This window comes from Pseudarthrobacter sp. S3 (assembly GCF_050156905.1).
Lineage (GTDB): Bacteria > Actinomycetota > Actinomycetes > Actinomycetales > Micrococcaceae > Arthrobacter.
Window position 1 is genome coordinate 1,359,983 of record NZ_CP189583.1, and the last position, 227,165, is coordinate 1,587,147.

Sequence of the window (227,165 nt, forward strand, 5' to 3'; positions counted from 1 at the left end):
CAAGTGGGATGCAAAGGGCGAACTTCAGGCGCCGACTGTTTACGGCTACAAGGTGGAGAACGGCAAGATCGTTCCGATTGGTCCGATCGGCGGTTAGCCGTTCTCTGACAGCAACAGGCTGTGGGGCCAGCTTCTGCCGGCCCCACAGCCTTTTCTGACCTACCGTTTGACAGGATGTCCCAATGCTTCCTCTGCTCGTTCATTTACCGATGGAAAATGACTGGATTTCCTTCGACATTCCATCGCTTATGGAAAACTTCTGGAGCGCAACGTTTGACGGCCTGACGTTTGGCGCAATATATGCCTTGGTGGCTCTCGGCTACACCCTGGTCTACGGTGTTCTGAACCTCATCAACTTTGCGCACTCGGAAGTGTTCATCGTTGGCTGCTACGCAGTCTTCTTCACCCTCAGCAACCTGGGCTTCGGACCATCGGCTCCGAGGCTGGAATTCTGGTCCATCGTCCTGAACCTGGTGCTGGCGCTGGTGGTGGCGATGGTTGCCTCCGCGCTGACCGCTTTCCTGCTGGAGCGCGTGGCCTACAAGCCGCTCCGAAAACGGAACGCTCCCCGGCTGGTCTTCCTGATCACGGCAATCGGCGCTTCCTTCACTATCCAGTACCTGATCTACCTTTGGCGGGGCCCGAGCCCGGAATTGGCACTGACCATGTTCCGGCCTTCCCCGATCTTTGATGTCTTCGGCACCATCGTGGATTCCCAGCAGTTGGTCATCATCATCGCCGCCGTCATCATGATGGTTGCCACCGAGCGTTTCATCAGCAAGTCCAGGACCGGGCGCGGTATCCGTGCAGTGGCCCAGGACCCGGATACGGCCACCCTCATGGGCGTCAACAAAGAGCGGATTATCATCACCACGTTCGTGATCGGCGGCATCCTGGCCGGGGCCGCCGCACTGTTCTACGTCATGAAGATTCCTTCCGGCGTTCAGTACAACGGCGGGTTCGTGCTGGGCATCAAGGCGTTCGCAGCTGCTGTGCTGGGCGGGATCGGCAACGTCCGCGGCGCGCTTCTGGGCGGACTGCTCCTCGGCCTTATCGGCAATTACGGGCAGATCCTGCTCGGCAACTCCCAGTGGACCGACGTCGTCGCGTTCGTCATCCTGGTGCTGGTGCTTCTGCTCCGGCCGCAGGGTATTCTGGGCACCTCCTTGGGAAGGAGCAAAGCATGAGCATGATCGACGGACCAACACCACTTCCGGAGGCCGCAGCTGCCCAGGCAGCGGCCGACCGCGAGGCCGTAAAATCCGGACCCGGAAGCAGCGTGACACCCGAAAGACAGGGCAGGCACGGCATTTTTGGAGCCTGGGGCGACCGCTGGAACGCCTTGTCCCGCCAGCAGCAGTGGGCCTTCCTCATTATCGTGGTGGTCCTGGCCTACCTGCTGCCGGTGATCAATCCACCGATTATCACCACGGAACCCGGAAACAACTTCGCACTCGCCTGCTTCGACATGGCGCGGTTCGCACTCATCGCCGTCGGACTGAACGTGGTAGTCGGCTATGCGGGCCTCCTGGACCTTGGCTACGTGGCCTTTTTCGCCGTGGGTTCCTACTGTGCCGCGATGCTGACCAGCCCGGACTCTCCTTTCCTGCACATCCCCTACCTGTGGACAATCCCCATTGCCATGGCAGTGACCATGTTCTTCGGAGTGGTGCTCGGCGTGCCAACCCTGCGGCTTCGGGGTGACTACCTGGCCATCGTGACGCTTGGATTCGGCGAGATCGTCCGTATTCTGGCAACCATCATCCCCGCCATGAAGGGCCAGGTGGGCTTTCAGAACGTGGGCCACCCGCCGGGAACCGAGGCGGACGGGACTCCGGTTTTCTCGAATTCCAATGGCGTGCCCTGGTATTGGCTCACGCTGACCATCATCATCATCATCACCCTGCTGGTGGGCAACCTGGAACGCAGCCGGGTGGGGCGTGCCTGGATCGCTATCCGCGAAGATGAGGACGCTGCGGAGATCATGGGCGTTCCCACGTTCAAATACAAGGTTTGGGCGTTCGCGATCGGGGCAGCCATCGGTGGCCTCTCAGGCGCTTTGTTTGCCGGGCAGGTGGGCTTCGTGAACAACCAGAAATTTGACGTCACGACGTCTATCCTGTTCCTTGCGGCCGTTGTACTCGGTGGCGCCGGCAACAAGGTCGGCGCGATTCTGGGCGGCGCGATTGTCAGCTACATCCCGCTGAGGTTCACGGCAATCGCAGAGTATAAATACCTCATATTCGGCATAGCACTTGTGTTGATCATGATTTTCCGGTCCCAAGGCCTCCTCCCTGCACGGCAGCGGCTGCTCGCCTACGGCCGGACCGCATACCAAAGGCTGGCTCAAAAGGACATCACCGGACCATCGTCGGCAGGAAAACCGCCGGCCGGGGGCCCGGAGCAGGGCCGCACCCGGAAAGGAGCCCAGGCATGAGCGAGAACAACAGGTTGCCTGGAGCGCATGAGGCAATGGATCCGGCCGACGCGCAGGCCGGTCCAGACGTCGAGGCCATGGCGGAGGCCGGGGTTGAACCCGACCTCGCCGAAAAGGTTGCGCCGGATCGCGATATTTCGGCCAAGGTTGGCGAGAACATCGTTGAGGTCAAGAACCTCACCATCAAGTTCGGTGGTCTGGTGGCACTGGACAACATCAGCTTCAACATCAGGCGCGGCGAAATCCTTGGACTGATTGGACCCAACGGGGCTGGGAAGACCACGTGCTTCAATGCCATGACCGGCGTGTACAAACCAACAAGCGGCCAGGTGGTACTTGAAGGCCAGATCATCAACGGGCTAAAGCAGCACAAGATCACCAGGCTGGGGCTGTCACGGACATTCCAGAACATCCGGCTTTTCGGCGAGATGACTGCCCTGGAAAACGTTGTGGTGGGTCTGGACGCCAGGCACCGGACCAGCGTTGGCGGGGCATTGCTGAGGCTCCCAACCCACGTCCGGGAGGAGAAATCGGCGATCGAGCGTGGAATGGCTTTGCTTGACTTTGTTGGCATCGGTGACCACGCGCACTTCCTGTCGCGCCACTTGCCCTATGGCTACCAGCGCCGTCTGGAGATAGCTCGTGCCCTGGCCACAGATCCCAAGGTTCTGTGCCTGGATGAGCCTGCGGCCGGATTTAATCCGGCTGAGAAGGAAGAACTGATGGCTCTCATCCGCACCATTCGGGACGAAGGCTACACGGTCCTTTTGATTGAGCATGACATGAAGCTGGTGATGGGCGTGACGGACCGGATCGTGGTCCTGGAGTTTGGTAAGAAGATTGCCGATGGCCTGCCACGGGCCATCCGTGAAGACCCGCGGGTTATTGCGGCCTACCTGGGGGAGCCCGAAGATGACGTTGCTTGAAGTCGAAGAGATCTCCGTTTTCTACGGACGTATCCGCGCCATCCGGAACATGTCGTTTTCGGTCAACGAAGGCGAGGTTGTGTCGCTGATCGGCGCGAACGGAGCCGGCAAGACGACCACTATGCGGACAATCTCCGGGATCCTTAATCCTGCCGCCGGCAAAATTACGTTTGCCGGTGAGGACATCACCAAGATGAAGGCCCATGTCAGGGTTGTACGCGGCATCTCGCAGGCTCCGGAGGGGCGCGGAATTTTTCCGGGCATGACCGTGATGGAAAACCTGGACATGGGAACCTTCGGCAGAAAGGACAGGGCCGGAGTGCCGCAGGATCTCGAGCGCGTATTTGACCTGTTCCCCAGACTTAAGGAACGGATCAAGCAATACGGTGGCACCATGTCCGGCGGCGAACAGCAGATGCTGGCGATCGGCCGGGCCTTGATGTCCAATCCGAAACTTCTGCTCCTTGACGAGCCTTCCATGGGGCTGGCACCGCAATTCATCCGCCAGATCTTCAAGATCATCAGGGAGATCAACCAGCAAGGCACAACGGTGCTCATGGTTGAACAGAACGCCAACCAGGCGCTGGCCGGCGCCCATCGCGCGTTTGTCCTAGAGACCGGGGAGATCACGCACAGCGGCACCGGAAAGGAACTCTTGGCCAACCCCGCCATCAAAGAGGCCTATCTGGGGGTTGGCTGAGGAATACCTTGCCGCATCACGGTTAGGTTGCGGCGGCCTGGGTGGGGAACTAATCGCTGCGTGGGTACGTGGAAATTGGTAGCGTGGTTCGTAAGTCACGACTCAACCCTTTACTTGGAGGACACCAGCAATGGCACTTGGCGGAAACCCGATCTTCAACGGAAAGAATTTCCGTGGAGCGACGCAGGCACCGCGTGTCCCGCAGGCGCCCTACGGGCAGGCCCAGTCCGGCCAGCAGCCTTATGGCCAGCGGGCTCCCGGCCAGGTCATGGATCCCCAGAACGGTTGGGGCCAGCAGCAGAACATGACCGATGAGCAGTTGCGCCAGATGTACAACCAGCCGGCAGCCGGACCTGCGGACACCGGCCGCATGACGTTCGACGACGTCATCGTTAAGACCGCATCATGCCTGGGCGTCCTGATGGTCGGCGCCGCAGTCACCCTTTTCGTCAGCATGGGGCTTGCATCAATGCTGATGATCGTCGGTGCACTGGGCGGCTTTGTCCTGGCGCTGGTGAACACCTTCAAGAAGCAGCCGTCACCGGCTTTGATTCTTGCTTATGCCGGACTCGAAGGACTGTTTCTCGGCGGGCTCACACGCATTCTCGACCTGATGTACCCGGGCGTCGGGCTGCAGGCCGTCATCGGTACGCTGTCAGTCTTCGCCGTGACCCTGCTCCTATTCAAGAGCGGCAAGGTCCGGGCCACTCCCAAGGCCATGCGCTTCTTCATGATTGCCACCATCGGCTATGCAGTTTTTGCCATCGTCAACATGGTCATGATGTGGACCGGTGCCGTGGATTCCCCGTTTGGACTGCGCACCAGCGTGCATATCTTCGGTATCCCGCTGGGCGTCTTCATCGGCATCCTGGCCATCGGCCTGGCTGCTTTCTCCCTGATCATGGACTTCACCAGCATCGAAGCCGGCGTGCAGAGCGGCGCTCCGCAGCGCTTCTCCTGGACGGCAGCGTTTGGGCTGACGGTCACGCTGGTGTGGCTCTACGTGGAGATCATCCGGCTGCTCGCCATCCTCCGCGGCGACGACTAACGCCCAGCGGAAGTTCCGCCGTCGTAATTCTGTCCAATAAGAAGAGGGCCCCACCGATGCATTTCGCATCAGGTGGGGCCCTCTTTTTTATGCGTATCCGCGCTAGCAAATGCGCATGGCTCCTGCTGCCGGGGTCACCGTGAAGATGTCAGGGGCCGTGTAGCCGGCGTCTGCGAAGGCACGTACGACGGCGGCGCGCACCTGCTGCTCCGACGTCACCGGCGTGAGGGCGATCGCTGCCCCGCCGAAGCCACCGCCGGTCATCCGGGCGCCGATTGCGCCGTTGGCGCGGGAGGTGGCCACCGCCAGATCCAGCTCCGGGCAGGAGATCTCAAAGTCGTCCCGCATGGAAACGTGGCTGGCGTCCAGCAGGGCACCAATGGAAACGGGGCCCGCACTGGCCAGCAGCTCCACGGTCTGCAGCACCCGGTCGTTTTCCGTCACGATATGGCGCACGCGCCGGTAGGTGACCTCGTCCAGGAGGCCGGCGGCTTCTTCCAGGTCCTCCAACCGGACGTCACGCAGTGCCTTCACGCCCAGGACCTCGGCCCCCAGTTCGCAGGACGCACGGCGGGAGGCGTAGCCGCCGTCGGAGTGTGAGTGGGAGACCTTGGTGTCGATGACCAGCATCACCAGCCCCGCTGGTTCTGCTTCGAAGGGAACCAGCTGGACGCTTTGGTCGCGGCAATCCAGGAACACGGCATGCCCCTTGGAGCCGCGCAGCGACGCTGACTGGTCCATGATGCCGGTGGGGGCGCCGACAAAGTCGTTCTCGGCGCGCTGCGTGGTGAGGACCATCTCCTCGGGTTCAAGCCCGGCTCCCGTCAGGTCGTTCAGGGCTGAGATGACCGCGCATTCGATGGCGTGCGATGAGGACAGGCCGGCGCCCAGGGGAACGGTGGAATCAAGCAACAAGTCCACGCCCGGAACGGTGATGCCCTGCTGCTGCAACGCCCACATCACACCGAGCGGATACTTCGTCCAGCCCTTGGCGGAAGCCGCGTCCAAAGAGCCGAGGTCGGCGCTGACCATGCCGTGGTCACCATAAGTGGACAGGAGCCGGACCGTAGAGTCCGCACGGACTCCGACGGCCACCCGGGCGGTCTTGTCGATCGCGAACGGGAGCACAAACCCTTCGTTGTAGTCGGTGTGCTCGCCGATGAGGTTCACGCGTCCCGGTGCCTGCCAGACGCCGTCGGGCAGCCTGCCGAACTCCTGCTCGAAGCGGGCGGCCAGATCCGCCATGCCGGGCTGTGCTGTGCTCAGGTTCGCCGTCCCGGGTTCCGGCGGGCTGGCCAGCTGGGCAATCAATGGGTCAGGGGAGGCGCTCACGCGTGTGCTCCTTCAGGCAGTGCCCCGTGAGGGGCGGGGGCGGTCGTGTCGGGGAACGGGCTGGACTCGGGGACCACCACGGCACGGAGCCGCTCCGCGACGCTTTCCGGGGTGGTGTCGTTGATGAAGGCGCCCATAGCGGCCTCGGAGCCGGCCAGGAACTTGAGCTTGTCCGCTGCCCGGCGGGGCGACGTCAGCTGGAGGTGCAGGTAGCTTGCGGGGCGCAGGAGGTCGTCGAGGGGGGCCTGGTGCCAGGCTGATATGTAGGGTGTCGGCGTCGGATACAGCGCATCCAGCCGTTTAAGCAGGTGAAGGTAGACATGCGCCAGTTCGTCCCTTTCCTCCCCGCTCAGGGCGGCCAGGTCGGGCACCTGCCGGTGCGGCACCAGGTGGATCTCCAACGGCCAGCGGGCAGCGAACGGTACGTAGGCGCTGAAGTTCTCGCCCTCCATCACCATTCGGCTCCCGTCCTCCCGTTCTGCGCGCAGCAGCGAGCCCGTGAGCGTCTGCCGCCCGTCGGACCCATCGTAGAACTTGCGTGCTGCCGCGCCGATGACCCCTGCGCGGGGCGTGATGTAAGGGTACGCATAGATCTGCCCGTGCGGGTGGTGAAGCGTGACACCGATGTCGGCCCCGCGGTTTTCGAACGGGAACACCTGCTTGATCCCCGGCAGGTTGCTGAGGGCTTCGGTGCGGTGCGCCAACGCCTCTACAACAGTCCGGGCGCGCGCCTCACTCAGGCCGCTGAAGGATCCCGTGTGCTCGGGCGTGAACGCCACTACTTCGCAGCGTCCGTATGCGGGCCCCGTGGTGCCCCAGGCCGGGGCGGACGGCACAGGTCCCACCGCCGGACCCAGCGACGGGAAGCGGTTTTCAAACACCACAACGTCGTAGTCGGGGGCGGGGATCTCGGAGGGGTTGTTCGGCGTGGTGGGACAGATGGGGCACTGGTCGGCCGGCGGGAGGTGCGTGCGGGACTGCCGGTGGGCTGCGACGGCCACCCACTCGTCGCTGAGGGCATCGAACCGGACCTCGCCGGGCTGACCGCGCTCCGGCAGCGGCCGGTGATCGGTGGTGGTGGACGCTGTGCGGGGCTGGGCGGTTGCGCCGTCGTCGAAGTAGATCAGCTCCCGGCCATCGGCGAGCGTTGTGGCGGTGATACCTGTCATGGCGGGGGTCCTTTGCGTGCTGGTGCCGGCAGATGGCGGGCGTCCGTTGCCTCGATCATCCCACATTTCGCTCAAAAAAGAATAGTTTCACACAAAAGATAACATTTGCGGCAATGGCAGGCCGGCCGTGCCCCTGTTACGGTGGTGCTCATGACTTCGAGTGCAACCCCGGACACGGGCATTCCCGCCGGATTCCAGACCTACGCCACCGGCCGGCAGTACGAGCTCCGCAGGGGTGACGCGTCGGCCGTAGTGACGGAGCTTGCCGCCGGCCTGCGGCTTTACAGCCGCGCAGGTATCCTGCTCACCGAGACGTATGGGGACGCAGAGATTTCTGCTGGTGCCGCCGGGATCACTCTCGCGCCCTGGGCAAACAGGGTGGAGGACGGGGTCTGGTACCTCGACGGAAAGAAGCAACAGCTGGACATCACGGAGGTTTCGCGGAACAACGCCAGCCATGGACTGCTCCGCAACTCCGCCTACAGTCTGGTTGATGAGTCGCAATATTCAGTGACCCTCGAGGCGACGGTCTTCCCGCAGCATGGCTACCCGTTCCTGGTGCGGCACCGGGTCCAGTACCTCCTGACTGAGGATCTTGGCTTGGAAGTCCGCCAGACGCTGGTCAACGATTCCAACGCCCCGGCGCCGTTCGTCCTGGGCGCCCACCCATACCTGCGGCTGGGCGATGCCGACGTGGATCACTTGACCCTGACCGTTGCCGCCGATACCCGCCTGGTGGCGGACGAACGCCTGATCCCGCGCAGCTCCGAACCCGTTAGCGGGGACAGTGACTTCCGCAACGGTCAACGGCTGGGGGGCCTCGAGGTCGACGTCGCCTTGACGGACATAACGTTCGACGGCGGGGCGGCCCGCCATGTGCTCAGTGCACCTGACGGCCGCAGCGTGACCTTGTGGCAGGACGAATCCTGCGGCTACGTCCACATCTTCGTGACAACCGAACTGCCTGGCAGGCCCAAGGCGGTGGCCATCGAACCCATGACGGGTCCGGCCAATGCCTTCAACTCCGGTGACGGGCTGCGCTGGCTCCCGGCCGGGGAAGCGTTCACGATGGCCTGGGGGATAGAGGCTGCCCTGGACGGGGCCGGGTAGCCGTTTCGCATAAGGGCCGGTGCTGAGGAAGTATTAGGCTATGACGCCAGACAAGGACGCCGCCCCATCCGATTCATTGCCCACAGGCACGCTGCCTGCTACGGACCGGCCGGTGGAAACTGCCGCCCCGGGCAGCCTGCGGGCGGACCGGGATCTGGAGCAGGACATTCCGTACGGCATCCGGATCGCAGCGTCGTGGGCATGGCGGCTCGGCCTCATCCTGCTGATGGCTGGTGCCCTGGTCTGGCTGTTCAGCCGGATCAGCTTCCTGATCATTCCCGTGATGGTGGCCGCACTGCTGGCCGGGCTGCTGAGCCCCGTGGTGCGCTGGCTTAGCAGGAGGCGGCTGCCAACCGGTGCCGCGGTGGCCATCACGGTGGTGGGTTTCATCGGAGTGATCGTTGGTGCCCTTGCCCTGGTGGGCCGCCAGCTGACTTCAGGTTTTGGCGAACTGTGGTCCCAGTCGTTGACGGGTGTGAAGCAGATCCAGGACTGGCTGGCCGATGGACCCCTGCACCTCACCGCCGACCAGATCGACCAGTACCTCAAAGAAGCCTCCACCGCACTCCAGGACAACAGCAGCAGCATCCTCAGCGGTGCGTTGTCCTTTGGCAGCACTGCGGGCCACTTCGCCGCGGGAATGGTGCTGGCGCTGTTCATCCTGATCTTCTTCCTACTCGAAGGCGACAGGATTTGGGCCTTCCTGGTGCGCCTCCTCCCGAAGAAGGCACGTGCGGCAACCTTCGGTGCCGGTCGTAAGGGCTGGGCCTCCATGGTCAGCTACGCACGGATCCAGATGTTTGTTGCCTTTGTTGACGCGGTAGGCATCGGCGCCGGCGCGGCCATCATCGGGGTGCCGCTGGCCCTGCCGTTGAGCGTGCTCGTGTTCATCGGCTCCTTTATCCCGGTGGTCGGTGCTCTGGTGACCGGGGCCATCGCCGTCCTCCTGGCCCTGGTGGCCAACGGTCCGGTCAATGCCCTGATCATGCTGGCTATCGTGCTGTTGGTCCAGCAGCTGGAGAGCCACATCCTCCAACCACTCGTGATGGGCAAGGCCGTGTCCCTGCATCCGGTGGCTGTGATCCTCTCCGTGGCCGCGGGTTCGTACCTTGCGGGTATCCCCGGCGCGCTGTTCTCGGTGCCCATCCTCGCCGTAGCAAACTCCGCGATTCGCTACATCGCGGCCAGAACGTGGGAACATGAACAGGTGCTGGCAATCCCCGGTGGGACAGTGACGCCAGGCCTGGACCATGATGACTTCATCAGGGATGTCCGGTTGCCGGGCGGCAGGCCCAAGCGTGGCAAGGAAGCCGCAGCCAGCACAGAAGCAGCCAATCCGGACGCCGAGGCCTGAGATGAGCCAAGGCGCCGGAGCCGTATCCACCCAAGGAGCATAAGTCCGTGAACACCCTTGAAACCCTTCCCGTCACGCTGGACGATGTCCTGGAGGCGCAGAAGCTGCTCGAGGGGATTATTATGCGGACCCCCGTGGAATCGTCACGGGCCCTGGGCGGGATGGTGGGCGGCGACGTCTTCTTCAAGTGCGAAAACCTGCAGCGGGCGGGATCATTCAAGGTCCGCGGTGCGTATGTCCGCATGGCCAAGCTCTCGGCCGAGGAGAAAAAGCGGGGGGTGGTGGCGGCATCAGCCGGCAACCACGCCCAGGGTGTGGCCGTAGCAGCCAAAAGCCTGGGCATCAAAGCCCGCATCTACATGCCGCTGGGCGTAGCCCTTCCGAAACTGGCGGCCACCCGCAGCCACGGCGCAGAAGTCATCCTCCACGGCCACAACGTGGATGAGGCCCTCGCCGAGGCGCAGCGCTACGCCGACGAATCCGGCATGGTGTTTGTGCACCCCTTTGACAACGTGGATGTGGTGTCCGGCCAGGGAACCATAGGCCTGGAGATTCTTGAGCAGATCCCCAACGTGGACACCATCCTGATGGGAGTGGGCGGCGGCGGGCTGCTGGCCGGAGTCGCTGTGGCCGTCAAGGCCCGGGCCAGGGAACTTGGCCGGGAAATCCGCATCATCGGTGTCCAGGCCGAAAACGCTGCGGCTTATCCGCCGTCACTCGCCGCCGACGCACTGGTTCCGCTGAAGAAAGTGTCCACCATGGCTGACGGTATCGCCGTGGGTCGGCCCGGACAGCTGCCCTTCAGCATCATCCGTGAGCTCGTGGATGATGTTGTCACGGTCAGCGAGGATTCCCTGGCGCGGGCCCTGATCTTCTTGCTGGAACGGGCGAAGATGGTGGTGGAACCCGCCGGGGCGGTGGGGGTGGCCGCCTTGATGGATGGCAAAATCGAAAACCCCGGGACTACGGCCGTGATCCTGTCCGGCGGCAACATCGATCCGATGCTGATGCTTAAAGTCATCCAGCGGGGCCTGTCCGCCGCCGGGCGCTACATGACAGTTCGGATGATGCTGGATGACCGGCCGGGCTCGCTGGCCACCATCGCCCGCATCATCGCCGAAAACGATGCGAACGTCACTGGCCTGGACCATACCCGTGTTGGCGGCTCCATCAGCATGGGCGACGTTTCCATCACCGTGAACCTCGAAACCAAGGGCCACGAACATTGTGAGCAGGTCCTCGGCGCCCTCCGTGCCGAGGGCTTCCAGCCCATTGTGGTGCATTAGGAACAGCCATGCTTGACGCGATGGGGGACGGAAAGCCGCGGAACCGGGAAACCAAAGCCGCGCGGGCTAGAGGAGGGCTGCTGGTGGCCGGCGGCTTTGTGGCCCTGCTTTTTGTCATCGAACTGTTCAACATGCTGACCCTGCACGCCCTGAACCGGACCTTCGGGCTCCGGCCGCGGTCCGCTGACGGGTTGCTGGACATCCTGACGTTCCCGCTGCTGCACGCCAATCTGAACCATCTGCTGTCCAATGCCCTGCCCCTGATCGTCTTCGGCTTCCTGGTGTTCCTGTCCGGCGTGCGGGTGTTCCTGACGGCCCTCGGATTCAGCTGGCTCGGCTCCGGGCTGACGGTGTGGCTGATTGGCGACGGCGGCATCACAGTTGGCGCCTCCGGCCTGGTTTTCGGGTTGTTCGCCTTCCTTTTGGTGCGGGGTTTCTTCAACCACAGCTGGCGGCAGATCCTGCTCGCCGTGGTGCTGTTCATGGTTTACGGCGGTATCCTGCTGGGTGTGTTGCCGATCATGGGCAGCTACATCTCCTGGCAGGCGCACCTCGGCGGGGCGGCAGGGGGAGTTGTAGCTGCCCTGTTGCTGCGCCCCAAGCACGCAAAAACGTCGGCCTCCTGAAGGGGACCGACGTTTGGCCAGGCCTGCAAGGCCTGAGGTGCGTTCAGTGTGACGCGTTAGCCTGCATACGGCTTGGCGGAGATGATTTCCACCGCGATGTCCTTGCCGTTCGGCGCAGTGTAACTGAGCTTCGCACCCTCTTTGTGGCCGACGATTGCGGCGCCAAGGGGTGACTTCTCGCTGAACACGTCCAGATCGGAATCGCCGGCGATTTCGCGGGACCCCAGCAGGAATGTCTCTTCGTCGCCGGCGATCAGGGCAACAACGAGCATGCCGGGCTCGACGATGCCGTCGTCAGCGGGGGACTCGCCCACGTGGGCATCTCGCAGGAGTGCGGTCAGCTGGCGGATCCGGGCTTCGATCTTGCCCTGCTCTTCCTTGGCCGCATGGTAGCCGCCGTTTTCCTTCAGGTCGCCCTCTTGCCGGGCAGCTTCAATCTTCTGGACAATCTCCGCACGGCCAGGGCCGGAAAGGTGGTCCAGCTCTGCCTTCAGGCGGTCAAAAGCTTCCTGGGTGAGCCAGGCTGCAGGCGCGCTGTTGGTGGTAGACACGGACTTCTCCTAATGGTCATACATGCAAAAGACCCCGCAACGGTGGCCACTTGTGGAACTCAGCAACCAACTCAGCGGGGTAAAGGTATTGACCCATTGTAGTCAATACTCTGGACATACCCAACCGGGATATTGCGCAGATCACATGGTGCTACGTCCCGGCGCGCGTAATCCAGCAGGCGTCCACGACGCCGGAAACGGACAAGGACTCCGTCCGAAGGGCCACGCGCTGCGAAACTGTCCTTCCGCCGTCGGCCGTTCCGTTAGCTGCTCCCGGCGGGATGTCCACGACTTTCCAACCCACCACGGCGAACTTGGAGTCGAGGGCCTTCACAGCGCACTTGACGGCCGTTCCCGGGTCCCTGGTGACCTGGAAATCAACCTCTGCCGCAGTGGCGTCAATGGTGCTGAAACCGACGTCTTTGAACGTCACGTCCGAGACAGCGTTCGACGTGGAGACCCAGGCCATAAACCCAACTCCGGCCGCCAGCGCCGCTACGGCGATGCCACGTTTGACCGCCGGCCGGAGGGACGGCTTTTTACTGCCATAACGATTGGCTAGGCTAGTGTCTGCAGGCGGGGACACGGCGGGCTGATCCTGGGTAGTCACCAGTCCAGTTTAGTTCGGTTCCGGCCCATGGCTGTCCGTGGCGGATCCGCACCCCTCTACCGCGCAGCTATTTCGCCTGTCCCGTTATGCAATCCCGTCAGTCCAGTGGCCGTCACAGCAGCCGCAGAAGAATAAGGAGCCGTCCTTCGATGACAGCGTCCACGCATACCCCGGCACCGCTGAGGCTGCTAGCCGTTCATGCGCACCCGGACGACGAGTCCAGCAAGGGCGCGGCCACCATGGCCATGTACGCCGCCTCCGGGGTGGAAGTCATGGTGGCCACCTGCACCGACGGATCCCGCGGCGATATCCAGAATCCTGCCGTGGAAGCTGAGCCGCATCCCAAACGGGACATGGCAGGGGCGCGCCGGCTGGAGATGGACCAGGCGGCCAAGGTACTTGGCATCCAGCAGCGCTGGCTGGGATTCACGGACTCCGGGCTGCCCGAGGGCGATCCACTGCCGCCGCTGCCCGCCGGATCCTTCTCCGTCCAGCCGCTGGAGCGCGCCGCGGCGCCGCTGGTGCGGCTGGTCCGGGACTTCAAGCCGCAGGTGATCGTCAGCTACGACGAAAACGGGGGCTACCCGCACCCGGACCACATCATGGCGCACCGGGTGGCGGTGGAGGCGTTTGCGGCCGCGGGTGACCCGGACAGGTATCCGGACGCCGGAGCGGCCTGGGAACCCAGCAAGCTCTACTACGACAGGGCCTTCAGCCCGGACCGGTTCCGCGCACTGCATTTTGCCCTGGAGGAAGCGGGCCTGCAGTCCCCGTACGCCCAGCGGCTTGCCGCCTGGCTGGAAACGGACGCGGAGGGCCACACGCCGCCGCAGGGTGCCCATGCCACCACCACGCAGATCGACTGCGGCGACTTTTTTGAGGCCCGCGACGACGCCCTCCGCGCCCACCGCACGCAGGTGGATCCGCTGGGGTTCTTCTTTGCCGTCTCGGCCGAGATGCAGCGCCGCGTCTGGCCGTGGGAAGACTACTCCCTGATCGAGTCCAGGGTCCCCGCAGTATTGCCCGAAAAGGACCTTTTCGCCGGGCTAAGATAGAAACGGCAATCTATTCTATGTCGTGTAGAAAAGCAGTGGGCTGGTCCGGGTCCCGCGGACCCGCATCCGGAATCCCCGGCTGCCTGCCCATCAGTTTCCACAGAAGGTTTGAACCGTGCATCACTTGCTCCTCGCCCTGACCACCACGCCCTCTCCGCTGCCGACACCCGGCCTGCGTGAGGGCATCTCCGAGGACCAGATCACCCCGGGCCTGTGGGGCTTCATCATGACGGCCTTTTTTGTGCTGGCCACGACGCTGCTGATTGTGGACATGGTCCGCCGCATCCGCCGTGTCCGCTACCGCGCGCAGGTGGAAGAGGAACGCCAGGCGGCGGCCGCGGCTGCGGACATCGAAGCCGCCGACGACCACGACGGACTCAGTGCTGCCGGGGAGCCGGATGCCGAAGGCGGCGAGGCTGGCCCCGAAAGCAACGGGCAGGGCCAGCCGGCCGATCGGTCCCGGCCCCGCGACTAAGGCGGACCGACCTCCCGCGCACCCACAGGTTTCCGCCAGTTCACGGTTCCCGTCAGGTCAACTGAGGACTGCGATGGCGATCGCCGTAAAGTGTGCCGCGAATGCCAGGACTGTCAGTGCGTGGAAGAGTTCGTGGAATCCGAAGTGCTCGTAGCTGAAGTTGGGCTTCTTGAGCGCATAGAACACTGCGCCGGTGATGTATAGGATTCCGCCCACACAGATCAGAATGGCCGCCGGGACGCTGGCCGCGAAGAATTCGGGCAGGTAGAACAGCGATCCGCAGCCAAGCGCAATGTAGATCGGCACGTACAGCCAGCGCGGGGCGTCCGTCCACAGCAGCCTGAACAGCACACCGAGGATGGCCCCGGCCCAGATGACCCAGAGCAGCAGGACTGCCTTGGGTTGCTCCAGGAGCGACCAGGCCAAGGGCGTGTAGCTGCCGGCGATGACCAGCATGATGTTGGTGTGGTCCAAGCGCTTGAGCACTTTCTTCACGCCGGGGGACCAGTTGCCGCGGTGGTAGATGGCACTGATGCCAAATAGCAGGACGCCTGTGAAGGCATAGATTGCCGCGGTGATCTTGCGGTCCGTAGTCGGGGCAAGGACCACCAGGACGATCCCCGCGGCCAGGGCCAGTGGCGCCGTGACGCTGTGGATCCAACCTCGCCACTTGGGCTTGATCATCAGGAGTTCGGCCAGCCGGACGGCGGCGTCGTCCAGGGCGCTGTTGCCGTGGTCCGCGAAGGGCGCGCGGGAGCCGTCAGGAGTCTGGCTGTTCATAGGTTCAGAATATCCTCTCTGTACGTAAGTTACTCATGGGTAACGATCATGACGGGTCATCCGGGCACGTCCCGGCGCACCCGCCCCCGTCCCGGACGGTAGCCTAGGATGTGCAATGCCGTCGAACAGCAACGGAAGTCAGGTGAGTCTCCTCGTGGAATTTCGCGGGTTCCTTTATGGCTTCTACGAAAGGCGGCTGCTCAGCGAGCTTGCCGGCGGCCGCATTCCCAAGCACATCGGCGTGATGGTGGACGGCAACCGCCGCTGGGCCAAGCAGTTCAATGCACCCACCAGCCAGGGCCACCAGGCCGGCGCGGACAAGATCCATGAATTCCTGGGCTGGTGCCAGGAACTCGGGGTCAATGTGGTCACGCTGTACATGCTGTCCACGGACAACATGAGCCGGTCCAGCGAGGAGCTGGATCTTCTGATGGGCATCATCGCCAACACCCTGGACCGTCTGGACGAGGACGCCAACATCTCGGTCCACGCCATGGGCGCCCCCGAGCTCCTGCCCGACTACCTGGCTGAACGGCTCAACAAGCTCACGGCGCGCACGCCGGTTCGCGAAAAGATCCATGTCAACGTTGCGGTGGGCTACGGCGGACGCCGCGAGATCGTCGACGCCGTGCGGGAGATGCTTCACGACGCCGTCGCCAAGGGCACAGACATTTCGGTGCTAGCTGACTCGCTGTCCGTCGACGATATTTCCCGCTTCCTCTATACGCGCGGCCAGCCGGATCCGGACCTGGTCATCAGGACGTCGGGGGAGCAGCGGCTGTCAGGGTTCCTGATGTGGCAAAGCGCCTACAGCGAGTTCTACTTCTGCGAGGCGTTGTGGCCCGCTTTCCGAAAAGTGGATTTCCTTCGCGCCCTCCGGGACTATGCAGGCCGGCAGCGGCGCTTCGGCACCTGATCTGTCCGCGCCGTTCACGCGGAATTCACACGGCCGCAACAGGAATCGCCGACGGATGAAGCCGGAAATTAGTTGCCGTGGATTTACGTTGTAGCTATCAGCAGGCAAAAACGCCAGCTGATCGGGGAGGCCAGTACATGGAGCGAAATTTCGCACCGGTTGTATGGGAGGCCGGACCCGGCCTCCAGGCCGAGCCGCCTCACCAATAACAATTCCGGGCGCGTGTCCGGGGCTGGAGTCGATGTGGCTATTTCTGAACAACTGCCCGAGGCCGTTTTTGACCAGGGACAGAAAGCTACCTCTCGCACCACGCGAGCCACCTCACAAGCCGGTGCAGCAGACGAAAATTCTGCGGCCGGTTTTGCTGTCTCCGGAAGGGACGCCACCATTAGTACCTTCGTCATTGACACCTCCGTCCTGCTCTCGGATCCACGGGCGCTGCTCCGCTTCGCCGAGCACGAAGTCATTGTTCCGATCGTTGTCATCACGGAACTTGAGGGGAAACGGCACGACCCCGAGCTGGGCTACTTTGCCCGCACAGCGCTCCGGCTGCTCGATGACCTCCGGGTGAAACACGGTGGCCTGAGCCGGCCAATCCCCATCGGCGACCAGGGCGGCACCCTGCTGGTGGAGCTGAACCACATTTCCGCCGACGTGCTTCCATTGGGTTTCCGCAGTGGCGACAACGACAGCCGGATCCTCGCCGTGGCCAAGAACCTGGCCAATGAAGGCCGGAACGTCACGGTGGTTTCGAAGGATCTCCCCATGCGGGTCAAGGCCTCCGCTATGGGACTTACAGCCGACGAATACCGCAACGAGCTCGTGAAGGATTCGGGCTGGACCGGCGTTGCCGAGGTGGAAGCCAGCGAGGAAGAAATCTCCACCCTGTACGGCCACGAGCCTGTCTTCATCCCCGCAGCCGCGGAAATGCCGGTCAACACCGGGCTGGTGATCCTCTCCAACCGGGGCTCAGCCCTGGGCCGGGTGGGCGCCGACAAGCAGGTGCGGCTGGTCAAGGGGGACCGGGACGTATTCGGGCTCCACGGACGGTCCGCGGAGCAGCGGTTGGCCATCGACATGCTGATGGACCCCGCCGTCGGAATCGTTTCGGTCGGCGGGCGGGCCGGCACCGGCAAATCCGCGCTGGCCCTGTGTGCCGGCCTGGAAGCGGTGCTGGAACGCCGCGAGCACCGCAAGGTGATCGTGTTCCGCCCCCTCTACGCCGTAGGTGGCCAGGAACTCGGCTACCTGCCCGGCTCCGAGTCCGAAAAGATGAACCCCTGGGCACAGGCGGTCTTTGACACACTCGGTGCCCTGGTCAGCCAGGAAGTCGTGGAAGAAGTCATGGACCGCGGCATGCTGGAGGTTATGCCGCTGACGCACATCCGCGGACGCTCCCTGCACGACGCGTTCGTGATCGTTGATGAGGCCCAGTCACTTGAGAAGAACGTCCTCCTCACCGTGATGAGCCGAATCGGCCAGAACTCCAAGATCGTCCTCACCCACGACGTCGCCCAGCGTGACAACCTGCGCGTCGGCCGGCACGACGGTATTGCCGCAGTCGTCGAAACCCTGAAAGGACACCCTCTCTTCGGCCACATCACCCTGACGCGCTCCGAACGCTCCCCGATCGCAGCCCTGGTAACAGAACTGCTGGAGGGCGCCGAAATCTAGCCTTACGATCCGGTAGCGAGGGCCGTGGTTCCGCTCGTCGGGCCACGGCCCTTCTCCGTCGGAAGTGCCCTCAGCGAGCCCCGAGGAACTTGGCTGCTGCTTCGTGGCCCTTCACTTGCAGGGTCCAGTCGGGGCGTTTGAAGGTTGCGGGGGTGAGGCGCACCTTTTGGACTTCCACGGCCTTGCCGCCCCAGGACTGCCTGTTGGTGCCGTTGAGTTCGTAGCCGAGGGAGCGGGACACGCCCAGGGAGGCGGCGTTCCAGGCTGCGGCTTCGGATTCGGCGACTTCGGCGCCGAGCCAGTCGAACGCGTAGAGCGCGACGGCGGCCCGCATCTCAGTTCCAAGGCCCTGGCCGTGGAGGGACTGCTTCAGCCATGAGCCGGTGCTGACGGTCTTGAGGGTGGCGAAGTCCTTGGCGCCGATGTCCTGGCAGCCGATGAATTCGTTCCGGTACCAGATGCCCAGGAGCACGGTCCAGTCCTCGGGCGTGGCCTGGCCGCGGCAGCGCCAGTACCACTGCGCCATGTTGGTCCCCAGAGTTTCCGCCGGCAGTTCTGTCCACGGCGTGCTGAAGGGGTTCGGGCCGGGTTCGTGGACCCCGCTCGCGGCCGCTGCAACCGCGGCAGGAATGTCGGCGTCGGAAATGGGTCGCAGCACTAGGCGGGGTGTGGTCAGCTCGAGGCCGAAGAGGGGCCAGATGGCAGTCAGCGCGGTCATCAGGGAAGCCTAGCCCAGGGCGGGCCACGGGGCTTGTCAACCGCCGGTGATGGCCGGAGAGGGAGCTGCGATCAGGTGCGGATGTCCCAGCTGATGTGGCGGCGGACGTCCGTGAGGTTCATGGACTCGGCCACAAACAGGTCGTCCAGCATGTATTCATCCATGGCGAGGATCCGGATCCAGTGCCCATAATTCGGGGTTGCCGGGTCCAGTGACTGGCTGGCCACGCAGACGCCTGTCTCCAGGTCGATCCGCACGCGGTTGCTGCCGGGCAGGCAGAGCGAAGCGGCAGGATCCGTTGGATGGTAGGACGCGGTGGGTGTCACCGTTGCCTCCAGCGCCGGCCGGCCCTCGTGATCCACGCGGCGAACGGCGTCGACCTCTACGGCGTTGGTGCCCGGGAACTCGATCGGGACCGGGGCACTCCCGGCGAGTTCCACGGGATCAAGGGCAGCCGAGAAACGGCCGTTCCCGAAGCCCGGCTCGCCGTATGCTGCCTCCGGCCGGCGCCTGACCAGGCCGCCGTCGTCGTAAACGGGCGCCACGAGGTGGGGCGGCAGCAGCCAGGACTTCCGGGTGGCGCTGACGTACAACCCGTCCTTGGAATCGTTGATTCCGGTGGTGCTGTGGAGGACAAGCCGGTCAGCGGTTTCCAGACGAAGCGCACCGGGTCGGCGGAGCCAGGCGCGGACCAGCGGTGCGGACGGGTCTGGGACGTCGGAAAAAGGTTCATCCCAGTATTCAAAGCGCAGTGACTGCCACTTCCAGGGGGAAGACCGGCAAAGGTTCCGGAACATGGTGCTCAGGTCCGAAGCGTCCGCGCTGCCCTCCGGATCCGGCCGGCGCCTGGTGTCCCATGTCGACATATCCACAGTTTACGCGTGGGTTCTGCGGTGCGGCGCACCAATCCAGTAGCATCCGAGGGGTGATCCGACGACTCGATGGACTGTGGGACGCCACCCCGCTGGCGTTCTGGCTGGTGCTGGCCGCTTGTGCCTACTTTTGTGGCATGGCAGTCCGCCTGACGGTTATTGACGTGCGCCACCACCTGCTGCCCAACCGGATTGTCTTCCCCTCGTACGGCGTGGCCGGGGTCCTGTTGCTCGCGGCTGCCTTGGTGCACGTGATTGCGGGCCCTGCCGCGATACTGGGGTCACCTGACGGTGCTGCCGAGCTCCTGGGGATCCCGGCGCTGCGCATCCTGGCCGGCGGGGTGGTTTTGTGGGCTTTCTATTTTGTCCTGCGGATGGTTTACCCGCCCGGCATGGGCTTTGGCGACGTGAAACTGGCCGGCGTCCTGGGAATGTATCTTGGCTATCTTGGCTGGGGACACGTCTTTGCTGGGACGTTCGCAGCTTTCCTGCTGGGCGGCCTCTGGTCGATGGCCCTGCTGGCGGCCCGCCGCGGCACCTTGAAATCTTCGATCCCGTTTGGCCCGTTTATGCTCGCCGGTGCCGCCGCGGCCATGCTGCTGCCGGCCTGACGCGGTCCGGGATGCCCATTTCGAGCCGTGACGGGAACAGCTCGTCGGTGACATACAACAGGGGCGCCGCGACCCCCAAGATCGCGGCGCCCCTGCCGGCTATTACTGTGGCTTCCGCCGCTGCGGCGTACAGCCGTACGGCGCCGGTCAGCGGCGTCGGGAGGCCAGCTCGCCGTCGTCGTCCGTCAGGCTGTCCGAGGCGCCCCGGACGGCGGTCTCCTTCTCCGTCCCGCCCTTCAGCAGGGCCAGGTGCTCTGCTTCCAGGCGTTCTGCTTCCGCGCCGCCCAGGGATGCGCCGATTTCGCGGAAGTAGTCGTTCGTGCTGGTCGCGGTGCCGATCTGATCGGCAGGGACAGAATTATGCACCACGAGGACGATGACCTGCATGATCGTTCCCAGTCCTGCACCGAACACAAAGAGCTGGACGCAGATCACCCAGATGGGCGTTTCGGCGGTCAGGGTGGTGAGCCACGGCATCGCCGCGATGGTCAGTGAGGCGCCAAGGATGGGGAACGTCTTGTACTTGCCGGTCTTGGAGATCCGGATCCCAGAGGAGATGGCCATGCCCATGAGGCCCACCATCATGGGCAGCATCAGAAGCCCCGGATTCAGCGGCTGAGGTCCTGGAGGACATCTGCAGGAGCGTGGGGACGAAGGCAATGGCAGCGAACATGCCCAGGCCCAGCGTAAAGCCGATGGCCGTGGCGGCCGGCACCTTCCGTGGGAAGGTGCCGGCCGCGGTGGTTCGTTGGTGCTGAGTGCCTAGAAGCCGGGGGTCAGGCCTTGTGCGGCGGGCGCGTCATGGACATAACGTCCAGCGCGGTGTCCAGCTGCTCTTCGGTAACCTCGCCGCGCTCCAGGAAGCCCATGGCGACCACGGTCTCACGGATGGTGAGGCCCTCTGCCACGGCCTTCTTGGCGATCTTCGCCGCGTTCTCGTAGCCGATGTACTTGTTTAGCGGCGTCACGATCGAGGGGGACGCCTCGGCCAGGAAGCGGGCGCGGTCCACATTGGCGGTGATGCCATCGATCATCTTGTCCGCCATGACCCGGCTGGTGTTGGCCAACAGCCGGATGGACTCGAGCAGGTTGGCGGCCATAACGGGGATGCCGACGTTGAGCTCGAAGGCGCCGTTGGTGCCGGACCATGCGATGGCGGTGTCGTTGCCGATGACCTGGGCGCAGACCATGATGGACGCCTCGCAGATGACCGGGTTAACCTTGCCCGGCATGATCGAGGAGCCCGGCTGCAGGTCCGGGATGGCGATTTCGCCAAGGCCGGTGTTGGGGCCGGAGCCCATCCAGCGGAGGTCATTGTTGATCTTCATGAAGGAGATCGCGATGTTGCGCAGCTGGCTGGAGCCTTCGATGAGGCCGTCGCGGTTGGCCTGTGCCTCGAAGTGGTCCCGGGCTTCGGTCAGAGGCAGTCCGGTGTCCGTGGCGAGCAGTTCGATGACTCGTTCCGGGAAGCCGGCCGGGGTGTTGATGCCCGTGCCCACAGCGGTGCCGCCGAGCGGGACTTCGGCGACGCGGGGGAGAGCGGCGTTGATGCGTTCGATGCCGTAGCGGACCTGGGCTGCGTAGCCGCCGAACTCCTGGCCGAGCGTCACCGGGGTGGCGTCCATGAGGTGGGTGCGGCCGGACTTGACGACGTCCTTGAACTCCACGGCCTTGCGCTCCAAGGACTCGGCCAGGTAGCCGAGCGCCGGGATGAGGTCGTTGATCAGGGCTGAGGTGGCGGCAACGTGGACAGACGTGGGGAAGACGTCGTTGGAGGACTGCGAGGCGTTGACGTGGTCATTCGGGTGGACAACTTTGTCGCTGCCGGCGGCCTTGAGGGCGCGGGTGGCCAGCTCGGCGATGACCTCGTTGGTGTTCATGTTCGAGGACGTGCCGGAGCCGGTCTGGAAAACGTCGATGGGGAAGTCGCCGTCGTACTTACCGGCAGCTACCTCATCGGCAGCCGCTGCGATCGCCTTGGCCAGCTCGCCGTCGAGCACCCCAAGTTCTGCGTTGGCCTGCGCGGCCGCCTTCTTGACCCGGGCGAGCGCCTCGATGTGCGCGCGTTCCAGGGTCTTGCCGGAGATGGGGAAGTTTTCAACTGCACGCTGCGTCTGTGCACGGTACAGGGCGTTCACGGGGACGCGGACTTCGCCCATCGTGTCGTGTTCAATACGGAATTCTTCAGTGGAAGTCATGGGGCTAGCTTAGGGCGATCTGTGGCCCGGACTAAAACCGTGAACCGCATGCTACGGGCAAGGATTCAGGCTTGGCCTAGACGTCGCCGATCCCGGAAACCACGTTCGCGCGGCCCTCGGCGAGGCTGTAGGAGAGGCCGATCACCGCGGCGCGGCCGTTCTCGATTGCGGCGGAAATCACACGGGAGCTGTCCACCAGGCGCTGGGACGTCTGCTTGACGTGCTCCACCACCATGTCGTTGATCTCGTGCTCGCCGTTTCGCATGGACGTCAGTACCGAAGGCGTGATGCGCTCCACCAGGTCCCGTATAAAGCCCACCGGCATGTTCCCGGTGTCCACCGCGGACTTGGTGGCAATGACGGCGCCGCAGCTGTCATGCCCCAGCACCACGATCAGCGGCACCCCCAGCACGCTGATGCTGTACTCGAGGGAGCCCAATACGGCGTCGTCAATCACCTGGCCGGCGGTGCGCACCACAAAGGCGTCCCCCAGCCCCAGGTCGAAGATGATCTCGGCGGCGAGCCGGGAGTCCGAGCAGCCGAAGATCACGGCAAACGGGTTCTGATTTTCCACCAGCGACGACCGGCGGGACGCGTCCTGGTTCGGGTGCGACGATTCGCCGGCAACAAAGCGTTCGTTGCCTTCGCGCATACGGCGCCAGGAAAGGGCAGGGGTCAGATAGGTAGCCACGGGCCTACTTTACGGGGCGGTACTGGCTGACGGTGAAACTGTGACAGCCGGATTGGCTTCCATGGACTGCACGACGGCGGCGGCGAGTTCGGCGAATTCGTCCAGCTGGGCGCTTCCCGTCAGGACAACGGTGGTTCCGCGGTAATTGAGCACCATGCTCTTTTCGCCTTTGCCGGTGTCATGCAGTTCCCAGTCCTGCCCGCCCGCCGCACGCTTTCCCGTCACGGGAGCGCTCTTGGTCTGCTGGACGAGCCAGGTGGGGTTGGACTGGCGGGTCTGGACCAGGCCGATGAAGGACTCCTTCGGGGTCAGGTAGCCAACCTCCCAGGTGGGCACGCCGCTGCCGCTACCGGACTCCCATCGTGCGTAGTTGGACGCGTACGACTTGCCGGTGTCCGGTGTTACGGGTGTGAATCCCGCCACATCCGTGGCATTCCGGGCCACGGCGCTGACATCGATGTCCGGGCGGAATCCGTCGCTCTTGGGGAGGGGGTTCATCAGGATAACGGGCAGGAAGGCGGCGATGCTGACCACCAGTGCAACGACCATGCCGATCACCGAGGCATTGGCGCGCTTAGCCGCTGCGGCGGGGATCACTGGGCGGACGGGGGCTGTTTCGGCAGTGCCTGCGTCGTCGCCGTTTGCTCCGGAGTCGGAGGGGTCGGGGCCGGGGCTGGTCTTTTCCTGCATTTCGCTCACCTCTCTATAGTCGCCCATGTTCAGGCACAACTCACAGTCGGGGGAGTGCGGGAGGCTTACAGCCCATGTTGCAGGACCGCGTCATGCCACGCCCCGAAGGCGCCTCCACGACTATGATCAGTACCAGAGGAATCACCGCACCGGCTGAATCCGGCCGAGCGGGTCCAATGATCGCCACTCGAAGAAGAGGTTCACGTGTCACCAGCGCCTATGACCCAGCAGTACTCCACGATTTCCCCCTCCCTGGCCGTGGGCATCGACGAGCCAGACCGCAACCTCGCCCTTGAGCTTGTCCGCGTCACCGAGGCCGCGGCCATCGCCGGCGGCCACTGGGTTGGTTTCGGTGACAAAAACAAGGCTGACGGCGCAGCGGTTGACGCCATGCGCTCCTTCCTTCACACGGTCCACTTCAACGGCGTTGTGGTCATCGGCGAAGGCGAAAAAGACGAAGCCCCCATGCTGTTCAACGGCGAACATGTTGGCGACGGCACCGGTCCTGAGTGCGACGTTGCCGTGGACCCCATCGACGGCACGCGCCTGACCGCCCTCGGCATCAACAACGCCCTGGCGGTCCTTGCCGTAGCTGAACGCGGCTCCATGTTCGATCCTTCCGCCGTGTTCTACATGGAAAAACTGGTCACCGGCCCGGAAGCCGCCGACATGGTGGACCTCCGCCTGCCGGTCAAGCAGAACCTCCACCTGATCGCCAAGGCGAAGGGCGTGAAGGTCAACCAGCTCAACGTCATGATCCTTGACCGCGATCGCCACCGCCCCCTGGTCGAAGAGATCCGTGAAGCCGGTGCGCGCACCAAGTTCATCATGGACGGCGACGTGGCCGGCGCTATTGCCGCGGCCCGCTCCGGCACCGGCGTCGACGCCCTCATGGGCATCGGCGGCACCCCGGAAGGCATCGTTGCAGCCTGCGCCATCAAGTCGCTCGGCGGCGTTATCCAAGGCCGGCTGTGGCCCACCAGCGACGACGAGAAGCAGAAGGCGATCGACGCCGGCCACGACCTCGACCGAGTGCTGTCCACCAATGACCTCGTGTCCAGCGACAACTGCTACTTCGCGGCCACCGGCATCACCGACGGCGACCTCCTCAAGGGCGTTCGCTACTCCAAGGACAAGGTCCTCACCCAGTCCATCGTGATGCGCTCCAAGTCCGGCACCATCCGCTTTGTTGACGGCGAGCACCAGGCCAGCAAGTGGGAAGGCTACGCCCGCAAGAACTAGCAGGTTCTTCACCCCGCGTACTCCTGCGCGAACGGATACTTGAGGCACCGAAACCGTGGGGCCTCAAGTGTCCGTTCGCGCATGTCCCCTGCCAATGGAGCCACTTTGGACGTCCCCGGCCCGGTGGCGGGATTGCAAGGCGGCCTTCACCAGTTCGATGACGAAGGGTTTGTCTCCCTCAAGGTCCTCCTTGAAAACCCTGACTTCCGTCCAGCCGAGCCGTTCAGTGACGGTCCGGCGTTTGTTGTCGAGCCGCACCTGGCGGGACTCCGAGTGATGGGCGCCGTCGTACTGCAGTGCCAAGCGATGCTGAACGTACGCCGCATCCGGCCACACCGCCGGCTGCCCCCAGCCATTGCGGATCACGTGGTTCAAAGCCGGTTCGCCGAGGCCTGTGCTTGCCAGTGCCAGCCGCATCTTTGTTTCCTGTGGGGAATCGGCGCCAACCCTGATCTCGTCGATTGCCAGCCGTGCCGTTTTCATCCCCCTCATCCCCGGATGTGCAGCGATCATGCGGTGGAGATCATTGATCGTGGCCATTGGCTCCTTGGGCCGGGGAAAGTCTGTGCCGTGGCAGTTAACCACGGAATCGACCGACGGCGATTAACTCATCAACGGTGAGCAGATTTGCCAAATCCAGCCAGGTCCGGGCAGGCGAGGTGACGCGGACGCCGTCGTGCATCACCACTTCGCCTGGCTTGAACGTCATCCGATGGCCAACGACGTTCTGGCGCCGGGGCCTGCTGCCGTCACGTTCCCTGGCCACGTGGATCCGCCAGTCGTCCTGTAGCCACGGCGGCAGCCCTAACTCCCATATTCTGCCGCCCGAGTTATGCGTGAGCACCGACGTTTCGTCCAGTGCCGTGTAGGCTTGGAGGTTGCCCGGGACGCCCGCGCAGCTTTCCAGAGGGATGCGTACGCCCCGGGATGGAATAACGACGTCAGGCTGCCGCTGCCGTTTGCGCGACACCCCCAACGCCGCCGCGGTGGCCGACGTAAACGATCCGGTGAGTAGCTGCTCGGGGAGTGGTGCCAGGCCCATGCTTCAGTGTGCACACGTCTGGCGGTGGCAAAGCCGTTATCCACAGGCTTTGGACCGGTCGGATGCGCGAGAGGACACTTGTGGCCCTGGGCAGAGGCTCCAAGCCCGGGGCTTAAGTGTCCGTTCGCGCCGGGGGTGCTGGGGGTGAGGCGGGGGTGCGGAGGGCACGAAGCGTGTCGCGCAGCTTGCGGGCCAGCTGGTACGCGTTATACCGGAGCTTTTGCACCGGGAGGTCCCAGGTGCCGGGGTACGCCACCTCGCGGCCGCCGAAGGACTTCTTGAACGCGGTGAATCCCGCCCATTTGTGGTTGGGCTGATCCGCAGGCGCAACGCCCCACAGGTCCACGTGTTTCAGGCCCCGGTCCTTGGCGTCCGCCATCATGGTCACCAGGAGCGGTATGCCCGCGCTGAGCTTGCGGTGGGTACCATCCAAGGCGGCGTGGGCATACGTCCTGGTGTCTGCGGAATCGTACGCGAAGGCTGCCGCGATCGGCTCGCCGTTGAGCTCGGCGATGAACAGCGTGGCTGCGCTGGCGGGCATCAGGGAGGCTGCCACCTGGGTCAGGTACTCGTCGCTCTGCGGCTTGAAGCCGTTCCGCCGGGCGGTCATGTGCAGGAACTCCAGCAGGATACCGATGTCGTCCGGGTCCTTCGACGTCCGGAAGGTCACGCCCTTCTTGTGGATGTTCCGGTAGAGGTTCCGGTTCACGGGTTTCATCGCGGCCAGGACGTCCTTGAAGTCACCTTCGAGGTCCACGATCCAGCTGAGCTCAGGCTGCTGGTTCACAGGCGCCGGCTGCAGGCCGCGCCGGCGGAGCTCCGCGGCGGCCGGTAACTCAAGACCCGAGGACACCGGCTCAATCCGGACAAACACCGCCCCGCACGACCGTGCGGTGGCAACCAGGGCGGCCAGGGCGGCGTCGAACGCCTGCATCGAGGATGCCACGGGTCCATAGGGGGCGTAGAGGACCTTGCCGGCCGGGTTTTTCTCCTCCACGGCCAGGAAGCTCCAGCCCGGACCTGACTGCTGATGGACGGTGCGGCCCAGGGACGCCTGGACTTCCGCCCAAGCGGGTGTCTGCAGGAAGAATTCCACGGTTCAGGCCTTCAGGGCTGTGGTCACGGCGAAGGCAATGGCCGGTGACTCTGCTCCGGCCACGGGGTGGACATTGACCGGTGCTTCCGCAGCCGGCAGGAAGGCGCTGCCGCCGCGGGTCAGCTGCAGATCGCCCTTTGGCGAATCGAGATACACCGATCCGGCCACAACAATAACGACGACGGCGCCCGCCTGTGCCAGCGGGACCGGCTCCGCGCGGGGTGCCAGCTCGATCCGCTGAAGCTGGAACTCCCGGAAGGGCGGCTGATAGAGCTCCTGGCCAAGGCCGGAGAATTCCGGCGTCAGCCTGGGGATGGCCACCGACTGGAATTCGACGGTCCGGAGCAGCTCGGGTACGTCGACGTGCTTCGGCGTCAGCCCGCCCCGAAGCACGTTGTCCGAGGACGCCATGACCTCGACACCCATGCCGTGCAGGTAAGCATGCACTTTGCCCCCGGGGAGGTAGACGGCCTCGCCCGGGGCCAGTGAAATCCTGTTCAGCAGCAGCGAAATCAGTACGCCAGGATCGCCTGGGTACTTCTCGTTGAGGCTGATGACCGTGGAAAGTTCCGCCTGGTAGGGTGCCAGCGGAGCGCCGGAGATCAGGGCGGCCGCCACCAACGCTGTGGTGTGCGAGACGTCGTCGCCGCCCTTGATCAGCCGCTCGAAGGCACTCTTGAGACCGGCGTTCTCATCGGGGTTTTCCAGGATCTCCAGCAGTTCCACCAGCAGGGGCGGGATCCCGGATTCCACCAAGTCGAAGCAGGCGGCAAGGTGGAGCAGGATCTCCCGGGTTGCAGCCGGCGCCCGGAACCCGCACAACGCTTCGAACGGGGTCAGCGCAAAGAGCATTTCCGGCTTGTGGTTGTCATCGCGGTAGTTGCGGTGATCGGCATCGGGCGCAATGCCTTCAGCATTCTCCAGGGCGAATCCTGCTCTGGCCTGTTCAATGCTGGGGTGGACCTGGAGCGACAGAGGTTGGGCGGCGGCAAGGATCTTGGTCAGGAAGGGGAGCCGTGGGCCAAACTCTGCCACAGATTCGCTGCCCAGGAAATGTTCCGGATCCTCGGCAATCAAGGCGTCTAGCGCTGCCACGGAACCGTCCGCCCGGCGGGCCATGGAAGGGGCGCCGGGATGGGCTCCGATCCAGAGCTCGGCTTCCGGCCGTCCGGACTCGGGGCGTCCCAGCAGCGCTGCGATGGCTGTGGTGGATCCCCAGGCGTAGTCGCGGAGGGCGTTCTCAATTTCGTACACAGCCGGTGTCCATTCTTGGTCTACAGGTCTACAGGTCTACAGGTCTTCGTGTTCGTGTTCGTGCAGTCAGGGTGCTGCGGCCGGGATTCCGGCGAAGGCGCTGGGCCTAGAGTGGCGCGCACTTGCCATTGGTGGCCACCAGTTCGCGCAGGGCCTGTTCGTTGCCTTCGCTCTTGAGCTGGTTCAGCATCGCCTCGGTGATCGGCTCGCCGTCGGGAGTTGTGGTGACCGGGGTGAAGTCCGACGGCGGGGCAGTCTGCGCGGGGGTTCCACCGGCTGCCGGGAAGGCAGCCATGGGCACCCGCGCCGACGCCTGCAGCCGTCCGCCCGCCGTAGCGGGCTCAACGGGGCCGTCGACGGGCGAGGCAGCCCGGGGTCCCGACGCGGAGGCCAGCAGCTCGTCCACCTTGTCGTGAATGATGTCAAAGTCTGGCACCGTGGAGAAGGACGCGTCAAAATCCGGCGGTCCGATGGTCAGCCGTTTGACCTCCTGGCCCTTGGACTTCATGGCGAGATCCACGAAACTGCCCAGCTGGGATGAGGAGATGTTTGACTCAACAACCTTGGTGCCCGCACTGGCGATGTCCTCGAACTTCGAGAGGAGGGTTGCCGGGTCCAGTTGTTTGAGCATGGCCTGCTGGACGCACTGTTGCCGCTGGATCCGGGCGTAGTCGTCAACAAACTCGCGGGAGCGTCCGTACCAGAGCGCGTGAAAGCCATCGAGCTTCTGGTCACCGGCGGGAATCCAGCCGTCCGGCATCCCGTGGATGCCGTTGGCCTCATCGATCATGGGGCCGCTGATCGGCACCCAGCCGCCAGCCTTGATCCGGATTCCACCCATGGCGTCGATCAGTTTGGCGAAGCCGTCCATGTCCACCAGCACGTAGGCCTGGACTGTGATGCCGAGGGTTCCCGACACCGCCTCAAGCGTGGCCTGCGCACCGGGGTCTGCAACGCCTGGGTACAGGTCCGCGTGCTCGTTTGTCACTTCGGTGTTGATGGCGTTGATGAGGCACTCGTTGCCGCAGTCGTAGCCGTCCGGGTAGAGCTTGCGCATGGGCGAACCTTCGCTGAACTGGGCGTCCTGCAGGTTGCGCGGCACTGAGATGATGGCAGTCTGGCCGGTCTTGGCGTCCACGCTGAGCACGGAGAGGCTGTCCGGGCGCCGGCCTGTGCGGTCGTCGCCGGCGTCACCGCCCATCATCAGGAAGTTGTAGCGGCCGTCCGCGGGATCGATCGTTGGGCCCCCAGCGAAGATGCTGCCGATGGCGTTGCGGCCCACGTTCAGGAGGTAAGCGGCATACCCAAGGGTGCCGCTGCCCAGGACCAGGGCAAGGACCAGGGCGATGCCGACGGCGGGACGCGCCGCCGGTGCCAGCAGGACGGGGCGGATCAGCCGGAGTGTGTTGATGAACAGGAATGCCCATCCGAGAGCCAGTGCGACCAGGACCAGGATGATCACCAGCGAGGCAAACTGATTGGTGAGGATGTTGATCAGGAGCGACCGGTTAACTGCCAGCAGCAGCAGGATGACCGCCAGCAAAGCCCACGCGATGAGGGTGACGCGCAGCGCAATGCGGCCAAGCTTGCGGTCGCCGGCCACAATTTGGGCGCTGCCGGGCACAAGGAGGGTCATCAGGACCAGGGCCAGGCCCCGTTTGGTCCGGACTGGCGCGGAGGCGCTGGACGGATACCGGACAGGATCAGTCATGACTGTGCCGGTTGCTGGCTGCTGCGGGTCGCTTCTGGGCATGTCGGGTTCCTTAACGGCTGCCCCGGAGAACACCATTGCCGTCGGCGAAGACTTCGCTGACTTTTTGCCTGAGGTTGGCTCCCTTGCGGGTGGCGGCGTCGTTGAGCTCCTGGGCGAAGTCCACGAGGTCGGCGCGGAGCGAGGCTGCCAGCTGGTCCGTTCCCGACGCGAGGATCCGGACCGCGAGCAGGCCTGCGTTCCGGGCACCGGCAATGGACACTGTGGCTACGGGGACGCCGGCCGGCATTTGCACGATGGAGAGGAGGGAATCCAAACCGTCCAGGGTCTTCAGTGGGACCGGGACGCCGATGACGGGCAGGGGCGTCACGCTTGCCAGCATGCCGGGAAGGTGGGCGGCTCCGCCGGCGCCGGCGATGATGACCCGGAGCCCGCGCTTGTGGGCGGTCTGGCCGTACCGGATCATTTCGGTGGGCATCCGGTGAGCGGAGACCACATCGGCTTCGAACGGGATGCCGAACTCAGCCAGTGCATCGGCGGCGGCTTCCATGACCGGCCAATCCGAGTCTGAGCCCATGACCAGCCCAACGATGGGATGGGGGCCGGTGCCGGCGGTGGTTTCGGTAGTCATGCGTTCTCCTCGGAAATCCGTGCTGATTCTTCGCTGGGAACCCGGCCGTCGCGGATGATGGCCGCCACCCGGGTTGCGCGTTGCCGGACCGAGTCCACATCATCGGTGGAGGTCCCGACCAGGTTGACATGGCCAATCTTGCGTCCCGGACGCACGGACTTGCCGTAGCAGTGGACCTTGGCGGCCGGCTCGCTGGCAAGGGCGGCAGGGTAGGCGGAAAACAGGTCCTGGTTGGCGCCGCCGAGGAAGTTCTTCATGACCACTATCGGGCCCAGAATGTCGGTGGCACCCAACGGCAAGTCCAGGACCGCCCGCAGGTGCTGCTCAAACTGGCTGGTAACGGAACCGTCCTGGGTCCAGTGGCCAGTGTTATGGGGCCGCATGGCGAGTTCGTTGATCAGGAAGCCGACGCCGGAGCCCGGCGTTTCAAAGAGTTCCGCCGCCATCACTCCGGTGACGCCCAGTTCCGAGGCGACGCGCAGAGCCGCGTCTTCCGCGGCGGCGGCGACTTCGAGGGGGATGTCCAGGGCAGGGGCAATGACTTCGTCGCAGACACCATCCACCTGGATGGTGTGCACCACGGGCCAGGCCCTCGCTTCGCCGCCCGGTGTCCGGGCCACCAATGCGGACAATTCGCGGCTGAACTCAACCTTGGCTTCGGCGAGGAGCGGGCTCATGGCCTCGAACCACGGACCAGCCTCTTCGGCGGCGTCGGCGGAATCGATGATCCGCACGCCCTTGCCGTCGTAGCCGCCGCGGGGCATCTTGAGGACAACGGGCCAACCGGTTTCGTCGCCGAAGGCCACGAGCGCGGCGACGTCAGCCACGGCAGCCCACGTGGGGTTTGGGAGACCCAGGCTGTCGATGGCAGCCCGCATCACCAGTTTGTCCTGGGCATTAACGAGGGCGTCCGGGCCGGGCTGGACATTGACTCCGGCGGCCAAAAGCGCCCGGAGGTGGTCCGTGGGGACGTGTTCGTGGTCGAACGTCATGACATCCAGGCCGTCCGCGAAGTCGAGGAGTGTCTGGAGGTCCTTGTAGTCACCTATCGGTGAGGTGGACACAGCCGATACGGCTGAAACGTCCTCCGCCTCAGCCAGGACACGGAGTTCAAAGCCAAGGGCGGTAGCGGCCGGGGCCATCATGCGCGCGAGTTGGCCGCCGCCAACAACGCCGATTACTGGAAAAGTCACATGTGCCAGCCTACAGAAAAGCTCACCGGATCCGGGCTTTGGGACGCCGAGGGGCCAGCTTTTCGGGTATTTTCGTCACCACTCTGCATTCTGCGGGGGGCCGGTTCACTGTTTTCGGGTCTAAAATGGACCTCTGGCCGTGTGGCCCATTGAACGGACGGCCATGGAGGGTCATGTTTAGCGCACTTTCAGATCGTATCCGGGGGCTCGCCTCGCTATTTTGGCGTGAAGTAGCCAAGTTCGGTGCCGTAGGCGGTGTGGCGTTCGTCATTGACTCGGCAATCTTCATTTGGCTGTTCACCGGTCCGATGCACGGCAGCGAGGTCTGGGCCAAGGCCGTGGCAACCATCGTGGCCAGCATCTTCTCGTGGGTTGCCAACCGCTACTGGACGTTCCGCCACCGCAAGCAGGCCAATGTGGCCCGCGAGGCCGTGCTCTTCGCCATCATGAACCTGGTAGGACTCCTGATCGCTTCAGGCTGCGTATGGTTTGCGAAGTACATCCTGGACCTGAACGACAAACCCTCGCTCTTTATTGCAGGCAGCGTGGTGGGCCTGGTCCTGGGCACCATTTTCCGCTTCTTCGCTTACCGGTTCTGGGTCTTCAACGAAGAACTGGACCAGGAGCCGGAGTTCTCACACGACCACGAGCTCATCGAGCGGCATCACCAGGAGAAGGCCGCCGCCCTGCGTGGTGAACAGCCGGACGGGGACTCGCCGGAAAGCAGCCGGCAGCCCTGACGCAGCCGGCAGCCCTGACGTAGGCGGCTATTTGCCGTGGATGCGTTCCGCGGCCAGCAGCTTGTCCGTGAGCTCCACATCGGGGTGCGCCAGCACCACTGAGCCGCCGCTGTGCCACGCGCCGAGCGAGTTCGCGAGCGCCGGTTCCAGACCCTCGGCAGCGGGGACCAGAAGCCTGACGCCTTCCTCATGCGAGGCCGCAAAGCCAGAGATCAGTTCTTCGTGGATGTGCTGCTGGCCTGCTCCGGCCCGAATGGCGCAGGCGGCGGCCGACGGATCCGTGTGCGCCATGAAGACGTCACCGTGGGAGCGCACCTCGGCGGCGTAGTCGAGGACTCCGGCAGGCAGCTCACCCGGCCACCGCATCGCCAAAGCGGGCAGCGCGACGGCTATGACGGCGTCGTACTTTGCCTCAACGGTTCCGGGACGGTCGGTGACGAGGAGTTCCGCCGCCCCGCCGTCGAGCACTGTTTCCATGCCCAACTGCCAGGCGGCCAATGCCCAGATCATTGACTTCCAGTGGGCTGGCAAAGCAAGGTTCAGCCGCATACCGGGTTCTGCGTCGAGTTCGTCCTGCAGTAAATTACTGGTTTTTGCCACCCAGTTATCCAACACGCGGCCGGAGAGTTCCACGCGTTCGGAGTCCGGGCCGTACCAGGTCAGGCGGGGCGACGTCGCGTGGCCGGAACGCAGGGTGGTCATCAGTTCTATCGCCGGGATACTCATGGCTTTATCTTGTCACGGACGCTGTGGGGCGGCCTTGGCGGGGATGCCCCGCGCGGAGTCCCTAACAAGAGCACAAGAGGGTCCAGTCGCGCTGTGATGTTACTCACAGAGAGTTTGTCATCTTATTTGTCTTATTCGGACAGCGCCTGTATTTTGGCCGCTATTCAGCGGAACCGGGGCACTTTGCGTGCCGATGTGGACCGTCAGGCCTCCGGAGCGCCGGTCCTTCGGAAAACTCCCGGGCGTGGCGTGCCAGCTGTTGGCCCGGAAAGTTGATTATTATCCCGTCCACAGCTTGACTCCCCACTAGTTACACACGTGTAATTAGATATCGAAAGTCGCTGCATTAATTCAGGCACACAACCGAGTGTCCAAGAATCCAGGCAGGGACTGCAACTTTCAGGAGGGTCGCCGTGGGGCTAGCAGAGCGTATCCATGAAGATGCCGTCGCCGGCCAGGCAACGGCTAAATACCGCGCACGGGGGGTACCGAGCGACTGGTATGTGGATCCTGCCGATCCTGAGGCGGCGGACCGCTACAACCGCAACACCAAAGACTCGGCCCAGGACCAGGCTACGGCCCTCCTGGCGGCGCACGAAGCACTTCTTGAAGGCGGACACGACCAGGACGATGACGACCTGGATCCGCCCATGGAACTGCGCACCCCGGCACAGGGGACAATCACCCAGCCGGTATGGATCGGACTGCCATTCCGGCAGGACTTCGACGACGAAGGCGAACTCGGCTGGCAGACTGATGCATTGTGCGCGCAAACGGATCCGGAGGCCTTCTTCCCGGAGAAGGGCGGATCCACGCGCGACGCCAAGAAGGTCTGTGGTGCATGCAATGTGCGGTCGCAGTGCCTGGAATACGCGCTGGCAAACGACGAACGGTTTGGCATTTGGGGTGGCCTTTCCGAGCGTGAGCGCCGGCGGCTAAGGAAGCGAGCAATCTAATTCTTCAGGAAGTACACGTCACTGCCGTTGTGGTGTCCCACAACGGCAGTGCCTATCTGCCCAGAACCCTGGCTGCCCTCGCGGACCAGACCCGGCCCGCGGATTCCCATATCGGAGTGGACACGGGATCGAGAGACGACTCCGCTGTCCTCCTGGAGCGGGCCTTCGGCGCAACCAATGTGAGCACTTTCCCGCACGGCAAGAGCGGCATGGGCGGCGCGGTACGGGCCGGACTCGACACCCACGCGCCCTTGGAAGGCCAGTCCCAGCGAGCCGCCACAGAGTGGATCTGGCTGATTCACGACGATGCGGCCCCGGCGCCGGAGGCGCTGGCCGAACTCCTCAGCGCCGTGGAACGCGCACCGTCCGTGACAGTGGCTGGCTGCAAGCAACTGGACTGGCACACCGAACGCCGGCTGATCGACGTCGGACTCTCCACCAGCCGCTGGGCCGAGCGGCTTACCCTGATCGATGCCGACGAACTGGACCAGGGCCAGTACAACGGCCGCACTGACACCTTTGCTGTGAACTCGGCCGGCATGCTGGCCCGCAGGGACATTTGGGAGCTCCTGAAAGGGTTCGACCCCGCACTGCCCGGCACCGGCGACGACGTCGACTTCTGCTGGCGCAACCGCCTTGCCGGGCACCGCGTGGTGGTGGTTCCCACTGCGCGGATGTTCCACGTAGCCCATCGGCCCCATGCCCAGGGAAACGCCGCCGCGGCGCGGAAAGCCCAAGTCCATCTGCGCCTCAAGCATGCACCGCTCTGGAAGGTGCCTGTCCATGCGGCCGGTGCGCTGCTGGGCAGCCTTTTCAAACTCGTGCTGAGCATTGCTGTCAAGGATCCCGGGCATGGTTTCTCCCAGCTGGTGGCCACGTTCGCTGCCCTGGCCCGGCCCGGCGCCGTCGCCAAGGCACGCAGGACGGCGGCCAGCAGCCGGCGGATCCGGCGGTCGGTCATCAAAAAGCTGCAGACGCCGCGGCGTGAAGTCTGGAACCACCGCCGCTCCCTCATGGAGGCACTGGGCGCCGACAACTCCCCGGCCGACGGCCTGGTCCATGACCCCATGGCGAACCAGCCAACAGGGGACGCAGCAGATGACTTCGCTGCGCTGACCACCAGCGAACGGGGTTGGGTGGGGGCCGGCGCCCTCGCCGCCGTGCTTATCGCGTCCGTGGCTTCCCTCACGGCGCTCAGTGGGCTGTTCCGGGCCGAAGCCGTTTCAGGCGGAGGCCTCATTCCGGTGTCCTCCACCCTTGGCGAAGTCTGGCACCACGCGTCCAGCTGGTGGATCAGCCTGGGAGCAGGGCTTCCGGGCAGGGGAGACCCTTTCGGCTATGTGCTGTGGATCCTTGGCCTGCTCGGTGGGGGAGATGCCAACGCGGCCATGGCGTGGCTCCTGCTGCTCGCCGCTCCGCTGTCCGGTCTTACGGCGTGGTTTGCGGCCGGTGGACTGACCATCCGGCGCCGCTTCCGACTCGTTGCCGCACTCTTCTGGGCGGCCGCTCCAGCCTTGCAGATAGCGCTGAACCAAGGCCGCGCGGGTGCACTGGTGGCCCACATCATGATTCCGCTGCTGGTTCTGGCGCTGTTGCGAGCCACTGGGTCGGCCGTGGGCCACGGACGTTTTATTGTCCCGTCCCCGGAAGACCGGCGATTCACTGAAAAACCGCCTGCACGGCCGGGGATCAACGGCATGCCGTCCTGGACCGCCGCCGCCGCCGCGGGGTTGGTGCTGGGCGTTGTGACCGCGTCGGCTCCTTCACTGCTGATTCCCGCCACGGTGCTTATCGTGCTCTGCGGGCTGATGCTTGGCCGCCGTGGCCGCACCGTGTGGTGGGCCCTGTTGCCCAGCGCCGCGCTCTTTCTTCCCTTCGGCCTATCCGTCATCGACCGGCCGAGGGCGTTTCTGGCAGACCCGGGTGTTCCGCTGGGGTTCGAGGCAGCCCCGCTATGGCAGCAATTCCTGGGCCAGCCGCTGCTGTTCTCCGCCGAAGGTGGCCTGTCAGGCCTTCCGTTCTTCAGTAGCCAGGCCATCCCGTGGGCACTCGTGCTCGCACTGCTGCTGGCCGTTCCCGTCCTGCTGCTGGCCGTTGCCGCCCTGTTCCTCCCGGGTAAGCGCAGCAGGACCGCACGTGTTCTCTGGGTGGCGGCACTGGTGATCTTCGCCGGTGGCTGGCTGGCCGGGCACGTTGCCACCGGCGCCACTGCGGACACCCTGGTGGCACCGTTCACCGGTCCGGCCGTCTCGGCCGGCGGATTCGCCCTGATCGGAGCAGCCCTGATCGGTGCCGAGCGGTTGCTTGATGCCGCAGACCGGGCAGTCTCGCCCAGTGTTCGTCGCACGGTGGCGCTCCGCTCCGCGACGGCGCTTGCCATGGTGGTGCTGCTGGCCGGTCCGCTGGCCGGCATGGCGGTGTGGTCGGCGCAGAACCTGCTCCGTTCCACAGCCACGGCCCGCCCCGCCGACGTGGCGTCCGGTCCTGCGCTGGGAACGCCGCGCCTGGTGGAGGCAGGCAGTGCCCGGACGCTTCCCGCCACGGCCATCGACCGGGGCACCGGGCCGGAGCAGGCACGCACGCTGCTGATCAGCACCCAGGAAAACGGAATCTATGACGCGGCCCTGATGCGTGGCGCCGGGACCACGCTGGACAGCATGTCAGCCATCGCCGCAGCCCGGAACATTCTGGGTGCACCCGGCCAGGAGACGATCAGGGATGACGACGACGTCACGGCGTCCATCCGAAGCGTCGTGGCCACCCTGGTGGCCGGGCAGGGTGTGGATCCCCGGCCCGGGCTTGAGCGCCTGGGCGTCGGGTTCGTGGTGCTGCGCTCGGCAGATACGGCCGCCCAGCTTACGGCCAGCAGAATGGATGCCGTGCCGGGGCTTGTTGCCGTCGGCCAGACGGATGTCGGCTGGCTTTGGCGGATTACGCCGCTGAACCAGCCTGTGCTGCAGCCTGCCGACGTCGGCCATCGCGTCAGGATTGTGGACGGGGCCGGAGCCACGGTGGCGCTCTTGCCTTCCAAGTATGACGACGTCGACACCGCCGTCGCCGGGGGACCGGAAGGGCGGCTGGTGGTGCTCGCTGAACGGGCGGACCCGGGATGGAGCGCCTGGTTCGACGGGCAGAGGCTCACGGCAACGACGTCCGGCTGGGCCCAGGCGTTCACCTTGCCGGCCTCCGCCGGACAGCTGACCATCCGCTACGAAGCGCCCGGGGCCCTTTGGTCCGGAATCGCACAGATCACGGTGATCGGACTCACTGTAATGCTCGCCATTCCCATGCCCGCGCGCCGGCCCAACACCGGGCTGTCGCGGGACGAAGGATCTTTGCGTAAGGAACACCAGAATGCATAAGGACGCCGCCCGCAGGACCCCGCGCAAGCAGATGCTGGCAGGCCTGGTCTCGGCTGTGGCGATTGTGGCCGCGGCCGGCGCGGTGCTCGCTGCCGCGTCGGTGGCTCCGCAGCCGGCGGGCAGCCGCAGCATTCCGGCCGTGCTGGTAGCCGTTCCTGCCGGGGCCAGCACAGGGGTATGTGCCGGCCCGGCCCGCCTGCTCGAAGGGACTGAGGCGGGCACTGATCCCCAGTTCAGCCCCGAATCGGCGACGGCGAAGAGCACCGTCACGGGTGCCGTCCTGAGCGCCCCAGGCGGGGTTCTTCCCGGGAGCAGGCTCGCCGCGCTTGACGGGACGCCCGCCGTCGAGATCGCCAAGGACGGCAGCCAGCCCGGCCAGGGGACAGGTCCCCAGGACCTGACCGCTGGCGTCCTCGCCGGGCACAGCGTGGATGACGCCACCCTCCTGAGCGCCGACGCCCAGGCCAGCCAGAAACCCTCCGCCGCCGGCGTTATGAAATTCACTGCCACGGACGGTGACCTGCAGGGGTCGGCCGCTGCCAACTGCCAGCCACCCGCCAACGATCTCTGGCTCTCGGGCGCAAGCACCACTGTGGGCCGCACTTCCGTCCTCGTGCTCAGCAACGCTTCAAGCACCCCTGCCACCGTCAGCCTTGAGCTCTTCGGTAGCAAGGGCCAGATCCAGGCCCCGGGCAGCAGGGGTCTGCTGGTCGCACCGGGCGGTACCCGCTCAATAGTCCTGGCCGGCCTGGCCCCGGGTGAAGCCCAGCTCACGGTTCATGTCCGGAGCGCAGGCGGCCCCGTGGCCGCGGCCATCCAGCAGAGTGTCCTGCGGGGACTTACGCCCGGCGGCGTCGACTTCATCGTTCCTGGGGCCGCTCCCGCCGCACGGCAGGTGATGACCGCGGTAGACATCCAGGACGCCGGCGCGATCTCCGCCCTCACGGGAAACAGCGGCTACAGCGATGCCGGCCCTGCGCTGGCGATCACGGTGCCCGGACCGTCGGACGCGGTAGTGGAGGTTAAGATCTTTGGCCGGGACGGCCAGAAAGCCCTCCCCGGCGGCGGTGTGGTCACGGCAAAAGCCGGGGCCGTCACCGAGATTTCGCTGGCGGGTGTCCCTGCCGGCCACTACACGGTGTCCACCAGTTCGGACGTGTCTTTTGTGGCTGCAGCCCGCGTCACGCGGGGCGTCACGAACGAGAAAGCCTCGGACGTGGCCTGGGCTGCCTCCGGTGTCCGGCTGGGAAGCCAGCACGTGGTGCCCGTGCCCCAGGGCGGTGACCGGATCCTGGTGTTCGGCGTCCTCGAGAACCGGGCCACGGTCACCTACGCTGCCATCACCTCGGACGGCAAGATCCGCGCTGCCGCAACTGCCGACGTCGCCGGCGGCACCACAACGTCCATCAAGGTCCCCGAGAAGGTGGACGAGTCGGAAGTCGTGGCCTACGTTGTCTCCGCTTCGGGTGACGCCGCCTACGGCGCGCTGCTCCTGCAGCAGGAGGGCCGGGACGACATTTCCACGGTGGCCTTTACGCCGGCCGCTGCTGGGCACGAAAAGGTGCCGGTCTCCCTGGGATACTGACCGGTCAGTACCGGCGGCGGTAAACCGGATCCAGAGTTTCCGGTGCCACGCCAAGCATTTCGGCGGTGTGTTCCACCACAACGTCGTGCACCAGGTCCTGGAGTTCCTCCCGGCTGCCGCAACCCTGCTCAACTACCCTGCGGTACAGGGTGATCACAGGGCCCTCCTCGGCGGTGGCTGGAGTGTAAGCGCCCATGGGAGGCTGTGCGGCGTCGGCGACCAACTGCTCCAGCTGCGGGGGTATTTCGTCCACGGCGAACCGTACGCCATCGAGCGTTTTGCCCCAGATGTCGTGGAGCCGCTGCGCGGAATCCAGCACCATCTCATCAAAGCGGTCCGAGCGCGTCCGATATCCGGGGAGTGTGGGCAACATCAGCTCCCCGCGCAGGCCGCGGCCGTGGCGGTTCCGGCGGCGCATCGCAAAGCTGCGGCCGGGCGAACCCGAGCCCGTTTCTGCGGCGCGGACATCCGGGTCAGCCAAACGGACCGAAAAAGCTGAATCTTGGTTCGAGGACTGCATACCTTGACTGTAAACCCGGGCGCAGAATTACGCGACATAACGCCCGTTTGCGTGCCGGGGCGCGGCGGTCGTTTCGGCAAATACTCCGGACGGGCAAGGATACGGAGTAGTCTGTGATGTCGTGGGAGCTATCCGTCAATGTTCAAGGTCAGCCTGCCGTCAGTCGGCGGTGGCAACTTTGACGTACGTCTATTCCGATTCCACCGCCGTCCTGGGTCCGCTTGCCACCTACGCCGAGCCTCATTGTTACGATTTGTGCGAGCAGCACGCCGGCTCCCTGACGGTGCCCCGCGGCTGGGAAGTGCTTCGTTTGGCGATGCCGACCAGCCCGCAGCAGCCTGGACCGGACGACCTCCTGGCCCTTGCCAACGCGGTCCGCGAAGCGGCGGGACAGCCGCCGAAGCAGCAGACCACGCCGGGCCAGCGGGTCTCGCATTCAGCGCTGGAGGCCCCAGCCGGCACGGAAGGCGTCCGCCGGGGGCATCTGCGCGCACTGCGCGAACCTTCCTGAGGTGGATCTGGCGGTAGGCTGGAACCTGCTAATCAGTCAGCCAACGGCGCGAACGAGCGCCCCTGTTGGGAGCACCAATCATGCCAAAGATCAGTCCTGAACTGTTGTCCGTCCTCCGCTGTCCGGTGACCGGTTCGCCCGTGGTCCAGGAAGGCGAAGAGCTTGTGTCGACGGCGGCCGGAGAATCGGGCGTGAAGCTGCGCTACCCGATCGAGGATGGTATCCCGCTGCTGCTGCCGCCGGAACTTCTCCAGGCCGCTACCGCTGCCGGCTCGGACCAGCACGATCCCGCTGTCCGGCCGGCCACGGACTAAACCCCGGCTGCGGACACAACCGTAGGTACTGCCCAGGCAGCGCCTGGAAACCCCGTACCACCACCAGCAGTCGACTTTCGCGCAGACGCTTAAACGCCGTCGCCGCCATCGGACAAGCAAAGGAACCCCATGACAATTGACTACAAAGTAGCCGACATATCGCTGGCCGAAGCCGGCCGCCACCAGATCCGCCTGGCCGAGCACGAAATGCCCGGCCTGATGTCACTCCGCACGGAGTTCGGGCCCACCCAGCCGCTGAAGGGCGCCCGGATCGCGGGATCCCTTCACATGACGGTGCAGACCGCCGTCCTGATCGAAACCCTCACAGCCCTCGGCGCCGAGGTCCGCTGGGCCTCCTGCAACATCTTCTCCACCCAGGACGATGCCGCCGCGGCCGTCGTGGTGGGCACTGGAACGGCCGAGGACCCGCAGGGTGTCCCGGTGTTCGCCTGGAAGGGCGAAACGCTGGAGGAATACTGGTGGACTGCCCAACAGATCCTGGCTTGGCCGGGCGCGGATACCAACCCGGAGCTTGGCCCGAACATGATCCTCGACGACGGCGGCGACGCCACCATGCTGGTGCACAAGGGGGCTGAGTTCGAAGCCGCCGGCGCCGTGCCGGCGACAGGCGAGGACGAGTCCGAGGAAGGCCGGATCTTCCTGGACGTGCTTCGCGCCTCGCTGCAGGAAGACCCCCAACGGTGGACCCGGATCGGGGCCGGGCTGCGCGGCGTCACCGAGGAAACCACCACCGGCGTGCACCGTCTCTACCAGCTGGCTGAGCAGGGCAAACTGTTGTTCCCGGCCATCAACGTCAACGACTCGGTCACCAAGAGCAAGTTCGACAACAAGTACGGCATCCGCCACTCTCTGCCTGACGGCATCAACCGGGCCACTGATGTCCTGATGGGTGGCAAGGTAGCCGTCGTCTGCGGTTATGGCGACGTCGGCAAGGGAGCCGCAGAAGCATTCCGGGGCCAGGGTTCGCGCGTCATCGTCACCGAGATCGATCCCATCTGCGCCCTCCAGGCAGCCATGGACGGCTACCAGGTTGCCAAGCTTGAGTCGGTGCTGAGCCAAGGCCACATCTTCATCACCACCACCGGCAACAAGGACGTCATCCTGGCCGAACACATGGCCGGCATGCGCGACAAAGCCATCGTCGGCAACATCGGCCACTTTGACAACGAGATCGACATGGCGGGACTGGCGCGGATCCCTGGCATCAGGAAGGTGGAAATCAAGCCCCAGGTACACGAATGGGTGCTCGACGCCGAAACCTCGGAAGAGCGCTCCATCATCGTCCTGTCCGAGGGGCGCCTGCTGAACCTGGGCAATGCAACCGGTCACCCGTCCTTCGTGATGAGCAACTCGTTCGCCAACCAGACCATCGCCCAGATCGAGCTGTGGACCAAGCGGGACCAGCCCGAAGGCGAACGCGAATACAACAACCAGGTCTACGTCCTTCCCAAGATCCTGGACGAAAAGGTTGCCCGGCTGCACCTCGACGCCCTCGACGTCGAACTCACGGAACTTTCCAAGGAACAGTCCGACTACCTGGACCTGGACATCGCCGGACCGTACAAGCCCGAGCACTATCGTTACTGACGTGTGACTCCCCGGGTGCCAACCGCGCCCGGGGCTGTTACGTCCAAGTATTAAGATCGGACCATGGAACCTGTTGTTAAGCCACGCCGGAGGGGGACCGCCAAGAAGATTCTCTTGGTGGCAGCCGTGTGTGTCCTTGCCGCGACGGGCGGAGTTTTCGCCGCCGTCGCGCCGGGCTTCGCGCGCGGCGGACTGGAGTCCGAAGCCAGCTCAGCAGTCCGGTCCGCACCGGGAGTCGCATCGCCCGTGGTGGCCCCGGTCAAGGTGGACGTCACGCCAGCCAACGCCGCGAAGCAGGTGAACCCAGCCACATCCGTGTCCCTCACGGTGGGTAACGGTCGGATCGAGAGCGTGACCCTGACCAGCACAGCCGGTGAAGCCGTCCACGGTACCTTCGCCGGCGACGGCAGCAGCTGGACTGCGACGGATCCCCTGAAATTCAACACCGAATACAGCCACACATATGTGGTCACCGACGGTGCGGGACGGGAAACGAGCACCACTAACTCGTTCAGTACGGTTTCCAGCACCCATGAGGCGGACGCCGCCATCTACCCCCTGGACGGGATGAAGGTTGGCGTGGGCCAGCCGCTGCAGGTCATTTTCAGCGAACCGGTAGTCAACCGGGATGCCGTGGAGAAAGCCATCAAAATCACCTCCAGCGCAGGGCAGACCGGAGCCTTCCACTGGTTCAGTGAAACCATGGTCCGGTACCGCCCCGAGGCCTTCTGGGCGGCGAACTCCACCGTCACCATGGACATGCAGCTCTTCGGCGTGGACCTTGGCAACGGCCAGATTGCCAACTTCAACAAAAAAGCCACCGTCAATTTCGGGGACAAGCGGGTGGCCATCGCGGACGCCACCGCCCACACCTTCACGCTCAGCGTCAACGACCAGGCGGTGAAAACCCTGCCGGTCAGTATGGGTGACAAACGCTTCCCGTCAGCGCGTGGCTACGCGGTCCTGATGGAGAAGAACCGCTATGACCACTTCCGGGCCGCCAGCATAGGACTCAAGCCCGGCGATCCCGCCTACTACGGCGAAGTGGACGTCGAATATTCCATCCGCCTCACGCTGAGCGGTGCCTACATTCATCAGGCGCTGGAGTCCGCCTTCCCATACATCGGCAACACGAACGTCTCCCACGGCTGCATCGGGTTCGCTCCCGACGGCGCCGCCTGGGTTTTTGCCAACATGACCACCGGCGATGTGGTTCAGATTGTTAACACCGAAGGCGACTACGCCGCCCTCGACGACGGCTACGGCGACTGGAACATCCCCTGGGCTGAGTACAACAACTAGGAACCCTTCGGCCTGCGAGCAGGAACACGTCCGGTCCTACGGGCCGAAAGGCAGGCGGCCCAACCGCTCTGCCGTGGCCGAGTTCCGGCGCCGGGCCTGCCGCAACCGCGCAAGTTCGCGGTGCCGGCGTTCGGCGGTAACTGCCGCCAGGTACTGGTCCGAGCGGGTTCCCGGGGGCGGCGGCGGGGCCACATGCGTGGCCAGTTCCGTGGCGATCGATGCCGCTACTCCGGCGGCGGACAGCGGTGCCATGCGGCCGGCCTGCCGGATGAATTGGGCAGCCTGCCGTGCGGTGGCGTCCGGAATCCGGCCGATGTCCGCCGCTGAGGCCCAGGCCTGAAGCTGCGGCGGAACAAAGACGTGGACCGGCGCCTCGACTGGCACCCGCCGGCGCAGCGCATACGTGCCGGCGAGGATGTCACCCAGCCGCTTGGAGCGGCTGTTGAAGAGCGCGACGCCGATGGCAAGGCCGCCCAGGGTCAGGTAGATTTCCAGGAACCCGGTCAGCCCGCGGATCACCGCATGGCGGAACCGGATGGCACCGCCGTCGTCCCTGACCACCCGCAGGCCGGCCGCCAGTTTTCCGAGCGAAAGCCCCCGGGTTAGGGTCTCCACCGCCACGGGGAAAATCACAAAACAGAAGACCACACTCACCAGCGTCAGCGTCCGCATTGCCGCCTCGTCAAGGTCCTGGCCCGCGGCTGCGACGCCCAGCAGGATCAGGACCAGCAGGATGACGTTGAACAGTACATCCAGCAGCAGCCCAAGGGCACGGGCGGCGAAGGACGCGGGGCGCAGTTCCAGGACAACTGCCTCGCCGGTGATTATCGAACTCAAGCGGAATACCCCAATCCCTCGTCAAGCGTCCTGCGGACGCTCACAGTCTAGGGCGGCTAGGCTGTTGCCGTGGATATGGATGCCTTCTCCGCCGCCAACGGGGACAAGTGGTCAAGGCTGCACCAGCTCGCCCATAAGCGGCGCCTCAGCGGCGGCGAAGCCGACGAGCTGCTGCGGCTCTACCAGTCGACGTCGGCGCACCTTTCGTTCATCAGGTCCATTGCGCCGGAGAGCGGCCTGTCCGCCTCCTTGTCCGCCACCCTGGCCCAGGCACGGACCCGTTTCACGGGCGCACGCTCCAATGTGATGGCGGACGTGGCCCGTTTCTTCGTGGCGGCCCTGCCCGCAGCCCTATACCGCCTGCGGTGGCTGACGGTGGCCTGCGGCGCCGCATTTGTGCTGGTCGCCGGCGCCTACGCGCTCTGGATCGGGACGTCTCCGGATGCCCTGCGGTCCGTTGCCTCTGAGGCTGCGGTCCGGCAGTACGTCGAGGAAGACTTCATTGACTACTATTCGGAAAACCCTGCGGCCTCGTTTGCGGGGGCCGTCTGGACCAACAATGCCTGGATCAGCGCCCAGGCGGTGGCCCTGGGCATCACCGGCATCTGGGTACCCATGATCCTGTTCACGAACGCCCAGGGCGTCGGGATTGCCGCAGGAGTCTTCGCCGCAGTGGGCCAACAAGGTGTGTTTTACAGCTACATCCTGCCGCACGGGCTCATGGAACTCACCGCTGTTTTTATTGCCTGTGCTGCGGGCTTGCGGATCTTCTGGGCCATGGTGTCCCCGGGACCACGGACGCGGGGACGGGCCGTGGCGGACGAAGGCAGATCGCTGATCACCGTGGCCCTGGGGCTGGTGCTGGTGCTGTTCGTCTCCGGCTTGGTGGAGGGCTTTGTCACGCCCAGTCCACTTCCGGTGTGGGCCAAGATCGGCATCGGCCTGGCAGTACTGGCCGCGTATTGGAGTTACGTCCTGGTGTGGGGACGGCGGGCCTATGACGCCGGTGAACGCGGCGATTTGCAGGCCGGTGACGCCGGATACAGCGAAATCGCCGCATGAATCCACTGGCGCCGGGGTGGCTCCTCGCCCTCGTGCAGGAGCGGGCGGTAGGCTCAACATCAGATACACGGCGCTGCCCGGATCAGAGCCGGCAGCGCGGACCCCAACGGAAGTGACGCTGCTGTGAATGACAATTCTCCGACCCCTGCCAAACGCACGGAGCCGCAGCCGGATCCGGACCTGGATACTTCATCGGACACGGACGAACCGGCTTTTGCCTGGCTGAATGACTCCGGCTCCAGCACTCCCGAGGCGTCCCCGGCCGGTAGTTCCGGTTCCGTCCAGGGCGGTGTCACCCAGCCCGAAAGCCGCGCCGGCCGAAAAGCCGCGGAGGCCGCCGTCGAACCTCCCGCCGTCGCACCTACCGTAGAAGAGTCACTCCGCAAAGAACCGTCCGCGCAGGGCGCCACCCGAAACGGTGCCCACTTCAGCGAGCCGCTCCCCACGTCAGCCCTGCAGGTCCGTCCGCCGCAGGAGGAAGTGGAACGCCGCAACGCGGAGCGCGAAAGCGCAGCCAACGCCAAGCCCGTGGCTCCGCGCATCTGGCAAGTCCTGCTGGCCCTTTTCTACCCCGTGATCCTGCTGGTGCTTGCCGTCCGCGCGGTCACCAGCCCGCTGTTCCTGTGGGCCGAGTACAACCGGCCCGGGTTCCCCGGCGACGGGTACGGCTTCAGCACCGACGACCGGATGACGTACGGCTCCTACGCGGTTGACTACCTCAGCAACTGGGCGGGGCCGCGGTACCTGGGCGACCTGGTCAACCGCAGCGGCGGGGACCTTTTCAAGGACGGCGAAGTCAGCCACATGGCCGACGTGAAAATTGTCATCCTCTCGGCCTTGGGGGGGGGAGCCCTCCTGATTGTCCTCAGCCTTGTGGCCATCGCTTACCTGCGCCGCCGGAGCACCGGCGGAGTGCGCCGCGGACTGTTCGCAGGATCCATCGTTGCGCTGGCGATCATCCTGGGCCTCGGCGCGCTGGCCGTGCTCGGCTGGCAACAGTTCTTCACCGAGTTCCACCGGATCTTCTTCGCCAGCGGTTCCTGGACGTTCGCCCTGGAAGACACCCTGATCAGGCTGTTCCCGGGCCAGTTCTGGATCGATGCCGGCATTGTCATCGCCGCGCTGGTCCTCTTGGCAGCCCTTGTGACGCTCATCCTCACCTGGCCCACGCGCCGCCGTCGCGGGCTGGCCAGGGATGACCAGGACGCCGCTGAGGTGCAGCCCTAAGCGACTTCCCAGCCCTCGGACTTAGCGGTCCGCTACTTGCGGCCCGTGATGGTCAGGAAGCCCTCAGGGTCCAGCTCGCCGAGGTCTCCGGTCCTGAAGAAACCGTCCACGAAGGCCCGTGCGGTGGCGGTTTCGTTGGCATGGTAACCCTTGAACACGCCGATCCCCTTGACCAGCACTTCGCCGTCCTCGGCCACGCGGATGGTGGTGCCCGGCAGGGGGATGCCTACGCTTCCCACCTTGGTCCGGGCAGGCGTGTTGGCTGTGCAGGGCGCCGTTGTTTCGCTCAGCCCGTAGCACTCAAGGACCCGGATTCCGGCGCCGCGGAAGAAGTGCGCGTCCTCAGGCGCCAGGGGGCCCGACCCCGATACCGCGTAGCGGACCCGGCCGCCCAGGAATTGGCGGAGCTTCGGGTACGCCAGTTGGTTAAAGACGGCATGCTGCGCCCGCAACGCCATTCCCGGTCCGCTGCCCCGGCCGCGGGCAGCGTTGTCCTCTGCTGTGGAGAAGCGGACGGCAGCGGCCGAAGCAGCCGCGAAGATCCCGGCTTTTACTGACCCTGCGGCCTGGTGCGCGGCGTCCGCCCGGAGCTTCGCGAAGATCCGGGGCACCGCCAGGAGGAACGTGGGTTTGAACGTGCCCAGATCCGCCGGCAGATCAGCCGGACCGGTGATATGGCCCACGGTGGCACCGGCATGGAGACACGCCAGCTGGGCGGCGCGGGCGGGCACATTGGCCAGCGGCAGGAACATCAGGGTGCGCGCATTCTGCGCCTTGATGATGTCCGGGAGAAAGGCAACAGCGTTGACGGCCACGAGCGCGAAGTTGCCGTGGGTGATCTCGCAGCCATTGGGACGTCCGGTGGTCCCGGCGGTGTAGACCACGGACGCGACGTCGTCCAGGCCTGCGGCGGAGCGGTGGCGTTCCAGCTCGGCATCAGTGACGCCCATTCCGGCACCCGAGAGGCTGGCCAGGTTCGGGGCAGCGCCGTCGACATCCATCCTCACCACGGCGACCAGCCGGTCCTCGAGCAGGGCGGATGTCTCCAGGATGCCTGTAACCAGCGCCACCTTGCCGCGGTCTTCGGCGAACACCCGCCGCGCGCCGGAGTGGTGCAGGATCCACTCCATCTGGCCGGGGGTCGAGGCCTCGTCGATGGGAACGCTCACGCCGCCGGCAAACCAGATGGCGAAGTCCACCAGCGCCCACTCATAGCAGGTGGAGGACATGATGGCCACCGTGTCGCCGGGCTCCAGGCCGCCGGCGATCAGTCCCTTTGCCAGGGCACATACATCGTGCAGGAATTTCTGCGCCGGAACATCGGTCCAGCCGTTGGGGCCTTTGCGCGCGTAAAGGGCGTGGGCCGGATTCGCGGCCTCCCGCTGGCGCAGGAGATCAGTGACATTGCTGCCGGGCTCCAGCTCCACTAGGAGTTTTGTGCTTACTTCCCGCACGGGTGGCGTCTCCGTTCCGCTGCCTCAACGCAGTTCGCGGCTGGTCAGGGTCTCATGCAATCCTGCCTTAGATCCAGGACGGCATCCACATCCGGAAGCGCCATTCCTGGTAGGGGATGGTCTCCGCCGTCCACACAGGGTAGAAGAAAGCGGACAGCAGGAATGCCCCGGCGACGAAGAGTGCCACCAGGTAAACACCGGAGCGCCGGCGCCAGAGCGGGTCGGTGTCCCGGCCCAGGACAATGCCCAGGCAATATACCAGCGCCAGCACCAGGAAAGGCTCGAAGGAGACCGCATAAAAGAAAAACATGGTCCGCTCCGGGTACATAAACCACGGCAGATAGCCGGCGGCCACACCCGCAAGGATCGCCCCTGCACGCCAGTCACGGCGCCCGGCCCACCAGAACAGCAGGACCACCAGCGAGATGGCCCCTCCCCACCAGATCATCGGGTTCCCCACCGAGAGAATGGCTGAGGCGCAGTTGGGCACGTCGCATCCCGGGACGCCCTGCTCCGGTGTCTGGTAGAAGAACGACGTCGGCCGGCCCATCACCAGCCAGCTCCAGGCACTTGCCTCGTAGGGGTGTTCGGAGCTCAGCCCCTGATGGAACTTGTAGGCCTCCAGGTGGTAATGCGCCAGGGAACGCAAAGCGTCAGGCAGCCAGCCCCACGCCGCGGAGGGGTTGCTCTGGGCCCACTGCCTGAAGTAGGCGCCCTCGGAACGGAACCAGCCGGTCCAAGTGGCGGTGTAGACCACCACGGCAACCGGAACCATGCTGGCAAAGGCCTGAAGCCCGTCCTTGATGATCCCGCCGCTGACCCAACCGCGGATTCCCGCGACGCGCCGTGCATTGAGGTCCCACAGGACCGTCAGTACCCCGAAGCCGGCGAGGAAAAAAAGGCCCGACCACTTGGTGCCCACCGCGAGGCCTATGCACACTCCCGCGGCGAGACGCCACCAGCGGATCCCCAGCCATGGCCCCGCCAGCAGCTGACTTGGTGAGGGCTGGCCCTTCGGGGACGCGGCCGCGAGCCGTCCGAGCCGTGCGGCCAGCCGCCGTCGACCGTCATCGCGGTCCAGCAGCAATGCTCCGAAGGCCGCCAGGGTCCAGAACATCAGGAAGATGTCCAGGAGTGATGTCCGTGACATCACCAGGTGGTGGCCGTCGACGGCGAGCAGCAGGCCAGCGGCAGCAGCCAGAGGCACTGAGCGGAAGAGCCTCAGCGCAATCAGGGTGAGCAGCAGGATGGAGAGGGTCCCGGTGAGTGCGGCCGCGAACCGCCAGCCGAACGGATTATCGGCCCCGAACAGCCACATGCCACCGGCGATCATCCATTTGCCCACGGGCGGATGGACCACGTACTCGGGAGTGTCCAGGAGGATGGCCGGGTTGCCCGCGTTGAAGGAGTCGTTGGCCTTGTCCGGCCAGCCCCGTTCGTAGCCGCTGACCAGGTAGGAGTAGGCGTCCTTGACATAATACGTTTCATCGAAGACCAGGCTGTGCGGCGTGTCCAGCCGCACAAAGCGGAGGACGCCCCCGATCGCGGAGGTCAGGGCAGGAACCAGCCAGAACCAGAGACGCAGCGACGGCGGGTAATCCCGCCAGCCGCGGGTGCTTCCGATCAGGCGCTCGCGAAGGGCTGCAGCGGAAAAGGCGCTCGCCGGACGGGCGATCCAGGGGCCTCGTTCCGGCTGGTTGGTTTGGCCGGCCTCGGCAGGCCGCATGGAGGTCTGCGTCACGAGCCCCATGCTACCTTTTGCAGCTTGGGCCGCCTGCCAGCAGTACGCTGGGGGAGTGGACCCTAACCCCAGCACCTTCGCCGATTCCCGCCCTGCAGAACCTTCCGTTGCCGCCGGGGAGGAGCCAGAGACCGAGGTTTACGTGACAGCGGACGCGGCTGCAGCGGCACCAGCTGCCACGGGTCCAGGCCGGATTGTGCTGGCGGCGACGCCCATCGGCAATGCCGGCGACGCGTCGGCCCGCCTGATCGAGCTGCTGGGCACGGCGGACATCGTGGCCGCCGAAGACACCAGGCGCCTGCACCGCCTTGTCCAGAACCTCGGAGTCACCGTCGCCGGGCGGGTCATCAGCTACCACGAGCACAACGAGGCCACCAAGACCGCGGAGCTGCTGGAGCACGTCCGGTCCGGCAAAACCCTGGTGATGGTCACAGACGCCGGCATGCCTTCGGTCTCGGACCCGGGGTTCCGGCTCGTGGAAGGTGCCGTGGCCGCCGGACTGACCGTAACCGCCGTCCCGGGACCGTCTGCGGTACTGACTGCACTGGCTCTCTCCGGACTGCCCACCGACCGCTTCTGCTTTGAGGGGTTCCTGCCCCGGAAAGCCGGCGAACGGGCGTCGCGGCTGGCGGACCTTTCGGCCGAACGCCGGACCATGGTGTTTTTTGAGGCCCCGCACCGCCTGGAATCGATGCTGCGGGCGCTGCGCGAGCGCTTCGGTGCCGAGCGGCGGATCGCTGTCTGCCGCGAACTGACCAAGACCTACGAGGAAGTCATCCGCGGGACGGTCGGAGAACTGTTGCTGTGGGCCGAAGGCAACGAGGTCCGTGGCGAGATCGCGGTGGTGCTGGGCGGCGCCCCCGAGCAGGCGCCGGGCACCCCCGAAGACCACGTAGCGGCCGTCAACGAGCTGGTGGCCCAGGGAATCCGGCTGAAGGAAGCCGTGGCAGCCGTCGCTGAGGACGTCCGCGTGAGCAAGCGGGAGCTGTACTCGGCGGTCCTCGCCGCACGATAAGGGCGCGAAGCCTCAGCTGTGCAGCTGCACAACGGCGTCTGGTATCTGTAGTGCGTCCAGGCGTAGACCCTCTGGCGGCCACCGCAGTAGTCTGACAGTAAATCAGCCGGGAAGGCAGGCCACCAGGCCTGTGTAGTGGCTGGACCAAACCTTACTGACGAGGGAGTCAACGTGACTGTCACCGCACTGCCAGCTGTTACCGCGGAGCGCGAAAGCGCGCTGCTGGCCTCTGTTCCTACCGGACTGCTGATCAACGGCGAATGGCGCCCGGCGGCTTCAGGCAAGACGTTCGACATTGAAGACCCCGCCACGGGGAAAGTGCTCCTCAGCATCGCTGACGCGGGCCCGGAAGACGGCAAGGCTGCCTTGGACGCGGCCGCCGCCGCGCAGGAGTCGTGGGCGAAGGTTCCGGCCCGTGAACGCGGTGAAATCCTCCGCCGTGCCTTTGATATGGTCACTGCGCGCGCCGAGGACTTCGCGCTGCTGATGACCATGGAAATGGGCAAACCGCTGGCCGAAGCCCGTGGCGAGGTCACCTACGGCGCGGAGTTCCTGCGCTGGTTCTCCGAGGAAGCCGTCCGCATCTCCGGCCGCTACTCCACCGCACCGGACGGCAAGAACCGCCTGCTGGTGACCAAGAAGCCGGTGGGCCCGTGCCTGCTGATCACGCCGTGGAACTTCCCGCTGGCCATGGCCACCCGCAAGATCGCCCCTGCTGTCGCCGCCGGCTGCACCATGGTGCTGAAGTCAGCCAACCTCACGCCGCTGACCTCGCAGCTGTTCGCCGCCGTGATGCAGGAGGCGGGCCTGCCCGCCGGAGTCCTGAACGTCATTCCCACGTCCACTGCAGGCGCCACCACCGGTCCGCTGATCAAGGACCAGCGCCTGCGGAAGCTGTCCTTCACGGGCTCCACCGAGGTGGGCCGCCGCCTGCTCGCCGATGCCTCCGAGACTGTACTGCGGACTTCCATGGAACTCGGCGGCAACGCCCCGTTCGTGGTCTTCGAGGATGCGGACCTGGACGCCGCCGTCGCCGGTGCCATGCTGGCGAAGCTGCGGAACATGGGCGAAGCCTGCACCGCCGCGAACCGGTTCATCGTGCACGAATCCGTCGCCGACGAATTCGCCCAAAAGTTCGCCGCGAAAATGGGCGAAATGACCACCGCCCGGGGCACCGAACCGGAATCCAAGGTCGGTCCCCTGATCGACGCCAAGAGCCGGGACAAGGTCCACGAACTCGTCTCCGACGCCGTCGCCTCCGGCGCCAGGGCCGTAGTGGGCGGCGCCCCGGCCGAAGGCCCGGGCTACTTCTACCCGCCCACCATCCTCACCGGCGTCACCGAAGGCACCCGGATCCTGTCCGAGGAAATCTTCGGCCCCGTAGCCCCGATCATCACCTTCGGCACCGAGGACGAAGCGGTCCGCCTGGCCAACAACACCGAGTACGGGCTGGTGGCATACGTCTTCACGCGCGACCTGAACCGCGGAATCCGGATGGGCGAGCGGCTCGAGACCGGCATGCTGGGCTTGAACGCCGGCGTCATCTCCAACGCCGCCGCACCGTTCGGCGGCGTCAAGCAGTCCGGGCTGGGACGTGAAGGCGGCCTCGAGGGCATTGAGGAATACCTCTACACCCAGTACATCGGCATCGCGGACCCCTACGCCGGCTGAACGGACAATCCTCCGGCTGACAGGATTATCCTCCGGTCAGCCGGGTACTCCAGCGTCTGCGGGCAGCCAACAGCAGCTGGCTGCTATTGGCTGCCTCGCGGCCGGAACAAGCGGTCGCGCGCCCTCGACCAGGAGCGTGCGGCGGCTTTTGCCATCACGCGTGCCAGACGGTTGAACCCCCTAAACGGGGCGACCAGGAGCCAGGCCAACCGTCCCAGAACCGACGGCGGGAGCCAGTCGGCACGGAGACGCCGGGGGAGTGAGGCGTTGGCACGCAAGGACTGCTGTACCGCCGCGATGCGCGGGGCAATCGCCCCAGTCCTGCCGCGGCCTGCTGGGTCCTGGACAGGCGGCCCGTAGTGCCGGCGTTCGAAGTCGGAGGTGAGGCTGCGGATGGCCTGATGCGCGGCGTCGTCCATTCCACCGCTCTCGCCGAGCAGCGATGACTGGCGGAGCCGTGCGGAATAAGTTCGGGCTGTTTCGCTGGATTCCGGTGGCAGGCCGTAGTCAGTTCCCAGGTCGCGGATTTCAGCCCATGCCAGCGGAACCGCGTCCTCCCGGGCCCGGTCCTCGGTGCGGAGCCGCCGTGCACGCCGCCCCATCCTCACCAGCCGTGGCGAGGCCGCCAAAAGGACAAGGCCAAGCGCGGCCGCCGTCCCGAGCAGCCACGGCAGGAGCACCAGCCCCACGTCCCCATTGCCGCCACCTGCACCGGGGAGGGGCGCCGCCGACGCACCTGGCGTGGAGGCCGGGGCTGTTGTGCCCGGAAGGAGGTCGGCGTTGTTTTCCAGCGACCCGGGGCTACCCGGGTTGCTGGTTTCCGTGGCGTACGCGGGTATGACACCACGCGACGGGGTGGGTTCAAACGGCACCCACCCAAGTCCCTGGAAGTAGAGTTCGGGCCAGGCATGGGCATCCCGGGCGTCCACCTCATACTCGGGCAGTGCACCTTGCCCGGCTACGGACACCGTGGAACCGGTGGTACGGCCCGGCGCGTAGCCCACGGCGATGCGGCTGGGGATACCCTCCAAGCGGGCCATCACAGCCATCGCGGACGAGAAGTGGATGCAGTAACCGCTCTTCTGGGTCAGGAAATCGGCCAGCACCGAAAGCCCATTCCCGTCATAGCCGCCCTGGACAGGTGACTGGAGTGAATAGGTAAACTCACCCGACCGCAGGTATTTCTGGATGGCCATGGCCTTGGCGAAGGGCGTGTCGCTGGACGCCGTCACCGTGGCAGCGGTGCTCCGGACTATGTCCGGGACGTTGCCGGGAACCCTGGTGAAATCATCCCGGATTCCCCGCACGCCCTGCGATGACTGTTGCAGCAGGGAGGCCGTGAGCTTAGGCGTCGAGGACACCACAATGTATTGCTGTGCCCGCGAGTTGGTGTTGGATCCCTTGACGGCCAGCGTGGCCGGGTCCCACGTCCAGGAGCCGTTGAGCCCGCGGATTGACTCAGGCGCATACGGCAACGGCAGATACGGGCTGGTGAACGTGCCCGTATCCACGGCAGTCACCTGGCGGAGTTGCTCCTCGGCGACGATCTCGTAGCCCGTCTCAAGCTGTCCGGCCACGGGGCGGCGCTCGGCGTCCCGGTCATCAGGTCCCCAGGATTCGCCGTCGAAATTGTCAACAGTGACGGACCGCAGATAGAGCGACCCGGCCGCATTGGTGGCATAAGTGATCCGCCCGCTGCCTGCTGGTGCCCGCAGGCTGTTTCCCAAGGTAATCATGGGATTCAGGCCGGTGCCGGCGCCCCAAGGGTTCAGCCGGGCGCCCTGCGGAAACGTGCCGTGCTCGAAACCGGGAATTGCCGCCGGCACCGCCAGGGTTGCCACCAGCGCCACGGTTCCGGTCAGCACGGCCCGACGCAGCTGGCCGGGATTCCGGCCGCTGTCGGCTGATGTGCGGGAATCCGGCGCAAACCACTGGCTGCACACGAGGATCAGCAGGTATCCGGCCACCGTGGCAATGAAGCCCCAAACCCCCACGCTCTGGGGCTTCACCGTGGCGGGGACCACCAGAATGGCCAGAAGCCCCAGTCCGGTTGTTGCCGGCATGCCAAGCGGCACGGCCAGCGCATCGATGAGGATGACGGTCAGGCCCAGGGCCGCGCAGCACACCATCACGATCCCTGCATTCGGAGCCACCGGGGCACTTTCCGCAAGGACCGTCTCGCTCGCCCGGCTGATGAACCTGTCCACTTCGGCCAGGGTTGCCCCGGACGGGATGAAACCGGCAATGCCCGTGCTCCGGAAGAACGTCAGTGTTAGAACCGCGATCAGCGACGCAAAGCCGCCGGCTGCCACCACCAGGGGCTGGGCCCGCAGTGCGCGGAGCGTGGCGATGGACAGGCAGACCACCACTACCGTGGTCAGGATGGGTAAGTACCAGGCCCAGCCGCGCAGGACGCCGTTGAGGGAAATTGCGGCGCCCGCAACAGAGAGGGCCACAGCCCCGGCCATGGCCCAGGGGTACGCCCCAACCCGCGTCCGTGCCGGGACTTGTCCAGGGGTACCCGTTGCTGCCTTGTCGCGGGAAACGTTGCGTTCCGGTGCCAGCGTCACCGCCCCACCCCCGCTCCGCGGCGCACGTCTGCAGCCGCCGTGGCAGGCGCAGCACCGGCGTGGTCGAAATGGGTCCAGGCATCCGGGACTGAAATCGAGGTTGTCACAGCCACTGCCCTCCAGCCGCCCCGGCGGAGTGCCTCCAAAGAGTCCTCGGAATCCGCCGGCCTGTCGGAAACGATGATGGCGAAGGCGTTCGCGCCGTAACCCGCCGCCGGAGCGAGGGCTCTGGCCTCGCTCGGCGAGATCCTGCCGAGCACGGCAATCAGGGGACCCCGCATCCGGTGGGCCGAGAGTTTATCCATGAGTTGATCGTCGAAATCAGCCGGTCCGGCATCCTGGCCACCGTGGTCCCGGGCAGCATGGTGCGGACCGGAGAGCTGGATGGCAGCGAGGCTTTCGGCGATCGACTGGAGTCCGGACACTCCGCTGAACTCTTCCGCCTCCGGTTCCGGCGCGGACGGGGAACGTAGGAACGCGGGTTCGCCGCGGGGGTCCAGGAGGCGGAGGGCGTAGCTGCGCTCCGACAGGTGCGTGCAGATGGAGATCGCGGCCACCACGGCCCACTCGAATGTGCCGCTGGTGATCATCTCGTGGCCGTCCGCGGAAGCACTGCCCCCGAGACCAGAACCGTGGCCAGCGGAAAACGCAGCGAACCGTTGGTCCAGGATGACGGTGGCCTCCGGTGTCGTGACGGATTCCTCCTGACGTACCATCAGGGCGCCGTGGTGGGCGGTCGCGGCCCAATGCACCCTGCGCATCGGATCGCCCGGGCGGTATTCACGGGTCATGACGTCATCGTCGCTGGGGTTGGCACGGGTACGCGTGGCTGTGATGCCGTCGTTCCCGCGGGCTCCCGCGAGGCCCGTCGCGGGAAGCTCGACGGCGGCGGGCGTCACGGTGAGCGTGTCGCCGTCGTCAATTGACCGCCGGTGCAGGGACAACCCGAACGGATCCGTGAACTCGGCTGTTACCGGGCCGATCAGGTGTTGTCCGCGTTTGGTGGATCGCAGATGATATTCGTACCTGCTGGTCCCGCCCTTGGCGGAGCGGGACGGAAAATGGAAGGCCGGGGATTCCCCGAACCGTGGCGGCAGCCGTTCCTCCATGATGGCCCGGCCGCCACCGGAACCGGTCCGTGCCACCGCGAGCCTAACCGTGGTGGCAGCGGAGGTTTCCACCGGGGAGGGGTTGAACTCGCGGTAGACCTGGAACCGCGGCTTGAGGAGCCTGATTCCGGTGAGCGAAACCAGGGGAAGGACTATGAGCAGAACACTCAAACTCAGCAGATCCCGCCGTCCCATGATTTGGGCAGACAACAGGCAGACGGCGCCGGCGGCCAGGAGCCCCCAGCCACGCTGGCTGAAGAGGTGCCGGGGGAGTCGGTCACGCAGCGCCATGTGACAGCCCAGCCTAGTGGTTCCGGCGCAATCCGGCGGGCGGGGCCGATGACCGGGCCGGGTTGTTCACCGGCTCCTGGTTCACCGGGAGCCGGGAGAGGATGCCCCGGATGACGGTGTGCGGCGTCTCGCCGGCGCCGGCTGCCTTGCGGTCCAGGATGATCCGGTGGGCCAGCACGGATTCCGCCACGCCGACGACGTCGTCGGGCAGCACAAAATCACGGCCGTCCAGGGCCGCTGTGGCCTTCGCAGCCCGGAGCAGCTGGAGCATGGAGCGTGGGCTGGCGCCCAGCCGCAGCAGCGGGCTTCCGCGCGTTGCGCGGCCTACCGAGACGGTGTATTCCTTGACCGCCTGAGATACGTAAACCTGCTGGACGGTTGCGATCATCGCTGCGACGTCGGCCGCGGTGATCACGGGCGAGACCTTGGCCAACGGGGAGGTCGCCTGATGAGTCTCCAGCATCTCGATCTCGGAGTCCTTGTCCGGATAGCCCATGGAAATCCGTGCCATAAAACGGTCGCGCTGGGCTTCTGGGAGTGGGTAGGTGCCTTCCATCTCGATCGGGTTCTGGGTGGCCACCACCATGAACGGTTCGTCGAGTCTGTAAGAGTCGCCGTCCACCGTGACCTGGTGTTCCTCCATGCACTCCAGGAGGGCTGATTGCGTCTTGGCGGACGCGCGGTTGATTTCATCGCCAATGACGATGTTGGCGAACACAGCACCCGGGCGGAACTCGAAAAGCCGCGACGCCTGGTTGTAGATGGACACGCCCGTTACGTCCGAAGGCAGCAGGTCCGGGGTGAACTGGATGCGGCTGACCGTGCAGTCGATGCTCCGGGCCAGGGTTTTGGCCAGAAGGGTCTTGCCCACGCCCGGCACGTCCTCCAGGAGCAGATGGCCCTGGGCCAGCAATACTGTCAGGGCGAGCCTGGCCGCATCCGACTTTCCGTCGATGACGGTGTTAATCGATGCCAGGATCCGCCGGCTGGCCGCGTGGAATGCTTCCCTGTCCATGGCTGCTGACTTGTGGCCGTTGAGCTGGCCCACTTGCTCCGTCACGGCGGAAAAGTTCCGGCTGGCAGTGGTCACCTCGTTGACAGCGGTGCGGCGGTGGGAATCCATCTGCAACCTTTCAGCCCGGGGATCGCCCGGAACGGGACAGCAGGCCTGCCTTCGCCCGGCGGTGGGCGTTCGCGTCTGTTCGTACCAGCCTACTAACACAACTGCCCTCGCTGACAGAGAGTTCCGGGAATTCTGCGGGGATCGGCCGCCGCTAGGCTTGAGGGATGTGCAATTCGCTGATTCCCGCCGCCTACCGCGCAGTCGGGACGGACCCTGAAGATGCAGCCCACGCTGCCGCTGAGGCCGCAGCCGGTGCTGCGGCCGGCACCCCAGCCGGCGCCGGGCGGCAGGCGCGGCCGGACTATCCGCCCGCGCCGGAGCCGTTGCCCGTCCCAGTGATGGACAACCATACGCACCTGGACTTCCCCGACGGTGAGAGCCCCGTGGGGATCGCCGCGGCGATGGATGCGGCCCAGGCCGTCGGAGTGCAGGGGGCTGTCCAGGTGGGCTGCGACCTGGAGTCCTCTCGGTTCACGGTCCGCGCCGTTGACCTGGACAGCAGGTTGCTGGGCGCCGTGGCGCTGCACCCCAACGACGCCCCGGACTATGCCAGGCGTGGCGAGCTGGAGGATGCGCTGACGGAGATTGAGCGATTGGCCGCCCATCCCCGGATCAGGGCCATCGGCGAGACAGGCCTCGATTTCTTCCGCACAGAAGGGGACGGCCTGGCCCACCAGCGCTATTCGTTCCGGCGGCATATCGATATCGCCAAGCGACTGAACCTGACGCTGCAGATCCACGACCGCGACGCTCACGACGACGTGGTGCAGGTCCTGCGCGAGGAGGGGGCTCCGGAACGGGTGGTGTTTCATTGCTTCTCGGGTGATGAGGCGCTCGCCAGGATCTGCAACGCTGCGGGCTGGAACATGTCCTTCGCCGGCACGCTGACGTTTAAGAATGCCGCCAACCTCCGCGCCGCACTGGCGGTGGCAGACCCGGACCTCATGCTGGTGGAAACGGATGCGCCGTTCCTGACTCCGCATCCGCACCGCGGCCGTCCCAACGCCAGCTACATGGTGCCGTACACCGTCCGCGCCATGGCCGAATTGACAGGAACTGACCTCGCTGAGCTCTGCACCCGGATCAGCGAGAATACCGCGCGGGCGTACGGATCGTGGGACTGATCCCGGCCTCGACAGATGGCTTGATAAACATACTTCGTATGTAAAATTCTTGGCCGCTTTATAACGCTACGGTTACAGTAGAGAACTATTAGCCGGGGTCGGGGAAGGCCTTCGGATAATTTCACTTCATTCGCAGCAGGACCAGGCAGGGCTTGATGCCCACTGCCTGCCGCGTGGGGTGTGGCGGCGCAACGGTGCCCGGAGCTTGTCCCCAGGGTCACGCGCCGGCTATTTCACTGCGTTTTTCCCCGTGCCCGGATGGATCTAAAGTTACGGGCAATCGTGGTCAAGCTCTTCACAACGGACGGCAAGTTCAGTTTTATCAAGGTGGGCACCCAACTCGTGGTGCTGTGTGCTCTGGTGTTGGGCCTCGTGGCCTTCGTCGGAAATAACAAAACCGTTACCCTCAACGTCGATGGAAAAGTGACTTCGGTCCAGTCCTTCGGCGGCACCGTGGGCCAGGTAGTAAAAAGCGCCAATGTAGAACTGCAGTCGGCTGACCGCGTCTCGCCCTCGGCGGACGCCAAAGTGGAGAACGGCACCGTGATCAACGTCAACATGGCCAAGGCAGTCAAGGTCAGCCTGGACGGTTCCGAAAAGACCATCAACACCACGGCGCCGGATGTTGCGGGCCTCGTGACCGAACTCGGGGTGGCCAGTTCCTCCTCCGTCTCCGTCCCCAAGGACGCCCAGCTCGCTGTGGCCGGATCCTTTGTGTCGATCTCCACGCCCAAGTCCGTCAGTATTGTTGCCGACGGCAAGGCCGCCACGGCCACCACCACCGCGGGGACCGTCGCCCAGGTGCTGACGGACGCCGGCATCACCCTCGGCGTCGACGACCGCACCTCCCAGCCGGGCAACGCGCACGTGGTCAACAACATGGTGGTCAAGGTCTCCCGGGTGGATACCAGCCAGACCGCAGCCACCACTGAAGATGTTGCTTTCGACAGCATGACCACCGAAAGCGCCGAGCTCTTCAAAGGCGAGAAAGAGGTCACCCAGGCCGGCGTGGCCGGCAAGGTGGACAAGAGCTTCAAACTGGTGATGGTTGACGGCCGTGAAGCCTCGCGGACCCTGGTTTCCGAAACGGTTTCCGTGCCTGCCGTGACTGAAAAGGTCACGGTCGGCACCAAGGCAAAGCCAGTGGCCGTGGCCGTGACCGCGGCCGGAACGAGCACCGGTGCCGCAGCACCGGCCATGATGAACGAGGCCATGTGGGACAAAATCGCCCAGTGTGAGTCCACCGGAAACTGGTCCATCAACTCGGGCAACGGCTACTACGGCGGCCTCCAGTTCGACATCCGGACCTGGATCGGTTCCGGCGGCGGCGCCTACGCCCCCAACGCCAGCCTCGCCACCAAGGCGCAGCAGATCGACATTGCCAACCGCATCTACGCACAGCGAGGCCTCCAGCCGTGGGGCTGTGGCTGGGCAGCTACAAGCTAGGTGCCAGTAAGCCCCTGCGCTGTCGGCAGCTGATCACAACCGCCAGGCAAGCAGAAGGCAGCGGCCGGTCCCGGATTGCCCTGGGGCCGGCCGCTGCCGTTAGGCGGAAACACGCGCCGCGTAACACGCATGATCCGCGCGGAAAGCGGATGGCCCGTCACAGCAGCCGGGATAGGATACCTAGGTGACTGAACCGACTGCCGCCGCGCCCGCGCCCCTCTTCGGTGCCTCCGACATACGCCGGCTGGCGGAAGAAATCGGTATCCGGCCCACCAAGACCCTGGGCCAGAACTTCGTCATCGATGGCAATACCATCCGCCGGATCGTCTCGGTTGCCAACATCGGGCCAACCGAGACCGTGCTGGAAGTCGGGCCCGGGCTTGGCTCGCTCACCCTGGGCCTTCTGGACGCCGCCCAGACGGTCGTCGCCGTTGAAATCGACCCTGTCTTGGCAGCGAAGCTGCCCGAGACCGTCAAGGCCTGGCGCCCTGAAGCGGCGGACTCTTTCCATCTTGTCCAGGCCGACGCCATGAAGGTGACGTCCCTCCCGGTTGAGCCCACGGCCATTGTGGCAAACCTGCCCTACAACGTTGCCGTGCCGGTGGTCCTGCACCTGCTCCAGCATTTCCCCAGCCTGCAGCACGGTCTGGTCATGGTCCAGGACGAGGTTGCCGACCGCCTGGCTGCGGGGCCCGGATCAAAGACCTACGGGGTGCCCTCGGTCAAGGCAGCCTGGTACAGCAGCATGCGCAAAGCCGGCGTGATCGGCATGAACGTCTTCTGGCCGGCGCCGAAGATCCAGTCCGGACTCGTGGCCTTCACCCGGCGCGAACCACCTGAAACAACCGCCACCCGTGAGCAGGTGTTCGCGGTGATCGACGCCGCCTTCGCCCAGCGCCGGAAAACGCTGCGCGCCGCCCTGGCCGGCTGGGCCGGCGGTGCACCCGAGGCCGAACGTTGCCTCGTCGCTGCCGGGGTGGCTCCTTCTTCCCGGGGCGAAGTCCTGGACATCCACGCCTTCGCCCGGATTGCCGAAGCCCGCGAGGCCGGGTCGTGAACGCACTCGCGGGGAAGTTTCCCGCACGGACTGTCCGGGTGAAGGCGCCCGGCAAGGTCAACGTTTCCCTGGACGTAGGGCCGTTGCGCGCGGACGGTTACCACTCCGTTGCCAGCGTCTACCTGGCCGTTTCCCTCTATGAGGAAGTGGCAGCCACCAACACGGAGACGCCGGGGATCACCGTCAGCATCAGTCCTGACAGCACCCTGGACCTGGACGGCGTGGATATTCCGCTGGATGAGAAAAACCTGGCTTATAAGGCCGCAGCGATCATGGCCGATGTCTCCGAGCATTCCACCGGGGTGCACCTCGAAATCACTAAGCGGGTCCCCGTGGCCGGGGGCATGGGTGGCGGCTCGGCCGATGCCGCGGCCACCCTGCTGGCCTGCGATGCGCTGTGGAACAGCGGGCTGTCACGGGACGAGTTGGCACACCTGGCCGCTGAACTGGGTGCCGACGTCCCGTTCTCCCTCCTCGGCGGAACCGCCGTCGGGCTCGGCGTTGGCGACGACCTTTCGCCGGCCCTGGCCAAAGCCCAGACCGACTGGGTCCTCGTGGCGGCGGACTATGGACTGCCCACTCCCGAAGTCTTCCGCACCCTGGACCGGCTCCGCGAGGCCGAAGGGCTGGACATTGCCGAGCCCACGGCCGTGGATCCCAAGATCCTGCAGGCGCTGCGGAGCGGGGACGCCGACGCCCTGAGCCGGGTCCTGGTGAACGATCTCCAGCGGGCCTCCATTGAACTTGCCCCCGCGCTCCGCGATACGCTGGGAATGGGCGAGTCCCATGGCGCCATCGCGGGGATTGTCTCCGGTTCGGGACCCACAGTGGCACTGTTGACGCACAATCCAACGGCTGCCGAAAGCCTGGCCGAGGATCTGCGGCACTACGGTCTGACAGCACTTGCTGTCCACGGGCCAGTGCCCGGCGCCCGCATCATCTCCGATACCCTCCTTTAAGAGCCCCTTCCTTACTGAGCAGCAGAAAGCAGTCCTCTTGGCACACCTTCTTGGCGGCGAAAACCTTTCGGTTTCGTACGCAACGCGCACCGTCCTGGACGGCATCACCCTCGGACTCGAGGAAGGTGACAGGATCGGCATGGTGGGCCGGAACGGCGACGGCAAGTCCACGCTGATGCGCCTGCTGGCGATGCGTTCAACCCCGGATTCCGGCCGGGTGACCAAGCGCAGCGAAGTCAACATCGGTTATCTGGACCAAAGCGACGTGCTCGACGGCGACCTCACGGTCGGCGCGGCGATCGTCGGCGACCAGGCCGACTATGAATGGGCCCGTAATCCCCAGATCCGCGAAGTCATGGGCGGGCTTGTGTCCGACGTCGACTGGCATGCCAACGTCCACGCCCTCTCCGGCGGGCAGAAGCGGCGGGTGGCGCTGGCCAAGCTGCTGATCGAGGACCACGACGTCATCATGCTCGACGAACCGACCAACCACCTCGACGTGGAAGGTGTCGCGTGGCTGTCCAGGCACCTGAAGACCCGCTGGCGGGCGAACCAGGGCGCCTTCCTGGTGGTCACGCACGACCGCTGGTTCCTGGACGAAGTCTGCACCAAGACCTGGGAAATCCACGATGGCATCATGGACCCGTTCGACGGCGGCTACGCGGCCTACGTCCTGGCCCGCGCGGAGCGTGACCGCGCGGCGAATGTTATGGAAGGCAAGCGCCAGATGCTCGTGAAGAAGGAGCTCGCCTGGCTGCGCCGCGGCGCTCCGGCCCGCACGGCCAAGCCGAAATTCCGCATCGAGGCCGCCAACGCCCTCATCGCCGATGTCCCCGAGCCACGCGACTCCACAGCCCTGAGCAAGATGGCCACCGCCCGGCTCGGCAAGGACGTCCTGGACCTCGAGAACGTCTCACTGGACTTCCTCGGCGGCGACCCCGGACAGAAGCTTTTCGACAACATCACCCTGCGGCTTGCACCCGGTGAGCGGCTGGGACTCGTGGGCGTCAACGGCGCCGGCAAGACCACGCTGCTGAAACTCCTCAACGGCGAGATTGAGCCGTCATCCGGCAAGGTCAAGCGCGGCAAGACCGTGGTCACCGCCGTGCTGACCCAGGAGGTCAAAGAGCTCGACGACGTCTCGGACCTGCGCGTGATCGAAGTCATCGAGCGCGAAAAGCGGTCCTTCAACGTGGGCGGCAAGGAATTCACGGCGGGCCAGCTCGTAGAGCAGCTGGGCTTCACTAACGAAAAGCAGTGGACCCCGGTCCGGGACCTCTCCGGCGGTGAGCGCCGACGCCTCCAGCTGCTGCGTCTGCTGGTGGGGGAGCCGAACGTGCTGATGCTCGATGAGCCCACCAACGACCTCGACACCGACACCCTCGCCGCCGTCGAAGACGTCCTTGACGGTTGGCCGGGCACGCTCGTTGTGGTCAGCCACGACCGTTACCTGCTGGAGCGCGTGACGGACCACCAGATGGCGCTGCTGGGCGACGGCAAGATCCGCGCCCTGCCGCGCGGCGTGGACCAGTACCTCGAACTCCGCGAAGGGGCTCTTGCCGGCTCCACGATCACCGGCGGCGGCAACCCTGTCACCGGCCCGAGCGGCAGCACCGCCCCTGCCGCGTCCGGCTCCTCCGAAGCCGAAAAGCGCGACGCCCGGAAGGCCAAAAACCGGATCGAGCGCCAGCTGGGCAAACTGGAGCAGCAGGAAAAGAAGATTCACGACCAAATGGTCAGGAGCACCGCAGAATCTGACTTTGACGCCCTCGCCGACCAGAACAAAAAACTCAAGGACCTCGCCACAGACCGCGAAGCCCTGGAACTCGAATGGATGGAAGCCCTGGAAGTCCTCGGCGAGTAGCATCCGTTGGTGCGGCGTGAGTGGCGGCTTAGGTGCCGGAGCCGCCTCTTCCGCGTCGCTTAGACACAGCACATAGGGAGCGCTCCGGTCGCTGGGCGACCTGCACACTCCGATGTGCCGCGATGCGCTCCTTTCGGAAGGACCGCCTCCGGCGAGCTGAGCTCGCCTCCCAGCGTGGAACCGAAGGCACGCGACCGTAACCTTCGGCAGGGGGTAGTCGTGGGGGCGCCTGAACGGAACTCTTGGCACTAGTGGTGCGGGGGACCTTCGCGCTAAGCGACGGCGAAGGTCCACTGCGCCGCGAAGGCGACCACGGACTGCGCCTTGGGGGCTTAAGTGTCCGTTCGCGCGGGATCTTCGATGCGGAGTTCGGGGTCTTTTTGGAGGCCGGTGAGGCCGTTCCAGGCGAGGTTAACCAGGTGCGCGGCCACGGTGTGTTTGTCGGGCTGGCGGCTGTCCTGCCACCATTGGCCGGTCATGGCCACCATGCCCACGAGCATCTGGGCATACATGGCGCCGTCCTGGGCGCTGAAGCCGCGGCGGTGGAATTCGTCGGACAGGATGTGTTCCACGCGGGCGGTGACCTGGGACAGCAGGGTGGAGAAGGCGCCCTCGGGCTGCGACGGCCTTGCGTCGCGCATCAGGATCCGGAAACCCTCCGCCCGGTCCTCGATGTAGGTGAGGAGGGCCAGGGCGGCGCGTTCCACCAGGACCCGTGGTTTTCCTTCTTCGGTCAGGGCAGCGGTGATCGAGTCCAGCAGGATGTGGAACTCGAAGTCCACCACCTGCGTGTAGAGGCCCTCTTTGGAGCCGAAATGTTCGTAGATCACGGGCTTGGAAACACCGGCGCAGGCCGCAATTTCCTCAATGGTGGTCCCGTCGAGCCCGCGCGCGGCAAAAAGGCCACGGCCGACGTCGACCAGCTGGCTGCGCCGCTGCACGCCTGTCATCCGGGTCCGGGGTAGGTTATTGCTCACATTTTCCATCATGCCCTAGCGCCGCTGAAACGGTTGGAACCGGTGGCGGGGCAGGGGCCCGGCGGCCGTGATTCCTGCCAATGTCGCGGGCTGCCCTGAAGGCATGGCAAAATAAATACTTGTGCCTTGGCCTTTGCGCCTATGGCATGGTCCGCCCTGGTGTAATGGCAGCACCCCGGCCTTTGGAGCCGTGGAGTATAGGTTCGAATCCTATGGGCGGAACTGCTGTGCGATGACCGTCCAGTAGGATGAACTCGGTGCCCCGCCGTGGATTTTGGCCGGACAGGCACCGCGCCCAGCGCAACGCGCAACCAAGCAAGGAGAACCCGTACGTGATCCCCGAGAATACCGGCCCAGCCGCCGTCATTGTTCTGGCAGCAGGCGCCGGTACCCGGATGAAATCCCGTACGCCGAAGATCCTGCACGAAATCGGCGGCCGGTCCATGGTGGGTCACGCCCTGCTGGCAGCCCGCAGCATTAATCCTGGACGGCTGGCCCTGGTGGTCCGCCACGAGCGGGATCTGGTGGCCCGCCACCTCAACGAGCTTGATCCCGAAGCCCTGATCGTGGACCAGGACCACGTTCCCGGCACCGGCCGCGCCGTTGAGGTGGCCGTGCAAGCGCTGGACGCCCAGGAAAAACTTGCAGGCACCGTCGTGGTCACTTACGGCGATGTTCCACTCCTGACCGGCAGCCTGTTGGCGGATCTGGTGGCCACGCATGAGCGGGAGGCCAATGCCGTCACGGTACTGACCGCGCTGCTGTCTGACGCCACGGGCTACGGTCGCATTCTCCGTGGTGATGACAGCTCCGTCACCGGCATCCGCGAACACAAGGATGCAACAGAAGCTGAACGCCTGATCCGCGAGGTCAATTCCGGGATCTACGCCTTCGACGCCGACATCCTCCGTGACGCGCTGGTCCACATCACCACCGACAACTCGCAGGGTGAAAAGTACCTCACCGACGTGCTGGGAATCGCCCGGCAGGCGGGCGGCCGGGTTGCTGCCGTCGTCACCGAAGACCGCTGGCAGGTGGAGGGCGCCAATGACCGTGTGCAGCTGTCCGCCCTCGGCGCGGAACTGAACCGCCGCACCGTTGAAGCCTGGATGCGCGCCGGGGTCACTGTCGTTGACCCCGCCACCACCTGGATCGATTCGACCGTCACCCTCGACGAGGACGTCCGTATCCTGCCGAACACGCAGCTGCACGGCGCCACCACCGTGGCGCGGGACGCCGTCGTCGGCCCCGACTCAACCTTGACCGATGTCCGCATCGGCGAGGGCGCCAAGGTGACCCGCACACACGGTTCCGGCGCTGTGATCGGCGCGGACGCCGCCGTGGGCCCCTTCACGTATCTGCGTCCCGGCACCGTGCTCGGCGACACCGGCAAGATCGGTGCGTTCTACGAAACCAAGAACGTCACGATTGGCCGAGGCTCCAAACTTTCCCACCTCGGCTACGCTGGTGACGCCGAAATCGGCGAGGACACCAACATTGGCTGCGGCAACATCACGGCCAATTACGACGGCGAAAAGAAGCACCGCACGGTGATCGGATCGGGCGTACGCACAGGTTCCAATACGGTCTTTGTTGCACCGGTCACCGTGGGGGACGGTGCCTACAGCGGCGCCGGCGCGGTGATCCGCAAGGACGTTCCGGCAGGGGCACTCGTCCTGTCCGTTGCCGCGCAGCGCAACGCCGAGGGATGGGTTGTGGCCAACCGCCCCGGCTCGCGCTCGGCTGAACTGGCGCAGGCGGCCGCCTCAGATTCCTCACATACCCCGGCATCGACAGAAGAGGACCAGCGATAATGAGCGAAATTACGGCACGCGGCGAGAAGAAGCTGGTGCTAGCCGCTGGGCGGGCGCACCCCGAACTGGCGCGGGAAATCGCCAAGGAGCTGGGTACCGAGCTGCTGCCCGTTGATGCCTATGACTTTGCCAACGGGGAGATCTACGTCCGCGCCGGCGAAAGTGTCCGGGGAACAGACGCGTTCGTCATCCAGGCCCACCCGGCGCCGCTGAACAACCACCTCATGGAACAGCTGATCATGATCGATTCGCTGAAGCGGGCCTCCGCCAAGCGCATCACCGTGGTGTCCCCGTTCTACCCGTACGCACGGCAGGACAAAAAGGGACGCGGCCGCGAGCCGATTTCCGCCCGCCTGGTGGCGGACCTGTACAAGACCGCCGGTGCTGACCGCATCATGAGCGTTGACCTGCACACCTCGCAGATCCAGGGCTTCTTCGACGGTCCCGTGGACCACCTTATGGCCATCCCACTCCTGGCGGACTATATCCGCACCCGCGTCGCCGCGGACAACGTTACTGTCGTGTCCCCGGACACCGGCCGGGTGCGCGTTGCGGAGCAGTGGGCCGAACGCCTGGGCGGAGCGCCACTGGCGTTTGTGCACAAGAGCCGGGACCTCACCGTTCCCAACCAGGCTGTCTCCAAGACCGTCGTGGGCCAGATCGAGGGCCGGACCTGCGTCCTCATCGATGACATGATCGACACCGGCGGCACCATTTCCGGAGCGGTCCAGGTCCTGAAGAACGCCGGGGCGAAGGACGTCATCATTGCCGCGACGCACGCTGTCTTCTCCGAGCCCGCTGCACAACGGCTCTCCGAATCCGGCGCCCGCGAAGTGGTTGTCACCAACACGTTGCCCCTCACCGCGAATCAGCAGTTCCCGCAGTTGACGGTGCTGTCCATCGCACCGCTGATCGCCCGCGCCATCCGTGAAGTGTTCGACGACGGGTCTGTCACCAGCCTGTTCGACGGCAACGCCTGATTCCCACGCTGTTGCAGCCGGCGGCGGGCCCGTTTTCAGTATTTGGTCCCGGCGCTGGTAAGCTTTTTGACGATACCTTGGCGAGGGAGCGCATCCGGGAAACCGGATCGCAGGTCTCCGTTATCGACTGGGTCTGAATCTCCCTTCTGGAAGGGCCGCCTCACGGCCGCCCGGCGTTGAAGGTCGTAACAGACCTCCGCCCTTGCTGAACACCTTTTAGACTTCCAAGGAGATACACATGTCTGAGCAGAAGCTCGCAGCAGAAGTACGCACCGAATTCGGCAAGGGCTTTGCCCGCCGCGCGCGCATGGCCAACCTGATCCCCGCCGTCATCTACGGCCACGGCGCCGAGCCGATCCACATCACGCTTCCGGCGAAGGCCACCACGCTGGCAGTCCGCAAAGCCAACGCCCTGCTGACCCTGGACGTCAACGGCGAAGAGCACCTAGCCCTGGTCAAGGACGTCCAGCGCGACCCCATCAAGCAGATCATCGAGCACATCGACCTGCTGACCGTCATCAAGGGCGAGAAGGTCACCGTGGACATCCCGGTTCACATTGTTGGCGAACTGGCTCCGGGCAGCGTCTTCAACCAGGAACTCACCGTCATCTCCCTTGAGGCAGAGGCAACCCACCTGCCCACCGCCATCGAGGTCGACATCGAAGGCCGCTCCGCCGGCCAGCACATCCACGCTTCCGACCTTGTCCTGCCGAAGGGTTCGGTCCTGCTGGCCGACGCCGACGCACTGGTGGTCCACATCTCCGAGGCCACAGAGGTTACTGAGGAAGAGGCACAGGCTGACTCCGCAGCCGCAGTCTCAGCCGAGTAATAACGGCACAGTTTGATGTGTGGCCGGGCCCTGTCAGGGTCCGGCCACAGCCATGTCCGGACCACCTTAGGATTGAATAATGACTGACACCTGGCTGATCGTTGGCCTCGGTAACCCCGGGGCCGAATACAAGGACAACCGGCACAACGTCGGCCAGATGGTCCTGGACGAACTTGCGGGCCGGATGGGTGGAAAGTTCAAAACACACAAGGCACGCGCCCAAGTGCTCGAAGGGCGGCTCGGGCTCGGCGGTCCCCGGGTGGTGCTGTCCAAGCCGATGAGCTATATGAACGTTTCCGGCGGCCCTGTGGCGGGCCTGGCGAACTTTTACGGCATTGATCCTGACCATGTTGTTGCGGTGCACGATGAGATTGATATCCCGTTTAACACGCTAAAGCTGAAATGCGGTGGCGGCGAGGGCGGTCACAACGGACTCCGGGACATGTCCAAGGCACTGGCCACCAAGGATTACTTGCGGGTACGGGTGGGTGTGGGCCGCCCGCCAGGGCGGATGGAAACTGCAGACTATGTCCTGCGCGATTTTGGCACTGCAGAACGCAAGGACCTTCCGTTCCTGCTCGATGAGGCGGCCGATGCCGTGGAATTGCTGGTCAGGGAAGGACTTACCGCGGCCCAGCAGAAGTTCCATCCGGCCAGGTCAGACGGTCAGCAATAAAACTTAAAACGGTCTGTCCCTGTTTACCTGTGTGTGCCAAGGGGTAGTCTTCTTTCTAAGCGGGGGGCGATGGGGCTTATCCCGCTTTAGGTGGGATTTAGGGGACAAGTTCATGTCAATCGAGCCACTCAGCTGGGGACGTGGGTCACCGCTCAACGACGTTGGGCTGCGCACCGACACTGCTGGCCGATCAGAGCCGCAGCCATGGTCCGTGCCCGCGCGGAGCGCCAACCTCGATGCGGTCCGTACAGCCCTGACCAGCCTCGAATCCCTGGGAGTCGTCATCACCGGCGGACGCGGCGTCGGCAAGTCCTCCTTAGCCAGGACGGCCGTCTCCGAGTTGGGGCCGGATATCTGGACGTTGCAACTGCGCAGCGGACCGTCATCCGGAACAACGCCCTACGGTTGCCTGGCTTTCCTGCTGGCGCGCCTTCCCCAGGCGTACATGGGGTCACCCACAGCCATCCTCCGGGGCATTACATCCCTCATCAAAAGCGATGCCGCTGGGCGCCAGTGCGTCATCACCCTCGACACCGCGGGCGGCATCGATGACATGAGCGCCGGCGTACTGCTCAACATCCTCCTGACAGGGACCGCCCGCATTGTGGCCGTGGCACCCATGATCAGCGACCTTCCGGCCGACTTCCACTGGCTCCTCAGCGACCGCCGGCTCACCGAGGTCAGGTTGGACAACCTCAATGAACTGCAGACCCGCCAGGTGCTGCTTTCCCTGCTGGGCCACCGCGTGTCGGCCTCCCTGGTCAGCACCTTCCACACCATGGTTGGCGGAAACCCGCTGCTCCTGAAGGCGCTTGCCACCGAGCAGCAGCATTCGGGGAACCTGGTTCTTTCGGACTCCGTCTGGACACTGCGGGACAAAGTGGTGCTCGACGGCGCGGCCAGCCTTGACGACATCGTCCGATCCCAGTGGACCCGGAAATCTCCGGAGGAACGGGACGTCATCGAGATGCTCTCCTGCGCGCGCAGCGTGGAACTGTCCGGGCTGACTACCGTTTACGGTGCCGGTGTGGTGGCGGACATGGAGGATTCGGGCCTGCTGAAGATCGATTCTTCGGACCACCGATGGGTTTCACTGCGCGAAAAGTACCTCGGCGACGTTGTCCGCTCCTGGCTGAGCATCACTCGGCGACGGGAACTGCGGAGCCTCCTCCTGGGCGGCAAGGAGCCTGACCCGGCCACCATGACGGTGGAGGAGTTGATGGCGTTCGGCGCCTGGACCCAGGAATGCGAGGCTGAGTTGAGTCCGGCCATGGCGCTGGCCGCTGCCGAAGCCGCAGTGCAGCTCTTTGACCCTCATTTTGCCCTCAAGTACGCCGACACATTGAAGCGGAATGACCCACAGTGGGTGCCGGCCCAGCGGCAGAAGGCGGCAGCGTACCTGCTCATGGACCTGCCGGTGCAGGCTATGGCAGCATTGGACGATATTTCCCAGCCGCAGCTGGACAACCTGGACGTTGAAGAGTTCGCCCGGGTGGTCGCTGCCAAATCGCGGGTTATGGTCTGGCTCCCCGAACACACCGCCCGCGTGCCGGCACTTCTGCAGACGGCACGGGAGCGGCTTGGCGTGGAACCGGGAATCGCGAAGGGCTGGCCGGAGCCCCTGGCTGCTGCGGCCAACCGGATCAGCCTGAGCGAATTCGAATACCAGGCCTTCGTGGGGGACTACTCCGCCGCCCTGCCGGCGCTGGAAGCCGCCGCGGACCCCGGGCAGAATCCGGATACCTGGTTCAGGATGAACTCAGCGGTAATCCTCATGAGCGCACTGTCCATGACAGGGCGGGAAATGGACGCGCTGAGCCTGATGAGGCAGGTGGGCGGTCAGATCTCGGACGCCGCCGAGATCGTGGGGCTGCGTGAGAAGTTCGCCGGCCGGGCGTACAACGTGCTCCTGATGGCAGGGCAGTGGCGCCGGTGCATCGACCTCCTGGATCCGCCGTCCGCGCGCGAATTTCACCGGCTCCCTTACCGGAGTGCTGCCGCGGAGCTCGATGCCGGCATCGCCTACGTATACTCGGGCCGCGGTGCCGCGGCCCTTGATTCGCTGCTCTCGGCCGCTGCGCAGCTGGAGCTGCGACCCCTCCAGAGCATGCTGCGCGCCGCCTACGCTGCCATCGCCTTCGCATATGCGCAGATCGGCAATGCCGGGCAGTCCCGGAAATATCTTGACAGACTGCAGCGGACAGCAGGTGCCGCTGACCATGCCACCCGCAGCCGCACTGAATTCTGTGCCGATATGGCCGCCCGTTGGCTGGGGGACAGCGACGCAGCCACCCGCCTCAAGCAGTCCGCCCGCCGCGACATCGCAACGGGAACGTTCACCCTTGCCGGGATCAGCCTGCTCGGAGCAACGGTCAACGGCACGGACGCTGACTTCCGGCTGATGGAACAAGTGGCCGGGCATCGCCAGGGCCCCTTGGCCGAAATTTCACGGCTGATCGCCGTGGGCAGCCGGACCCGCGATGCCAAAACGTTGCTTGCCGGCGGGGAACTGGCGGCCACCCTCGAACTGGATGCCGTTGAGGCCCGGTGCATGGCGCTGGCCGTTGACTACGCCCGGCAGGCGGGTGACTCGGTCTCCGCCAGGACTGCACAGGCCCGGCTCGACATCCTTGCAGCCACCGTTGCCAGCCTGCCGATCGTACCGAGCAGCGGCAGCCCGCTCCTGACAGCGCGGGAGCGGCAGATCGCGCGGCTGGCAGGCCGGGGCGCGTCCAACCGCGACATTGCCGAAGAGATGGGAGTGTCCGTGCGCACTGTGGAAGGGCACCTTTACCAGGTCTTTACCAAACTCGGAGTAACGTCCAGGGGTGATCTGACTGGACTCGTATAACGGCCACGTAGCCAAACCAAGACCGCCGTACCGGCTTCTCACGGGCCGGCGTGAACCGCTGGACCGGATCTGCAATATCATCCGCAGCCGCACGAGTCAGGCAGTGTTCCTCATGGCGGGCCCGGGCATCGGGAAATCAACACTGACCGAGGCCGTCACCGAGCGGCTTGCCCAGGAGATGATCATTGTTCAGATTCATGGAAGCTCGTCGCTGTCCGGTGTACCCTTTGGAGTTCTGGCGCCCTACACCGCGGAGCTCACTGCCGAGGACTCGGTGTCCCCGGTGGCTGTGCTGCGGTCCGTATGGAGGTACTTTGAGCAGCTGAAAGGCGGCAAAGATACCCCTTTGCTTCTGGTGATGGATGACGCCCATCACCTGGACGAGGCATCGGCCAGCATTGTGGCGGACATGATCACCGCCGGCTGGGCGACCGTGCTTGCTGCCGGCAGGCCGCGACCAGGGCTGCCGCAGCCGCTCGCGCAGCTCTGGTACGACGGCCTGGCCGACCGTGTGGATCTGCGTCCCATGAACCGGGAGCAGATCGAGGAAGTCCTCTCCCATGTCCTTGATGGAACAGTCCCTGCTGGAACCATTGACACTATCTGGAGTGCATCCGGCGGAAATCCGCGGATTCTTGATGCCTTGCTGCACGATGCCGCAGAGCGGGGCCAACTCGCAAAGCGGAACGGGATCTGGATGCTGCTGGGCCCCTTGCCTGCCGACGGACCAAGGCTCACCGAGGTGGTGGTGAAGGACATGCTCCGCCGCGGCCCGGAAGAACAGGAAGTCCTGAAACTTGTTGCCCTCGCGGGGCCCGTGAGCCGTAAAATGATCGAGGACACCTTTGGTGCCGACGTGGTGCGCACGCTTCTGGACCAGCAGATGATCGTCGAAAATTCCGGCATTCCGGCCGAACTCCGGATCTGGAACTCCGTATTCGGAGAGGCGCTCCGCACCAGCATCTCGGTGTCACGGAGCCTGCAGCTGCTTGAAAAGATCCAGGATCAGCTCGGCACCGCACCCGAAGGGTCTGAAGGCAGGATGAGGGCCGTGGAATGGGCCCTCGAATGCGGATTAAAAATATCCGATACCCAGCTGCTTGAGGCCGCCGGCACCGCCTTGGTCCACTCCCGAAATTGGAGTAGCCGCACGATGGCGGAAAAGGTCGCGGACCCGGACCTCGTACCGCAGGCACAGGCTTTCCAGGCTAGGGCCCTATTCAATGAAGGCGACTTCGTTGGTGCCGCTAAGCTTCTGGACGGGTGCTGGCTGCAGCTGGGGAAGGGGCCCTGGGCTGTTCCGGTCCTGATGCTCAGGGCAATGGCGCACCAGGCTCTGGGGACACCGCTGGCAGTATTTGCAGCCGATTCCCGTGAAGCGCTTCAGCGCGCCGGTGCCATGACGGCTGGCCCCTTGGCCGTTCTGCAGGATTCCGAACAGGCAACCGGTGCTCCTGACAGGATCTGGCAGGAGTGCTTGCTTCACCTGTTGGAGCTTGGCGAAGCCGGCAACCACCAGGCGTTGGCGGCCGAGGTCCAGGAACTTCGTAGCGGCCGCGGTGGTGATGCCACGGAGGACGCCCTGCATGCTGTGGGCCTCGCGCTGTTGGCCCATGCCCTCGCCTCGGCCGGACGTGCCGTCCAGGGTCTGGATGCTGCATTGCTGTCGGCCTCGGAACTTCCCGCCCTGCAGGGTGGCGTGTTCTTCTTCAATGAATTTGTCCTCGGCCGCCTGGTGGCAGACTACCTGGCCATGGGGGAGTGGGAGTCCGCGGAACGGGAGTTGGCGAACTACGCCGCCGGACAGCCGAGGGGTATCGCATATTTCAGCGGCAGCCTCGAGGTACTCCGTGGCTACTCGTTGCTGCGCCAGGGGCGGATGGAACGCGCCTACCAAACGCTGTTACCGGCTGTGGAGACCTTGCGGCTCAACGACCCGTTGCAGCTGTTCCGGTTTGGTTCCGGGCTGGCGTTCTATGCAGCGGCGAGGCTCGGTGACTCCGCCCAGGCCGGCCGGCTTGAGCTGGATTACAAGGATTCACCTTTGGGCTTCACTGGCTTCGGACTCCTTGCCACGGCCTACGCCGCAGCAGCATCAGAGTATGTAACGCGCGACGGGAAAGGCCTGGCGTCCCTCCACACACTGTCCACCACGCGCGAGGTGACCAGCCGAACCGGGACACTTCTGGAACTTTTGGCACTCTGCTGGGACCTTGGCGATCATTCCGTGATCCCTTTGGTCCACACGCTGGCGGGGAGCGTTGAAGGCCGCTGGGCCGCTGCAATGCTCACCCTAGCGGAGCACTGGGAGTCCGAAGACGCGGATTCCATCATGGAGACGGCGGCCATGCTTGAAGGCGCCGGATTCGTCAACCTGGCGCGGGAGGCCTACGCCCGGTCGAACACTGTCCTTGAGAGCTCCGGGGAGCGCCGGCGGGCCCGTCAGGCAGTGGCCCTGCGGGAGAAGTGTGACCACGAACTGGGGGAGCGGTTTCGGGAAGGCCACTTCATCGCCGCAGCACCGAGCGTGCACCTCACGCGCAGGGAACAGGACATCGTAGAGCTTGCTGTGCAGGGCTTCACCGACAGGGAGATCGCACAGAAGCTCATGGTGTCCGTGCGTACTGTGGAGGGCCACCTTTACCGTACCTACGTCAAACTTGGCGTGCGGAGCCGCGACGAACTGGCTACAGCCCTTCCGCACTAGGGACTGCGTACGGAAGCCCTCCGTCCGGGCCCCGAGCGCGGACGTCCCGGTATGCGTATCCACGTGGCCTTACCCGTAGCCCGGGCGCAAAAAACTAGAGTACTGCCTACTCGTGCGCCGGGCGTTCGTGTGCGGTTGACTTAGTGCGGCAGGAAAACCCGGATTCACCGGAACCGTTGACCGGCCAACAGACTTTATAGGCCTCGTTTTGACGCAAGCTTCCGGCACCTGGGGCCGGATCGAAACGGGGCCGGCGACGTCAGAGTCTTCTGAGACCGAGACTCTCCCCCCAGCCGTCGCCGGCCCTCACTTCCGCGGGCTGAAGCCCGGAGCTGCTGTGGCGGTTGCCCCTCGGGCCACCGCCACAGTGGTGTTGTGGGACAATTGAGTGTCAATCCATTGGCATCTCAAGGAGTTCGCTTTGGCCCTAGTATCAACGCCTGCCACGCTGGAACGCGCAGTGCCGGCCATGGATAACGCCGAAGTGCTCAGGATTCGGAACGACTTCCCCGTACTTGGCCAGCTGGTCAACGGCCAGCCCTTGGTGTACCTCGATTCGGGCGCCACGTCGCAGAACCCGCTGAGCGTCATCGAAGCTGAGCAGGAGTTCTACGAACAGCGCAACGCTGCCGTGCACCGCGGTGCCCACTACCTTGCAGTGGAGGCAACCGAGGTTTTCGAAGATGCCCGCCAGACCATCGCGGACTTCATCGGTGCCGACTACGCGGAAACGGTGTGGACCTCCAACGCCACCGAAGGCCTGAACCTGATCAGCTACGCGCTGTCGAACGCCTCGCTGTGGGCGGCGCAGGGGCGCGGTGACGGGCGGCTGAAAGAGCTCGGAGTGGGCCCGGGTGACCAGATCGTGGTGACGGAAATGGAGCACCACGCCAACCTGATCCCCTGGCAGGAACTGGCGTTCCGCACCGGCGCCACATTGCGCTACATCCCCATCGACGACGCCGGTGCCTTGCGGATGGACAGTGCGGCCGAGATCCTGGGACAAAAAACCAAGGTCCTCGCCTTCACCCACGCCTCCAATGTGCTGGGCACCATTAATCCGGTGCAGGAACTGGTGGCGCTGGGGCAGCGGGCCGGAGCCCTGGTGGTCCTGGACGCCTGCCAGTCTGCGCCGCACCTGCCGTTGAACGTAAAAGAGCTTGACGTCGACTTCGCCGTCTTCTCCGGCCACAAGATGCTGGCGCCCACCGGAATCGGTGTCCTCTACGGTAAGCAGGACATCCTGGATGTGCTGCCGCCGTTCCTCACCGGAGGATCCATGATCACCACCGTGACCATGGACCGGGCCGAGTACCTGCCCGCGCCGCAGCGCTTCGAGGCCGGTACCCAGCGCATCTCGCAGGCGGTTGCCTTGGCCGCCGCAGCCAACTACCTCACGGAAACCGGCCTGGACCGAGTGCACCGCTGGGAATCCGAGCTCGGCCAGCGGATGGTGGCGGGACTGGAGTCCATTCCCGGCATCCGTGTGCTGGGGCCCACCGCAGGACGCGAACGGATCGGCCTCGCCGCATTCCACGTCGATGGCGTGCACGCGCACGACGTCGGACAGTTCCTGGATTCCCGGGGCATCGCCGTCCGCGTGGGACACCACTGCGCCCAGCCGCTGCACCGCCGCCTGGGCCTGACCGCAACCACCAGGGCAAGCGCCTACCTGTACAACACGACAGACGACGTCGACGCCTTCCTGGAAGCCGTTGCCGGAGTCCGGTCCTATTTCCGCGTCTAGCGCGATCACCGAAGGTACACCTCAATGAGCCTTGACCAGCTGTATCAGCAGATCATCCTTGACCATTCCAAGATCCGCCACGGCAGTGGACTGGCGGGAATCGCCGCGCCGGCGGGGGCGTCCACGGGCCAGTCCCGCCAGCTCAACCCCGTCTGCGGTGACGAAGTCACGCTGCGGGTGGCTGTTGAAGGCGGCAAGGTGGCGCAGATTTCCTGGGACGGCGAAGGCTGCTCCATCTCGATGGCATCGGCGTCGGTCCTCAGCGAGCTCGCGGAGGGAATGACCGTGGACGAACTCCGCGCCGTCATTGGCAACTTCCGCGAAGTGCTCCGCTCGCGTGGGAAAGTCCACGCCGATCCCGAAATCCTGGGCGACGCCGCGGCATTTGAGGGTGTGGCCCGCTACGCCGCGCGCGTTAAGTGCGCCATGATTTCCTGGGTTGCCGCCGAAGACGCCCTGAACCAGGCAACCTAGGCCCGTACGGTCCGAAGCCGGTGCGCAGCCGCGCCGCGGCGGTCAGCGCCGCTGCTCGAAAACGTCCGGGACGCCGTCGCCGTCGGCATCACGACGCTCCGTCTCTTCCACTGCGCGGTAATGCCGGTTCCGCAACCGGAGCACCACGGCGGCGAGCAGGGCGGCCGCCAGTGATCCGGTGAGGATGGCCACCTTCGCGTGGTCATCGTGCGCCGAGCCCGCACCGAAGCTCAGCTCTGCGATCAGCAGCGACACCGTGAAGCCCACTCCGGCCAACATTGCAAGGCCGGCGACATCGATCCAGGCGAGGCCGTCGTCGAGCTTTGCCCTGGTGGTCTTAGTGATCAGGTAGGTAGTGCTGAACACTCCAATCGTCTTGCCGACCACCAGCGCAGCCACAATTCCCAGTGCCACAGGATCCGCGAGGGCCGACCTGAAGCCGTCGAGGCCACCCACGGCTACTCCGGCGGAAAAGAAGGCGAAGACCGGGACGGCGAAACCTGCCGAAAGCGGGCGGAGCCGGTGTTCAAAGGACTCAGCCATCCCGGAGCCGGTCTCACCACGACTCCGCGACGCCAGTACCGGCACGGCAAATGCGAGCAGCACGCCGGCCACCGTGGCGTGGATACCGGAGGCGTGCACGAGTCCCCAGGTGGCGGCGGCCAGCGGCAGCAACAGGTACCAGCTTCGGACCCTCCTCTGGGCCAGAAGGGCAAACAGCCCCAGCGGAACCAGCGCCGCCAGCAAGAAGAGCGGCTGCAGTCCGGACGAGTAGAAGAAAGCGATGATGCCGATGGCCAGCAGGTCATCCACTACGGCCAAGGTCAGCAGGAAGGTCCGGAGGGCAGCAGGCAGGTGGGTGTTGATGACGGCCAGGACGGCCAGGGCAAAAGCGATATCAGTGGCTGTGGGAATTGCCCAGCCACGCAGGCTCGGAGCGTCCTGCCCCAGGTTCACCAGCGTGTAGATCAGGGCGGGAACTGCAGCCCCTCCCACGGCCGCGGCCACGGGAACCACGGCCTTGGACACCTTGCGAAGTTCGCCGGAGACAAACTCCCGCTTGAGTTCCAGGCCGGCCAGGAAGAAGAAGATGGCCAGGAGACCGTCGGAGGCCCACTGCCCCAGGGAGAGCCGGAGGTGCCAGGGTTCGTAACCGATTTTCAGGTCCCGCAGTGTGAAGTAGCCCTCGGCCGCCGGTGAGTTGGCCCAGAGGAGTGCGGCAGCAGTCGCCAACAAGAGGAGGGCGCCGCCGGCTGTTTCCAGTCTGAGGATCGCGGAGATCCGCAGGAATTCAGGGTAGCTTGAGCGGCTGAGGACCTTAGCGGCGAAGGCGGGACGGGAAGGGTGCTTGGCCATGAATGGCTCCTGGAATTGGGGGGTCGGCAAAACTATTGCCGACCAGACTTCCCGGCGCACCTTTGTATCAGCCTACCCGAGCAGGCCCATAACTCCGATCACCGCGGTGACAGCTCCCAGCACCATCGAGATGCTGACCAGCACCACATGGACGGTGAGGAACTTTGTGGCCTTGCCGGCGGCGTCCCGCGCCCGGGGGTCCTTCATCACGCGACGCAGGAACTGCGGCCAGACCACGAGGGACCAGATGCCGGCGATGATCAGCAGGCAGCCCGCAAGCAGAGGGAGCTGCACGGCCTAGTGGCTTTCGAGCCAGGCCTGGGCCTGCTGGGACTGGATGTTCAGGGCCTTGGACACCATGGGCTCGGCCGCCTCGGCGATCTTGCCGCCCAGGAAGGGAACAGAGGACGTGACGTTGCCTTCGAGTTCAATGCGTGTGTTGCCGCCCTCTGCGACGAGCCGCTGGACCGCGGTCACATCAAGGGGGGCGCCGGCGATCTTCAGCGTGATGTTGCTCTGGCGGGAACCGTCAGCCGCTGGAGCCTCCCAGTTTTCCACCTGCGTCACTGTGAGCTTTTCGCCCACGAACTTGCGGGCGATCTCCGGCAGGCGGGTGGTGGGGAGGGTACGTACCGAGGTGGTGCTGAATGCTCCGTCGACGTCTCCGGCCACTTCGAAGGACTCCAGGGTGCCGCCAACGAATTGGCTGGTGTGCCGCTGGAAGTCCTCGTTGATAAAAACAGCAGCAACGCTGCCGACGGCGTGCGGAAGGGTGGTGGTTGCACTCAGTGCCATGGGTCCTCCAGTGATGTGTAGGTCAGAACGCTTTTTCCTCCCCACATCCTACGGGGAGCCCTACTGGTTGTTGGAACCGGCCCCCGCGCTGTCGGCGCCGGCGATCTTCTGCGCCGCGGTGGTGATGTTCCGTGCCATCGCCGGAAAAATGAGGCTGTGGAATGGCAGTACGGCCAGCCAGTAGAGCTTTCCGCTCAGGCCCTTGGGGAAGAAAATCGCCCGCTGCCGGTAGCGGCTGCCCGTCCCGTCAGGTTCCACGGACAGCTCAAGCCAGGCACGTCCGGGGGCGCGCATCTCTGCGCGGAGGCGTAACAGTTTTCCGCGCTCTATCCGTTCCACACGCCACCAGTCCACCACTTCGCCTGAGGCCAGGGTGCCAGGATGCCGACGTCCCCGCAGCAAGCCCGCGCCGCCGGTGAGCTTGTCCAGCCAGCCCCGAACGCGCCAGGCAAGCGGCAGTGAATACCAGCCGTTCCGGCCGCCGATCCCTTCGATGATGGTCCACACGTGGGCAGGAGCAACATCCCCGTGGAAAGTCCGCTCATCCATATAGACCGTGTGGCCTGCCCAGTCCGGATCGCTGGGCAGCGGATCGGCGTCCGCCCCGGCATTTGACCACGTGGTTTCCACCTGGCCGTCACGCTCCTTGCCCAGGGCTAGGGCAACAGCCCCCCGGTACGGAGTCAGACCGCCAGCCGGCACGGGAATATGGGCGTCGATATCTTGCTCGCGGGACACGGCATCGTGCTGCAGCGACTCGACGAGCGGCAGTGACATGGACAGCGGGATCGGCGTGGTCAGCGCCACCCACAGGCCGGCAAGCTTAGGGGCCGGAATGGGCAGCGCCAGGACCACCCGGTACGGCAGCCCGGCCTCGGCGGCGTATTCCTTCATCATGCCCGCGTAGCTCAGGACCTGCCGGCAGCCGATGTCGAAGGTGCGGTTGACCGGCCCGTCCATGGAGGCCGCACCCACAAGGTAGTGCAGTACGTCCCGGACGGCGATCGCTTCGATCTTGTTGCGCACCCAGCTTGGGGCCGGCATCAGCGGAAGGGTCTCGGACAGGTGGCGGATCATTTCGAAGGACGCCGACCCGGAACCGATCACCACCCCGGCCTGGAACACCACAGCCTCCACCGCGCTATCCAGGAACACCTTCCCCACGGCTTCCCGGGAGCGCATGTGGGTGGACAATTCGACGTTGGCCGGGTGCAGGCCGCCCAGGTAAACGATCCGGCCTACATGGGCTGCGGCGGCAGCTGTGGCGGCTGTTTCCGCCATGGCCTTTTCCTTGGATTCGAACCCGGCGCCGGCGGCCATGGAGTGAACGAGGTAGTACAGCACGTCGACCCCGGCCAGCGACTGGCGCAGGGAAGCGCCGTCGTCGAGACTGCCCTGGATCACCTCAACTTTGCCTAGCCACGGCACGCCTGCGATCTTGGCCGGAGTCCTGACCATGACCTTTACGGTGTGGCCGGCCTCCAGCAGCCGGGGGACCAGGCGGCCGCCGATGTAGCCGGTGGCTCCGGTCACGAGGACGGTTTGCGCCGTCCCTGCGGCCACGGTGGAGGGAGTTTCGCTCGGACTCTTGCTATCGCTCATTGAAAGCTCCTCAGGCCAGGCGGGCGGATGCGTCAAACGGGTGCGCTTCCTCAGCAAGCTTAGCAACGGGGGTTCCCGGCGGGCCCCGGTGCAGGGGTAGGCTGGGATGACCCGGGATTCGAAGAGAATTTCGGGTTTTCGTGTTGCCTGCGATCCCTTGAACCCACAGGAGTTTCCGCCATGAGCCCCACTGGCCCGTCCCATCCTGGCCCGTCCCACGCCGGTCCCTCGCTGGCCGGGCTGCGCCGTGTCCTGGCAGAAGACCAGACGTTCGCCAGGGTCCAGGCGGAGGCGGCCAGGGGCTTTGATGTCCGGGGCCAGGATTACCAGGTCAGCGCGCCGGCCGGTCTCCGTGCCGTCCTGCTGGCGGAAATGGCAGACGGCCTGGCCTCCGGTGCCGACGAAGGAACTCCCGATGGCGGGTTCCCTCCGGTGGTGCTGGCAGTCACCGCGACAGGACGCGAGGCAGAGGACCTGACGGCGGCCCTGCGTGCCTACCTGCCGGCCGATTCAGTGGCCGAGTTCCCCAGTTGGGAAACCCTGCCGCACGAGCGGCTCTCGCCCCGTTCGGACACGGTGGGCCGCCGGCTGTCCGTCCTGCGCCGCCTGGCTCACCCGGAAGGTTCGACGGCGGGCCCGTTGCGGGTGGTGGTGGCGCCGGTCCGCGCGGTGGTCCAGCCGATCGTCGCCGGGTTGGGTGAGCTCGTTCCGGTCACGCTGAAGGTGGGACAGGACATGCCGTTCTCCGACGTGGTACGGAGCCTCGCTGACGCGGCCTACGCACGCGTGGACATGGTCTCCCACCGTGGCGAGTTTGCCGTCCGCGGCGGTATCATCGATGTCTTCCCACCCACCGAGGACCACCCCATCCGGGTAGAGTTCTTCGGCGATGAGGTGGACCAGATGCGCTGGTTCGCGGTGGCCGACCAGCGCTCGCTGTCGGCGCCCGGCGTGCATCACCCCACCGAACTCCATGCCCCGCCCTGCCGCGAAATCCTGATCACGCCGTCAGTGATGTCCCGCGCGGCCACCCTGAAGGCGCAGCTCCCCGCGGCCGCGGACATGCTCGAGAAGATCGCCGGCGGCATCACCGTGGAAGGGATGGAATCCCTGGCCCCGGTGCTGGTGGATGCCATGGTCCCGTTTGTGGAGCAGCTGCCCGCCGGGTCCATCTCGGTGATCATAGAACCGGAAAAGGTGCGCCGGCGCGCACATGATCTTGCGGCCACCAACGAGGAGTTCCTGGAAGCTGCCTGGTCCACGGCATCCGATGGCGGCACGGCTCCGCTGGACCTCAGCTCGCAGGCGTCGGAAGCCTTGCACTCCGCCAGCTTCCGTTCCCTGGCCGAAACCCGGAGCTCCTCGCTGGAGCACGAGGTCTCGTGGTGGTCCATTACGTCCCTGGCCACTGACGAGGAGCTGCTGCCGGAGATCGACGTCCTCAACCTCCGCGCCCGGGAACCGCGCGGGTACCAGGGTGATGTGGCCGAGATGATGGACTTCATCGGCTCCCACGTCCGGGACCAGTGGCGGATCGTGGTAGCCACGGAGGGTCCCGGCCCTGCGCAGCGCCTGGCGGAACTGTTCCACGATGCCGACATCCCCTGTGCCCGCGTGGACATCCTTGAGAAGGAACCACAGGCGGGCATCATCGAGGTGACCACAGCCGCCGTCGGACGCGGTTTTGTCGTGGACAGCCTCAAGCTGGGGCTGCTCACCGAAGCGGACCTGCTGGGACGGACGTCCGCAGGCTCCACCAAGGACATGCGGCGCATGCCGTCCAAGCGGCGGAACGCCGTGGACCCGCTGCAGCTGGTCAACGGCGATTCCGTGGTACACGAACAGCACGGCATTGGGCGTTTTGTCGAGCTGATCCAGCGCAAGGTGGCAGGCGGCGGAGACGGCGTCCGCGAATACCTGGTCCTGGAATACGCCCCGTCCAAGCGCGGCGCCCCCGGGGACCGCCTGTTTGTCCCCACCGACCAGCTGGACCAGGTGACCCGCTACGTCGGCGGAGACACGCCCGTGCTCAGCAAGATGGGCGGCTCCGACTGGGCCAGCACCAAGTCCAAGGCACGCAAGGCCGTCAAGGAGATCGCCGGCGAACTCATCCGGCTGTACTCCGCGCGGATGGCCTCAAAGGGCCATGCCTTCGGGCCGGATACCCCGTGGCAGCGCGAGCTGGAGGAGGCCTTCCCGTACGTGGAAACGCCGGACCAGCTGACCACCATCAACGAGGTCAAGGCGGATATGGAGCGCGAGATCCCCATGGACCGCCTGGTGTCCGGCGACGTGGGCTACGGCAAGACCGAGATCGCCGTCCGGGCCGCGTTCAAGGCGGTCCAGGACGGGAAGCAGGTGGCGATCCTGGTGCCCACCACCCTGCTCGCCCAGCAGCACTACGAAACGTTCACCGAACGCTTCTCCGGCTTCCCCCTGCGGGTCAAAGCCCTGTCGCGGTTCCAAGGGACCAAGGAAACCACAGAGACCGTTGAGGGCGTCAAGAGCGGCTCCGTAGACGTCGTCATTGGAACCCACCGGCTGCTGTCGAAGGACTTCGCGTTCAAGGACCTGGGCCTGGTGATCGTGGACGAGGAGCAGCGCTTCGGCGTGGAGCACAAGGAAGCGCTGAAGAAGATGCGGACCAACGTGGACGTGCTGGCCATGAGCGCCACACCGATTCCGCGGACCCTGGAGATGTCGTTGACCGGTATCCGGGAAACGTCCACACTGGCCACCCCGCCGGAGGAACGCCACCCCGTCCTCACCTACGTGGGCCCGTACACGGACAAGCAGACCTCGGCCGCCATCCGCCGCGAGCTGATGCGCGAAGGCCAGGTGTTCCTGGTCCACAACCGGGTATCCACGATCGAACGGACCGCCGCCAAAGTCCGCGAACTGGTCCCGGAGGCGCGCGTGGAGGTGGCGCACGGGCAGATGTCCGAGAGCCGCCTGGAGCAGATCATTGTGGACTTCTGGGAAAAGCGCTTTGACGTCCTGGTGTGCACCACGATCATCGAAACCGGCCTGGACATCTCCAACGCCAACACCCTGATTGTGGACGGGGCCGACAAATACGGCCTCTCCCAGCTGCACCAGCTCCGCGGCCGGGTGGGCCGCGGCCGTGAACGCGCCTATGCCTACTTCCTTTACCCGTCCGAGAAGCCCCTGGGCGAGGTGGCCCTGGAACGGCTCAAAGCCGTGGCCACCCACAACGAGCTTGGCGCCGGGATGCAGCTGGCCATGAAGGACCTCGAAATCCGCGGCGCCGGCAACCTGCTGGGCGGCGAGCAGTCCGGCCACATCCAGGGCGTGGGCTTCGACCTCTACATCCGCCTGGTTGGTGAGGCAGTGGCCGACTTCCGCGGCGACGCCGAGGAAAAGGCCGCCGAAATGAAGATCGAGCTGCCGGTCAACGCACACCTCCCGCATGATTATGTGCCGGGGGAGCGGCTCCGCCTGGAGGCCTACCGCAAGCTGGCATCTGCCTTGACGTACGAGGCCATCGGGGAGGTGCTGGCCGAGCTTGTGGACCGCTACGGCGAACCGCCGCTGCCGGTCCAGAACCTCATTGCCGTGGCCCGTTTCCGGGTGGGTGCCCGCGAAGCCGGCCTGTCCGACGTCGCACTTCAGGGCAACTTCATCAAGTTCTCGCCGGCGCAGCTGCCGGAGTCGAAACTGATGCGGCTGACCCGGATGTACCCGGGTTCCCAGTCCAAGCCTGCCCTGGACGCGGTGCTGATTCCGAAGCCCAAGACCGCGAGGATCGGCGGCCGCGACCTGCAGGACGCCGAAATCCTCGAATGGGCCAACGGGGTCATCCGCAACATCTTCTCCGACGCGCCACTCGCCGCTCCGGCAGTAAGCGGTTAGGGCTTGATGGGAGGACACCACGCCGCGTCGGGGGCCGCGGCGTGGGTAGCTATTGCCTCAACCGGACCGTACACGCTGGGCTGGTATCCGTTGGACGCTACGGGAATCATCATCGGCGGAATGGCGACGGCGGGGACGGCGCTCGTATGCGACTGGGACCACCGCCACAGCACTGTGGCAAACTCTTTGCCGCCGCTCTCCAACCTGATTGCGGTGGGTATTGAGAACGCCAGCGGCGGGCACCGGCAAGGAACCCACTCGGTGCTCGGGGCCGCGTGCTTTGTGCTGCTGGCCATGATGGCCGGACAGTTCCAGCTGCAGACGGCGGGGGGCCTGCTGTCCGTGGGTGCCGGCCTGCTGTGCATGTTCATGATCAACATTGCGGCCAAGGCGCTGAAGCTGTTTCCCAAGTCCGGATTTATCAGCAACTGGATCTTTGCCCTGGCCATGGCCGGGCTGGTGACCTGGTTCGCGCCGGAGCAGTGGACGTGGCTGCCCGTATCGATGCTGACCGGGGTATTGGTCCACATCGTGGGGGACATGATCACCACCGGGGGCGTGCCCCTGCTCTGGCCGATCGTCATCAAGCCACCGAAGTTTCTCCGGAAACTGCCGGTGCTCAACGACGTCTGGAAAGCCAACGGCGCCTTTTCCCTGCCGTTGCTGGGACGCGCCGGTTCCAAACGCGAGTGGCTGGTGCTGATCCCGGTGAGCGCCTACGCCATGGTGGGCATGTGCGTGGCGGCGTGGTCGTTGGCGAAAGCCCATTTCCCGGCCGCCATGGCACTCGGTAAGACCGTGGTCAGCCGGCTGCTGGGCGCGGGCTGACGCGGCCGGTACAGTTCACGACTTAAAAATCTACGGCCCCGGAATATCCGGGGCCGCAGACCTTTAAGTTGCAGAGGGTTCTTACTTGCCGCCGGCTGAATCGGAGCGGCCGGTGATGGTCTGCGGGATCCAGAACGCCAGGAAAAACAGGCCCAGGCAGACGGCCATCGGCCACGGGTTGCCGAGCGTGAGGAAGGACAGGGAGTAGATGGAGCCCAGGAACAGCGCCATCATGGGTACAAACAGAAGGATGCTGCCCACGAGGCTGTTCTCGTTCTGGGGGGTCTGTACCGTTGCGTTGCCGGACTCGGTGGTCTTGCTGGACATTATTTCCTCCTCGGCCCCGCGGGGCTCAAACAGTGGCGGCTCCGGGCCGGCGTCAGTAACTGGATGAACCCTGTTCACCCTTGACGATGGCAATGCCGGAACTGGCACCAATACGTGTTGCACCTGCAGCAATCATAGCCTGAGCGCCGGCCAGGGAACGTACGCCGCCGGACGCCTTGACGCCGAGATCGGGGCCTACAGTGCGGCGCATCAGAGCGATATCCTCGGCCGTGGCACCCCCGCCATTGAACCCCGTGGACGTCTTGACGAAGTCCGCCCCCGCTTCAACGGACGCCTGGCAGGCAAGGACCTTCTGGTCATCGCTGAGCAATGCGGTTTCGATGATGACCTTCAGGATGGCTCCGCCTGCGTGGACCGTTTCCGCGACGGCGGAGATATCGTCCACCAGCGCACCCTTGTCACCGGCACGGGCAGCCGCGATGTTGATGACCATGTCAATTTCGTCCGCACCATCCAGTACCGCGCCGCGGGCTTCAAAGGCCTTCACGTCGCTGGGCGTGGCACCCATGGGAAAGCCGATGACCGAGCACGTGAGAACCCCGGACCCCTTCAGGGCGGTCTTGACTGTCTTGACCCAGAGGGGGTTAACGCAGACCGACTTGAAGTGGTACTCAGCGGCCTCGGCACACACTCGGAGGATCTCCGCTTCGCTGGCCTCGGGCTTGAGCAGCGTGTGGTCGATGTAGGAAGCGATGTTGCCCGATGCTGAGACCGTACCGGCTCCAGTCTGGTCGGTAGGAGTGGCTGGGTTGCTCATGATGGTCCCTTCCATGTGGCCTTGTGGGCCGCCGGAGCCACGCAGTGCGGGGCTGTTCAGGTGACCATCCTGTCACAGCGGGTGTCACGGCGGGCGGAGGTTCAGGCGGCCGCAGGCACGCGCCCGGCCACACCCGTGGCCGGGTCGTCCGCCGCTGATATAGCGGTCATCAGCTGTGCCGCGCAGGCGCCGGCGGCAGAGGCCGCCGCGACCAGCAGCCCCAGCCGCACGCCGTCGAACGCGGCGGCGTCGCCGATGGCCCAGACGCCGGCGACCGATGTCCGGTAGTCCTTGCTGATGGCGATTCCGCCGTTGGGGGCGGTAGCGAGTCCGGCGCTGGCGGCGAGTCCATCGCGGGAAATCCGCTCTTCGGCCAGGACAACCAGGTCGCCGTTCATGCTGCTGCCGTCTTCGAAGACGACCCCTGAGGCGGTCAGGCCTGAGCCGGCGATGGAGTGCACCACGGCGGCCGGCCGGACCGTTGTGCGGATAGGCCGGACGCCGCGGGCCCGCAGCACCGCTTCGGCCTGGCCCGCTGCCGCGCCGGTTCCCACGAGGATCCCCAGTGGCCGCCGGCCCAGCTCCCGCGTCACTTCCTTCACGGCGTCGCCGATCCGGGCTGCGTCGTCGATCGTGGCGTAGCTCAGGCAGCGGCCGGCGCCGGCCACGGGGGACGCGACGGGCGCTGATCCGGTGGCGATGACCAGCTCGTCGTAGCTCAGTTCCATGCCGTCGGCGGTGGTGACGGAACGGTTCCCCGCGTCGATGAAGCTGGCTGGCTGGCCGAAGCGGACTGATACCTGTGGCAGCTCTGCGAGTTCCAGGAGTTCGGCTGGAGCGTCGTCCCGGTTGCTGAGGACGGTGACTGTGCCGCGGAAGCGTGCAGCGTCAAGCTGGCGGACCAGCGCCTGTGCGGCGGGCCCTGCTCCGGCAATGACAATGCGAGGAACCGGGGAAACTGAGGTGGACGGTGCCGGAGCGGACATGTGCTGGCCCTTTCGCTGGCGGCCGCAGGAGCGGCCGGAACTTCGTGATGAATCCCAGCGTAGGCTGCCCGTTTTTCCACCGTGTTTCCACATTGTCGCTGCCATTTACCGCCCGGTAACAATAGGAGTTCTTGTCCAGATAATGCGCTCAAAACGGCGCTTTGGCCGCATTATCTGGACGAAAACTCCTTTTGCGGGAGGCGCTAGACCCGGATCCGGTAACCCCGCTTGACCACCGTCTCCACCAGGCGGCCGTCCGGCAGCGATGACCGCAGGCGGCTGACCGTCATGTCCAGTGCATGGACCGAGCCCTTCAGTTCCAGCAGTTCCGACAGCGATTCCCGGGAAAGTACAGCCCCACCAGCCCCCAGCAGGGCACGCAGCAGCAGCAGTGGCGCAGGCGCCAGCTCAACGTGAACTCCATCGACCCGCAGGCTGCGCCCGCGCAGCTCAAGGTTGCCGGACGCGGTGTCCAGCCTGCGCACATGGTTAAGGGCGAGGTGCTCGCACACCAGCCGGATGAGGGCACCCATCCGGAACCGCTCCGGGATGAGCGGGGTGATGCCGGCGTCGAGCAGGGGCTGCGCGGTGACCGGGCCCACCACTGCCGTGGTGACGTTTGTTTTCAGGCTTTCGATGAGCTGCTTGTAGACGCCCATCTCGTGGGCGGTACTCCATACGGCATCGACGGCGGGTGCGCTCGTAAAGGTAAGCACGTCCAGGTTGCCGCTGCACACAGCCTCAATAAGGCGCGGAAGCCGGTCTTCGCCGTCGGGCTTCACCCAGCGGTACGGGGTGACCGTCAGGACCGTGGCGCCGGACATACGCAGGCGTTCCAGCTGCCGGACGTCCGTGTAGCCGTGCAGCTGCACGGCCACGGTCTTGCCGCGCACGCCTTCGGCCAGCAGCATGTCCACCAGCGTTGCGGTGGTTTCGTCGCTGCTGATTCCGACGTCGGCGAGTCCGGCGGCACGGACGGCGCCGCGGGCTTTGGGCCCCCGGACGAACATCCGGCATCCGGCGAGGGTTTCCAGCAGCTGCTCACCGATCCCAAAGGAGTCGGCGGCTTCGCACCAGCGGCGCATGCCGTAGGCGGTGGTGGCGATGCAGAGGTCCGGGCGTGCGGCGATGATCGCCTTGGTGTCCTCGATGAGGCGGACGTCCTCCTGCACCGGGGCGATCTTGAGGGCCGGGGCATGCAGCACTTCCGCGCCGCGGCGTTCCAGGGCCTCAATGAGGTCCCGGGAGCGCCGGTGCGAGGTGACTCCGATGCGGAAGCCCTCCAGCGGGGAGTCCGCAGCCTCCGGCCCGGACGTCTCTGCAAGCTGGACGGGTTCAGCTGGTGCCAGTGCGTTCATGGGGGTCAATCCTTTCATGAACCGAGCAGCGAGGCCGCCAGGCGGTCGAGGTCGGCGGCGGCCTCAGCATGCCCGCGGTTGGCTTCCGCCACGCGAACCACCTCGCCAATGACGAGCACCGCGGGATTGCTGCACCCGGCAGCGGCGGAGGTGATGGTGCCCAGGTCCGCGATGGTGGTGCGCTGGCCGGGGCGGTAACCGCGTTCGACGACGGCCATAGGCATGTCGGGTCGCATGCCGGCTTTACGGAGTCCGGCGGTGAGCTGGTGAAGGGTGCCAATGCCCATCAGGACCACAATGGTGCCGCCCAGTCCGGCCAGGTGGGTGTGTTCCTTTTCGGTCAGGGGTGCGTGGCCGGAGACCACAGTGAACATGTGGCTGACCTCGCGGTGCGTGACGGGGATGCCGGCGGCCGCCGGCACGGAGATCGCGCTGGTGACCCCGGAGATGACACGGACAGGCACGCCTGCCGCGACGCAGGCGGCGACTTCTTCGCCGCCGCGGCCAAAAACGTACGGATCGCCCCCTTTGAGGCGGACCACATTGTTGCCGCCGAGGGCGCTATCGACCATGAGCTTCTCGATGTCGGCCTGGCCCACTTTGTGGTGGCCGGGCTTCTTGCCCACATCCACGAGTTCGGCGGAAGTCAGGTCCGGCAGGTCCTGGCAGGGAGCCAGCCGGTCGAAAAACACTACGTCCGCATCGCGGAGAGCCTTCACGGCTGCGACGGTCAGCAGCTCGGTGGTGCCGGGGCCGCCGCCCACCAGGGTGACGTGGCCGACGGGTCCGGCGGCAGGCTCGGCCGCCACCGGGATGCCGGTGGCGGCGCAGCGCTCGAGCAGGGGCTCCCAGCCGGGCTGGCCGTCGTCGACCGCCGCGACCAGGAACGGGCGCTCGGGAAGCGGGCCGTCATGCGCCGCACCCGCAGGGGTGCTGAGGCGATAGACGACGGCGCCCGCGGCCACGTAGCGGCGGACCGCCTGTCGGGCGGCGTGGTCGGAGCCGGTGACAAGGACTTCGCGGCCGGTGAGATCGATGCTGAGCTGCATGGCTACACCTCGTTCTCGGCGCGGGGCCGCATGGGGATGGAAGCGCCGATCAGGACCGGCTGTTGGCCAGCGCGGCTTTTTTCCTCCGCAGTGGCCGGGCGCATCTGGCCACGCTCGTCGGAGACGAAGGTGATGGAGTCATCCTTCTGGTCGGGCGCGTTGACGAAGGACCGGAACCGGCGCAGGCGCTCGGGGTCCTTGAGGGTGTCGGCCCATTCGTCCACGTAGGTGTCAACGTGCTTGGCCATGGCGGCTTCAAGTTCCTCGGCGATGCCCAGGGTGTCCTTGACCACCACGTCCTCGACGTGCTTGATGCCGCCGTCGAGCTCTTCCTGCCAGCGCGCGGTGCGCTGCAGGCGGTCCGCCGTGCGGATGTAGTACATGAAGTAGCGGTCGATGTACTTGAGCAGGGTTTCGTCGTCGAGGTCCTTGGCCAGGAGCTGGGCGTGGGCCGGGGTGGCACCGCCGTTGCCGCCGACGTACAGGTTCCAGCCGTCGGCCGTGGCGATCACGCCGACGTCCTTGCCGCGGGCCTCGGCGCATTCACGGGCGCAGCCGGAGACGCCCATCTTGAGCTTGTGCGGGCTGCGGAGGCCTCGGTAGCGGAGCTCGAGCTGGATGGCCATGGCCACCGAATCCTGGACACCGAAGCGGCACCAGGTGGAACCCACGCAGGACTTCACGGTGCGCAGGCTCTTGCCGTACGCCTGGCCGGATTCGAAGCCGGCGTCCACCAGCTCCTTCCAGATTTCCGGGAGCTCTTCCAGCCGGGCACCGAACATGTCAATCCGCTGGCCGCCGGTGATCTTGGTGTACAGGTTGTACTTCTCGGCCACGGCGGCGATGACGCCGAGCTTCTTGGGAGTGATTTCGCCGCCGGCGATGCGGGGGACCACCGAGTAGGTGCCGTCCTTCTGCATGTTGGCGAGGGCGCGGTCGTTGGTGTCCTGCAGGGTGCCGCGGCCGGCGTCCAGGACGTAGGCGCTGTTCTGGCTGGCCAGGATATTGGCGATGGTGGGCTTGCAGATGTCGCAGCCGGCGCCGGTGCCGTACTTGGCCATGATCTCCTCGAAGGAGGTCAGTTCCAGGACGCGGATGGCGTCGAAGAGTTCCTGGCGGGACAGCTCGATGTGCTCGCAGAGTGCCTTGGAGACCTCGACGCCGGACTTGGTGAGTTCGGTTTCCAGCAGCTTCTTGAGCATCGGCACGCAAGATCCGCAGCTGGTGCCCGCGCGGGTGCAGCCCTTGAGCTCGCCAAGCTCCTGGACAGGGGCGTTGCCGTCGCAGGCGCCGCAGCCGTTGATGGTGTCGCGGATGGTTCCGGCGGCCACGTTGTTGCAGGAACAAAGGATGGCATCGTCCGGGAGTTCGGTGTCCGGGGCGTCGCCGCCGCCGGCCGCCGTGAGGTAAGCGCCCGGTTCGGCGCTGAGTTCACGGCCGAGCAGCGGGCGCAGGCTCATGTAAGGGGATGCGTCGCCCACGAAGATGCCGCCGAGCAGGGTCTTGGCATCGTCGGTGGTGACGATCTTCTGGTAGACACCGCGGGCGGGGTCGGCATAGACGATCTCGAGGGAGTGCTCGGTCCGGGCGAACGCGTCACCGAAGCTGGCAACGTCCACGCCGGAGAGCTTGAGCTTCGTGGCGGTGTCAAAGCCCGGGAAGGTGGCTGCGCCGCCGTGGAGGCGGTCCGCGACGATCTCGGCCATGGTGTTGGCGGGGGCAACCAGACCCAGGCACATGCCCTCAAAGTTGGCCACTTCACCGATGGCCCAGATACCGGGGACTTCTGTGGCACAGAAATCGTTGATGACCACGCCGCCGCGCGCGCCCAGGCTGAACTGGGGCTCCTCGCCCTCGGCTGCGCGGAAGAGTTCGTCACGGGGCTTGACGCCGATGGCCACGATGACGAGGTCGGCGGGGATGATCCGTTCGTCTGCCATGAGGACGCCGGTGACCTGTCCGTCGTCGTCGGAAAGGACCTGCGAGGGGAACACTCCGCCGTGGACCGTAAAGCCCTTGGCTTCGATGAGGCGGCCCAGTGACTGGCCAGCGCCTTCGTCCAGCTGGGTGTTCATCAGCCACGGTGCGCCGTTGATAACCACGGGAGTCGCGCCGAGCTGTTCAGTGCCTGCAGCTGACTCAAGTCCCAGGAGCCCGCCGCCGATGGTCACGGCATTGATAGTGCGGCCCAGCTTTTCCGTGAGCTCCGCGATGGCCTTGTTGATGGCCCAGACGTCCTCAAGCGTGCGGTAAACATGCACGTGCTCGGCGCCGGGGATGGGCAGCCGCATGGCGTCGGAGCCGGTGGCAACCACCAGGTCGTCGTATTCAAAGATGCTGCCGGCAGCGGTCTCAACCGTCTTTGCCTCGGCATTGATTTTGACCACGCGCTCGCCGGTCTTCAGTGACAGGGAAGCGTGGTCCCACATCGAGGCAGAACCCAGGGTCAGGTCTACGCTGCTGTCCGTCAGTGCCTTGGAGAGCGCCACGCGGTCGTAGGGGAGGTGGGCTTCTTCCGTGAGGACCGTGACGTCCCAGCCCTCAAGGCCCCGGGTGTGCATGGCATCGGCGAAGCGGTGGGCAGCAGGGCCGCCACCGGCGACGACGATCCGGCGCGTTGCCGTCTGGCGTGAAGTCTGTTCGGTCACTGTGGGCCTTTCGCATGTGCCGCAGACGGTGTTCTGCGACTTTCTCTGACGAGGTGTCCATTCAGACTAGGTAGTCGCAGTTTCGCTTCAGTTTCCCTTATGTTTCGTAGGCTTAACTTCTGCATCACGAACGGGTTTCCGAACGGGTGAGGTCTCTTTTACGCGCCGGACACATGCACTGCACGCCTTTGAAACACCCGTTGCCTAAGTTGTTTGGTACGGCCATAGAGGTGGCCAATCAAGCACGGGGAGAGGAGCCGGACATGACGGCAACACTGGAACTTGGGGCGCTCGCCGCCGACACCGCTACCTGGCACCGGGTCTGCGCCGTGGACGAGCTTGAGCTCTCCTGGGGCGAAGCGGCACTCATTGCGGGCCGCCAGGTGGCACTCTTCCGGACCGGGCCCAGTGAGGTTTTTGCCGTGGCCCACGAAGATCCGGCCACCGGCGCCCACGTAATGGCCCGCGGCATTCTGGGCTCACGCGGCACGCGCCCCACCATCGCTTCGCCGCTGCACAAAGAGGTCTATGATCTGGAAACCGGCGAATGCTTCGGAACCGCCGCGGTGCGACTGGAAACGTTCAGCACCCGCATTTCAGACGGTTTCATCGAAGTTGGGGTTTAGCGTCCCACTAGAGTCCGAGGGCTTCGCGGACGTCGTCGAGCACATTATCTAGAACGGTCCGGGCCAACTGGCGGACTTCGGGCAGTTCGGCCGCTGACTCAACCGGGAGGATGACTTCCACGTAGCACTTGAGCTTTGGCTCGGTGCCGCTGGGCCGGATGATCACACGGGTCTGGTCCCGGGTCAGATACAGCAAACCATCAGTGGGCGGCAAGTGCTCGCTCCCGTCGGCCAGGTCCACGAAGGATTCAACAGCGGACGAACCGAACGACTCGGGCGGGCTCACGCGGAGCCGGTTCATCATGGCGTCCAGCAGGCCCACATCGGCCACCCGGATGCTCAGTTGGTCGCTGGCGTGCAGCCCGTGCTGAAGGTAGAACTCATCCAGGGTGTCGAAGATGGTTTTTCCGTCCGCCTTGGCAGCGGCAGCCAGTTCCGCGATGAGGACAGCGGCAGAGATCCCGTCCTTGTCCCGGACCAGTTCAGGGGCAACGCAGTAGCCCAGGGCTTCCTCGTAGCCGTAGACCAGCCCGGGCACCCGGGAAATCCACTTGAACCCGGTCAGCGTTTCCGCATGCGCGTATCCTGCCGCGGCGGCGATGCGGGAGAGCAGGCGCGAGGACACGATCGAATTGGCGAAGACGCCGGCCCCTCCACCATCGCCTGCTTCGTCCGTACTGCTGGACGCTTCGTCAGTGCCGGGCGCCAGCCGGGCTACAATGTGTGCTCCCAGCAGCGCGCCCACCTCGTCGCCGCGGAGCATGCGCCACGCGCCGGTGTCAGGATCCTTGGCCGCCACTGCCGCGCGGTCCGCATCCGGATCGTTGGCCAGGACAATATCGGCGTCCACGCGGGCCGCGGTCGCCAGAGCCAGGTCCAAAGCACCTGGTTCCTCCGGATTCGGAAAGTTCACCGTGGGAAAGTCGGGATCCGGCTCCGCCTGTTCGGCCACGAGAGTGACATCGGCAAAGCCGGCAGCATTCAGCACCGCCACGGCAGTTTCGCCGCCCACACCGTGCATGGGGGTCAGGACAATCCGCAGATCACGGGACGGGAAGCGGGCCGCATCGGCGAGTGCCGCCGTCGCGCGTTCATATTCCGCAGCAACCGACGGGTCCAGTACTGTCCAGCCGCCGGCGGCAAGAGTGATGGTTTCCAGGGCGCCCACGGCGTCGATCCGCGCGGCGATCCGGGCGTCGTAGGGCGCCACGATCTGCGCACCGCGGCCGCTGCCCTCCACGGCACAACGGCCCAGATACACTTTGTAGCCGTTGTCCTGCGGGGGATTATGGCTGGCGGTCACCATCGCGCCGCCGTCGCAATTGAGGGCCCGCACGGCGAATGCGAGCAGCGGGGTGGGCAGCGCGGACGGCATCAGGAACGTTTCGATCCCGGCGGCCGTAAAGATGGCCGCCGTTTCCTCGGCGAAGATGTCGGAGTTGTAGCGGGCGTCATAGCCGACGACGGCGCGTGGCCGGGTCCCGGGGGCGGCCTCAGCCACCGCATCAACCAGGAAGTCGGCGAGGCCGGCGGCGGCGCGGCGCACCACCACACGGTTCATGCGGTTCGGCCCGGCGCCCAGGGCGGCGCGGAGGCCTGCGGTGCCGAACTGAAGGGTGCCGTTGAAGCTGTCGGCCAGCTCCTGTGACGCTGCGGGGGAGCCCTCCTCCGCGAGTTGCAGCAGCTCGGTGAGCTCTGCGGCCGTGGCGGGATCCGGATCTTTGGCCGCCCATTCGCGGGCCTGGCTGAACAAGGAAGCGGCATCGGAGGACGTCATGCGGTCAACGCTATCGTCATTGCTTCAGGAACTGTGCCTGAACACCCGCCTGTGACAGCGGAAACCAGCGAAATCCTTGCAGTAAATTTTCTGGACAAGTAACGTCGCGAATATGAAACTGGGGCAGGGTGTTGAGTGGGGGCTGCATAGCTGCGTCAATATGTCCTGGACCGCGCCGGGGGAGGCCGTCAGCAGCGCACGGCTGGCCGAGTTCTACAAGCTTCCCGCCGCGTACCTGAACAAGCAGCTCCAGGCGCTGGTGCGGGCCGGCATCCTGACCTCGGTGTCCGGCCCTCGGGGTGGCTTCTCGCTGGCCAGGCGTCCGGCCCGGATTTCCGTTCTTGACGTGGTCCTCGCCATTGAAGGAAATGACCATGCCTTCCGGTGCGAAGGCATCACCAAGGACGCGCCGGGCGGGAGTATGGACGCTGACTACGCCCGCACGTGCCTCATCTCCCAGACCATGCGCCACGCCGAAGTCACCTGGCGGACCGAGCTGTCCCGGCAGAGCATTGCCGGGATCGCACAGTCCATCGAGCGCCGCTTTCCCGAGGCCCGGGAGGCCACGGTCAGCCAACTTATGGGCGCCAGGTTGTGACCAGCCCATAAGCAACGCGGGGTCAGTTAGCGCCCGTTGCAAGGCCTCGGATGGACGCTAAGTGACCCCGCGTTGCGCTAAAGCCTGGCGACGATGCCAGCCAGCAGTGTGGAGATGCGCGGTCCGGCGGCCTGGCCGGACTCGATGACTTCCTGGTGGCTCAGCGGCATGGCGCTGAGGCCGGCAGCAAGGTTGGTGACCAATGAAATCCCGAACACTTCCATGCCTGCGTGACGGCCGGCGATCGCTTCCAAGGCAGTGGACATGCCCACCAGGTCCGCACCGATCCGCTTGGCGTACTGGACCTCTGCCGGCGTTTCGTAATGCGGCCCGCTGAACTGGGCATAGACGCCTTCCTCCAGCAAGGGGTCCACTTCGCGGGCAAGGGCGCGGATGCGTGAACTGTACAGGTCTGTCAGGTCAACAAACGTTGCGCCTTCCAGCGGGGAGGTGGCGGTGAGGTTGATGTGATCTTTGATGAGTACCGGGGTGCCCGGCGTCCAGTTTTCGTTGAGTCCTCCGCAGCCGTTGGTGAGGACCAGGGTTTTGCAGCCGGCTGCCGCGGCGGTGCGGATGCCATGGACCACGGCGCGGACGCCTTTGCCCTCGTAGTAGTGGGTGCGGGCGCCCAGGACCAGCGCACGTTTGCCTTCTTTGGTCAGGACGGAGCGGATGGTACCCACGTGTCCTTCCACGGCCGGGGCATGGAAGCCCGGGACGGTGTCAGCGGTCAGGGTGGCGGTGGTCTCGCCGATGAGGTCGGCGGCTTCGGCCCAGCCTGAGCCCAGGACGAGGGCGATGTCGTGGCTGTCAACCCCCGTCTCCCGGGCGATGTAGTCAGCAGCGGAGCGCGCGGCGGCGAAAGGGTCCGTGTTCTGGAAGTCTGTATTACTCACTGGTACAAGTTATCGTGCTGCTGCCGCTGCGCACAGTGGCAACAGCGGTGCTCCAGGCCGCGGCCTGGAGCACCGTGACGGGCCACTCTTTTATTGGTGGTCCCGCGCTGATGCGGGACAATGGTTGATTGTGACTACGCACCCTGATTTCAGCTCCCCCCGGATCGCAATCCTCGGAGGTGGCCCCGGCGGATACGAAGCCGCTATGGTCGCTGCCTCGCTGGGAGCGCAGGTCACCATCATCGAACGCGCGGGCATGGGCGGCTCGGCCGTGCTGACCGACGTTGTGCCTTCCAAGACCCTGATCGCGACGGCGGACCTGATGACCCGCGTCGGTGAGGCGGGCGAGCTGGGAGTGAAGTTCGACGTCGACGGCGGCGACTTTGTGCCGGCGATGCGCGCCGACCTCAAACACATCAACGACCGCCTGCTCGGCCTTGCCCGCCAACAGTCCACCGACATCTCCAGTGGGCTGGAGCACCAAAACGTCCGCATTCTGCTCGGTTCGGGCAAGCTCCTGGACAACCACACCATTGAAGTCCTTACCGCTCGCGGTACAGAAATCGTGGAAGCTGACACCATTCTGCTGGCCGTCGGCGCGCACCCCCGTGAGCTGCCCACCGCGCGGCCGGACGGGGAACGCATCCTGAACTGGGCGCAGATCTACAACCTTGACGAGCTTCCCGAGGAACTGATTGTGGTGGGCTCCGGTGTGACCGGTGCCGAGTTTGCCTCCGCCTACAACGGCCTGGGCTCCAAAGTCACCCTGATCTCCAGCCGCGACCGGGTGCTGCCCGGCTCGGACACCGACGCCGCGGAGGTGCTGGAGGAAGTCTTCGAGCGCCGCGGTGTGCGCGTGCTGTCCCGCGCCCGTGCCGAAACCGTCGAGCGGACCGACGACGGCGTGGTGGTCACTCTCGGTGACGGATCGAAAGTCACCGGCAGCCACTGCCTGGTATGCGTGGGTTCCATCCCGAACACCGCCGGCATCGGCCTTGAAGAGGCCGGCGTGGCCCTCACCGAGAGCGGCCATATAAAGGTCGACGGCGTCTCCCGCACCACGGCGCCGAACATCTACGCCGCGGGCGACTGCACCGGCGTGCTGGCTTTGGCCTCGGTGGCCGCAATGCAGGGCCGGATTGCGATCGCGCATTTCCTGGGCGACAGCGTGATGCCGCTCAAGCTTCACCAGGTGGCGTCCAACATCTTCACCTCACCCGAGATCGCGAATGTGGGGGTCTCCGAGGCCGAGATCCAGTCCGGCAAATACCAGGGCGACATCGTCAAACTCTCGCTCAAGAGCAATGCCCGCGCCAAAATGCGCAATCACAAGGACGGCTTCGTTAAGATCTTCGCCCGTAAGGGCTCCGGCACCGTGATTGGCGGTGTTGTGGTGGGGCCGAACGCGTCCGAGCTGATCTTCGCCATCTCCCTTGCGGTGACCCAGAAGCTCCACGTCGACGACGTAGCCAACACCTTCACGGTCTACCCATCGTTGAGCGGGTCCATCTCGGAAGCGGCGCGGCGCCTGCACGTCCACATGTAGCAGATGCCGTTGGTTGAGCCTGTCGAAACCAGGCTCAACCAACGGCATCTGGGGTAGCGTGGCCGCATGACTACAGCTCTGGAGCGGCCACGCCGCGGAAAAATCATCGGTGGCGTCTGCGCCGCCCTGTCAGCCCGATTTGGGGTCCCGAAGTTCCTGGTCAGGCTCGGCTTTGTGATCTTTGGCGTGGTGGGGATCGGCGAGCTGGTCTACATCGCGCTGTGGATCATGATCCCCAAGGCCCCGGCCTGAAGACCGCCCGGAATCCCGGCCTCGACGCCTAAGCCAGGGCGTAGGGCGGGACCGTGCACCCGGCTGCAAACGGGATGAACCAGCCATCGAAACCCAGCTTCCCGGCGTCGATTTCCGGAAGATCGGGGCTGTCCGAGTAGAGAGCTGGACTATCCGCCTCCTCTAACAGGACTTCCTCGACCTGCGCCCGCCAGTCTTCCGGGAGGTCGAGTTCATAGATGTCCTCGGTGATTTCCGCCTGATCAAGCAGGCAGCGGACGGCGAGTTCGGCTGCGAGGCATCCGGGGGCTGTCCAGCCGCGGACCAGCGATGCCGTTACATCGGAAGCCACCACGATGAACTTTTGGGTGAAGTTGGCGTCGTAGCTGGCGGCGAACCGAGGCGGCAGCGAGGACAGCACAGAGGTACCGGCGACGTCAGACGGAGTAACCGCATCCAGGGCGGTCAGGGTTCCCAGATCGCGGAAGAGCTGGCCAACGAGAACGCCCGACGAGTTCCACAGGAGTCCTGCCAGCACGAGTACCTGGCGCACAGCTGTTTTCCGGTCTTCCGGCGAGGCCGCGGCCATTTCGTCCAGGTCTTCGGGGTCGAACTGCAGCCGTTGTTCCGGCGTCATGTCATCGGGGTGCGGGTCAAGACCCAACAATTCCAGGCTCAGCCCCGTCAGTTTTCTGGCGTCGGCCAGCAGCTGTTCGGTGATGTCGTCTTCTTCGTCGGCATTCATGGCCCCGATGCTACCTGCCGCCCGCGGTCGCCCCCGATTCGCGTTACGCGGACATGTCCGGGCTTCACGGCTTCAGGACGACTCAGGCGGCGGGAGCCGCCTGGAAGTGTTTTTCGATGAGCCCCTTGATGTCCTCGTGGCAGCCGCCGCAGCCGGTGCCGGCACGGGTTGCCTTGGACACCTCCGCTACGGTGGAGCAGCCATCCGCCACGGCACCCTGGATCTTGGCGCCGCTGACACCGGCGCAGCGGCATACGGTTCCTTCCGGATCGGCAGGACCGGACGCGGCCAGCTGGTCCGGACCGTCCAGCCGCAGCAGCAGGGACCTGTCGGCCGGCAGTTCCGCGCCGCGCTCGAACAGCCCGACGAGCTCGGCGGCGGTCCGCGGCATGCCCACGGCCACCAGGCCTTCCAGCACTCCGCCGCGGGTGGTCATCTTCACGTAGCGGCCGTGTTCCGGATCGGCCCACTGGGCGATCTGCCGCCGCGGCCGGCCGTTCACGGCGCCCGTGGTGAGCGCCTCTTCATCCCACGGCTCGGCACCGTTGTCGCCGGCCACAGCCATGTTCATGCCACGGGCCTTGAGCACAATCACACCGGCCTGTTCCTGCGGCAGCTCTTGGAGCGCGTCCGCCTCGTCCTGTGTGCCGGTGGCCAGCAGCGTCAGGTATTCGGCCAGCCATTCGGCCTGCCGCCACCCGGGCCCCACCAGGCCGGACGGGCCCTTCGCTGTGCGGCATTCGCCGCAGGTGGGGTCCGGGCAGCGGACCTCGGCGCAGTCGCCGATCGCGAAGATGTGCGGCTCGTGGTGGGCCCGCAGCCGGTGGTCCACCAAAATGCCAGCGCCAACCGACAGGCCGCAGCCTTCGGCGAGCTCGGTCCTGGGGCGGACACCGCAGGAGAGGACCAGGAGGTCGCCGTCGATCGCCGAACCGTCATTGAGCAGCAGCGCCGAGAACCCGCCGTCGGGCGCGTTGTGCTCCACCCCGGTGGACCGGGCGTTGCCGGCCATCCGGACGCCGCACCGGCGCAGGCTGGCCGCGAGGACCGCTCCGCCGCCGCGGTCGATGTTGCGGCCCAGCGGGTGTGGCCCGTTGTGTACCACCGTGACAGTGGCGCCTTCTTCCGCCGCCGCGAGGGCTGTCTCGAGGCCCAGGACGCCGCCGCCCAGCACCACAACACGCTTGCCGCCGTCGACCCCTGCGCGCAGAACCGAAGCGTCCCGGAGGTCCCGGAGCGCGGTCACTCCGGCCGGAAGGACGGGGGATGCGGGGTCCGGGTTGATGCCGGTCAGGTTGGGGATGACGGGCCGGGAACCGGTGGCGAAGACCAGACGCTCATAGTGGGCGGAGGTGCCGTCGGTGAGGATCACCTGCTGGCGGGCGCGGTCCACGCGGCGGACCCGCACGCCAAGCCGGACGTCCACGCCGTCGGCGGCCAGGGCTGCCGCGTCGGAGAGCGCCAGGGCATCGGCCGTGGTGCGTCCGACGCCCAGATCGGCCACCAGCACACGGTTGTACGCGGCTTCGGCCTCTTCACCCACCACGGTCAGGCTGACGTGCCCGTCGCGGACCGCGGGCAGCAGTTCATCGATCAGGCGGGCAGCCACGGGGCCGAAACCAACAACGACAATCTGCTCACTCATGAGGCCTCCGATGTCTGAAGAACACTGCTCTGTTGTCCGGTTGCGACCGCCCGGACCCACACCTTGTTGAACTTGAATTCGGGCATCCCGGAAATGGGATCCGTTGCCGCCTCGGTGAGGCGGTTGGCGCTTTCAAGCTCCGGAAAATGGAACGGCAGGAAGACCGTCTCGGGACGGATCGCGGTGCTGAGTTCCGCACGGCAGAACACCTCCCCGCGTTCATTGGCCACCGAGACAAAGGCACCCTCGGTGATGCCCATGGCGGCCGCGGCTGCGGGGTGGATCTGCATTTTCGCCTCGGGCTGCGCGGCCAGCAGCTCGGACACCCGCCGGGTCTGCGTCCCGGACTGGTAGTGCTCCAGGAGGCGGCCGGTGATCAGGGTCATGGTTTTCGCGGCCGGGGCTGTGGGGTCCCCAACGGGGGGCGCGGCCGGCGTACGACGGCGGCGGGGCGTCACCGGGGTCATGACCGCCTTTCCGCCGGCGTGGGCAAACGCATCAAGGAACAGCCGGGGCGTACCGGTGCTGCCCACAGGGTAGGGCCAGTAGGCGGCCTCGCCGCGGTCCAGCATGGCGTAGTCAATGCCGGAGTAATCGGCGTGCCCGCCGGCCGAGGCCAACCGCAGTTCCTCAAAAACTGTTTCCGGATCTTCGCTGTACGTGGACGGGGCCTCGAGCGCTTCGGCCAGCCGGGCCATGATCCACAGTTCGCTGCGTGCGCCAGCTGGCGGCTGCAGGGCCCGGCGTCGGCGCAGGACGCGTCCCTCCAGGTTGGTGAGCGTGCCTTCCTCTTCGGCCCACTGCAGGACCGGGAGGATAAGGTCGGCCTCGGCGGCGGTCTCGGACATAAAGAAGTCGCAGACCACCAGGAAGTCCAGGCTGCGGAGCCCGGCGATGACGGCGTTCGCGTCGGGGGAGGCCACCGCGATGTTGGAGGCGTGCACAAAAAGGCACCGGACGCCGTCGGGCTGTCCCAGCGACTTCAGCAACTGGACGGCGGGCAGTCCGGGCCCGGGAATGGTTTCCTCCGGGACGCCCCAAACGCCGGCCATGTGGGCGCGGGCGGCGGGGTCGGTGATCTTGCGGTAGCCGGGGAGCTGGTCGGCCTTCTGGCCGTGCTCGCGGCCGCCCTGGCCGTTGCCCTGTCCGGTGAGGGTGCCGTAGCCGCTGCGGCGTGAGCCGGGCAGCCCCAGGAGAAGGCTGAGGTTGATCGCCGCGGTGGCGGTGTCCGTGCCGTCCACGTGCTGTTCCACGCCGCGTCCGGTAAGGATGTAGCTGCCGCCCTTGCCCGCGCCGTCGGCGAGCCTGCGGGCCGTTTCCCGTATGAGCTCCGCCGGGACGCCGGTGAGGGACTGGACGCGTTCGGGCCAGAACGAGTTGACGCTGCGGACCACGGCCACGTAGCCGGTGGTGCGTGCCGCGATGAAGTCTTCGTTTGCCAGGCCCTCGTGGATGATCACGTGCGAGAGGCCCAGCAGGAGGGTGAGGTCGGTGCCCGGCAGGGGCTGGAGGTGGAGACCGCCGCCGTCGGCCGTGAACTTTGCCGTGGCTGAACGGCGGGGATCCACCACGATCAGCCCGCCGGCGTCGCGGGCGCCCTGGAGGTGCTGCACAAACGGCGGCATGGTTTCGGCCACGTTGGAGCCGAGCATCATGATGGTGCTGGCGGCGTCCAGGTCGGCCAGCGGGAACGGGAGGCCGCGGTCCAGGCCGAACGCGCGCATCCCGGCGGCCGCGGCGGAGGACATGCAGAAGCGGCCGTTGTAATCGATGCGTGAGGTGCCCAGGGCCAGGCGGGCGAACTTGCCCAGCATGTAGGCCTTCTCGTTGGTGAGGCCACCGCCACCGAAAACCCCGACGGCGTCCTTACCGTAGCGTGCCTGCGTGTCCTTCACTGCGGCGGTCACCAGCGCCAGGGCCTGGTCCCAGCCGATGGGGCGGTGGACGCCGTCGGCGCCCTTGAGGAGCGGTTCGGTGACCCGTCCGGGGTGGTTCAGGAGCGTGGCTGAGGTCCAGCCCTTGCGGCACAGGCCGCCCCGGTTGGTGGGGAAGTCGCGCCCGCTCACTTCGAGGAGCGGGGCTTTGAGGGTGGCGTCCGCAGCGGCCAGCGCTGCGGATTCAGCCGGCACGGGGACTGACCCCGGCTCGGAAGCCGGGGTCAGTCCCGCTGGTGACGTGAGCGTCATGGCGCACTGCAGGGCGCAGTAAGGGCAGTGCGTGTCGGCGCTTTTGGTCATGTTAGACGTGTCCCATCGCGTTTCGGTTGGCGTTGCGGATGTAGAAGAACCAGCAGACCGCCAGCATGACTACGTAGGCTCCGACGAATCCGTAGAAGGCCGGGGTGTAGGAACCGCTGGCGGTGTTGGAGGCGTTCAGTACCTGCGGGATCACGAAGCCGCCGTAGGCGCCGATGGCCGAGATCAGTCCGAGGGCCGAGGACGCGAGCCGCTGGGTTTGCACGGTGCTGGCGCCGGACTTCGCCGCCCGGCTGGACGTGGCGAAGATGATGGGGATCATCCGGTAGGTTGCGCCGTTGCCGAAGCCGCTGGCGGTGAAGAGCATCAGGAACAGGACCAGGAAGAGCCAGAAGTTCTTCAGCGGCAGGGTCCAGATCATGGCCAGGGTGATGACGGCCATGCTGGCGAACGCTGCCACGGTCATCCGTGCCCCGCCCATGCGGTCAGCCATGCGTCCACCGTAGGGGCGGGCGAGTGAACCGACCAGCGGGCCGAGGAACGCCAGCGATAGTGCCACGGTGCCGACTCCGATGGAGGAGAACGCCGGGAAGTAGTCCTTGATGAGCTTGGGGAACACACCGGCGAAGCCGATGAACGAACCGAAGGTGCCGATGTACAGCAGCGCCATGATCCACAGGTGCGGTTCCTTCAGTGCTGCGACCGAACCGGCCACGTCACCCTTGGCGCTGGTGAGGTTGTCCATGTACTTCCAGGCACCGAAGGCGGCGATGAGGATGAAGGGGATCCACATCCAGCCGGCCATGGGCAGGTTGACGCTGCCGACGGCCACCAAAGTGATCACAATTGGAACGGCGAGCTGTGCAACGGCCGCACCCATGTTGCCGCCGGCGGCGTTCAGGCCCAGGGCCCAGCCCTTCTCGCGTGCCGGGTAGAAGAACGTGATGTTGGCCATGGAGCTGGCGAAGTTGCCGCCGCCGAAGCCTGCCAGAGCTGCCACGAAGAGCATGACGCCGAACGGGGTTTCCGGGTTGGAGACGCAGAGTCCCAGGCCGATTGAGGGAATCAGGAGGAGGAGCGCGGACACGATGGTCCAGTTCCGGCCGCCGAAGCGGGGAACCATAAAGGTGTAGGGAATCCGGAGCGTGGCGCCTACCAGGCTGGGCATCGAGATCAGCCAGAAGATTTCCGAGGTGGTGAACGTGAAGCCGGCTGCCGGAAGCTGGACCACCACGATGGACCAGAGCTGCCAGACCACAAATCCTAGGAACTCGGCGAAGATGGACCAGTTCAGGTTGCGGCGGGCGATGGCCCGGCCGCCGGACTCCCACTGCTCTTTGTTCTCGGCGTTCCAGTTGGCGATCCAGCGGCCGGGACGGAAGTCAAGGGCGGGGGCATCTGTTGTACCCGTGGAGGGCTGCGTGCCGGCGGATGAGGACACGCCTCCGTGCAGCGGGTCGGTGTCTATATCTACGGAATTGCCGGGGCCGGCATTTGCGCTGCGGTCAACAGTCACGGTGGACCTCCTCATGGGGGATGTTGTTCTTCCACGGTAGAGAAGGCGCGTTTCGCGGACAGTCGCGGTTTGTTAACGTGCTGTGACATTTGCCTATCGGCAGCCGGCCGGCGGCGTGAGGAGCGTTAACGGCCGAAGGATGAGACATGGGCCACAAGTCCACATGGCGGACCTTTTGTCCATTGAATGGACGGCTGGAACTACTATCGGACTCTAACTACTGCGCGCCGGGTCTCACAAGGTCCGGCCGGTTCTCAGGAAAGAGTTCCTATGTCATCCATACACACCACCGTGGAGCCAGGATCCCCCAAGGCGGTGAACTCACGCGGCCGCGTGATTGTGGCCAGCCTGATCGGCACCACCGTTGAGTTCTACGATTTCTACGTCTACGCGACCGCCGCCGTGCTGGTCTTCCCGTCCCTGTTCTTCCCCAACCAGAACGAGACCACCCAGCTGCTCAGCTCCTTCGCTGTCTTCGGCGTGGCCTTCGTTGCCCGCCCCCTGGGATCCATCGTCTTTGGCCACTTCGGCGACAAGTTCGGCCGCAAGGGCACCCTGGTGGCCTCGCTGCTGACCATGGGCATTGCCACCTTCCTGATCGGCTGTCTGCCCACTGCGCTGGTCCCGGGCTGGCAATTCTGGGCTCCGGCGCTGCTCGTTGTCATGCGCTTCGCCCAGGGCCTCGCCCTCGGCGGCGAATGGAGCGGCGCTGCCCTGCTGGCCACCGAAAACGCCCCCGCCAACAAGCGCGCCATCTACGGCACGTTCCCGCAGCTCGGCGCACCCATCGGCTTCATCATCGCGAACGTGATCTTCCTGGTGGCCAGCTACACGCTGACGCCGGCCGACTTCCTGGCCTGGGGCTGGCGCGTGCCGTTCCTGCTCAGCGCCGTCATGGTGATCATCGGCCTGTACGTCCGCCTGAAACTGATCGAAACCCCTGCCTTTACCAAGGTGCTCGAATCCAACGAGGTGGCCAAGTTGCCGCTGGCCCGGGTCTTCAAGTCCAGTGGCCGTCCGCTCATCCTGGGCACGTTCATCATGCTCGCCACGTACGTGCTCTTCTACCTGATGACCACGTTCACGCTGACTTACGGAACCCGCGCCTCCAACCTGGGTGCTGCCAAGGCTGCCGCAGAGAAGGCCGGCAAACCAATGTCCGAGGCCGCCGCGGCAGCGTTTGTTCCCGGCCTGGGCTTCAACCGCAACGACTTCCTCTGGATGCTGATTGCCGGCGTCGTCTTCTTCGGCATCTTCACCCTGGTTTCAGGGCCGCTGGCGGAGAAGTACGGTCGCCGCAAGATGCTGCTGACCGTCACAGGTGGCATTTTTGTCTTCGGCCTTTTGTTCGTTCCGCTGTTCAGCGGCGGCTTTGTGGGCACCATGGCCCTGCTGATCATCGGCTTCTCGCTGATGGGCCTCACGTTCGGCCCCATGGGTGCGCTGCTGCCCGAACTGTTCCCCACCAACGTGCGCTACACGGGCTCCGCCGTCAGTTACAACGTGTCCAGCATCCTGGGTGCTGCGGTGGCCCCGTTCATCGCCGTCGCGCTGTGGGAGCTGGCTGACGGCAGCCCTGTCCTGGTCGGTGTCTACCTGACCGCGATGTCGGTGCTGACGCTGATCGCGCTGTTCGTGTCCAAGGAAACCCGCGACCTGGACTACGAGAACAACGTAGCCTGACGCGCCGCCGTCGGGCGTTCCAGCCCGGTTGCTGACGGAACTGCCCGGCATGTTCCCCGTTATTGCGGGGAACATGCCGGGCATTGCTGTGTCCGGCCGGGTCTAGCGGGGGGAGGAACGCACGACGGCGGCGCCCTCCTACCAGTGCGGAGCTCAGCCGGCGTAGCGGGCCACGAAGTTCTTCAGAATGGTCATGGGCGCGGTGACGGTGAAGGTACGGGCGGCTGCCATCAGTTCCTCGGCGGATTCCGGCGGGAAGTAGCCGGCGTGCCGGTAGATGTCGATCCTGGTGACCAGGCCCTCCGCGTCCAGCTCAGGGTGGAACTGCGTGGCGTACAGGTTCTGCTTGATCCGGAACATGTGGACGGGGCACGACCGGGAGGATGCCAGCAGCACGGCGTGGGAGGGCAGCGATGAACAGGCCTCCTTGTGTCCGGTGAAGGCGGTGAAGCGGCGCGGCATCCCGCGCAGGAGCGGATCCGCGAGCCCTGCCTGCGTCAGCTCGATTTCCACCCCGCCCAACTGTTCGCCGAAGGTCCTGTCGATAAGGGCGCCCTGGTGCCTTCCCAGTGTCCCAACCCCGTAGCAGGCGCCCAGGAAGGGAAAGTCCTGTTCCACGATCCGGTCCAGCAGCCCGGCAAGCTCACGCTCCACCCGGTGCTGGGTGTCGCTTTTCTTCTCTGCGGGGTCGCTGGAGGTGAAGGGACTGCCCCCCACAATCACGCCGGAGTATTCGGCCAGATCCAGTTCCGGCAGTGGAGCGGCTTCAAGCCGGACACGCCGGAGATGCTCCGGCGCCAGCTCGCCATACCTCAGGTACGCGGCATACTCGTCGTCAGCGGCGGCGTCTTCGGCCCGGGAGGCCAGGAGCAGGAAAGGCTTCACACGCTAAGTGTGCCTTTGGCCCCAGCCCAGCGCCAGACCACCCCCGGCTCCAGAGCACTGTGCGGCGCCGGCGTGCCACTCGGGCCGGAGAGCAGCCCCGCCGCCGGGGGGATGTCAGTGGCCGGCAGGCTGCACGAACGATCGCCGGGACTGCGGCTGCGCGGCCGGGTCTGCATGGCGGTGGACCAGCTTCCAGTAGCCTTCTTCGCGCCGGAAGATGCTGGTCACACGGAGCGCGAATTCCTCTGGCGCTGCGGCGCTCCCCAGGCGGGCACGGAAGTGTTCCGTTTCCACCAGGAAGGCCGTATCACGTGCGGTGTAGGACGTGATGGTGTCGAATCCGAGCATCTCGCCGTCCTGGAACTGGCGGGACGCCTGGTCCAGCCGGGCCTCCACTTGGGCCCAACCGCGCGCGATGCCGCCGAACGGGTTGGCCAGCGTGACGTCGTCGAGCCTGGAGTACAGGTCCTTGACGGCACCGGGATTCCCACGGGTGATTTCCGGAACCGCCAGGTGGTAGCGGTCTACTTCTTCTTCAAAACTGGGTGCAAGCATAGGGTGCCTCCGGCAGGGTCTAGTCTTCGATCGTGGCGATGACGGCGCCGGCCGACACCGTCTCACCGGCCGCTGCGCTGAGTCCGGTGATGGTGCCGGAACGGTGCGCGGTCAGGGGCTGTTCCATCTTCATCGCTTCAAGAACCACCACCAGGTCACCCTCGGCCACAACGTCGCCGTTGGCCACGGCAACCTTAACGATGGTGCCCTGCATCGGGGAGGTCAGTGCGTCCCCGGCGGCGGCCGAGGCCGCACCGCCTGAACGGAGGCGCTTCTTGGACTTGCCGGATTTGGCTCCGGAACCGGCGGCGGAACCCGCCCCGATCGAACCCAGGGAGGCGGGCAGGACAACCTCTAGGCGCTTGCCGCCTACCTCAACCACCACGCGCTGGCGTTCACCGGCGTGGCCGCCGGCGTCAGCGGTTCCGTCCGGCGTCCAGGCAGGAATGTTGTTGACGAATTCGGTTTCAATCCAGCGGGTGTGGATGCTGAAGGGCCCTTCCTCGGGCGCAAAAGCGGGGTCCGATACCACGGCGAGGTCGAAGGGGATAACGGTGGGGATTCCTCCCACCACCATTTCCTCCAAAGCGCGTCGCGAACGCTGTAGGGCCTGGGCGCGGGTGGCGCCTGTGACGATCAGCTTGGAGAGCATCGAGTCGAAATTGCCGCTGATGACATCGCCCTCCTCCACGCCGGAATCGATCCGGATGCCGGGGCCGGTGGGGTTCTTCAGGGTGGTGATGGTGCCGGGGGCAGGCATGAAGTTGCGGCCGGGATCCTCGCCGGTGATGCGGAATTCGAAGGAGTGGCCGCGGACCTCGGGGTCGCCGTAGCCGAGCTCCTCGCCGCGCGCCAGCCGGAACTGTTCGCGGACGAGGTCGATGCCTGTGACTTCCTCAGAGACGCAGTGCTCCACCTGCAGGCGGGTGTTGACCTCGAGGAATGAGATGGTGCCGTCCTGGCCCACCAGGAACTCGCAGGTTCCGGCGCCCTGGTAGCCGGCTTCCTTCAGGATCGCCTTGGACGATTCGTAGAGGCGGCGGTTCTGTTCTTCCGTGAGGAACGGGGCAGGCGCTTCTTCAACGAGCTTCTGGTTGCGGCGCTGCAGCGAGCAGTCACGCGTGGAGATGACCACAACGTTGCCATGGGCGTCCGCGAGGCACTGCGTTTCGACGTGGCGCGGGGCGTCCAGGAAGCGTTCGATGAAGCACTCGCCGCGGCCAAAGGCCGCCACGGCCTCACGCACGGCAGACTCGAAGAGCTCCGGGATTTCTTCGCGGTTGCGGGCCACCTTGATACCGCGTCCGCCGCCGCCGAAGGCTGCCTTGATGGCCACGGGCAGGCCGAACTTGTCTACGAACTCGAGGATTTCCTCGGCGGACTCCACAGGATCAGCGGTGCCGGGAACCTGGGGCGCGCCGACCCTTTCGGCGATGTGCCGGGCCTGCACCTTGTCGCCCAAAGCGGAAATCGCGGCAGGGGAAGGGCCGATCCAGGTGATGCCGGCGTCGATGACCTTGGCGGCGAACTCGGCGTTTTCGGCGAGGAAGCCGTAACCGGGATGGATGCCGTCGGCACCGGACTGGCGGGCCACGTCAATGATCTTGTCCATCACCAAGTAGGACTCCGCGGCGGTGTTGCCACCCAGGGAGTAGGCTTCGTCGGCAAGCCTGACATGGAGCGCGTCGCGGTCCGGATCGGCGTAGACCGCCACGGAGGCAATGCCTTCGTCGCGTGCCGCGCGGATGATGCGCACTGCGATTTCGCCCCGGTTTGCGATCAGCACCTTGGTGAGGTTCGACTGCGCGGGACTAGCGGACTGCTCCAAATTTGCTGACAAGGCGTCTCCTTCTTTCCTTCAGGGAGCCTAGCGCGATTTTGTGGGTTCCGCCGATATTACTTGCGGTTTCCGCGTGTAAACGGGCGCGGCTTTGTAGGGAACCTACAACTGGCCGGAAAATCGCCGCAATTATTCGGCGGACCACAGGTCCGTGATGCGTACGTTTGCGTGCCCGAGGAGACTGCGCAGCGTGGAGACTGACAGCCCGACGACGGCGTGCGGGTCCCCGTCCACCTTCCGGATGAACGCCCCGCCCAGGCCGTCGATGGTGAAGGAGCCGGCGCAGTGAAGCGGTTCGCCCGTGGCGATGTACGCGTCGATCTCTTCCGGATCCATGTCCGTGAAGTGGACCTCGGCGGAGGCGACCGCCCCAAGTGTGGCGCCGGATCCCGGTGCTGTGATGCCGCCGTCGGCCGCTGCGTCGGTGCCTATCTCGTCGGGCTCGTCATCGGCTGCCGTCGCGCGGCAGTCCACCAGCCAGTGGCCGGTGTGCAGGACCCCGCTGTTGCCGCTCATCCGCAGCATCCGTTCGCGGGCGACGGCGGCCGTGTACGGTTTGCCGTGCGCCTCGCCGTCGAATTCGAAGACGGAGTCGCAGCCGATGACCAGCGCGCCCTCCGCTTCCGGCAACGCGGCCACCGCCTCGGCCTTGGCGCGGGCCAGCAGCAGCGCGGTATCGTGCGGATCCGTGACGCCATAGCGGGCCTGGACTGCGTCCTCGTCCACGTCGGAGACCAGCACGGAGTGCCGGATGCCGGCGTCGGCCAGGAGCTTGGTGCGGGCGGGGGACTGGGAGGCGAGGATGAGGCGGGTCACTGTTTCAGCCTAATGGACGGGCTCGGCCCGCTTCTGCGGCTCGATTTCGCGGCCTTCCAGGCGGGCGCCCTCCACGTCCACATCCGGCAGGATCCGGTCCAGCCACTTCGGCAGCCACCAGGTCTTTTCGCCGAGGAGGTACATTACGGCCGGGACGATGGTCATGCGGACCACAAAAGCATCCAGCAGCACACCGAACGCCATGGCGAAGCCCAACGGCCGGACCATGGTCAGGTGGCTGAAGATGAAACCGGCGAACACGCTGACCATGATGATCGCAGCGGCGGTCACCACGGTGCCGGCATGGCTGAAGCCGATGCGAACTGCCTTTTTGGCCGGGGCGCCATGCATGTAGGCCTCGCGCATGCCCGACGCGATGAACACCTGGTAGTCCATCGCCAGGCCGAACAGCACACCGATCAGGATGATCGGGAGGAAGCTCAGGACCGCGCCGGGATTGGCGACGTCGAACACTCCACCCAGCCAGCCCCACTGGTAGACGGCCACCACCAGGCCGAACGCTGCGGCCAGGGACAGCAGGAAACCGCCGGTTGCCAGGAGGGGAACCACAATGGAGCGGAATACCAGCAGCAGCAGGATGACGGAAAGCCCGACGACGATCGCCAGGTACGGCGGCAGGGCGTCACCGAGTTTTGTGGAGACGTCGATGTTGCCGGCGGTCTGCCCGGTCAGGCCGATGGTGACCCCCGTTTCGGCCTGGATCTGGGTGCCGCGTTCGCGGAGTTCGCTCACCACCTGCACCGTGCCGGCCTTGGCGGGCCCCTCTTCCGGGATGACCTGGAATACGGCGGTGCGGCGGTCTTCACTCAGTGCCACTGGCACTGTTGCCACCACGTTGTCCACGCCACGGATCAGGTCCGCGACGTCATACTGCAGTTCCTGGGCCCGGGTTTTGTCCAGGCCGGCCGGGAATTCACCCACCACCACAATGGGGCCGGTGACGCCTTCGCCGAAGCTCCGTGCGGTGACGTCATAGGCCTGGTAGGCCTCGGAGTCCACCGGTTCGGAGCCGCCGTCGGGCAGTGCCAACTGGAGCTGCGCGGCGGGCAGGGCTAGCGTTCCCAGCAGGAGCACGCCGGCGACGAGCGCCACGACGGGGTGCCTGGTGACCATGCCGCCCCAGCCCCGGGTGCTCTTTTCCTCATCCTTGGCCTGGTCCGCAACCTCATGGCCGGCCTCGGCGTTGTGGGCATCGGCCTTGGCCCAGGCCCGCCGGGAAATGATGCGCCGTCCGATCAGGGACAGCAGGGCCGGGGTCAGGGTGAGCGCCACAAGGACGGCCACCGCGACGGTGCCGGCCGCGGCCAGTCCCATCACGCTCAGGAACGGCAGCCCGGGCACCACCAGGGCAGCCAGGGCGATGATGACCGTCAGGCCGGCAAAAAGTACCGCGTTGCCCGAGGTTCCGGTGGCGCGCGCCACGGATTCTTCGGGATCCATACCCGCCTGCAGCTGGGTCCGGTGCCGGTTGACGATGAACAGGGAGTAGTCGATGCCCACCGCGAGGCCCAGCATCAGCGCGAGCATGGGCGAGATGGAACTCATCTCGAAGGCGCCGGAGAGGGCGAACGTGATGCCCACGCCGACGCCAACGCCGATGACGGCCATCAGTAGTGGCAGGCCCGCGGCGATGAGCGTGCCGAGCATCAGGATCAGGACCAGGGCCGCGACCCCGATGCCGATGATTTCTGCGGTGCCGAAGAGTTCTGAAATGTCTTCGGTGATTTCCTTGCTGGCCAGTGCCGTCACCCCAGCGGAGGACGTCTCATGCGCGATGTCCTGCACCTGCTGGCGCACCGCCGGTGTCAGGGCATTGATGGAGGTGTTGAACTGCACCTGTGCCACAGCTGCCTGACCGTCCGTTGAGACAAAGCGGATCCCGGCGGAAGCTTCCGCCTGCCGCTTGCCCAGGTCCAGCTTGGCTTTGGCGGCCTGCCATTCCTGGGTGCCGGCTTCGAGCTGCGCCTTGCCCTGTGCGAGGGCGGCCTTCTGTGCTCCAAGCCGGGCTTCGATCATGGCTGGGGTGGCGCCGCTGGCGGCGAACTGCTGCTCCGCGGCGCTCAGCTGCGCGGTGCCGGCGTCGAGTTCGTCGCGTGAGGCATCCAGGCGGGCCTTGCCCGCGGCAAGCTGCTGCTCGCCGTCGGCGATGGCCTGCCCGGCCTGGTCCAGCTGGGCCTGCGTGGCGAAGGGATCCACCGTGGCCTTGACGTCAGGCAGTTCACCAAGCTTGGTGAGGGCAGCCGTGACTGCTGCGCGGCTGCCGTCGGTAAAGCCGCCTTCCGGGGCTTCAAAGACGATTGTGGCAGAGCCGCCCGACGCTGCCGGCAGTTCCTGCTTCAGCTTGTCCGCGATCCGCTGTGTCTCAGTGCCCGGAATCTGGAAGTTGTTGGACAGCGTGCCGTGGAAGGCGGCTGCTGAGCCGCCGACGGCCACCAGCGCCGCGAGCCAGAGCGAAATGACCAGCCAGCGGTGGCGGTAGGAGAATTTGCCGAGGCGGTAGAGCAGCAGGGCCATGTCAGAGCCGTTCTTTGTTGAGGTGGGTGGTGGCGGTTGTGGACGTCGCGGAGGGGCTGGCCGCCGGAACGGGGCTGCCGAAGCCGGAGCCGAGGTGGCCCATGGCGTCAATGAGCAGTTGCCGGAGGACAGCGAGGGAAGCGGGGGAGAGATCGGCGCCGCACTGGACGAACCAAACGTCCATGGCCGCCTTCCCGCAGGAGATGACGGAGCCTGCGAGGGCGCGCAGGTACAGTTCGTCGACGACGGCGCCCGGGGTTCCGGCGAAGCGCTCCCTGGCGGCGCTGATGATCTCCTCGGTGCAGTGGTCCCACGCTTCGAGTTCGGACCGGGACAGGACCGCGTTTTCCTGGGTGAGTGTGAAGAGCTCAGCCAGCGGTGCCACGGTCATTGGGTCAGCGAGTTGCATCAGTGCCGCGCGGGCGGACTCGAGAACGGGCTCGTTCGCGGGGCGTAGCCGGAACTGCTGAAGGGCGCTGTCCAGGAACCCGTGCGTCACCGAAGCCAGGGCGGCTTCGATGCTGCTGAAGTAGTTGAAGAACGTGCGGCGCGATATCCCGGCGGATTCGGCGATGTCTTCCACCGTGAAATTCCCGGGGCCCTTCGCGCGCAGCAGAGTCAAAGCGGCATCGGTGATGGCCTGGCGGGTGGCGGCTTTGTTCAGCTCACGGCGCGAGAGAAGTTCGGGCATGAAATTACACTACGTGCAAGTTTGCACGCCGCGCAAGTTGATTCACAGGAAGATGAAAGGTTCCCGACAGCTGAGGCTGAACCTGCCGCCGAAGACTGGAAGAGTCCCGTCTGGGACACCTTCACCAGCCGTCACCGGACGGCAGATCCAGGAGACAAGAATGCTACGCACAAAGAGAATTGCCCTTGGCCTCACGGCCACCGCGCTGGCCCTTGGCGCCGGGATCGGCGTCGCCGGCATGGCGTCCGCAACCACGACGCCGACGCCCACCCCCAGCGCCAGCTCAAGCGCCTCCACGGACGGCAGCACCAGCGCCGCGCCCGCCGACGGCAAGGGCATGCGGGGCGGTCACGGCCACCGCGGCTTCCGCGGCGTTGACGCGGCGGAACTGGCCGCCAAGCTGGGCGTGGATGAAGCCAAGGTGACGGAGGCCTTGAAGGCCTACCGTGACGCCAACAAGCCCACCACCCCGCCGGCCGACGGAACAAACACTGAAGGAACCCGGCCGGACCCGGCCGCGAAGCAGGCTGAACTGGCGAAGTCCCTCGCGGCGACGCTGGGCATCGACGAGGCAAAGGTCACAGCGGCGCTTGAAGAGCTGCGGAGTGCCGAACAGGCGGATCGCGCCGCGGCTCTGAAGACGCGCCTGGACGCAGCAGTCACTGACGGCAAGCTGACCCAGGCCGAGGCGGACGCCGTGACCAAGGCTGTCCAGAACGGAGTCATCGGGGGTGGCGGCCGCTAGCAAAAGGACACCCCGCCCGGAAGAGTTTTTGTCCAGATAATGCCCCTTTAAGCGTTTCCTGGGCGCATTATCTGGACAAAAACTCGGGGGTGGGGTGTTGCGGGGTGTGGCTGCGGCGGTGCGTCAGGCCTTGGCGTCGGCCAGCTCGCGTCCGGCTTCCGGAGAGTCGGTAGCCCCGGTGATGGCGGAGGGATCCGCGGCGGATGAGTCGGCGTCGTCCACAAACGGAGTGCCGTTCCGGGGCGCGTTGTAGAGCGCCTCGTCAAGGATGCCCTGGCGCTTGGCCACAATGGTGGGCACCAGGGCCTGGCCTGCAACGTTGACCGCGGTGCGGCCCATGTCCAGGATGGGATCGATCGCCAGCAGGAGCCCGACGCCGGCCAGGGGCAGTCCCAGCGTGGAGAGCGTCAGGGTGAGCATTACGACGGCGCCGGTGGTGCCGGCCGTTGCGGCGGAACCGAGGACCGAGACGAGGGCGATGAGCAGGTAGTGCCTGGCGTCCAGCTGGACGCCGAAGAACTGGGCCACGAAGATGGCGGAGATCGCGGGGTAGATCGCGGCGCAGCCGTCCATCTTGGTGGTGGCGCCCAAGGGCACGGCGAAGGAAGCGTAGGCGCGGGGAACACCCAGGCTGCGCTCCGTGACGCGCTGGGTCAGCGGCAGGGTTCCGATTGAGGAGCGGGACACAAACGCCAGCTGCACGGCAGGCCAGACGCCGGAGAAGTACTGCTTCACGGACAGGCCATGGGAACGGATGAGGGACGGGTAAACCACAAACAGCACCAGGGCAAGGCCCACGTAGATGGCGAAGGTGAACTTGCCGAGCGCGCCGATGGTGTCCCAGCCGTAGACGGCCGCGGCGTTGCCGATCAGGCCGACGGTGCCGAGCGGGGCGATGCGGATGATCCACCAGAGGACCTTCTGGATGACGGCCAGTGCCGAAGCGTTGAGGGTCAGGAACGGCTCGGCAGCTTTGCCTACCTTGAGGGCGGCGACGCCGACGGCGATGGCAATGACCAGGATCTGGAGCACGTTGAAGCTGATGGAGGTGCTGACTGTGGTGGCCGCGGTGGCGCTTTCAGTCACGGTGGAGCTGGCACCGAGGCCAAGAAAGTTCTTGGGGAACAGCCCGATCAGGAAGGACCACCAGTCACCGGACTTGCCGGCGTACTTGGCCTCCTGGGTGATGCCGGTGTTGGCGCCGGGCTGCAGGAGCACGCCGAGGCCGATGCCGATCACGACGGCGATCAGGGACGTGATGGCGAACCACAGCAGAGTGTTCCAGGCCAGCTTGGCGGCGTTGGAGACTTGGCGCAGGTTCGAGATGGAGCTCACCACGGCGGTGAAGATCAGCGGAACCACCGCAGTCTGCAGCAGTGAAACGTAGCTGGAGCCGATGGTCTGCAGCGTGGCGCCGAGACCGTTGGGGGACTCCTTGGTGCTGCCCGTGTACTTGGCCAGCAGGCCGAGGCCCAGCCCGACAATAAGGGCGGCGATGATCTGGAAACCGAACGAGCCAGCCCACTTGGGCAGCTGGAAGCCGGTCTTTCCTGCGGATTCGGGGGTGCGGGTTTGAGTGCTCACCAGAACACGCTAGGCCCGGGTTTTCTATCACGGCGAACAGATGTTGAGAAATGTTACGCCGCCACGTTGCCATCGAGGCCCAGGAATCCCCGCGAATCCGGCGTCATACAAGGCAATTGTGAAGTTATTCCCGCCGTCATTGTGCCAAACGTCACCCCGGACCTGGCTAATCCAGCAGCGCCCGGCGGAGGGTATCGAGGCCGACCGATCCGATGTTCAGCGCCCGCGTGTGGAACGCCTTGAGGTCGAAGCCTGGCCGGGTTTCGAGGTCGGCGCGGATCTGTTCCCAGAGGCGCTGTCCCACTTTGTAGGAGGGTGCCTGGCCGGGCCAGCCGAGGTAGCGGGTGAATTCGAATTTGAGCTGGCCTTCGCTGATGGGCAGGTTTTCCTTGAGGAAGTCGTAGCCCGCTTCCGGGGTCCACGTTCCGGTGCCCCAGCGTTCGGGGATCTCGAGTTCCAGGTGGACGCCGATGTCGAACACCACGCGGGCCGCCCGCATCCGCTGCATGTCCAGCATGCCCATGTGATCGCCGGGATCGGCCAGGTAGCCGAGTTCCTGCATCAGCTTTTCGGCGTACAGGGCCCAACCTTCGCCGTGGCCGGACGTCCAGCAGATGTTCCGCCGCCACTTGTTCAGCAGTTCCCGCCGGTAGGTGGCGGTGGCCACCTGCAGGTGGTGGCCGGGGACGCCTTCATGGAAGACCGTGGTGGTTTCGGCCCAGGTGGTGAAGGTGTCTTCGCCGTCAGGAACTGACCACCACATCCGGCCCGGGCGTGAGAAGTCATCAGAGGGGCCGGTGTAGTAAATGCCTCCCTCGTTGGTCGGGGCGATGAGGCATTCGAGCTTCTTCATCACGTCCGGGATCTCGAAGTGCACGCCGGCAAGCTCGGCAACTGCCTTGTCCGAGAGTTCCTGCATCCACGCTTTGAGGGCCTCCGTGCCCTTGAGTTGGCGTGCCGGGTCATTGTTGAGGACGTTCTTGGCCTCCGCGATGCTGGCCCCTGGCTTGATGGCGGACGCGACTTTTTCCTGCTCGGCGATGAGCCGGTCCAGTTCCTGGACTCCCCAGGCATAGGTCTCTTCGAGGTCGACGGCGGCGCCCAGGAAGGAGCGCGAGGCCAATGCGTAGCGTTCCCGTCCGACGGCGTCCTGCTGCGGGGCGGCAGGCAACAGTTCCGTGCGGAGGAACTCCGCGAGCTCCCGGTAGGCACCGTGCGCAGCGGCAGCACCGGCGTCGAGCCTTTCCTGCGTTTCGCCGGGGAGGGGACCGTCGACAGTCCGGGCCCCGGCGGCGAGCTTGGCGAAGAAGCCGTGGTCGGCGGCGTATTTGGTGGTCTGCTCGATGACGATGGACACCTGGCGCCCGGCCGCGACCCTGCCCGCGTCCCGGGCCTGGCGCAGGGATTCCATGTAGCCGCGGAGAGCCCCGGGGACGTTCAGGGCGCGGCCGGCGATGTGCTCCCAGTGCTCAGCGGTTTCGGTGGGCATCAGGTCGAAAACGGCCCGGATGTCCTGTGCAGGGGAAGCGATGTTGTTCAGCTCCGCCTCGTCCCAGCCGGACTCGTGGATTTCCAGCTGGAGGCCGAGCCGTTCCCGCATGGCGTCCAGGGTGACGGCATCAACATCGTCCTGGGGCGCCAAGCCCTCCAGGGCGGCAAGGGCCTTGCGGGCCTCTGCTGCAAAACCCGCGATGCCGGCGGGGGAGTAATCCGGGTACTCGGTCTCGTGCCCCGGCAGCCCCAGCGTGGTGGCAAGCGACGGGTTCAGCCGGATGAGCGTGTCGGTATAGTCATCCGCCACGGCATCGATGGCGGAGTGCGGTCGGGCGGCGGGGGCGGCTTCGGTAGTCACCCCACGAGCCTAACCCCGGCTCCGCCTCCACGCGCCGGGTCCCGGCGTCGGGGCGAGCCGCAGCTGCTGGCGGCGTAACCAGTCGCGGGCAGTGGGCTTTCCGGCGGCCACGGCGTCCGCGCTGCCCAGGGAAAGCACGACGGCGGTCAGCGCTGCGAGCTCCTCGGCCGACGGTTGCCCTTTGACTACAGAAAGCACGGGGGCATCGGCGGGCGCATTGGTTTCGACAGGCTCAACCAACGGGGCTCTGACCAGCGGATCTTTCGACATCACAGCGGGATGTTCCCGTGCTTCTTGGTGGGCAGGCTCGCCCGCTTGTCACGGAGGGCACGGAGGCCCTTGATGATCTGGCCCCGGGTGTCGGACGGTGCGATGACCGCGTCCACGTACCCAAGCTGGGCGGCCTGGTAGGGGTTCAGCAGCTCGTCTTCGTACTGCCGAATGACCTCGGTGCGCCGGGCTTCGACGTCCCCGCCGGCCTCGGCAACGGCGGCCAGGTCGCGGCGGTACAGGATGTTGACGGCGCCCTGGGCACCCATCACGCCGATCTGCGCCGTGGGCCACGCCAGGTTCAGGTCCGCGCCGAGCTTCTTGGAGCCCATCACGATGTACGCGCCGCCATAGGCCTTGCGGGTGATGACCGTCAGCTTGGGGACGGTGGCTTCGGCGTAGGCGTACAGCAGCTTGGCGCCGCGGCGGATGATGCCCTGGAACTCCTGGTCCTTGCCGGGCAGGAAGCCGGGGACATCCACCAGGGTGATGATGGGGACGTTGAAGGCATCGCAGTTCCGGACAAAGCGGGCGGCCTTCTCCGAGGCTGCGATGTCCAGCGTGCCGGCGAACTGCAGCGGCTGGTTGGCCACGATGCCCACGGTGTGGCCCTCCACCCGGCCGTAGCCGATGATGACGTTGGGGGCATAGAGGGACTGCATCTCCAGGAAATGGGCGTCGTCAACGATCTGTTCGATGACGGTTCGCATGTCGTACGGCTGGTTGGCAGAGTCAGGGACGAGCGTGTCCAGGGCGAGGTCGTCGTCGTTGATCTCCAACTCCTGCTGGTGCTCCAGCACCGGGGCCTCGGCGAGGTTGTTGGACGGCAGGAAGTCCAGCAGTTCGCGGACGAACTCGATGGCATCGGCTTCGTCGGAGGCCAGGTACGTGGACGTGCCCGTGTTGGCATTGTGCTGGCGGGCGCCGCCGAGGGTTTCCATGTCCACGTCTTCGCCGGTGACGGTCTTGATGACGTCCGGTCCCGTGATGAACATGTGCGAGGTCTTGTCCACCATCACCACGTAGTCCGTGAGGGCGGGGGAGTATGCCGCGCCGCCGGCGGACGGGCCCATGATGAGCGAAATCTGCGGCACCACACCGGACGCGTGGACGTTATTGCGGAAGATGTCGGCAAACATGGCCAGTGACGCCACCCCTTCCTGGATGCGGGCGCCGCCGCCGTCGAGGATTCCGACTACCGGGCAGCCGTTGCGCAGGGCGAATTCCTGGACCTTGACGATCTTCTCGCCGTTGACCTGGCTCAACGATCCGCCGTAGACCGAGAAGTCCTGGCTGTAGACGGCAACGGGACGCCCGTCCACTGTGCCGTAGCCGGAGACAAGCCCGTCGCCGAGCGGCTTCTTCTTTTCCATCCCGAACGCAGTGGAGCGGTGCACGGCCAGCGCGTCAAGTTCCACAAACGAGCCCTCGTCCAGCAGCAGGTCCACGCGCTCGCGGGCGGTGTTCTTGCCGCGGGCGTGCTGCTTCTCGATGGCCTCGGGGCCGGAGGGTTGTTCTGCACGGGCCTGGCGGTCGCGGAAATCGGCGATCTTTCCCGCTGTCGTTGTCAGATCGTGGCTCATCAAGTGTCTCCGGCTCTGTAGCAGATTGGTGCTGTAACAATGTGGTGCTGCGTGAGGTGGTGGCGGGCAGGCCAGGCGCGGGATTTAAGTAGCTTCCACACAAAGGACGAACCCTGCTGGCTAGTCTAATGACGCATCTGCGTGGGACGACTGTAGAAAACCTACAATTTTCCGCGCTTTCCAGCGGCCAGCCCATATGTTACTCACCGGTAACATACCTCGGCTACAGTGGAGCCATGACTTCCAGCAACGACGCAAGGTCCACTGCCGCGACGCCGTACCAGGCCGCCGGGTCCCTTCGGGGCCGCACCATTCTGATGTCCGGCGGCAGCCGCGGCATCGGGCTGGCGATTGCCACCCGGGCCGCGCAGGACGGTGCCAATATTGTCCTGATGGCCAAGACCGGCCAGCCCCATGCCAAGCTGGCAGGCACTGTCTTCAGCGCCGCCGAGCAGGTGGAAGCCGCCGGGGGCCAGGCTCTGGCCATCGTGGGTGACGTGCGCAGTGACGACGACGTCGCCGGAGCCGTGGCGGCCGCCGTCGAACGTTTCGGCGGGATCGACATCGTCCTCAACAACGCGTCCGCGATTGATCTCTCCTGCACCGACGACGTGGACATGAAGCGCTACGACCTGATGCAGGACATCAACGTCCGCGGGACATTCCTGCTGTCCAAGCTGTCGCTGCCGGCGCTGCGTAAATCGGCCCACGCGCACATCCTGACGCTCTCGCCGCCCTTGAATCTTGACCCCTACTGGGCAGGCAGGCACCTGGCGTACACGATGGCGAAATACGGGATGAGCCTCACGACGCTGGGCCTTGCCGAAGAACTGAAGGCCGACGGCGTCAACGTCAACTCACTCTGGCCGTGCACCCTCATCGATACAGCGGCCATCCGGAACATGCCCGGCGGCCAGGAAATCGTCCACGCTGCCCGCGGACCGCAGGTCATGGCCGACGCAGCCCATGCCGTCCTGACCGGCAGCAACCTGGCCGGGACGCGCGGGGCCGGCAACCACGGGGGCAGCGCGGGTGCGCCCAGCGGCAACTTCTACACGGACGAACAGGTGCTCCGCGCGGCAGGTGTCACCGACTTCCGTCCCTACAGCCTCGGGGCAGCGGAGGATCGGCTGGTTCCGGACATATTCCTCTGAGCCGCGGGTTCCAGCCATGTGGCTGCGGGAACAGCCAGCGGCGGCGCTTGAGTCGATAGGATTCAACCATGGATGACGCACACACCCCAGGAAATCCGTTGAATCGCGGAGCCTTGGCGGACCAGGATTTCCTTGCGGCCACGGGCATCGCCAAGCTGGTGGTGGTTGACTCCACCGGCTCCACCAACGCCGACCTCCTGCGCTCGGTTACCGTTGAACCCAAAGAATGGCCGGACCTGTCAGTGCTGACAGCCGAGTACCAGACCGCCGCCCGGGGACGCCTGGACCGGCGTTGGGAGGCTCCTCCGATGAGCTCGGTGTCGGTGTCACTCGTCCTGCGGCCCGCCAACGCAGAGGGCAGGCCGCTGCCCACCCACACGTATTCGTGGCTGTCCCTGCTGGGCGCACTCGCGCTGCGGGAGACGCTGACCGAGACCGCGGGCATTCCGGCCGAGCTCAAGTGGCCCAATGACGTACTGGTCCGTGGCCGAAAGATCGCAGGGATCCTGGCCCAGCTGGGGCCAATGGGGGACGGTTCCGTTCCGCCGGTCATTTTGGGGACCGGCCTGAACGTGACTTTGACCGCATCGGAGCTCCCGGTGCCCACAGCGACGTCGGTTGCCCTGGAAGGGCCGCTGACCGTTGATCGGACCCTGCTGCTCAAAAGCTACCTCGCCCATTTCACAGTGCTTTACCGCAGCTTCTGCAATGCCGACGGCGACCCCACCGCCGGGATAGCCGGCGGCGCGTCGCTCCACAAGCGGGTGGAGTCCGTCATGGTGACGCTGGGCAAACAAGTGCGTGCGCAGCTGCCCGGTGACCACGAGATCATCGGGCACGCTTCGAGGCTGGACGAGTACGGCTCACTCCTCGTGGTGGACAAGGATCGCCGGGAACATGTGGTCACCGCCGGCGACGTAGTCCACCTGCGCCCGTGGGCCCCGCCCGGCCAGGGCGCCGAAAGCGGCTATGCGTAAAGGCCTTGTGCCGGGCGAGCAGGTCATTACGATCACCCGCCCGCAGCCGAGGAAGCTGGCTGGCCCTGCCGCAGCCTTCATTGCGGCGCCGGCCGCGGCAGCCTTTGCCAGTGCCTGGACCGTGCGCGGCGAGGCGACCCGATTAGTGCCTGTGGCTTCCGCTGACTGGACGCCGTGGATCGTCCTGGCATGCGTCATGGCCGCAGCGTGGATATGGTTGGCATATTGCCTGCCTCGGCTCCTGCAGTGGCAGGCAACCCGGTACATCCTCACGAGCCGCCGGATTGTTGCCCGCTATGGCATGGTGCGGCGCCGGGACGAGCAGGTCAACCTCGCTTCGATCCGCCACGTCACGGTCCATCAGTCGGTGCTGCAGCGCATATTGCGCTCCGGGAATATATCCTTGGAAACCGGGTACCAAGGTGTGGTGGGCATCCAGGACGTCCCGGAAGCAGTCCGGTTCCGGGACTTCGTGCTGGATGCAATCGACGAACTGCCCGCGGGCGGGGACCCGGGGACCGGTGAGATATCGGATTACGCAAACCAAGCGCTGCCGTGGGACTTGAGAGAAGGTGGAGACGATGAACGATGAGGACCAGCGGGACGATGCGGGCCTGCCGGCTCCCGCCGTGCCTGAAACTGCCCACCCGGCAACAGGCACACTCTCTCCCGAACGGATGGCTGCCAAGGCCCTCGAGGCCAGGCTGTTGGGCGGCGAACGGAAGCTGCGGCGCCGTGAGGTGGCAGCCGGGGCGGGGCTGTCCCTCCTGTCGGCGCGGAAGCTGTGGCGTGCCCTCGGCTTTCCGAACTTCGGCGATGAAGACGTCGCGTTCACCGAACGGGATCAGGCGGCGCTGTCCACGGTGGTTGACCTGGTCCGCACCGGGGTGCTGACCGAAGAAGCCGCCATCTCCGTGACCCGGTCCATCGGACAGATGACAGACCGCATGGTGGTCTGGCAGATCGAGGCCCTGGTGGAGGACATGGTCCACGAGCAGGGTGTCACGGACGCCGTGGCCCGCAAGCGTCTGGTGAAGGAGCTGCCCTCCTTGCTGGACGCCCTGGAGGAGATGCTGGTCTATTCGTGGCGGCGGCAACTCAATGCAGGTGTTCAACGCCTGGCCGTGCGGGCCGAGGCTGGCTTGCAGGCCAGTGAAGAAGGCCGCGATGGCGATGAGGACGATGCCCCGCTGCCGTTGGCCCGCGCCGTCGGTTTTGCTGACTTGGTTTCCTATACGAGTCTCTCCCGCCGGATGAATGAAAAGACCTTGGCTCGGCTGGTCCAGCGCTTTGAGAACAAATGCGCCGAGATCATTTCCGTTGGTGGCGGGCGACTGGTCAAGACAGTCGGCGACGAAGTCCTGTATATCGCGGAAACGCCGACTGCCGGAGCCGAGATCTCGCTCGCGCTGGCCCAGGCGTTCACCGAAGACGAAATCCTGCCGGAAGCGCGGGTGGCCATGGTCTGGGGCAGGATCCTGTCCCGGCTGGGGGACATCTACGGCCCCACGGTCAACCTCGCCGCCCGTCTCACCACGTTGGCGGATCCGGGAACGGTCCTGATCGACTCCATGACTGCATCCGCGCTGGACCAGGACAAGCGCTTCATTCTCGTTCCGCAGCCCGCTGAAAATGTCCGCGGGTTCGGCGAAATCCATCCCGTGCTCCTGGCACGCGGACAAGGAAAAGGCCTGGTCCTCGACTAGGGCGTTACCACCCCCACGTATTTATCCACTTGATGGTGAATGCCGCTTTGGTCGGTTGTGCCCGGCTGCAGCGGACCGTACATCGGCCCGGCCGGAGTCTTATCTGGGGATACCGGTCATGAAACTTCGCCGAACGGCGCGCCACAAATCCGCGTACCACAAATGAACGAGGCCGAGCGCTGCCAGCAACTGATCCGGGGCGGCGCCATGTTCTGCAACGGCATGCGGTGCTCCGCTGCCCAACAGGGCGGCACGCAGCGGGACTCAAAGTGGACCACGCGCAGCGGGCTGTGATGGACCGTGCGGCGGCGCACGCCAGCCAGAATCCCGGTACTATCCCGGTAGTACAAACGGCTCCACGGGGAGGAACGGGAATGGCAGCCAATCTTGAGCTTGTTCCGGCCACGGCGGGGAAACGGCTCGGCCCAGCAGTGCTCGACTGGCTGGCCCCCGTCGCGGTCCTGGTGGTGACTTTCGTCATCGGGTTCGCGGGAATCACCCGCACGCAAAACGGCGGCTTCATCATCTATGACACCGGTTCGCTGGTCCTGTTCGGCAGCCTTCCCCTTGGGCTGACGCTGGTGTATGTGGTGGTGCTGGTGGGCATGGACGGCCGCTCCGGGAAGACCCTCGACAATCACGTCATGGGCATCCGCAGCGCTGACAAAGATGGCTACGCGCCCGGCGGCGGCGGAGTGTTCCTGGGCGGCCTCATCACGGGCGCGGGCATCATCCTGGCGCTCCTGGCCGCCGTGGCCGTCGTCATCTTCAAATGGTTCGACGTGGCTGTCTTCATCCTCGGCCTGCTGCTGTTGATCGGCACCGTGTGGGCCGTACTTGTGGTGGTTTCCAACACCTGGGACCGCGACGGCAGGCTCCCCGGCTGGCATGACACCGCAGCCAAAACACTGGTGTGCGACGTCAAGGACGGCCGCAGCCCCATTACCTCCGGCGGCATCCAGGGACCGTGCAGTTTCGCACCCCTGGACCTCCCTCCTGTCCAGCAGGTCGCCTCGCCAGTCGCAGGGGCCGCTAAGCCGCCCCAGGTCGTGAACGCCCAGGCGGCCGTGGCCCAGCCATCGGTGCAGCCTTGGCAGCCGCCGGCCCAACAACCCGTGCACCCGTACGCGCCGCAGCCGTCCGCACAGCAGTCCTTCGCACCCCAGCCGTACGCGCCGCCGTCGTCCGCTCATTTTCAGGCGCCGCACGCGCAGGCTGCAGCCCCGGCGGTTCCCACGCCGGCCGCCCAATCCCATCCCGATGACGACCTCGACCGTGCGCAGATGCGCGGCGGCGCAATGTATGCGGCGGCCGTCGCCGTGCTGCGGATAAGGCTCGACGACGGCCGGGACTTCCAGCTCGACCGCAATGTCCTGGTGGGCAGGAATCCCCTGGGCCAGGCGGGGGAGCAGCAGGTCCAGCTGCTGGCGATCAGTGATCCTGGCCGATCGATCTCCAAGACACCCCTCCCCCTGCTGACCGACGGTGCCGGCGTTTGGGTGACTGACCGGAACTCCACCAACGGCAGCGCCGTCACCACGCCGGACGGCCTGCGCACGCCGCTGCCGCCGGGCGTGCCCGCTTTTGTCAGCCCGGGATCCACTGTCCGCTTTGGTGACCGTTCCTTCCACCTAGGACAGGCATGAACTCCCAGCCCGCCAGTGACCCAGCTGACGCAGACCACGGAACCGGCCTCAGCCTCAGTTACGGTTGCGGTACGGACCGTGGGCTGCGCCGCGAACTGAACGAGGATTCCTTCATCGCCTCCGACCCCGTCTTCGCCGTGGCAGACGGCATGGGCGGACACGAAGCCGGCGAGATTGCCAGCGGCATGTGCGTGCGCGCCCTCGCTGCCATGCCGCAGCTCGCCACCGGGGAGCGGAGTGTCACGGCGGCAGTGCTCCAGCAATACCTGCTCCGCGCCGACAGCTCCATCCGGGAAGTGACCGGCGCCCGGGCCGGGACCACGCTCACCGGTGCCGTTGTGGTGGAACAGATGGGCATGGCGTACTGGCTGGTCATGAACATCGGGGATTCCCGCACGTACCGGCTGAGCCAAGGGCACTTTGAACAAGTCAGCGTGGACCATTCTGAGGTCCAGGAACTCGTGGATGCCGGTGAAATCACGCCGGAACAGGCCGGTGTCCATCCCCGCCGCCACGTGGTGACGAGGGCGCTGGGCACCGGGGACGAGATCGAAGCTGATTACTGGCTCCTGCCCGTTGAGGAGGGCGACCGGATCATGGTCTGCTCCGACGGACTCAATGGCGAACTCACGGACGAGCACATCTCCCGGATCCTGAGCACCGTGGTGCATCCGCAGGACGCCGTGGATGCCCTGATCCAGGCTGCGCTCCGCAAGGGCGGAAGGGACAATGTCACCGTCATTGTGGTGGACGCCAGGAACGTGATGAACGACGGCGGCATCGCCGTCACGGCGCCCCGCCCCGCCGCTGATGCTGCGGAGGAAGCCACACCGCCCCGGGGACAGATTGTTGACGCCAGCCGGCCAGCCGGCCATCACGACGGAAGAGGGGAACGCTGACATGGCAACCGCAACATACAGTGCGGGCACGTGGCTGGGCGTTGTCCGGGTCAACACAGTTGTCCTCCTGGGGCCCGGGACCCCGCCCGCCCTGGTCCAGTCCCTGTGGGAACTGCTGGCGCACGCCCCGGCAGTCCACTAGGTACTCCATGGCCGCCCCTTGGGATCAACCTCGTGGTCACCGGTGACCGGCCCAACGCGGTACCGGCGACATTGTTGGCCTCCATCCAGCGCAGGCTGGTGCTGAGGCTGACGTCCGAGGACGGCTACAAGTCCATGGACGTCGCCAAGGACGTCCTCACCAGCTCCTCACCGCCCGGGCGCGGCATGCTGGCCGGCAACTCCAACCTGGCGCTGCAGGCCCGTGAAGTCCACGAGCTCAGCCAGGCAATGCTGTGCCAGGGGCCGGAATCGGCACCCAAAATCCAGCGGCTTCCCGAACTGCTGGACTTGGATGTGCTGCCTGTCGGCAGGCCGGACCTGCCCGTCATCGGCGTCGACGACGAAACCCTGCAGCCGGCCGAGATCATGGCCCAGGGGCCGCTGCTGCTGGCCGGTCCGCCAGGCGCCGGCAGGACGGTGGCGCTGGTGACCCTGGCGTACGCGCTGCGCCGCTCCATTTCGGACACAGGGCTGGTTTACATCGGCTCGCGCCGGTCCGCGGTGGCGTCGCTGCCGCTCTGGAACCGTTCGGGGGCGGGTGCCGTTTCGCAGCTCGTGCCGGCGTCCATCAAGGCCGATCAGTGGGTCATTGGGGAATCGGAAACGTCAACCTGGTCCTCGGCCTGGTCCCTGGTCCAGCCTTTCAAATCCGGACGCCGGGGCCTGCTCATCAACCCGGGCGACATCGAAGGGGACAGTCTCCTCACGTCGCTGGGGCGCGTCAGCCCGCAATTCATATCTGGCCGCGGCTACATCGTGGGACGCGGCAAGGCGCGGAAACTGCAGATCGACGTGCCTCCGGAAAACAGGGGCTGAGCCGTTGCTTGCCACGGGCTCGTACATCTAATGGATTTGCGGGCCCCGGGGCGTTGTAGGAGACTACCGGAAACACTGTTCGCTGCGGCAAGGGGCTGCCGCGCGCCGTCGAAAAGGTGACCATGATCCGATCTTCATCCGTGCTCCGCGACGTGTCCGCTGCTGCGGCTGCTGCGGTGCTGGCGTTCCTGGTTGGCCTTTCTGCGGCGGCCCCGGCGCAGGCCGACGACGGTGGAAATGGCAGAATGCCCTGTGTGGTGCTGTGCGGCCCGGCCGACGACCCGACGCCGCCCAGTCCGGGCAAACCAACGCCGACGCCCTCACCGCCGGCCCCAGTGATCGATCCTCCGGCACCGCCGCCCGCGCCCGTGGTGCCCGCCCCGGAACCCATTCCCACCCTTGTACCGGAACCGAGCGTTTCGCTGGCTGAGGAATCGACGCCGGCCACGCCCAGCGCCACCATCGCCAGCCCGCCGTCGTCGTCGTCTGCGAGCCCGTCCACGGAATCGAACTGGACCAAGCCCATCACCAAATCGGCCAAGCCCACGCAGGCCGCCGCTGTTTCCCGGAACGACGGCTCCGGCCTCTTCGGCGGCCCCGGATTGCCGGCCATTATGGCGGGCGTGCTGCTGGTGGGAGTCTCAGGCCTGGCCTTCGCTTTGTGGAGCAGGAACCGACTCGCCTCGCACTGACCAGGTCCCGCACGCATGGGGAGTGGTGCATGGGCAGCGGCGCCCGTCGACAGCGGGATAGGTCCTCCGCGGCCGTTTACGGGGCTCGGCGGCGCATGGGCGTTTGGTTGTCGTGGCCGTAGGGCAAGATAGGTCTGTGAGCACAGCACCGGTCCCCGCAGAAAAAACAGCAAACAGCACTGAGGAACTTTTGCATCAGGATGCCGTCCCCGCCGGGTCCGTTCGCGAAGAATACGAAAACCTGACGGACCTGGTCAGGAAGTACCGGTTTGCGTACTACCAGCAGGACGAACCCCTGGTCTCGGACGCTGAGTTCGACGCACTGTTCCGGCGCCTGGAGGAGATCGAGGCACTGCATCCGGAGTTGGTAGCCAATGATTCGCCCACGCAGGAGGTTGGCGGGGAAGTCTCAGCCGCGTTCGCCGCCGTCGAACACCTGCAGCGGATGTACAGCCTCGAGGACGTCTTTTCCCTGGCGGAGCTGGAAGCCTGGATCACCAAGGCCGAGGCCGGCGTCAGCAAGCTGGGGGACACCGCCCAGCTGGCGTGGCTCACGGAACTGAAGATTGACGGCCTCGCGGTCAACCTGTTGTACCGCGACGGGAAACTGGTCCGTGCCGCCACGAGGGGTGACGGAACCACGGGTGAAGACATTACCCACAACGTCCTGACGATCAAGGAAATCCCGACGGAACTGACGGGCACCGGCTTTCCCTCCGAGGTGGAAATCCGGGGTGAGGTCTTTATCCCCTCGAAGGCTTTTGCGGAATTCAATGAGGCACTGATTGAAGCCGGCAAGGCGCCACTGGCCAACCCCAGGAATGCTGCCGCCGGTTCGATCAGGCAGAAGGATCCGGCGGAAACCGCCAAGCGTCCGTTGCGGATGTTTGTCCACGGCATTGGTGCGCGCGAAGGGCTTGAGACACTGACCCAGTCCCAGACGTACGCCGTGCTTGAACAGTGGGGCCTTCCCGTCAGTCCGTATTTCGAGGTTCTCGGTGGCCTGCCGGAGGTCCTGGCCTTCATCAAGCGCTATGGCGAGCAACGGCATACCCTGATGCACGAAATCGACGGCATCGTGGTCAAAATCAACGACTTCGCCACGCAGCGTGCCCTCGGCTACACCTCCCGCGTTCCCCGCTGGGCCGTCGCCTACAAGTACCCGCCGGAAGAAGTCCACACCAAACTGCTGGACATCCAGGTCCAGGTGGGCCGTACCGGCCGTGTGACCCCGTTCGGGGTACTCGAGCCGGTGAAGGTGGCAGGTTCCACTGTGGCCCGTGCCACGCTGCACAACCAGGACGTGGTCAAGGCCAAGGGCGTGCTGATCGGCGACGTCGTGGTGCTGCGCAAGGCCGGAGACGTCATCCCGGAGATCGTCGGCCCCGTGATGGCGCTGCGCACAGGCCGTGAGGACGAACTGCGCGAATTCGTGATGCCCGCCGAGTGCCCGTCCTGCGGCACGGAGCTCGCACCCTCCAAGGAGGGTGACATCGACATCCGCTGTCCCAATTCCAGATCCTGCCCTATCCAACTGACGGAGCGCGTCGCGCACCTGGCCGGCCGCGGGGCCTTCGACATTGAGGCCCTCGGCGGTGAAGCTGCCGTGGCACTTACCGATCCGGCGGAGCCCAGGCCCGGCCCGCTGGTAAGCGAATCGGGGCTCTTCTCCCTGACCGCGGCGGATCTGGAGCACGTGCGGATCCTGCGCGAGAAACGTTCCAAGGGCGTGGGCACCGGCATCTTCGAGCTGGTCCCGTACTTCTGGACAAAGGCAACCGCCACGACGCCGTCCAAGCCCACGGCGACCACCGCGAAGCTCTTAGCGGAGCTGGAGAAGGCAAAGGCCCAGCCACTGTGGCGGGTGCTGGTTGCCCTGTCAATCCGGCACGTTGGTCCCCGCGCCTCGAGGGCCCTGGCCACGGCGTTCGGCACCATGGACGGCATCCGGAACGCCTCCGAGGAAGACCTGGCCCACGTCGACGGCGTCGGCCCAACCATCGCGGCCGCACTGAAGGAGTGGTTTGCCGAGGCCTGGCACGTGGAAATCATTGACCACTGGGCCGCGGCCGGGGTCCGCATGGAGGACGAGCGCGACCAATCCATGCCGCGGACCCTGGAAGGGTTAACCCTTGTGGTTACCGGCTCCCTGCCGACCTTCAGCCGGGACGAGGCGAAGGAAGCGATCCTCATCCGCGGAGGGAAAGCCGCCGGCTCGGTCTCGAAAAACACCAGTTATGTGGTGGCCGGCGAAAGCGCGGGCACCAAACTCGACAAAGCCGAACAGCTCGGAATTCCCGTGCTGGACGAGGACGGCTTCCGGGAACTCCTAGCGAACGGCCCGGCGCCTGCCGCCGAAGCCGCGCCCACACCGACGTCCACAGAATCAGAAGAGGCAGCCGAATGAACCAGCAGGATCTCATTACCGAACTGCTTGCGGTGGCCCGTCAAGCAGCCGCCGCCGGCGCCGCCGTACTGGCTTCCCGCAATGGCGAAACCCTGGATGTCAGCAACAAAGGCGACGCCGGCGATTGGGTTACGGCCTTTGATGTCGCCGCGGAGAACGCGGTTCGCGATGCCATCACGGCCGTTCGCCCACAGGACACCATCACGGGCGAGGAACACGGGACCACCCGGCCCGCTGCCCCCTCCGGTTATCGCTGGTCCATCGACCCGCTGGACGGTACCACCAACTTCATCCGGAACATCGTCTACTACGCCACCTCCGTGGCAGTGGCGGATTCCGACGGCGTCTGGCTGGCTGGCGTCGTCAACGCCCCGGCGCTGGGCCGCGTCTACTACGCTGCCCGTGGCCAGGGTGCGTGGCTGGAAGAAGGCGGCCGGGTGACCCGGCTCCATGGCCCGGTGCCGGACCGTACCGGGCAGATCCTCGCCACCGGCTTCAGTTACGACCCCGCCATCCGCTCCGAACAGGCGGCACTGCTGGGCAGCCTGATGGACGGATTCGCAGACGTCCGGCGGCTGGGCTCCGCAGCGCTGGACCTCTGCATGGTGGCTGACGGGACCCACGACGCCTACGGCGAACGCGGGCTCAACGAACATGACTTCTCCGCCGGTGCGCTGATTGCCGAGGAAGCCGGTTGCTGGGTCCGGCGTCCCCGGCTGGCCAGTCCGCTGGATGGCGGACCCTCCGACGAGGACAGGCTAGCGGCCTGGACCTGCGCCGGGACCTTGGCGTTGTCCGGGAAGTTTCCGCTGTGACGCCGTTGCGCCACTAGCATTGTCAGGTGCTATCGCAAATAACCATCCGTCCGGCCGTAGAGGCAGACTTCCAGGCCATCGCCAGGATCACCGTGGACTCATACCTGGCAGCAGGGTATTTCGACAGCGCGGACCATCCGTATATGCAGCAGATCCAGGATGTTGCCGCCCGTGCAGCGAAGGCCACCATCTGGGTTGCGGAGCGTGGCCGGCAGGTGGTGGGATCCGTGACTCTCGCGCTGGCAGGTGAACCGTTCGCCGACATCGCCCGGCCGGATGAGCTGGAGTTCCGGATGCTGGTTGTGGATCCCGCGGTCCAGCGCAGTGGCGCAGGCAAGGCCATGGTGGAGGCCATCATTGAGTATGCCAAATCGCTGGAGGGGATCGCCGGCATTGCCCTGACCACCGGCGGGACCTGGGAGAGCGCCCACGGCCTCTACCGGAAGACAGGCTTCAAACGTGTCCCCGAGCGCGACTGGTTGATTCCGGGCACCGACATAAAGCTGCTGGTTTACCGGCTTGACGTCCAGTCAACCTAAAGTGGTGCCGACTCATTTTCGGCACTGAAAGGCCCACCATGCGCAAAACATTCGGCACCGGCTCCGTCTGGGAGCAGACCCTCGGCTACTCCCGCGCCGTCCAGGTGGACAATACACTGTACATCTCCGCCACGGCTGCCAGCGGCGAGGATGGCATTGTGGGCGATGACTTCTACACGCAGACCCAGTACATCCTGCAGAAGCTCGGCGTGGTCCTGGCCGACGCCGGTTTCAGCTTCGACGACGTGGTCCAGTCCAAGCTGTACCTGACGGACATCAGCAAGTGGGAAGAGGCCGGCCGCGCCCATGGTGAGGTCTTCGGCGAGATCCGCCCCACGCTTGCCCTGGTGCACGTCCTGCCGTTCCTTGACCCGAAGATGCTCGTCGAGATCGAGCTCGTGGCGCAGAAGAGCGCCAACTAGCACGCTCCAACCTGCACCCCCGGCGCGAACGGATACTTGGGGCCCTGGATTCCGGGGCCCCAAGTGTCCTTTCGCGTTCGAAGGGCGCCGCTACTGGCCCGGGAGGCTGTAGCGGTGTTCCGGGCGTCCGGTGGTCCCGTAGCGCAGTTGGATGTCGACGGCTCGTCGTCGGCCAGCGAGGACAGGTACCGTTGCGCCGTGGCGGAACGCTTTCCGCAGCGACCCGGTGTCCGACGCGGCTCTGAGGATCATGGTGTCCACGTCGAGCTGCTGCAGCAGGTCGAGCCCTGAGGCGTCCGGCAGGTAAACATCCAGCAGCACCAGATCCGGGCGGAGACTGTGGATCGCCTGCAGGGCCAAGGACGCCGACCCCACCGGCGCCAGCGCAAGGAATCCCGCCACCGAATCCACATACGCGGCATGCAGCTTGGCCACGTGGAAATCGTCATCCACAATCAGCACCCTGAAATCCTCAGGCATCATTGTCCTCTCGAGCCAAATCCGTGGTCCCCGAAGGTGTCCCCGCCCCTGTCCGGGCCGTTGTCCCCGGCTCCAGCAAGCGGACGTCCCCGCCGCGGCGCCGCGCCAACTTCCGGGCGAGGGCCAGGCCCAGCCCCTGCCCGCCACGGCTCCCGGCGGCCAGCCCGTCGCCGGAAGCGGCGACGACGATGTGCAGCGTCCCGCCGTCGTCGTGCGGTTCATCCAGCACCTCCAGCTCCACCCAGCGGTCCGGGGACGAACCGGCGACGGCGGCGTTCACCGCGTTGTCTATCAGGTTGCCCAGCACAGTGGTCACGTCCTGCGGCTCCGTGACTTGGCCCCGGACCAGTGTTTCGGGCCCGATCCGCAGCGTAACACCGCGCTCATCAGCCTCCACCCCCTTGGCACCCACAAAGGCCTGCAAGTACGGGTCCTGGAACAGTTCCGCCTGGTCCACCGGAAACTTCAGCGGCCCCGTCGCGACCAGCCCGGCCAGGTAATCGTGGGCCTGCTGGTGCTGCCCGATGCTCATCAGGCCAGCGATGGTGTGCAGCTGGTTGGCGAATTCGTGGCGCTGCGCGCGCAGGGCCGTGGACATGGTGCCCACGGCGTCGAGCTGCCGGGTGAGCTGCTGGAGTTCGGTGCGGTCCCGGAGCATCACCACCCAGCCCAGGTCCTCGCTTCGATACAGGGCCTTGCGCGCGTTGGCCACCAGGACACTGTCGCCGACCACCAGCTCAATGGCATCGGCCTCCGACGCGTCAGGCCGGGTCAGCGCCTTGAGCTGCCCGGGCACCGGAGCGTCGGCCCACGGCGTGGTCGAGGCCATGTCCGCGTGGCTTGTCCAGATCATCCCCACGAGCATGGGCCCGTTCACGGCCGTCATCACCGGCGTCCTCAGCATCCCCATGACGTTCTTCATGAGCAACGACGCCTTCTACTTCGGCGTCCTGCCCGTGCTCAGCGAGACCGCCGCGCACTACGGAATCAGCGCCGCGGACATGGCGCGTGCCTCCATCACCGGGCAGCCGTTCCACCTGCAGAGCCCGCTGGTTCCGGCCATCCTTCTGCTCGTCTCGCTGGCCAAGGTGGACCTCGGCGACCACCACAAAAAGGTCCTTTGGCGCACCGCAGTGGTTTCCCTCGTCATGCTGGGCGTGGGGATGCTGACGGGAGCCATCGGGATCGGTTAGTCTATAGCTGCCTGCGGCTGGCCCTTGTGGCCGGGACCACGGCACCGATGTGCCCGTCTGACGCCCGCTGGGGGTCGTCAGACGGGCACTGACGTTTCCCCACTAGACTGGTTCGGAAAACAATCCGAACCTGCAGGGGAGATCCATGGCTGCGATCAACCGTGACGATGTTGCGCACCTCGCGCAGCTCGCTCACATCGAGATGAGTGCTGAAGAGCTGGACAGGATGGCCGGCGAACTCGCCGTCATCGTTGATTCAGTGAAGTCCGTGAGTGAAGCCGCCGGTGATGACGTCCCGGCAACCTCCCACCCGATCCCGCTGACCAACGTGTTCCGCGAGGACGTTGTGGGCCACACATTCACCGCGGAGCAGGCACTCTCGGGAGCTCCGGATTCCGATGAGAACCGTTTCAAGGTCCCGGCAATCCTGGATGAGGCATAACCATGACTGACACCAACGAACTCATCCGCCTCTCTGCCGCGCAGTTGGCCGCCAAGCTGGCCGCCCGCGAGGTCACCTCCGTCGAGGTCACGCAGGCTTACCTGGACCGGATTGCAGCTGTCGACGGCGGCGAACGCGGCGTGAACGCGTTCCTGCACGTCAACACTGAAGAAGCGCTCGCCGTCGCCGCTGAGGTGGACGCCATCCGTGCCGCCGGCGGTGCCGCTGCCGAGGAACTCCACGTGCTCGCCGGCGTGCCGATCGCGGTCAAGGACCTCATCGTCACCATCGGCCAGCCCACCACGGCAGGCTCCAGGATCCTCGAGGGCTGGCACAGCCCCTACGACGCCACAGTGGTCAAACGCCTCCGCGCCGCCAAAATGCCCATCCTGGGCAAAACCAACCTGGACGAATTCGCCATGGGTTCCTCCACCGAGCACTCCGCGTACGGCCCCACCCGCAACCCGTGGGACCTGGACCGGATCCCCGGCGGTTCCGGCGGCGGCTCGGCTGCGGCCGTTGCTGCCTTCGAGGCCCCGCTGGCCCTCGGTACGGACACCGGCGGATCCATCCGCCAGCCCGGCGCCGTCACCGGCACCGTGGGAGTCAAGCCCACCTACGGCGGCGTCTCCCGCTACGGTGCTATCGCCATGGCTTCCTCGCTGGACCAGATCGGCCCGGTTTCCCGCACCGTCCTGGACTCGGCGCTGCTGCACCAGGTCATCGGCGGGCATGATCCCTTTGACTCCACATCCCTGCCCGACCCCCTGGCAGACCTAGTCGCCGCCGCCCGCGTGGGCAACGTCGAAGGCATGCGGATCGGCATCATCAAGGAACTCCACGGCGAGGGCTACCAGGCCGGCGTCGAGAACCGCTTCAACGAAGCCCTGGAACTGCTGAAGCAGGCCGGTGCGGAAATCGTTGAGGTGTCCTGCCCCAACTTCCAGTACGCCCTCGGTGCCTACTACCTGATCATGCCGTCGGAGGCCTCCTCCAACCTGGCAAAGTTCGACGGCGTCCGGTACGGCCTGCGCGTCCTGCCCGAGGACGGACCCATGACGATCGAACGCGTTATGGGTGCCACCCGCGCCGCAGGATTCGGCGACGAAGTCAAGCGCCGCATCATCCTGGGTACCTACGCGCTGAGCGCCGGCTACTACGACGCGTACTACGGGTCGGCCCAGAAGGTCCGTACCCTGGTGCAGCGCGACTTCGAGGCCGCGTTCGCGCAGGCCGACGTCCTGATCTCGCCCACGGCGCCCACCACGGCGTTCAAGCTCGGCGAGAAACTGAATGACCCGCTGGCGATGTACCTCAACGACGTCGCCACCATCCCCGCCAACCTGGCAGGCGTTCCCGGGCTGACCCTGCCCGGTGGCCTGGCGGACGAGGACGGCCTTCCGGTCGGCATCCAGCTGCTGGCTCCGGCCCGCGAGGATGCCCGGCTCTACCGGGTGGGTGCTGTCCTGGAATCCCTGCTTGAGGCACAGTGGGGCGGACCGCTCCTGGACCGTGCACCGGCGTTGGTTGAGACCCTTGTTGAAGCCAAGGAGGCAAAATAATGATCACTGAGGCAACCCTGAGCTTCGAAGAGGCCATGGAGAAGTACGATCCCGTCCTGGGGTTCGAGGTCCACGTGGAACTCAACACCAAGTCCAAGATGTTCTCCTCCGCGCCCAACGTCTTCGGCGACGAGCCGAACACCAACGTCAACGAGGTGGACTTGGGCATGCCCGGTGTGCTGCCGGTAGTGAACAGGGTCGCGATCGAGTCCTCGATCAAGATCGGCCTTGCCCTGAACTGCAAGATCGCTGAATCCTGCACGTTTGCCCGGAAGCAGTACTTCTACCCGGACACTCCCAAAAACTTCCAGACGTCACAGTACGAGGACCCGATCGCGTACGACGGCTACCTGGACATCGAACTCGCGGACGGGACCATCTTCCGCGTGGAGATCGAGCGCGCCCACATGGAAGAGGACGCCGGCAAGCTGACCCACATGGGCGGGGCCGCCGGCCGCATCCAGGGTGCCGACTTCTCGCTGGTGGACTACAACCGCTCCGGCGTTCCGCTGGTGGAGATTGTCACCAAGCCCATCGAGGGCGCCGGTTCCCGCGCCCCGGAGCTGGCCAAGGCCTACGTGGCCGCCGTCCGGGAGATCGTCAAGAACCTGGGCGTCTCGGACGCCAAGATGGAACGCGGCAACGTGCGCTGCGACGCGAACGTTTCGCTGCGCCCGCACGGCCGCGAACGCTTCGGCATTCGCTCCGAAACGAAAAACGTCAACTCGCTGCGCGCCGTCGAACACGCCGTCCGCTACGAGATCCAGCGGCACGCAGCCGTCCTGGATGCCGGCAACCCGGTCATCCAGGAAACGCGCCACTGGCACGAGGACACCCGCACCACCACCTCGGGCCGTCCCAAGTCGGACGCCGATGACTACCGCTACTTCCCGGAGCCCGACCTGGTCCCGATCGTTGCGTCCCGCGAATGGGTCGAGGAACTCCGCGCCACTCTGCCCGAGCCGCCGGCGGCCCGCCGAAAGCGCCTGCAGGCCGACTGGGGTTACTCGGACCTGGAATTCCGCGATGTTGTCAACGCCGGCGTGATGGATGAGATCGAGGAAACCATCGCCGCAGGAGCCGCTGCCTCCGTGGCCCGCAAGTGGTGGATGGGCGAGATCGTTGGCCGGGCCAAGAACGCCGACGTCGATCCCGGCCAGCTGGGCGTGCAGCCCGCCACCATCGTGGAGCTGAACCGGATGGTTGAGGACGGCAAGATCAACAACAAGATGGCCACCGAGGTCCTGGACGGCGTCCTCGCCGGCGAAGGCACCCCGGCGGAGATCGTGGAGAAGCGCGGACTCGCCGTCGTTTCCGACGCCGGCCCCCTCCTGGAAGCCATCGACGCCGCCCTCGCCGCGCAGCCCGACGTCGCGGACAAAATCCGCGCCGGCAAGCTCCAGGCGATCGGCGCGATCGTGGGCGGCGTTATGAAGGCCACCCGCGGGCAGGCCGACGCCGGCCGCGTCAAGGAGCTGATCCTCGCGAAGCTCGGCGTTGAAGGCTAGCCGAGGGCCGAGCCGCAGGCTAAGCAGCCTGTTTTAACCCAACTGGGTCGCAGTTAATGCTGTCATGAGCGCTCATTACGACATCTACTGCGACCCAGTTGGGCTTTAAGTACTCGCTTCCTGCCCGAAAAGTACGCGTGTTCAGTGTGGCTTCCCGGTTCTAGACTGAAGATCCAGGGCGCCGGAGCCCTGCCGGTGCTGTGGGAGGAATGGCCATGTTGGTCCAAGAACCGTTCAGATTCCGCAAGGTCCTGCTGGCCGGCGTCGTAGCGCTGGCGCTGACCGGCACCGGCGTCGCCATCGCCTGGTCCGCGGACACGCCATCGCCGTCTCCGTCAGCGTCTGGCCCGGGGAAGTCGGACAAGGCGCCGGGCCAGGAGAAGCCGGCCAAAGCCCAGCGCCCGCAGCATCTGCACAGTGAAAGTGTGGTGAAGAAGGCGGACGGGTCCTTCGAAACCGTGCTGACCCAGCAAGGCACGGTGGACGCCGTCAGCGAAACCTCGGTCACCGTCAAGAGCGAAGACGGCTTCACCCAGACCTACGCCGTCAACGCGGATACCAAGATCATCAAGTTCCCGGCCCCGGCCGCGGACGGTTCGCCGGCAACGGGCGACGACGGGAAGCGGCTGAAGCGGTCAGAGGTCACCATCGCGGAAATCGCCACGGGCGAGGCCGTCAGGATCTCGGGCGTGGAGAGCGGCGACGACGCCACGGCGCGCCAGATCGTGGAGGGCGCCGGTGCCGGTCCGGGCAACGGCCTTGGGAAAAGCCTGGGCAAGGGGCACGGCCACGGGATGGGCAAGGGCCTCGGCCACGCCAAGCCATCCGAAAAGTAGGTAGCCTAGCCCTGTTCCACCAGTCCGGTCATGATCGCCTGCAGCGCCTCGCACACAATCATCACCGAGCGGCGCTTCAGGTTCTCCGGGCGGGCCAGGATATCGATCCGCCGCCGGGTGCTGATGCCCTCAAGCGGCCGCAGCACAATGCCCGGGTTGAGCACGGGCCGCGCCGTATGCCGCGGCAACAGACCCACCACACCGCCCGCCGCGACCAGCGCGGCCACCGTGGAGTAGTCGTTGATCCGGTGGACGATGTTCAATTCCTTGCTGGAGACGGCCGCGACGGCGGACAGCACGTCCGCGGGAGAGTAACCCGTGTGGCTGGTCACCCACGGTTCGCCTACGACGTCGGCCGCGGTCAGTGTGTCCTGGCTGGCCAGGCGATGTTCCGCCGACAGGGCCACATCCAGCGGTTCGTGCGCCAGCGGGATCACTGCCACACGCTCCTCCGGCCAACGCGGGCTGTGGTCCATCCGGTGCGCCAGCACCAGGTCGTACCGCGCCGTGAGCGCCGGAAAGTCCTGCTGCGCCACGTCCTCGTCGGAAAGCTGGATCCGCGGCTGGCCGGGCGCGTCCAGCATGCGGGCAAGCGGCGCGAACAGCGCCTGCCCCGCGCTGTGGAAACCGCTGATGGTCACGGGGCCAACGGGCGAGCCGTGATAGGCGCCGATCGCCGTCCGGGCGTCCGCCATGGCACTGACGACGGCGGCACCTGCGTCGGCGAGCACCTGGCCGGCTTCGGTCAGCACCAGGTTGCGGCCCTCTTTGCGGGTCAGCGGAACCTCCACGTTGCGTTGCAGCAACGCCAGTTGCTGGGACACTGCGGACGGCGTCACCATGAGCGTCTCGGCCACCGCCTTCACGCTGCCCAGGGCCCCCAGTTCCCGGAGGATTTCCAGCTGATGAATTTCCATCCGTCCAGTCTATACATTAGCTAATACTTCATCGTCGATTGAGAAAAAACTGCTTGTGCTAATGCTTCGAAATGGCTCTAATGAAGGGAGATCTCCGCCCGCAGCCGCGAGGCGACTGCCAAGAGTTAGGAAGCCAATGAAGGCCCTCTACAAGTCTGGTGCACACGCCGGGTTCGAACTCGTCGACCGCCCCGAGCCCGAAGCGGGACCCAACGACGTCAAGATCCGGGTCATGACCACAGGGATCTGCGGCACGGACCTGCACATCCAGTCCTGGGACGCCTGGGCACAGAGCATGATCCAGGCGCCGCTCATCGCCGGCCATGAGTTCTACGGTGAAGTAGTGGAAATCGGCCACGGCGTCCGCGACGTCAAGGTGGGGGACCGGGTATCCGGTGAGGGCCACGTGGTCTGCGGGATCTGCCGGAATTGCCGCGCGGGGCGCCGCCATATGTGTATCCATACCGTCAGCGTCGGCGTGCAGCGGGACGGCGCCTTCGCCGAGTATGTTGTCATCCCCGAGACCAACGTCTGGGTCCACCAAGATCCCTCCATCACCCCGGAGCTCGGCGCGATTTTCGATCCGTTCGGCAATGCCGTGCACACCGCCCTAAGCTTTCCCCTGGTGGGCGAGGACGTGCTGATCACGGGTGCCGGGCCCATCGGACTGATGGCCGTTGCGGTGGCGCGCCACGCCGGTGCGCGCAAGATCGCCATCACTGACGTCTCCAAGCCGCGGCTCGACCTGGCACGCCAGCTGGGCGTGGACCTGGCCATCGACGTCTCCACCACGCGCGTCAAGGATGCCCAGCGTGAACTCGGCATGCGGGAGGGCTTCGACATCGGGATGGAAATGTCCGGCCACCCCACGGCCCTCCCTGAGATGATCAACAACATGAACCACGGCGGCCGTATTGCCATGCTCGGCCTGCCCAGCCAGGACATCACCATCGACTGGGGCAAAGTGGTCACGCACATGCTGACCCTGAAGGGCATCTACGGCCGGGAAATGTATGAGACCTGGTACGCCATGAGCGCCATGCTCTCCTCCAACCCGGTCCTGCACGCCGGCATCTCAGCGGTGGTGACGGACACGCTGCCCGCCGCAGAGTGGGAAAAAGGTTTCGCGACCGCCCGCGCCGGCGTTGGCGGAAAAGTTGTCCTCGACTGGACCGAACTCTAAGGAGCACCATGTACACCTCCATCAAGGACCAGCTGCTGACTGAGCTGGACGACATCCGCACCGCCGGGCTATTCAAAACCGAACGCAGCATCAACTCCCCGCAGTCCAGCCACGTCACGGCAGGGCAGATCGGCCAGCCCGGCGCCACCGTCCTGAACTTCTGCGCCAACAACTACCTGGGCCTCGCGGACCACCCGGACATCATCGCCGCCGCGAAGTCAGCCATGGACTCGCGGGGCTTCGGCATGGCCAGCGTCCGCTTCATCTGCGGCACCCAGGACCTGCACCTGGAACTGGAAGCCAGGGTCTCCAGGTTCCTCGGCACGGAGGACACCATCCTGTTCTCCAGCTGCTTTGATGCCAACGGCGGGGTCTTCGAATCCCTCTTCGGGCCGGAGGACGCCATCATCTCCGATGCCCTCAACCACGCCTCCATCATCGACGGCATCCGGCTCTGCAAGGCCCAGCGGTTCCGCTACGCCAACCAGGACATGACGGACCTCGAGGCCAAGCTTGTTGAAGCGAAGGATGCACGGCGGAAGATCATCGTCACCGACGGCGTGTTCTCCATGGACGGCTACCTGGCGCCGCTGGAAGCCATCTGCGACCTCGCCGAGAAGCACGACGCCCTGGTGATGGTGGACGATTCCCACGCCGTCGGCTTTATGGGTGCCACCGGTGCCGGAACCCCCGAGCATGCCGGGGTGTCCCAGCGCGTGGACATCTACACCGGAACGTTCGGCAAGGCCCTGGGCGGCGCGTCCGGCGGCTATGTGTCCGGCCGCAGCGAAGTGGTGGCCATGCTCCGCCAGAAAGCGCGCCCGTACCTGTTCTCCAACTCCCTGGCCCCCGCGATCGTCGCCGCGACCATCAAGGCGCTTGACCTGGTGGAGAACTCCGGTGACCTGCGGACCCGGCTGTTCGAGAATGCCCGGCTATTCCGCCGCCGGATGACCGAGGAGGGCTTCGAACTCCTGGACGGCGAACACGCGATTGTTCCCGTGATGTTCGGGGATGCCGTGATGGCCGCCAAGGTAGCGGACCAGATGCTCCAGCACGGCGTCTTCGTCACCGCGTTCAGTTTCCCGGTGGTCCCGCGCGGCGCCGCCCGGATCCGTGTGCAGCTTTCAGCGTCGCACTCAGCGGACGACGTCGAAGCGTGCGTGGGTGCGTTCGTCGCCAGCCGTGCGGCGGTAGCAGGCTAACCCAGCCAGGTTTAACCCAGCCGGGCTAAACCTTACAGAGCAGGACCGGCGCGGACGCAGGGCAACTCTGCAAGGATGGAGCCATGGCAGCACACTACGACGTCCTGATTGTGGGCGGCGGCATCGCCGGCCTGTCCCTGGCCTCCGCGCTCGCGGGCAGCTGCAGCGTGGCGCTGGTGGAAGCGGAGCAGGAGCTGGCGTACCACACGTCCTCCCGCTCCGCGCGCCAGCTTATTCCGAGTTACGGCCCTGAGGTGGTCCAGGAACTCACGGTCCGGACCCTGGAGCTGATGGCGGCCCGGGACGCGCAACTCCCCGAACCTGTCCTGACGCCGCGGAGTTTTATGCTCATCGGCACCGAGGAGTCCGTCCGCGCCGAGGCCAGCGGCCACATGAGTCCCATCACGCACGACCGGGCACTGGAGCTTTGCCCTGCACTGGTCCCCGGGGCCTTCTCAGCCGCAGGCCTGGATACCGGATCCTTCGGCTGTAACGCCCCGCTGCTGCTGGCCGATCACCGCCTGCGGGCGGAGGCCGCCGGCGCCGACATCATCACCGGGGCACGGGTGCATTCCGCCCAGCGGCTGGGCTCGGGCTGGGAGATCGGGGCCGGTCAGGAAGCCTTTGAGTCCGGTGTGCTGGTCAACGCGGCCGGCGCCTGGGCCGATGAAATCGCCGTGATCAGCGGTGTGGAGAAGCTCGGGCTGCAGCCGTACCGGCGCACTGCGGCGATCGTCGACGTCGAACGTCCCCTGCCCGGGCACAGCCCCATGGTGGCGGCAGCGGACAACTCGTTCTATTTCCGCCGGGAGGGCACCGAGGTGCTGATCTCGCCGTCGGAAACGGTGCCCAGCGGACCCGAAGACGCCAGGCCGCGGCCCGGCGATATCGAGCGGCTGAACGTGAAGCTCAACCAGCTGACCACGTTGGGAATCCGCGGAGTTCGGAGCGCATGGACGGGGCTCAGGACCGAGGCAGCCGACGGCGTTCCGGTAGCCGGTTTCGACGCCGAAGCCCCCGGGTTCTACTGGCTGGCCGGTCAGGGCGGTTACGGCTTCCAGACCTCATCGGCCATGGCCGAGCTCGCCGCCGCGCAGATTCTGGCCGGGCAGGGCACCGGTCACAGTACCGTTGCGGACCATCATCCGGCATCCCGGACAGCGGAGGCGCTGGCGGCCACGCGATGGTCCATCCGGCGCTGAACAATGGAACCCATGAGCACCCTGATCACCAACATCGCCGAGCTGATGACCCAGGATCTGGACCACCGCGTCCTTAAAAAGGCCGCCGTGGTGATCGAGGGCGAACGGATCGCCTGGCTCGGTTCCGCCGCGGATGCGCCGGCGGCCGACGAAGCCGTGGATGCCGGCGGCCGGGCCGTTTTGCCTGGCTGGGTGGATTCGCACACCCACCTGGTCTTCGCTGGCGACCGCACCGCGGAGTTCGAGGCGCGGATGGCAGGGGAGGCGTATTCGGCCGGTGGTATCGCCGTCACCATGGGCGCCACACGGCGCGCGTCCGATTTCGACCTCACCCGGCTGGCCATGGCGCGTGTGTCCGAGGCCGTGTCGCAGGGCACCACCTACCTCGAAACCAAGACGGGGTACGGGCTGGACATTGAGCATGAGGCCCGGAGCGCCCGGATCGCCTCCACGGTCGCAGACGAAGTCACCTACCTTGGCGCCCACCTTGTCCCCGCGGGCACCGATGCCGAGGCCTACACCGATCTCGTCTGCGGGCCCATGCTTGATGCCGTCCGGCCCTACGTCCGGTGGGCGGACGTGTTCTGCGAGAAAGGCGCCTTCACTGCCGAGCAGTCCCGCCGTGTGCTGGAGGCGTGCCGCGCCTCGGGACTGGGGATCCGGGTCCACGGCAATCAGCTTGGCGAAGGTCCCGGCGTGCAGTTGGCGGTGGAATTCGGGGCAGCCAGCGTGGACCACGTGAACTACCTGTCGGACCGTGACGTGGCGGCGCTCGCGGAAAGCTGGTCCGGCTGGAATCCGGTCAGCGGTACGGGTGGCCGGGGCACCGTGGCAACCTGCCTACCCGCCTGCGATCTTTCCACCCGGCAGCCGCTGGCCCCGGGGCGTGAACTGTTGGACGCCGGGGTGCAGGTGGCGTTGGCGTCCAATTGCAATCCGGGTACCTCGTACACCAGTTCCATGGCGTTCAACGTGGCGACGGCGGTGCTGCAGATGCGGTTCAGCGTCCACGAGGCGGTGCGTGCTGCAACCTATGGGGGCGCGCTGGCGCTGCACCGGGAGACAGGGCACGACGCCGACGGCGCCCGGGCGGTGGGTTCGCTCGCCGTCGGGCACCGGGCAGATCTGCACATGCTCAACGCGCCCTCCGCCACGCACCTCGCCTACCGCCCGGGTATGCCGCTCACGTACGGGGTGTGGCGGGCCGGTGCGCGGGCACGCTAACTGGGGTCACGTATTTGTGATTGCGATGTGATCATTTGGTCCTGTTATGATCAGATAACGTCATATTCTGGTGACTGTTTGACGCCGATTTGTTTGACGCTGAGAGGCTCCCCATGACCCGCACTGACCGCCTGACGGCCATTCTGGACATCCTCGCCAAGACCGGCCAGGTGGAGGTGGAGGAGATTGTCACGCAGCTTGCGGTCTCGCCTGCCACGGCGCGGCGTGATCTGGACAGCCTGGCCAAGCGACGTCTGCTGACCCGCACCCGCGGCGGGGCCACCACAGGCGCCTTGGCCTACGACCTTCCTGGCCGGTACAACCGTGACGACCACGCCGAAGCCAAGGAACAGATCGCCCAGGCCGCCGCGGCCCTGATTTTTCCCGGCGCGGTGATCGGGCTGTGCGGCGGCACCACCAGTACAGCCTTGGCGCAAATCCTGGCCACGCGCGAGGACCTCAACGCTCCCGGCCACCAGTCCACCCTGACGGTGGTCACTAACGCCATCAACATCGCTGCGCAGTTGGCTGTCCGCCCCAACATCAAGGTCATGGTGACCGGCGGCATCCTAAACCCCCGCTCGTACGAACTGGTGGGACCCTACACCGACATCATTATGCAGAAGGTGGTCATGGACATCGCCTTCATCGGCGTGAACGGAATCGACCCTGAGGTCGGTCCCACCAATACGGGGGAGGGCGAGGCGTCAGTCAATGCCCTGCTCGCCAGCCGGGCCCGGATCTCGTACGTGCTGGCCGACTCCTCCAAGGTGGGCGTCAGAGCCTTTGCCACCATGGATGGCTACGAGTTCACCCGCCTGATCACCGATTCCGGGATCTCCGCCGAGGACAAGGCGGCGTTCGAAGCCAATGGCACCGAGGTGATTGTGGCCCCGCACTAGGTGCCGCGAACAGCCCCTAAAAGATCACCGGCGGCGCATCCAGGACGGTCTCGTCCACCCGGCGGTCCACCCATTGGCTGAATGGAATGTCGAGTTCGTACTTGCCCAGGTCGGTGCGCAGAAGTGTCCGCACCGCTGCATTGTCCGGGTTGTTGAGGGATTCGAAATACTCCACCGACCAGTGGAACCAGCGCATGCAAAACAGGCGCATGGTGAGCCCGTGGGTCACCAGCAGCGCGTTCGGGGCGTAGTCCGGTTTGGACCAGTGGCGGTAGAGCGTCTCCATAAAGGATGAGATCCGGTCGTAGACGTCGGAGCCGGATTCGCCCTCCCGGAACCGGTAGAAGAAATGGCCGTAGGCGTTGCGGAGTTCCTTCTGGTCTTCGATGTCGCCGGCGATCTGGAAATTGGCCCAGTCCTGCTCGCGGAGGCGCGGTTCTTCGATCACCCGTTCCGTGAGATTGCCGAGGTTCAGTGCCGCCAGGGTCTGGTGCGCCCGAAGGTACGGGGATACGTAGACGCAGACCTGCCGGCCGTCCAGCTCGCGGCGGATCAGTTCGCCGGCAGCCGTGGCCTGCGCCAGGCCCTGGGGAGTCAGCGGAATCCGGTAGTCCGGGACCCTGTTGTAGATGGACGTATCGACGTTGGCCGCGGACTGGCCGTGCCGGATCATGAAGATTTTCCCTGGCGCGCTCATAAGCCCCAAGCATAGGTCCTGCCTCCGTCGCAGGGCCTCACTGCGAGCCGGGCCGCCGGGAATCAGCGAAGAACCAGAAACTACAGGCAAGATGGAACCATGTTGGTTCCCTCCCGCCGTCGCCTGCGGATCGAAGTCTGGATTGTGCTGGGTCTTTCCCTGGGGCAGTCCGCCGTCTACTCGGTGGTGCAGCTGCTGGACAAGATAACCCGGGCCCCGCTGGCCGAAGGCACGTCCACGCTGAACCGGTCACAGAGCCCGCGCGAATACTTCGACCTTACATACCAGCTGCTGGACATCATTTTCGCCCTGGTGCCCGTGCTGCTGGTGGTCTACTTCCTCACGGACCAGCGGCAATCCGGTGCCGGCGTAAGCTCCCAGAGCGGTTCGGCTTTCCGGAAGCTGGGCTTCAACTTCGCCCGGCCGGGCCGTGACCTGCTGCAGGGCTTTGGCCTGGCGGCGCTGATCGGGATCCCGTCACTGGGACTCTACGCCGCGGGGCGTGCGCTGGGGATCACCACGGCCATCATCCCCAGTGCACTCGACTCATACTGGTGGACAGTTCCAGTCCTGATTCTTTCAGCGCTGCGGCACGCCGTGGTGGAGGAAGTCATCGTGGTGGGCTACCTTCTGGACCGATTCGGCAAGTTCGGCTGGCGCATGCCCCTGGCCATCTTCGCCAGCTCGATGCTCCGCGGCACCTACCACCTGTACCAGGGCTTCGGGCCGTTCATCGGCAACGCCGTGATGGGTGTGGTGTTCGCCTGGCTCTACACGAGGACCAAACGGGTGATGCCGCTCGTCATCGCGCACGCGCTGCTGGACATCGTGGCGTTCGTGGGCTTCAGCCTCTTTGGCCGGGCCGTGGGACTGGGGTAAGAGGGCCGTTGTTCCCATGCCGCACCGTGCACTGAATAAGGTCCGGCTTAAAAGGTTTCGGCCGCCATCGGTGGGTGGCATCATTGGCTCCCGCTGATGGCGGCCGAAGCTTTGAACGAGCAATCAGATGGTGACTGCTCCGGTAGAGGTTTCGAAGGTCACTGACAGGATTCCAGGGGTTCCATGCGGAGCCACCCAGTCAACGGCGACGTCCTCCAGGGGCTTTTCGACGGGTTCACCCAGCCATTCCGTCACGCGTGCGGCGGAACCGGCTATGGTCAGGCAGCTCATCTTGACGTTGCTTTCATAGGCATTTGACGGGTGCAGGGCGGGGTCGCCCGCCCACTTGAGCATGTACGGGACCTGCGGGTCCGCGATCAGGCCCAGGATGCCGATCTGCTTCCAGACCAGCTCGCGGCCGTCCGGGAACTTGCGGTTGCCGTTGACGGCAGCACGGCCCAGCCGGTCTTCGAACGGAGCGAGGTCGTCCACTTCGACGCACCAGCCCATCCAGCCGCCGCCGGCTTCGGACCGGGCCCGGACAGCCTGCCCGAAGGGGGCCTTGTCCGATGCCGGGTGGTTCAGGACCTCCACAACTTCCAGGTATTTGTGGCCGGCCAGGGGAATAATCATGTTCCGGGTTCCAAACCGGGGGTGCACCCCGCCCTTCACGGCTTCAACGCCGAGGGCGGACGAAATACGTTCGGTGGTGGCAACGAGGCCATCTTGTTCACAGGCGTAAGAGACGTGATCCATGCGCATGCCATCATCTTGGCACTTTGTGATCCGGCTCTCAGCTAAGGGTAGCCTTACCGGAATCCGTTGCGTCACGAGTGGACATTCCGCCGGAATGCAGGAGAAGGACCGGCCAGCTGACCACCTTCGTCACAATCCTGTTCCTGTCCGGGAAAGTCTTCCTACACTGAACGCAACGGAGTTGTGCCACACCACGTCAAGGAGCATTGAATGTCGAACGCATGGTCTTTCGAAACCCGCCAGATCCACGCTGGCCAGGAACCGGACAGCGCCACCGGCGCGCGGGCGCTCCCAATTTACCAGACGACGTCGTTCGTTTTCCCGAGTGCCGAAAGCGCCGCCAACCGGTTTGCCCTCGCAGAACTCGCACCGATCTACACCAGAATCGGCAACCCCACGCAGGACGCCGTGGAACAGCGGATTGCCAGCCTTGAGGGCGGGCTCGCTGCACTGCTGTTGAGCTCGGGACAGGCCGCCGAAGCCTTTGCCATCCTGAACATTGCCGAAGCCGGGGATCACGTGGTGGCCAGCCCCAGCCTGTACGGCGGGACGTACAACCTCCTGGCGCACACCCTCAAGAAGTTCGGCATATCCGTCACGTTTGTGGCTGACCCGGACAACCTCGACCAGTGGCGCGATGCCGTCCAGCCCAACACCAAGCTCTTCTTCGGCGAGGTGGTCTCCAACCCGCGGCAGGACGTGCTGGACATCGAAGGCGTGTCCGGGGTAGCTCATGACGCCGGCGTCCCCCTGATTGTGGACAGCACCCTGTCCACCCCGTACCTCATCCGCCCGCTCGAATGGGGCGCGGACATTGTGGTCCACTCCGCCACCAAGTATCTGGGCGGCCATGGTTCCGCGATCGCGGGCGTGATCGTGGACTCCGGAAAGTTCGACTTCGGCGCGGACCCGGAACGGTTCCCGGGCTTCAACACCCCGGACCCCAGCTACAACGGGCTGGTGTATGCCCGGGACCTCGGTGCCGGCGGTGCCCTGGGTGCCAACCTGTCCTACATCCTCAAGGCCCGGGTGCAGCTGCTGCGCGACCTCGGCTCGGCAGTGTCACCCTTCAACGCATTCCTCATCGCCCAGGGCTTGGAAACGCTGAGCCTGCGGGTGGAGCGGCACGTGGCCAACGCCGTCGATGTTGCCCAGTGGCTTGAGGCAAGGGACGACGTCGAATCTGTCGCCTATGCCGGTCTGGCCTCCAGCCCCTGGTATGAGCGCGGCCGCAAATACGGCCCCAAAGGCACCGGGGCGGTGGTCTCATTCAACCTGGCCGGCGGCGCGGAGGCCGGGAAACGCTTCGTGGATGCCCTGGAACTGCACTCCCACGTTGCGAACATCGGGGACGTCCGTTCACTGGTGATCCACCCGGCATCGACCACGCACAGCCAGCTCTCGCCGGAGCAGCAGGTCATCGCCGGGGTCACGCCGGGACTCGTCCGCCTGTCCGTGGGCATCGAACACATCGATGACATCCTGGCCGACCTCGAGGCCGGGTTCCGGGCAGCCAAGGGTGCAGCGGACCCCAACAAAGACGCGGTGGGCCCGCAGGAGTAGGGCTTCAGCGAAGTCACAACCAGTCACACGCTTAGCAATAGACCGGGGCTGTTCGTACACTCGAAGTAGGTCATGAGTGCCAGCGACAGCCCCGGCTTGCTGGCCGGCAACCCTCTTTTGCGGCGGGGTGCCCCGGGTGAGGACCTGGCCTGCCGGTCAATTGACGGTGGGCAAGCGCTTAGAAAAGGTCCTTCCATGACGATTACGATTTCCCGTACTGCAGCACCCGGAAACGGCGTGGTCCGTTACGCCAGCATCGGCGGACTTGAGCTCGAAGCCGGCGGTTACCTCCCGGACGTCACCCTGGGCTATGAAACGTGGGGAACCCTCAACGCGGACGGCTCCAACGCCGTCCTGATTGAACACGCCCTGACCGGCAGCACGCACGTGACGCGCGGCGACAGCGACGAGCCAGGCTGGTGGGAGCAACTGGCCGGACCCGGTGCACCGGTGGACACCGACCGGTTCTTTGTGGTCTCCATCAACGTCGTTGGTGGCTGTTACGGCTCCACCGGGCCATCCTCGGTTGCCCCCGACGGCAAGCCATGGGGGTCGCGGTTTCCGTTGGTAACGCTGCGGGACACCACGGCGGCTGAGGCCAGGCTGGCTGACCAGCTGGGCATCCCGAGCTGGTACGCCGTGCTGGGCGGCTCCATGGGCGGCGCGCGGGCATTGGAATGGGCGGTCACCTACCCGGAACGGGTCCAGCGGTGCGCTGTTATCTCGATCGGTGCCGCCAGCACGGCCGAACAGATCGCGTTCGCCCAGGCGCAGACGCTCGCCATCCGCCAGGACAGCAATTTTAACGACGGCGATTACTATGGCGGTCCGCTGCCGGAGGACGGACTGGCCCTGGCGCGGCGCATTGCGCACATCACCTATCGCTCCGCAGAGGAATTTGATGGTCGCTTCGGCCGGTCGGCCCAGCACCCGGAATCGCCATTCCAGGCGGCGGCGCTGGGGGAGCGGGGCCGCTACCAGGTGGAAAGCTATCTGGATTACCAAGGCAAAAAGCTGGTGCGGCGCTTTGATGCCAACAGCTACATCGCCATCACCGACGCCCTGATGAGCCACGATGTCTGCCGCGGGCGGGGTTCCCTGCATGAGGCCTTGGGCCGGGCTACCGCCAGGTTCTTCGTGGCCGCCGTGGACAGTGACCGGCTGTATTTCCCGTCCCAGTCCCGTGAGCTGGCCGACGCGCTCCCGGGTGACGTGGATGTGCACGTTATTGAGGCGCCGATCGGCCACGACGGCTTCCTGACCGAGATTGGCCAGCTCGGCACCCAGCTCCGGAATACGTTCCTGGTCTAAGCAGTTAGCCGTTCATGATGTCGGAGCGGCGCTTCATATAGTCCTCCATGGCCAGCTCGCCGTTGCTGTACTGCTGGTCGAGTTCGGCCAGTTTCCGGGCACGGTATCCCTGCGGGCCCGACGGCGGCAGGGGAATAGCGGGGGCGACAGGCGGCTTCGGTGCTTCCGCGCGCTGCGCCGGCACCGACTGATCATTGGCTTGCGGCTGGCCGTACGGCGGGAACTGCTGGTCTGCAGATGGAATCGGCTGCATGGGCGGCAACGGCTGGCTCGGCGGCAGGGGCTGTGGGCTCATGACCTGGCGGAAGCCGCCACTCATGTAATCCTGCTGCGTATAGCCGTCACGGGGCTGTTTGTTCTGCTGCCCTGGGTACTGTTCGCCGCCTGGAAACTGCTCAGGGTAGCGACCGGAAAAGCTCTGCTCCTGGTTCCGTTTGTTGACGGACTTCCGGTACATCCGCATCGCCATAGGCACCACGAACGACAGAATGATGATCCAGAAAAACAAGCTGTTCACGGTGTAGCGCCTCTCATATGTGTCCTTCCAGCTTAACCCCGGAGTCCACACGCCCGGCCGGGATCCGCAGGAAGGCTCCATCCCGGTTCACGGCATCCTGCACGGCATCGCTGTTCCCTGTGTCATGCCGGCCCGCCGCTAGCGCCGGGCGTCGGCGGTGCCCAGCGGCCCCTCGCCGGATCCCAATGGAACGCCAGGGCCGAACACGGGGCCTGGCATCGGACGTTTTGCGGTGATGCCGTCGCCGGAAGAGCGGTGGCGCAGCCGCCGCACCACCCACGGGACAAAGTACTCGCGGGCCCACACCAGGTCTTCGGAGCGGGCTGCCCGCCACGTGCGGACGGGCAGGGGCTTGGGCCGGAGCGGCTCGAGAGTGTGGTTCACGTTCAGCGAATCCAGCACCATGGCGGCGATGGTGTGGTGTCCCAATGGCGAAAAGTGCAGGCGGTCCTCGTCCCACATCTGCGGATCGTTCAGCTGCTTGAGCGACCACATGTCAGCGATGATGGCGTCATGGCGGGCGGCCACGGTGCGCAGGTTCTCGTTGTAGATGGCCACCTTGCTGCGGATCCGTCCCAGCACCGAGGAGCCGGTATCCGGGCCGTTGAACAGCACCACCGTGGCACCGCCCATGGCCAGGATCTGGACCACTGAATCAAGTTTTTCGGCGAGGGCGTCGGGGTCTCCGCCGGGCCTGATGAGATCGTTGCCGCCGGTGGAAAGGGTTATCAGGTCCGGCTTCAGCGCCAGGCACGGAGCGAGCTGCTGGTCCACGATCTGCTGCAGGAGCCGGCCGCGAACCGCCAGGTTGGCGTAGGCGAAGTCCGTCGGGCCGCGGCCCAGTTCCTCGGCCACCCGGTCGGCCCAGCCGCGGAATCCGCCGGGCCTGGTTGGGTCGGGGTCGCCGATGCCCTCGGTGAATGAATCTCCCATCGCTACATAGCGGCTCCATGGGTGCGCTTCCGTGGCCCTGGGTGGGCTCTGCATGGCTTTCGCGTCATTCACGGTCCTATCCTGCCTCCTCTTTCACAAGCTACGCCACCGTAGGTAGTTACCACCGGGTAACTGTAAGAATGGAAACCATGACTGTCGCCCAAGTATTTCCCGCTCCTGTTGTTCTGTGGTCCCGGCCGGAGGACCAGCGCTCCGGGAAGCCGCTGCTGGTGCTGCTGCACGGCTACGGTGCCAACGAACAAGACCTGCTGAGCCTGGCGGATATGCTTCCCGAGGATTTTGTTGTTGCCTCGCTCCGGGCGCCCCTGGTGACCGGCCCCGGGTTTACATGGTTCCCGCTGACGGCTTCCATCGAATACACGCTCGACGCCGTCAAGGCCGCAGCCATGTACGTGCAGGACTGGATTGACACCGTCAAAGCCGACCACCCGACGGTGACGCTGCTCGGCTTCTCCATGGGAATGGCCATGGCCACCACGCTGCTCCGGCAGCGCCCCGCTGACTACGCCGCCGTCGTCGGGCTTTCCGGTTTTGTGGTCAACGCGGACGGCGACCCCGCCTTCAAAGACGGCGAACTGGACGGCACGGTGCCGCTCTTCTGGGGCCGGGACCAGCAGGACCCCGTAATCACTACCGACAAAATCGACTACACCATGGGCTGGGTGCGGGGGCACGTCAAGCTCACCAAGGTGCTGTATGCGGGCATGTGGCACGGCATCAACCAGCAGGAAATCGGGCACGTTTCCGAGTTTCTGACGCACGAGGTGCTGAACAAATAAACGTACGACGGCGGCCGGCGGCACAGTGCCGCCGACCGCTGACGCTTGTCAGGCTTCGGGGGCCACAACCTTCACGGTCTGCCCGTTGACGGTGACCGTGTCGCCGTTGTGCAGCTGGCGTCCCCGGCGGTCATCGATCGCGCCGTTGACTTTGACGAGGCCGTTTTTGATCAGCTCAGCGGCTTCCACGCCGTCCTCCACCAGGCTGGCGAGCTTCAGGAGCTGGCCAAGACGGATCATGCTGTCGCGGATGGGGATCTCTTGAATGTCCTGGTTGCTCATACAAGTAATAATGCCTGACGTAAGGTGAATCCAATGACCCACACCCCCCGGCTGCCGCGGTTCGCGGGGCTCCCGCTGGCCGTCGTCGCGGGACTGGCCATTCCCGTCCAGGGCCGGATCAACGGTGCCCTCGGCGTCCGGCTCAACGACGGCATCGCTGCGGCCGTGGTGGGCTTCAGCATCGGCCTGGTGGTGATGATCCTGATCTCCCTGATCCTGCCCAGCGGCCGCGCCGGTCTCGCCAGGATCCTGCCGGCGGTCCGGTCCCGGGCCTTCCCGCCCGTGTACGTCCTGGCCGGCGGCATCGGCGCCCTTTTTGTTTTCTCGCAGTCCTTCACCGTGGGCATCCTGGGCGTGGCACTGTTTACCGTCGCCGCCGTGACCGGGCAGACCCTGAGCGGGCTGCTGGTGGACCGGCTGGGCATCGGTCCGGCCGGCAAACGGGCCGTAACTCCCCTGCGGATCATCGGATGCGTGCTGACGGTAGCCGCCGTCGCCTGGGCGGTTTCGCCACGGCTGGCTAGCCCGCCGGGTTCCCCGGGTGCTCCCGCGGAGGGAGCCGGCGGCCTGGAAACCTTGGTCCTGCCGTTGATCCTGCCGGTCCTGGCCGGGTTCCTGATGAGTTTCCAACAGGCCATGAACGGGACGGCGACGGTCCACTACGGTTCGCCGATCGCCGCCACGCTGGTGAACTTCGTGGCCGGCGCGGTGTTCCTGTGGATTGCCTTGGCCATCAAGCTGGCCGTTGTTGGACCGGGCAATCCGTTGCCGGCGGAGTGGTGGTACTACCTGGGCGGACCCATGGGCTGCGTGTTCATCGGCCTGGGTGCGCTGCTGGTCCGGAGCCTGGGAGTGCTGGTGACCGGGCTCGGCATGATCGCCGGACAGCTCCTGGGCTCCCTGGGGCTGGACCTTCTGGTGCCGGCCCCGGGAAGCATCGTGGCCCCGGCCACCGTCCTGGGCACACTGCTGACGCTGGCCGCCATCATCCTGGCCACCCTGCCGTGGCCGCGCGGCGCCTTCCGGAGGCAGGCAGTTTCCGGAGGCAGTGGCCGGTAGGCTAGGACACGCAGTTCTCTGCATCTTGTTCCTTCGCCCGCCCCGCCCGCACCCAGCGGTGATGCACCCACGTGCAGCGGGGCCAGATACCCGCGGACCGCACCCAGCGGCCCTGTAGAAATTGGAGTCCACCATGGCAGCAAAATCCGTACTCGACCAGGTCATTTCCCTTTCCAAGCGAAGGGGCTTTGTGTTCCAGGCCGGTGAAATCTACGGAGGCTCGCGCTCTGCCTGGGACTACGGACCCCTCGGCGCTGAGCTCAAGGAAAACATCAAGCGCCAGTGGTGGCAGTCCATGGTCCGCGGCCGCGAGGACGTAGTGGGCCTGGATTCCTCCGTCATCCTGCCCCGACAGGTATGGGAAGCCTCCGGCCACGTTGACGTCTTCTCCGATCCGCTGGTGGAGTGCCTCTCCTGCCACAAGCGCTACCGCGCCGACCACCTCGAGGAAGAGTACGAGGAAAAGAAGGGCCGCCCCGCCGAGAACGGCCTGAAGGACATCGCCTGCGCCAACTGCGGCACCCGTGGTGAATGGACCGAACCCCAGGAATTCTCCGGCCTCCTCAAGACCTTCCTGGGCCCGGTGGCCAACGAGGAAGGCATGCACTACCTGCGCCCGGAAACGGCCCAGGGCATTTTTGTGAACTTCAGCAACGTGCTCACCACGTCCCGGAAGAAGCCGCCGTTCGGCATCGGCCAGATCGGCAAGTCCTTCCGGAACGAGATCACCCCGGGCAACTTCATCTTCCGCACCCGTGAGTTCGAGCAGATGGAAATGGAATTCTTCGTTGAGCCCGGCACGGACGAAGAGTGGCACCAGTACTGGATGAAGGAGCGCATGTCCTGGTACACCGGCCTGGGCATCCGGGAGGAGAACCTGCGCTTCTTCGAGCACCCGCTGGAAAAGCTGAGCCACTACTCCAAGGGCACCACGGACATCGAATACCGTTTCGGTTTCCAGGGCTCCGAATGGGGCGAGCTCGAAGGCATCGCCAACCGCACGGACTTCGACCTCTCCACTCACTCCAAGGCTTCCGGCCAGGATTTGAGCTACTTCAACCAGGCCACCAATGAGCGCTACACCCCGTACGTGATCGAGCCGGCCGCTGGCCTGACCCGTTCCTTCATGGCGTTCCTGGTGGATGCGTACACCGAAGACGAGGCACCGAACGCCAAGGGCGGCGTCGACGTCCGTACCGTCCTGCGCCTTGACCCGCGACTGGCTCCCGTTAAGGCTGCGGTGCTGCCGCTGAGCCGCAACGAGGACCTCTCGCCGAAGGCCAAGGACCTGGGCGCGCAGCTGCGCAAGAACTGGAACATCGACTTCGACGACGCCGGCGCGATCGGCCGCCGCTACCGCCGCCAGGATGAGATCGGCACCCCGTTCTGCATCACCGTGGACTTCGACACCCTGGAGGACCAGGCAGTGACCATCCGCGAACGCGACACCATGAGCCAGGAACGCGTCTCGCTGGACAAGGTGGAAGGCTACCTGGCCGCCCGCCTGATCGGCGCCTGAGCGTGGCCATCGAATACCGCGAATGGCTTGAGGGCGATGACCTGACGCTGCTGGAAGTCTGGGGCGGCCTGGAGACCGAACAGGCACGGCAGTTCCGTGGAGCGCTGGCCGTCTCCTCGGCCGGGACGGACGGTACTCCGTGGCGCCGCTGCATCGTGGCCGAGGACGTCATTGACGGCGTTGGCATTCCGGTGGCGGCGGGCGTTGTCTACGAAGCCTCGCTGCACCCGGAGCGGCTGTGGAGCTACATCGAGGTGGCGCGCGATCACCGCCGCGCCGGCATCGGTGCAACGCTCCTGACCATGCTGCGCCGCGAAGCCGAGCAGGCGCCGTCGGGCGTTACCAAGTTGCGCGCGAAGGTGCAGCCGGGCACTGCCGGGGCCGCGTTCGCCGAGGCGTTCGGGCTTGCGCCCATCCAGCGTTCCCGGCTGGTGGTGGTGGAACCGGGCGCCCTGAAGCTGCCGGTGTTCCCTGCGAAGAACGACGGCGGCGGGCCGGCCAACGACGAAAACGCCGGTTCCGACGTCGTGATGGACCTCGCTACCGGCTCCGTTGAGCTGACCGACGTCGTGGGGCGGTACTACACATCCATCCACGGCTGGGATTCGCCGGGCGTGCTGTCGGTTGGGCAGGTGCAGAAGCTGTTCCTGGATGACCTCACCGGCGCGCATGGTGCGCTTGTGCTGCGCGTAGAGCCGGGGTCAGCCTTCGGCGCCGCCGTTTCGCCCAGCAAGAAGGGCCGGATCCGCGCCTTTGCGGTGAGCTATGCGGAGGCGGCCCTGGACCCGGCGGCGGACGCGTCTGCCCAGGGCGCCAAGGCCACGGATGTGTTTGTGGGCCACGAACCCGCGCTGGACTCGGACGACGCCGCAGCTGCGGTCCGTGACCTGCTCTCGCTCCTCGCGTATCAGCACCCGGTCATGCTGGAACTGGACGATTCGATGGCCGCGCTGCGCGCCGCCGTCGAGCCCTTGCTGGAATCCGGCAAAGCGCGCCAGGCCGGCGCGGACACGCTGGTCGTCTCGGACTCACCCCCGTACCCAATTGACTCGCAGTTAACGCTCTCACAACGCGAAATGGCGTAATGGCGACGTTAACTGCGAGTCAGTTTGGGGGCAGTCGCCGGCGTTTGGGCGGCCACGGGATGAAGCCGCTGGTTGCTTCGACATATTCCCGGTAGCCGGGCCGGCCGGACATCGCCTTTTCCGTCAGGGGCTTCCCGGTCTTCCCCGCCAGCGTCCATACCATCAGCGCCGCTGACAGGATAGTCAGGATGCCCGGCCAGGAGTCTGCGGTGATGAGGAACAGCCCCGTCCAGATGGCTGCATCACCGAAATAGTTGGGATGCCGGGTGTATCGCCACAAACCGGTATCCAGCACCGTGCCGCGGCGGGACGGGTCCTTCTTGAACTGGGCCAGCTGCCAGTCGCCCACGGTTTCGAACACAAACCCCGTCATCCACAGCAGGATGCCGAGCACGGCCACCCAAGCCACAGGCCCGGTGGCGAACATCCCTATCTGCAGCGTCAGGGACACAAAGAACATCACCGCGCCCTGCGGCAGGTAGACACGGCGGAGCGCATAGACGTTCCTGGATCCGGGCGCAGGTTCCAGCAGAGCCTTGTACCGAGGGTCTTCGTGTCCGTCGCGTGCCCGCCACCCAATGTGGCCACCGAGCCGTAAGCCCCACAGGGCCGACAGGAAAAGCAACAGGAACCTGCGGGTGTCATCGCCAGATCCGGCGGACAGGAACCAGGACACCACGGCCACCGCCACGAAGCCCGGGCCCCAGGCGACGTCCATCACCGAGTGCCGGCCCTGCCGCACGGCCACACCAAACGTCAGCGCCAGGACTGCCAGGACCGCCAGTGCTGTCCAGGGCAGTGACGCGGCGAACTCCGGCCAGGGGAAAGGGCTCATAGGGCCACTTCAGCGGAGGACATGGGCGCCAGTTCAGTCAGCGTGCGCGAGACGGGGTGTGTGAATCCGGTGCTCGCGGCGAAGGCCGTCATGACAAAGCCGGTGGCCAGCGTGTGCCACAGACGGCCGCGGCGCACCATAAAATGACCGGCACCGTGGATCGAAACATACTGCATGGAGGCTGCTGTCCCGGTGGCTCTGCGCGCGAAGGCCAGGGACTGGGACGGGCTGGTCATGTGATCTCCGGTGCCGTGGACAATCAGGACCTTGCGCCCAGTGAGCGGAGTTGCCGGTGTCTCCGGGCTGAGCCACGGGGCCAGCGCCACTACGGCGTCCACCTGCGGATCGTCCGCGGCACTCACGGCGGTGAGGCCGCCCATGGAGTGCCCCACCAGATACACGGGAACGCCAGGGTGTTGCGCACTGATCTGCTGGAGGGCCCAGCGGGCATCTTGCAGTGCAGACCGGTCCGGCCCGTTCCAGCCCCGCACGCTGTTCCGCAGGGACCATACGGCCAGGCCATGGTCCTTCCCGGCACGGTGCAGGTGGCGGGCGAACGTGATCATGCGCAGCGGGCTCAGGTGGCGAGCTTCCACGGGCTCAAAGCTGTGTGCCTTGCCCCCGTGCAGGACCAGTGCCACGCCGCGCGTTGTCCCCGCGGACGGCAGTACGGTGAGTGCCGCCTCCCGCCTCGCAGCAGGTTCGTTGGTGTGAAATTCAGTGCTGCGGTCCGTCACGTGTGGTTCCTCTCGGTTCATGCCATTTATCAACCCTAAGGCGCCGGACGTAGAGTGCAAGGTATGAGGTTCAACTGCTGATGGGCTCCGGTCACTCCCACGCTTCAACAGATCATTCGGAGCCGACAGCCGGGGCGATTGCTGCCCGGCGGAAGGCAAACCGCATCCTGGCAGCTGTGCTGGCACCGCTGACGCTGCTGACGCTGGTTGGCATGGCCATGCTGTGGCCGTCCGGGTCCCAAGAGGGGATCTCCCTCGCCAGCCCTTACGCGGCGGCGCCCGGCGTTACGTTTGATACCGGCAAGATCCAGAGCGTCGTGGAAGAAAGCTGCTTGCAGGGCTCCACGACCGCCAGCCCGCCGGCGGACACCAGCGGCCAGCCTGCCCCCGCCGGCTCCGAGTGCATGTTTGCCTTTACGGAACCGGACCAGGGCGGCAGCCCCGTCAAAGTAGTGATCAATCCTGACGTGGCGCAGTCCCACGGCGTGAAGCCGGGTGACCAGATCAGGTACCTCAACCTTTCGAACGCCCAAGGTGCCGCGGCGTCGCAGGGGTCCCCGGCGTACATCTTCGTTGACTTCGTCCGGACCGTGCCCATCGTGATCCTGGCGCTCCTCTATGCCCTGGTGGTCATCGCGGTGGCGCGCTGGCGTGGACTCCGGGCACTGCTGGGGCTGGTGGGCGCGTATTTCGTCCTTGCCGGCTTCATGTTGCCGGGGCTGGTGGAGGGCAAGCCTCCGCTGCTGCTGGCCCTGGTGGGGTCAACGGTGATCATGATCGGGGTCCTGTATTTTGCCCACGGATTCTCAGCGCGGACGTCCACGGCGCTGCTGGGCACCATGTTCGGCCTGGGCATCACGGCGCTGCTTGCTGCCTGGGCCACCGACGCCGCCAACCTGGCCGGCGTGGGCAGCCACGACGCCGCTACCCTGATCAATACCTCGGCCAACATCTCCATTTCCGGGGTGATCCTCTGCGGCCTCATCATCTCCGGCCTTGGTGTCCTCAACGACGTCACCATCACGCAGTCGTCCGCCGTCTGGGAACTCTACGAGCTGGCCCCCGGCACCAGTGCCCGCAAGCTCTTCACCTCCGCCATGCGGATAGGCCGGGACCACATCGCCTCCACGGTCTACACCATCGCGTTTGCCTACGCCGGCGCGGCCCTGCCCATCCTGATCATTGTGATGCTGTATGACCGGCCGCTGGGGGACACCCTGACCAGTGCCGAGCTGTCAGAAGAAGTCATCCGCACACTTGTGGGCTCCATTGGCCTGGTCCTCGCCATCCCCGTCACCACCCTGATCGCCGTGCTGGTGGTCAAGGCCACCGGCGTCCGGACGGTGGGTCAGCCCGCCGTCGGCATCCCGGACGAAGACCGCCGACTAAACGGCACCCGGGGCGCCGACTCCATTATCGCGGACGACGTCGGCGTTACCGGTGCGCTCCAGGCGGCCGCCTTCGAGAGATGGTCACGGCAGTCCACGGAAGACTCCGACGATCCTGTCCTCGCCCGGAGGGGGCGCCGCGCAGACCGCGGCTGAACGGCAGCTGGCCGCCCGGCGCTGCCGGAGAGTTCCAAAGGGCGTGTCCACATGGCGTGGCTCGCCGATTTGCCCGCCTTTGCGACAATGGACAGGTGACTGTTACCGCAACGCCTCCCGCCCCCAAGCTGGAACTCCCTCCCCTGAAGCTGGGCCCCATCACGGTGGACACCCCCGTGATCCTGGCTCCTATGGCGGGTATCACCAACTCCGCTTTTCGTCGTTTGTGCCGTGAATACGGCGGCGGCCTGTACGTGGCGGAAATGGTCACCTCGCGCGCCCTCGTGGAACGCACCCCCGAGTCGCTGCGCATCATCTCGCACGACGACGACGAAAAGGTCCGCTCCGTCCAGCTGTACGGCGTGGACCCCGTTACGGTAGGCCACGCAGTGCGCATGCTGGTCGAAGAGGACCGCGCGGACCACATCGACCTGAACTTCGGCTGTCCCGTTCCCAAGGTGACCCGGCGCGGCGGCGGGTCTGCCCTGCCCTGGAAGACCGATCTCTTCACCTCGATCGTCCAGACCGCGGTCAAGGAAGCGTCCAAGGGCAATGTCCCGCTCACCATCAAGATGCGCAAGGGCATTGACGAGGACCACCTGACGTACCTCGACGCCGGCCGGATCGCCCGTGATGCCGGGGTGGCCGCCGTCGCGCTTCACGGCCGTACCGCAGCGCAGTTCTATTCCGGCCAGGCGGACTGGTCTGCGATCGCCCGCCTGCGCGAAGCCCTGCCGGACATCCCTGTCCTCGGCAACGGCGACATCTGGTCTGCGGAGGACGCTGTCCGGATGGTCCGCGAAACCGGCGTGGACGGCGTGGTGGTTGGCCGCGGCTGCCAGGGACGCCCGTGGCTGTTCGGTGACCTCATGGCTGCCTTCGAGGGAAGCGACGTCCGCCACAAGCCGGACCTGCACAAGGTGGCCGAGAGCGTCTACCGGCACGCTGAGCTGATGGTGGAAACCTTCGGTGACGAGGGCAAGGCCCTTCGGGAGATCCGCAAGCACATGGCCTGGTATTTCAAGGGTTATGTGGTGGGCAGCGAACTACGGACCAAACTGGCCATGGTGTCCAGCCTGGAGGTACTGCGCGAGACACTGGGCCAGCTGGACCTGGACTCGCCGTACCCCGGCGTGGATGCCGAAGGCCCGCGCGGCAGGGCAGGATCGCCCAAGAAACCGGCGCTTCCCAAGGACTGGTTGGAATCCCGTGCCCTGAACACAGCCCAGTCCCGGGACATCTCTGCCGCCGAGTTGGATGTCTCCGGTGGCTGAGACGCGCACCACGGCACAGGCCCTGCCCGGCTACGAGGCCCACGATTCCGCCCGCTGGGTGGAGGAACCGCCCAAAAACAACTACCGCTCCGATTTTGAGCGGGACCGCGCCCGGGTGCTGCACTCTTCGGCCCTGCGCCGCCTCGGCGCGAAAACGCAGGTGGTAGCCCCGGATACGGATGACTTTGTCCGCACCCGCCTGACCCACAGCCTCGAAGTGGCCCAGGTGGGCCGCGAACTGGGCCGTGCCCTGGGGTGTGACCCGGACGTGGTGGACACCGCTTGCCTGAGCCATGACCTGGGGCACCCGCCGTTCGGCCACAACGGCGAGTCCGCCCTGAACGAGGTGGCACATGCCATTGGCGGTTTCGAAGGCAATGCCCAGACCCTCCGGCTCCTCACCCGGCTGGAGCCCAAGGTCCTGGCCACCGACGGGCGCCCGGCCGGACTTAACCTCACGAGGGCCAGCCTGGACGCGGCGGCGAAATACCCCTGGTCCGCGCTGAACGCGCCGGTGATCCACGGGCAGCGCACCAGCAAGTTCGGCGCCTATGAGGACGATCTGCCCATCTTCGACTGGCTCAGGGAGGGTGCGCCGGAACGCCGGTCATGCCTGGAGGCACAGGTCATGGACCTTGCCGACGACATTTCGTATTCCGTCCACGATGTCGAGGACGCGATCGTGGCCGGGCACTTCCAGCTGCGCTGGATGGATAACCCGGACCACCGGGCCCGTGTGGTGGGCTATGCCAAGCAGTGGTACCTCCCGCACAACGACCCCGCCGCGATCGACGCTGCCCTGGCCCGGCTGGAAGCTACCGACGTGTGGGTCCGCGAGGCCGACGGCAGCCGCAAATCCATGGCCGCCCTGAAGAACATGACGAGCCAGCTGATCGGCCGGTTCTGCCAGAGCGCCCTGGAGACCACCCGTGCCGTCTACGGCCCGGAAAACCTCACCCGGTACAGCGCCGAGCTGATGGTTCCGGACGAGACGGTCATGGAGATCGCGGTGATGAAGGGCCTGGCCACCACGTTTGTGATGACCACCGAACACCGCCAGCCCATCTACGAGCGCCAGCGCGAGGTGCTGCACGCTCTGGTCACTGCCCTGAACGCCACGGGGGACCGTCACCTGGAGCCGATGTTCGCGGCTGACTGGCGGGACGCGCCCGACGACGGCGCACGGCTCAGGGTGGTCATCGACCAGGTGGCGTCGCTGACAGACGGCTCGGCGCTGGCTATGTACGAACGCCTCGTGGGGAGCCTGCCGTCGCTGTGGTGACAGACGCCATAGGGCGGCCTTCACGGGTGTTCCCCGGGACTAGGATGGCTCTGTGGCTGGCCTGATCAAACGCGATGACATAGACGAAGTACGCCAGCGCACGGACATCAAGGAAGTGGTTGACGGCTACGTCACGCTCAAGGGTGCCGGGCTGGGAACGTATAAGGGCCTGTGCCCCTTCCACGACGAACGGTCGCCGTCGTTCACCGTGCGCCCCCAGGTGGGCAGGTACCACTGCTTCGGGTGCGGTGAAGACGGGGACGTCATCGCCTTCGTGCAGAAACAGGACCACACCTCATTTCATGAGGCCGTGGAAAAACTTGCTGCCCGCATCGGCTACGAACTGCGCTACGAAGACGGCGGCACCGGCCCCAACCGCGAGGAAGTGGGCAAGCGCCAGCGACTGCTGGATGCCCACAAAATCGCCGATGAATTCTTCCGCGCCCAGCTGTTGACGCCCGGCGCCGCCGAAGGCCGGAACTTTCTGTTCGGCCGCGGCTTTGACCGCGCCGCCTCGGAGCAGTTCGGCGTGGGCTACGCGCCGCAGGGCTGGGATGCGCTCCTGAAGCACCTCCGCGGCCGCGGCTTCACGGACCAGGAGCTCAAGCTGACGGGGATGTTCTCCGAGGGGAACCGGGGCATTTATGACCGGTTTCGCGGCCGGCTCATTTGGCCCATCCGCGACATCGCCGGCGACACCATCGGCTTCGGCGCCCGCAAGCTGTATGAGGACGACCAGGGCCCCAAATACCTCAACACCCCCGAAACCACGCTCTACAAGAAGTCCCAGGTGCTTTACGGGATCGACCTCGCCAAGCGCAGTATCGCCAAAGACCGCCAGCTTGTGGTGGTTGAGGGATACACGGACGTGATGGCCTGCCACCTGGCGGGAGTCCCGACGGCGGTGGCCACCTGCGGCACGGCGTTCGGCACCGAGCACATCAAGATCGCCCGCCGCCTGCTGTCGGACGACGGCACCGGGGGAGAGGTTATCTTCACCTTTGACGGTGACGCCGCCGGGCAGAAGGCGGCACTGCGCGCCTTCGAGGAAGACCAGCGCTTTACCGCCCAGACCTACGTGGCCGTGGAGCCCACCGGCGCCGACCCGTGCGACCTGCGCCAAAGCAGGGGCGACGCCGCCGTGCGGGACCTGATCGCCACGCGCCGGCCCCTGTTCGAGTTTGCCATCAAGGCCACGCTCAGGCGCCACAACCTGGACACCGTAGAGGGCCGGGTGGCCGCGCTTCGGGAATCGGCTCCGGTGGTGGCCCAGATCCGCGACGCAGCCATCAGGCCCGAGTATGCCCGGGAACTGGCCGGCTGGCTTGGCATCTCGGTTGAAGATGTCAGCCGGGCTGTTGGTGTCGCCATGAAGCGTGCCGCCGCTGGCGGGCCGGCTGCACCTGGGAAACCCTCAGGAGCCGGTACGGCGGCTCAGCTGGGGTCCGCCCAGGCGGGCGGGCCCGGCGTGGCTGCCGGTCCGACGTCGGGCGCTGTCCCTTCCTATCAGCGGCCCGACCCACGGGACCCCGTGGCCTCCATGGAACGGCAGGCCCTGGAGGTAGCGCTGCAGGAGCCTGCACTCCTGGGCGGCGGCATCTGGGAGCGCTTCTCCGGGGCCCGGTTCATCACGCCCGCCTTCCTGGCCGTACACGATGCGATGCGCGCCTCCGGCCCCGAGCTGATCGGCGACCCCGCACGCTGGGTGAGCCAGGTGATGGAGGAAGTCCCGGAACCCCTGCGGCCGTTGGTGTCCGAACTGTCCGTGGTGCCGCTGCCCGCTAGCACCGCCGAGGGAGTCCAGAAGTACGGCAGAGGCATTCTCACTGCGTTGTTTGAACTCCAGATCACGCGCGTTAAGGCGGACAAGATGAGCCAGCTGCAGCGACTCGACCCAGGCTCCGAGCACGACCGGATCCAGCAGCTGCAGCGCGAACTGATGATGCTCGAAATGGAACGCCGGGCACTGCGCTCCGACGCGTGAAACGCGCCGATTTCGCTCCGATTTCGTTTCCCCGCACGGTGTTTGCTAGGCTGGTACCCGCTTCATTCCTCCTTAGCTCAATTGGCAGAGCATTCGACTGTTAATCGAAGGGTTGCTGGTTCAAGTCCAGCAGGAGGAGCGCACAATCCCCGTTCCGGGTCTCCGGAACGGGGATTTTTGTATACCCGGGGCGGGTATGCAAGTCTGTGCTGCCGCCGATTTCCCATTCCCGGGAAACCTTTGCTAAGGTCATACCTGCTTCATTCCTCCTTAGCTCAATTGGCAGAGCATTCGACTGTTAATCGAAGGGTTGCTGGTTCAAGTCCAGCAGGAGGAGCAAACAAACAATAGATCCCCGTCCTCATCTCTGAGGGCGGGGATTTTTTGCATCAGACAAAGTCCATTTCCACTTGCAGGAAGCACTCCGCTTCGGCAATGGCCGCGCGGAAGGCGTCCTGCTCGGTGGGGAACTTGCGGGGCTCCCGCGGATGCCACTCATGGGCTGCTGAGTGCACCCGGACGAAGCCGGAGGCCGGCGGTGCGTAGAAGATGCCGAACCGCTGCACCGGCCATTCGGGCGACGTCTCCGGGGCCACCAGGAGGGCGGCGCTGAAGGCGGCGTTGAACCACTGCGCGATAGGCCGCCGTCGGTCGTCCGTGAAGAGTCCGGCGGCATAGAGGGCTGCGGACTGCTCGCCGGTTTGGGCGCACAGCCGGTCCCACCACAAGGGCAAGATGCCTGAGTCGCAACGTTGCCATGTGGCCGGGGGCGGCGGGGAGAACTGCCAGCTGGGCACGGATCTATTTTATCGTGGGAAAGTACCCCAGCGGCAGGGGTTGGCCCCTCCTCGGTGACCCGCGATTTGGCGCCCGGTCACAACGGCTCTCCAGACCCCCACAACTACGGGCGGTTCCAAGGGCCCGGGTTAACCCGGTACAGCAGGGCAGCACCGGCCAGCGCACCCAGGATTATGCCTAGGGCTCCACTGCCGACCACGCGCCCAAGGAAGTAACCGGCCACGCCGCCCAGCACTGCCCCGAGGAACAGTCCCCGGGGGTTTCGGTGCGGCTTGCGTGGCATGCGTTTCATCAGTGATCTACGGGTTCAGTGGATCGAGGGCACGGTGCGCGGCCTGACGATCAGCCAGAGGCCAGCTATCGCCATCAGTATGCAGGCGGCCTGCACGGCGCCCATGGGGGTGGAGCTGGTGATGCCCAGCCACCCCACCACCGGTGACACCAGGCCGGCCATCAGGAACGTCGCGGCACCCAGGAGCGACGCAGCCGTCCCGGCCTGTGCTCCGTGGCTGCTCAAAGCCAGCACCTGGACACAGGGGAACGTAAAGCCAGTGCCCATGATGTAGAACCAGAGCGGAACCATTGCGCCCCAAAGTCCCAGGCCGGCCTGGTCAAAGACCACAATCAGCAGGGCCATGAGGAACATCCAGGCTGTGGAACAGGCAAGGATCCACTGCGGGGGGACGATACGGATGAGCCTGGAGCTGATCTGGACACCAGCCACAATGCCCAGGGAATTGATGCCGAACAACAGACCGTATTCCTGCGGCGAGAACCCGTAGATGTCCTGGAACAGGAACGGCGAAGCGGACAGGTAAGTAAAGAGGCCTGCGAAGTTCATGCCGCCCACCACCAGGAGGCCCACGAAGATCCGGTCCGTGAAAAGAACCTTGTACCGCTGGCTGGCAGTCATGCCGGTCAGCCCGCGCTTGTCCGGTGGCAATGTTTCGCGGACCAGGACGAGTGCGGCGATGATCACCAGCGTGCCGTAACCGGCCAGGAACACGAAGATTCCCGGCCACGGCATCACCAGCAGCAGCTGCGATCCGATCACCGGGGCCAGAATCGGAGCCAGTCCGTTCACCAGGGCCATGCGCGAGAACATCCGGACCATGGCATAGCCGGAGAACAGGTCCCGCACCATTGCCATGGCCACCACACCGCCACCCGCAGCCCCCACACCCATGAGCACGCGGAAGAAGCCCAACGTAGAGATGTCGGTGGACAGGGCTGCTCCCACGGAGGAGGCGATGTGCAGGGCCGTGGCCAGGATCAGCGGGAGCCGGCGGCCGAACTTGTCGCTGAACGGGCCCACCACCAGCTGGCCGAGGGCAAAGCCCACGGTAGTGCCGGCCAGTGTCAGCTGGACCTGGGCCTCGGTGACCCCCAAGCTCGCTTCCAGTGCCGGGAACGCAGGCAGGTACAGGTCGATGGTGAAAGGGCCCAGCGCGGTGAGTGCACCGAGGAGGAGGATGTACAGCAGTTTCCGGCGTCGGGTCAGCGAATCGCCCGGATTCGAGTGAGTGGTCACGGAGATCAATCCTAGGCCCGGAAGTTCCATCTTTCCGGGGTTGCGGGCGCGCCGTGGGGCCAACCAGGAAGTTTGCCCCGGACCGGAATGATAGTTTTGGGGGCAGGACCGTGCTGCGGCGGGCTCCCACAGCACACGGATGCCGAATCGACCAGGCAGCAGACTACGCAACAAGTTAGGCGGGAACCGATGAGCGGACGTCACACCGGGCGCACCGGCCAGGGATTGCGGATCACCGCGCTGCCCAGGACGCTGAAACTACTCTTTCGCCTGGCCCCTCGCCAACTCAACGATGAAATCGCCTTCGCCAAGATCGAGCTCAAGCGCAAGGGAATCCAGGTAGGCGTCGCCGCCGCGTTCTTCGCCGTCGCGCTTCTTTTTGTGGCGTTTCTTGTGGTGGGCCTCATCGTGGCCGCCATAATGGGCCTGGCCACCGTCATGCCGGCGTGGCTGGCCGCGCTGCTCGTCTGCGCCCTCTTCCTGGTCATCGCCCTCATCGGTGCCCTGATCGGCCTCAGCAAATTCAAGCAGGCCATGCCCTTGGTCCCGGCCGAAACCATCCGCGGGATCAAACACGATCTCGGCATCGCCAAGGAAGGCTCGCGCTTCAACGCCGAACTGCTCGATCCTGCCAGCCCGGAGGCCAAGGCCGCGAAGGCTGCCAAGGACGAAGCAGCCGCGAAGGCCAAGGCCGCGAAGGAAGCCAAGGCCGAGGCGCATAAGAAGGAGTTCCCGCACGCGTCCGAGCCCGAGCTTCACCGCCGCCTCGAACAGCGCCGGCGGCACCTGGCACAGGTCCGCGACGAGCTGGATACCGAGCTCGACATCAAGCCGCAGGCCATGTTCGTACTGGGCGCTGCCAAGGAGAAACTTGGCGAGGGCACGGCTGCCGTTGAATACGGCGCGGCCGCGGCCAGCCAGAAGTTCGCTGCCTTCTCGGGCTCCCGGGACGGCGTTGGCGTGCGCTGGAAGCCGCTTGCCGCCCTTGCGGCCTCCGCGACGATCCTTGTGGTGCTCCTGCGCAGGCTGCTCCGGAACCCCTGACAACAGACATCACACTGGGAACTATGGAAGGGGGGCGGATTGAGGTTCATTGGCGCTGGCGCGCGACCCGGCCGACCCCAGATTGACCACGACCGCGTTTTCACACTCCCCAACGCCCTGACGGTGCTGCGCTTTATGGGCGTGCCGCTTTTTGTCTGGCTGGTCCTGGCCCAAAAGGAGTATGGGACCGCCGTTGTGGTTCTGGTGGTTATGGCGGGAACCGACTGGATTGACGGGTATGTGGCCCGCCGTTTCGACCAGGCGTCCAAGCTCGGCCGGGTCATGGACCCGCTGGCGGACCGGCTTGCCCTGATCGCGGTGGCGGTCACCCTGGTGATTGCCGGCGTCGTGCATTGGCTGTATCTGGCCGCACTCCTGGTGCCGGACGCCGTGCTCCTGCTGCTGACGCTCTCCTACTTCGGGGGCCATCCGGACCTGCCGGTGAGCCGTGTGGGCAAGGTCCGCACCGGATTCCTGCTTCTGGGCACACCGCTGCTGGTCCTGTCGCGTTTGGACACCCCGATTGCCGGGCCGCTGTACGTTGCCGCCTGGATCGTGCTGGGACTCGGGCTTGCCGGCCACTGGATTGCCGCCTATAACTACTTCTGGGCCATTCTGCGCAAGGGCCGTCAGCAGTCCCATCAGGACGGCGGCACCGGCTGATGGTGTGGGTGGCCGTTCTGCTGGCGGTGCTTGGAGCGTTCTGCCTGGCCTTCGGAGCGCAGAAGCAGGGGAGTGCAGTCAAGGCTGACACCGGCGGGCTGGCGCTGAGTTCACACGGATTCCTCCGTCTGCTCCGCAATCCGCGGTGGGTGCTGGGACTTCTCCTGCTGTGCGTCGGGATGGGAATGAACGCGGTGGCATTGGTCTCCGCGCCGCTGACGGTGGTACAGCCGATCGGCGCCATTGCTCTGGTCATTACCACGGTGGTGAATGCCCGGGACCAGGACATCACCATCAACCGGGCCACAATGGTGTCCATCGCGGCCTGCGTGACCGGCTCCGCGCTCTTTGTCCTCCTCGCCGTCAACGTGACGCAGGAGAACCACCACGTGAACCAGGAGGACGAGCTCACCATCGTGTTGCTGCTGGCACTGGCCGTCGGCGTGTTCGGCACCCTGGCGGTCATGTTCCGGCACCGGATGGGCGCGTTTGTCTACATCCTCGGCGCCGGCATGCTGTTCGGCTTCGTCGCGGTCCTGACACGTATCATCGGCAAACACCTGCTGGATCCGAACGGGCTGGCACTGCTCAATGTCCAGTGGTATTCGGTAGTGGCCATCGCAGCGGCCGGCGGCCTGGGTTCGTGGTTTGTGCAGAGCGCCTACTCGGGCGGCCCGCCGGACCTTGTCATCGCCGGGCTGACTGTCATCGACCCGATCGTGGGTATCGCCATCGGCATCGTGATCTTGGGTGAGCTGCGCCCGGACGTCCACGCCGTGATGGCGATTGCCATGGCTACGGCTGCTTCGCTTGCTATCGTGGGGGTGATCGCCCTTTCCAGGCACCATCCCGAGGTCACTAAGCGCAGGAAAGATGCGCGGAAGGCGGCGGGAAGGGCGTCCCACTAGCCTGTTTTCCCGACCAGCCCATCTTCATGACCATCCGATTTTCACTAAGAGGCCCCGTGCTACCTTGCCGGCGGCCCACCGGTGCAGCCAGCGACAGCTGCCCGCACCGTGACCTTCAGGAGCTCTCCACGTGACAACGCCCTCTGACCAGCGACCCTTGACCGTACTGATTGCCGCGGATACGTATCCGCCCCACATCAACGGGGCCGCCCAGTTCAGCTACCGGCTCGCGAAGGGTATGACGGGCCGCGGCCACAATGTGCATGTGCTGGCCTGCCGGGCGGACAACGGTGCGAGCTTCACCGAGTTCCGCTCCGAGGCGACCGTGCACCGGCTCCGCTCGCACGGGGTCTTCACCCACGAATACTTCCGCATCTGTTTCCCCTGGGAAATCAAGAAGGAGATCGGCCTCCTTTTCGATCGGATCAAGCCCGATGTAGTGCACATCCAGAGCCATTACATGATCGGCGAGCACGTGCTCTACGAAGCGGGGAAGCGGGGCATCAGAATTGTGGCCACCAACCACTTCATGCCTGAGAACCTGAACCCGTTCCTGCCGTTCCCGCAGTGGTTCAAGGACATCATCGGCAAGATCTCCTGGAAGGACATGGGCAAGGTCATGGGCCAGGCTGACGTGGTCACCACGCCCACACCCCTGGCCGCCAAGGCCATGCACCAGCACGCTTTCCTGCACAAGGTACTGCCACTCTCCAACGGCATCGACTCCGCAGCCTACGAGCTGAAGCCAGGCGAAGTTATCGAACCGCACGCCCATCCGACAGTGGTATTTGTGGGGCGCCTGGCCGAGGAAAAGCACGTGGACGTGCTGATCAATGCCGTGTCCAAGACGCCCGAAGAGCTCAACGTCCACCTGGATATTGTGGGCGGCGGCGAAGTCCGCGCGGCTCTTGAAGCGCAGGCGGAACGGCTCGGAATGGGGGAGCGGGTGAAATTCCTGGGACTGGCCAGCGACGAAGACCTCCGTGAGGCCTACATCAGGGCAGACCTGTTCTGCATGCCGGGGACCGCTGAGCTTCAGTCCCTGGTGACCCTTGAAGCCATGTCCGCCTCCACTCCCGTCCTGCTCGCGGATGCCATGGCACTGCCGCACCTGGTGCGTGACGGCGAGAACGGATACCTGTTCACACCCAACGACAGCGACGACCTCGCAGCCAAGATCACGAAGATCCTCCAGCTGCCGGCCGACGAACGGGCGGCAATGGGCCAGGCCAGCCGGCGGATGGTTGAACCGCACAGCATCGAGGGCACTTTGCAGACCTTCGAGGACCTCTACCGGGGTGCAACCTACGACGACAAAGCGCTCTGACTGCGATCTGGCAGCTGCTCGCTCCATCCTGGCCGGGGCCCGGAGTCCTGGCTGCGTGGTCCTGATGGCCGCCACTATTTGCTAGAGTGTTTTTGCCCTGCTGAAGCTGAAGTCGTCCACAGACCACGCTGGCAGGGGCGGGGGGCTATAGCTCAGCTGGTTAGAGCGCGGGACTCATAATCCTAAGGTCCTCGGTTCAAGTCCGAGTAGCCCTACTGTGTGTTCCCTCCGGTCTGCGTCCACGCAAACCGGAGGGCACACGTGTCTCAGACGGATGCCTAGTCAAGAATGGCTGTGGCGAGCTTTTGGCGGATCACGTGTTCTTCGCCGCTCCCGGTGGTTGGCAGCCGCAGGAGCGGAATGCCGTGCGCGAGGCAGATCGCGTCCTTGAAGCCGTCCCGGACTCGTTGCAGAGGATCAGCCTCGTGGAAGGCGAAACCATCAACTTCCACCGCGAGGACAGGCACATTGGTGATGCGGTTGTATATGACGAAGTCCACCGTGGCGCGGTTGCGCACGTAGGCCATCTGCTGGGCCGTGAGCCTGGACAGGTCGGGGAGCAGATTGCGCAAAACGACCTGCTGAGCAACGGCCAAATCCGTGTACGTTGCCTCGGCAAGAATTTCGAGGAGCAGGGTCCACACGATGTTTTCGGAAGCGAACTTGGACGTGTTTTGAATGCGGGCAGCCAAGGGCCGGAGCACCGCCGAGTACTCCTTGTAGAGGAGATCGAATACAGATACGACTGCGCTATCGAACACGCCGTGCTCGGGATCCTGGTATTGGATGAACTGGACCAGATCGCGGAGATGACGGCTGGCCGGCAGCATGTCGTAATTCGTCACCAAAATGAACCGTTTGACCGCCCGGGATACCGCCACGTTGACCAGTTGCGGGCTATCCACAAATTCAACCCCGAAACGTCCGTTTTTCGTCTCGTCCAGGACCGTGCTCATGATGATGACTTCCTTCGCGCGGCCCTGGAACTTGTGGACGGTGTCAGCCTGGATGGTGTTGACGAGGGCTTCCGCCACTTTGTCCACTTGCAGACGGTACGGCGTGACCACACCTATGTCTTCAGGCCGTGTGTCTGAGCAGAATTCTTGCAGGACTTCCTCTGCAATAACGTCCGCTTCCCGCTGGTTGGTGCGACCGCGCACGTGCTGCCGCATGTGGTTTCCCTTAGCTGTGCGTACCACTATGAGCGCCTTGTTGTCCGGGTCACTGACCGTGTACGGAACGAGTTGCCCACCGTAAAACTTCTTGTTGCAGAAATCGATGATGGCAGGGTCGCAGCGGTAGTGCTCCCGGAGCATTGTGCGGGGGAGGTCGGTGCCGAAGCGCTCGATGATTGAGGACAGGATACTGTGCCGCCCATAGTCGTAACTTGGCGCAGGTGCTGGCCGGCACGCTCGGATGCACCCTTCGCCGCTATGTGCTGTAGCTGCTGCAGGTCGCCCACCACGATGACGTTCCGTGCGCAGGAAAGCGCCACGCCCGCGACTAGAAGGTCCACCTGGGACGCTTCATCGATGATCAGGTAGTCCAGCAGGAAGCCAGCCGGGATGCTTCGCCGTAGCGAGTGGCAGGTACTCAGGATCACTGGATAATCGTTGGCAAAGTTCTTGAAGTCCCGGCGATAAGTGTCGTCCGAATAGCCTTGAGACCGGCCACCGGAATAGCGCTGGTACAGACCGGCGTCCAGCGCTTGTCGTGACAAGTGCCCCGGTTCGTCTTCGAGACCGGGGCAGTCGTTCTGATCGAGCTGCGCTTTCGCTCGCTCGATTTGCTGTTCCAACTCCGCAATTTTGCTGTCGTAGAAAGCAGCCTGGAGACGCAGGATTACGTCCGTGTTGTCTGGATCGATGTGCTTCGTGGATCCATATCGAAAACGGCCCTTGAACCGTCGAAAAACTCTTTTGAGGCGACTTTCATTCGCTGGAACGGCCGCTGTCTGGGCGAGGAATTCGAGGATACGGTTGGACGGCCGCTTCAGGAGTGTCAATGCCGGAAGCGAGGGCAGTTCGTGACTGTCGACATGGTGGCTGAAGTGACGCCGTTCAAGTTTGTAGGCATCCAGCTCCTGCCGCAGCATAGCTAGCTCCCGGGCCATCACCTGCAAGTGCTGGAGTTGCTTGTCGAGGTCCGAAATCCGACCGGCTGCTGGCAAGGACACAGTTGAGCGCCCGGCTTGGCGTTGCACCTCGACGTTTTCGGCGTGTTGTCCCGCGAAGAACTTACGTCTCACGTCGCTACGCCCCAAGTCTGCAACGACGTGGCCGAGCCCTTCCCGCGCGAGCTTGTCGCGGACGTTTTCCACCGCGGCATCATTGGAAGACACAATGCCCACAGTTGTCCCCGGGGAACGGATGATGTTGGCAACCAGGTTCAGTATTGTTTGCGTCTTTCCTGTTCCCGGCGGCCCGTCGATGACCGAGATACGGTGGGTGAGGCCTTTCATCAGAGCCTCGCGCTGGCTGAGGTTTGACGAAAACGGGAAAATAAGTTCCCCGATTTCCGCCGAGGCATCCAGGGCTTCGCCGCGAAGGTAGAGATCGAGGATGCTCCCCTAGGGGATGGCCCGAAAGCTCTTGTATAGGGGGCGCAATGGATCGTCCTGCCCGAGATGGGAAACGACGTGGTGCCAGTAGTTGAGGACGTCGTAAGCTTCGGTGGCGTCCTCCGCAGCGTGGACAATGCTGATCTCGTCCTGCCTGCATGTCCTATAGACTTCGCGTCCGCTGGTTAAGGAGAAAACGCGCCACCAGGTCTGGCCTGGACCGTCAAAACGCCACACCTCCGTCACTCCCTGCACGGGATCTCCACGGATGCTGACACAGTCCCTATCCTCAATGGGTTCGCGTGTCGGGTTGCGCAGAATCATGACGTTCTGGGCCGAATACCTGTATTTCCGCGGGCTGCTGGCTAACTGGAATGTAACGAAGGTGAAGTCGGCGGCGACAACGTAATCCAAAACTTGCGAGGTTTTGTCGTGAAATCCGGGCTGGTCCCTGCTCCGGATGAGAACGGCCTCGCGGCGCGGGTCAGTCAATACAATTCCCCCAAGTGAAAGATGCAACATCCTTGCCCCCGACGTTATCGAAGTTCGCTGCACCGTTCGACCGCCTGGGCGTTTGCAGGTCCAGCTTCGTTCCATCGCCACCGTTGAGGAGGGTAAGCCCGATGCGGTAAGTTACTCATCAGTAACTTAATGAACTTCCGGGGATATTCGCGCCTTGGAGCCGTCTATCAGCACTGATCCCTAGCGAGGAAACCATGCCTAAGAAATCCATTGACATCAACAACCTTCCGTACGCCGACGGCGACTTCTTCGCCTTCGAGCAGCTTCTCACCGCCAAGGAGCAGGACCGGCTGGCCGAGATCCGGGGTTTCCTTGCCCGCGAAGTCCGGCCGATTGCCGTGGATTGCTGGAACCGCGGTGAGTTCCCCATGGAACTCATTCCCAAGCTGGCCGAAATCGACCTGGTGAGCCCGGTGCGGCGCCAGGGCTACTCCAACCTGTTTGCCGGCCTGGTCCACGCCGAGGCCACGCGCGCCGATACCTCCATCGCTACCTTCATGGGCGTGCACGACGGACTGTTCACCGGCTCCATCGAAGCCCTTGGCTCCCAGGAACAGCAGGACGCCTGGCTCCCGGATATTTATTCGCTGAAGAAGATCGGCGCATTCGGGCTCACCGAACCCCTGGGCGGTTCCGATGTGGCCGGCGGCACGCGCACCACAGCACAGCGCGACGGCGACACCTGGATCCTCAATGGCGACAAACGCTGGATCGGCAACGCTACATTCGCGGACTGGGTGGTCATCTACGCCCGGGACCTCGCCGACAACCAGGTCAAGGGTTTCCTGGTAGATACGGCGCTGCCCGGGTTCAGTGCCACCAAAATCGAAAACAAGATCTCCCTCCGGACCGTCCAGAACGCAGACATCGTCCTGGAGAACGTGGTGGTTCCGGACTTCTTCAAGCTGGCAGGCGCCAACAGCTTCCGCGACACCAACAAGGTCCTGAAGGTCACGCGGCTGTCCGTGGGCTGGCAGGCAGTTGGCCAGCAGCTGGCAGCGTTTGACGTGGCTCGCCGCTACGCCGTGGAACGCCACCAGTTCGGCCGTCCGCTGGCGTCGTTCCAGCTCGTCCAAAGCCAGTTGGTGCAGATCCTCGGAAATGCCGTTAGCTCGATGGCCATGATGGTCCGGCTCTCCCAACTGGAGGACGCTGGCCAGGCCAAGGACGAACAGTCCGCCCTGGCCAAGGCATTCACCACCGCCCGGATGCGCGAGAGTGTTGCGATCGGCCGCAGCCTCCTGGGCGGCAATGGCATCGTGACGGACTTCGAGATGGCCAAGATTTTTGCAGATGCCGAAGCCATCTACTCGTATGAGGGAACCCACGAGATCAACACCCTCGTGACCGGCCGTGCCATCACCGGGATCTCTGCCATCGTCTAGGGCGTGTCTCTTTATTGGCGTAGCCAGATGACGACTGCGTACAGGATAACGCCGGCGCGGTAGGTCAGTGTGAGTTTGTCGAAGCGTGTGGCGATGCCGCGCCATTGCTTGGAGAGGCTGAAGGATCTTTCGACGGTGGTGCGGCCTTTGTAGGTCTCGGAGTCGAAGTTCACGGGCCGGCCGCCGCGTGAGCCGCGGCGTTTGGCGTGTCCGATCTGATCGGAGGGTTCCGGGATGACGGCTTTGATACCCCGGTCGCGGAGTATGGCGCGGTTCGCCCGGGTCAAGTCCAAATGCGTGGTGTAACGCGGTTGCCGCGTGATCCTTGGTTTGTTTAGGCGCTGAGCGCCAGTTCTGGGGTGTTCCCTGCCTCCTCTGTGGTCGGGGTGCCGACGGCCTGGGCCTGTTGGATGAGGTCGAGGCTGAGGTAGCGGCGGGCTTCGATCCAGTCATCGTGTTGCTCGGCCAGGACGGCGCCGACGAGGCGGATGAGGGAGTTCCGGTCGGGGAAGATCCCGACCACGTCGGTGCGGCGGCGGATCTCCCGGTTGAGGCGTTCCTGCGGGTTATTGGACCACACCTGCCGCCAGAGGCCCTTCGGGAAGGGCGTGAACGCGAGCACGTCGGCGCGGGCAGCTTCGAGGTGGTCCGCGACCTTGGGCAGCTTCTCTTCCAGTGCGTTGATGACGCGGTCGAACTGGGCGTGCACCGCGTCCGCGTCGGGCTGGTCGTAAACACTGTGGAGCAGGGTTTTCACCCAGGGCCAGGAGGTCTTGGGTGTGAGGGACATCAGATTCGCCGCGTAATGGGTGCGGCAGCGCTGCCAGGACGCGCCGGGAAGGGTCGCCCCGATCGCCGCGACGAGGCCGGCGTGCGCGTCGGAGGTCACCAGCTTCACCCCGGAGAGTCCGCGGGCGGTGAGGTCGCGGAAGAAGCCCAGCCAGCCGGCCCCGTCCTCGGACGAGGTCACCTGGATCCCCAAGACTTCCCGGTGCCCGTCGGCGTTCACGCCGGTCGCGACCAGGGCATGGACGTTCGCGACCCGCCCGCCCTCGCGGACCTTCAACACCAGCGCATCGGCGGCGACGAACGTGTACGGGCCCGCGTCCAGGGGCCGGGTCCGGAACTGCTCGACCTGTTCGTCGAGGTCCCGGGCCATGATGGAGACCTGGGACTTGGACAGGCGCGTGATGCCCAGGGATTCGACGAGTTTCTCCATCCGCCGGGTGCTCACCCCGAGCAGGTAGCAGGTTGCCACGACGGAGGTCAGGGCGGCCTCGGCCCGGCGCCGGCGCTCCAGCAGCCAGTCGGGGAAATACGTGCCCTGGCGCAGCTTCGGGATGGCGACGTCAAGGGTCCCGGCACGGGTGTCGAAGTCCCGGTGCCGGTACCCGTTGCGGGAGTTCACCCGCTCCGCCGAGGCCATGCCGTATTCGGCGCCGCAGACGGCGTCGGCCTCGGCGCCCATCAGGGCGGTGATGAAGGTCTGGAGCATCTGGCGGAGCAGGTCCGGGGAGGCCTGCTCGAGCTGCTCCGACAGGAAACGGCTCGGATCGATAGAATAAGGTGCGGTCATCGCGGAGTTCTCCTTCAGGAAAGACATTGGACTGTCATTTCCAAGGATCACGCGGTGACCGCCTTCGCATCTGGCAACACGCCCGAGGTGGGCCGTTACACCACGCTAATGGACGTAACCTTCGCCCGGGACGAGTAGGCCTTATCTCCCATCGCGGCATCGGGGCGGGTTCTGGCGCGACCTCCGCCGAGACGAGGAGCCCGGGCTGCTTCCATGACGACGGGGAACATGGGCGAGTCGCCGCCCGCGCCGGGGCCAAGACTCATCGCCAGCCGGCTGTCCTTGCCGTCGCAGGCGTGCTGGATCTTGGTGCTTAGCCCGCCCCTGGAGCGGCCGATGGCGTGGTCAGGCGGTTGGGTAAAAAGTTTCTTGTAATTCGGGAGTTCCCCCTGTGGCGCGGGGAAGGTTCGTCCCGTGCTGGTGGGCTCGGTTGATAGTTGAGTCCACCAACACGGTCCAGTCGATCAGCCCGGCCGCGTCCGCTTCGGCCAGAAGCCTCGTGTGGATCCGGTCCCACGTGCCGTCGGTTGCGAAACGGCGGTGCCTAGGTGTTCGTCGAATGTGTGAACGTCGCCCATGGCATTGAAACACCATGAAGGTGCGTTTTTGCTGCCATGACACTCCATGCAGCGACGTCGCGCACGTCAATGATGCTGGTCGGCAAGTCGGGGGCGAATGGTGCTAGGACTGGGCCAGGCCGGCATGCGGGTAGCGATTTAAGTCAAGGTGGACCTGCGGAGGTCTTCATCACCCGCGAGTTCGTACCAGGTCTCCGCCTCCAGTGTGGGCGAGGGCGTGTCAAGGTTCCAATACAGGGCATCGATGAGATTCCTGAGCTCTTGGACCGCCAGAGTGGGGAGGATCATTCCCGGTCCGCGGGGATCGTTGATGAGCTGGGACAGCCGCAAGGGTGTCATGGTGCGGTATCTCGGACGCGGGGCCAACTGCAGAGGATGCTGTTCACTGTGACTCCATCAGAACGCGTTGAGAGGGTGTAGGTAGCGTCCCTGAGTGTAATCCGCGGCCCGGAAGCGAGCTCCACGAACGGGCTCCAGGCCCAAGCGGCGGCCAGGCGGACGGGCAAGCCGGTGCGGGCTAGCACCCTGAGCAGCATCAGTGTGACGGCCCCTCCAATCAGCAGCCCGGCCAGCTGGACCAGAAGGTAGCCCACCGCGTCAGGGACCGCAGCCCGGACCGCGAGGAAATAGATCTCAGCCGTGGACGGGTAAAACGTGGGCACATGCGGCCGGTTAATGGCCGCGCAGAGAGGGTTTCCGGACGGAAAACCCGTGGCGGCCACGGACTCTGTCCCAAACAGATCCACTGAACAGACAGCTTTCCCGTCAGGACCTGACGTGCCCTGCGCAAACAGCCAGGCCGGCCGGTGATCGGCGAGGGTCTCATCGCGGGCCTCTTCGGTAATGATGTGGTTACCGAAGCGGAGGGGTTTGCTCACACTGCTAGCCGTGCCCTCCGGGTGGCGCTGAGAGTCGCTGCCGCCGAGGAGCTGGCAACCCATTTACGGGCCGCCCTGGAGCAGGACAGCTATTGATGTGGCCTGCGGGACGATCATGGCCGCGGACCGGTGTTCCAGGGACCAGGCATTTGACATTCTTTGCCACGCGTCAAACAACCGCAACGAAAACTTGGCGACCTCGCCCAGGAACTCATAACCCGAACTGCCGGGGCTACGGTGATGACAGCACATTTCGACGACTAGCGCTCCCGCTCAACAGGGCGGGTTTTCCGGTGCAGGATCAGTGCGGTGGCGGCGAGGAGGACCGCGGCGCCCTGTGCGAGGGCGGTGAGGGTTTTCTCAGCGAACCAGACGGGTTCGTACATGGCCGGGAAGGGCCCGAACGCCGGGAGGTCGATGTAGCGGTAGAGGAGCAGGATCGCCAGCCCTCCGCCGGCGGTGAGCAGGGCAAGGAGCCATGCGGGGCGGCTGCCGCGGATCAGGACGTAGAGCCCGGCGGCTACGGCGGCGGCGGCTTCGGCGAGAAAGAGGTTGCCCTCGCCGAAGCCTTCCGGGGCGGCGGACTGGTAGCCCGGGGCAAGGCGTGCATGCACGATCGCGTCCACGGCCAGAGCGGCCGCCGCCAGGACCCGCAGGACGGGGCCCGCAACGGTGCCACGGCCTGGGCGGCCTGGTTCCGGGGTTCCCGCGCCGGTGATACCCCGGGCAGGGGTGCGGTCCTTTCTCATTTGACGGTCAGGGTCCCGTGCATGTTGGAGTGGTAGGTGCAGTGGTAGGAGTAGGCCCCTGCCTTGGCGGGGGCGGTGAAGGTGGTGCTGGTGCCGGCTTTGACGACGGCGTCGAAGGACCCGTCGTCAGCGGTGACGGTGTGGGCCACGTTGTCCATGTTCATCACGGTCACGCTCGCCCCGGCAGGGACACTGTCGGGGCCGGTGTAGGCGAAGGATTTGATGTGGATCGTCAATTCAGCCGCCATCCCGGAGGACCCGCTGGTGGCTCCCATCGTGGCTCCCATTGATGATGCCATCGGGGACGCTCCCATCCCGGCATCCATGGACGCTGACGCGGAAGCCGTTGGCGGCGTCGGCGACCCGGGTGTTGAGCTGGACCCTCCTGGGGTGGTCCCGCAGGCGCTGGCACCGATGATGGTGGCCGCGCCAATCAGGGCAAGGGCGAGACGTTGCGGGGTTTTTATCGTCTTCATGGTGTTTCCCTTCAGGGAGCTGACGGGCGCTCCTGGCGGAGGCGAGGGCAGCGGTTCCGGGTTCAGGCGGGGTGGCTGGAGGTCAGGTGGGCGTAGACGACGGTGTTGTCCAGGTACTCCCGGGTGGCGGGGTCGTAGCCGCCGCAAGTGATCAGGCGGACCTCGGGGCGGTCCGCGTTCTGGTACACCTCCACGGTCGGGAAGGTGGCTTTATGATAGACATCGACTTTGTCCACGGTGAAGACCGCGGCGGTGTGGTCCGCGCGGGTGACGGTGAGGGTCTGGCCCGGGGTGAGTTCGTGGAGCCGGTAGAACAGGCCAACATCGCTGTTGGTGGTATTGACGTGGCCGAGGATGACCGCGGACCCGCTCTGGCCGGGCATGGGCGAGTCCTGGTACCAGCCCCCAGGTGCTCCCGGTTCCCCAGACGGAGTCTGGACTTCACCGTTGACTTGCTTGCCGACGGGGGTCAGGGCCGCGTCAACGCCGATGGCGGGGACAACGACCCGGACCGGCGCAGAGGCGGGCAAAGCCGCATCCGGGGCCGCAGGAACAGCCGCGGACGGCGGGATGGGCGGTGCCGGTGCATTGACCTGGTCAGTTAAGGGCGCTGGCGCAGGGCTGCTGGCGTCAGGGAATGGAGCCGTGGCCGGTGCCCTGGCCGAGACAGTGCTGGTGCCGCCCGGGACGGGTGGTTCGGCGTGGAGCCCGAGGCCGATCGTGGTGATGCCGCCAGCCAGGAGCAGGGCCGCCGCCGCGGACGCCATGAGGCGTCCGCGGCGACTGCTGTTTTCAGGTCCCATTAGATCCCTGCTTGTCCTGTCGCCTTGATCAGGCGTTAGGCTGCCATCTTGCGGCGGAGGGCGTACGCGCCGCCGGCTGCCAGGACGAGGCCGCCACCTGCTGCCAGGAGCCCCAGGTCAGGGCCGGCCGGGGCCGGGGTGGTGATGCCGGTGCCGGGGGCGCCGGCTGGCATGGCCTTCAGGGTCCCGCACAGCGCCGGCGAGGTCGCGGCCAGCGGCAGGGACGGCACGAGGTCGCTGGGAGCCTTCTGGGCCGCGTCGGACAAGGTGGCCGGGTCCAGGCCGTGGACGACGACAACGGCGGTGCCGGCCTTGAGCGCATCAGCGGTCTTCGCATCCAGGGTGAAGGTGCGGTTGTAGGTGTAGGAGGCGCCCATCCCGGCGACCTTCAGATCGGTGCCAGCTGCCGGGCTGGTGTCACCGCTGGTGGACAGGGTCGCACCGATCCCGCCGTAGGCCGGGGCACCTTCGGTGGTGCTGATCACGCCGTCTTTGTTGGTGTCGGCGGACATGTCCGGGCAAGTGCCCTTCGCGCCGATGTGGATGTGCTGGACGTGCGGGTAGGGGCTGCCGTTGAACATCGCGGCGAGACCGGAAACTTTCTCCGTGACCGTTGCCTGGTCACCGCTGACGGTGATCATGACGGTTCCCGAGGCGTTGCTGCCGTTGATCGCGGCCAGGTTCGCCTGGTAATTCGTGTTGTCCGCGGCCAAGGCCGGGCTGGTGGAGAGTGCAAGGGCGCCCAGGGCCAGGGCCGGGGCAATCAGGAAAGCGGATTTCATCATGATTCTTTTTCCTCCATTGACAATGAACGCCCCCCCAGATGGGCACGCCCATGACTGTGACACTAACGGTTCGTTGTGCTCCACGCCACAGATTGGTCAGATGTCATGAACTTTCCTTCGCCGCACCTGAAGCCTCTCACCTGCCCAAACACCCGGTCCGGGCACCTGGGGCATGCGGCAGGGGGGTGCATGAAGCGCTATTCGGACCAGCAGGCCAGCACTGTGGTGGCCACCTGGTAGGCGAACGCGGCGCGGGTCACCTCGTGCGGGCCCAGCGTTTCCGGCAAGGCCGACGCGTCCACGGTCAGCACAAAGCTGTCCTTAACGAAGGCAGCGGACGCTGGCGTCTGGAAGGCCGGGAACCCCAGGTTCGCCAATCCCTCGATCGGGTCGGCCGCAACCGTACTCCGCTGCAGCTCCTGAAAGAAAGCGTGTGCAGCATCCGGGTCAGCGGCTTCCTTGACCGAGAGCACGAGCGCACCGCCCGGCAGAGTGTAGGTGCAGGTGTAGAACTTGTCTGCCCACGTTGCGGCGGTGCCCGGGACAGACGGGAGGGCCGGAATCTTGACGATGTTGGCACGGGTTTCCTCCCCGCACACCATCAATGCCGCCGCCGAGGGCCCACCCGCGTCGGCAACGGGAATATCAGAGAGCGGCGAAGCTGATGCGGATGCAGCCACCGTAACAGCCGGACTCGGCGCCGTGGTCCCGGGGCCGGCACCGCACCCAGCCAGAACCAGCATCGACAACGCCGCAACAGCCGGGACAAGAACCCGATGCGTCGGAGATCGTAGCGGCGAGTTTACCCGTCCCATCAAGCACACACCTTCCAAAAGGTAGTCCTGGCCGACACCTTACCGCCCGCCACTGGCTATTCGGTACCGGAGCCTCCCCGGACGGGTCCGGCAACACGTCCGCGCCCGGGTCCCTGCATATGGGACCTGACCGCGCAGCGGCCGACCGAGGCCCTGCTGCCGCGCTCCGTTTCCCATGTCAGCGGACCAGGACAGCCATCCTTTGTGGCCGCGGTCTCGAACCGCGGGCATGAACTATTACAGCCCGGCGGCGCAGGACCGGGCCAAGACGCCACATATGATGCAGTGGAAAAGGTCCTGACCGGCATCTTTGAACCGTTGAGCAGGCACACCCTTGCCGTCCGCTGGAACCAGGCCGTTGAAGCCATGGCCAAACGCCTCGAAGCCCAGGACAACGGCTCCGAATAGGCCACTCGGGCACCCGACCCGCTGTGCCCCCGGCAAAACGCGGGGATTGGAAAGCCTGACCTGGAAACCCACGCAGGAGAGATCTCGGGTGTCCGGCGCACGACTTTAGCCGTACCGCACCCCACTCGAGCCGATGTCTTTGGGTATTTAGTACTTCTCTTCTTAGCGGGCTGCTCCGGGGTTTCGGTATCCCCGGAACAGCCGGACACCTCGGCAGCGTGCGAACCGGCCCGTCGGTTCGTGGGACTTAGTCGTTGTCGTTATCGCCGCTGGTGTTGATGCTGCCGTTGACGCCTGCCGGGAAGAACCCGCCCGACGTGACCTGCTCTGAATCGAGGTAGGCGATGTTCAACACTTGGGCTGCGGTCCGGCTGAACGCCAGCCCGTTCGCGTCAGTGGGAACAAGGTTGGCCACGGCCGCGGTGCCGATGCCCTGATCCAGATCCGTTGTCCCGTCGAGGCTGTCCCGGGCGTCCGAAATCTTCTGCACCGTGGTGTAGATCGCCGGGGTCTGGACCCCCAAAGCGTAGAGCGTTGTACGGATAATCCCCGCATGGTAGGCCTCGACGGCCAACAGTCCCGCGGCCGCCTCAAGATAGGTCTTATTACTGATCAACGGAGCCGCGCCCTTATACGCGGTGACACCGACGTCCTCGAAGATAAAGGCCCCGAACAGGAAGTTGACCTCATTGGCATACACATCGAACTTGTCATGCGGACCGATCAGCCCCGCAGCCCGGGCCGCGGCCGTGAAGCTATCATCAAGACTGATCCTCGGCCTCGACACCGCAGCGCTGCCCAACGCACTGCGGAGGAACGCGACATGGGTCTTTTCATCCCCGGCGATCTCCTCAGCATACTTTTTGATCAGAGGCGTCTTGAACGGTACAGCCCTGCCGCCGACCACCGGACCCCGCCGCCCCGTCCCGGTGGTCATGTTATCCGGCAACCCCATCCCCGTGACGGCCCGGAGATAAAACTCAGCCTCAAGGTATTCCAAGTTCAACGCGAAGTTCAGAATCGCCGCGTCACTGGGGGCCCCGGCCTCCTCCGCAACAGCAGGCGACGCCGCCGCGGACGCGGCAACGAAAGCCGCCCCGGCGGTGAGCCCGCTCAGCCCGGCCGCCCGGAAAAACCGGCGACGGTCCACCGCGCTCTCCGCGCTCCGGGAAATAGCGTCAACAATAAAACGTTGTTCGAACATGGGACATTCTCCTGCCATTCAAACGAAATGGCGGGGGCAGGACATACTCCTTTTAGCGCACCCCAGCGCTGCGACACCCTCGTCGCCACGACCACACCGGCCATGATACCCGTCACAATACCCGGGTCGGAAACGATGAGGAAGAGGATAAGCCAACCACTCCCAAGCGACTGGAACCCTGTTCTTTGAGCTAGCTACCGCGACCGACCGTGGTACCCTTGGCCTCGAGCATGAACCTGGGCGCCAACGCCGGTGTGGCCAGCACCAACCAGAACACCTTGGATGAGAACAACACCGCCGGAACCGACCGTGGTTCGTTCGTTTCGGCGTCGAACCTCGGCCTGAACCTGGGCGCCACGGCCAACGTCCCGAGCACCATCCAGAACAACACCACCACGCGGAACAAAAGATTCATCGGCAGCTAATCGAACCGACCCGGGGGATCTCGCGTGGACAGAGGGTCCCTGAACACGTCCTCTTGCACCGTGAAAGCGTGTACAGAACCGGGCCGTGGGGAATGACCGGGCGCCGGACCTTGTTAGTCCGGCTATGACACTTCTTCCCACACAGGCAGCACCCGGCCTCGCACTCGCCCTAGTCGGCGGGGGAACCACCGATGAGCTGAAGCTGGGTACCGGGGCCAGCGGCCTGGCTAACCTCCCCGTGGCCTACGGCCTGAGCGAGGAAGCCGCCCGGTCCTGGGGCCTGAACCTCTCGCACGCGATCAAGGACGGCGAGCCGGACCTCTTCAACGAACCAGGCATCTTCATCCTCGACGAGGACGGGACCCTGTTCTGGTCCAGCACCGCGACCATGCCCTTCGGCCGGCCGTCCCTGGACGATGTCATCGCCGGGGTCCGCTACGCCCAGGAGCACGACTACCCGCCCCACGGTGCCGCCTGAGACCTCGGGCGCAGACAAAGTCCGGCGCACCCGGGAGCCGCCAGCGCACCGGACTCCACAACCGGCCGCAATGAACGGAAAGGCAGCACATCCATGACCCCCACCCAAGCCCCTGTGCGGCGCGAACACGTCGAGGTCGCCGGTACATCCCTTTCATATCTGAGCAGCGGCGATGACCAGAGCCCCACGCTGCTCTTGCTGCACGGCACGTTCTGGAGCCGCGTGTGGCTGCCGGTCCTGCCCGCCTTGGGAATCGTCCGGCGGTGCATTGCCCTGGACCTGCCCGGATTCGGGCACAGCGAAGGCGAACTCGACACCAGCCACGCCACCGTCCCGGCCCTCGCAGAAACAGTTCTCGACGCCGCCGATGCCCTCGGACTGGACAGCTTCGACCTGGCCGGGCACGACATCGGCGGAGGAATAGCCCAACACCTCGCAGCCACCAGCGGGCGGGTGAACAAACTCGTGCTGATGAACTCCGTCATGTTCGATTCGTGGCCGGTGCCTGCGGTGGAAAGGTTCCGCGACCCGCAGGTCCGGGCAGCCACGACAGCCCCGGAGCTGCTGGAAGCCCGTGCGATATCGACGCAGCGGGCCATCAAACGCACCCTCAGCGAGGAGGAACTGGCTGATTACCTCTCGCCGTGGAACGAACCGGCCCGCCACAGGTCGTGGATGGCCATGGCCGCAGCCGCCGACCCCCGTTACACCCTGGACCTGGTCCCGCTGCTGCAAGAAGCCCACATACCGACCCGTCTGGTCTGGGGCAGCGAGGACGACTTCCAAAAAGTCAGCTTCGCGCACCGCTACATCAACGAGATTCCGGGATCGGATCTCGTTGAAGTCAACGGCAATCACATTCCCACCGAAGATTCACCGGCAGCCGTCACCCAGGCCATCCTGGAGCACCTCGTCAAATGACAGCGGCCGAAACCTCCGCCTGCACACCCCCTGGCATGGGAACATCTGAATCCGCCTGAAGTCCGGGCCCGGGCAAGTTCGGGCAGAAGAACCCGCTCCCACTGCCCTTGCTCCCGGGCAGACCAGCGCGCACCATGACAGATAACAAAAGGACCGTCCCGCGCTGATCGGCCTGACAACCGTAAACGGAGGATCAATGACCAGGGACGCCACTATCCACGCCCAGGAGCGCTTCGGCGTCGCCATGAACAGCGGGAAACTCGATGAATTCGATGACGTCGTCACGACCGGCTGTGTCAATCACGACCCGGAACCAGGACAAGGACCGGGCCCGCAGGGATTCAAAGACCTGTTCACAGGATTGCGCTCTTCTTTCATGATCAAATTCCTGCTCACGGCCTTCGCGACCGCAGTTCTGATAGTGCACACCCAATTGATCGGGCTCGTCGCGCACGCAGCGGCAAACGGGGCCCTGCACTCCACGGAACTGGGCGCGGCAAAGGCTCAGGTCACCGTCGCTGCAGGAGGCGCCCTGGTGGTCCTGCTGGTCATCACGGCCCATTCGGTCTACAGGCCCGGGGCCGGACCCGCTACGGGCTGCGTAAGCAGCAGCAATACCCCACCTCGCCAACAACAGCCGCGGTCCTCGCCGTAAACATCGGACCCACGCGGCCACGGGAAGGCCAAGACCCCTGCCGGGGCGTCTCCGGTTGTCCGGCCAGCAGTTGTGCGGGACGGGCATGATGAATCCCGGAGCTTCGCCAAGTCCGTACTTATTCGTCCTGCCGCCGCCGCTGAAATCGGCGGCGCCTGGCCGGTGTTCAGGTCGTCCGCGAAAAACCAGGCGTGGTGGTGGGCCGGGCTGGGCGCATGTTCTCAGAGACGAAGGATTTCAAGAACAGGGTCATTCGAGAAGCGTGGTGCTTGCAGCGGACTGCCGGAAAGCGACGCCGTTCTTCGGGAAACCGCCATTGTGATTGTCAGTTTCAGCGGTCCAGGGGCGCTGAAAATGACAGCCGGAAGGGATCTCAAACGGTGTCTTGCGAACGATCGTTTCTATGATTCTGGTGACCTGCGAGCGTTCGGCCTAGCAGTGCGCTGAACAAATGGGTGGCTTAGGGCGCGCCTTTTGCCCCCACGCGGCGTGCAGCATCAGTCCCACCACGATGAGCGAGGCGATAGCGTCCGCACGGGGAAACGCGGGGGTCAAAACGATGAGGCCGGCGACCGCGGTGGCAATGAAGCCGTAGAGATCGGTCAGGAGGGGCTGGAAGGATCCTTCTACGTTCAGGCTGGACCGGTTGGCTTTGGCCAGCAGCCACACCGCCACCAGATTCACGATGCCCCCCAGGATCGCGACGACCAGGACAGGTCCGCCCTCGACGGGAGGCGGATCGAAGAGACGGTGGATGGCCTCCACAGCAACCAGGGCGCTGCTGACCAGCAAGGTGATGCCATTGGCGGCCGCGGAAAGGATTTCCGCACGCTTGAATCCGAAGGTCCAGATTCCCCGCGCCGGGCGTGCCGCCGGGTTGATCGCCCACAGGGAGGCTGCGATCGCCCCGGCGTCGGTGAGCATGTGCCCGGCGTCGGAGAGCAAAGCCAGCGACCCGGAAACGCCGGCCACGATGACTTCCACGACCATGAACCCGACAAACAGGGCAAGGGCAATAACCAGATAGCGCCGGTCAGCGTTGCCGCTATCCCGTGGCTGTGACCGCTGTGACCGCTGTGACCGGCAGAGGATGCGCCCTCCTCATGTCCGGGTGCGTGGACGTGATCGGCGCTCATCGCCCGGTGTCCTTCTGCGCGGGGCCGGTGCGCTCGGGATGAATAGCGACGGTGTGCGGCACCTGAACCTTTACCGGGGGTTCTCCTGACATGATGGGCAGAACCCCCGCGATGATGATTCGCGCCACCTAGCGCCGGCGTTGGTTTCGTCTGTGGCGTTTGGATGGCGTTGGGCAAGTCTTTTGCGGGTGGCCGCGTTGGCCACGGCCGGGTCAGGCGGCTAGCTCCACGTCGATGACAGCTCGGTGAAAGCGTGGCTGGCTGCGCTCACGTAGGCGCCTTTCCTTCTGAGCAGGGCTGCGGTGCGGTGTGGAATGGCCGGGGCCAGGTCAACCGGATGGAGCCCGTGGTGTTCGCGGGCAATGGCTTCGGGCAGCACGGTGGCGAGCTGGCCGCGGCGGACGATTTCCACGATCGCGCTGATGGAGTCGGCTTCAATTGCGACGCGGGGGTCAATGCCGTGGTCGCGGAAGTACTGGTCGATGTGGCGCCGGGTTGCGAAGTCGTTACTGAGAAGCACTAGCCTCTCTTGTTCAAGCTGCCGCAGGTCCATGGGTGTCTGCACGCCGGCGCGGGGGTGGTTATTGCCGACGACCAGGCCAAGGGTTTCGACGAACAATGGCTGGGTCTCGATCTCAGACGAACGTGCCTGGGCGAAAGCGATGCCTAGATCGAGGGTGTCCTCGGCCAGTGCCGCCTCGATGCGGTCCTGGGTCATCTCCTGCACGCTCAAGGTGATGCCGGGATAGCGGGTGCTGAAACGTTCGACCAGCGGACCGATCAGGTAGGCGGTGAACGTGGGTGTCATAGCCAGCCGGAGCGATCCACGGGTTAGATCCTGCACGTCGTGGATGGCCCGGGTTCCCGCGTCAAGCTCCAGCAGGGCGCGACGGGCATAGCGCAGGTAGGTCTCGCCGGCGTCGGTCAGCCGCACGGTGCGCCCGGACCTGTCCAGGAGTTGGACGTGCAGCGTGGTCTCCAGTTGTTTGATCTGTTGCGACAGCGTCGGTTGGGAGACATGGAGTGCCTCGGCCGCGCGGGTGAAGTTTTGGTGTTCCGCGACCGCGGTCAGGTAGCGGATGTGGCGTAGCATCACAACTCTCCAACTATAGGAATTACTTATTGATTCCATTATAAACAAGTCTTGGACACTATAGTTTGGTTCCGTCATCCTTGAGTTATCCCCAAACATGAAGGAGACGGCCCATGAAAGACATCATCGAAGGCTTTCTGAAATTCCAACGGGAAGCCTTTCCGGATCGCTCTGAACTCTTCAAGGAGCTGGCCACCGCCCAGAACCCTGGGGCCCTGTTCATTGCCTGCTCGGACAGCCGGGTAGTGCCGGAGCTGCTGACCCAGCGGGAACCGGGCGACCTGTTCGTGATCCGCAACGCCGGCAACATCGTGCCGGCCTACGGCCCGGAGCCGGGCGGTGTCTCCGCGACCGTCGAGTACGCGGTCGCCGTCCTGGGCGTCACGGACATCATCATCTGTGGCCATTCCGACTGCGGAGCGATGACTGCCATCTCCACCGGCACGAAGCTGGACCACCTGCCGGCAGTGGCCAGCTGGCTTGCCCACGCCGACGCTGCGAAGGCCGTTAACGCCGCCCGCACCCACGGATCGGCCCAGGAGCGACTGGAGGCCATGGTCCGCGGGAACGTCATCGCCCAGCTGACCAACATCAGGACCCATCCCTCCGTCGCCTTGGCCCTGGACCAGAACCGGCTGAGCCTCCACGGCTGGGTCTACGACATCGAAACCGGCTCCATCGACACCCTGGACGGCGTCACGGGCCTCTTTGTCCCACTCGCAGACAACCCGCAGACCTGTGCCATGCCGGCCAGATCCGGCTTGGCCGCCTAACTACCTGATATCACCGAAAGAAATAGGAAAACACCATGATTCATTCCCAGAACACCCAGGCTCCGCGCGAGGAACTGACCGCCGCCATCATCGACGCCAAGATGCGCAAGGACCTCTCTTGGCAGGAGCTGACCAACGGTACCGGCTTGAGCCTTGCCTTCGTCACCGCCGCCCTGCTCGGCCAGCATCCATTGCCGGAAGCCGCTGCGGAAATCGTCGTCGAGCGGCTGGGCCTGGGCGAGGACGCCTCCAGGCTGCTGCAGACCATTCCGCTGCGCGGCAGCATCCCCGGCGGCATCCCAACCGACCCCACCATCTACCGTTTCTACGAAATGCTGCAGGTCTACGGGTCCACCCTGAAAGCACTGGTGCACGAACAGTTCGGTGACGGCATCATCAGTGCTATCAACTTCAAGCTGGACATCAAGAAAGTTGACGACCCCGACGGCGGTTCACGTGCCGTGATCACGCTCGACGGAAAATACCTGCCCACCAAACCGTTCTGATCCCGGCCTGGCGGCGGCCTCACTTCTGGGGCCGCCGCCTATCCCTGAATCAACCTCCCAGGCAAGGACTTATCATGGACTTCATCCAACGCACCATCGACATCGCACGCGCCAACGTCGAGGAGGGCGGGCGGCCGTTTGCCACCGTCATTGCCCGCGACGGAGAGATCCTTGCCGAGAGCCCCAACCGTGTGTCGCAGACGAACGACCCGACCGCGCACGCCGAGATCCTCGCGATCCGCGAGGCCTGTTCCCAACTCGGTACCGAGCACCTGACCGGGTGCACCATCTACGTGCTCGCCCATCCCTGCCCGATGTGCCTCGGCTCGCTGTACTACTGCAGCCCCGAGAAGGTCGTCGTCCTCACCCAGCGCGACGACTACGAACCGCACTACGTCGACGACCGCAAGTACTTCGAACTGGCCACCTTCTACGCCGAGTTCGCCAAAGACTGGACCGAACGACGGCTGCCGGTGGACTACCAGCCCCGGGACGCCGCGATCGACGTCTACCGTGAATGGCAGCGATGCAACTCGGGCAACCGCCACGTACTCACCCCGCCACCCGCAGGGTAGCCGGGCGCCGCCGGGGGTGCCCCGATGTTGGCAACTCAGCGACGGCATCATCAGCGCCATTACTTCAAACTCACCGTCAAGAAGGTCAAGGGCATGGACGGCGGTTCACGCGCCGTGATCACCGACCCCCAGAACCCATCCCAAACAGCCTGAGGTCACTCACGCGTCGCCGCTGTAACCGATGCGGTGCCCCATCGCCATGTCGTTGAACTCGCCCAACCGGGTCGTCGCGAGGTCGATCGTTACCGGACGCCGTTTCTTAGCGTCGCGCACGCCCTGACGCCTCCCATGGATCCGATGTGGCCATCGTTTCCCTCGCCCAGAACCAACTCCCAGCGTGTCGGCCAACCACGAATCCACCGATATCCAGACACTCTGATGGCGCGCCTAATGTCGTGGTAGTCCGGACGTCGTCATCCAGAAGTGGTCCGCAAATGACAAGCTGGGGCCTAGTGCGTGTCTCCGAATCACTTGGTAGGCCATTTGGCAATATTTAGGGGTGAGTTCGCGTTCCGCTTTGTTGTCCGATGCCCAGTGGGAGTTTATTTCCCCGTTGATGCCTGATTCCTCGGGGAAGTCCGGTCGGCCCTTCAATGACCACCGGTTGATGACCGAGGGCACCATCTATCGCTACCAGACGGGATCCATGGCGTGATCTCCCTGCCCATTTCGGGTCATGGAAGACCGTGTGGAAGCACCACCGCCGCAACAGCGCCAGCGGGACCTGGGACAAGGTTCTGACTGCGTTGTTGACCCGTGCCGATGCACAAGGGCTGATCAACTGGGAGGTGTCTGTGGACTCCACGGTCAACCGCGCCCATCAACACGGCACGAACCTTCCCCGCCACACAGGGGGACCTCTCGAAATACATGAATCTGTTTGATGAGCCTGATGACCACGCCATCGGCCGCTCCCGCGGTGGGCTGACCACCAAGATCCACGCTCTGGTTGACGGCAATATGCGCCCCGTGGTCCTTCTCCTGGGCCCCGGCCAGGGCGGAAACTCGCCCATGTTTGAAAATCTTATGGACGCCCTCAAGGTCGAGCGGGAAGGTCCCGGACGGCCCCGCACCCGACCAGACCGGGCCATGGCTGACAAGGCCTACTCATCCAAAGCAATTCGGGCCTACCTGCGCGGGCGGGGCATTGAATGCGTCATCCCCGAAAAGGACGATCAGAAAGCCAACCGCAAACGCAAGGGCTCCTCCAGCGGACGCCCCGTCATCTACGACAGGGACGCCTACAAACGGCGCAACGTCGTCGAGCGCAGCTTCAACACCCTCAAGCAATGGCGACCCCTGGCCACGCGCTACGACAAACTGGCCCTCACCTACCGGTCAGCGACCGTTCTGCACGCCATCGTCATCTGGAGCACCCTATTAGGAGACACGCCCTAGTGCCGTCAGCCGTCAGCCAGTGTCCGGCCCCAAAGGCAACAGGATGGACGGGCGGAGGTCCGTGACGAATTCCAGCGGATTGACATACGCGTCCCCGCGCCGGACGCCCCAGTGGACGCAGGCAAGGGCGCCACAGTGCCCGGGTAGCAGCGTTCCGATGGTTTCGCCCTTCGCCACCACGGTTCCCGCTGTGAGCGGGCTGTCGACCGGCTCAAAACTGCTGCGGAGACCGCCCCCGTGATCGATGGTGATCACAGGGCGGTCCACTACCACTCCCACAAAACGGACGGTGCCGGACTCCGGCGAGGTGACCGGGACGCCGTCGTGCGTTGCCTCCAGGTCCACACCCCGGTGCCCGCTCATCCACGGCTTGTCAGGAGGGTCAAAGGCGCGCAGCACCGCGGGCCTGGGGGAGAGCGGCCACGCCCAGGAAGCTCGCGGCGCTGTCTCCGCTGGAGCCACCGCTGCCGGAAACAGAAGGACGGCGGCGAGCACAAGCAATGCTTTCATGAACCCAGCTTTACGTGCCGGATCCCTGATGGGGAGTCCATGCTATGGCCATGTGGAAAACGCCCGCCGAAGGCCCCCTGGTAGTCCAGCGGATATTGGCTCCTGTAGTACACTTGGTGGAGCAGTTTGCTGTGCCCTCAACGCTTGCGTCGGCACGCCTCATTCAGGAATGCGGGGGAGCAGCAACTGACTACGCGTATCCAGCCCTCCAAATCTGAAGCCCCGGCTTTGTATGAGGAGGATTGTGTCTCTTGCGGTCAGGGCCTCGCGGTCCTGATGGGAGTCGCAATGGATGCCAGGAGCACGGCCCGCCTTGGGCCACGCTAAATAACCGTCAACTATTGGCAGGGTAAGAGAGCCTGAAAAGGCTCTCTCATGAATGACCTGCCGGAAGGAGCGCCGGCATGCCCGTCGTAACTATGCGCCAGCTGCTTGACAGCGGTGTCCACTTTGGACACCAGACCCGCCGTTGGAACCCGAAGATGAAGCGATTCATCTTCACGGAGCGCAACGGCATCTACATCATTGACCTTCAGCAGTCGCTGTCCTACATCGACCGCGCCTACGAGTTCGTAAAGGCCACCGTTGCACACGGCGGCACCGTACTCTTCGTAGGCACCAAGAAGCAGGCCCAGGAATCCATCGCTGAGCAGGCTACCCGCGTTGGACAGCCCTACGTGAACCAGCGCTGGCTCGGCGGTATGCTGACCAACTTCCAGACCGTTTCCAAGCGCATCCAGCGCATGAAGGAACTGGAAGAGATCGATTTCGACGACGTCGCCGGTTCCGCGTACACCAAGAAGGAACTGCTGCTCCTTCGCCGTGAACTCACCAAGCTGGAAACCAACCTCGGCGGTATCCGCAACCTGACCAAGGCACCGTCCGTGCTCTGGATCGTGGACACCAAGAAGGAACACCTGGCCGTTGACGAAGCCAAGAAGCTGAACATCCCGGTTGTGGCCATCCTGGACACCAACTGCGATCCTGACGAAGTCGACTTCCCGATCCCGGGCAACGACGACGCCATCCGCTCCGTCAACCTGCTGACCCGCGTTGTCGCCGACGCCGTTGCGGAGGGCCTCATCGCCCGCCACAACCGCGCCACGGGCACCACGGAAGCTCCGGAAGAGCCGCTGGCCGAGTGGGAGCGCGAACTCCTCGAAGGCAGCAAGACTGAAGAAGCTCCCGCCGCTGAGGCTGCTCCGGCCGCTGAAGAAGCTGCCGCTCCGGCAGTCGAAGAAGCAGCCCCGGTTGCCGAGGAAGCTCCGGCAGCCGCCGAGGCTCCCGCCGCCGACGCTGACAAGTAAAGCCGGATTCTCCGGCGCTGCCCGCAGCGCCGGAGCACCTGACAGGATGGCGGCTCACCCGGTGAGCCGCTGTCCTGTCGGTCCGTACACCACATACATTTTCTAGACAGAGGGGTTCCCATGGCGAACTACACTGCCGCCGATATCAAGGCTCTGCGCGAGCGCACCGGCGCCGGCATGATGGATGTCAAGAAGGCTCTTGACGAAGCCAACGGTGACGCCGAAAAGGCCATCGAGATCATCCGCATCAAGGGCCTCAAGGGCGCTACGAAGCGCGAAGGCCGCTCCACCGCTGAAGGCCTGGTGGCCGCCAAGGTCAGCAACGGCGTCGGCGTTATGATTGAAGTCAACTGCGAGACCGACTTCGTGGCCAAGGCTGACAAGTTCATCCAGCTGGCTGACAAGGTCCTGGCCGTGGCTGTGGAGTCCGGCGCTGCCGATCTCGACACCCTCCTGGCCATCGAAGTTGACGGCAAGCCGCTGTCCGAGGTTGTCGTCGAAGAAGGTGCAATCCTCGGCGAGAAGGTTGTTGTCCGCAAGCTCTCCCGCATAGTGGGCGGCACCGTTGACGCGTACCTGCACAAGACGTCCAAGGATCTCCCGGCCCAGGTCGGCGTCCTGTTCGCTGTTGACGGTGAAGGCGAAGCCGCTGCCACCGCCGCGCACGACATTGCAGTGCACATCGCAGCGATGTCCCCGAACTACCTGACCCGGGAAGACGTACCGTCCGACCTGGTCGAGTCCGAGCGTCGCATTGCCGAAGAGACTGCCAAGGCTGAAGGCAAGCCCGAGGCGGCAATGACCAAGATTGTGGAAGGCCGCGTAACGGGCTTCTTCAAGGGTGAGGTCCTGGTTGACCAGGCTTTCGCCAAGGATGCCAAGAAGTCTGTGGCGCAGGTTCTCGAAGAGGCCGGCGTCAAGGGCACGTCCTTCGCACGTTTCCGCGTCGGCTCCTAGCCGAATCCGCAAAGGGGTGGCCACTTCGGTGGCCGCCCCTTTTGCATGCACCGGCTAAACGTCCGATGAGACCTTTGGCCACCCGGCACGATAACCTTTTTCAGAGTTCACCAACGGGAAGGCACCCATGGAAGCCGTCAATTCTTCAAGCCAGCCAGAGAAAAGCAGGCGCCGCGTCCTCCTGAAGTTGTCCGGCGAGGTCTTCGGCGGCGGCAAGCTGGGCGTCGATCCCGACACCGTCCGCGATGTCGCCAAGCAGATCGCTGCGGCGGTCCCCGACGTCGAGGTCGCAATAGTCGTCGGCGGCGGTAACTTCTTCCGTGGTGCGGAACTGTCCCAGAGCGGCATGGACCGTTCGCGCGCGGACTACATGGGCATGCTCGGTACCGTCATGAACTGCCTGGCGCTGCAGGACTTCCTGGAGCAGGCCGGCGTGGAAACCCGCGTGCAGAGCGCCATCACCATGGGCCAGGTCGCCGAGGCGTACATTCCGCGCCGGGCCATCCGGCACATGGAAAAGGGCCGCGTGGTCATCTTCGGCGCCGGCGCCGGCCTACCGTACTTTTCCACGGACACTGTGGCCGCCCAGCGCGCCCTGGAAGTCCACGCGGATGTTGTCCTGATGGCCAAGAGCGGCGTGGACGCCGTCTACACCGCGGATCCGAAGAAGGACCCCACTGCCGAGAAGCTGGACACCCTGAGCTACGACGACGCCCTGCGCCGCGACATCAGGGTCATGGACCAGACGGCAATGACCATGTGCAAGGACAACAACCTGTCCATGGTGGTTTTCGGAATGGAAGGCGAAGGGAACGTCACCCGCGCCATCCTGGGTGAAAAGCTCGGTACCCTGGTGACCCCGTAGCTGCAGCTAGGATGATCTGAGTACGGTTCCATGGCCGCGGCCGGGCAACAATGGAACCAGGAACACTGAACCAAGATTGTGCAGGGAACCGGTATCCGGACTGCACTGATTTCTGAGGAGAGACCGTGATCGAAGAAACCTTGCTCGAAGCCGAAGAGAAGATGGACAAGGCAGTAGAGGTAGCCAAGGAAGACTTCGCCTCGATCCGCACCGGACGGGCAAACCCGGGCCTTTACAACAAGGTCCTGGTGGACTACTACGGTTCGCCCACCCCGCTGCAGCAGCTCGCTTCCTTCGCCATTCCGGACGCGCGCACCATCCTCATCACGCCGTTCGATAAGACCGCGCTGCGGGACATCGAGAGGGCCCTGAGTGATTCCGAGGTGGGTGCCAACCCCTCCAACGACGGCAACGTCATCAGAATCACCATCCCGGACCTGACCCAGGAACGCCGGAAGGAATACGTCAAGATCGTCAAGACCAAGGGCGAGGACGCGAAGATCTCCATCCGCAACATCCGGCGCAAGGCCAAAGAGACGCTGGACAAGCTGGTCAAGGACGGCGAAGCCGGCGAGGACGAAGGCAGCCGTGCCGAAAAGGAACTGGATGCCCTGACCAAATCGCACGTGGACGGCATTGACGAGCTGCTCAAGCGCAAGGAAGCAGAGCTGCTCGAAGTCTGATGAGCCAGGCAGAGCAGGCCCCCACACAAAGGGCGCGCACCAGGGGGAAACAGTTGCGGAGTAATCCGACACCCAAGGCCGGCCGGAATCTTCCGGCAGCCATTGTGGTGGGCTTGGCCATGCTGATCGGTGTGCTGGGCGGCCTGGTTTTCCTCCCGCTCGGATTCGTGGCGGTCACCACCGGGTTCGCGGTCTTCGGAGTCTGGGAGATCTTCCGCGCCCTGGAGGCGAACGGAACCAGGATGCCCATCGTCCCGGTCATGGTGGGTACAGTCGGCATGCCGTTTGCGGCCTATTTCGGCGGTCTTGAGAGCCTTCTTTTCGTCATGCTCCTGAGCTGCGTTGCAGTTCTCCTCTGGCGTTCAGTGGAGAGCCCGGCGGGATCAGCGAACAGCATCTTTGCCGGCGTGTTCACCCTGGGTTGGGTGCCGTTCTTCATCAGTTTCGCCGTGCTGCCGCTGCACGCCGTCGGTGTCACCACCCCGGTGGGTCTCTGGCCTGGCGGGACCGTGCCGCCAGGGGCCTGGCAGGTGGCCGTGATGCTCCTGCTAGTGGTTTCGAACGATACGTTCGGCTATCTCGTAGGCGCGTCGCTGGGCAAACATCCCATGGCCCCCAAAATCAGCCCCAAGAAATCCTGGGAGGGTTTCGCCGGATCCGTTGCCGGGGCCGTGTTGATCGGCATCCTCGCCAGCATTTTCCTGCTGGACAAACCCTGGTGGGTGGGGGTGATCCTTGCGGTTGGCGTCGTTGCAGCGTCCACCGCAGGAGACCTGGCCGAGTCCATGGTCAAGCGGGAACTGGGAATCAAGGACATGAGCAGCATCCTGCCCGGACATGGGGGCGTCATGGACCGGCTGGATTCCATCGTCTTCGCCTGTCCCGTGGCATTTGTGCTGTTCGCACTGGTCGCGGGCGTCTGACACGGCCTTAACTGCCCACCTCCGCCGGAGCACCGGCAGCGCCAATAGACTGGTGCGTAACCTGACCCAGCTGAAGAGCAACAAAGGAACAACAGTGGCATTGGACTTTCAACGGAAAACTCCCGCGTCGTTTGAGCGCGTGCGGGGCAACGAATTCGGGTACAACGCCAAACAGGTGGACCAGTTCCTCCAGCGGGCCAGGGCGGCACTTGAAACACCGAAGGCCACCAGCCGAGGCGTCACCAGCGCCGACGTCCGGGGCGTCTCCTTTGACCCGGTCAAGGGCGGCTACGCTGCCGCCGTCGTTGACGCAGCGCTGGACCGGCTCGAAGACGCCTTCGCCCGCCGCGAACGGGACGAACTGATCGCCGCCAAGGGCGAGGATGCCTGGCTGCGGGAGATCGGCAGCCTCTCCGGAATCCTCAGGGGCCGCCTTCACCGGCCTGACGGTGAGCGGTTCCGGCGGCCGTCAAAGAAGAAGGCCCGCAGTTACAACATCCTGGATGTGGACAACCTTTGCTACGACCTGATCGGCTACCTCGAAGAGGACAAGCCGCTCAGCGTGGACAACGTCCGCCGGGTGGTCTTCCGTCCCGCCGTCGGCAAGGACGGCTACGAAGAGACGCAGGTAGATGCCTTCCTGGACCGCGTGGTTGAACTCATGGCGGCCATCGACTGAAAGCGTCCCGGCACGCTGCCCCGGACCAGGCTCAATGACTTTCCCGGGGAGTGGGGGACACAGGCGTGAATTGGCGCCAAACTGCCATATACGTCCTGTAGCCGTAGACCGACGAACCGGTGAAAAAAGCCAGTCCGAACACTTGCCCCTACGGCGGCCGCACCGGAGACACCTGTCCCGAAGATGGATGTCAGCAGCCCTGCCAGGATCGCGATGAGCGCCGAGTTCGCTGTGCTGATGAAAGTCATGCTGCTTCCTGCCACATGGCTCAGTGGGTTGAGGCTCCCCAGGGAGTCGTACGTCTGGACGGAGCCTGGCAGGTCGTCGTGCACGGAGGTCATGAAGTGCCGGGAGATGCCCGGGTCAAGGGCAACGTAGGCCGACCGCGGTCGGTTCATCGCGAGCACATACATCAGGTCCTCGTACGCAACATTAAAAACCCGGACCTGCGAGAGGCAGCCGATGACGACGTCCACGAAGAGCACCACTCCGGCCAAAACCATGAACATGTCCGAGAACGTGGTGGCCTGACCCACAAGCGCCAGGCTGACCAGGCTGGCGGAGGTGAACATCAGGAACATGCCGATGCGGGTCAGCACCTCAGCCTGTGTAGTGCTGCGGGATGCAAGCAGGCTCCAATGCTCGGTGGCGAGCAGATGCGCCCGGACCGACGGCGGGACTCCGTCCGCCTCGTTGGGGGTGCTTCCGTCCTGCGTGGAGATGCCGCAATTGTCCTCCCTCCGGCCGCCCGGAGGGAAGCCCAGGACCGCTTGTGCGGGTACGATCAGCGTTCGGTGGCCAATGGCCGTTCCGGCGTGTGCAGCCGGGTCATGACCCGTGCCGTGGTCCGCGGAATCCGATGTTTTGTCGCCCGGGAGACAAGCACTGTCACGGCGAAGGCGGCGGGAACGGTCCACGCCGCCGGCTGGGCCAGCCAGAACGGCGTGCCGGCGGCGCCCAGGATGTTTCCCCACACCATGGCGCCACCGCAGAGGACGCCTCCGGTCACCATGCCGGCGATGGCGCCCGCATCGGTGAGCCCGCGCCACCAGATGCCCAGCAGGAGCACCGGGCAGACGGTGGAGGCCGTAAACGCGAACACCAGGCCCACGCTTCCGGCCAGCGCCATGGAATCAGTCATCAGGGCAAATCCCAGCGGGACCACAGCGGAGACGACGGCGGCGAGCCGGAATCCCCGCACACCGCCGCCGAGCACGTCCTGGCTGATTACGCCCGCCAAGGAGACCACCAGGCCGGACGTGGTGGACAGGAACGCGGCAAAGGCTCCGGCCACCACCAACGCGGAGAGCAGATCGCCGGCGGTTCCACCGATCAGCTGCCCCGGCAGCAGGAGAACCACGGCGTCCGGCTGCCCTGACAGGGCGAGTTCGGGCGCGAACATCCGCCCCACCAGCCCGTAGGCGGTGGGAAACAGGTAAAACACCGAGAGCAGCCCGAGCACGATCAGGGTGGTCCGCCGGGCCGAATGTCCGTCCGGATTCGTGTAGAAGCGGACCAGGACGTGAGGGAGTCCCAGCGTGCCGAACAGCAGCGCCACCAGCAGCGAGATGTTCTGGTACGGCCCGGCCGGGGCCAGCCCGGTGGGATTCACGACGGCGGGGGCCACAGCGGCTTCCCCGTCACCGGCGAGCGTAAACACGATGAACAGGACGGGCACAGCAATGGCGGTGAGCTTCAGCCAGAACTGGAACGCCTGCACAAAGGTGATGGAGCGCATGCCGCCGGCCACAACGGTCAGGCACACCACAACCACCACGGCGGCGGAACCCACCCAGGCTGGCAGCCCCGTGGTGATCCGGATGGTCAGGGCCGCACCATGGAGCTGCGGCACGATGTACAGCCAGCCCACCACAACCACCACCACACTGGTCACACGGCGGACTGCGCGCGAATCCAGCCTGGCCTCGGTGAAGTCCGGGATCGTGTAGGCGCCGGACCGGCGCAGCGGTGCGGACACAAAGAGCAACAGCATCAGGTAGCCGGCGGTGTAGCCCACGGGAAACCACAGCGCGTCGGTACCGGACAGCAGGATCAGTCCGGCTACGCCGAGGAAACTCGCCGCAGAGAGGTACTCTCCGCCAATGGCCGAGGCGTTCCACCATGGCCTGACAGTCCGGGAGGCCACGTAGAAATCTCCGGTGGTCCGGGAAATCCGCAGTCCGTAGAACCCTATGGCGGCTGTTGCCAGCGAAACGATAACAAGTGCCATCACACCCACGGCGGGATTCATCAGGCCATCACTTGTCCCCGGCCAGGTCCCGGTAGCGGGTCTCATTCCGTGCCGCGGACCGGATAAAAAGCCAGGCGCTGAGGCCGATCACTGGATAGATGCCGGCACCCAGCAGAATCCAGTCGAACGGGACACCCGCGACCCGGGTATCGGCCAAGCCCGGCACGGCTGCCAGCAACGGGAACGCAGACAGGATCAGCAGGAACACGATGGCCACAACCAGGGCCAGCCGCAGCTGGGAACGGATCAGGGAGCGGACGAAGACCTGTCCCACGTCTGATTCCTCCGCCGCCTCGCGGGATTCCCCGGCGGGCCGGGGCGCAGAGCGTGGGGCGGTGACGCGGACCCGGGTCATGCCTGCGGCCGGATGCGGGTGGCTTCCAGCTTTTCCCTGACCATGGGAAGGTGGCGGCGGCTGATGGGCAGGCCGGCGCCGGCCACCGAGACGCTGGGCTTGTCCGCCGCCAGCTTCATGGACTGAACATGCTTCAGCGCCACCAGGTAGGACCGGTGCGTCCGGATGAACCCGGCCTCCGCCCACTGCTGCTCAAGGTCTGCCAGTGGCACACGGATGAGGTAGCTGGCATCCGCGGTGTGCAGCCGGGCGTAGTCTCCCTGCGCCTGGACGTATGTGACGTCGTCGCGCCTGATCATCCTGGTGGTGCCGCCCTGGTCAACGGTGATCATCTCAGGGGCGGCGGCGGCGCCGCCGTCGCGCAGCAGCTCGCTGATCCGGCCCACCGACCGGGAGAGCCGCTCGGCCCGGACGGGCTTGAGCAGGTAGTCCACGGCGGCCAGTTCAAAGGCTTCCAAGGCGCAGTCCTCGTCCGCGGTCACAAACACCACCGCCGGAGGTTTGCTGCTGCGCGTGATGGCGCGTGCCACATCAAGGCCGGACACGGCGGGCATGTGAATATCCAGGAAGACGGCATCAATCCTCTCAGTGTTCAGGGCCCGCAGTGCCTCCGCGCCGGACGTAGCCCGGTGGATGACCCCGATCCGGTCGTCCTTGCCCAGCAGGTAGGCCAGTTCCTCCACGGCGGGTAGCTCGTCGTCGGCGACGAGGACATTAATCATGGTCCTACATTAGCCGCCGCAGGCGGTTGGAAGCAGGCGGTTGGAAGCATGCGGCTGGTTCAGGCGTCATGACCGGGCTGGGACTTGGGCACGCGCATGGTGATCAGCGTTCCCTCGCCCGGCGCCGTCTCGATCACCAGTCCGTGCTGGTCACCGTACACCTGCCGGAGCCGGGCGTCCACGTTGCGCAGCCCCACATGGTCGCCGTCGTGGTGCCCGGCCAGCATTGACTGGAGCTCGGCAGGGTCCATCCCCACGCCGTCGTCCTCGATGGTCACTTCCGCGTAGGCGCCCGAATCGTTGGCGGTGATGGTGATGTGGCCCGCCCCTTCCTTGGCCTCCAGGCCGTGCCTGACGGCGTTCTCCACCAGAGGCTGGAGGCTGAGGAACGGGATGACGGTGCTCAGGACTTCCGGTGCGATCCGCAGGCTGACCTGGACGCGCTCACCGAATCGGGCACGCTCCAGCAGCAGGTACCGGTCAATGCAGCGTAGTTCCTCCGCCAGCGTAGTGAAGTCGCCGTGGCGCCGGAACGAATACCTTGTGAAATCGGCGAACTCCACCACGAGTTCGCGCGCCCGCTCCGGATCCGTGTTGATGAACGACGCGATGGCGTTCAGCGAGTTGTAGATGAAATGGGGGCTGATCTGGGCACGCAGCGCCCGGACTTCGGCTTCCATCAGCAGCGTCCGGGACGCGTCCAGCTCAGCGAGCTCCACCTGGACGGCCACCCAGTCCGCCACTTCGCTCGTGGCACGGACCAGGCCCGCGCCCGCCGACGGGGCAAACGCCGCCACGACGCCCACCACCCGTGACCCGGCACGGACCGGGGCGATGACTGCGGCGAGGCTCCCGGAGGCAAGGTCCGCACCCAGGTCCCGCGCCTGGAGCACCGCGGTCCGGCCGCCGAGCAGGACGTCGGCGGCCAGGCCCATCAACCGGGGCTTCAGTTCCTCGGCGGCACCGTCCCAGGCGAGCACCCCGGCCGAATCGGTGATGGCCAGCGCATCACAGCCCAGCAGGTTCCTTAGCTGCCGGCTCGCCTTGGCGGCGCCTGCCGGATTGAGGCCCGTACGCAGGTGTTGCCCGGCACTAGATGCAGTGTGGAGGGTGTTGTACGTGGCGCGCTCGGCGTCGGTGCCCAGCTCACGGAAGGATCGGAGCAGCTTGATGCCAGCGCCGACGACGACGGCGATCGCCAGCACAATCACCGCAACTGCGGCGGCGGTCAGGAGCGGGGAGTCTGGCATGGTGCCCAGCGTAGCGGCGGGTGCCGTTAGTCGCAGCATTGTTGCCGTTGAGCGACCGTTGCGGCCATGGTTCTGGAAAAGAGGACTACCGCAGCGCAGAGTGATTGCAGTCACATTGTCCGCATCCTGTCCGCAGGCCGGTCCGTGTGAACCAGGCAAGTCTCAATGAGGAGGAACGATGGGTAACGATGCCCAGACTCCGGACGCAGCGGCGTCCGTGGACTTCGAACAGGTCCAGTCGACAGAGCGGTTCCAGGAACTGCGCAAACGTCACCGCAGCTTTGTGTTCCCCATGGCTGTGGCATTCCTGCTGTGGTACTTCGCGTATGTCCTGCTGGCGGACTACGCCGTCGAATTTATGTCCACAAAAGTGTGGGGCAACATCAACGTCGGCCTGATCCTGGGCCTGCTTCAGTTCGTCTCCACGTTCGCCATCACCGGCTGGTATGTCAGCTACTCCAACCGGAAGCTGGACCCCATCGCGGCGGAGATCCGCAACGAAATCGAAGGCCATGAGTTTGATAAGGACGGCAATATCGTGAGCGGAGTGAACAAATGATCGGAATTGCCACGGCGGTGGATGTGGCCGCCCTCAAGGACACTACGTTGCTTAATATGGGCATCTTCGGCCTTTTCGTTGCCGTGACCATGGTGATTGTGCTGCGCGCCAGCCGTAACAACAAAACCGCTGCCGACTACTACGCGGCCGGACGCTCCTTCACCGGCCCGCAAAACGGCACCGCCATCGCCGGCGACTACCTCTCGGCCGCTTCCTTCCTGGGGATCACCGGCGCCATCGCCATTAATGGCTACGACGGATTTATGTACTCCATCGGCTTCCTGGTTGCCTGGCTCGTGGCCCTGCTGCTGGTCGCTGAGCTGCTCCGCAACACCGGCAAGTTCACCATGGCAGATGTCCTCTCGTTCCGGCTCAAACAGCGCCCTGTGCGCATCGCCGCCGCCATCTCGACCCTCGCGGTCTGCTTTTTCTACCTCCTGGCCCAGATGGCCGGCGCTGGCAGCCTGATCTCCCTGCTCCTGGGCATCAGCGACTGGGGCGGACAAGCACTGGTGATCATCGTCGTCGGCGCCCTGATGATCATGTACGTACTGATCGGCGGCATGAAGGGCACCACCTGGGTCCAGATCATCAAGGCCATGCTGCTGATTGCCGGCGCTGCCGTGATGACCTTCTGGGTGCTTGCCATCTACGGGTTCAACCTCTCCGACCTGCTGGGCGGCGCCGCGGAAACCTCGGGCAACCCGAACATGCTCAACCCCGGCCTGCAGTACGGCAAAACCGAAACGTCCAAGCTCGACTTTATGTCCCTGGGCCTTGCCCTAGTCCTGGGTACTGCCGCGCTGCCCCACGTGCTGATGCGCTTTTACACGGTACCGACCGCCAAAGAAGCCCGTAAGTCCGTTGTCTGGTCCATCGGGCTGATCGGACTCTTCTACCTGTTCACCCTGGTCCTGGGTTACGGCGCTGCAGCGCTGGTGGGAGCCGAAACGATCAAGGCTGCCCCGGGCGGCGTCAATTCGGCGGCACCGCTGCTGGCCTTCTATCTCGGCGGACCACTGCTCCTGGGCTTCATCTCCGCGGTGGCCTTCGCCACCATCCTGGCCGTGGTGGCCGGCCTGACCATCACGGCCGCAGCGTCCTTCGCCCACGACATCTACGCCAGCGTTATCTCCAAGGGCAACGCCGACGCCGAGACCGAGGTCAAGGTGGCGCGGCGCACCGTGGTGGTTATCGGGGTGATGGCCATCCTGGGCGGCATCTTCGCTAACGGCCAGAACGTGGCTTTCCTGGTGGCGCTCGCCTTCGCCGTCGCGGCGTCGGCGAACCTCCCAACCATCGTCTACTCGTTGTTCTGGCGCCGGTTCACCACCCAGGGTGCGGTCTGGAGCATGTACGGCGGCCTGGGCTCGGCCATCATCCTGATCGCCTTCTCGCCTGTAGTTTCCGGACTGAAGACCTCCATGATCCCGGGTGCCAACTTCGCCTTCTTCCCCCTGAGCAACCCCGGGATTGTGTCCATCCCGCTGGCATTCCTGCTCGGCTGGCTGGGCACGGTGCTGGACAAGAAGCGCGAGGACACCGCCAAGCAGGCGGAAATGGAAGTGCGGTCCCTGACCGGTGTGGGCGCGGAGAAGGCCGTGGACCACTGATCGATGGCTGAGTACGGAACAGGCCGACAGTCCGGAGCAACCGGGGACTCCGGAACCGGCTGATAGTCGGAGAGCCCCTGTGACGCAAGGCATAGGGGCTCTCTGACATTTCAGCGGTCGGCGGCCGGTGCCATGCCGTCGTCGTCCTTTCACCGGATCCGGCGCCGGAGTCGGTGCCGCTTCAGCCGGGCCGTCTACGCGACAATCATGAGCGCCAACAGGGGCGCCGCGAGGTGGCTGAAGTGCAGGCTGGAAGTGTCGCGGATGAAGGCAAGGGCCGCCACATGGGCCCCGGCTGCCGTCAGCAGGAACGCCACGGCGGACCGGGACCCGATACTCCGTCCGCTCTCCAACGCCAGGATATTCCACAGGGTCAGGCAGTTCCCCAGCCGCCGGTGAGGACCGCGAGGGCAGGCTGCCAGACGGAACCGGCAACTCTCGGCGCCGTAAGGAGGCTCGAACTTTCATGAACGCACCTTACCCTCACGTCCAGCACATCCACGGCGGCGCCAAGGGCGTCTGCCTTCCCGCGTCGGCTGATAAGGACGGCGACGGCGTGGTCTCCACCACCGAAGGCGCACCATCCTGCGGCGCCACTGTCACCACGCTTTCCACCAGCGGCGACACCAGCCGTGCGGCCGGGCCTGACCTCAAGCTCGCTGGCCAGGGCGCCAGCTACACCGTTGACCGCATGTTTGAGCTGAGCTCCGAGACCAAGGCAGCCTTGGAAGCAGGCACCGCCGTGGTGGTTGTACACGGCCTTGACCCCGCCACGCTGAGCCCGGCAGGCTGCGCTGACACCGGCGTCACGACGGACTCCGGTCGCCGCGGAGGCCTTCTGGCCTCCGCGGCGGTTGGACTTCTGCTCCTTTTGCCTCTGGCTGGCTGCGGCACCGGAACGCCCGACGCCGGTTCCGCACCGTCGGCTCCCGCCTCACCGCCGGCGTCGGCTGCTCCCGCCACTACTCCTGCTGCGGCGCCGGCCCCGCCTGCCGCGGCTCTGCGGCGCCCGCCGTCGACCCTTTACCGGCGGTACTGCCACCTCCGAACCAGTAACACTTGAGATCCCCGCCATCGGCGTCCGGACCAACCTCCTGAGCTTGGGCCTGCGGGGGAACCGGTCGCTTGTAGTGCCGCAGGACACCGGCACCGGCGTACCCGCAAGCTGGTCCAACGGCTCGCCCACTCCTGGCGACCGCGGCCCGGCAGTGATGCTTGGTCACGTGAAAGCGCGCGGCGGCGCAACGGGCGTTTTCGCCGACCTGCGCCAGCTGACCCCAAGCACTTTCACCTGCACGGACCACCCCTGGTCTTCCCCGCCTACGAAACCGCTGACGGTTCCGCCGTGTTCCCAGCGCCCGCGTTCGAAATACGTAAGGATTCCACCCGCGTCAACTGCTGCGCGTGGTTGGCATGATGGGGTCATGGACTATCCCTCGGAACCCTTCGCCCGCGTCGGCATTATTGGCGGCACGGGCCTGTACCGGCTGCCCGGCGCTGCCGTGCTGGAGACGCTGGATGCCGCGACGCCTTTTGGCCCGCCGTCCAGCCCCGTCACCGTTGCCCGGCTGCCTGCACGGGACGGTCCCGGAGGTGCGGACGGCCCGGTGGTCGTGTTCCTGGGCCGGCACGGCCGCGGACACAGCATTGCCCCGCAGCAGATCAACCACCGTGCCAACTTCTGGGCGCTCAAGAGCATGGGTGTGGAGGCTGTCATTTCGTCCGCGGCAGTGGGCGGACTGGTTCCGAGCCACGGAACCGGGACCTTTGCCGTACCCGACCAGTTTCTGGACAGGACCTGGGGCCGGGCGGACACTTTCTATGACGGCTCGCTGCCCACCGGCGTGCAGCACCTGCCCGCCGCCGAGCCCTACAGTGCCCCGCTGCGCGCCGCACTCCTCGACGCTCTGGAGGTGCAGGGCGAACACTTCGCACCGGCTGCAACCGTGGCTGTCATCAACGGGCCACGCTTTTCCACCAAGGCCGAGTCGGCAGCCCTGGTCCGGGCCGGTGCGCATCTGGTCAGCATGACCCAATACCCCGAGCCGGTGCTGGCGGCGGAGCTGAACATGCATTTCGCGGCGCTGGCGTTCATCACCGACGCCGACACCGGCCACGACGGTTCCGAGCCCGTGACCGCGGAGCTGGTACTCGGCCGCCTGGCGGCCGCGCAGCCGCGGGTTCTGGCCGTGCTATCCGAGGCGGCGAGGAGGGTATCCGCGGGGCTGGCCTGCGTGGAAACGGCGGACGGCGGCGGATTCCCGCGGATGGCCCTTATGCCCGCCGACGCCGTCGCCACTGTGATGGGCGCCGCCAGCCCGGTCAGCCCCGGTACTGGAAGGAGGACGCCGTGAAAATTCTGGTCACCGGCGGAGCCGGTTTCATTGGCGGCCACATCGTCGGGGCCGCCCTGGCCCGCGGCTGGGAGGTCCGGACCCTGGATTCGCTGGATCCGGTGGTGCATCCGGTCAGGCCGGCAGCACATCCCGGCGCGTCTTTGCTGGTGGGCGACGTTGGCGATGCATCCACCGTTGCTGCGGCTTTGGAGGGGATCGACGTCGTTGTCCATCAGAGCGCCAAGGTGGGCCTCGGCGTCGACTTCTCCGATGCGCCGGACTATGTCCGCAACAATGACCTGGCCACGGCCGTACTCCTGGCAGGCATGGCCTCGGCCGGCAGGGACAAGCTGGTGCTGGCCTCCTCCATGGTGGTCTACGGCGAGGGCGCCTACACGGACTCATCCGGCCGGCTGATGCGGCCCGGCCCACGCCGGGTGGAGGACATGAACCACGGAATCTTTGACCCCCGGGACCCTGTCACCGGCGAGCTCCTGCAGCCCACACTGGTCACCGAAGGCGCGGTGCTGGACCCGCGGAACGTCTATGCTGCCTCCAAACTGGCCCAGGAAAACCTGGCATCGGTCTGGGCCCGTTCAACCGGAGGCACTGCCGCGGCCCTGCGGTACCACAACGTCTATGGCCCCCGGATGCCCAGGGACACACCCTATGCGGGCGTGGCCAGCCTGTTCCGCTCGGCCCTGGCCCGCGGGGAGGCGCCGCGGGTGTTCGAGGACGGCGGCCAGCGCCGCAGCTTCATCCACGTGGCGGACGTGGCGGAGGCAAACCTGTGCGCCGTTGAAGCGCTGGCAGCGGGCGGGGTCATGGCGGCAGGCAGTATGAGGGCATACAACGTAGGAGCCTCGGAGGTCCATACCATTGGTCAGATGGCGGGGGTCCTGAGCGCTGTTGGCGGCGGCCCGGTCCCCGTGATCACAGGGGACTTCCGGCTGGGCGACGTCCGGCACATCACCGCGAGCTCTGCACGGGCCAAAGCCGAACTGGGTTGGGCTCCGCGGCGCAGTTTCGAGGACGGCATGCGCGAGTTCGCCACCGCCCCGCTGCGTGGGGAACTGCCCTAGACGGCCGGTCCCAGAGCCTCCTGGCCAGCGGGGATCCGCAACCGAAACCGGCACCCACCCGCAACGTTGGCAACCTCCAGAGCACCACCATGGGCCTGCACGATGCCGTGGACAACCTTCAGGAGCATGAAAACGCTCGTCGATGAGCGACCTGATGGGAATGCCGCGGCCCTGTATGAATGGGCTTCTGTGCACGACATTCTGGGGCGCGACACGGAAGCGATTCCCCTATAGCGCCTTGCCCTCGACGCAGGTCTCGATGATAGGCGACGGCTTCAGGCACTCATTCAACTCGCCAGCTCACTGCGAAACGTGGACGAGTTCGAGGCGGCCATTCGAGTCCTCGAGGATGTGGAGGAAAACAACGTCGCCGGAGATGCGCATCCTGCCTTCCTCGCCCTGGTACTTTTGGGGGCCGCAGCAATCCGGTTGCCGGGCAGCACCATCCACCACAGCAAGAACGCACCTGCCGTCTGCAGCGCATGCAACTGCGCAAACAACACCGCCTGCGGCCTGAAGCGGGTGTCCGCCGCTGCCGCTGCTGGCTCTGCCGTATCGGATTCCACCCTTGATCCTGCCCTATGCCGTCCCGGAGACCACAGCGCGGTCTTTGGGCTTGTCACCGCGGCCTCTTGTCTGGAGGTGTTCGACGGCGGCCGCCACCGCGGCAGCAAATTCGGTGTCCGGGATTTCCGCGGCGATCTCCAGTGCATCGTCCATGTGGTCCATGTCCCTCAGAACCGGCAACAGCCCTACTGATAGTCCGTTCGCCGCCAGTCGGGAGAGCTGGTCGGCTCCGGTCGTGTCCGTGGACATCGGCACGCCGCGGACCAGCGCGCCGTCGGGGCGGCGGAGGGCTAGCGCCCAGAAGCCGCCGTCGGCGGACGGTCCTATCCAGGCATCGTGCTGTGGCGTCGCGGCGGACCAGTCCATGCGTAGCGGGGCAAGATGTGCCGGTGAAATCTGGGGTGTGTCCATGCCGACGATCAGCAGGGGGCCGGTGGCGTCGTCGCAGATTGCGGCGAGGCGTTCATCCAGCGGGCCGCCGGTCTGGGCCACAACGGCGAATCCTGCGGCATCCCGGGCGCGTGGTGTCCCGTCCATAACCAGCAGCCGTTCGCGTACCGGCAGGAGTCTGATGGTATCTAGGGTCCTGCTGAGGCTGAGTTGTGCCAGGTCAGCGGCCTGAACGGGCGTCAATGGCGGAGTCAGTCTGGTCTTCACCCGGCCCGGCAGGCACTCCTTGGCGATAACCGCCACCTGCAGATCAAGCGTTGGCCTCACGGCTGTTCCTCGCTGCCGGGAAGGGTACGGACCGGCCCGGCAGCAGCTGCGGCGGCTGCCGCCCGGAGCTGTGCCGACATATCCCGCACAGCCCTCACTGTGCCCAGGACTGTTCCGGTTACCTTGGACTTGCCCGTGCGCTGGGCATAAACCACCGGAAGTTCGGTGATTCTCCAGCCCCGCAGGCTGGCTTTGAGAAACATTTCGAGAGGATATCCGCTCCTGCGGTCCTCAAGCTGAAGGGACAGCAGATCCGCGCGGCGTGCGGCCCGCATGGGTCCGAGGTCGGTGACGGCTTCGCCGGTGCGGCGGCGCAGCAACCAGGCCAGGACATAGTTGGCGCTACGGGCATGTAAAGGCCATGAACCCCACTGCGGCTGGCGGCTGCCCAACACGAGATCGGCGGTGCCGGCCATGACAGGCGCCAGCAGGGCAGGCAGCCCGGCCGGATCCAGGGAGCCATCGCAGTCACAGAACGCCACGAAGTCCGCCGTAGCGGCGAGCAGGCCGGCATGGGCTGCCGCCCCGAAGCCTCGTCGGTTTTCCCGGATCACCGTCGCCCCAAGCTCCGCCGCTAGTTCCGCCGAACCGTCGGTGGAGCCATTGTCCACCACGATGGCCCGGTACCCGTGAGGCATCCGGGCCAGGACCCATTGCAACGCCCCGAATTCATTCAGACACGGCAGAACAACATCCACAGTAGGCCCGGTCATTTCGCTCACGCCGCCACGCCATGGGTCCAGGCCCGCGGATGCGGCCTTGTCCCTGGCCGGTTCACCGCATCGTGGGACTCACCTCGGGGCAGGATAGGCTCGCCTGCCGCAGCCATTAGTCCGGCCCGATGGGCCTGGCTCGCCGTTCAGGGGTTGGTTTGTCACCGACGAGCATGATTCCGATAAAGGCCATGCCGATTCCGGTCAGCAGCGCTGCCGTTCCAACGTCGCCGGCGATCAGCCCAAACTCCTGTCCGTAGGTGGCAAGGCGGAGGAGGCCCAGGACGATCATCACTGCCCCGACACCGAACAGTATGGGGCGCAATCCGAGCATGGTCCCCACGATGCCGATCAGGGCAAGAACGAGAAGAATCACGGCCTGTGCCGGATTGACCGGCACCAGCTTGAGCGGACTATAGTCGATGAGTCCGAACAGGGCGGTTGCCCCTGTGGCTGCACTGAGCATGAGTGCCCGGCGCCGGGTTCCCCGATCCAGCCCGGTACGAAAGGCGCCGCGGGAACCTGTCATGATGCCCTCAGCGCCAACCTGGCCAGGCGGGTCGAGGAGGTCCGCCAGCGGGGACGGAGCAGGCCGTCGAGCCCCGCCGTCCGGCCGGCGGCCGTCGCTAGCAGCACCGCGTGCACGGCGAGCATGAGGTAGTAGGACCAGTGCCACTCGTTGGGTGCGTTCAGGACCGACATGGTGATGGCCAGGGTCTGGATGATGCCGATCGCGGCCCAGAACCGGGTGAGCAGGCCGGCGAGCAGGAACGCGCCGAGGCTGAACTCGACCAGCAGAGTCGCATAGCCGAACAGCGTGAAGTTCGGTAATACGACGTTCTGGACCAGCCAGGAGAACGGCGGGACGACCGGATGCTCAACAGCGTAACTGGTGAACTGGAAGAGTCCTGTGCCCTGGTCGCGGCCAAAGTTGGGGGGGAGCTTCCAGCCGACGTTCTGGATCCACATCAAGGCCACGGTAATTCGCAGGCCGGTGATGACGGCCCGGGCGGTCCGCCCGGAGTCGAGACCTTCGGCGGCGGTCCTGCCGCCCGGCGTCGTGGTCGCGGCCAGATCAGACATGGTCGGAGACCTTGCTGTTTTCCTTCATGAGGGTGTTGTTGAAGGGAACAGTGCCGGCCGGCAATCCCACGCGCCCGCCGTATGTTTGTACTACAAGCACCTCGTCGTTGGGGGTCATGGCTTCATGCTAGCCCCAAGGAGTGTCCTGGGCGACCGGCAAAGCCTTACGGTTGGCGTACATCGGGTGAGTTCTGAAATGCACGCAGGCTCCCGCGGATTTCGGTTGGTCCGCTGAGCCGGTCCGGACACTGTAAGCCCGGCTACGCGCAGGGGAAAAGTTTGGCGGCGGCGCCGGCTGCAGCCCATTGTTCGGCGAAGAGCCGGTAGACCTCGCTGAGCGCCGGTCCCAGGGGTTCGATCTGCGTGCTGACCAGGGCGTGGTCATCTGTCGCGGCGACGGGGTGCCAGTACACCCCGTCGGCGGTGACGGTGACTTCGGGGACCAGTGTTTCGCGGGTGAACTGGACTCCAGTGTCGGCGGCTCCCTGCTGCGCGACCGGGCGGATGATCTGATCGGTCCGCGGGATGCCCAGCCCGTCAAGAAAATCGTGCAGTGCGGCCAGATCAGTCGCGTGCGGCGATGCGATCGTGGCGGCCACCCGGACCCGGAAACCCTCGCCCAGTGCAACCTGGATCCCGGCCACCGCCCGGGCCCAGCTGCCGGCACCGCGGTGCCCGTCGTGGATCTCGGGGGTCGGGGAGTCCAGGCTGATCTGCAGGGCGAAGCCCTCGCGCGGCATCGCCTGCAAGGAACGAAGCCCGGGCCCCCGGAACAGCATGCCGTTGGTCAGCAGGGTGGTTGGCAGCAGCCGGACACAGTCCGTGACAATCCGGGCAATGTCGGGCAGCAGAAACGGTTCGCCGCCGGTGAGATATACCTCCTGGACGCCCCAGTCGGCGCCGGCCCGGACCAAGCGGGCGATCCGTTCGACGCCGAGCTCCCGGCGCTCGGCCCTGGGTGAGGAGGCGACACAGCAGTAGTCACAGGCGAGGTTGCAGTGGAAGTTCGTGTATAGCCAGAGCCGGGCCCCGGGCAGGCGGTCCGGTCCCAGCGTCACTGCGGGGTCGGGCAGTCGGCCGCGACGAACGACGACGGCGCCGGGACCGACGTCGGTCCATGACTTGGTGATGAGGGTGTTGCCCGTTCGTTCACACCAGCGTTGGACCAGGTCAAACTCGGTCGCGGAGCCAATAGTCACCGCACCGGTGGCACCCTCGGCCAGGGTCCCCACCATGCGTACCAGGTCCAGGATCACCACCACTTGGTCACCCCCTGTTCCTCGACGGCGGCGAACAGCCCGGTGTAGCCGTCCAGTTCGGGCCGGACCCAGCGCCGCAGTCCCTCGAGCTCCAGGATCCGGCGGTGCTCGGGCCGTTCCCAGTCCATGGCCAGGAGCGTGCTGACCCACGGCTCGTAGCGCTCGGCAGGCAGGGTGTCCAGGGCGGTGAACATGCAATGGCAGTACGGTTCGGTCTGCCACACCGACTCCAGGGCCTCCGGCATCAGCTCCCCGCCGCCGATGCCTTCCCAGGTGGTGATTCCGATGGCCGCGACGTCGGCCTCGCCGGCGAGTACCGCGTCGATGGCGTCCAGCTCGCTGCGCCCGGTGTCGCCGTGCTTGCCGATGTCACTATTGAACCGTGTCACCTCCAGCAAGGTGAGGTCCAGGCCGGCCCGGGCCAGGTAGTACAGCGGCAGGATGGCGGCCTGGGCTGAGTCCGCGGACCCCAGGGCGAGCCGCTGTCCGGCGATGCCGCCCGGGCCGGAGAGCCCGCTTCCGGTGCGGGCGACGAACACGGTCGCGAACCTGGTGTCGGTGTCGCGCATCGCCAGTGCCCGGGCCCGGCCACCGGTCTGCATGACCGTGCGCACATAGGCCAGGTTGGTGTTCCAGATGATGTCGACATGTCCGGCCCGCAGCGCCTGGACCTGGCGTCCATAGTTGGAGAACAGGACAAAGTCCATCGGAGCCGGCGAGCCCGTGAAGTATTCGCGGATGCCTTCCCAGATGGGCACCACATTCGGGGTGTAGGCCACGGCCCCCACCAGCAGCTGCTCGGACATGATCCGGCCTCCTCAGAACAGAGGCAGGCCGGTGACGGCCCTGCCATAGAAGTCGTATAGCGCATCCGCTGTCGGCGCCATGACCGATCCCGCCCGCGCATCACGGAAGGCCCGCTCGATGGGCAGGTGCTTGGAGAACGCCGCACCCCCGCAGACCCGCATGGCCGCATCGGTGATCTCAAGTGCCGCATCATTGGCCGAGGCCTTCACCCCGAGCACATGCAGCATCGTGTCCTCTCCGGGAGCCGCGACGCTGCCCGCGGCATGGGCCAGATAAGCACGCTGCGCCGCCAGGCTGATGCCCATCCGGGCGATCTGGGCCCGGATCGTAGGTAACCCGGCCAAGGACTGGCCCAAGTGTTCGAGCCGGGCTGCTCCCACGTGTTCGACAGCGGCCCGGGTAGCGGCAGAAGCCAGACCCAGCGAGACCGCCGCGTTGCCGAGGTTGAACCACGGCAACACCGTCTCCATCATCAGCGCGAAGCCCGCCGACGGCCCACCCAGCCGGTACCCGACCGGAAGGTCAGCATCGACGGTCATCGGTGCGGAGTCGTTGCCGCGCAGCCCGAGCCCCCGCCAGGGACCGGCCACGTTCAAACCCGGCGTACCGGCGGGAACGGCATACAGGTCCACCTCACCGGGCACGCCCGAGGGTGTGCCGGTCGAGACCACATAGACGTCGGCGTGCGCGGCCGACGTCACCCAACTCTTATCCGCGCGCAACCGGACAGTAGTCCCGCTGGCGGTCGCGATTGAGACGGGCGCCCAGAAATGCGACCGGGATCCCCGCTCACTGAAGGCCAGCGTGCCCAGCGTAGTCCCGCGCGCCATCCCGGCAAGCAGCTTCGGCAGATCCGGGGGCGGCGCGGCCGCAATCGTGACTGCGGCGGCGGCATGCATCAGATAGATCATCGCCGTTGAACCGCACGCCTCCGCCAGCGCACTGACCGTCTCGGTGAATACCTCCGGCCCGGCACCGGCACCGCCGGCCTCGACGGGCAGCACCAGCCCCAGGAGGCCGCCGGCCCGCAACTCCGCGACCGCCTCAACGGGGTACACCCCGTCGGTGTCCACCCTCTCGGCATGCTCCCGCGCGACCCTGACCACATCAGCCAATGCCTGGCTTGTTGACAATCCACTCACCCCATCCGCCCAAAAGCGCCCTCGCGTGCCCCCATCGCATGCTGACGAGGGTCACGGCCAGCACGTGACGATTATGCACTCCGCCCGGCCTCCACGCCAGAGACCAAACCTTTCGGTCCAAAAACGTTCGGGCAGGCAACACCCTTGGAATGTCCGTAAACGGCTATTCGCGGTTCACCGACTTATGCGACTTGTGCCTCAGGCAACCTTGTGCAGGTCGGACCCAATACGAACCCGGCGTGGAGCTGCCGGCCTGTAGGATCCCGTGGCGGTGGTAGGCAGCGGCGCCCCGGTGGGACGGTCAGCCGAGGACCGCAGGCCTTGCCGGGCACCGGGAGCCGGAGGCGCTGGTGATGATCCGTGAACGGGGACTTCAGGGCATAGGTCGGCGATCAGGCCCAAGAGGCATCTCGTAGGACGCGTTGGAAGGAAGGATCGGCGATGTTGTCGATGAAGTGTCTCGGGCGTGTGTTCGATGCCGGTCCCGGGCCAGACCTTACGAAACGCGAACGCTCCTGTGGTTCCATGGCCAACGGGCCTGCACGTGGTGCAGGATCAAGGGGTGAGCGAACGAACACCCCGCCGCGTGCGGGCCGGCCAGGCTCCCGGGCGGGCGGGGGACAGCCCGGCGGCACGCGGGACGGCGCGCGCCGGCGCAACTATGGCGGCGCTGGCGCTGGTGGCATTGTTGGCCGGCTTCGTCTGGTGGACCGTCACCACCGATCCGTCCGCGGAGTGGGTGTCCCCCCTTGGCGCGCTGGCGGCATGGGTACTCTTTCTCCCGGCCGCCCTGATGGCGCGCCGGATGCCCGCCCGGCATGCGGCTGCCGTTGTGCTGCTGGGCTCGGTACTGCTGGGCACCGCGGCGATTTCGGCACCGCCAGCCACGAGCAATGACTCCGCCCGCTACGCCTGGGATGGCATCGTCCAGAAGGCGGGAATGAGCCCTTACCGATACGTGCCGGCCGATGAGGCTCTTCGGCAGCTGCGACCGGAATGGCTGTTCCAGGACGCCGGACCGGACGGAACCTGCCACACCAACCCCTTTTCGTCCGGCACGGAGACCACCACCAACATTCCCGGCGGCGGTACCCTGTGCACGGGAATCAACCGGCCCTCCGTGCCCACTGTCTATCCGGCCGTGGCGGAGCTGTATTTCCTCGCCGTCCGGCTCCTCCCCGGCGCAGAGGTTGGGTTCATTGCCTTCCAGCTGGTCGGGCTGCTGCTGAGCCTGGCCGTGACGGTGCTGTTGCTGACGTTCCTGCGCCGCACAGGCCGTCCGGCACACCAGGCAGTGTGGTGGGCCTGGTCCCCGCTGGTGGCCTTCGAAGCCATCAACGGCGCCCACGTGGACACCCTCGGCGCGGCGTTGGCGCTGGCCGCTGCGCTGCTGCTGGTGGGCCAGCGCACGCTGGGTTCCGGAATAGCCTTCGGCGCGGCGGTAGCCACCAAGCTTATTCCCGCCATCAGCGCCCCGGCACTGCTCTACCGCCAGCCCGTCCGCTTCGTCGCCGCGGCCGCGGCCACCTTCGCCCTGGCGTACGTGCCGTATGTCCTCGCCAGCGGCTGGACCGTGCTGGGCTATCTGCCCACTTACCTCAAATCGGAGGGGTACGACGGGCAGGACAGCCCGCGCTTCACACTGTTGAAGCTGGTGCTCCCGGCCAGCTGGGCGATGCCGGCGGCACTGGTGCTGCTGCTGAGTCTGGCGGTGTATGTCTGGCGGACCACCAACGCCGCCCGGCCATGGGACGGGCAGGTCTTCATGGTCGGCGGGACGCTGCTGCTCGTCTCGCCCAGCTACCCCTGGTACGCCTTGCTGCTCCTGCCGTTCGTGGTGCTCAGCCGGCGCTACGAGTTCACCGCCATCGCCCCCGTACTGGCAATGATGTATTTCACCGGCGCCGAACCATACGGCCAGCTGGTGGCCCGGCTGGGACTGGGCGTCGCCGCCGCACTTATCGTGGTTGCCGCGGTGATGAGACGACGGCCTTCCCCGGGTTCAGGGAGGACCTCCACGCCCGTGTGAAACGCGGCCACGGCTCTGCTGTAGATAGTTGAGGAGGCCGTAAGAGTCACCACGGCCGGAGGCATCCCAACAGGGGAACCTTTCCTCGGAACGCAAATGGATCAGTAGGCACAGAAGCATCTGACCGGGGCTGTTCCCCGCCGCTACGCCTGGGGCTTGAGTTTGATGTTGATCATTCTCAGCTCGTCGGTGCCTTCGAAGCGGTAGGCGAGGTCGATCTTCTTGTCGCCGTCGCAGGTGATGAGGCCGGCCACGTCGGCCGCCTTCGTGCCGTTCTCAGTGCTGGCATTCACCTTGTTGTAGGCCGGCTTGCAGGTGTTATCCATCTCTAGCGTCTTGATGCCGGCGATGAATTCTTCCTTGGTCAGCTGTTCACGGAGGGCGGGGTCAAGATAGTCGTCGTAGGCCTTGGAACTGTCGCCCGCAATCACCAGCTTCGTGAAGCCGTCAGCCAGTCCCTGAGCATGGTTGGTGGCTCCGTTGACAACGTTGACCAGGATGAGCACGCCGACCACCGCCAGCAGCAGGACACCGCCCACAATGCCGAGGATGGTCCACAGCTTCCGGCGGTTTCGCGCCGGGGGTTCCTGTCCGGGCAGGCCGAACGGTCCATCTGACGAGTACTGGCCAGGTGCCCCGTACTGTGCCGGCGGGCCAAACTGCGACGGAGGACCGTATGGAGACGGCGCACCGTATTGCCCCGGCGCACCGGGCTGGGGCGGGTTGCCCGGCAGCGGTGGCGCGCCGTGCTGCTCAGGGTTCCCGGGCTGCCCGGCTGGTTGTGCGGGCCAGGCCGCCGGCTGAACCGGCTGGTACGGTTCCTGAGGATTGCTCACGATGGAGCCTTTCCGGCAACGCACTGGCACTGCCTTATTGTAGGGATCCGCTGAACGGCACCCATGGATTGACCTTGGAACAGCCTATAACCCACCCCGCCGGGGCTGGGTATCGCAGAATTAATAAGGGCTGCCGGCCCTAGGCGTCTCCGGATCCCCGCTCAAGCAATGGCTGGATGCGGAAGGGGATGAGTTCGCCCATGGCCAGTGCGGTATCCGTCCGGTCCACTCCATTGCACGCCAGGATCTTCCCGTTGATCCGGAAGAGATCCTCGGCGTCCAGGGCCACTACGCGGAGCAGGAGGTCAGCGGAGCCGGTGAGGCCGTAGCCTTCCAGGATTTCCGGAATGCCGGCGAGGTCATGGGCCAGCTGCCCCAGTCTCTGCTGCTGGACATGGACGGAAATGAACGCCATCAGCGGATAGCCCAGTGACACCGGGTTGATCCGCCGTTCAAAGGACAGGAAGACGTGCTTCTTCTCCAGCTGGGCCATGCGCGCCTGCACGGTGTTCCGGGACAGCCCCAGCTTCTGGGCCAACGCCACCACTGTCCGCCGGGGGTCGCGGGCCAAGGCCGAGAGTAGCCGCGTGTCTGTGCCATCCAAAACGTGCATAATGCGCAACTTTAGCACGGTGGCGTCTCTGCAAACAGGGCATTATGCGCAGTATCCGCCGCGGTGGTTGTACCCATTGAGCGTTGTGAGTAGGGTCACAAATATCCGGGGCAACGGCGCCCGGGCGGCCGACGGCGGGCGGGACCATAAGTCCCCAGGCTCCGGTCAAACGACGTGAGAAGGTTGCGTGCCATCGTGTCTACAGACAGGAACCTGATCCAGCTGATTACCCCGGCAGGGGAGCGGATCAGCCACCCGGAGTTTGATCCCTGGGTGAAGGACATCGGGGACGAGCAGTTATGTTCCCTCTACGAGGACCTCACGGTGATCCGGCGGATCGATGTTGAGGCCACCGCCCTCCAGCGTCAAGGCGAACTTGGTCTTTGGCCCCCGTTGCTGGGGCAAGAGGCGGCGCAGGTCGGTTCCGGCAGGGCCCTGCGCGAGGACGACTTTGTTTTCTCCAGCTACCGAGAAAACGGTGTGGCGTACTGCCGCGGCGTGAACCTGACAGACATCACGCGGGTGTGGCGTGGCACGGCCTCCTCCGGGTGGGATCCGTACTCCGTGAATATGGCCACCCCGCAGATCATCATCGGCGCGCAGACCCTGCATGCCACCGGTTACGCCATGGGCATCCAGAACGACGGCGCGGACTCGGTGGCGGTGACGTACTTCGGCGACGGTGCCACCAGCGAAGGCGACGTCAACGAGGCCATGGTCTTTGCCGCCAGCTTCCAGGCGCCCGTGGTCTTCTTCTGCTCCAACAACCATTGGGCCATTTCGGAGCCTGTGCGGTTGCAGTCCCACATCCAGATCGCGGACCGGGCTACCGGATTCGGCATTCCGAGCCTCCGGGTCGACGGCAATGATGTGCTGGCCGTTATGGCAGCAACGCGCGTGGCATTGGACCGTGCCCGGCACGGCGGCGGACCCACGTTCATCGAAGCGGTCACATACCGCATGGGACCGCACACCACCGCTGACGATCCCACCCGCTACCGTGACGCCAATGAACTGGAGGACTGGGCCGCGAAGGACCCCATCCTGCGGGTCAAAGCCCTGCTGGAACGCAAGGGCCTCCTCACGGATCAGGTCAAGCAGCACGTTCACGACAAGGCAGAGTCAGTCGCCCGCGACATCCGTTCGGGCTGCATCGGCATGCCGGATCCGGAGCCGATGGACATCTTCAAGCATGTGTACAGCGAGCCCAACTCGTGGCTGGACCGGCAGCAGGACCACTACGCCCGTTACCTGGCTTCCTTCGGCGATCCCGCGGGAGCCACCTCAGAAGAAGGTGCACGCTGATGACCCAGATGACCTTTGCCCGCGCCATCAATTCCGGCCTGCGCAAATCCCTCGAAAACGATCCAAAAGTCATCCTCATGGGCGAGGATATTGGCACCCTCGGCGGTGTTTTCCGGGTGACCGACGGCCTGCAGAAGGATTTCGGCACCCACCGCGTGGTGGACACCCCGCTGGCCGAATCGGCCATCATGGGCACCGCCGTCGGCCTCGCCTACCGCGGTTACCGCCCGGTGGTGGAGATCCAGTTCGACGGCTTTATCTACCCTGCCTTCGACCAGATCGTGAGCCAGGTGGCGAAGCTGCACTACCGCACACAGGGGGCCGTGAAGATGCCCATCACCATCCGCGTCCCGTTCGGAGGTGGCATCGGCTCACCCGAGCACCACTCCGAGTCGCCCGAGGCGTACTTCACGCATACCTCGGGGCTTCGTGTGGTCAGCGTGTCCAACCCGCAGGATGCCCACACCGTGATCCAGCAGGCCATCCTGTCCGATGACCCGGTACTGTACTTCGAGCCCAAGCGCCGCTACCACGACAAAGGTGAAGTGGATGAGGGCATCGATCCGCGCACCGCGCTGCCCATGGACTCCGCCCGCGTTGTCACCGAGGGCGCGGACGTGACGCTCGTGGCCTACGGGCCGTTGGTGAAGACGGCCAAGGACGCAGCAACCGCGGCCTCCGACGAAGGCATCTCCATCGAGGTCATCGACCTGCGCTCGCTGGCACCCGTGGACTACGCCACCGTTGAAGCATCCGTCCGGAAAACAGGCAGGCTGGTGGTCACCCATGAAGCCGGCCAGTCCGGTGGCCTGGGCGCCGAAGTGGCAGCCAGCATTACAGAGAGGTGCTTCCACCACCTCGAAACCGCCCCCGTCCGCATCACCGGATTCGATATTCCCTACCCGTACTCCAAGCTCGAAATGCACCATCTGCCCGGCCTGGACCGGATCCTCGACGGCGTGGACCGCGCCCTCGGACGCCCGAACTCTGTCAGTGGGCTGGAAGGATGAGCGCCACCATGATCAAGGAATTCAGGCTCCCGGACCTCGGCGAAGGCCTCACGGAATCCGAAATCCTCAGCTGGAAAGTGGCAGTGGGGGACACGGTGACGCTGAACCAGGTCATCGCCGAGGTGGAAACCGCAAAGGCCGTAGTGGAGCTGCCGTCACCTTTCGCGGGCGTGATCACTGCGCTCCATGAAGAGCCGGGAACAATCGTGGAGGTGGGCAAGTCGATCGTCTCCTTCGAAGTAGCGGACGACGGCGGCGCCTCACCTTCAGAGCTTGCGCCCGCCGGGGTTGCGCCCGCCGGGGCGACCAATGCTGTGGCGGGGACCGCGAAACGCGAGCCAAACCTGGTGGGGTACGGCGCCGTCGTCGAAAGCTCAGGCCGTCCCGCCCGCCGGGCCCGCACCTTCACAACCGCGGGGGTTGAGCCGGTTAGGACCGAAACGCCGGTGGTTGAGCCTGTCGAAACACGGCCCGCCGACACCGCAGAGCGCCCACGCTCCACGCCGCCGGTCCGGAAGCTGGCCAAAGACCTCGGTGTCGAGCTGGCCGCGGTCGCGGGTACCGGTGCCGGCGGGCTGATCACGCGGGAGGATGTCCGGAATTTTGTCGGCGGGGAACTGTCGGCGCCGGTGCGTCACCTTTCCGCGGTATCGGATTCGGTTTCTGCCGCGGGGCCGGGAGCGCAGGGCGGCCGGGAAGTCCGGACTCCCATCAAGGGTGTACGCAAGTTCACGGCCGCGGCGATGGTGGCGAGTGCGTTTACGGCTCCCCACGCGACGGAATTCCTTACGGTCGATGTCACGCCCACGATGGACCTGCTTGCCAAGCTGAAGACCAGCCGGGCCTTTTCCGGCTACAAACTCACGCCGCTGACGCTGGTGGCCAAGGCGGTGCTGATCGCGCTGCGGCGGAACCCGTCGCTGAACTCGCGGTGGGAGGAGGCCAGCCAGGAGATCGTGCAGTTCAACTACGTGAACTTGGGCATCGCCGCGGCGACTCCCCGCGGGCTCACCGTGCCGAACATCAAGGACGCGGATACCTTCTCGCTGCTGGAACTCTCCGAAGCCCTGACCGGGCTGACCGAGACGGCGCGGGCGGGCAAGACTGCCCCGGCCGACCTCTCCGGCGGCACCATCTCCATCACGAACATCGGCGTCTTCGGCATCGATGCGGGCACGCCCATCCTGAACCCCGGTGAGGCAGCCATCCTGGCCATGGGGGCCGTGCGGAGAATGCCGTGGGACTTCCAGGATGCAGTTGCCCTGCGCCAGGTCATGACACTGAGCCTGTCCTTTGACCACCGCCTGGTGGACGGGGAGCAGGGCTCTCGGTTCCTTGCCGATGTTGGCGCCATCCTGGCCGAACCCGGCATGGTGCTCACGATGGTCTGACCCACGATTTTTGTCCAGATAATCCGGGTTTCGGGCGATCTAAACCGCTTTATCTGGACAAAAACTCTGGCTGGAGGCACCGAGCCTGTGGTCAGGGAGCTTCGGGAACCTCCACCGTGAGTGCCGCCATCGCCATGCTCTCCAGAAGCGGCCGGGCCGTTTTGTGCGCGATCTTGCGTCCGTGGTTCCGTATGGAGTGCGGCGTGGAGTTGATCAGGCCGAAGGCAGCGTGGGCCCGCATCCGCAGTTCGATGGCGTCGGTGCCCGGATGCAGCAGCGACAGGACCTCAACCCAAATCTCCACGTAGTTCCGCTGCAGCGTCCGTACCTCGGACTGGTCCTTCTGGCTGAGGTTGCTGAAATCCCGGTCCTGCACCCGGATCACGTCCGGCTTTCCCAGCGCGAACTCCACCTGGAAGCCCACTAGCCTGCGGAGCGCAGCGAGTGGGTCCGTGGTCTCGGCAATGACGCGCCGGCCGCCGTCGAGCAGCTCGCGGCTGACGGTGAGCAGCAGGTCTCCCAACACCCCCTGCTTGCCTTGGAAGTGGCGATAAACGGCCGGGCCGCTGACACCAGCTGCGGCGCCCAGATCTTCCAGCGACACCCGGTTGAACCCGTGCAGCGCAAAGAGCGCCGCGGCCGCGGTAAGTAGGGCCTGGCGGCGGTTCTCCTTCGCCTGGCTGCGGGGTGTTCCGGGAGTTACGTGGGCTGCCAGTGCCGGTGCGGACGGTTTGACCGGTGGGGTTGTGGGCATGCTTTTCCTCCTAGGAACAGCAGATTCTAACAATGTCCTGTTGTGTTGGACATCACAGTTAATAAAGACTAACCTGATTTCCAGTTATAAAGCATTAACCGAGCTGGCTTCTCCGGCTCTAGCCGGAGCCTTGGTGGCTTTCACAGGATGAGGAACGGACACCGTCGATGGAGACCCTTGCCAGCCGGCTTGATGCCGCAAGTGAAGTGTTTGCTGCAAACAACACTGCGCAGCTCGCGCTGGCCGCCGAGCTCCGTACCAAGCTGGCTGACGCCGCGTTGGGAGGGCCGGAGAAGTCGCGGGAGCGCCATGTGGGCCGCGGCAAGCTGCTGCCCCGGGAACGCATCGACCGGCTGCTGGATGACGGCAGCCCGTTCCTGGAGATTGCGCCGCTGGCAGCCAACGGCATGTACAACAACGAGTCGCCGGGTGCCGGGGTCATTGCCGGGATCGGGATGGTGCACGGCCGCCAAGTCCTGGTGATTTCCAATGACGCCACGGTCAAAGGCGGCACCTACTATCCGATGACGGTGAAGAAGCACCTCCGTGCCCAGGAGATTGCGCTGGAGAACCGGCTGCCGTGCATCTACCTGGTGGATTCGGGCGGGGCCTTCCTTCCGAAGCAGGACGAAGTCTTCCCGGACAAGGAGCACTTCGGCCGGATCTTCTTCAACCAGGCGAAAATGTCTGCCGCGAAGATCCCGCAGATCGCCTCGGTAATGGGTTCCTGCACGGCGGGCGGCGCCTACGTTCCGGCGATGAGCGATGAGACGGTGATCGTGCGGAACCAGGGCACCATCTTCCTGGGCGGTCCCCCGCTGGTAAAGGCCGCCATCGGCGAGATCGTCACCGCGGAGGAACTGGGCGGCGGTGACGTGCACTCGAGGATCTCGGGGGTCACGGACCATCTCGCCGAGAACGACGAACACGCACTGCAGATCGTCCGCGACATCGTGGCCACCCTGCCGAGGCCGGCAGCTCCCGCGTGGGATGTGGACACCGCCGTCGAGCCTCTGGCGGATCCGGAAGAGTTGTACGGCGCCGTCCCTACGGACGTTAACGCGCAGTACGACGTGCACGAGGTCGTTGCCCGGCTGGTGGACGGCAGCAGGTTCCACGAGTTCAAGAAGGAGTACGGCGCCACACTGGTCACGGGGTTCGCCAGGCTGCACGGGCACCCGGTGGGGATCGTGGCCAACAACGGCGTGCTCTTCAGCGAGTCCTCGCTCAAGGGCGCACACTTCATCGAGCTCTGCGACCAGCGCGGCATTCCCCTCGTTTTCCTGCAGAACATTTCCGGGTTCATGGTGGGCAAGGACTCGGAACAGGGCGGCATCGCCAAGAACGGCGCCAAAATGGTTACCGCAGTGGCCACCGCCAGGGTTCCCAAACTGACCGTCGTAATCGGAGGGTCCTTCGGCGCGGGCAACTACTCCATGTGCGGGCGGGCCTACTCACCGCGCTTCCTGTGGATGTGGCCGGCGTCCCGCATCTCCGTCATGGGCGGCAACCAGGCCTCCGGCGTCCTGGCCACGGTCAAGCGCGACCAGTACGAAGCGGCGGGCCGGGAATGGTCCGGGGAGGACGAGGAAGCCTTTAAGGCCCCGATCAAACAGCAGTATGAAGATCAGGGCAGCCCCTACTATTCCACCGCCCGCCTTTGGGACGACGGCGTGATTGACCCCGCGGACACCCGCACCGTCCTGGGACTGGCGCTCGACGTCGTCTCCTGCGCCCCGCTGCCGGAGACCTCCTTCGGCCTTTTCCGGATGTGAGTCAGCCGTGACCGTTTCCTCGCCCGACATTCGTTCCACCACTCCGCAGAAGCCGCTGTTCAACACCGTGCTGGTCGCCAACCGTGGGGAGATCGCCTGCCGCGTGATCCGCACCCTGCGAGCACTGGGCATCCGTTCCGTGGCCGTCTATAGCGACGCCGATGCCGGGGCCCGGCACGTGCACGAGGCTGACACTGCCGTGCGGATCGGCCCCGCCGCCGCTGCAGAGAGCTACCTCAAGATTGCGGCGATTATCCAGGCCTGCCGCGACACCGGCGCCGAGGCTGTGCACCCCGGCTATGGCTTCCTCAGCGAGAACGTCGATTTTGCCCGCGCCCTTAAATCCGCCGGCCTCACTTTCATCGGCCCCGGCATCGAATCCTTGAACGTCATGGGCGACAAGATCCGATCCAAGAACCACGTGGCCGGCTACGGTGTCCCGGTGGTGCCGGGCATCGCCGAACCGGGCATGACTGACGCGCAGCTGATCGAGTCCGCGGACGCCGTCGGATTCCCGTTGCTCATCAAACCGTCAGCGGGCGGCGGCGGCAAAGGCATGCACATCGTGGAACGGGCCGCGGACCTGCCCGCCACCTTGGAAACCGCCCGCCGCGTCGCCGCCAGCGCCTTCGGCGACGACACGCTGTTCCTGGAGCGGCTGGTCCGCATGCCCCGACACATCGAAGTTCAGATCCTGGCCGACAACCACGGCAACGTCATCCATCTCGGGGAGCGCGAGTGCTCGCTGCAGCGCCGCCACCAGAAGGTCATTGAGGAAGCGCCGTCGCCGCTGCTGGAGTCATTGCACGACGGCGGGGCCACTCGGGCTCGGATCGGCGAGGCCGCCTGCCAGGCGGCCCGCAGCGTCCACTACAGCGGCGCGGGAACTGTGGAGTTCCTGGTCTCCGACGAGGCCCCTGACGAGTTCTTCTTTATGGAGATGAATACCCGCCTCCAGGTGGAGCACCCGGTGACCGAAATGGTCACCGGCGTAGACCTGGTCGAATGGCAGGTCCGCATCGCCGCCGGTGAGGAACTGACCGTCCGCCAGGACGACGTCGAACTTAACGGGCACGCCGTCGAAGCCCGCGTCTACGCGGAAATCCCGGAGCGGAACTTCATGCCGTCCACCGGGACCGTGCTCCTGCTGGACGAAATGCCCGATCACGGAGCCGGCACGATCCGGGTGGATTCGGCCCTGCTCGAGGGGCTCGAGATCTCCTCCAGCTACGATCCGATGATCTCCAAAGTCATCGCGTGGGGCCCGGAGCGCACCGTTGCCCTGGACACACTGGACGCGGCACTCGCCGGCTACACAGCCCTTGGCATCGACACGAATGTTGAGTACCTGAGGCTGCTGATCAACGACGACGACGTCCGCGCCGGACATCTCGACACCGGCCTGATCGAGCGCAAGATGCCCGACTTCGCCTTCCGGCGGGTTGACGACGCCGAAATGGTCGCGGCCGCCCTGTACGCCGTCGTGAGCGGGGAACAGGACAGCACGGGGACGCCCCCCGGTCCCTGGCAGGCCAGCAACGGCTGGCGGATCGGCGCGCCGGCGCCCCGGCGGATCAGCCTGGGAACGCCCGACGGCGGTATCGCAACAGTGAGTGTCATAGGCCGCGTGGCCGCCGGCCCGGTCCAGGTCTGTGTCGGTGACGGGCCCGGGCGGACAGCTTCGCTGCGACTGCCGGGCCGCGGGAGCCTGGTCCTTACCCTGGACGGCGAATCCACGGAGTATGCGCTGGCGCCGGCGGACGCGGGCCCGGTCAGCCTCACCCCGGATAACCGGGCCTCAGGCGGTCCCGCGGAACTGTTCCTCGGCAACGGAGGCTGGTCCTGCCGGCTGGAGGTGCTGACGCGGGAGTCACGGCTGGTCCGGGTGCTCGCCGCCGTCGAGCGCGAGGAAGGCACCGCCGACCCGGAGGTGCGCTCGCCGATGCCCGGCACAGTGGTGTCCGTTGCCGTCAACAACGGCGACACCGTGGAAGCCGGCCAGGTTCTCCTCTCCGTCGAAGCGATGAAGATGGAACACCAGCTGGTGGCAGAGGTGGCCGGCACGGTCCACCTCAGCGTCAAGGCCGGTCAGCCGGTCAAAGCGGACCAGGTGCTGGCCACCATCCACCCGTCAACCACCGATCCAGACGCGGATTCACTTCAGGATTCCAACACGGAGTCGAACAAGGATTCCAACAACACAGGCAAGGGAGCCTAGCCATGGCAGATTTTGAGCTCAGCGAGGAATACCAGGACCTCAGCGACACCGTCCGGGATTTTGCGGACACCGTGGTGGCGCCGGTCTCGGCCAAGCATGACGAAGAGCACAGCTTCCCGTACGAGGTGGTGTCCCAGATGGCGGACATGGGCCTCTTCGGGCTGCCGTTCCCGGAAGAGCACGGCGGGATGGGCGGGGACTACTTCGCCCTGGCGCTCGCCCTCGAACAGCTGGGCCGGGTGGACCAGTCCGTGGCCATCACGCTGGAGGCAGGCGTCTCCCTCGGCGCAATGCCGGTGTACCGGTTCGGCACCGAGGCCCAGAAGGAGGAGTGGCTCCCGCTGCTGGCCTCCGGCAAGGCGCTCGCCGGGTTCGGACTCACGGAGCCGGAAGCAGGCTCAGACGCCGGTGGGACCAAAACCCACGCCCATCGTGAGAACGGTGACTGGGTGATCAACGGCAACAAGGAATTCATCACCAACTCCGGGACCGACATCACGCGCCTGGTCACGGTCACCGCGGTGACCGGCCAGAAGGAACGCAAGGATGGCAGCCTCAAGAAGCAGATTTCCACCATCCTGGTGCCCACCACGACTCCGGGTTTCAGGGCGGAGAAGGCCTACAACAAAGTGGGCTGGAACGCCTCGGACACGCACCCGCTGACGCTCAAGGACGTCCGGGTGCCGGAAGCGAACCTGCTCGGTGCGGAGGGGCGGGGTTACGCGAACTTCCTTTCCATCCTGGACGAGGGCCGGATCGCCATCGCGGCTTTGGCGACGGGGGCGGCGCAGGGCTGTGTTGACCTGTCGGTGAAGTACGCCAAGGAACGCAGCGCGTTTGGCCATCACATCGGCAAATACCAGGCCATCTCGTTCAAGATCGCCCGCATGCAGGCCCGGGCCCATACAGCCCGCCTGGCGTACTACGACGCCGCGTCGAGGATGCTGGCGGGGAAGCCGTTCAAGACGCAGGCGGCCATCGCTAAGATGGTCGCAGGCGAGGCGGCCATGGACAATGCGCGGGATGCCACCCAGGTATTCGGCGGCTATGGCTTCATCAACGAATTCACCGTGGCACGCCACTACCGCGACTCCAAGATCCTTGAAGTGGGGGAGGGCACCACGGAGGTCCAGCTGATGCTGATCGCCCGCGAACTCGGACTGTAACAAGCCCGCTGGTCTGGAATGCCACGCGGTGGTCGAGCCTGTCGAGACCCTTGAAAGGACCAACGATGATCAACAAGGTTGTTGCCAGCGCCGAGGAAGCCATTGCGGACATTCCCGACGGCGCGTCGCTCGCGGTGGGAGGGTTCGGCCTCTGCGGAATCCCGGTGGCACTGATCGATGCCCTGCACCGGCACGGCACCAAGGACCTCGAAACCGTCAGCAACAACTGCGGCGTGGACGACTGGGGGCTGGGCGTACTGCTCCGTGACGGCAGGATCCGGCGGACCGTCAGTTCCTACGTCGGCGAGAACAAGGAGTTCGCGCGCCAGTACCTCTCCGGCGAGCTTGAGGTGGTCCTCACCCCGCAGGGAACGCTGGCGGAAAAGCTCCGGGCCGGCGGCGCCGGGATCCCCGCCTTCTACACCAAGGCCGGGGTCGGCACGCAGGTTTCCGACGGCGGCCTGCCGCAGAAGTACGATGCCGACGGCGGCATCGCCATCGCCTCTTCCCCCAAGGAAGTGCGGACTTTCAACGATGTGGACTACGTCCTGGAGGAATCCCTGACACCCGACTTCGGACTGGTCCATGCCTGGAAAGGTGACCGCCACGGCAACCTGGTTTTCCACGCCACCGCCATGAACTTCAACCCGCTCTGCGCCATGGCGGGAAAAATCACCATCGCCGAGGTGGAGGAGCTGGTGGAACCGGGCGATCTGGACCCGGAGCACGTCCACACGCCAGGCATCTTCGTCCAGCGGGTGGTGGTGGTGCCCGCCGGTGAGAAGCGGATCGAAAAGCGGACCGTCGCCCTTGCCCAGCCTGCCGGAACCGAGAGCACCACCGAACAGGCAGGAGCGTAGCCATGGAGTCCAGCAGTACGCAGGGAGCGCCTCCCCGCCCCGAAGCCGTCCGGCCCGAATACCGGCGTGCCGCCGTCGGCCATCCCGAAGGCACCAATCCGGAGGCCAAAGGGTGGACGCGCAACGAACTGGCCGCCCGGGTGGCCCGGGAACTCAGTAACGGGCAGTACGTCAACCTGGGCATCGGCATGCCCACGCTCATTCCCAACTACATCCCGGCAGGCGTCGAGGTGGTGCTGCACTCGGAGAACGGGATCCTGGGCGTGGGACC

213 protein-coding genes, 4 tRNA genes, 9 pseudogenes and 1 riboswitch (2 of these 227 running past the window's edge) are annotated in these 227,165 nt (G+C 65.5%); of the genes and pseudogenes, 126 read left to right on the plus strand and 100 right to left on the minus strand.

Features of this window, described 5'->3' with window-relative positions:
• The 6 genes from ACQCSV_RS06570 to ACQCSV_RS06595 all read left to right on the plus strand — a co-directional run.
• Positions 1-97: the 3' end of a branched-chain amino acid ABC transporter substrate-binding protein gene (locus ACQCSV_RS06570; protein WP_354153939.1), read on the plus strand. It extends 1,136 nt beyond the left edge of the window; 97 of the gene's 1,233 nt are visible here — the last part of the coding sequence; its start codon lies off the left edge, out of view; it ends in the stop codon at positions 95-97.
• Positions 98-182: 85 nt separating this feature from the next.
• A complete protein-coding gene (locus ACQCSV_RS06575; protein WP_354153938.1) occupies positions 183-1,187 on the plus strand; it encodes a branched-chain amino acid ABC transporter permease in 1,005 nt (334 codons plus the stop codon).
• On the plus strand, positions 1,184-2,437 hold the full coding sequence (locus ACQCSV_RS06580; protein WP_354153937.1) for a branched-chain amino acid ABC transporter permease: 1,254 nt from the start codon (positions 1,184-1,186) through the stop codon (positions 2,435-2,437). Before ACQCSV_RS06575 ends, ACQCSV_RS06580 begins: the two co-directional genes overlap by 4 nt.
• A gap of 77 nt (positions 2,438-2,514) precedes the next feature.
• Positions 2,515-3,363, plus strand: coding sequence for an ABC transporter ATP-binding protein (locus tag ACQCSV_RS06585; RefSeq protein WP_354154212.1), 849 nt, complete (start codon positions 2,515-2,517; stop codon positions 3,361-3,363).
• Positions 3,350-4,063, plus strand: coding sequence for an ABC transporter ATP-binding protein (locus tag ACQCSV_RS06590; RefSeq protein WP_426939366.1), 714 nt, complete (start codon positions 3,350-3,352; stop codon positions 4,061-4,063). The genes ACQCSV_RS06585 and ACQCSV_RS06590 overlap by 14 nt, the downstream gene beginning before the upstream one ends.
• Positions 4,064-4,193: 130 nt before the next feature.
• Positions 4,194-5,111, plus strand: coding sequence for a Bax inhibitor-1/YccA family membrane protein (locus tag ACQCSV_RS06595; protein ID WP_354153936.1), 918 nt, complete (start codon positions 4,194-4,196; stop codon positions 5,109-5,111).
• Between the two features lie 102 nt (positions 5,112-5,213).
• On the opposite strand, the gene galK is transcribed toward ACQCSV_RS06595, so the two are convergent.
• Both galK and galT read right to left on the minus strand, forming a co-directional pair.
• Entirely contained in the window at positions 5,214-6,356 is a 1,143-nt protein-coding gene (gene galK / locus ACQCSV_RS06600; protein ID WP_426939535.1) for a galactokinase, read from the minus strand.
• 83 nt (positions 6,357-6,439) lie between these two features.
• Positions 6,440-7,612 carry a galactose-1-phosphate uridylyltransferase gene (gene galT, locus ACQCSV_RS06605; protein WP_426939367.1) on the minus strand — a complete coding sequence of 391 codons (1,173 nt, stop codon included), beginning with the start codon at positions 7,610-7,612 and terminating at the stop codon, positions 6,440-6,442.
• A 150-nt stretch (positions 7,613-7,762) separates the two neighbouring features.
• On the opposite strand from galT, the gene ACQCSV_RS06610 reads away from it, so the two are divergent.
• From ACQCSV_RS06610 to ACQCSV_RS06625, 4 genes are read left to right on the plus strand one after another with little or no spacing between them, the layout of a single operon-like run.
• Positions 7,763-8,722, plus strand: a complete 960-nt coding sequence (locus ACQCSV_RS06610) for an aldose 1-epimerase family protein (RefSeq protein ID WP_426939368.1) — start codon at positions 7,763-7,765, stop codon at positions 8,720-8,722.
• Positions 8,723-8,762: 40 nt separating this feature from the next.
• A complete protein-coding gene (locus ACQCSV_RS06615) occupies positions 8,763-10,076 on the plus strand; it encodes an AI-2E family transporter (RefSeq protein WP_426939369.1) in 1,314 nt (437 codons plus the stop codon).
• A 47-nt stretch (positions 10,077-10,123) separates the two neighbouring features.
• Positions 10,124-11,362, plus strand: a complete 1,239-nt coding sequence (ilvA, locus tag ACQCSV_RS06620; RefSeq protein WP_056343503.1) for a threonine ammonia-lyase — start codon at positions 10,124-10,126, stop codon at positions 11,360-11,362.
• 8 nt (positions 11,363-11,370) lie between these two features.
• The gene (locus ACQCSV_RS06625; RefSeq protein WP_354153931.1) at positions 11,371-11,988 is read left to right on the plus strand and encodes a rhomboid family intramembrane serine protease; all 618 of its coding nucleotides are present in this window, start codon (positions 11,371-11,373) and stop codon (positions 11,986-11,988) included.
• Positions 11,989-12,044: 56 nt separating this feature from the next.
• Here ACQCSV_RS06625 and greA read toward each other — a convergent pair whose 3' ends face one another.
• Both greA and ACQCSV_RS06635 read right to left on the minus strand, forming a co-directional pair.
• On the minus strand, positions 12,045-12,539 hold the full coding sequence (gene greA / locus ACQCSV_RS06630; RefSeq protein ID WP_354153930.1) for a transcription elongation factor GreA: 495 nt from the start codon (positions 12,537-12,539) through the stop codon (positions 12,045-12,047).
• Positions 12,540-12,690: 151 nt separating this feature from the next.
• Positions 12,691-13,149, minus strand: a complete 459-nt coding sequence (locus ACQCSV_RS06635) for a DUF4307 domain-containing protein (protein ID WP_354157757.1) — start codon at positions 13,147-13,149, stop codon at positions 12,691-12,693.
• A 149-nt stretch (positions 13,150-13,298) separates the two neighbouring features.
• On the opposite strand from ACQCSV_RS06635, the gene mca reads away from it, so the two are divergent.
• Positions 13,299-14,204: a mycothiol conjugate amidase Mca gene (mca, locus tag ACQCSV_RS06640; protein WP_426939370.1), complete on the plus strand. Its 906-nt coding sequence runs from the start codon at positions 13,299-13,301 to the stop codon at positions 14,202-14,204.
• Between the two features lie 115 nt (positions 14,205-14,319).
• Positions 14,320-14,679 (plus strand): hypothetical protein, encoded by a 360-nt coding sequence (locus ACQCSV_RS06645; protein WP_426939371.1) that lies wholly within the window; start codon positions 14,320-14,322, stop codon positions 14,677-14,679.
• A 57-nt stretch (positions 14,680-14,736) separates the two neighbouring features.
• Here ACQCSV_RS06645 and trhA read toward each other — a convergent pair whose 3' ends face one another.
• Entirely contained in the window at positions 14,737-15,459 is a 723-nt protein-coding gene (gene trhA / locus ACQCSV_RS06650) for a PAQR family membrane homeostasis protein TrhA (protein WP_426939372.1), read from the minus strand.
• A gap of 154 nt (positions 15,460-15,613) precedes the next feature.
• On the opposite strand from trhA, the gene ACQCSV_RS06655 reads away from it, so the two are divergent.
• Complete coding sequence (locus tag ACQCSV_RS06655) at positions 15,614-16,375, plus strand: isoprenyl transferase (RefSeq protein WP_426939536.1); 762 nt, start codon at positions 15,614-15,616, stop codon at positions 16,373-16,375.
• 243 nt (positions 16,376-16,618) lie between these two features.
• Positions 16,619-18,049, plus strand: a complete 1,431-nt coding sequence (locus ACQCSV_RS06660) for a PhoH family protein (protein ID WP_426939373.1) — start codon at positions 16,619-16,621, stop codon at positions 18,047-18,049.
• Positions 18,050-18,119: 70 nt separating this feature from the next.
• Here the strand turns inward: ACQCSV_RS06660 and ACQCSV_RS06665 are convergent, their stop codons facing one another.
• Both ACQCSV_RS06665 and ACQCSV_RS06670 read right to left on the minus strand, forming a co-directional pair.
• Entirely contained in the window at positions 18,120-18,767 is a 648-nt protein-coding gene (locus ACQCSV_RS06665) for a GNAT family N-acetyltransferase (protein ID WP_426939374.1), read from the minus strand.
• A 71-nt stretch (positions 18,768-18,838) separates the two neighbouring features.
• On the minus strand, positions 18,839-19,633 hold the full coding sequence (locus ACQCSV_RS06670) for a hypothetical protein (protein WP_426939375.1): 795 nt from the start codon (positions 19,631-19,633) through the stop codon (positions 18,839-18,841).
• 59 nt (positions 19,634-19,692) lie between these two features.
• Between ACQCSV_RS06670 and ACQCSV_RS06675 the strand changes: the two genes are divergently transcribed.
• On the plus strand, positions 19,693-20,250 hold the full coding sequence (locus ACQCSV_RS06675) for a prepilin peptidase (RefSeq protein WP_354153923.1): 558 nt from the start codon (positions 19,693-19,695) through the stop codon (positions 20,248-20,250).
• Positions 20,251-20,526: 276 nt separating this feature from the next.
• Here ACQCSV_RS06675 and ACQCSV_RS06680 read toward each other — a convergent pair.
• The 4 genes and pseudogenes from ACQCSV_RS06680 to ACQCSV_RS06695 all read right to left on the minus strand — a co-directional run.
• Positions 20,527-20,956, minus strand: a pseudogene (locus ACQCSV_RS06680) (MFS transporter); the annotation flags it as partial.
• 70 nt (positions 20,957-21,026) lie between these two features.
• Positions 21,027-22,448, minus strand: coding sequence for a class II fumarate hydratase (locus tag ACQCSV_RS06685; RefSeq protein WP_354153922.1), 1,422 nt, complete (start codon positions 22,446-22,448; stop codon positions 21,027-21,029).
• A 76-nt stretch (positions 22,449-22,524) separates the two neighbouring features.
• Entirely contained in the window at positions 22,525-23,139 is a 615-nt protein-coding gene (locus ACQCSV_RS06690; RefSeq protein WP_354153921.1) for a carbonic anhydrase, read from the minus strand.
• A gap of 9 nt (positions 23,140-23,148) precedes the next feature.
• Positions 23,149-23,829, minus strand: a complete 681-nt coding sequence (locus ACQCSV_RS06695; RefSeq protein WP_354153920.1) for a DUF4245 domain-containing protein — start codon at positions 23,827-23,829, stop codon at positions 23,149-23,151.
• 219 nt (positions 23,830-24,048) lie between these two features.
• Here ACQCSV_RS06695 and glpX point away from each other — a divergent pair, with 219 nt between their 5' ends.
• Positions 24,049-25,071, plus strand: coding sequence for a class II fructose-bisphosphatase (gene glpX / locus ACQCSV_RS06700; protein WP_181037131.1), 1,023 nt, complete (start codon positions 24,049-24,051; stop codon positions 25,069-25,071).
• Between the two features lie 63 nt (positions 25,072-25,134).
• Here glpX and ACQCSV_RS06705 read toward each other — a convergent pair whose 3' ends face one another.
• From ACQCSV_RS06705 to ACQCSV_RS06735, 7 genes are all read right to left on the minus strand, one after another.
• The gene (locus tag ACQCSV_RS06705) at positions 25,135-25,611 is read right to left on the minus strand and encodes a hypothetical protein (protein ID WP_354153919.1); all 477 of its coding nucleotides are present in this window, start codon (positions 25,609-25,611) and stop codon (positions 25,135-25,137) included.
• 37 nt (positions 25,612-25,648) lie between these two features.
• Positions 25,649-26,113: a hypothetical protein gene (locus ACQCSV_RS06710; RefSeq protein ID WP_354153918.1), complete on the minus strand. Its 465-nt coding sequence runs from the start codon at positions 26,111-26,113 to the stop codon at positions 25,649-25,651.
• A 112-nt stretch (positions 26,114-26,225) separates the two neighbouring features.
• Entirely contained in the window at positions 26,226-27,209 is a 984-nt protein-coding gene (locus ACQCSV_RS06715; RefSeq protein ID WP_426939376.1) for a lipid II:glycine glycyltransferase FemX, read from the minus strand.
• Between the two features lie 3 nt (positions 27,210-27,212).
• Positions 27,213-28,463: a mannose-6-phosphate isomerase, class I gene (manA, locus tag ACQCSV_RS06720; RefSeq protein ID WP_354153916.1), complete on the minus strand. Its 1,251-nt coding sequence runs from the start codon at positions 28,461-28,463 to the stop codon at positions 27,213-27,215.
• Positions 28,464-28,569: 106 nt separating this feature from the next.
• Positions 28,570-30,216, minus strand: a complete 1,647-nt coding sequence (locus ACQCSV_RS06725; RefSeq protein ID WP_354153915.1) for an LCP family protein — start codon at positions 30,214-30,216, stop codon at positions 28,570-28,572.
• Positions 30,217-30,226: 10 nt separating this feature from the next.
• Positions 30,227-30,805 (minus strand): 5-(carboxyamino)imidazole ribonucleotide mutase, encoded by a 579-nt coding sequence (purE, locus tag ACQCSV_RS06730; RefSeq protein ID WP_426939377.1) that lies wholly within the window; start codon positions 30,803-30,805, stop codon positions 30,227-30,229.
• Positions 30,802-31,950, minus strand: coding sequence for a 5-(carboxyamino)imidazole ribonucleotide synthase (locus ACQCSV_RS06735; RefSeq protein ID WP_354154207.1), 1,149 nt, complete (start codon positions 31,948-31,950; stop codon positions 30,802-30,804). The genes purE and ACQCSV_RS06735 overlap by 4 nt, the downstream gene beginning before the upstream one ends.
• Before the next feature lie 221 nt (positions 31,951-32,171).
• Here ACQCSV_RS06735 and ACQCSV_RS06740 point away from each other — a divergent pair, with 221 nt between their 5' ends.
• Positions 32,172-32,738, plus strand: a complete 567-nt coding sequence (locus ACQCSV_RS06740) for a GtrA family protein (protein WP_354153913.1) — start codon at positions 32,172-32,174, stop codon at positions 32,736-32,738.
• A 27-nt stretch (positions 32,739-32,765) separates the two neighbouring features.
• Here ACQCSV_RS06740 and ACQCSV_RS06745 read toward each other — a convergent pair whose 3' ends face one another.
• Complete coding sequence (locus ACQCSV_RS06745; RefSeq protein WP_354153912.1) at positions 32,766-33,464, minus strand: TIGR03089 family protein; 699 nt, start codon at positions 33,462-33,464, stop codon at positions 32,766-32,768.
• A 413-nt stretch (positions 33,465-33,877) separates the two neighbouring features.
• Here ACQCSV_RS06745 and ACQCSV_RS06750 point away from each other — a divergent pair, with 413 nt between their 5' ends.
• From ACQCSV_RS06750 to ACQCSV_RS06760, 3 genes are read left to right on the plus strand one after another with little or no spacing between them, the layout of a single operon-like run.
• On the plus strand, positions 33,878-34,420 hold the full coding sequence (locus ACQCSV_RS06750; protein WP_354153911.1) for a WhiB family transcriptional regulator: 543 nt from the start codon (positions 33,878-33,880) through the stop codon (positions 34,418-34,420).
• A gap of 29 nt (positions 34,421-34,449) precedes the next feature.
• Positions 34,450-37,782, plus strand: a complete 3,333-nt coding sequence (locus ACQCSV_RS06755) for a glycosyltransferase family 2 protein (RefSeq protein ID WP_426939378.1) — start codon at positions 34,450-34,452, stop codon at positions 37,780-37,782.
• Positions 37,775-39,367: a DUF5719 family protein gene (locus tag ACQCSV_RS06760; protein ID WP_354153910.1), complete on the plus strand. Its 1,593-nt coding sequence runs from the start codon at positions 37,775-37,777 to the stop codon at positions 39,365-39,367. The genes ACQCSV_RS06755 and ACQCSV_RS06760 overlap by 8 nt, the downstream gene beginning before the upstream one ends.
• Positions 39,368-39,371: 4 nt before the next feature.
• Here ACQCSV_RS06760 and ACQCSV_RS06765 read toward each other — a convergent pair whose 3' ends face one another.
• Positions 39,372-39,887, minus strand: a complete 516-nt coding sequence (locus tag ACQCSV_RS06765) for a metallopeptidase family protein (RefSeq protein ID WP_354153909.1) — start codon at positions 39,885-39,887, stop codon at positions 39,372-39,374.
• Between the two features lie 121 nt (positions 39,888-40,008).
• Here ACQCSV_RS06765 and ACQCSV_RS06770 point away from each other — a divergent pair, with 121 nt between their 5' ends.
• From ACQCSV_RS06770 to ACQCSV_RS06785, 4 genes are all read left to right on the plus strand, one after another.
• The gene (locus tag ACQCSV_RS06770; RefSeq protein ID WP_282329252.1) at positions 40,009-40,398 is read left to right on the plus strand and encodes a DUF3499 domain-containing protein; all 390 of its coding nucleotides are present in this window, start codon (positions 40,009-40,011) and stop codon (positions 40,396-40,398) included.
• Positions 40,399-40,478: 80 nt separating this feature from the next.
• A complete protein-coding gene (locus ACQCSV_RS06775) occupies positions 40,479-40,712 on the plus strand; it encodes a Trm112 family protein (protein ID WP_193340239.1) in 234 nt (77 codons plus the stop codon).
• A gap of 129 nt (positions 40,713-40,841) precedes the next feature.
• Entirely contained in the window at positions 40,842-42,320 is a 1,479-nt protein-coding gene (ahcY, locus tag ACQCSV_RS06780) for an adenosylhomocysteinase (RefSeq protein WP_354153908.1), read from the plus strand.
• Positions 42,321-42,383: 63 nt separating this feature from the next.
• A complete protein-coding gene (locus ACQCSV_RS06785; protein WP_354153907.1) occupies positions 42,384-43,622 on the plus strand; it encodes an Ig-like domain-containing protein in 1,239 nt (412 codons plus the stop codon).
• Positions 43,623-43,658: 36 nt separating this feature from the next.
• Here the strand turns inward: ACQCSV_RS06785 and ACQCSV_RS06790 are convergent, their stop codons facing one another.
• On the minus strand, positions 43,659-44,459 hold the full coding sequence (locus ACQCSV_RS06790) for an RDD family protein (protein WP_426939379.1): 801 nt from the start codon (positions 44,457-44,459) through the stop codon (positions 43,659-43,661).
• 69 nt (positions 44,460-44,528) lie between these two features.
• Between ACQCSV_RS06790 and ACQCSV_RS06795 the strand changes: the two genes are divergently transcribed.
• Both ACQCSV_RS06795 and ACQCSV_RS06800 read left to right on the plus strand, forming a co-directional pair.
• Positions 44,529-45,521: a stage II sporulation protein M gene (locus tag ACQCSV_RS06795; RefSeq protein ID WP_354153905.1), complete on the plus strand. Its 993-nt coding sequence runs from the start codon at positions 44,529-44,531 to the stop codon at positions 45,519-45,521.
• 123 nt (positions 45,522-45,644) lie between these two features.
• Positions 45,645-46,748: a TIGR01906 family membrane protein gene (locus ACQCSV_RS06800; protein ID WP_354153904.1), complete on the plus strand. Its 1,104-nt coding sequence runs from the start codon at positions 45,645-45,647 to the stop codon at positions 46,746-46,748.
• A gap of 35 nt (positions 46,749-46,783) precedes the next feature.
• On the opposite strand, the pseudogene ACQCSV_RS06805 reads toward ACQCSV_RS06800, so the two are convergent.
• Together ACQCSV_RS06805 and ACQCSV_RS06810 are read right to left on the minus strand one after the other, a co-directional pair.
• Positions 46,784-48,202: pseudogene (locus tag ACQCSV_RS06805) on the minus strand (AMP-dependent synthetase/ligase); the annotation flags it as partial.
• A 67-nt stretch (positions 48,203-48,269) separates the two neighbouring features.
• A complete protein-coding gene (locus ACQCSV_RS06810) occupies positions 48,270-49,952 on the minus strand; it encodes a dolichyl-phosphate-mannose--protein mannosyltransferase (protein ID WP_426939380.1) in 1,683 nt (560 codons plus the stop codon).
• A 46-nt stretch (positions 49,953-49,998) separates the two neighbouring features.
• Here ACQCSV_RS06810 and rsmI point away from each other — a divergent pair, with 46 nt between their 5' ends.
• Together rsmI and ACQCSV_RS06820 are read left to right on the plus strand one after the other, a co-directional pair.
• On the plus strand, positions 49,999-50,958 hold the full coding sequence (gene rsmI, locus ACQCSV_RS06815) for a 16S rRNA (cytidine(1402)-2'-O)-methyltransferase (protein ID WP_426939381.1): 960 nt from the start codon (positions 49,999-50,001) through the stop codon (positions 50,956-50,958).
• 171 nt (positions 50,959-51,129) lie between these two features.
• Positions 51,130-52,629 carry an NAD-dependent succinate-semialdehyde dehydrogenase gene (locus tag ACQCSV_RS06820; RefSeq protein WP_426939382.1) on the plus strand — a complete coding sequence of 500 codons (1,500 nt, stop codon included), beginning with the start codon at positions 51,130-51,132 and terminating at the stop codon, positions 52,627-52,629.
• Between the two features lie 83 nt (positions 52,630-52,712).
• Here the strand turns inward: ACQCSV_RS06820 and ACQCSV_RS06825 are convergent, their stop codons facing one another.
• The 3 genes from ACQCSV_RS06825 to ACQCSV_RS06835 are packed head-to-tail and all read right to left on the minus strand — an operon-like array spanning position 52,713 to position 57,722.
• The gene (locus ACQCSV_RS06825; protein ID WP_426939383.1) at positions 52,713-55,199 is read right to left on the minus strand and encodes a transglutaminaseTgpA domain-containing protein; all 2,487 of its coding nucleotides are present in this window, start codon (positions 55,197-55,199) and stop codon (positions 52,713-52,715) included.
• A complete protein-coding gene (locus tag ACQCSV_RS06830; RefSeq protein ID WP_426939384.1) occupies positions 55,196-56,599 on the minus strand; it encodes a DUF58 domain-containing protein in 1,404 nt (467 codons plus the stop codon). Before ACQCSV_RS06830 ends, ACQCSV_RS06825 begins: the two co-directional genes overlap by 4 nt.
• A gap of 13 nt (positions 56,600-56,612) precedes the next feature.
• Positions 56,613-57,722, minus strand: coding sequence for an AAA family ATPase (locus ACQCSV_RS06835; RefSeq protein ID WP_426939385.1), 1,110 nt, complete (start codon positions 57,720-57,722; stop codon positions 56,613-56,615).
• Between the two features lie 164 nt (positions 57,723-57,886).
• Here ACQCSV_RS06835 and ACQCSV_RS06840 point away from each other — a divergent pair, with 164 nt between their 5' ends.
• The 5 genes from ACQCSV_RS06840 (at position 57,887) to ACQCSV_RS06860 (ending at position 64,172) form a co-directional block, all read left to right on the plus strand.
• Positions 57,887-58,846 carry a TatD family hydrolase gene (locus ACQCSV_RS06840; RefSeq protein WP_354157733.1) on the plus strand — a complete coding sequence of 320 codons (960 nt, stop codon included), beginning with the start codon at positions 57,887-57,889 and terminating at the stop codon, positions 58,844-58,846.
• Positions 58,847-59,104: 258 nt separating this feature from the next.
• Positions 59,105-60,292 (plus strand): transglycosylase family protein, encoded by a 1,188-nt coding sequence (locus ACQCSV_RS06845; protein ID WP_426939386.1) that lies wholly within the window; start codon positions 59,105-59,107, stop codon positions 60,290-60,292.
• Between the two features lie 184 nt (positions 60,293-60,476).
• Positions 60,477-61,349 carry a 16S rRNA (adenine(1518)-N(6)/adenine(1519)-N(6))-dimethyltransferase RsmA gene (rsmA, locus tag ACQCSV_RS06850; protein ID WP_354153898.1) on the plus strand — a complete coding sequence of 291 codons (873 nt, stop codon included), beginning with the start codon at positions 60,477-60,479 and terminating at the stop codon, positions 61,347-61,349.
• Complete coding sequence (locus ACQCSV_RS06855; RefSeq protein ID WP_426939387.1) at positions 61,346-62,308, plus strand: 4-(cytidine 5'-diphospho)-2-C-methyl-D-erythritol kinase; 963 nt, start codon at positions 61,346-61,348, stop codon at positions 62,306-62,308. Before rsmA ends, ACQCSV_RS06855 begins: the two co-directional genes overlap by 4 nt.
• A gap of 37 nt (positions 62,309-62,345) precedes the next feature.
• On the plus strand, positions 62,346-64,172 hold the full coding sequence (locus ACQCSV_RS06860; protein ID WP_354153896.1) for an ABC-F family ATP-binding cassette domain-containing protein: 1,827 nt from the start codon (positions 62,346-62,348) through the stop codon (positions 64,170-64,172).
• Between the two features lie 332 nt (positions 64,173-64,504).
• On the opposite strand, the gene ACQCSV_RS06865 is transcribed toward ACQCSV_RS06860, so the two are convergent.
• Positions 64,505-65,149, minus strand: a complete 645-nt coding sequence (locus ACQCSV_RS06865; RefSeq protein WP_426939388.1) for a TetR/AcrR family transcriptional regulator — start codon at positions 65,147-65,149, stop codon at positions 64,505-64,507.
• A gap of 150 nt (positions 65,150-65,299) precedes the next feature.
• Here ACQCSV_RS06865 and ACQCSV_RS06870 point away from each other — a divergent pair.
• The 9 genes from ACQCSV_RS06870 to sufU all read left to right on the plus strand — a co-directional run bounded on the left by ACQCSV_RS06870 (position 65,300) and on the right by sufU (position 77,227).
• A tRNA-Gln gene (locus ACQCSV_RS06870) sits at positions 65,300-65,371 on the plus strand.
• A 110-nt stretch (positions 65,372-65,481) separates the two neighbouring features.
• Positions 65,482-66,963, plus strand: a complete 1,482-nt coding sequence (gene glmU / locus ACQCSV_RS06875; RefSeq protein ID WP_426939389.1) for a bifunctional UDP-N-acetylglucosamine diphosphorylase/glucosamine-1-phosphate N-acetyltransferase GlmU — start codon at positions 65,482-65,484, stop codon at positions 66,961-66,963.
• Positions 66,963-67,943 (plus strand): ribose-phosphate diphosphokinase, encoded by a 981-nt coding sequence (locus ACQCSV_RS06880; protein ID WP_056348072.1) that lies wholly within the window; start codon positions 66,963-66,965, stop codon positions 67,941-67,943. Before glmU ends, ACQCSV_RS06880 begins: the two co-directional genes overlap by 1 nt.
• Before the next feature lie 238 nt (positions 67,944-68,181).
• The gene (locus ACQCSV_RS06885) at positions 68,182-68,772 is read left to right on the plus strand and encodes a 50S ribosomal protein L25/general stress protein Ctc (RefSeq protein ID WP_185262977.1); all 591 of its coding nucleotides are present in this window, start codon (positions 68,182-68,184) and stop codon (positions 68,770-68,772) included.
• A 79-nt stretch (positions 68,773-68,851) separates the two neighbouring features.
• Positions 68,852-69,448 carry an aminoacyl-tRNA hydrolase gene (gene pth / locus ACQCSV_RS06890; RefSeq protein WP_354153893.1) on the plus strand — a complete coding sequence of 199 codons (597 nt, stop codon included), beginning with the start codon at positions 68,852-68,854 and terminating at the stop codon, positions 69,446-69,448.
• A gap of 112 nt (positions 69,449-69,560) precedes the next feature.
• The gene (locus tag ACQCSV_RS06895) at positions 69,561-72,299 is read left to right on the plus strand and encodes a LuxR C-terminal-related transcriptional regulator (protein ID WP_354153892.1); all 2,739 of its coding nucleotides are present in this window, start codon (positions 69,561-69,563) and stop codon (positions 72,297-72,299) included.
• Positions 72,286-75,006, plus strand: coding sequence for a LuxR C-terminal-related transcriptional regulator (locus ACQCSV_RS06900; protein ID WP_426939537.1), 2,721 nt, complete (start codon positions 72,286-72,288; stop codon positions 75,004-75,006). The genes ACQCSV_RS06895 and ACQCSV_RS06900 overlap by 14 nt, the downstream gene beginning before the upstream one ends.
• A gap of 421 nt (positions 75,007-75,427) precedes the next feature.
• On the plus strand, positions 75,428-76,753 hold the full coding sequence (locus tag ACQCSV_RS06905; protein WP_426939390.1) for a SufS family cysteine desulfurase: 1,326 nt from the start codon (positions 75,428-75,430) through the stop codon (positions 76,751-76,753).
• 24 nt (positions 76,754-76,777) lie between these two features.
• Positions 76,778-77,227: a Fe-S cluster assembly sulfur transfer protein SufU gene (sufU, locus tag ACQCSV_RS06910; RefSeq protein WP_426939391.1), complete on the plus strand. Its 450-nt coding sequence runs from the start codon at positions 76,778-76,780 to the stop codon at positions 77,225-77,227.
• A gap of 42 nt (positions 77,228-77,269) precedes the next feature.
• On the opposite strand, the gene nhaA is transcribed toward sufU, so the two are convergent.
• The 4 genes from nhaA to ACQCSV_RS06930 form a co-directional block, all read right to left on the minus strand.
• The gene (gene nhaA / locus ACQCSV_RS06915; RefSeq protein WP_426939392.1) at positions 77,270-78,583 is read right to left on the minus strand and encodes a Na+/H+ antiporter NhaA; all 1,314 of its coding nucleotides are present in this window, start codon (positions 78,581-78,583) and stop codon (positions 77,270-77,272) included.
• A gap of 72 nt (positions 78,584-78,655) precedes the next feature.
• Entirely contained in the window at positions 78,656-78,877 is a 222-nt protein-coding gene (locus ACQCSV_RS06920) for an SCO4848 family membrane protein (protein WP_354153888.1), read from the minus strand.
• Between the two features lie 3 nt (positions 78,878-78,880).
• Positions 78,881-79,378: a DUF2505 domain-containing protein gene (locus ACQCSV_RS06925; protein WP_354153887.1), complete on the minus strand. Its 498-nt coding sequence runs from the start codon at positions 79,376-79,378 to the stop codon at positions 78,881-78,883.
• Between the two features lie 60 nt (positions 79,379-79,438).
• Positions 79,439-80,980: an SDR family oxidoreductase gene (locus tag ACQCSV_RS06930; RefSeq protein ID WP_426939393.1), complete on the minus strand. Its 1,542-nt coding sequence runs from the start codon at positions 80,978-80,980 to the stop codon at positions 79,439-79,441.
• 180 nt (positions 80,981-81,160) lie between these two features.
• Here ACQCSV_RS06930 and mfd point away from each other — a divergent pair, with 180 nt between their 5' ends.
• Together mfd and ACQCSV_RS06940 are read left to right on the plus strand one after the other, a co-directional pair.
• Positions 81,161-84,853: a transcription-repair coupling factor gene (gene mfd / locus ACQCSV_RS06935; protein ID WP_426939394.1), complete on the plus strand. Its 3,693-nt coding sequence runs from the start codon at positions 81,161-81,163 to the stop codon at positions 84,851-84,853.
• Positions 84,854-84,859: 6 nt separating this feature from the next.
• A complete protein-coding gene (locus ACQCSV_RS06940; protein ID WP_426939395.1) occupies positions 84,860-85,681 on the plus strand; it encodes a metal-dependent hydrolase in 822 nt (273 codons plus the stop codon).
• A gap of 81 nt (positions 85,682-85,762) precedes the next feature.
• Here the strand turns inward: ACQCSV_RS06940 and ACQCSV_RS06945 are convergent, their stop codons facing one another.
• From ACQCSV_RS06945 to nirB, 6 genes are all read right to left on the minus strand, one after another.
• Positions 85,763-86,008 (minus strand): hypothetical protein, encoded by a 246-nt coding sequence (locus ACQCSV_RS06945; protein WP_282329226.1) that lies wholly within the window; start codon positions 86,006-86,008, stop codon positions 85,763-85,765.
• Positions 86,009-86,060: 52 nt separating this feature from the next.
• Positions 86,061-86,786, minus strand: coding sequence for a deoxyribose-phosphate aldolase (gene deoC, locus ACQCSV_RS06950; RefSeq protein WP_426939396.1), 726 nt, complete (start codon positions 86,784-86,786; stop codon positions 86,061-86,063).
• A gap of 101 nt (positions 86,787-86,887) precedes the next feature.
• The gene (locus ACQCSV_RS06955; protein ID WP_426939397.1) at positions 86,888-87,772 is read right to left on the minus strand and encodes an FAD-dependent oxidoreductase; all 885 of its coding nucleotides are present in this window, start codon (positions 87,770-87,772) and stop codon (positions 86,888-86,890) included.
• Between the two features lie 203 nt (positions 87,773-87,975).
• Positions 87,976-89,130 carry a uroporphyrinogen-III synthase gene (locus ACQCSV_RS06960; protein WP_426939398.1) on the minus strand — a complete coding sequence of 385 codons (1,155 nt, stop codon included), beginning with the start codon at positions 89,128-89,130 and terminating at the stop codon, positions 87,976-87,978.
• 14 nt (positions 89,131-89,144) lie between these two features.
• The gene (gene cobA / locus ACQCSV_RS06965) at positions 89,145-90,179 is read right to left on the minus strand and encodes a uroporphyrinogen-III C-methyltransferase (protein WP_426939399.1); all 1,035 of its coding nucleotides are present in this window, start codon (positions 90,177-90,179) and stop codon (positions 89,145-89,147) included.
• 2 nt (positions 90,180-90,181) lie between these two features.
• On the minus strand, positions 90,182-92,827 hold the full coding sequence (nirB, locus tag ACQCSV_RS06970) for a nitrite reductase large subunit NirB (RefSeq protein ID WP_426939400.1): 2,646 nt from the start codon (positions 92,825-92,827) through the stop codon (positions 90,182-90,184).
• Between the two features lie 263 nt (positions 92,828-93,090).
• On the opposite strand from nirB, the gene nirD reads away from it, so the two are divergent.
• Positions 93,091-93,453, plus strand: coding sequence for a nitrite reductase small subunit NirD (gene nirD / locus ACQCSV_RS06975; RefSeq protein ID WP_354153878.1), 363 nt, complete (start codon positions 93,091-93,093; stop codon positions 93,451-93,453).
• A gap of 7 nt (positions 93,454-93,460) precedes the next feature.
• On the opposite strand, the gene ACQCSV_RS06980 is transcribed toward nirD, so the two are convergent.
• A complete protein-coding gene (locus tag ACQCSV_RS06980) occupies positions 93,461-95,230 on the minus strand; it encodes a phospho-sugar mutase (protein ID WP_426939401.1) in 1,770 nt (589 codons plus the stop codon).
• Positions 95,231-95,342: 112 nt separating this feature from the next.
• Between ACQCSV_RS06980 and ACQCSV_RS06985 the strand changes: the two genes are divergently transcribed.
• Positions 95,343-95,828, plus strand: a complete 486-nt coding sequence (locus ACQCSV_RS06985) for an Rrf2 family transcriptional regulator (RefSeq protein WP_354153876.1) — start codon at positions 95,343-95,345, stop codon at positions 95,826-95,828.
• Between the two features lie 77 nt (positions 95,829-95,905).
• Here ACQCSV_RS06985 and ACQCSV_RS06990 read toward each other — a convergent pair whose 3' ends face one another.
• The gene (locus tag ACQCSV_RS06990; protein WP_426939402.1) at positions 95,906-96,724 is read right to left on the minus strand and encodes a purine-nucleoside phosphorylase; all 819 of its coding nucleotides are present in this window, start codon (positions 96,722-96,724) and stop codon (positions 95,906-95,908) included.
• A gap of 64 nt (positions 96,725-96,788) precedes the next feature.
• Between ACQCSV_RS06990 and ACQCSV_RS06995 the strand changes: the two genes are divergently transcribed.
• Both ACQCSV_RS06995 and ACQCSV_RS07000 read left to right on the plus strand, forming a co-directional pair.
• The gene (locus ACQCSV_RS06995) at positions 96,789-98,270 is read left to right on the plus strand and encodes an NAD(P)H-quinone dehydrogenase (protein WP_426939538.1); all 1,482 of its coding nucleotides are present in this window, start codon (positions 96,789-96,791) and stop codon (positions 98,268-98,270) included.
• Positions 98,271-98,336: 66 nt separating this feature from the next.
• Positions 98,337-98,522, plus strand: coding sequence for a PspC domain-containing protein (locus tag ACQCSV_RS07000; protein ID WP_426939403.1), 186 nt, complete (start codon positions 98,337-98,339; stop codon positions 98,520-98,522).
• A gap of 28 nt (positions 98,523-98,550) precedes the next feature.
• Here the strand turns inward: ACQCSV_RS07000 and ACQCSV_RS07005 are convergent, their stop codons facing one another.
• From ACQCSV_RS07005 to ACQCSV_RS07020, 4 genes are all read right to left on the minus strand, one after another.
• Positions 98,551-99,246, minus strand: a complete 696-nt coding sequence (locus tag ACQCSV_RS07005; protein ID WP_426939404.1) for a hypothetical protein — start codon at positions 99,244-99,246, stop codon at positions 98,551-98,553.
• A gap of 82 nt (positions 99,247-99,328) precedes the next feature.
• Complete coding sequence (locus ACQCSV_RS07010) at positions 99,329-100,891, minus strand: FAD-dependent oxidoreductase (protein WP_426939405.1); 1,563 nt, start codon at positions 100,889-100,891, stop codon at positions 99,329-99,331.
• Entirely contained in the window at positions 100,888-103,128 is a 2,241-nt protein-coding gene (locus ACQCSV_RS07015; RefSeq protein WP_426939406.1) for a molybdopterin oxidoreductase family protein, read from the minus strand. The genes ACQCSV_RS07010 and ACQCSV_RS07015 overlap by 4 nt, the downstream gene beginning before the upstream one ends.
• A 1-nt stretch (position 103,129) precedes the next feature.
• The gene (locus tag ACQCSV_RS07020) at positions 103,130-104,602 is read right to left on the minus strand and encodes an MFS transporter (protein WP_426939407.1); all 1,473 of its coding nucleotides are present in this window, start codon (positions 104,600-104,602) and stop codon (positions 103,130-103,132) included.
• A gap of 270 nt (positions 104,603-104,872) precedes the next feature.
• Between ACQCSV_RS07020 and ACQCSV_RS07025 the strand changes: the two genes are divergently transcribed.
• A complete protein-coding gene (locus tag ACQCSV_RS07025; protein WP_426939408.1) occupies positions 104,873-106,285 on the plus strand; it encodes an MFS transporter in 1,413 nt (470 codons plus the stop codon).
• Positions 106,286-106,438: 153 nt separating this feature from the next.
• Here ACQCSV_RS07025 and ACQCSV_RS07030 read toward each other — a convergent pair whose 3' ends face one another.
• The 6 genes from ACQCSV_RS07030 to ACQCSV_RS07055 all read right to left on the minus strand — a co-directional run bounded on the left by ACQCSV_RS07030 (position 106,439) and on the right by ACQCSV_RS07055 (position 113,607).
• The gene (locus tag ACQCSV_RS07030; RefSeq protein WP_426939409.1) at positions 106,439-107,170 is read right to left on the minus strand and encodes a glutamine amidotransferase; all 732 of its coding nucleotides are present in this window, start codon (positions 107,168-107,170) and stop codon (positions 106,439-106,441) included.
• 114 nt (positions 107,171-107,284) lie between these two features.
• Positions 107,285-107,725, minus strand: a complete 441-nt coding sequence (locus ACQCSV_RS07035; protein ID WP_426939410.1) for a YybH family protein — start codon at positions 107,723-107,725, stop codon at positions 107,285-107,287.
• 19 nt (positions 107,726-107,744) lie between these two features.
• Positions 107,745-109,565: an acetyl/propionyl/methylcrotonyl-CoA carboxylase subunit alpha gene (locus ACQCSV_RS07040; protein WP_426939411.1), complete on the minus strand. Its 1,821-nt coding sequence runs from the start codon at positions 109,563-109,565 to the stop codon at positions 107,745-107,747.
• Positions 109,566-109,694: 129 nt separating this feature from the next.
• The gene (locus ACQCSV_RS07045) at positions 109,695-110,381 is read right to left on the minus strand and encodes a nucleoside triphosphate pyrophosphatase (RefSeq protein ID WP_354153861.1); all 687 of its coding nucleotides are present in this window, start codon (positions 110,379-110,381) and stop codon (positions 109,695-109,697) included.
• Positions 110,382-110,390: 9 nt separating this feature from the next.
• On the minus strand, positions 110,391-112,916 hold the full coding sequence (locus tag ACQCSV_RS07050) for an MMPL family transporter (RefSeq protein WP_426939412.1): 2,526 nt from the start codon (positions 112,914-112,916) through the stop codon (positions 110,391-110,393).
• A 1-nt stretch (position 112,917) separates the two neighbouring features.
• Positions 112,918-113,607: a TetR/AcrR family transcriptional regulator gene (locus ACQCSV_RS07055; protein WP_426939413.1), complete on the minus strand. Its 690-nt coding sequence runs from the start codon at positions 113,605-113,607 to the stop codon at positions 112,918-112,920.
• 160 nt (positions 113,608-113,767) lie between these two features.
• Here ACQCSV_RS07055 and ACQCSV_RS07060 point away from each other — a divergent pair, with 160 nt between their 5' ends.
• On the plus strand, positions 113,768-114,352 hold the full coding sequence (locus tag ACQCSV_RS07060; RefSeq protein WP_426939414.1) for a hypothetical protein: 585 nt from the start codon (positions 113,768-113,770) through the stop codon (positions 114,350-114,352).
• A 123-nt stretch (positions 114,353-114,475) separates the two neighbouring features.
• Here ACQCSV_RS07060 and ACQCSV_RS07065 read toward each other — a convergent pair whose 3' ends face one another.
• The 4 genes from ACQCSV_RS07065 to ACQCSV_RS07080 form a co-directional block, all read right to left on the minus strand.
• Positions 114,476-115,936, minus strand: a complete 1,461-nt coding sequence (locus tag ACQCSV_RS07065) for a dicarboxylate/amino acid:cation symporter (RefSeq protein WP_426939415.1) — start codon at positions 115,934-115,936, stop codon at positions 114,476-114,478.
• Between the two features lie 166 nt (positions 115,937-116,102).
• Positions 116,103-117,788, minus strand: coding sequence for a DUF885 domain-containing protein (locus ACQCSV_RS07070; protein WP_426939416.1), 1,686 nt, complete (start codon positions 117,786-117,788; stop codon positions 116,103-116,105).
• A gap of 9 nt (positions 117,789-117,797) precedes the next feature.
• Entirely contained in the window at positions 117,798-118,058 is a 261-nt protein-coding gene (locus ACQCSV_RS07075; RefSeq protein WP_426939539.1) for an acyl-CoA carboxylase subunit epsilon, read from the minus strand.
• Positions 118,058-119,641 (minus strand): acyl-CoA carboxylase subunit beta, encoded by a 1,584-nt coding sequence (locus ACQCSV_RS07080; protein WP_354153855.1) that lies wholly within the window; start codon positions 119,639-119,641, stop codon positions 118,058-118,060. The genes ACQCSV_RS07075 and ACQCSV_RS07080 overlap by 1 nt, the downstream gene beginning before the upstream one ends.
• 236 nt (positions 119,642-119,877) lie before the next feature.
• Here ACQCSV_RS07080 and ACQCSV_RS07085 point away from each other — a divergent pair, with 236 nt between their 5' ends.
• The 14 genes and pseudogenes from ACQCSV_RS07085 (at position 119,878) to ACQCSV_RS07150 (ending at position 131,876) form a co-directional block, all read left to right on the plus strand.
• A complete protein-coding gene (locus ACQCSV_RS07085) occupies positions 119,878-120,795 on the plus strand; it encodes an NAD(P)-dependent oxidoreductase (RefSeq protein WP_354153854.1) in 918 nt (305 codons plus the stop codon).
• A gap of 68 nt (positions 120,796-120,863) precedes the next feature.
• Positions 120,864-121,772 (plus strand): biotin--[acetyl-CoA-carboxylase] ligase, encoded by a 909-nt coding sequence (locus ACQCSV_RS07090; RefSeq protein ID WP_426939417.1) that lies wholly within the window; start codon positions 120,864-120,866, stop codon positions 121,770-121,772.
• Entirely contained in the window at positions 121,765-122,364 is a 600-nt protein-coding gene (locus ACQCSV_RS07095; protein ID WP_354153852.1) for a PH domain-containing protein, read from the plus strand. Before ACQCSV_RS07090 ends, ACQCSV_RS07095 begins: the two co-directional genes overlap by 8 nt.
• Positions 122,354-123,478 (plus strand): adenylate/guanylate cyclase domain-containing protein, encoded by a 1,125-nt coding sequence (locus ACQCSV_RS07100; protein ID WP_426939418.1) that lies wholly within the window; start codon positions 122,354-122,356, stop codon positions 123,476-123,478. Before ACQCSV_RS07095 ends, ACQCSV_RS07100 begins: the two co-directional genes overlap by 11 nt.
• Before the next feature lie 162 nt (positions 123,479-123,640).
• Positions 123,641-123,772 (plus strand): hypothetical protein, encoded by a 132-nt coding sequence (locus ACQCSV_RS07105; protein ID WP_426939419.1) that lies wholly within the window; start codon positions 123,641-123,643, stop codon positions 123,770-123,772.
• An 80-nt stretch (positions 123,773-123,852) separates the two neighbouring features.
• The gene (locus ACQCSV_RS07110) at positions 123,853-125,124 is read left to right on the plus strand and encodes an RDD family protein (protein ID WP_426939420.1); all 1,272 of its coding nucleotides are present in this window, start codon (positions 123,853-123,855) and stop codon (positions 125,122-125,124) included.
• The gene (locus ACQCSV_RS07115) at positions 125,121-126,023 is read left to right on the plus strand and encodes a PP2C family protein-serine/threonine phosphatase (protein WP_426939421.1); all 903 of its coding nucleotides are present in this window, start codon (positions 125,121-125,123) and stop codon (positions 126,021-126,023) included. Before ACQCSV_RS07110 ends, ACQCSV_RS07115 begins: the two co-directional genes overlap by 4 nt.
• 1 nt (position 126,024) lies before the next feature.
• A complete protein-coding gene (locus ACQCSV_RS07120) occupies positions 126,025-126,165 on the plus strand; it encodes a hypothetical protein (protein WP_354183537.1) in 141 nt (46 codons plus the stop codon).
• 11 nt (positions 126,166-126,176) lie between these two features.
• Positions 126,177-127,001: pseudogene (locus ACQCSV_RS07125) on the plus strand (FtsK/SpoIIIE domain-containing protein); the annotation flags it as partial.
• 122 nt (positions 127,002-127,123) lie between these two features.
• Positions 127,124-127,693, plus strand: a complete 570-nt coding sequence (locus ACQCSV_RS07130) for a hypothetical protein (RefSeq protein WP_354222289.1) — start codon at positions 127,124-127,126, stop codon at positions 127,691-127,693.
• A gap of 136 nt (positions 127,694-127,829) precedes the next feature.
• The gene (ligA, locus tag ACQCSV_RS07135) at positions 127,830-130,100 is read left to right on the plus strand and encodes an NAD-dependent DNA ligase LigA (protein WP_426939422.1); all 2,271 of its coding nucleotides are present in this window, start codon (positions 127,830-127,832) and stop codon (positions 130,098-130,100) included.
• Positions 130,097-130,915, plus strand: a complete 819-nt coding sequence (locus tag ACQCSV_RS07140; protein ID WP_354222287.1) for an inositol monophosphatase family protein — start codon at positions 130,097-130,099, stop codon at positions 130,913-130,915. The genes ligA and ACQCSV_RS07140 overlap by 4 nt, the downstream gene beginning before the upstream one ends.
• A gap of 26 nt (positions 130,916-130,941) precedes the next feature.
• Positions 130,942-131,454, plus strand: coding sequence for a GNAT family N-acetyltransferase (locus ACQCSV_RS07145; protein WP_354153846.1), 513 nt, complete (start codon positions 130,942-130,944; stop codon positions 131,452-131,454).
• A 38-nt stretch (positions 131,455-131,492) separates the two neighbouring features.
• Positions 131,493-131,876 carry a RidA family protein gene (locus ACQCSV_RS07150; RefSeq protein WP_354153845.1) on the plus strand — a complete coding sequence of 128 codons (384 nt, stop codon included), beginning with the start codon at positions 131,493-131,495 and terminating at the stop codon, positions 131,874-131,876.
• Positions 131,877-131,966: 90 nt separating this feature from the next.
• Here ACQCSV_RS07150 and ACQCSV_RS07155 read toward each other — a convergent pair.
• Together ACQCSV_RS07155 and ACQCSV_RS07160 are read right to left on the minus strand one after the other, a co-directional pair.
• Positions 131,967-132,356 (minus strand): annotated as a pseudogene (locus ACQCSV_RS07155) (response regulator).
• Positions 132,349-133,179: pseudogene (locus ACQCSV_RS07160) on the minus strand (sensor histidine kinase); the annotation flags it as partial. The pseudogenes ACQCSV_RS07160 and ACQCSV_RS07155, both read right to left, overlap by 8 nt.
• Here ACQCSV_RS07160 and ACQCSV_RS07165 point away from each other — a divergent pair.
• The 5 genes and pseudogenes from ACQCSV_RS07165 to ACQCSV_RS07185 form a co-directional block, all read left to right on the plus strand.
• Positions 133,169-133,549, plus strand: a pseudogene (locus ACQCSV_RS07165) (citrate:proton symporter); the annotation flags it as partial. The pseudogenes ACQCSV_RS07160 and ACQCSV_RS07165 overlap by 11 nt on opposite strands.
• Positions 133,550-133,694: 145 nt before the next feature.
• On the plus strand, positions 133,695-133,991 hold the full coding sequence (gene gatC, locus ACQCSV_RS07170) for an Asp-tRNA(Asn)/Glu-tRNA(Gln) amidotransferase subunit GatC (RefSeq protein WP_056348187.1): 297 nt from the start codon (positions 133,695-133,697) through the stop codon (positions 133,989-133,991).
• A gap of 2 nt (positions 133,992-133,993) precedes the next feature.
• Complete coding sequence (gene gatA / locus ACQCSV_RS07175) at positions 133,994-135,553, plus strand: Asp-tRNA(Asn)/Glu-tRNA(Gln) amidotransferase subunit GatA (protein WP_354153843.1); 1,560 nt, start codon at positions 133,994-133,996, stop codon at positions 135,551-135,553.
• A complete protein-coding gene (gene gatB, locus ACQCSV_RS07180; protein ID WP_354222284.1) occupies positions 135,553-137,061 on the plus strand; it encodes an Asp-tRNA(Asn)/Glu-tRNA(Gln) amidotransferase subunit GatB in 1,509 nt (502 codons plus the stop codon). The genes gatA and gatB overlap by 1 nt, the downstream gene beginning before the upstream one ends.
• Before the next feature lie 215 nt (positions 137,062-137,276).
• Entirely contained in the window at positions 137,277-137,897 is a 621-nt protein-coding gene (locus ACQCSV_RS07185) for a hypothetical protein (protein ID WP_426939423.1), read from the plus strand.
• 5 nt (positions 137,898-137,902) lie between these two features.
• On the opposite strand, the gene ACQCSV_RS07190 is transcribed toward ACQCSV_RS07185, so the two are convergent.
• On the minus strand, positions 137,903-138,814 hold the full coding sequence (locus ACQCSV_RS07190) for a LysR family transcriptional regulator (RefSeq protein ID WP_354153840.1): 912 nt from the start codon (positions 138,812-138,814) through the stop codon (positions 137,903-137,905).
• A gap of 136 nt (positions 138,815-138,950) precedes the next feature.
• Between ACQCSV_RS07190 and tdh the strand changes: the two genes are divergently transcribed.
• The 5 genes from tdh (at position 138,951) to ACQCSV_RS07215 (ending at position 144,530) form a co-directional block, all read left to right on the plus strand.
• Positions 138,951-139,997, plus strand: a complete 1,047-nt coding sequence (tdh, locus tag ACQCSV_RS07195) for an L-threonine 3-dehydrogenase (RefSeq protein WP_354153839.1) — start codon at positions 138,951-138,953, stop codon at positions 139,995-139,997.
• 8 nt (positions 139,998-140,005) lie between these two features.
• On the plus strand, positions 140,006-141,202 hold the full coding sequence (locus tag ACQCSV_RS07200) for a glycine C-acetyltransferase (protein ID WP_354153838.1): 1,197 nt from the start codon (positions 140,006-140,008) through the stop codon (positions 141,200-141,202).
• Between the two features lie 83 nt (positions 141,203-141,285).
• The gene (locus tag ACQCSV_RS07205) at positions 141,286-142,404 is read left to right on the plus strand and encodes an NAD(P)/FAD-dependent oxidoreductase (RefSeq protein WP_426939424.1); all 1,119 of its coding nucleotides are present in this window, start codon (positions 141,286-141,288) and stop codon (positions 142,402-142,404) included.
• 12 nt (positions 142,405-142,416) lie between these two features.
• A complete protein-coding gene (gene hutI, locus ACQCSV_RS07210; protein ID WP_354153836.1) occupies positions 142,417-143,628 on the plus strand; it encodes an imidazolonepropionase in 1,212 nt (403 codons plus the stop codon).
• A gap of 113 nt (positions 143,629-143,741) precedes the next feature.
• Entirely contained in the window at positions 143,742-144,530 is a 789-nt protein-coding gene (locus ACQCSV_RS07215) for a DeoR/GlpR family DNA-binding transcription regulator (protein WP_354153835.1), read from the plus strand.
• A gap of 16 nt (positions 144,531-144,546) precedes the next feature.
• Here ACQCSV_RS07215 and ACQCSV_RS07220 read toward each other — a convergent pair whose 3' ends face one another.
• Positions 144,547-145,203, minus strand: coding sequence for a histidine phosphatase family protein (locus tag ACQCSV_RS07220; RefSeq protein ID WP_354153834.1), 657 nt, complete (start codon positions 145,201-145,203; stop codon positions 144,547-144,549).
• A gap of 123 nt (positions 145,204-145,326) precedes the next feature.
• On the opposite strand from ACQCSV_RS07220, the gene ACQCSV_RS07225 reads away from it, so the two are divergent.
• Positions 145,327-146,106, plus strand: a complete 780-nt coding sequence (locus ACQCSV_RS07225) for a CPBP family intramembrane glutamic endopeptidase (protein WP_426939425.1) — start codon at positions 145,327-145,329, stop codon at positions 146,104-146,106.
• A 123-nt stretch (positions 146,107-146,229) separates the two neighbouring features.
• On the opposite strand, the gene ACQCSV_RS07230 is transcribed toward ACQCSV_RS07225, so the two are convergent.
• The gene (locus tag ACQCSV_RS07230) at positions 146,230-146,868 is read right to left on the minus strand and encodes a VOC family protein (RefSeq protein ID WP_354153832.1); all 639 of its coding nucleotides are present in this window, start codon (positions 146,866-146,868) and stop codon (positions 146,230-146,232) included.
• A 204-nt stretch (positions 146,869-147,072) separates the two neighbouring features.
• On the opposite strand from ACQCSV_RS07230, the gene ACQCSV_RS07235 reads away from it, so the two are divergent.
• Together ACQCSV_RS07235 and metX are read left to right on the plus strand one after the other, a co-directional pair.
• The gene (locus tag ACQCSV_RS07235; protein WP_354153831.1) at positions 147,073-148,425 is read left to right on the plus strand and encodes a bifunctional o-acetylhomoserine/o-acetylserine sulfhydrylase; all 1,353 of its coding nucleotides are present in this window, start codon (positions 147,073-147,075) and stop codon (positions 148,423-148,425) included.
• Positions 148,426-148,493: 68 nt separating this feature from the next.
• Positions 148,494-148,608: riboswitch (SAM riboswitch) on the plus strand.
• Between the two features lie 12 nt (positions 148,609-148,620).
• A complete protein-coding gene (metX, locus tag ACQCSV_RS07240; protein ID WP_354153830.1) occupies positions 148,621-149,736 on the plus strand; it encodes a homoserine O-acetyltransferase MetX in 1,116 nt (371 codons plus the stop codon).
• Between the two features lie 4 nt (positions 149,737-149,740).
• Here the strand turns inward: metX and ACQCSV_RS07245 are convergent, their stop codons facing one another.
• On the minus strand, positions 149,741-150,253 hold the full coding sequence (locus tag ACQCSV_RS07245; protein WP_354153829.1) for a hypothetical protein: 513 nt from the start codon (positions 150,251-150,253) through the stop codon (positions 149,741-149,743).
• A gap of 19 nt (positions 150,254-150,272) precedes the next feature.
• On the opposite strand from ACQCSV_RS07245, the gene ACQCSV_RS07250 reads away from it, so the two are divergent.
• Positions 150,273-150,395, plus strand: coding sequence for a hypothetical protein (locus tag ACQCSV_RS07250; RefSeq protein WP_426939426.1), 123 nt, complete (start codon positions 150,273-150,275; stop codon positions 150,393-150,395).
• On the opposite strand, the gene ACQCSV_RS07255 is transcribed toward ACQCSV_RS07250, so the two are convergent.
• Positions 150,392-151,240 (minus strand): SGNH/GDSL hydrolase family protein, encoded by an 849-nt coding sequence (locus ACQCSV_RS07255; RefSeq protein WP_354154197.1) that lies wholly within the window; start codon positions 151,238-151,240, stop codon positions 150,392-150,394. The genes ACQCSV_RS07250 and ACQCSV_RS07255 overlap by 4 nt on opposite strands.
• 95 nt (positions 151,241-151,335) lie before the next feature.
• Here ACQCSV_RS07255 and ACQCSV_RS07260 point away from each other — a divergent pair, with 95 nt between their 5' ends.
• Positions 151,336-151,986 carry a phospholipase gene (locus ACQCSV_RS07260; protein ID WP_354153828.1) on the plus strand — a complete coding sequence of 217 codons (651 nt, stop codon included), beginning with the start codon at positions 151,336-151,338 and terminating at the stop codon, positions 151,984-151,986.
• 48 nt (positions 151,987-152,034) lie between these two features.
• On the opposite strand, the gene ACQCSV_RS07265 is transcribed toward ACQCSV_RS07260, so the two are convergent.
• Positions 152,035-152,268, minus strand: a complete 234-nt coding sequence (locus ACQCSV_RS07265; protein ID WP_111906389.1) for an RNA-binding S4 domain-containing protein — start codon at positions 152,266-152,268, stop codon at positions 152,035-152,037.
• 33 nt (positions 152,269-152,301) lie between these two features.
• Between ACQCSV_RS07265 and ACQCSV_RS07270 the strand changes: the two genes are divergently transcribed.
• The 3 genes from ACQCSV_RS07270 (at position 152,302) to ACQCSV_RS07280 (ending at position 155,931) form a co-directional block, all read left to right on the plus strand.
• The gene (locus ACQCSV_RS07270; protein WP_354153827.1) at positions 152,302-153,327 is read left to right on the plus strand and encodes a DMT family transporter; all 1,026 of its coding nucleotides are present in this window, start codon (positions 152,302-152,304) and stop codon (positions 153,325-153,327) included.
• Positions 153,328-153,460: 133 nt separating this feature from the next.
• Positions 153,461-154,846, plus strand: a complete 1,386-nt coding sequence (locus ACQCSV_RS07275) for a glycine--tRNA ligase (RefSeq protein WP_354153826.1) — start codon at positions 153,461-153,463, stop codon at positions 154,844-154,846.
• A gap of 2 nt (positions 154,847-154,848) precedes the next feature.
• Positions 154,849-155,931 carry a GNAT family N-acetyltransferase gene (locus ACQCSV_RS07280; RefSeq protein ID WP_426939427.1) on the plus strand — a complete coding sequence of 361 codons (1,083 nt, stop codon included), beginning with the start codon at positions 154,849-154,851 and terminating at the stop codon, positions 155,929-155,931.
• A 19-nt stretch (positions 155,932-155,950) separates the two neighbouring features.
• Here ACQCSV_RS07280 and ACQCSV_RS07285 read toward each other — a convergent pair whose 3' ends face one another.
• Positions 155,951-156,766: a DUF1295 domain-containing protein gene (locus tag ACQCSV_RS07285; RefSeq protein WP_354153824.1), complete on the minus strand. Its 816-nt coding sequence runs from the start codon at positions 156,764-156,766 to the stop codon at positions 155,951-155,953.
• Positions 156,763-157,503: an alpha/beta fold hydrolase gene (locus ACQCSV_RS07290; RefSeq protein WP_354153823.1), complete on the minus strand. Its 741-nt coding sequence runs from the start codon at positions 157,501-157,503 to the stop codon at positions 156,763-156,765. The genes ACQCSV_RS07285 and ACQCSV_RS07290 overlap by 4 nt, the downstream gene beginning before the upstream one ends.
• Before the next feature lie 80 nt (positions 157,504-157,583).
• On the opposite strand from ACQCSV_RS07290, the gene ACQCSV_RS07295 reads away from it, so the two are divergent.
• From ACQCSV_RS07295 to ACQCSV_RS07320, 6 genes are all read left to right on the plus strand, one after another.
• Complete coding sequence (locus tag ACQCSV_RS07295) at positions 157,584-159,047, plus strand: YibE/F family protein (RefSeq protein ID WP_354153822.1); 1,464 nt, start codon at positions 157,584-157,586, stop codon at positions 159,045-159,047.
• Between the two features lie 95 nt (positions 159,048-159,142).
• Positions 159,143-160,321, plus strand: a complete 1,179-nt coding sequence (gene dusB, locus ACQCSV_RS07300) for a tRNA dihydrouridine synthase DusB (RefSeq protein ID WP_354153821.1) — start codon at positions 159,143-159,145, stop codon at positions 160,319-160,321.
• Complete coding sequence (locus ACQCSV_RS07305; RefSeq protein ID WP_354153820.1) at positions 160,305-161,603, plus strand: deoxyguanosinetriphosphate triphosphohydrolase; 1,299 nt, start codon at positions 160,305-160,307, stop codon at positions 161,601-161,603. Before dusB ends, ACQCSV_RS07305 begins: the two co-directional genes overlap by 17 nt.
• 52 nt (positions 161,604-161,655) lie before the next feature.
• Positions 161,656-163,587 (plus strand): DNA primase, encoded by a 1,932-nt coding sequence (gene dnaG / locus ACQCSV_RS07310; RefSeq protein ID WP_354153819.1) that lies wholly within the window; start codon positions 161,656-161,658, stop codon positions 163,585-163,587.
• Positions 163,588-163,653: 66 nt separating this feature from the next.
• Positions 163,654-163,726 (plus strand) — tRNA-Asn (locus ACQCSV_RS07315).
• Positions 163,727-163,851: 125 nt separating this feature from the next.
• Positions 163,852-163,924: transfer RNA gene (locus tag ACQCSV_RS07320), tRNA-Asn, on the plus strand.
• A gap of 52 nt (positions 163,925-163,976) precedes the next feature.
• Here the strand turns inward: ACQCSV_RS07320 and ACQCSV_RS07325 are convergent.
• The 3 genes from ACQCSV_RS07325 to ACQCSV_RS07335 form a co-directional block, all read right to left on the minus strand.
• Entirely contained in the window at positions 163,977-164,384 is a 408-nt protein-coding gene (locus ACQCSV_RS07325) for a hypothetical protein (protein WP_185263057.1), read from the minus strand.
• 104 nt (positions 164,385-164,488) lie between these two features.
• A complete protein-coding gene (locus ACQCSV_RS07330) occupies positions 164,489-164,668 on the minus strand; it encodes a hypothetical protein (protein ID WP_354154196.1) in 180 nt (59 codons plus the stop codon).
• 24 nt (positions 164,669-164,692) lie between these two features.
• The gene (locus tag ACQCSV_RS07335) at positions 164,693-165,946 is read right to left on the minus strand and encodes a multidrug effflux MFS transporter (RefSeq protein WP_354154195.1); all 1,254 of its coding nucleotides are present in this window, start codon (positions 165,944-165,946) and stop codon (positions 164,693-164,695) included.
• 159 nt (positions 165,947-166,105) lie between these two features.
• Between ACQCSV_RS07335 and ACQCSV_RS07340 the strand changes: the two genes are divergently transcribed.
• The 5 genes from ACQCSV_RS07340 (at position 166,106) to ACQCSV_RS07360 (ending at position 170,073) form a co-directional block, all read left to right on the plus strand.
• A complete protein-coding gene (locus ACQCSV_RS07340) occupies positions 166,106-166,960 on the plus strand; it encodes a phage holin family protein (protein ID WP_354153818.1) in 855 nt (284 codons plus the stop codon).
• A 39-nt stretch (positions 166,961-166,999) separates the two neighbouring features.
• Entirely contained in the window at positions 167,000-167,623 is a 624-nt protein-coding gene (locus ACQCSV_RS07345; RefSeq protein ID WP_354153817.1) for a CDP-alcohol phosphatidyltransferase family protein, read from the plus strand.
• On the plus strand, positions 167,623-168,531 hold the full coding sequence (locus ACQCSV_RS07350; protein WP_354153816.1) for a DMT family transporter: 909 nt from the start codon (positions 167,623-167,625) through the stop codon (positions 168,529-168,531). Before ACQCSV_RS07345 ends, ACQCSV_RS07350 begins: the two co-directional genes overlap by 1 nt.
• A 130-nt stretch (positions 168,532-168,661) precedes the next feature.
• Complete coding sequence (locus tag ACQCSV_RS07355) at positions 168,662-169,858, plus strand: glycosyltransferase (RefSeq protein WP_354153815.1); 1,197 nt, start codon at positions 168,662-168,664, stop codon at positions 169,856-169,858.
• A 141-nt stretch (positions 169,859-169,999) separates the two neighbouring features.
• Positions 170,000-170,073: transfer RNA gene (locus ACQCSV_RS07360), tRNA-Ile, on the plus strand.
• Positions 170,074-170,136: 63 nt separating this feature from the next.
• Here ACQCSV_RS07360 and ACQCSV_RS07365 read toward each other — a convergent pair.
• From ACQCSV_RS07365 to ACQCSV_RS07375, 3 genes are all read right to left on the minus strand, one after another.
• A complete protein-coding gene (locus ACQCSV_RS07365) occupies positions 170,137-171,174 on the minus strand; it encodes an AAA domain-containing protein (protein WP_354156003.1) in 1,038 nt (345 codons plus the stop codon).
• Entirely contained in the window at positions 171,057-172,319 is a 1,263-nt protein-coding gene (locus ACQCSV_RS07370) for an AAA domain-containing protein (RefSeq protein WP_426939428.1), read from the minus strand. The genes ACQCSV_RS07365 and ACQCSV_RS07370 overlap by 118 nt, the downstream gene beginning before the upstream one ends.
• Positions 172,320-172,427: 108 nt before the next feature.
• Entirely contained in the window at positions 172,428-172,910 is a 483-nt protein-coding gene (locus ACQCSV_RS07375; RefSeq protein ID WP_426939429.1) for a hypothetical protein, read from the minus strand.
• 224 nt (positions 172,911-173,134) lie between these two features.
• On the opposite strand from ACQCSV_RS07375, the gene ACQCSV_RS07380 reads away from it, so the two are divergent.
• Positions 173,135-174,325 (plus strand): acyl-CoA dehydrogenase family protein, encoded by a 1,191-nt coding sequence (locus tag ACQCSV_RS07380; protein ID WP_354222281.1) that lies wholly within the window; start codon positions 173,135-173,137, stop codon positions 174,323-174,325.
• Positions 174,326-174,336: 11 nt separating this feature from the next.
• On the opposite strand, the pseudogene ACQCSV_RS07385 reads toward ACQCSV_RS07380, so the two are convergent.
• From ACQCSV_RS07385 to ACQCSV_RS07405, 5 genes and pseudogenes are all read right to left on the minus strand, one after another.
• A pseudogene (locus tag ACQCSV_RS07385) lies at positions 174,337-174,609 on the minus strand (transposase); the annotation flags it as partial.
• 50 nt (positions 174,610-174,659) lie between these two features.
• Entirely contained in the window at positions 174,660-175,901 is a 1,242-nt protein-coding gene (locus ACQCSV_RS07390; protein ID WP_426938614.1) for an IS256 family transposase, read from the minus strand.
• Between the two features lie 95 nt (positions 175,902-175,996).
• Entirely contained in the window at positions 175,997-176,167 is a 171-nt protein-coding gene (locus tag ACQCSV_RS07395; protein ID WP_426939430.1) for a hypothetical protein, read from the minus strand.
• A gap of 450 nt (positions 176,168-176,617) precedes the next feature.
• Positions 176,618-176,818, minus strand: coding sequence for a hypothetical protein (locus ACQCSV_RS07400; RefSeq protein WP_354155999.1), 201 nt, complete (start codon positions 176,816-176,818; stop codon positions 176,618-176,620).
• On the minus strand, positions 176,815-177,357 hold the full coding sequence (locus tag ACQCSV_RS07405) for a hypothetical protein (protein WP_354155998.1): 543 nt from the start codon (positions 177,355-177,357) through the stop codon (positions 176,815-176,817). The genes ACQCSV_RS07400 and ACQCSV_RS07405 overlap by 4 nt, the downstream gene beginning before the upstream one ends.
• A gap of 91 nt (positions 177,358-177,448) precedes the next feature.
• Between ACQCSV_RS07405 and ACQCSV_RS07410 the strand changes: the two genes are divergently transcribed.
• Entirely contained in the window at positions 177,449-177,574 is a 126-nt protein-coding gene (locus ACQCSV_RS07410; RefSeq protein WP_426939540.1) for an ANTAR domain-containing protein, read from the plus strand.
• Positions 177,575-177,617: 43 nt separating this feature from the next.
• On the opposite strand, the gene ACQCSV_RS07415 is transcribed toward ACQCSV_RS07410, so the two are convergent.
• The 5 genes from ACQCSV_RS07415 to ACQCSV_RS07435 form a co-directional block, all read right to left on the minus strand.
• Positions 177,618-178,106 (minus strand): hypothetical protein, encoded by a 489-nt coding sequence (locus tag ACQCSV_RS07415; RefSeq protein WP_354155997.1) that lies wholly within the window; start codon positions 178,104-178,106, stop codon positions 177,618-177,620.
• Entirely contained in the window at positions 178,103-178,582 is a 480-nt protein-coding gene (locus tag ACQCSV_RS07420) for a cupredoxin domain-containing protein (protein WP_354155996.1), read from the minus strand. The genes ACQCSV_RS07415 and ACQCSV_RS07420 overlap by 4 nt, the downstream gene beginning before the upstream one ends.
• A 62-nt stretch (positions 178,583-178,644) precedes the next feature.
• Positions 178,645-179,385, minus strand: coding sequence for a class F sortase (locus tag ACQCSV_RS07425; RefSeq protein WP_354155995.1), 741 nt, complete (start codon positions 179,383-179,385; stop codon positions 178,645-178,647).
• Between the two features lie 35 nt (positions 179,386-179,420).
• Entirely contained in the window at positions 179,421-180,170 is a 750-nt protein-coding gene (locus tag ACQCSV_RS07430) for a hypothetical protein (protein ID WP_354155994.1), read from the minus strand.
• 197 nt (positions 180,171-180,367) lie between these two features.
• The gene (locus ACQCSV_RS07435) at positions 180,368-180,850 is read right to left on the minus strand and encodes a hypothetical protein (RefSeq protein WP_426939431.1); all 483 of its coding nucleotides are present in this window, start codon (positions 180,848-180,850) and stop codon (positions 180,368-180,370) included.
• A 339-nt stretch (positions 180,851-181,189) separates the two neighbouring features.
• Here ACQCSV_RS07435 and ACQCSV_RS07440 point away from each other — a divergent pair, with 339 nt between their 5' ends.
• The gene (locus ACQCSV_RS07440) at positions 181,190-181,393 is read left to right on the plus strand and encodes a hypothetical protein (protein ID WP_426939432.1); all 204 of its coding nucleotides are present in this window, start codon (positions 181,190-181,192) and stop codon (positions 181,391-181,393) included.
• A gap of 247 nt (positions 181,394-181,640) precedes the next feature.
• Here ACQCSV_RS07440 and ACQCSV_RS07445 read toward each other — a convergent pair whose 3' ends face one another.
• Positions 181,641-182,597, minus strand: coding sequence for a ferritin-like domain-containing protein (locus ACQCSV_RS07445; RefSeq protein ID WP_354155991.1), 957 nt, complete (start codon positions 182,595-182,597; stop codon positions 181,641-181,643).
• A gap of 230 nt (positions 182,598-182,827) precedes the next feature.
• On the opposite strand from ACQCSV_RS07445, the gene ACQCSV_RS07450 reads away from it, so the two are divergent.
• The 4 genes from ACQCSV_RS07450 (at position 182,828) to ACQCSV_RS07465 (ending at position 185,076) form a co-directional block, all read left to right on the plus strand.
• Positions 182,828-183,022 (plus strand): hypothetical protein, encoded by a 195-nt coding sequence (locus tag ACQCSV_RS07450; protein ID WP_354155990.1) that lies wholly within the window; start codon positions 182,828-182,830, stop codon positions 183,020-183,022.
• A gap of 124 nt (positions 183,023-183,146) precedes the next feature.
• A complete protein-coding gene (locus ACQCSV_RS07455) occupies positions 183,147-183,500 on the plus strand; it encodes a hypothetical protein (RefSeq protein WP_354155989.1) in 354 nt (117 codons plus the stop codon).
• A gap of 93 nt (positions 183,501-183,593) precedes the next feature.
• Positions 183,594-184,421 carry an alpha/beta hydrolase gene (locus ACQCSV_RS07460; RefSeq protein WP_354155988.1) on the plus strand — a complete coding sequence of 276 codons (828 nt, stop codon included), beginning with the start codon at positions 183,594-183,596 and terminating at the stop codon, positions 184,419-184,421.
• A gap of 196 nt (positions 184,422-184,617) precedes the next feature.
• A complete protein-coding gene (locus ACQCSV_RS07465; protein ID WP_354155987.1) occupies positions 184,618-185,076 on the plus strand; it encodes a hypothetical protein in 459 nt (152 codons plus the stop codon).
• Between the two features lie 432 nt (positions 185,077-185,508).
• On the opposite strand, the gene ACQCSV_RS07470 is transcribed toward ACQCSV_RS07465, so the two are convergent.
• On the minus strand, positions 185,509-186,168 hold the full coding sequence (locus ACQCSV_RS07470; protein ID WP_426939541.1) for a cation diffusion facilitator family transporter: 660 nt from the start codon (positions 186,166-186,168) through the stop codon (positions 185,509-185,511).
• Between the two features lie 264 nt (positions 186,169-186,432).
• Positions 186,433-187,305 carry a transcriptional regulator CynR gene (cynR, locus tag ACQCSV_RS07475; RefSeq protein ID WP_354222277.1) on the minus strand — a complete coding sequence of 291 codons (873 nt, stop codon included), beginning with the start codon at positions 187,303-187,305 and terminating at the stop codon, positions 186,433-186,435.
• A gap of 113 nt (positions 187,306-187,418) precedes the next feature.
• Between cynR and ACQCSV_RS07480 the strand changes: the two genes are divergently transcribed.
• The 5 genes and pseudogenes from ACQCSV_RS07480 (at position 187,419) to ACQCSV_RS07500 (ending at position 190,557) form a co-directional block, all read left to right on the plus strand.
• Complete coding sequence (locus ACQCSV_RS07480; RefSeq protein WP_354155984.1) at positions 187,419-188,078, plus strand: carbonic anhydrase; 660 nt, start codon at positions 187,419-187,421, stop codon at positions 188,076-188,078.
• 35 nt (positions 188,079-188,113) lie between these two features.
• A complete protein-coding gene (gene cynS / locus ACQCSV_RS07485; RefSeq protein ID WP_354155983.1) occupies positions 188,114-188,584 on the plus strand; it encodes a cyanase in 471 nt (156 codons plus the stop codon).
• A 74-nt stretch (positions 188,585-188,658) separates the two neighbouring features.
• Positions 188,659-189,159: a nucleoside deaminase gene (locus ACQCSV_RS07490; RefSeq protein WP_354155982.1), complete on the plus strand. Its 501-nt coding sequence runs from the start codon at positions 188,659-188,661 to the stop codon at positions 189,157-189,159.
• A gap of 24 nt (positions 189,160-189,183) precedes the next feature.
• Positions 189,184-189,312 carry a hypothetical protein gene (locus ACQCSV_RS07495; RefSeq protein ID WP_354155981.1) on the plus strand — a complete coding sequence of 43 codons (129 nt, stop codon included), beginning with the start codon at positions 189,184-189,186 and terminating at the stop codon, positions 189,310-189,312.
• A gap of 403 nt (positions 189,313-189,715) precedes the next feature.
• Positions 189,716-190,557, plus strand: a pseudogene (locus ACQCSV_RS07500) (IS5 family transposase).
• 12 nt (positions 190,558-190,569) lie between these two features.
• Here the strand turns inward: ACQCSV_RS07500 and ACQCSV_RS07505 are convergent.
• On the minus strand, positions 190,570-191,067 hold the full coding sequence (locus ACQCSV_RS07505; RefSeq protein WP_354155980.1) for a M23 family metallopeptidase: 498 nt from the start codon (positions 191,065-191,067) through the stop codon (positions 190,570-190,572).
• 404 nt (positions 191,068-191,471) lie between these two features.
• Between ACQCSV_RS07505 and rpsB the strand changes: the two genes are divergently transcribed.
• The 6 genes from rpsB (at position 191,472) to ACQCSV_RS07535 (ending at position 196,481) form a co-directional block, all read left to right on the plus strand.
• Positions 191,472-192,374: a 30S ribosomal protein S2 gene (rpsB, locus tag ACQCSV_RS07510; protein ID WP_332761179.1), complete on the plus strand. Its 903-nt coding sequence runs from the start codon at positions 191,472-191,474 to the stop codon at positions 192,372-192,374.
• 120 nt (positions 192,375-192,494) lie between these two features.
• Entirely contained in the window at positions 192,495-193,331 is an 837-nt protein-coding gene (gene tsf, locus ACQCSV_RS07515; protein ID WP_354155979.1) for a translation elongation factor Ts, read from the plus strand.
• 127 nt (positions 193,332-193,458) lie between these two features.
• A complete protein-coding gene (gene pyrH / locus ACQCSV_RS07520; protein WP_193340142.1) occupies positions 193,459-194,196 on the plus strand; it encodes a UMP kinase in 738 nt (245 codons plus the stop codon).
• Between the two features lie 125 nt (positions 194,197-194,321).
• On the plus strand, positions 194,322-194,879 hold the full coding sequence (gene frr, locus ACQCSV_RS07525) for a ribosome recycling factor (protein ID WP_190988619.1): 558 nt from the start codon (positions 194,322-194,324) through the stop codon (positions 194,877-194,879).
• On the plus strand, positions 194,879-195,802 hold the full coding sequence (locus ACQCSV_RS07530) for a phosphatidate cytidylyltransferase (RefSeq protein WP_354155978.1): 924 nt from the start codon (positions 194,879-194,881) through the stop codon (positions 195,800-195,802). The genes frr and ACQCSV_RS07530 overlap by 1 nt, the downstream gene beginning before the upstream one ends.
• A 94-nt stretch (positions 195,803-195,896) precedes the next feature.
• Complete coding sequence (locus tag ACQCSV_RS07535) at positions 195,897-196,481, plus strand: DivIVA domain-containing protein (RefSeq protein ID WP_354155977.1); 585 nt, start codon at positions 195,897-195,899, stop codon at positions 196,479-196,481.
• On the opposite strand, the gene ACQCSV_RS07540 is transcribed toward ACQCSV_RS07535, so the two are convergent.
• The 5 genes from ACQCSV_RS07540 to ACQCSV_RS07560 form a co-directional block, all read right to left on the minus strand.
• A complete protein-coding gene (locus ACQCSV_RS07540; RefSeq protein WP_354155976.1) occupies positions 196,415-197,080 on the minus strand; it encodes a hypothetical protein in 666 nt (221 codons plus the stop codon). The genes ACQCSV_RS07535 and ACQCSV_RS07540 overlap by 67 nt on opposite strands.
• Positions 197,081-197,265: 185 nt before the next feature.
• A complete protein-coding gene (locus ACQCSV_RS07545; protein WP_354155975.1) occupies positions 197,266-198,732 on the minus strand; it encodes a cation acetate symporter in 1,467 nt (488 codons plus the stop codon).
• A 7-nt stretch (positions 198,733-198,739) separates the two neighbouring features.
• The gene (locus tag ACQCSV_RS07550) at positions 198,740-199,087 is read right to left on the minus strand and encodes a hypothetical protein (RefSeq protein WP_354155974.1); all 348 of its coding nucleotides are present in this window, start codon (positions 199,085-199,087) and stop codon (positions 198,740-198,742) included.
• Positions 199,084-199,809, minus strand: coding sequence for a LytTR family DNA-binding domain-containing protein (locus ACQCSV_RS07555; RefSeq protein ID WP_354155973.1), 726 nt, complete (start codon positions 199,807-199,809; stop codon positions 199,084-199,086). Before ACQCSV_RS07555 ends, ACQCSV_RS07550 begins: the two co-directional genes overlap by 4 nt.
• 59 nt (positions 199,810-199,868) lie before the next feature.
• The gene (locus tag ACQCSV_RS07560) at positions 199,869-201,059 is read right to left on the minus strand and encodes a histidine kinase (RefSeq protein WP_354156029.1); all 1,191 of its coding nucleotides are present in this window, start codon (positions 201,057-201,059) and stop codon (positions 199,869-199,871) included.
• 178 nt (positions 201,060-201,237) lie between these two features.
• Here ACQCSV_RS07560 and ACQCSV_RS07565 point away from each other — a divergent pair, with 178 nt between their 5' ends.
• Positions 201,238-201,618, plus strand: coding sequence for a DUF485 domain-containing protein (locus ACQCSV_RS07565; RefSeq protein WP_354155972.1), 381 nt, complete (start codon positions 201,238-201,240; stop codon positions 201,616-201,618).
• Positions 201,615-203,231 carry a cation acetate symporter gene (locus ACQCSV_RS07570; protein WP_354155971.1) on the plus strand — a complete coding sequence of 539 codons (1,617 nt, stop codon included), beginning with the start codon at positions 201,615-201,617 and terminating at the stop codon, positions 203,229-203,231. Before ACQCSV_RS07565 ends, ACQCSV_RS07570 begins: the two co-directional genes overlap by 4 nt.
• A gap of 194 nt (positions 203,232-203,425) precedes the next feature.
• Here ACQCSV_RS07570 and ACQCSV_RS07575 read toward each other — a convergent pair whose 3' ends face one another.
• Entirely contained in the window at positions 203,426-203,584 is a 159-nt protein-coding gene (locus tag ACQCSV_RS07575) for a hypothetical protein (protein WP_354155970.1), read from the minus strand.
• 113 nt (positions 203,585-203,697) lie between these two features.
• Between ACQCSV_RS07575 and ACQCSV_RS07580 the strand changes: the two genes are divergently transcribed.
• The 4 genes and pseudogenes from ACQCSV_RS07580 to ACQCSV_RS07595 form a co-directional block, all read left to right on the plus strand.
• On the plus strand, positions 203,698-204,294 hold the full coding sequence (locus tag ACQCSV_RS07580; protein WP_426939433.1) for a hypothetical protein: 597 nt from the start codon (positions 203,698-203,700) through the stop codon (positions 204,292-204,294).
• A 361-nt stretch (positions 204,295-204,655) separates the two neighbouring features.
• Complete coding sequence (locus ACQCSV_RS07585) at positions 204,656-205,585, plus strand: MTAP family purine nucleoside phosphorylase (RefSeq protein ID WP_426938412.1); 930 nt, start codon at positions 204,656-204,658, stop codon at positions 205,583-205,585.
• On the plus strand, positions 205,582-206,649 hold the full coding sequence (locus ACQCSV_RS07590; RefSeq protein WP_426939434.1) for an NAD-dependent epimerase/dehydratase family protein: 1,068 nt from the start codon (positions 205,582-205,584) through the stop codon (positions 206,647-206,649). Before ACQCSV_RS07585 ends, ACQCSV_RS07590 begins: the two co-directional genes overlap by 4 nt.
• Positions 206,650-206,934: 285 nt before the next feature.
• Positions 206,935-207,003, plus strand: a pseudogene (locus tag ACQCSV_RS07595) (hypothetical protein); the annotation flags it as partial.
• 225 nt (positions 207,004-207,228) lie between these two features.
• Here the strand turns inward: ACQCSV_RS07595 and ACQCSV_RS07600 are convergent.
• From ACQCSV_RS07600 to fadE16, 8 genes are all read right to left on the minus strand, one after another.
• Positions 207,229-207,933, minus strand: coding sequence for a DUF2064 domain-containing protein (locus tag ACQCSV_RS07600; protein ID WP_354156032.1), 705 nt, complete (start codon positions 207,931-207,933; stop codon positions 207,229-207,231).
• Positions 207,930-208,646, minus strand: a complete 717-nt coding sequence (locus tag ACQCSV_RS07605; RefSeq protein WP_354156092.1) for a glycosyltransferase family 2 protein — start codon at positions 208,644-208,646, stop codon at positions 207,930-207,932. The genes ACQCSV_RS07600 and ACQCSV_RS07605 overlap by 4 nt, the downstream gene beginning before the upstream one ends.
• A gap of 115 nt (positions 208,647-208,761) precedes the next feature.
• Positions 208,762-209,175 (minus strand): Rv1678 family membrane protein, encoded by a 414-nt coding sequence (locus tag ACQCSV_RS07610; RefSeq protein WP_354156033.1) that lies wholly within the window; start codon positions 209,173-209,175, stop codon positions 208,762-208,764.
• Positions 209,172-209,729, minus strand: a complete 558-nt coding sequence (locus ACQCSV_RS07615; protein WP_354156034.1) for a TQO small subunit DoxD — start codon at positions 209,727-209,729, stop codon at positions 209,172-209,174. Before ACQCSV_RS07615 ends, ACQCSV_RS07610 begins: the two co-directional genes overlap by 4 nt.
• Entirely contained in the window at positions 209,722-209,847 is a 126-nt protein-coding gene (locus ACQCSV_RS07620; RefSeq protein ID WP_354156035.1) for a hypothetical protein, read from the minus strand. Before ACQCSV_RS07620 ends, ACQCSV_RS07615 begins: the two co-directional genes overlap by 8 nt.
• A 142-nt stretch (positions 209,848-209,989) precedes the next feature.
• Positions 209,990-210,991, minus strand: a complete 1,002-nt coding sequence (locus tag ACQCSV_RS07625) for an Rv1681 family radical SAM protein (RefSeq protein ID WP_426939435.1) — start codon at positions 210,989-210,991, stop codon at positions 209,990-209,992.
• The gene (locus ACQCSV_RS07630; protein WP_354156037.1) at positions 210,982-211,794 is read right to left on the minus strand and encodes an Rv1680 family SBP-like protein; all 813 of its coding nucleotides are present in this window, start codon (positions 211,792-211,794) and stop codon (positions 210,982-210,984) included. Before ACQCSV_RS07630 ends, ACQCSV_RS07625 begins: the two co-directional genes overlap by 10 nt.
• Positions 211,795-211,806: 12 nt before the next feature.
• Positions 211,807-212,928, minus strand: coding sequence for an Rv1679 family acyl-CoA dehydrogenase (fadE16, locus tag ACQCSV_RS07635; RefSeq protein ID WP_426939436.1), 1,122 nt, complete (start codon positions 212,926-212,928; stop codon positions 211,807-211,809).
• 571 nt (positions 212,929-213,499) lie between these two features.
• On the opposite strand from fadE16, the gene ACQCSV_RS07640 reads away from it, so the two are divergent.
• Positions 213,500-214,966: a glycosyltransferase 87 family protein gene (locus ACQCSV_RS07640; RefSeq protein ID WP_354165867.1), complete on the plus strand. Its 1,467-nt coding sequence runs from the start codon at positions 213,500-213,502 to the stop codon at positions 214,964-214,966.
• A gap of 143 nt (positions 214,967-215,109) precedes the next feature.
• On the opposite strand, the gene ACQCSV_RS07645 is transcribed toward ACQCSV_RS07640, so the two are convergent.
• The gene (locus tag ACQCSV_RS07645) at positions 215,110-215,802 is read right to left on the minus strand and encodes a hypothetical protein (protein ID WP_354159249.1); all 693 of its coding nucleotides are present in this window, start codon (positions 215,800-215,802) and stop codon (positions 215,110-215,112) included.
• A 139-nt stretch (positions 215,803-215,941) separates the two neighbouring features.
• Positions 215,942-216,415 carry an Lrp/AsnC family transcriptional regulator gene (locus ACQCSV_RS07650; protein WP_354159248.1) on the minus strand — a complete coding sequence of 158 codons (474 nt, stop codon included), beginning with the start codon at positions 216,413-216,415 and terminating at the stop codon, positions 215,942-215,944.
• Between the two features lie 195 nt (positions 216,416-216,610).
• Here ACQCSV_RS07650 and pdhA point away from each other — a divergent pair, with 195 nt between their 5' ends.
• The 3 genes from pdhA to ACQCSV_RS07665 are packed head-to-tail and all read left to right on the plus strand — an operon-like array spanning position 216,611 to position 220,121.
• Positions 216,611-217,720 (plus strand): pyruvate dehydrogenase (acetyl-transferring) E1 component subunit alpha, encoded by a 1,110-nt coding sequence (pdhA, locus tag ACQCSV_RS07655; protein ID WP_354159246.1) that lies wholly within the window; start codon positions 216,611-216,613, stop codon positions 217,718-217,720.
• Positions 217,720-218,730 carry an alpha-ketoacid dehydrogenase subunit beta gene (locus ACQCSV_RS07660; protein WP_426939437.1) on the plus strand — a complete coding sequence of 337 codons (1,011 nt, stop codon included), beginning with the start codon at positions 217,720-217,722 and terminating at the stop codon, positions 218,728-218,730. The genes pdhA and ACQCSV_RS07660 overlap by 1 nt, the downstream gene beginning before the upstream one ends.
• Positions 218,731-218,738: 8 nt before the next feature.
• Positions 218,739-220,121, plus strand: coding sequence for a dihydrolipoamide acetyltransferase family protein (locus ACQCSV_RS07665; RefSeq protein WP_354159242.1), 1,383 nt, complete (start codon positions 218,739-218,741; stop codon positions 220,119-220,121).
• 91 nt (positions 220,122-220,212) lie between these two features.
• On the opposite strand, the gene ACQCSV_RS07670 is transcribed toward ACQCSV_RS07665, so the two are convergent.
• Positions 220,213-220,875 (minus strand): SACE_7040 family transcriptional regulator, encoded by a 663-nt coding sequence (locus tag ACQCSV_RS07670; protein WP_354159240.1) that lies wholly within the window; start codon positions 220,873-220,875, stop codon positions 220,213-220,215.
• A 167-nt stretch (positions 220,876-221,042) separates the two neighbouring features.
• Here ACQCSV_RS07670 and ACQCSV_RS07675 point away from each other — a divergent pair, with 167 nt between their 5' ends.
• From ACQCSV_RS07675 to ACQCSV_RS07695, 5 genes are all read left to right on the plus strand, one after another.
• Entirely contained in the window at positions 221,043-222,650 is a 1,608-nt protein-coding gene (locus ACQCSV_RS07675; protein WP_354159238.1) for a carboxyl transferase domain-containing protein, read from the plus strand.
• Between the two features lie 7 nt (positions 222,651-222,657).
• Positions 222,658-224,868, plus strand: coding sequence for a biotin carboxylase N-terminal domain-containing protein (locus tag ACQCSV_RS07680; protein ID WP_354159237.1), 2,211 nt, complete (start codon positions 222,658-222,660; stop codon positions 224,866-224,868).
• A gap of 2 nt (positions 224,869-224,870) precedes the next feature.
• The gene (locus tag ACQCSV_RS07685; protein WP_354159236.1) at positions 224,871-226,034 is read left to right on the plus strand and encodes an acyl-CoA dehydrogenase family protein; all 1,164 of its coding nucleotides are present in this window, start codon (positions 224,871-224,873) and stop codon (positions 226,032-226,034) included.
• 65 nt (positions 226,035-226,099) lie between these two features.
• Complete coding sequence (locus ACQCSV_RS07690; RefSeq protein WP_354159234.1) at positions 226,100-226,894, plus strand: CoA transferase subunit A; 795 nt, start codon at positions 226,100-226,102, stop codon at positions 226,892-226,894.
• A gap of 2 nt (positions 226,895-226,896) precedes the next feature.
• Positions 226,897-227,165, plus strand: the start of a protein-coding gene (locus ACQCSV_RS07695) for a CoA transferase subunit B (protein ID WP_354159232.1). It continues 499 nt past the right edge of the window; 269 of the gene's 768 nt are visible here — the first part of the coding sequence; the start codon lies at positions 226,897-226,899; its stop codon lies off the right edge, out of view.

Bases quoted from the DNA above. Each gene is read 5' to 3' on its own strand.
- ACQCSV_RS06575 (WP_354153938.1), top strand. From the start codon at position 183: ATGCTTCCTCTGCTCGTTCATTTACCGATGGAAAATGACTGGATTTCC.
- ACQCSV_RS06580 (WP_354153937.1), top strand. From the start codon at position 1,184: ATGAGCATGATCGACGGACCAACACCACTTCCGGAGGCCGCAGCTGCC.
- ACQCSV_RS06585 (WP_354154212.1), top strand. From the start codon at position 2,515: ATGGCGGAGGCCGGGGTTGAACCCGACCTCGCCGAAAAGGTTGCGCCG.
- ACQCSV_RS06590 (WP_426939366.1), top strand. From the start codon at position 3,350: ATGACGTTGCTTGAAGTCGAAGAGATCTCCGTTTTCTACGGACGTATC.
- ACQCSV_RS06595 (WP_354153936.1), top strand. From the start codon at position 4,194: ATGGCACTTGGCGGAAACCCGATCTTCAACGGAAAGAATTTCCGTGGA.
- galK (WP_426939535.1), bottom strand. From the start codon at position 6,356: ATGGCGGATCTGGCCGCCCGCTTCGAGCAGGAGTTCGGCAGGCTGCCC.
- galT (WP_426939367.1), bottom strand. From the start codon at position 7,612: ATGACAGGTATCACCGCCACAACGCTCGCCGATGGCCGGGAGCTGATC.
- ACQCSV_RS06610 (WP_426939368.1), top strand. From the start codon at position 7,763: ATGACTTCGAGTGCAACCCCGGACACGGGCATTCCCGCCGGATTCCAG.
- ACQCSV_RS06615 (WP_426939369.1), top strand. From the start codon at position 8,763: ATGACGCCAGACAAGGACGCCGCCCCATCCGATTCATTGCCCACAGGC.
- ACQCSV_RS06625 (WP_354153931.1), top strand. From the start codon at position 11,371: ATGCTTGACGCGATGGGGGACGGAAAGCCGCGGAACCGGGAAACCAAA.
- mca (WP_426939370.1), top strand. From the start codon at position 13,299: ATGACAGCGTCCACGCATACCCCGGCACCGCTGAGGCTGCTAGCCGTT.
- trhA (WP_426939372.1), bottom strand. From the start codon at position 15,459: ATGAACAGCCAGACTCCTGACGGCTCCCGCGCGCCCTTCGCGGACCAC.
- ACQCSV_RS06665 (WP_426939374.1), bottom strand. From the start codon at position 18,767: ATGACCGCGCTGACTGCCATCTGGCCCCTCTTCGGCCTCGAGCTGACC.
- ACQCSV_RS06670 (WP_426939375.1), bottom strand. From the start codon at position 19,633: ATGTCGACATGGGACACCAGGCGCCGGCCGGATCCGGAGGGCAGCGCG.
- ACQCSV_RS06685 (WP_354153922.1), bottom strand. From the start codon at position 22,448: ATGACTTCCACTGAAGAATTCCGTATTGAACACGACACGATGGGCGAA.
- ACQCSV_RS06695 (WP_354153920.1), bottom strand. From the start codon at position 23,829: ATGCAGGAAAAGACCAGCCCCGGCCCCGACCCCTCCGACTCCGGAGCA.
- glpX (WP_181037131.1), top strand. From the start codon at position 24,049: ATGACCCAGCAGTACTCCACGATTTCCCCCTCCCTGGCCGTGGGCATC.
- ACQCSV_RS06705 (WP_354153919.1), bottom strand. From the start codon at position 25,611: ATGGCCACGATCAATGATCTCCACCGCATGATCGCTGCACATCCGGGG.
- ACQCSV_RS06710 (WP_354153918.1), bottom strand. From the start codon at position 26,113: ATGGGCCTGGCACCACTCCCCGAGCAGCTACTCACCGGATCGTTTACG.
- ACQCSV_RS06725 (WP_354153915.1), bottom strand. From the start codon at position 30,216: ATGCCCAGAAGCGACCCGCAGCAGCCAGCAACCGGCACAGTCATGACT.
- purE (WP_426939377.1), bottom strand. From the start codon at position 30,805: ATGACTACCGAAACCACCGCCGGCACCGGCCCCCATCCCATCGTTGGG.
- ACQCSV_RS06735 (WP_354154207.1), bottom strand. From the start codon at position 31,950: ATGATGGCCCCGGCCGCTACCGCCCTTGGCTTTGAACTCCGTGTCCTG.
- ACQCSV_RS06740 (WP_354153913.1), top strand. From the start codon at position 32,172: ATGTTTAGCGCACTTTCAGATCGTATCCGGGGGCTCGCCTCGCTATTT.
- ACQCSV_RS06745 (WP_354153912.1), bottom strand. From the start codon at position 33,464: ATGAGTATCCCGGCGATAGAACTGATGACCACCCTGCGTTCCGGCCAC.
- ACQCSV_RS06760 (WP_354153910.1), top strand. From the start codon at position 37,775: ATGCATAAGGACGCCGCCCGCAGGACCCCGCGCAAGCAGATGCTGGCA.
- ACQCSV_RS06765 (WP_354153909.1), bottom strand. From the start codon at position 39,887: ATGCAGTCCTCGAACCAAGATTCAGCTTTTTCGGTCCGTTTGGCTGAC.
- ACQCSV_RS06775 (WP_193340239.1), top strand. From the start codon at position 40,479: ATGCCAAAGATCAGTCCTGAACTGTTGTCCGTCCTCCGCTGTCCGGTG.
- ahcY (WP_354153908.1), top strand. From the start codon at position 40,842: ATGACAATTGACTACAAAGTAGCCGACATATCGCTGGCCGAAGCCGGC.
- ACQCSV_RS06785 (WP_354153907.1), top strand. From the start codon at position 42,384: ATGGAACCTGTTGTTAAGCCACGCCGGAGGGGGACCGCCAAGAAGATT.
- ACQCSV_RS06810 (WP_426939380.1), bottom strand. From the start codon at position 49,952: ATGGGGCTCGTGACGCAGACCTCCATGCGGCCTGCCGAGGCCGGCCAA.
- ACQCSV_RS06830 (WP_426939384.1), bottom strand. From the start codon at position 56,599: ATGGCGCTGCGTGACCGACTCCCCCGGCACCTCTTCAGCCAGCGTGGC.
- ACQCSV_RS06835 (WP_426939385.1), bottom strand. From the start codon at position 57,722: ATGGATTCCCACCGCCGCACCGCTGTCAACGAGGTGACCACTGCCAGC.
- ACQCSV_RS06840 (WP_354157733.1), top strand. From the start codon at position 57,887: ATGTGCAATTCGCTGATTCCCGCCGCCTACCGCGCAGTCGGGACGGAC.
- ACQCSV_RS06845 (WP_426939386.1), top strand. From the start codon at position 59,105: ATGGATCTAAAGTTACGGGCAATCGTGGTCAAGCTCTTCACAACGGAC.
- ACQCSV_RS06880 (WP_056348072.1), top strand. From the start codon at position 66,963: ATGAGCGAAATTACGGCACGCGGCGAGAAGAAGCTGGTGCTAGCCGCT.
- ACQCSV_RS06885 (WP_185262977.1), top strand. From the start codon at position 68,182: ATGTCTGAGCAGAAGCTCGCAGCAGAAGTACGCACCGAATTCGGCAAG.
- pth (WP_354153893.1), top strand. From the start codon at position 68,852: ATGACTGACACCTGGCTGATCGTTGGCCTCGGTAACCCCGGGGCCGAA.
- ACQCSV_RS06895 (WP_354153892.1), top strand. From the start codon at position 69,561: ATGTCAATCGAGCCACTCAGCTGGGGACGTGGGTCACCGCTCAACGAC.
- sufU (WP_426939391.1), top strand. From the start codon at position 76,778: ATGAGCCTTGACCAGCTGTATCAGCAGATCATCCTTGACCATTCCAAG.
- nhaA (WP_426939392.1), bottom strand. From the start codon at position 78,583: ATGGCCAAGCACCCTTCCCGTCCCGCCTTCGCCGCTAAGGTCCTCAGC.
- ACQCSV_RS06925 (WP_354153887.1), bottom strand. From the start codon at position 79,378: ATGGCACTGAGTGCAACCACCACCCTTCCGCACGCCGTCGGCAGCGTT.
- ACQCSV_RS06930 (WP_426939393.1), bottom strand. From the start codon at position 80,980: ATGAGCGATAGCAAGAGTCCGAGCGAAACTCCCTCCACCGTGGCCGCA.
- mfd (WP_426939394.1), top strand. From the start codon at position 81,161: ATGAGCCCCACTGGCCCGTCCCATCCTGGCCCGTCCCACGCCGGTCCC.
- ACQCSV_RS06940 (WP_426939395.1), top strand. From the start codon at position 84,860: ATGGGAGGACACCACGCCGCGTCGGGGGCCGCGGCGTGGGTAGCTATT.
- ACQCSV_RS06945 (WP_282329226.1), bottom strand. From the start codon at position 86,008: ATGTCCAGCAAGACCACCGAGTCCGGCAACGCAACGGTACAGACCCCC.
- deoC (WP_426939396.1), bottom strand. From the start codon at position 86,786: ATGAGCAACCCAGCCACTCCTACCGACCAGACTGGAGCCGGTACGGTC.
- ACQCSV_RS06955 (WP_426939397.1), bottom strand. From the start codon at position 87,772: ATGTCCGCTCCGGCACCGTCCACCTCAGTTTCCCCGGTTCCTCGCATT.
- ACQCSV_RS06960 (WP_426939398.1), bottom strand. From the start codon at position 89,130: ATGAACGCACTGGCACCAGCTGAACCCGTCCAGCTTGCAGAGACGTCC.
- cobA (WP_426939399.1), bottom strand. From the start codon at position 90,179: ATGCAGCTCAGCATCGATCTCACCGGCCGCGAAGTCCTTGTCACCGGC.
- nirD (WP_354153878.1), top strand. From the start codon at position 93,091: ATGACGGCAACACTGGAACTTGGGGCGCTCGCCGCCGACACCGCTACC.
- ACQCSV_RS06980 (WP_426939401.1), bottom strand. From the start codon at position 95,230: ATGACGTCCTCCGATGCCGCTTCCTTGTTCAGCCAGGCCCGCGAATGG.
- ACQCSV_RS06985 (WP_354153876.1), top strand. From the start codon at position 95,343: ATGAAACTGGGGCAGGGTGTTGAGTGGGGGCTGCATAGCTGCGTCAAT.
- ACQCSV_RS07000 (WP_426939403.1), top strand. From the start codon at position 98,337: ATGACTACAGCTCTGGAGCGGCCACGCCGCGGAAAAATCATCGGTGGC.
- ACQCSV_RS07005 (WP_426939404.1), bottom strand. From the start codon at position 99,246: ATGAATGCCGACGAAGAAGACGACATCACCGAACAGCTGCTGGCCGAC.
- ACQCSV_RS07010 (WP_426939405.1), bottom strand. From the start codon at position 100,891: ATGAGTGAGCAGATTGTCGTTGTTGGTTTCGGCCCCGTGGCTGCCCGC.
- ACQCSV_RS07015 (WP_426939406.1), bottom strand. From the start codon at position 103,128: ATGACCAAAAGCGCCGACACGCACTGCCCTTACTGCGCCCTGCAGTGC.
- ACQCSV_RS07025 (WP_426939408.1), top strand. From the start codon at position 104,873: ATGTCATCCATACACACCACCGTGGAGCCAGGATCCCCCAAGGCGGTG.
- ACQCSV_RS07035 (WP_426939410.1), bottom strand. From the start codon at position 107,725: ATGCTTGCACCCAGTTTTGAAGAAGAAGTAGACCGCTACCACCTGGCG.
- ACQCSV_RS07050 (WP_426939412.1), bottom strand. From the start codon at position 112,916: ATGGCCCTGCTGCTCTACCGCCTCGGCAAATTCTCCTACCGCCACCGC.
- ACQCSV_RS07055 (WP_426939413.1), bottom strand. From the start codon at position 113,607: ATGCCCGAACTTCTCTCGCGCCGTGAGCTGAACAAAGCCGCCACCCGC.
- ACQCSV_RS07060 (WP_426939414.1), top strand. From the start codon at position 113,768: ATGCTACGCACAAAGAGAATTGCCCTTGGCCTCACGGCCACCGCGCTG.
- ACQCSV_RS07075 (WP_426939539.1), bottom strand. From the start codon at position 118,058: ATGTCGAAAGATCCGCTGGTCAGAGCCCCGTTGGTTGAGCCTGTCGAA.
- ACQCSV_RS07080 (WP_354153855.1), bottom strand. From the start codon at position 119,641: ATGAGCCACGATCTGACAACGACAGCGGGAAAGATCGCCGATTTCCGC.
- ACQCSV_RS07085 (WP_354153854.1), top strand. From the start codon at position 119,878: ATGACTTCCAGCAACGACGCAAGGTCCACTGCCGCGACGCCGTACCAG.
- ACQCSV_RS07090 (WP_426939417.1), top strand. From the start codon at position 120,864: ATGGATGACGCACACACCCCAGGAAATCCGTTGAATCGCGGAGCCTTG.
- ACQCSV_RS07095 (WP_354153852.1), top strand. From the start codon at position 121,765: ATGCGTAAAGGCCTTGTGCCGGGCGAGCAGGTCATTACGATCACCCGC.
- ACQCSV_RS07100 (WP_426939418.1), top strand. From the start codon at position 122,354: ATGAACGATGAGGACCAGCGGGACGATGCGGGCCTGCCGGCTCCCGCC.
- ACQCSV_RS07105 (WP_426939419.1), top strand. From the start codon at position 123,641: ATGAACGAGGCCGAGCGCTGCCAGCAACTGATCCGGGGCGGCGCCATG.
- ACQCSV_RS07110 (WP_426939420.1), top strand. From the start codon at position 123,853: ATGGCAGCCAATCTTGAGCTTGTTCCGGCCACGGCGGGGAAACGGCTC.
- ACQCSV_RS07115 (WP_426939421.1), top strand. From the start codon at position 125,121: ATGAACTCCCAGCCCGCCAGTGACCCAGCTGACGCAGACCACGGAACC.
- ACQCSV_RS07120 (WP_354183537.1), top strand. From the start codon at position 126,025: ATGGCAACCGCAACATACAGTGCGGGCACGTGGCTGGGCGTTGTCCGG.
- ACQCSV_RS07130 (WP_354222289.1), top strand. From the start codon at position 127,124: ATGATCCGATCTTCATCCGTGCTCCGCGACGTGTCCGCTGCTGCGGCT.
- ACQCSV_RS07140 (WP_354222287.1), top strand. From the start codon at position 130,097: ATGAACCAGCAGGATCTCATTACCGAACTGCTTGCGGTGGCCCGTCAA.
- ACQCSV_RS07150 (WP_354153845.1), top strand. From the start codon at position 131,493: ATGCGCAAAACATTCGGCACCGGCTCCGTCTGGGAGCAGACCCTCGGC.
- gatC (WP_056348187.1), top strand. From the start codon at position 133,695: ATGGCTGCGATCAACCGTGACGATGTTGCGCACCTCGCGCAGCTCGCT.
- gatA (WP_354153843.1), top strand. From the start codon at position 133,994: ATGACTGACACCAACGAACTCATCCGCCTCTCTGCCGCGCAGTTGGCC.
- gatB (WP_354222284.1), top strand. From the start codon at position 135,553: ATGATCACTGAGGCAACCCTGAGCTTCGAAGAGGCCATGGAGAAGTAC.
- ACQCSV_RS07185 (WP_426939423.1), top strand. From the start codon at position 137,277: ATGTTGGTCCAAGAACCGTTCAGATTCCGCAAGGTCCTGCTGGCCGGC.
- ACQCSV_RS07190 (WP_354153840.1), bottom strand. From the start codon at position 138,814: ATGGAAATTCATCAGCTGGAAATCCTCCGGGAACTGGGGGCCCTGGGC.
- tdh (WP_354153839.1), top strand. From the start codon at position 138,951: ATGAAGGCCCTCTACAAGTCTGGTGCACACGCCGGGTTCGAACTCGTC.
- ACQCSV_RS07200 (WP_354153838.1), top strand. From the start codon at position 140,006: ATGTACACCTCCATCAAGGACCAGCTGCTGACTGAGCTGGACGACATC.
- ACQCSV_RS07205 (WP_426939424.1), top strand. From the start codon at position 141,286: ATGGCAGCACACTACGACGTCCTGATTGTGGGCGGCGGCATCGCCGGC.
- hutI (WP_354153836.1), top strand. From the start codon at position 142,417: ATGAGCACCCTGATCACCAACATCGCCGAGCTGATGACCCAGGATCTG.
- ACQCSV_RS07215 (WP_354153835.1), top strand. From the start codon at position 143,742: ATGACCCGCACTGACCGCCTGACGGCCATTCTGGACATCCTCGCCAAG.
- ACQCSV_RS07220 (WP_354153834.1), bottom strand. From the start codon at position 145,203: ATGATCCGGCACGGCCAGTCCGCGGCCAACGTCGATACGTCCATCTAC.
- ACQCSV_RS07225 (WP_426939425.1), top strand. From the start codon at position 145,327: ATGTTGGTTCCCTCCCGCCGTCGCCTGCGGATCGAAGTCTGGATTGTG.
- ACQCSV_RS07230 (WP_354153832.1), bottom strand. From the start codon at position 146,868: ATGCGCATGGATCACGTCTCTTACGCCTGTGAACAAGATGGCCTCGTT.
- ACQCSV_RS07235 (WP_354153831.1), top strand. From the start codon at position 147,073: ATGTCGAACGCATGGTCTTTCGAAACCCGCCAGATCCACGCTGGCCAG.
- metX (WP_354153830.1), top strand. From the start codon at position 148,621: ATGACGATTACGATTTCCCGTACTGCAGCACCCGGAAACGGCGTGGTC.
- ACQCSV_RS07255 (WP_354154197.1), bottom strand. From the start codon at position 151,240: ATGCAGAGCCCACCCAGGGCCACGGAAGCGCACCCATGGAGCCGCTAT.
- ACQCSV_RS07260 (WP_354153828.1), top strand. From the start codon at position 151,336: ATGACTGTCGCCCAAGTATTTCCCGCTCCTGTTGTTCTGTGGTCCCGG.
- ACQCSV_RS07265 (WP_111906389.1), bottom strand. From the start codon at position 152,268: ATGAGCAACCAGGACATTCAAGAGATCCCCATCCGCGACAGCATGATC.
- ACQCSV_RS07270 (WP_354153827.1), top strand. From the start codon at position 152,302: ATGACCCACACCCCCCGGCTGCCGCGGTTCGCGGGGCTCCCGCTGGCC.
- ACQCSV_RS07275 (WP_354153826.1), top strand. From the start codon at position 153,461: ATGGCAGCAAAATCCGTACTCGACCAGGTCATTTCCCTTTCCAAGCGA.
- ACQCSV_RS07285 (WP_354153824.1), bottom strand. From the start codon at position 156,766: ATGAGCCCTTTCCCCTGGCCGGAGTTCGCCGCGTCACTGCCCTGGACA.
- ACQCSV_RS07295 (WP_354153822.1), top strand. From the start codon at position 157,584: ATGGGCTCCGGTCACTCCCACGCTTCAACAGATCATTCGGAGCCGACA.
- ACQCSV_RS07305 (WP_354153820.1), top strand. From the start codon at position 160,305: ATGTCTCCGGTGGCTGAGACGCGCACCACGGCACAGGCCCTGCCCGGC.
- ACQCSV_RS07330 (WP_354154196.1), bottom strand. From the start codon at position 164,668: ATGCCACGCAAGCCGCACCGAAACCCCCGGGGACTGTTCCTCGGGGCA.
- ACQCSV_RS07335 (WP_354154195.1), bottom strand. From the start codon at position 165,946: ATGGAACTTCCGGGCCTAGGATTGATCTCCGTGACCACTCACTCGAAT.
- ACQCSV_RS07340 (WP_354153818.1), top strand. From the start codon at position 166,106: ATGAGCGGACGTCACACCGGGCGCACCGGCCAGGGATTGCGGATCACC.
- ACQCSV_RS07350 (WP_354153816.1), top strand. From the start codon at position 167,623: ATGGTGTGGGTGGCCGTTCTGCTGGCGGTGCTTGGAGCGTTCTGCCTG.
- ACQCSV_RS07365 (WP_354156003.1), bottom strand. From the start codon at position 171,174: ATGCTCCGGGAGCACTACCGCTGCGACCCTGCCATCATCGATTTCTGC.
- ACQCSV_RS07370 (WP_426939428.1), bottom strand. From the start codon at position 172,319: ATGAAAGGCCTCACCCACCGTATCTCGGTCATCGACGGGCCGCCGGGA.
- ACQCSV_RS07380 (WP_354222281.1), top strand. From the start codon at position 173,135: ATGCCTAAGAAATCCATTGACATCAACAACCTTCCGTACGCCGACGGC.
- ACQCSV_RS07390 (WP_426938614.1), bottom strand. From the start codon at position 175,901: ATGACCGCACCTTATTCTATCGATCCGAGCCGTTTCCTGTCGGAGCAG.
- ACQCSV_RS07395 (WP_426939430.1), bottom strand. From the start codon at position 176,167: ATGAGTCTTGGCCCCGGCGCGGGCGGCGACTCGCCCATGTTCCCCGTC.
- ACQCSV_RS07400 (WP_354155999.1), bottom strand. From the start codon at position 176,818: ATGACACCCTTGCGGCTGTCCCAGCTCATCAACGATCCCCGCGGACCG.
- ACQCSV_RS07415 (WP_354155997.1), bottom strand. From the start codon at position 178,106: ATGAGAAAGGACCGCACCCCTGCCCGGGGTATCACCGGCGCGGGAACC.
- ACQCSV_RS07420 (WP_354155996.1), bottom strand. From the start codon at position 178,582: ATGAAGACGATAAAAACCCCGCAACGTCTCGCCCTTGCCCTGATTGGC.
- ACQCSV_RS07425 (WP_354155995.1), bottom strand. From the start codon at position 179,385: ATGGGACCTGAAAACAGCAGTCGCCGCGGACGCCTCATGGCGTCCGCG.
- ACQCSV_RS07430 (WP_354155994.1), bottom strand. From the start codon at position 180,170: ATGATGAAATCCGCTTTCCTGATTGCCCCGGCCCTGGCCCTGGGCGCC.
- ACQCSV_RS07445 (WP_354155991.1), bottom strand. From the start codon at position 182,597: ATGTTCGAACAACGTTTTATTGTTGACGCTATTTCCCGGAGCGCGGAG.
- ACQCSV_RS07450 (WP_354155990.1), top strand. From the start codon at position 182,828: ATGAACCTGGGCGCCAACGCCGGTGTGGCCAGCACCAACCAGAACACC.
- ACQCSV_RS07455 (WP_354155989.1), top strand. From the start codon at position 183,147: ATGACACTTCTTCCCACACAGGCAGCACCCGGCCTCGCACTCGCCCTA.
- ACQCSV_RS07460 (WP_354155988.1), top strand. From the start codon at position 183,594: ATGACCCCCACCCAAGCCCCTGTGCGGCGCGAACACGTCGAGGTCGCC.
- ACQCSV_RS07465 (WP_354155987.1), top strand. From the start codon at position 184,618: ATGACCAGGGACGCCACTATCCACGCCCAGGAGCGCTTCGGCGTCGCC.
- cynR (WP_354222277.1), bottom strand. From the start codon at position 187,305: ATGCTACGCCACATCCGCTACCTGACCGCGGTCGCGGAACACCAAAAC.
- ACQCSV_RS07480 (WP_354155984.1), top strand. From the start codon at position 187,419: ATGAAAGACATCATCGAAGGCTTTCTGAAATTCCAACGGGAAGCCTTT.
- cynS (WP_354155983.1), top strand. From the start codon at position 188,114: ATGATTCATTCCCAGAACACCCAGGCTCCGCGCGAGGAACTGACCGCC.
- ACQCSV_RS07490 (WP_354155982.1), top strand. From the start codon at position 188,659: ATGGACTTCATCCAACGCACCATCGACATCGCACGCGCCAACGTCGAG.
- ACQCSV_RS07495 (WP_354155981.1), top strand. From the start codon at position 189,184: ATGTTGGCAACTCAGCGACGGCATCATCAGCGCCATTACTTCAAACTC.
- ACQCSV_RS07505 (WP_354155980.1), bottom strand. From the start codon at position 191,067: ATGAAAGCATTGCTTGTGCTCGCCGCCGTCCTTCTGTTTCCGGCAGCG.
- rpsB (WP_332761179.1), top strand. From the start codon at position 191,472: ATGCCCGTCGTAACTATGCGCCAGCTGCTTGACAGCGGTGTCCACTTT.
- tsf (WP_354155979.1), top strand. From the start codon at position 192,495: ATGGCGAACTACACTGCCGCCGATATCAAGGCTCTGCGCGAGCGCACC.
- pyrH (WP_193340142.1), top strand. From the start codon at position 193,459: ATGGAAGCCGTCAATTCTTCAAGCCAGCCAGAGAAAAGCAGGCGCCGC.
- ACQCSV_RS07530 (WP_354155978.1), top strand. From the start codon at position 194,879: ATGAGCCAGGCAGAGCAGGCCCCCACACAAAGGGCGCGCACCAGGGGG.
- ACQCSV_RS07545 (WP_354155975.1), bottom strand. From the start codon at position 198,732: ATGAATCCCGCCGTGGGTGTGATGGCACTTGTTATCGTTTCGCTGGCA.
- ACQCSV_RS07550 (WP_354155974.1), bottom strand. From the start codon at position 199,087: ATGACCCGGGTCCGCGTCACCGCCCCACGCTCTGCGCCCCGGCCCGCC.
- ACQCSV_RS07555 (WP_354155973.1), bottom strand. From the start codon at position 199,809: ATGATTAATGTCCTCGTCGCCGACGACGAGCTACCCGCCGTGGAGGAA.
- ACQCSV_RS07560 (WP_354156029.1), bottom strand. From the start codon at position 201,059: ATGCCAGACTCCCCGCTCCTGACCGCCGCCGCAGTTGCGGTGATTGTG.
- ACQCSV_RS07565 (WP_354155972.1), top strand. From the start codon at position 201,238: ATGGGTAACGATGCCCAGACTCCGGACGCAGCGGCGTCCGTGGACTTC.
- ACQCSV_RS07570 (WP_354155971.1), top strand. From the start codon at position 201,615: ATGATCGGAATTGCCACGGCGGTGGATGTGGCCGCCCTCAAGGACACT.
- ACQCSV_RS07580 (WP_426939433.1), top strand. From the start codon at position 203,698: ATGAACGCACCTTACCCTCACGTCCAGCACATCCACGGCGGCGCCAAG.
- ACQCSV_RS07585 (WP_426938412.1), top strand. From the start codon at position 204,656: ATGGACTATCCCTCGGAACCCTTCGCCCGCGTCGGCATTATTGGCGGC.
- ACQCSV_RS07605 (WP_354156092.1), bottom strand. From the start codon at position 208,646: ATGACCGGGCCTACTGTGGATGTTGTTCTGCCGTGTCTGAATGAATTC.
- ACQCSV_RS07610 (WP_354156033.1), bottom strand. From the start codon at position 209,175: ATGACAGGTTCCCGCGGCGCCTTTCGTACCGGGCTGGATCGGGGAACC.
- ACQCSV_RS07615 (WP_354156034.1), bottom strand. From the start codon at position 209,729: ATGTCTGATCTGGCCGCGACCACGACGCCGGGCGGCAGGACCGCCGCC.
- ACQCSV_RS07620 (WP_354156035.1), bottom strand. From the start codon at position 209,847: ATGACCCCCAACGACGAGGTGCTTGTAGTACAAACATACGGCGGGCGC.
- ACQCSV_RS07630 (WP_354156037.1), bottom strand. From the start codon at position 211,794: ATGTCCGAGCAGCTGCTGGTGGGGGCCGTGGCCTACACCCCGAATGTG.
- ACQCSV_RS07650 (WP_354159248.1), bottom strand. From the start codon at position 216,415: ATGCACGTTTTGGATGGCACAGACACGCGGCTACTCTCGGCCTTGGCC.
- ACQCSV_RS07660 (WP_426939437.1), top strand. From the start codon at position 217,720: ATGACCCAGATGACCTTTGCCCGCGCCATCAATTCCGGCCTGCGCAAA.
- ACQCSV_RS07665 (WP_354159242.1), top strand. From the start codon at position 218,739: ATGATCAAGGAATTCAGGCTCCCGGACCTCGGCGAAGGCCTCACGGAA.
- ACQCSV_RS07670 (WP_354159240.1), bottom strand. From the start codon at position 220,875: ATGCCCACAACCCCACCGGTCAAACCGTCCGCACCGGCACTGGCAGCC.
- ACQCSV_RS07675 (WP_354159238.1), top strand. From the start codon at position 221,043: ATGGAGACCCTTGCCAGCCGGCTTGATGCCGCAAGTGAAGTGTTTGCT.
- ACQCSV_RS07685 (WP_354159236.1), top strand. From the start codon at position 224,871: ATGGCAGATTTTGAGCTCAGCGAGGAATACCAGGACCTCAGCGACACC.
- ACQCSV_RS07690 (WP_354159234.1), top strand. From the start codon at position 226,100: ATGATCAACAAGGTTGTTGCCAGCGCCGAGGAAGCCATTGCGGACATT.